This window comes from Candidatus Tisiphia endosymbiont of Nemotelus uliginosus (assembly GCF_964264835.1).
Lineage (GTDB): Bacteria > Pseudomonadota > Alphaproteobacteria > Rickettsiales > Rickettsiaceae > Tisiphia.
This window is the reverse complement of sequence record NZ_OZ183485.1, coordinates 980,414-1,211,099: the sequence shown is the minus strand read 5'-3', so window position 1 is coordinate 1,211,099 and position 230,686 is coordinate 980,414. Positions and strand designations below refer to the sequence as shown.

Here is a 230,686-nt window from a genome sequence, read left to right as displayed (position 1 = left end):
TCGACTACTAACATTTCCTTCACACAACCGGCTCTGTGAACTTTTCTATTTAAAGTTACATTTCTGATTATTTTTTAGCGACAATTAATAGGATTTTTGCAGGAATATTGGTCATATTTCAAAAAAATCCTGTTAATTTACAGCAAAAAAGAAGCGAAATTAAATTAAGTAAAAAAGTTCACAGAGCCTAGTATATTCCTATAACTTGAAGAGTTAGGCAGTAGCAAAGCCCAAGGAATACAAGCAGTACCTATAAGTACATGTCTACCCTCTTCAACCTTTAAGGCTAATTGTTAGCTTTATGGCACGAGACTACGCCAATTCTTGCGGTCCCTAGAGTTATATTATTGCGCCGGTAATTTTGCCACTTGCACTATAGCAGGACGCAGCAATCTATCTTTAATTTTATACCCTACTTGCATTACCGCTATTATAGTATCTTGTTCATGTTCGTTGGAAACAATTTGAGAAATAGCATGGTGAATATTATAGTCAAATTTTTCTCCTGGTATTGGCTCTATTGACTCCAAACCATGTTTTTTTAGTATGTTCACTAAATCGCTCCTGGTCATTTCAACACCAGTGATAATGCTGGCCACTTCATCATCCCTGATATCTTTGAGCATGTGTTCCAGAGCTCTAGAAAGGTTATCATTAACCGTCAGCAAATCTTTGGCAAAAGCAACAATGGCATAGTCTCGAGTATCGGTAATTGTTTTTTCTAAACGTTTCCTAGTATTTTCTGCTTCTGCCACTGTTCTCAATAATTTCTCTTGCAATATCTCAACTTGGCCCTTTAAGTTAGTAATTTCTGCTACATTCTCTTGCCATACCATAGACTCTAAATCTTGTTCTGTTTCCTTGGTACTGCTAGTATCATTAGGAGATTGTAATTCCTGCAGGGTCGTATCTTTTTCTAGGGTATCCATATCTTTTTCTGGTTGATTATCCATATATCGCTTTTCTCTTGCAAAAGTTTATTTTTTTTACATATAGTATAAGTTTTTATATTTTCAAGTCAATTTTAATGAAGAAATAGTTTATGAGACCTTCAAAACGCAAAAACAATCAATTACGTAATATCTCCATTAAACCATCAATCCTTCTTAATGCCACAGGTTCTTGTATTATCAAATGTGGTAATACCCATGTTATTTGTAGCGCTACTTATGAACCTACTGTACCGCCATTCTTACGAGGCCAAAATCAAGGCTGGATAAATGCGGAATATGGCATGTTACCAAGCTCTACTAATCAACGAGTCAAACGCGAGGCAACCCAAGGTAAACAATCAGGGAGAACTCAAGAAATACAGAGATTAATAGGTAGATCTCTGAGATCTACCATTGATCTTGGGGCTTTAGGAGAAAGACAATTTATTATTGATTGTGATGTCATCAACGCAGATGGAGGTACTAGAACCGCTGCAATTACTGGTAGTTATGTAGCGCTTCATTTGGCCATTAGCTCATTAATTTCTAGAAAAATCTTAAAAACCAATCCTTTACTGCAGCAAGTCGCTGCCATTTCATGCGGGATATATAAGGGGCAGCCGATAGTGGATCTGGATTACATTGAAGATAGTAATGCAGAAGTAGACGCCAATTTTGTGTTCACTAGTAATGGGCATATAATAGAGATTCAAAGCACTGCTGAAAGAAAACCATTTACTGCCGAGCAATTTAATTCTATGTTACAATTAGCCCAGAACGCTACCTCGGAGCTCTTCCATCTGCAAAATAAAATATTATTAGGTCTAAACTAATGCAAAGGTTAACAACTTATTAATTTGCTTGATTTTCTTAATTATCTCTTTATATTTCTGATGTTATTGCCCTTATAGGTATAACTTATACCAACAATATAATTAACTATTATAACGCGAGCTCGCGTTTATAACACAAGGAGGAAATATGAAACGCACACTGAGCTGGCCAGCATCAACAGCAGAGTCTCAAGATAAGACACTAAAATCACTTATCGCACAGTTACGTCAGTTCACTGCGGTCGTAATATGGCAGGATACATTGCAGGCGGAATTGCCGAAGACGTTTAAAGAATGGCAGACGAAATTGCCGAAGGAATTTAATGCATTGCAGGCATTTAAGGCATTGCAGACAGGAGAAATACTAAGAAATTTATCCTTATACTCAGAGCAAGATCTTATCGCATCCCATAAAATCGTAGCTAGTTGTGCAAGTGTAATGGCAGACGCATTAGAAAGCAAACCAACAATATCAGTAATGTACCGAATTTATGCAATAGAAGAATATATTAAGGCATGTCATTTAGAACAAAAGCATACTCTAACAGATAAGGTTGCCTTAAACAATTATCATTTCTTAAACAGCACCGCTGATCAATTATCTAACCAATTATTATTATGGAACAGCTCAGAACCGCCTAGCAGAGAAGAAATGAACACAGCGCAAGTACTTGCGGCTATATCCCTTGTGCCGCCAACACAAACACAAGCCTGCCACGCTTTAGAAAAAGCTCAGGAGTTTATAGATACGTATTTGCAGAAAGTATATAGCTTTGCACACAAGATAGCAGAAAACCAGAGTAATGGTTATTGGAATAATATGGATGAGACATATAGTATGACACCCAGCCCAACGGCCTCATACAGTACCCTACCATGTGATACTGAAGTAGAGAAAATATTCACCGGACAGGAGTTAACCGGACAGGAGTCACCATTTTTTAATGAGTCAGATGATCCCTGCTAACATAATTATCCTACAGTAAAGTAAGCGTAAACAAAAACTCAATCAATCTATAGCAAGGTTCTCTTTAACCTTGCTTAGCTTTAAATCTCTTATTTTTCTTATTTATTACCAGGATCTTGCCTTTTCTTTTAACCACTTGACAATCCTTATCTCTTTTCTTTAGAGATTTCAAGGAACTTACAACTTTCATATACCCAACCTTTATCCCTACTGACTTAAAAGCTTATAATATACTAAATTAGCTTTTATTAGTAGATAACATTAAAAACGTTGACAATAATATTTTTTCTTATGTCAGTCAACTTAAAACTTAAATATTCACTGAATAGTAAGCTTGCCCTAAGGCAATTATTAGAGTATCTTGCGTTTTATCAACTGTTTGTTACTTAATAATAGATTATGTTAAACAATTATAAATTATTTATTATTTTTTTATTTGGTTTAATTAGTGGCTTTACACTCTTGATTACTGGTAATACTTTAAATTACTGGTTATCTAAGGAAGAGATTGATTTACAAACAATAGGAATATTTGCTTTTATTTTACTCCCTTACTCCATAAATTTTTTATGGGCTCCCATCTTCGATACTATCTATTTAAGGGGCTTACACAAAATACTAGGGCATAGATTATCCTGGCTTTGCGTAATTCAATTGTTTTTGGCTGTATTTATTTTTCTTTTAAGTCTCATAAACCCTAAATATAACCTCCTAATATTTGCCTTAATAGGATTAGTAATAGCTTTTTTAAGCTCAGCACAAGACACCTTGCTTGGAGCTCTTAAAACAGAAATCATTGCAAAAGAAGCACAGGGAGCAGCTGCAGGAATCTATATTTTTGGTTACCGCAGCGGCATGTTAATCTCCGGCCCGACGGCCATTTATTTATCAGCGCATCTTGGTTGGGATAGTATATATAAAATTTTTGCTACTTTCGTGCTATTTTATTCAGCTATTTTAACTATTAGCTTGTTAAACCTAAACAATCCTCCTGCACCCGTAATAATTAGCAGTAAAAACCAAGAATGGGGGAATAGCACCGCTTTTATCCAAAATATATTAAAGCCGGTTGGGCCATTATCTTTGGTCTTAACTATAATAATTTTTCTTATTTTATATAGACTACCAGATAACTTTATCAATATGATGATCAATCCATTTTTAATCCATATTGGCTATAATGAATTGGAAATAGCAAGTACTGGCAAATTCTTGGGAATAGTATCCGCAATAATGGGCGGATTAATAGCCAGCTTTATTATGAGAAAAAAGAATATAATAGACAGTCTATTATTATTTGGCATATTACATATGTTAGCACATACCTTTTTTATTCTGCAAGAAATATATGGTAAGAACTTATTATTACTATTTATCACTATAGGTTTTGAAAGCATCACTGGTGGTATGGCCATGGCAGCATACATAGCTTTTATAGCTTCAATATGTCAAGGTAAATTTCGTGCTACTCAATATTCTTTTTTTACTGCCATGATGGGCTTTTCTAGATCGATTTTTCCTGCCCTTTCCGGCTATATTGTAGTGCAACTCGGTTGGCACAATTTTTTCCTATTTATTATCATTATTACCCTCCCTTCATTATTACTACTCAAAAAAATTGCCTACTTATTAAAAGTCAAGAAGTAGTGCCCTTACTGATCAATAAAAAAATTTTACCTTTTAATTGCTTTTTCACTATACATATTAAACATATTTATGTTAAATTAACATTAACAGCTGTTATAGTCAATTTAATAACTATTACAGTAAGCTTATCAACTTAAACATGAGTAATTTATGACACAACCAAAACTTTCATCTAATACCAGACCTCCTGTTCTCAGATCTGTTTCTAGCAGTGTACCAGAACCATTAGAACACACAACCAATATAGATGTTGCAGGTAACCCTAGTTATACAACAAAGATCATAGATACGGCATCCTCTAAAACTGCTAAAATATTCTACGCTGTTACGGTACTCGCCGCAGCTGGGACAGGATGTATAGTAGGGCTGCTATTCCATTATAACGTATTGCCTGGATCTAATGATTTCTCTTATTCTAATGATACACTTGCTTCCCTCAATGGTACAGATTTTAATACCACCGATCTTACGCCACTACTAGGAGCTAATATTTAGCAATAGACCTCTTGCATAACCTAATCTAATTGGTAATTTTGTTGTCAAAACTCATCTCCGTTCCTCACGTACAATTTAAGTACGCTGCGGTACTCGACTTCGTTTTTCCTAAAAATTCCTCAATTATCTTTAGGTTATGCAAGAGGTCTAATCTAGAATTCTTGCATAATAGACTTCGAATTTCAAGAATTGGATTTGATTTTATCTGGGTGTCGCATGCTCACGTATAGCCTTCGTTCTTTAGCTGGTGACACTTGAATTTAAAAGTGAGGTTGCGAAAATAGTATAGAGAATATGTGAGCACAACAAAAATCCTGCAAAATCAAGTGTCACCAGCTAAAGAACGAAGGCTATACTTAAATATGTACGCTCCGCGCGCTCACCCATCAAAATTAAATCCAACTCTTGAAATCCATTGAGTATATATACTGCTCGCAGATGAAAAGTTGGTAGACGAAGGTCAACTTCAAGAAGAGCAAGGAGTGTTCAAGTCTCAGAGCGCAGCGTACTTATGTACGTGAGCATCTGAGAACTTGAACAACGACGATGCCAATTCTTGAAGTTCACCGAGTATATCATACCATTTCCTAAAACTAAATTAGCACTAGGAGTATGAGTATCGGCTACCTGCACAGGATCATGAAGTACGACGAACGTAGATGATTAGTTTTGGGAAATGGTATAAACTACTTCCAGATTGCCTCATCCTATATTTTGATAATTTCCTTGATTTTTACTCGAATAATCATTTTCATATAATATATTTTGCTATATTTATATTATTTAAACGCTTTATCATTATATTTAATGCCAATCTTTTGCCATCTGTTCACTAAGCTTGCATACCAGCTACAAATACTACAGAAATTATTACAACCAATCTCCTATTGCTTTAAGTACAGCAGACAAACTACTATTATAATTCTCTTATTCTTTTACTCCCATTTAACAAACGCTGATCAACCAACATTGCCCCCCCAATTCCTTCAGAAACAATTTAACTTTATATCAACAGATTATGTAGAATATATTAAAAATGAACAAATGATTTACGCTAAAGGCAATGTACAATTAATAATAGGGGATTATTTTTTATCAAGTGATAGGCTATTTTACGATATCGCTCAAGATAAATTATGGGCTGAAGGAAATGTGATGATTAAAGATAAACAGAATAAAACTATTTTAGGGGAAACTGTTATACTAAAAGAGCAATTTAAAACAGGAGTCATTTCCGACTTTATTCTATATTTTGGGGATAATACAATTTTAGTATCTAAATTAGCTGAAAGAGTGGATGAAAACATTTTACAGCTATCAGACAGCACTTTCACTCCTTGCAAAATATTATGCAATAGAAAACCTATTTGGCAAGTTTCTGCACGAAACACAGAAGTAGACCTAGATAACAATAAAATGGTTTATAAACATCTATTTTTTGAAGTATGGGGCGTACCTATCTTTTATACCCCATATTTTTCTCACCCTACTCCTAAAGCGAAAGCCAAATCAGGAATATTAGTACCGAAAATTCGCAATAATGCTTTAAGTGTACCTTTATACTATAGAGCAATGCCTAATTTAGACTTTACTCTAACCCCCCGCATTTTCCAAAAATATAATATTTTCGAATTGGAAGGACGCTATAAGCCAAATGCAAGCGATTATATGACATTAGAATCTAGCTACGGTAAAGTACCCTATAAACTAATAAAAGAAGGGAAAATAATAAAAAACCGTAAGATACATTCAGGTTATATGTTAAGTAATGGTACTTTTAACAAAGGACATTATAGTTATGGATTTAAGATAGAACGTGTCTCTGATAAAGCTTATTTAAAAAATTATTATAAAAATTATACTTCTTACCTTACTTCTAAGATATATTTACACAATATAAATCATTACAATTATTTTGTAATGGAAGCAATAAACTTCGAAGGATTAAATGTAGGGGATTCAGGCGATACAGACCCTTTAATTTTTCCTAAAGTCAGAACTAAAAATGTTATAAACCTGAATGAACAGGAAACCAGTAAACTAATTCTTGAAAATGATAGCTTAATTTATAAAGAAAAAAGTGGCAAAGAGTTAGGGCGCACTGCTATAAAGTTCTCTATAGATAATCACTTTATCACCGCGAAGGGTCATTTACTGCGTTTTATAATGCAAAATAGAACTGATATATATATTATTAATCATCTATATCCAAATGATACTAGAGCAGGCAAAGTATTATCTAGAAATATCCCGGAAATCCACGCTATTTGGCGCTATCCACTTGCCAGTTTAATATCTAATAATTCTACTATCATGATAGAACCTATTATGTCAGTTACTATTGGACGCAAGCATAATTCTAATAAAAAATTTTCTTTCATAGACAATACTAAATATGAGTTATCAGAAAATAATATTTTTTGCCCAAATCATTATAGTGGCATAGATAATCATGAATTTGGTCATAGACTAAGTTATGGTATAAATTCAGCAATAAGTTCTGGGTTAAATCATTATACTCTCTTCCTTGGGCAAGCTTATAGTACTAACTTTGCGTCTAACCCAGCTGAACATATAGAAAATGTAGGAAAAATTTCTAGCAATTTTGCTGATACTATAGATTTATTTTATCGATTTAGAAAAAGTAACACTCTAAAGCCAATTAGAGATGAAGTAGGAACAAGTATTGTCCTTAATAAATTCCAATTTACTAGTAGCTTTGCGCAAATTAGCAATTTAAAAAAATATTATCTTATTAATACTGTAGAATATAATAAATTACGGCAATTATATTATAGTGTCTCTTACCAATTAACTGATAATTGGTTGCTATCGTATAATATGAGGTTAGATTGCCCTAAAACTAAGCGTCGCATACTTTCTAAGAGTATCAAGGTGACATACTTAAATGATTGTGTTAGAATAGCAGCGCAGCTTTCTGACGATTATATGGTAGATAGTAAACGGGGAATAAAAAAATCTTTTTCCTTACCAACTATTGCTATTGGTTTAAAAATATTAAATATGTGAGTTTTAAGTATGAAAAAAATATTTTGGTTAGTTATTATTATTCTGAACATAACGGTGGCAAAAGCGGAATTACCTAACATAGTTGCTTTGGTTAATAATGAACCAATTACTTTAAATGAATTTCAAGCACGAAAACATATGATTATGGCGCTTAATAATATTACAGCCTCTAGTACCAAGGACAATAAACAAATAGATACCATTGCCATGAATGGGCTGATAGATGAGGCACTATTATGTCAGTCTACCAAAAATCAAATTTCTGAAAGTGAATTAAATGCCGCTATTGAGAGTATAGAACAACGTAATAAGATGTCAGCAGGACAATTAATAGAGTTTTTAAAAAGTAAAGCGGTTGATATTAATAGTTTTAAATCTCAAATTAGAGCCGAAATTATCAAATCGCATATTTTAGCTGGCTTTTCAAAATCCGTTACTATCAGTCCTAAGGAAGTCAATACTATTATCCTGGCAACTGAAGCAAGGGATGCGGAAATATCAGCACAAATGTTTACCTCAAAGAATAAAGAAGCTAAAACCTTACAAAAGATGTATAATTTACAAAAACGTCTTAAAAATTGTGATATAGTCAAGCCCTCTCTATATGCTGATTTTGCTACCTTAGAAACTATTAATCAAAGGCTCAACACTTTAGATACTACTATGCAAACTCTCCTACGCGACCTAAATATAGAAGAAAAAAGTAGTGTGTTTGAAACAAAGGATGGTTTCACAGTAATATTAATGTGTAATAAAAAGGTACTCAATATCACGCCTGATGAAAATAACTATATATTAAACTTTTTAACTAATAAAAAAATTTCTCAAAAAGCCCAAAAATTCCTAGATAATATGCATAAAAAAGCTTATATCAAAATCATGTTACCCTTATGATATTGCCCTCTATTGCCCAGCATGCTAGTAAGCATAGAATACTGCCTCTGAGGAAATATGGACAAAATTTTATTTTTGATAATAGCTTATGTGATAAAATAGTAAGAGTAAGCGATTTACAAGAAAATGCAGTAGTATTAGAGGTAGGTCCAGGCAGCGCAGGCTTAACTAGAGCAATTCTTACCAAAAATCCTACATCTTTAACAGTAATTGAATGTGATGAACGTTGTATAGCTTTACTTAAGGAGATAAAGAATCTGTATCCTAATTTACACATTATACATGGGGATGCATGCAAATTTGATTTACTCTCCTTAGCCACAAACAAAATCAATATTATTTCGAATTTACCTTATCAAATTGGTACAGAATTGCTCATCAAATGGTTAAAACAATTAACTGTAATAAATAGTATGACTTTAATGCTCCAAAGAGAAGTAGTAGAAAGAATATGTAGTAAGAGAGGAACAAAATCTTATGGTAGATTATCAATAATATGTCAGTTACTTTGCACGGTAGAAAAATGTTTTGATGTAGGACCTAGGTCTTTTTATCCAGCTCCAAAAGTTTATTCCAGTATAGTAAAACTTACTCCATTAGCATATATCATACCCAATAAATTAATAGAAGCAGTTGAATTAATTACTAAACTAGCCTTTGGAGAAAGGCGAAAAATGATCAAAACCTCTTTAAAAAAATTAACTCCTAGGCTAGAAGATTTTTTAGCAGAACTAAAAATTAACCATTCTTTGAGAGCAGAAAATTTATTACCGCAAGATTATTTATCCTTAGCAGAATTATATTTAAACGATTGACTTTCACTCTAAAATCCATATACTCATGGGGAAGTAGATATTTTAAGGCATGGTCAATAATTCTGCCTAAAAGCAAGAATGAGTAATATCAATACTAAAATTAAGAGAAAAGCGTGACAAAAATTATTAGTTCTAAATATAAAGCAAGCAGAAGACTTGGAGTAAGCCTGTGGGGTGATAATAAAGATTCCTATAATACCAGAAATTACCGTCCAGGACAACATGGGCAGAATACCATGATTAAGACCTCTGATTATGGTTTGCACTTAAAGGCCAAACAAAAGCTAAGGTGTTATTATGGTCGCGTTAACGAAAAACAATTTAGGAATATTTTTGCTCTTGCACTAAAAATGAAAGGCAATACTGGCGAAAATTTTATCGGATTGCTAGAAAGAAGACTGGATGCGGTCATTTACCGTATGAATATTGCTCCCACTATCTTTGCAGCCCGCCAGTTTGTAAACCATGGTTATATTAAAATAAATGGCAAAAAAGTTGATATACCAAGCATCAAACTCAAAGAAGGCGATGTCATTGAATTACGTGATACTGCAAAACACATTCCGGTAATCTTAGAATCAATTAGCAAACAAGCCAGAACCATCCCCAGCTACTTAACGCTAGATCCTGCTACATTATCTGGTAAGTTTCTTAGAGTGCCTTTAATTTCTGATGTACCTTATCCTTTTGAGCCAGAGGTACACTTAATAGTAGAGCTATATTCTAGATAACAAAAATAAATGCAAGTTTATTGCCCTGATGCAGTTCGTGTCGACGATTTTATTCCATTATTAGACTTCTTTTAGAGCTCGCTTCTGGTAGGGAATTTGAAGTCAACCCTTCGCTTCAAACCGCAGTGTATAGCTTAGATCAGTAGGATACAAACAAGGTAACATACCAAAGGCATAATAGATATGCACACTTGGAGATACATATAGTGTCAGCACCTTAACGATTTATGCCATACGTGAGGGTTTGAGCCTGATTCATTGTCCAAATTACCATCGCCAGTAGAGTTTTCGAAAGAAGTCTATTTTATGCTTACTAGCTTTCGCTCCTGCGTGATAGTCAAGCTCAGTAAAGTTTAAGGCCGTTAATAATAAGAATATAGCCAAAATAGAAAGAGCGATAATATAAGAAGCATTGGCACCCATCTTGAAGTTCCTAGGTTTTATAAAAATTTTCTTCACACAACCTAGACTATATTTAATAGACCTCTTGCATAACCTAATCTAATTGGTAATTTTGTTGTCAAAACTCATCTCCGTTCCTCACGTACAATTTAAGTACGTTGCGGTACTCGACTTCGTTTTTCCTAAAAATTCTTCAATTATCTTTAGGTTATGCAAGAGGTCTAATATATTATTACATCTCTAGACAATAGATTAAGGTACGATTATAATTTATGTCAGTAATCGTGTACCTTATTCGCATCCTTATATTGCTGGAGTTTACACAACAATCAGGTGTAAAACCACTTTAAACCTGATTGTTTCTATATATTTCTCTGAAATTCGATGTAACTTGTTACATCGAATTCAGGTTAAGTTATACAACTCAATATTATATCGCTCCCCAGAAAACTATTACAATTAAAACACAATGATTAAACTTATTTACCCTAGATTTTGGCAAACAAGAAATATTATTGCATATTTATTATTACCTTTCACCTTAATATATCTTGTTGCTACTTATATCAGAAAATTAATTACCACACCAATTAGATTTCCTTGTAAAGTGATTTGTGTGGGCAATATCAGTGTTGGAGGTACAGGAAAAACTCAAATCGTTAGTTTTATTGCAGAGCTATTGAAAGCTAGGGAGATTGACTTTATCATCGTCACTAAAGGATATGGTAGTAATCTTAAAAAAGCTTTATTAGTGACTCCTTCTCACACAGCACTAGAGGTAGGAGATGAAGCAGTAATGCTATTAAAATATGGTAAAGTAATTGCTGCCAAGAAGGTTCAATATCTTCACTCTTTTGTCCCCAAACTTAAACCGGTGGTAATGATAATAGATGATTCATTCCAAAACCCTAATTTTTATAAAGATTTTGTGATCATGACAATTGATGCTCACAGGTTCTTTGGTAATGGATTTCTACTGCCCGCTGGCCCATTAAGGCAAAACCCAAAACAAGCTATAGTAAAATCCGATATAATTATCTCAGTTAGCGCTACAAATGTGCATCCAGACTATTGCACCTCAAATATTAAAGATAAATTATTTTATGCACAAATAATACCTTCGATAGACATAGATAAAACCAAAAATTTTTTTGCATTTAGTGGAATAGGCAATCCAGATAGATTTTTCTCTACTTTAGAAAATTATGGGTTGAGATTACTAGGTTATAAGATTTTTCCTGACCATTATCAATATTCACAAGAAGATTTAGAGTATTTAGCAAAACAAGCAGAACAATATAATGCCTACTTAATTACCACCAAAAAAGATTATGTAAAAATTGATAGTACAAAACTACCAATCATTTGTTGTGATGTGCATTTATCGATAAATAATGATAGACAATTAAGAGAGCTAATATATGAAAAAATTCTTTAAAAATATCAGATATTTATTTGAATATTTTGTTGTGGTAGTAATAATCAAAATAATAGGAATGTTAGGCCTGAGTAAATCAGTAAGTATTTGTAGCTATTTGGCTAAAAAAATTGGCCCTTTGTTACCCGTAAACAAGATTGCACAAGAAAATATTCAAAATGCTTTTGGCCCCGCCGTTAATTCTCACGCACTAGTGAATCAGGTGTGGGATAATTTTGGTACTTTTATAGGAGAGTTTCCTTATGTGAGCAAAATGACTGAAGAAGAACTATTAGCAAGAGTAGAAATTATAGGCTTAAATAATATCGAGCAATTTCAGCAATTGCATCAACCATTCTTATTATTTACCGGACATTTTGCTAATTGGGATTTTGCTCTTAAAATTGCCAATAAATTTTATCATAAATTTGTTATTATTTATCGTAAAGCAAATAATCCATATGTAGATCGAATAATTAATAATACTCGGATTGATAGTAATATAAAATTAATTCCCAAGGGCCCAAAAGGGGTAAGAGAATTGATCTCGTCAATTAAGCTGGGTTACTCTATAGGCATGCTGGTAGATCAAAAAATGAACGATGGCATAGAAGTACCGTTGTTAGAACAGCCTGCTATGACCGCCCACGCAATTGCTAAAATTGCCTTACAATTTGATTATCCAATTATCCCTTTACAAATCATTCGAACTCAAGGCAGCTATTTTCAAGTTATTATCCATCCAGCAATACAATTTCAAAAAACTAATAACAGCCAAAAGGATTGCTATAACATAATGTGTATTATAAATGATATTTTAGGTAATTGGATTAAAGAATACCCTGGCCAGTGGTTCTGGTTTCACAATAGGTGGAAAAAAAATCACATAAAATCTACCCCCAAAAAACCTTAATGTTGCTATAAGAATAAGGGCTAATTAATTATAATTTCATTATTAAGTCAAATTGGTTATTATGAGATGGAATGATTTCGGTAGTAGTATTATAAATAATTGGATCATTAAATCTCTCATGTCCAAACCTATTAGTTTTGAATATAGGAATTTTCATATTCTTGGCAAACTCATTAAGCACGTTCATGATCTCTTGATTATCCTGATCACAACAGCCAAATATTACAGCATTTACTTCTTTAAATATTCCTGCTTGTTCTAAGTGGTATAAGCTGCGATCTAATTGATAGGGTTTTATTCCTACATCTTCTAAAAATAGTATTTTACTACGAGCGTTTATTTGCCAAGCGGTAGCTAACGAATTTTCTACAAGAGTTAAATTGCCACCTGTTAATTTCCCGGTAATCAGTTTACTATGCTGAGCTTCGGAATTGAGAGGCAATAGATCATTGATTGTTATTGTCGTGTCTTTGCCAGCAATGATTTTTGCTATTTTAACAAAATTCTGCCGATCTTTATCTAAATTTAATATCTCCACTATTCCATTACCATGTATAGTCTTCCATCCCCATTCTTGCGTTAAGAAAATATGTAAGGCTGTTATATCACTAAAACCTATAAAAAATTTCTCTTTTGCAGGCTTTGGGAGTTTCTGTAAATTATGAATCAATTTTGCAGATCCATAACCTCCGCGTAATGCCCATATTACCTTCGTTGAATCATCTAGTAATGCCTTCTCTAAACATTTATATCTCACTTCATCGCTATTAGAATGGAAGAGACTGTTTTTCTCATTAAAACAATTATCGGGAATATTTAATTTTAATGAATTAATATGTTGTAAGTTTAATAATATTTCTTTACTAACTCCAGAAGCTGGCGCGACAATATTAATTTTTATATCTTTCAACAACGCAATAAATTCAGCATTACTTTTTGTAAAATCTGAATTAATATTAGTCGCTAATAATGTGTCCGTTGCCATATTATCTTTTTTAAAGCCTGGATTAGAAACAGCAGTTAATAGTAGCATAACTGCTAATAAAAAAAATATCCTCATTGTTAGAATTGCTCCTAATTAAATATAGTTTTAGATTGACTTATGAAGCACATATGGTAAATAACATGGTAAGTTTTTACAAGTGCAATGATTCAGAGGAATATTTTATTATTGTTAAAAAATTAATTGACTTAATACAAACGCCCAAAAGTTATGCACAAAAATTATTTCCTAAAATAACTCTACTATTATTTTAATATAATATCTACTAAAATACCAAATTTAACAGATATTTAAAGCAATAACACCAATATAATTTTAAGTCAACACAATATGAAATCTTCTGAAATAACTATAATATTACTGTGTTATTCACGGATTATTCACAAACTTATCCACAAGCAGTGGATATGCTTTTTAATGGAAAAATCTTTATAAAAGATACTATAATTTAATAATTTTGCTATAAATATAAGAGCCTAGCTATTATTAATAAATATGCTACAATACTTAAACAACTAATATATTATGCCCTCATATGTTTCAAATTTTAACTCAAAATCTCACCAAAATATTTGATAGATTAAAAAGAAGCGGAACTTTAACAGAAGTGCAAATAAATGACACTATGCGGGATATTCGAATTGCTTTGTTAGAAGCAGATGTGGCTTTACCTGTAGTGCAAGATTTTATTGCAACAGTCAAAGCAAAAGCTTTAGGGCAGGAGATTATTAAATCAGTCTCTCCTGGTCAGATGGTGATCAAAATTATTCATCGAGAATTAATTAATTTTTTATCTTCATCTAAAGAAGAATCCAGTGTACAACTGAACGCTGAACCACCAGTATCTATTTTAATGGTTGGATTACAAGGTAGTGGTAAAACTACCGCCAGTGCCAAATTAGCGCTGTGGTTAAAAAATCAGAATAAAAAAGTATTACTAGTCTCCCTTGATACTTATAGGCCAGCAGCACAAGAACAACTGGCTATTCTGAGCCAGTCAATAGCAGTGGATTGTTTATCTATTATTCCCCATCAAACTCCTTTGGATATTACTAAACGAGCTATACATACCGCAAAATTAACAGCATATGATATTGTGATTTATGATACGGCGGGCCGACTACAAATTGATAACCAAATGATGGATGAAGCGTTAAATATAAAAAATTTAACCAATCCTACTGAAATAATTTTAGTAGTTGATGCCATGACTGGCCAGGATTCAATAATAATTGCTAATAGCTTTAATCAAAAATTAAGTATTACCGGCATAATTTTATCCCGTATTGATGGTGATGCTAAGGGGGGAGCAGCTTTAAGCCTTAAACATGTGACCCAAAAGCCTATTAAATTCCTAAGTACTGGCGAAAAATTAACCCATTTAGAAGAATTTGATCCCGAACGTATTGCTTCTAGGATATTAGACATGGGAGATATCCTCTCCTTAGTTGAAAAAGCTGCTAGCGTCATTGACCAAGAAGAAGCGGAAAAAACTGCTGCTAAACTTAGAAAAGGTAAATTCGACCTAGAAGACTACTTACTACAAATAAAAAGTATCAAAAAACTAGGAGGGTTTAGTGATATACTGAATATGTTACCAGGAGTTAATAAAATTATCGATAAAGTTGATCAATCAAAATTAAGTGGTAAAACAATCGAACACCAAGAAGCAATAATATTATCTATGACTAAAAAAGAACGCAAAAATCCCGATTTATTAAATGCTTCTCGGCGCAAGCGTATTGCATCAGGCGCAGGCACCTCCGTACCTAAAGTAAATCAATTATTGAAACAATACAAGCAAATAAGCGGGTTTATGAAAAAGGCAAGTAATATGGATATGAAAAGCCTGATGCGTCTTGGTTTAGACAAACTATTTAAACCATAATCTTATAGAGCTGCGGACTATTTTACTCTCATACCAAGTTGCTTTCTTCACATTAGGTCGTCGTATTTCGGGATTCGTCGTGCTCCCCTAGATCTACTAGGTTCCGCGCGCCTCACCACTCATACTCCTACTACTGTCTTGAAAGCAACTTGGTATCAGTCAATATTCTCCTGTAATATTTAATAAATTGATAGACAAGCTCTGCTTAATTAGCTATAAGAAAACTATTTATAATGAATGAAAAATTTCCCTATAGATTGAAGGGTATCAGAAGAATATTGCTGCGTTAAACCCATGGCTAGATAGCTCAGTTGGTAGAGCAAAGGACTGAAAATCCTTGTGTCGCCGGTTCGATTCCGGCTCTAGCCACCACCCTACCATAAAATTCAAATATCCTTCATTAGACCTCTTGCATAATCTAATCTAATTGGTAATTTTGTTGTCAAAACTCATCTCCGTTCCTCACGTACAATTTAAGTACGCTGCGGTACTCAACTTCGTTTTTCCTAAAAATTCCTCAATTATCTTTAGGTTATGCAAGAGGTCTATTAGGCTCTGTGAACTTTTCTACTTAATAAGGTTAATAAAAGCTCTTAGGATCTATATCAATTTTTAAGTGGCAATACGAAGGTATTTGAACTGAAGATAGCCATACTGCTAGTAGTTTTTGTAGATTAAATTGTTTTGCTGCTATTATTAAGATCCGATAACGATATTTTCCTGCCAATTTAGACATTAATGCTCTAGATGGCCCTAATATTCTAGCGGTACTGATTGGAGCCATTGTTACCAATTTTCGAGCAATTTCAAGCACTTTATATTCATCTTTACCTGATAAGATAATCGAAGCCATCTTCGTAAAAGGAGGCATATTTTGCATTTCACGTGTTTGAAGTTCATATTGCAAAAATTGATTATCTCCTTTGGTTAGATAATTAAATATTATATTATCTGGATAATATGTTTGTAATAATACTAGGCCTTTTTTCCCTTCACGCCCTGCTCTTCCTCCAACTTGGTGCAATAGCTGATAATTACGTTCAGTTGAAGATAAATCGCCATTATTAATATTGCCTAAATCAGCATCAATAATGCCTACTAAAGTCAGATTGGGGAAATGATACCCCTTAGTAATCATCTGAGTGCCAATTAGTATATCTATGTTCGAGTGCTCCATTTTATGTAATAATTCACGAATCCTTTCTGGTTTTTGAGAATAATCTTTACTAAACGTAACAATCTCTTGTTGTGGGAATAAGTCCCTCACTTCCTCTTCAATTCTTTCAACTCCGGGACCACACATTGTTAATGAATCCTCTCCCTCACATTCAGGGCAAGAACGAAGAATTCTACCTTGATATCCACAATGATGACATTCTAATTTTTTAGCAAGCTTATGCACTACTAGCCAGGCAGAACAACAATTACAAGTAAAACGATAACCACAAAGTTTACATAACAACAAAGGAGAATATCCTCTACGATTGAGGAATAATAATATTTGTTCTTTATTCACTAAATTTTTACGCATTGCAGTTATTAACCCCGGCGATAAATAGGAATTTTTCGGTAATTTTTCTCTCCTCATATCTATTATTTGAACTTCTGGTAAGTTGGAGTCCAAATAACGGCTTAATAATTCAATTAGTTGATATTTACCCTGACTAGCATTGTACATTGTTTCAATAGATGGCGTGGCTGAACATAATACTACCTTTAAACTAGAGGCAATGGTGGGACCTTTACTTAAAGTACTACGTAATACTGCAGAATCTCTGGCGTTATATAATATACCATCTTCTTGTTTATAGGAACTATCATGTTCTTCATCAATTATAATTAACCCAAGATTATTATAAGGAAGGAATAAACTGCTCCTAGCGCCAATTATCACCCTAATATCATTACTAAGTATACCGCGCAATATCGCCTTTTTCTGAGCTTTAGTAACGGTAGAATTCCATATTATCGGCGAAAAATTAAAACGTTCTATAAAGCGGCTTATAATCTGCTGACTTAAGGCAATTTCTGGTAGCATAATCAATATTTGTTTGCCTTGCTTTAAATAATCAGTGATTAAGTGAAAATAAATTTCTGTTTTACCAGAGCCAGTAACTCCTTTAATAATTGTGGGTTTATTAGTAGTAGTAACTAATGACAAAACATTTTGCTGATTTGGTAGAAGAGGGGGCAATGAAAAATCTAATTTGATATCTTGGTGTTTTACTTTGATAGGACCTTGTGAAATGTCAACAGGTAAAACTAGCTTAGCAATAGACCCTAGTTCTGCCATATAATAATTAGCAGCCCAGTGAATTAATTGTAATATTTCCTGATTCAATCTAAACTCTAACGGGATCTTTTGATTAATAGATTTTATTTTATTAGGCGCGGCTGACAAATTAACATCTAATTCCCAGACAATGCCCATTAGTTCTTTATTTCTAAAAGGCACCACTACTAGATCTCCTACTGTTAACTTTAATTCCGCAGGCACATAATAATCTAAAGGGAAGAGTTTAGCTAAGGGTAATAATATTCTAGCAACTTGCATTAACTTTTTCTGAATTTAATCTCAAATTCTATATAACAATTACTAGGAATCAAGTTAATTTCCTACTATTACCGCTAATTGTAAATTAATTAGATTATAATATCTATAATTCATGATAGATATTATAATCACTATTATTACAAAAATCTTTAATTTTATTAATTAATCTTGTTGCGTTAACCGATCTTTAATATTACTATTACTTAATATATTGATATTGAGTAAGTAATATGTCAGAAGAAGAGAAGCGAAACCACGAAGCTTTTGGTACGAAGGAAGAAGAGGCGGAAGCACAAATATCTGATATTAGCCAACCGCGCAAGAATCTTAGTGCTAGTATTTCTACCGGCCCGTCTATTAGTAGTATTCCTACTACCTCATCTATTAGTTCCGATAATAGTAGCACTGTAGAGACAAAATCATGGTTTAGCAGGGGTATAGATAATATCAAAAATTCTTATATAGGACAAAAAACTGCCCCGCTCTTTTCTAAAATAGCGGCAGCGAGAAAATGGGCAGCTAATACCAAAGTTGGTAAAGCAGTACGTAGTAAGGCTTTTTTAATACCAGCTTCTGTAGCATTTACCATAATAGGGCTATCTGGGGTAACAGGCCCAGCCTCTCCTCTTTTAGTAGGCTTAGGAGCTACTGGACTAGGATTAATGGCCGCCTCCTCAATAATGCAAGTACGGAAGACCAGGAAACATCGACATCTCGCAAAAGAAGCTGGATTATTAATAGAAAATCGCCGAGCTCTAATGCAACAACAAGAACTATTAGAGAAACACCCTGAGTTAAAAGAAATATTAAAAGACAGTTTGTACGTTTCTAATCATGAGCAGAAACAAAGTCAACCCATAAGTTCTAAAACAATTTTAGCTTCTCATGCAGCTCAAAACATAGTGGAATTTATCCCTGAACTGCTGGAAGCTATATCATCAACGGTGCATGCGATGCATAATCCTATAGTTGGGCTGCCATTAGCCATATCTGCAGGTAAAACGATATATTCTGCTATTGAAGGCGTACATGATACCACAAAATCAACAGAAATGATCAAATCATTACATGAATATATTAACGAGGAAAAAAGTAAACAAGATGTTGGTCATTATAAGAATGTAAAAGAACTGAGAGATATGACGACCAGAAACGCGATCCAAGCTCAAGCTATCCAATCATTAGTAGAAGAACATGAAGATTATCCGAAGCTTACTCCACAACAGAAACAGCAACAATTTAAAATAAATTGTACAGCTTTTGCTGAACTATTAAACACGAAAGAGTACCAGAAAGCAGATGACAAGACCAAAGAGGATCTGCTAACAAAAGAGATAAAATTGCAGTCTCATTATAGTAATATCTATGGTTCGAGTATGACAAGTACGCCAAAGGAACTACCCATACAACCACAGCCCTCAAATTTTGCACGGAACTTCGGGCAGGATGTAAAGGCAACATTCGCAGACCCTTTTACGGACCCGGTTATAAAGAAAAAGTTACTACAGAACATCGACCAAATGCGCAGGGCTCCACACCCCAATATACACCTTGATTCATCTTCTATTAATCGGTCTCAATCTACACCAAACGAGGTTCCACAGGCCCCTCGTAAAAGGTCAGAGCAGCATGCTAACACTCTATAGAGTAATTACCTGAATGTGGTGTACAGCGATAGTGAAGTCAGTTAAATTTAATTAACAAGGCGCGCCCGGTACAATGCCTTGACTATATAACAAAAATAAATATTTCTCTAACAATTCAGGGTTATTTATAGACTTATTGCGTATATTATTCTAATATAGTAATTATTATATTAGAGTAATGCAAATGCGTATCTCACCTCAAGAAATTAGAGAAAATCCAAATGACTTGAACGATTCAATGCAGGACCCCAACAACGAGCTATTAAATTCTACCAAACTTGATGAAGATCAAATGCCACTTATAGGGCAGCAAATCAATAACGAGCAAGCAGAAAACTCCTATGAAGAAGGCGCTAAACCAAAATCCATAATAGGCCAGTTTGTTACCAAGATATTTACTAGTTGTACCAATAAATTTAAGCAATTTCAATCTACAAAATTAGGGAAATTGTTAACTAGTACTATCTTAGGTCAGTTTATTACTATCCTATTTACTTCATTAACGTTAGCAAGCGTTTTTGGACCAGTAGGGCCTCTTCTTATATCTATTAGTGTTGCCACATTCGTAGGAGTAGCGGTAGGAGTAATTGCGGAAACTATTAAAACTAGATCTTTCCGTAAATTAGTAAAAGAAAATAATTTATTAGTACAAAATAGTGCTAATCTTAAAATGCAAGAAACTATATTAGAGAAACTGCCATCTAATTTGAAGGAAATATTAAAGAAAGATTTATATCTGCCAAGCCCTACTTCTTATAACCCTCATCATATAAACTATAGTTATGAAATGCTAAAAAATATGTGGGATACTGGGGTAATTCACATTGCGAGCGCACTGAACATAGGCGCTAAAGTAGCGGCTGCAGCTAGCGGTAATATTACTGCCCTTATGAGCGCAATACTCAGTGGTACAGTAGCAGTGGGCAATATAGCTTATTCCGGTTACACGGCACATCAATTAACTAACTTAACCACCAAATTAAAAAAAAATATAAAACTGGAATTAGCTATCCAATCTATTGAGAAATATAAGAACTTACAACAATTAGAAAATAAATGTAAAATACAATCTATCCAAACTGCCGCTTTATTAGCCTTAACCCATAACCCGGATAATGTCCAGCTACCTGCTGAGCAAATACAAAATAAGTTTCTTATATATAAAATCGCTGCAGCTAAATTAATCGAAGAGAAAGATTATATTACATTAAGCGAGCAGGACAAAATTATAAAACTTCATGAAGAAGCTGGCAAAATTAAAGAAGGAGAACTCTTAAACTTCACCAACAATAACCTTGAGAAAAAGCCAAATACTCATATAGTAACAGCTTGGATAAAAAGTGTCGGTAAAGATTTATGGAGAACTCTTAATCCTTTGTATGAACCCCCAGCATTAATACAACCAGCTCCTTTAAGTAATACGACAGAAGTTAATAAACAAGATAGTCAAAGCCAAGGACTTATTAAGGAAATACAAGCTCATGACCTAGAGTTGATAAATCACCATCCAACTCAAAAACAATATGTAGTAGAATCTGAGCACCTTCCCTCTGCTCCTTTAAAAGAATCTATAGCTTTAAATCATGAAGCAGCTCATAAACTACCACTACAACAAAAGAGCAAGATGAGTTATACCCAAAAAGTTAGTGACTCTGATCAATTGCCCAGCCGCCGCGGTATGCGTAAAACTCGCGGTTAGTCAATCATGAAAAAGAGAATTTATTTAAATAATCTTGGCACTATGTAACTATGCAACATCAAGCCTTTATCTGTTAGCTTAATATAATGGTCCTCTCCTGACTCTATATTCCAATTCACTAAACCTAATTTTTTATAGTCAGTCAGCTTTTCAATATCCAAAATTTCATCTAATTGTTTACCTATTTTTCTTTGTAGCAACTCTATATTAATACCCTGTTCAAGTCGTAGTCCCATCATTAAGGTTTCTTCAGTTATTTCCTTATGGGATAAAGGGATAAGAGATTGGATACCACAACCTCTTTCTTGCACTGCTTGCAACCATTTTGCTGGCTGATGCCACATCATCATGCTGTGGATAGTAGGCTCAGGAGCATTATTATAGATATTAATTCTACTATGTGCCCCTGGCCCAATCCCTAAATAATTATTATATTGCCAATAAGTCAAATTATGTTTGCATTCCTGACCAAACAGAGCGTAATTAGATATTTCATACCTATTATATCCTTGCGTTTTTAAATACCAATTAGTCCATTCATACATATCAGCTGCAATATCGGTATCAATAATTGCTAGCTTCCCTTCGTTAAATAATTTATAGAATAACGTCCCTTTTTCGATAACTAATTGGTATAATGAAATATGTCCAGAGGCCAGCTGCATAGCATTCGTGAGCTCATTTTGCCAATCAGCTAACGTTTGATTAGTTCGAGCATAAATTAAATCAAAAGATATTTTAGGGAAAAGATTACGCGCTATTTCAATAGTTTGCATTCCTTGCTTAACGTCATGTTGGCGCCCTAATACCTTTAAATCCTCATCTACTAGCGACTGCACCCCCACCGATACCCGATTAACTCCTGCTAAACGAAAATCTTTAAATTTCTTAGATTCGAAAGAGGTAGGATTAGTCTCTAAAGTAATTTCTGTGTGCTCATCTATTATAGCTAATGCTGCTATTCTATTTATTACTCCCTCAACTACATACGGTTTCATCAAAGATGGAGTGCCTCCCCCAAAAAAGATAGATCTTACATATTTATTGTGAATAATAGCTTGAAAATATTCCAGCTCACCGATATAACTTTTTAGCCATATATCATGCCCAATTTGATCAGCAACATGAGAATTAAAATCGCAATAAGGACATTTTGAAAGGCAAAAGGGCCAGTGTATATATATCGATAAATAATCTTTCATTACAAAGATTTAAGGTAAAGTAGCTAATATGCCTAGATTTTTATTAGGCATATTTTGGCATATGTTGTAGCATAAAATTTTTAATTTTCTCGAAAGCAGCATTTTCAATTTGCCTGATTCTTTCTTTAGAAATATTATATTCAATGCTCAGTATATCAAGCGTAGTAGGGGAATCCTTTAATTTACGTTCTGTTAAAATATGGAGCTCTCGCGTATTTAATAGTTTCATAGCTTGAGCTAATAAATTCTGTTTTTTGATAGCATCCTGTTTACTGATTAATTTTAATTCTTGGTTTAAGCGAGGCTCAGGTAAAAATTCAATTAACTCCCCTGCACTATTCTCACTATTATTTACCAGATTATTTAAAGATAAATCAGGGCCAGATAACCTAGAATTCATTTCACTTACTTCATTTCTACTAACGCCAAGTTCATTGGCAATTTGAGTAAAATCTTGTTCTGTTACAGCTCTTGAACATATCTTAGTAATCTTTTGTTTAATTTTACCAAGACTAAAAAATAATTTTTTCTGTGCAGCAGTAGTGCCAATCTTAACTAACGACCAAGATTTTAATACATATTCCTGAATTGCCGCTTTAATCCACCACATAGCGTAAGTCGACAAACGAAAACCTAAATCAGGATTATATTTTTTGACCGCTTGCATAAGACCTAGATTCCCTTCAGATACTAGCTCACTAAGCGGCAACCCATAATTCCTATAACTAATTGCTATTTTGGCGACTAGCTTTAAGTGACTAGTTACTAGCCTATGAGCAGCTTCAAGGTCCTGATTATCAAGATAAGACTTTGCAAGTAAAAACTCTTCTTCAGGCGAAAGAGAAGGAATCTTGTTAATCTTTTGCAGGTATTGATAAAATCCTGTTTCCGCAGAAATGACTGGCAAACTAGTGTTATTAGACATATAATAACCTATAAAATTTAAGAAACTGATAAAAAAGACTAATTATTAACTTATGGTCCTATACATTAGGGAAGAATATACTCGATGAAAATCAAGAATTGCGTTGTCGTTCTTCAGGGTTCAAGGTAGCAACGTACTAATATGTACTGCTTTTGCTCCTTGACCCTTTGGCTCCTGCTACTATCTTGATTTTGATTCTATCGTCTATCAACTCTTCAGGTGCGAGCAGTATACACACCCCATTTAAGCATGAATAAGGATCACTGATTATTAAATTAAGGGTATTATAACATAAGTTGGAAATATTTTAAATAGGCTTCTTATTACTTACGAGAAAAATAGTGACACAAACATCTAATAAACATTTTGCTTTGGCGTTAGTCAGTTTAACACTTAGTATGGTCATGTTAAGCTTTGCCGCTGTCCCTATTTATAATCTATTTTGCAAAATGACTGGATATGGAGGCACTGTCACTCGACAAGACACTACTACTTATTATCATAAAAGGCCGAAAGGCAAGAGAATTATCAGTATAGAATTTGACTCCAATGTTGATAAAGATTTACCTTGGAAATTTACTCCGAAACAACGTAGAACCACTTCTATTCCCGGACATAACACCTTAGTTTTTTATGAAACAGAAAATTTAAGTAGTAAGGATATAGTCGGCACTTCCATTTATAATGTGACCCCTAATAAAGCTGGCAAATATTTTATAAAAATTCATTGTTTCTGCTTTGAGGAACAATTGCTGAAAGCAGGACAAAAGATGTTAATGCCAGTCACATTCCTGATAGACCCCGAATTAGAAAAAGATCCAGAAATGCAGGATGTTCATGTGATAACATTATCTTATAGTTTTTTCAAGGTCAGGGAAGTTGAAAACATGCTAAAAAATTCAAATAAAGATTTAAAAAAATAACAAGTTAGTATATATATGACAATAACAATTCATTCACTAGAAGATTTTAAACAAATGCGCATCGCCGGCAAGCTTGCTGCTGAAACTTTAGACTTTATTACAGAACATGTAACACCAGGAGTAGATACCAACTTCTTAAATAACCTTTGCCATGATTTTATTATATCTAATAATGCCGTCCCTGCTCCCTTAAATTATAAGGGCTATCCAAAATCAATTTGCACCTCTGTTAATCATGTAGTATGCCATGGTATTCCAAGTGAGAAAATCCTGAAAAATGGTGATATAATTAATATTGATGTAACGGTAATTGTAAATGGGTGGCATGGAGATACTAGCAGGATGTATTATGTTGGAGATGTCAGTATTAAAGCAAAACGCCTAATACAAGTTACTTATAATGCCATGATGATTGGCATCGAACTAGTCAAGCCTGGAGTACATCTAGGTACGATAGGAAATGCTATACAACATTATGTAGAAAAGCATAATTATTCCGTGGTACGAGATTATACCGGCCACGGCATAGGACGGATATTCCATACAGAGCCTTCAGTACTACATTATGGTCAGGTAGGAACAGGACCTATATTGGAAACAGGAATGTTTTTTACTATTGAACCTATGGTCAATAGCGGACATTATGCGACCACTTTAAGTAAATTAGACGGTTGGACCGTCACTACCAAGGATAAATCATTATCATCTCAGTTTGAACACACTATAGGAGTAACTGCGAATGGTTTTGAAATTTTTACTCTATCCCCAAAACGGTTAATGTATCCGCCTTACACACTATAAATATGCAAGATAATATACCTCATTATATGGGACATAGACAACGTTTAAAACAGCGCCTCAATTGTTCGCCAGACAATCTTCTTGATTATGAATTACTAGAACTAATATTATTTTTAGTTATACCGCGCAGAGATGTTAAGCCCTTAGCCAAAGAATTAATGGAGAAATTTGGCGACTTTTCTGGTTTGTTAAATTCTAATAAAGAAAAATTACTCAGTGTAAAAGGCACTAATGAAAATTTATACATCAATTTTATTATCCTTCGCGAGTTAATTAATAGAATGCTAAAGCAAAAAGTAATAAAACAAAATATTATTAGTTCTTGGAGTGTGTTAATAGACTACCTAAAAACTGTTATGGGTAGCCTGCAACTGGAACAATTTAGGGTTTTATTTTTAAATAAAAAAAATATTTTACTTGCTGATGAAATTTTAAGCCACGGAACTATAGATCAAGCCGCCATCTATCCTAGGGAAATCATTAAAAGAGCTTTATTTAATGAAGCAAGCGCCATTATATTAGTGCATAACCACCCAAGTGGTAATAGTAAACCCTCAAATACTGATATTCTTCTTACAAATACTATAGTCAAAACCTGTGCTCATATGAATATCCTAGTACATGACCATGTCATCATTGCCGGTAATGAATATTTTAGCTTTAAATCGAATATGTTATTGTAAAAGGTGCTTCTGCAGTGTAATGAATTAGCACTACTGTAAAACTTTAATAGAGCTTTTAAAAAATTGTGCATTTATACCATATGTTCTCGTGATATGTTAATATTTCTTCTCTCATTTACGAGTAAATTTGTTAACAATCTTAATATTAAGTGTAATACTTAAATTAATTAAAGATACAGATTGAAGATAGACCATGTCACTTCTTATAGGAGATAAATATGAGCATTATTCTAGAAACAGAAGGAGAAATGCAACCTAGCCAGGTTTTTAAGATTGATCTTGAGGCCCCCTCCCTACCTAAGGACTTGATACCTACTCCCTCTATCTCTTTTAACCTAGATAAATTCAAATTGCTAGGAAACGAATTTGTAACTAAAGGGATAGCATTTACCCACAAATTTCTTCAGAACAATAATTCTGCTTCAATAGAAGAGATAAAAAGAAAATGTTGCCCTTATCTCTTAAATGACCTGGCAAATCCTGCAGAATGGCAAGCTAGTCTTCCTATAGGAGGAAAAGAGGTGCCAGTTTTTAAGCAGGAGTTTTTGGATGAAGTGAAGACACTAAATAATGGCTACTCTCCTGAACTGTTAGAATTTTTGCAACATTGCTCCCAGACTATTTTAACTCCTCAAAAAATTGCTGCGAAAATGTTGCTTCAGCTTGCTAACAACCTCTTAACACGAGAAGAATTACAAAGTGATTTACAAAATGAGTTGCAGGAGTATAAAAAACGACAGCAAGACGATGCTAAGAGAGACTGGCCGAGAGCGATGATTATATTAAAAAATCAAGATAGAGCACGGATCATTGATATTGAGACAGAAACATTATCATCATTAACTAATGAACAGAAAGATTGTATACAAACCATCAGCCATCAAGGTATGTTGGAGGCAGGTTGGCTTGATAGCGCAGCTAAGACAGTGAAGTTAGATGAAACCGTGACGTTCAATGAGACTCTAGATAAGATTTTTAATATTAATAATGTCCAAAGAGATTACAATATAGATTTGCAGGAGACAAAAGGTAGGGTTTCTTTAGTAATTGACATAGCCAAGCCAGGTATAGTGAAATTGCAGAATCTAACTAATATGGCATTGCGCGCTACTCCTAAGGAAGATTTCACACTACCAATTCCCACTCCAATTCACTGGATTACAGGAGTTGTAGAAGCAGATATTTCTGCTTTACAAGGCGAGGAATTTACCCCTGGCTGCTCATTATCTTCTCCCAAAATTACTTTTTACCTCTCAACATTTGTCCCTGACCTTCGCTTAGAGTGGCCTGAAGATAAGCGCACTATTGAAGACCCAATGTATGATGGACCACGGAAAATGATGAGAGACACTTGTATACAATCTTGTCTTGATGAAATCGCCACAAACGGACAGCAGCTTTCTAAGGCAATGAAAAAATTAAGTGAGTTAAAAGATAGAGAAAGTGCAGCTAAATTGATATGTTCATATATAATAAATTCGAAATTTAGTGGGAGCCAGCAGGACGCTGATTCTTTCTTGGAAAACCTTATTGAGACAATGAACCAGGAGCAGCTCTTTACTGATTCAATAAATAAAAGTGGGTTCTTTACTGATGCAATAAATAGAGGGAAAGCAGAAGTAACGGCAGAAAAGCTTGTAGCGACTAGGGATGCTACGCAGGAACAAGCAAAAAAACCTTTACCTTCGACGCAAAGAGTTGCTGTCAACTGCTATATGCTGATTATACAGAATCATGAGGAACAGAAAAAAGTTGCATATACCACAAAATTTGCAGAGACACAATTTTCAAAATATTTAAATAGCTGTAACACACTAAATGTAGACAATATGGAGGCTATATTAAACGAGGGAACTGCGATATTAGCCCTAGCATGTGACAAAAAGGAGGATCAAAGGGCAATTAGGCAAAATCTAGCTTCCTTATTTATAAAATGTATAGCGTCGGAAATCACAGGAGAAAAGTTAGCAAAAAAATTGCAAGATTATATTGGACAGGATGCTATTAAAACGTTAACAGACCAAAACTTCGTAACAAACAAACTGACAGAAAAGAATAAGGCACACAAAGGGCAAGGGGACAATAATATCTCTACCCCGTCAGCTCTAAGCAGTGGACTAAAGGGAATAGCACATAATGTTACGAAGAAAATACTAGGGCGTTGATGTTAATTTCTCCGTCTCCTTTTAGCTTTGTAAAGAAGATATCATAATATATTATGTTATTGTGAATAAATCTTTACTTTATTCCTCTTTAATTATTTAATATATATTAACATATGTTAAATATAATGCCGCTTATCTCAAGATACTATAGGAGTAACCATGGCTAAAAATGTAGAACTACTAACAACTGCTCCCCAGGAGTTAGAAAGGATGCTAATTGTTGGCCCTAGGCACCAAATACCTTTAATAATTAAGGAATTATATAACAATACTGACAACTGGCTGATTATTGGAGACGGTATAAAAGATATAGAACTACATGAGATCAAAACAACACTAAAGAAACAAAATAAGGTAATAGGCCCTGCTACTAACATTGACCTACAGACCCATGGTGGACGCTATAAGAAAAAGGGTACTGTACGTCATATTATCGAGTTAAATAAACATAAAACTGTTTCTGCAGAATTTATATATGAGCTATGTACACTCAATGGAAAATACACAGACGGCCCTAAATGTATTAATTTTTACTCTTGTAATGGTAGTACTGCTACTAATAAGACAGCAATAGAGTATTTGTCAAACAAGTTAAAGAAAAAATTAATTATTATTACTCATGTAGACGCTAAATCTGTTTCCAATAGCATGATCACAGACCGTATGTATATAGATTCTATTAAAGAATCGCTAGAAAAAAAGCCCACACCACATCAGCAATTTATCTATGAATTACCCAGGAATTGGCTAGGAGGAGCAAATTTTGTTGAATTTGAAGAAGATGGTACTGTACATAAATTCAAAACTACTCGTATTGTAAGACCAGAAATAGTAGATATCATTATAAAAACTTTGGCATCTATGCCAAAAGACGAGACTGCCGCGCTTAAACTTGTAAGATTTTTTTTGCGTGAAGATGCTCGAAGATTTATGTATCAGTTCGAAAATGTAGTAGATCAACCTGTATATGCTTCTATGCGTAAGGCGATACAAGACATTGAGCAGGTGGATGAGCAAAGTATCAAGAATTTTATAACAGCTACATTATTACATTCTATTAATAACCATGCAGATTTATCTAATGAGAATACACTGGAAGCTCAAAACAGAAGAAATAACATTAATGAATTAATTATTAAACTACTCCCACCTCTCAAACAAGGAGGAACAGATTTAGATAATAACCTAGCAACAGGCATGACTCTTTTACAACAGGCTATGAGCTACAGGAATCTAGAAGTAATAGAAGCTGTATTAAAATGTGGAATAAATCCTGACGAAAAAGATTTCTGGGGTAGCACGCCTTTATATACTGCTTGTGATCGTGATAATGTAGAGATTGCAACACTATTATTAGAGCACAAAGCAAATCCTAATGAAAAAAGTTCAGTAGGTTACATGCCTTTACATAAGGCATGTGAAAAAGGTAATGTAAAAATTGCAACACTATTATTAGAGCATAAAGCAAATCCTGACGAACAAACTTCAGGAGGTTACACACCTTTATATAAGGCATGTGAAAAAGGTAATGTAAAAATTGCTAGGGTATTACTAGAACACAAAGCAAATCCTGATGCAAAAAGCCCACTAGGTCACACGCCTTTACATGAGGCATGTGAAAAAGGTAATGTAAAAATTGCAACACTATTATTAGAGCATAAAGCAAATCCTGACGAACAAACTTCAGGAGGTTACACACCTTTATATAAGGCATGTGAAAAAGGTAATGTAGAGATGGTTAGACTATTATTACAGCACGAAGCCCAGCCGGATAACAAGATGAAATATGATCTGACACCTTTAAATAATACGTGGAGTCAAGGAAATGTAAAAATTATCAAATTACTGCTGATGGCCGTATACAAACAAAAACAAAGAGCCGAAGCTGATGGGCAACAATTGGATAATATTATGTCAGAGATAAACCAAGGTAGCCTTAAGATCCCTGGTAAATTGTTTAAGAGATATGATATTCAAAAGTTAGAAGAGCTAATAGAAAAAGTACCAAATACTACTTTAACCCTAGATAAAGAACAAGATATAATTCACTACCAACTTGTAGATAAAGAAGAAATTAAAGAGTTGCATGACGTAATAGCAAAACGTCGGGCAATTCTTGACACTAAAGCACCTAATGTTAATGAGTTACCCGACCAGCCATCACTTTCTGCTGCAGCTAAACTTGCAGTGGAAAATATCCAAGGTAAAATATCTCATGTGCCAAACGAGAAAGTAGGAACTGAAGCTCAGATATTGTCTCGCAGTGCTTCGCACCATCAACTTCCTCAGCAAGATAAATCGGCTGTGCCAATCACAAAAACTACCAGGCCTAGAAGTTTGTAGTAGGTAAACAGGCTACCTCTAAACACACACTCATCTTATATCTGATAGTGCACAAATTCCTCCTTTCATACTCCCATAAATGGCTGCAGGGAGATAAAATCTTCAGGTGCAAGATGAAAAATTTTAGGTAAATATATCTTAGCAACAAAATTATTGTCCTGCTTCACTTTAAGGAATAAAATTAATTGTATACTCTGCTGCTCCCCAGAATTGGCTCCGCAAAACTGCAGGGAATTTGCGTGCTCATGTAGTATATCTCTACTGCGCGTGCTCCCCCCTGGTTTTACGTTCCAATTTGGAGAATCATTTGAGTATATGTCATTATTATATTCACCGCTATTTAGACTCGCCGCTGGCACTTTGGACTGATGCGGAGCACGGCTTTTAAGTAAGTTAACTATCTTCTCTAATTCACGAGGATTTTGCGGATAAAGTTTTATCTCGGAATGAGAGGCATTTATTATCTCATCTATGGTGGTGAAACTCCTAGCAATCAATCTCACCCCTCCTGCATCCTTGAATAAGTCACAATGAGCAATCACCAAACTCTGGACATTCAGTAAATGTACAAAAGACTTGAGCACTTCTTCACTATAAATGGTTAATTCAAAAATACCAAACTGATCAGATAATTGTAAGGTTATGAACCGGCCACGCCCTGACATACGTGAATCTTTTTTTTGTATTATGCCGGCAATTTTTATTGGCTTCGAACCGTGCTCTATATCTTTCCCTAAAGTTAAAGAAGTTAAAACATTAAGTCGTGATAGTAAATCATGATATTTGCTTAACGGATGCATAGTCAGAAATAAGCCTAATACTTCAAATTCATGTAGGGATACATCTGTATTATCTATAGCGCTAACCTCCACTAATATTTGACCGCTGGCAGTATTAACTTTAATTAAACTAAATTGATTAGAAATTTGTTCTGTGTGATAAGAAGCAGCATAAGCAAGCAGCTTAGGTATGCTTAACAGTAATTGATTACGGTTATTATTTAATTGATCAAAACATCCAGCTTTAATAAGATTTTCTAATAATTTCCGATTAATAGATTTTAATGGTAAGCGCTCCATAAAATCTATTATACTTTTAAATTTACCATTTTTTTCTCTTTCTACCTCTAATATTTTACTAAAATTAAGAGTAACACTTTTAATGCCCGCAAGAGCGTACACTATAGATTTCTGCTCACTATCAACAATATTAAAATAACCAGTAGAGAGGTTAATGTTAGGAGGAATAACAGGAATATTATTATTCCTAGCTTCTTGAATAAATAAATTGATTTTATCGTGATTATTCAATTCTAAATTCAAGTAAGCCACTAAAAATTCAGCAAGGAAATTGGCTTTAAGATAAGCTGTTTGATAAGATATTACCCCGTAAGCTGAAGCATGAGCCTTATTAAAACCATAGCCAGCAAATTTAGCTACTGTGGCGAAAATAGTCTGAGCCTGCTGGCGCGAAATATTATTTTGCATAGCACCTTTAACAAAAATCTCTTCTTGCTGCTCCATTTCAGATTTGATTTTTTTCCCCATCGCTCTACGTAGTAGGTCGGCCCCCCCTAGTGTATAATTAGCAATTATTTTAGCGATTTCTAGTACCTGTTCTTGATATATCACTACTCCGTAAGTTTCTTCTAAAATTGGGGTAAGCATTTCATGTAAGTAATCTGGTTGCTGTAACCCATGCTTACAGGCGATATAAGTAGGGATATTATCCATAGGACCAGGACGGTACAATGCTCCTAGCGCTATTATATCTTGAATAGAATCAGGCTTTAGACGTCTTAAAGCGGATTCCATACCCGGACTTTCAAATTGGAACACCCCTACAGTATTGCCTTCACAAAGCAACTCATAAGTTTTTTGATCATCAAATAGACTATTCGTAAAATCAACCTCTATATGCTGCTTTTGTAATAGTTCTAGACATTTAGTAATTACAGTAAGAGTTTGTAGCCCTAGAAAATCGAATTTAATTAAGCCAGCAATTGCTGCATATTTCATCGAATATTGTACTATCAACATGTCAGAGTTCTGATCCTTATATACAGGTACTATCTCTACTAAATCTCTACCTGCTATAACAATTCCTGCAGCATGGGTCGAGGCATGCCTATGAAGCCCTTCTAATACTAAAGATGTTTCCAATACCTGCTTTATTAATTCTTCCTGCCCTTCTAAATTATATAAACCTTTACCACGGGCAGCTAAACCTAACTCCTTTACTTCGTGTATAGCCTGCTTTAAGGTCACAGGAGTAACAGCATTAAAGGGAATAAGTTCCGTTAAGTTCTCTGCATATTTGTAAGGCAGCCCTAAGACTCTTGATACGTCCTTGATTACCGCCTTTGCTTGCATCTTACCAAAGGTAATAATTTGTCCGACTTTATTATCTCCATATTTAGAGCGCACATAATTAATTACTTCTTCTCGTCGTTCCTGACAAAAATCAATATCAAAATCTGGCATTGAGATACGTTCAGGGTTTAGAAAACGCTCAAATAATAGACCAAATTTCAAAGGGTCAAGATCAGTAATTAACAGGCTCCAAGCAACTACAGACCCTGCCCCTGAACCTCTCCCAGGTCCTACCATGATCCCTTGCTTCTTGCACCATTTGATAAAATCAGATACTATCAGGAAATAGCCAGAAAAATCCATACCGCAAATTATATCTAGCTCATAATTTAAACGTTCTAAATATTGAGCGGTAATAGATTCCTGCCGATCACTTGGGGTATTTTCCCATTTAAATTTAATATTTAACCTTGATAGTAAGCCTGCTTGCGCCTCTTGTTTGATTAGCTCTATCTCATTAATATCTTGATGAGTAAAATTTGGTAACATTGCTGGATTAGGATGCGCCATAAAATGACATCTTTGAGCTAAATTAACCGTATTTTCTATTGCTTGCGGCAGATCCTTAAAAAGCTCGCACATCTCCTTGGACGATTTAAAGTAACAACCTGTACTAGCTCTTTTACGATTATCTACCTCTTTATTGACTCCTGCTGCTATACATAATAAAACATCATGAGCATCATGCATATTAATGCTACTAAATAATACTTTATTAGTTGCAACCAAGGGAATAGCTAGGTCACTTGCTATCTTTATATAATTTTCTTCTATAGCTTGTTCGAGTACTAAATTATGCCTCATAATTTCAAAGTAGAACCGATCTCCAAAAATACTTTGTAGCTTAGTAGCCCAATAAATTGCCACTTCCTCTTTCTTAGCAATTAGATTTTTACCCACCACCCCTTCAGTATAACCAGATAAGATTATTAATCCTTCCTGATATTGAACCAAGTCATTAAAAGTTATATGATTACAAATTTTACGATCATTTTTAGTAAAACTATCGCTAACAAGTTGCAAAAGATTTTTATAACCAATTGCATCTTTAGCGATTAATAGGATTTCACAAAACTCACCTTCCACATAGGCAAGATTCACAATAGCGCCATTTATAGGCTGTACTCCAGCTTTTGAACTATTTAAGGCAAATTCTAATGAGCCAAATAAATTACCTCTATCAGCCAAACAAATTGCCGGCATTTTGTGCTTACATGCTAGTTCCACTATGCTCTCAATAGTCAGAGCACTTTCAAGAAACGAGTATGAACTTTGAGTTCTTAAATGAACAAAATCAACTGGCATATAGTAATATCTTATATTTCCTTAAATTCCTTACCATGACCAATGCAATGATAACTAAATCCTATGGATTTTAGATGATCTCCATCGAGAATATTGCGTAGGTCAATAATTATAGGGTTTTTAGCTTGAGTTTTTACAGTTTCCCAAGCTAGAGTTTTAAATTCTGGCCATTCAGTAGTAATTAATATTACATCACTATTTTGACATGTCTTAAGAGCTGTTGTTGCAAAAAATATATTTTTATAGTTTAAAGCTTCTAGATATTTTTTAGTATGCAGCATACCCATAGGATCAAATGTCTGAATTCTAGCTTCTCGATCCAGCAAGATTTTAATAATTTTAATCGCTGCACTACTTCTAATGTCATCAGTACCAGCCTTAAAAGTCAAACCTAAAACTGCGATAGTCTTATTACTAAAATTTATTTCAGCAGGCAAATTGTATTTTATTCCTTGCAATTGCCCTTTATGCCCACATAAGGTTGCAGAAGTTTGAAGCTGCGCGATATCAATATGCTTAGCAATAGAGGAATTATTTATAATAGCGTAAATTTTTTTAACCATATCATAGGGTCTTTGGTTGTTACTATTTATAACTGACTCAATGATTTGACACTCTGTATGAAAATTTTGAGCTACCTGCGCAAGAGCTAGAAGATCTTTAGGAAAACATGAACCGCCAAAACCGGGACCAGCATTTAAAAATTCTTTCCCTATCCTGTTATCCATTCCCATAGCTAACGTCAACTCTTTTATATTGGCACCCGTTTGCTCACATAAATTTGCCATTTCATTAGTAAAAGCAATTTTTGTTGCTAAAAAAGAGTTTGAGGCATATTTTGTCAACTCTGCAGTGACTAAATCGGTACTTACTATTTTTGCATTTTTAGTAGTTAAAGGAAGATAAACTTCTCGGAGTAAATCTTCTGCAGCTTTGCTATTTGTACCAATGACAATTCTATCTGGGTTTAAAAAATCATCTACCGCACTACCTTCCCTTAAAAATTCTGGGTTGGATGCAATAGGGAAATGTAGATTTTTTTTGTGTAGATAGGTAATGATTTGATTACAAGTGGTAGGAGGTACTGTGGATTTAATAATAATCAGGCAATCCTGGTTAATCCAATGACTAAAACTATCTATAGCCCTAAAAATATATTGTAGATCTGCTTCTCCAGAAGGAAGAGGAGGAGTACCTACAGTAATAAATACCGCCTCCGAAGAGTGTAAATCTGAATTATAAGTATCTGTAAATTTTAACCGCCCGGATTCTATTAATGGTGCTAAATACTGTTCAAGCTTTGGTTCGTAAATTGGTAATATATTGTTTTTTAGTTGAGCAATCTTCTGCGTATCAGTATCTAAACAAGTGACATTATGCCCAAGATAGCTCATCATGATCCCTGATACTAACCCCACATAACCAGTACCGATAAAAGTAATATTCATAAAGCAACTTACCCCTTGGTTTACAGCTTAATATTATACTAAGCTCAACTATTTTCGATTTATTCAGGAAGTCTAATGAAAAAATCAAAATTGTGACTATAACTTGTGCAACAATTTTGATATGTTAGACTGTTTTAATAGCTACGGTGCTAAAAAAGTGAAAAAATTAATAAGAACACTTTCTAATTAACTGTATCTGGGAAATCATCATATTGATTCTTATCTGAAGCATGACTTATTAAAATAATATATAATTTTTTAGAATTAAATAGTAAAATGGTTGGAATCAGAAATTTTTTTATTAATTTAAGCATAGTCCTTTGTACCACCATTATAGTTTTATATTTGTTAATATTAATGGTAAGTAGAGGTTATTTAGATACGCCAATAAAGAAGGGTATAGAAATTTATTTAAACCATGCAAATGCTAAAATAAAAATTGGTAATTTGCAAATCAGAAATAATGTTTTATCAATTGACAAAATATTGATGGATTTAGCCCATAATACTAGGGGAGAAATCACTAATTTTAAAATTAATTTGGTTATCAGTAACTTAACTAGTATTCCACTAATAACTAATGTGGCTAGCATGGATAGCTTAGTAATACTTTCTGAAAATAACCAACCTATAATCAACACTGTTATCACCGTTAAACATATAATAGAGCTATTTAAAAATAACACTGAAACAGTAATAAACCTTTCACCTATTAAAAATATTACTTTACTTGATTCATATGGTAAATATCTGCCAGATGGAACAGGTGTGTGCTTATATAAAAATAAGCGGGAGCCAGTCTCTGAGAAATCAGCAGAATGCAAATTTACTTTTAGCGATCAAGCTAATTTACTCTTAAAGGGGACAATTTATAATAATTTAGTTGAAGTGCAAGCTAATATTAAGAATATTCCGATCATGATTTATAAAATTGCCGAAAAATTTTTGCCGGATAATGAGATAGTGTTATTCTTACGAGAATATATTAAGGACGGTTATATTAGAACAGGAGAGCTTAATTTAAACTTTGATAATAATTCTGTACCATCGGACATTTCAGAAAAAACCGTCAAGGGCAAATTACGTATTATAGATTTGGAATATAAGTATGATCCAGACTTTCCCGCTCTTAAAAAAGTAGATACTGAGATTACGATATCTGGCCCAAAAGTTAACTTTGTGGTAAACCAAGCATATAGTAGCGATAGCTTTCTGTCGGGCTTAATAACTTTTGAATGGACAGGAATAGAAGATTCGCATTTTAATGTTAAGGCAAGCGCGCAAGGGGCAGCATTAGATTTAATTGATTTTATCCCAGCCGAAGATTATCAAACCACCAAAAACCAAGGAATTGATCTCAAACAAATTACTGGGCAAGCCAATTCCAAAATCGACATAATCATACCAATTAATCCAAATACTAAAAATACTTATAATATTTCTACTGTGATTCCTAATGCTAACCTAAGTGCATTTGATAACAATATCGTATTAAAAAATGCCCAAATTACCGGATCATTTGATGGAGATAAAGTAATAGTAGCGGGGGTAGGGAAAATTAACGATAATAATAGTAATTTTATATATCAACACAATATTACTAATAATAAAAAAGATAATTACCAAAATTTATTAAAAATAAAAACTACTATTCTGGGCAACCATCAACAATTTGGAATAATAAAATTACTGGCTGGTAGAACTATTCTAGATTGTGAGTATAAGACCCAAAACAACGGAGAATCTATCATTTCTGCTAGTGCAAATCTCAAAAATTTAGAATTTTATATTGATAAAATTTCTATCCATAAAAAACTCGGACAAGACGCAAAATTAACTTTGTTAGGAAATCTAGAAAACAATTTAAAGAACGGACTCAATATTAATCTTGCAGGAGAAAATAACTTAAAAATTGCTGGTAAAATTCAACTATCTTATGATCAACATGAGATCACTTTACCAACCATTAGTTATGGAGAAACTAATTTAACTGCCAGATTACTATTAGATAAAGATAACTTAAACGCTGAAATACAGGGTAAACAATTAGATTTATCTAATTCAAACATGATGCAATTTTTAGAAAAATCTGCAGATACCAAAAATATACATTTGAAAGTGCAAATAGATAAGATTCGGCTACAAAATAATATATGGCTTAATGATTTTAACCTGCAAATTGATTGTGATAAAACGAAATGCTTTTCTGGCTCTTTATTCTCTAAAATAGGCACTAAATCTTTGGAAATGTTACTTACCGATAAACAAGATAAAGAGCAATGGTTTATTAGTTGCAATAATGCAGGGGCTCTATTCAAAGGCATCGGTATGTATAATAATATGAAAACTGGCACCATAAATTTAAATCTTGAAACCAAAAGACAGGAAGTAAAAAAAGGTGAAATAATACCAATTTTAAACGGGACATTTGATATAAAGCAGTTTATTATTACAGATATGTCTTTTCTTACACGAATAGTATCGTTTGTGTCTTTTCCAGGCTTTATGAGTTTTATATTAAATAATAAAGATATTATGTTTACTCATATGCAGGGTAAGTTTAGTTATATAGGTAATACTGTTAAAATTACTAATAGTGCAGCTGAAGGTCCATTTTTTGATTTTACAATGCACGGTATAATTGAAACTGACAGGCGTCAAATAAAAATTAAAGGCAACGTTATACCATCATTCTTTTTTGTGAGTAACCTTATTACCAAAATTCCAGTCGTTGGTAAAATATTTTCAAAGGTAGCTCCTTACTCCATTGAACTGGAATATTAAGAATTAATGTTGATCCAATATGAAAAAATACGCTCTCTTTCCTTCTGATATTGATCCTTATCTTGATTTGGAGCAAGAAATTTTACGGATTAAAGCAGAAAAAAATATGGTAATTCTTGCTCATTACTATCAAGATGCTGAAATTCAAGATATTGCTGATTTTATTGGCGATTCATTAGAATTATCTCAGAAAGCCTCTATGACTTCAGCTAATATAATAGTTTTTTGTGGGGTTAAGTTTATGGCAGAAGCCGCTTATATCCTTAACCCCACTAAGAAAGTGTTGCTGCCAGATTTGCAAGCAGGCTGTTCTCTAGAAGAATCCTGCTCTGCTAAAGATTTTCGTAAATTTAGAGCAGACAATCCCGAATACCTTGCTATAACTTATATTAATTGTTCTGCTGAAGTAAAAGCTTTATCTGATATAATCGTTACCTCCTCTAGTGCCGAAAAAATAATTAATTCCATCCCAAAAGATCAGCCGATTCTTTTTGCTCCTGATAAACATTTAGGAAATTACCTAATAAAAAAAACAAATCGATCTATGAAATTATGGAATGGTTCATGTATTGTCCATGAGAATTTTTTTGAAAGAGAGTTAATCAAGCTTCGTACAAATAACCCTTCCGCTCAAATTATTGCTCACCCTGAATGCCCTAGTAATTTATTAAGATATGCAGATTATATAGGATCCACCTCTGCTTTACTGAAATATGTCACCACCAATAACGGGGCTGAATTTATTGTTCTTACTGAGCCAGGCATTATTCATCAAATGCACAGGCAGAGTTCTGGTAGCAAATTTTATGAAGTACCTTCCATTAATCAAGCTGGTTGTACTAGCTGTAGTAATTGTCCTTATATGAAACTGAATACTCTGGAGAAATTATATCTTTGTATGGTGAATGAATATCCTGAAATTAAATTAGATAATGAGGTGGTCATTAAAGCCAGGCTATCTTTAAATAGAATGCTAGAGTTAAGTAAATAAGCTAATTTGACATACTCATTTGCTTGCAAGAATTGATTAAAACTATTACTATATGACTGAAGTTAACTTAAGGCCAATTATGACCAAAACAAGGCAGGAAATTTATAATAATAGACCTGTTTCTCCTCATTTAACTATATATAAAAAACAGATCAGTTCAGTTTTATCTATATTCCACCGCATCACAGGAATAGGGTTGTTTGCAAGCTTAGCTATATTAGTATGGTGTTTTATTATCCTAGCCTTTAATAAATTTAGTGTTGAATATGTACAATATTTCAAAGGCAGCTTACTAAATATAGCTTTAATAGGTATAAGTTTTGCCTGGTCTTATCACTTATTTAATGGTATACGTCACTTAATTTGGGATAGTGGATATTGTTTTTCTATTAGAGCTATTAACCTAACTGGTTGGGCTGTAATAATCTGCTCGTTGTTGACGACATTAATTTTTGGACTAATAATAATTTTATAGTTTGGGAAAATAATGATTGAGAATTTAAGAACAGACCTAGCAAAAGCTAAAGGGGCAGGTGCAGCAAAAAGTGGTGCTATTCATTGGTGGTATCAAAGAATCACGGCTATCATTTTACTACCCTGCTCTATCTGGCTAATATTTTTGATAAAGCAAATCATTAATAAGGATTTGCCAACCATTATTATCATTTTACAAAAACCTTATAATATAATGTTATTAGGGGTGTTGGTATTGACAGCTCTTTATCATTCAATGCTTGGGATGCAGGTTATAATTGAAGACTATATTCATTGTATCAAGCTTCGTATTGGATTAATTGTATCTCTTCAAATATTTTGTATTATAACAGCCGTATCATTTATAGTAGCACTATTTTATACTATGATTATAGCTGAACCATTACTATAAACAGCAATTTAGAATATTATTCCTGCTAATTCTAAATTGTATCGCCATAAGGAACATATTAAATGCCTAAATCTTATAATATTATTCACCATAAATTCGATGTAGTAATAGTAGGAGCAGGAGGAGCCGGGCTGAGAGCTGCGTTTGGCATGGCAAAAGCGGGGTTACGCACAGCGTGTATTAGTAAGGTGTTCCCAACAAGAAGTCATACAGTAGCAGCGCAAGGAGGCATTAGCGCCGCTCTTGGTAATATGGGAGAAGATGATTGGCGCTGGCATATGTATGACACTGTTAAGGGGTCTGATTGGTTAGGAGACCAAGATGCAATTGAGTATATGTGCAAACATGCAGTAGCATCAGTGCTTGAACTTGAGCATTATGGAGTACCTTTCTCCCGAACTGAAGCAGGAAAAATTTATCAGCGCCCATTTGGGGGCATGACCACTAACTATGGAACAGGTAAAGCGGCTCAAAGAACTTGTGCTGCAGCAGACCGTACAGGCCATGCAATATTACATACTTTATATCAGCAAGCTTTAAAAAACAAAGCGCAGTTCTTTGTAGAATATTTTGCTATTGATTTATTAATGGATAATGGAGAATGTAGAGGAGTACTCGCCTGGAATTTAGATGATGGCAGCCTGCATTGTTTTCATGCTCATATAGTAGTATTAGCCACTGGCGGGTATGGTAAAGCTTATTTCTCTGCCACTAGCGCGCATACCTGTACGGGAGATGGAGGCGGAATGGCAGCTAGGAGCGCTATTGCTCTACAAGATATGGAATTTATTCAATTTCACCCCACAGGCATATATGGTTCTGGTTGCTTAATAACCGAAGGGGCAAGAGGAGAGGGCGGGTATTTAGTCAATTCTAACGGCGAGCGATTTATGGAAAGATATGCTCCAGCTGCTAAAGACCTTGCTTCCAGAGATATAGTGTCCAGAGCTATTACCATGGAAATTAGAGAAGGTAGAGGAGTAGGTGAACACAAAGATCATGTGTTTTTACATTTAAATCACTTAGCACCTGACATTTTGCATGAACGTTTACCGGGTATTTCAGAAACAGCCAAGATTTTTGCTGGTATTGATGTGACGACGCAACCAATCCCCATATTACCAACAGTACATTATAATATGGGAGGGATACCGACAAATTACCATGGGCAAGTGCTTAATAAAGATCAGATTATTCCTGGCTTAATGTCAATAGGAGAAGCTGCGTGTGTGTCAGTACATGGAGCTAATCGTTTAGGCTCTAATTCTTTACTGGACTTAATAGTATTTGGCAGAGCCGCAGCGTTAAAAGCTGCTGAAATTATTAAACCTGAAATGCCACATAAAACTTTACCTACCTCTATATTAGATAAAATAATTAGCAGATTTGATAATATACGTGATAGCAAGGGTGATATCCCAGTAGCTGCTTTACGACTAAAAATGCAAAGAATTATGCAAAGCCATGCCTCCGTCTTTAGAACCCAAGAAGTATTAGAGGAAGGAGTAGCATTAATTAAACAAACAAGAAACGAGTATAACCATATACAAGTAAATGATAAATCTTTAATATGGAATAGTGATTTAGTGGAAGCGTTAGAATTATCTAATTTGTTAGATCAGGCCTTAATCACTATATATTCTGCAGCTAATAGGCAAGAAAGTAGAGGGGCTCATTCTAGAGAAGATTATCCTGAACGTAACGATCAAGAATGGATGAAACATACTTTAGCTTTAATTGATGAGCAAGGGGAGGTGATAGTGGATTACAAACCTGTCACTCTTACCACTCTATCTAACGAAGTAGCCGCAATCCCGCCTGCTAAAAGAGTCTATTAAAGTTAAAGGCTTTATTGTCCAAAGAGAAAAGCTGGATAAAAAAAGTAACCTTAGACTTTTTTCGAAACTCACTTCTGGTAGGGAATTTGAAGTCAACTCTTCGCTTCAAACCGCAGCGTACTTAAGTGTCTGTGAGGATTTGAGCCTAGATTCGACGTACAAATTACCATCTCGAGTAGAGTTTCGAAAAAAGTCTATTCCAAGCTAGGTCAATTTAAACTAGCTTGGAAGTATAAAAGTAAGGGACACAAATGGAAACTGCAACACCATGGAACAAGCAAATACCGCAAAGGGAAAGTGCAATACCAGTGATTAGACAAATCTGCAATCAATGGCTGTCTGGTAATTTAGTAGCGCAAGATATACAATATACTATTTATACTTTTGATCTTTTGAGGTGGAGCTGGAGTACTGAAGAACTCTTGCCCTATGGGTGGAGAGCTCTTAGTCCAGGCCTACAGGATTTAATTTTCTCTATAATAGAAGGAATATTTGCTGATGAAGAAGATCGAGAAGGGTTAGGATTTAAGCAATCTGGAGACAAAGCAATATTAGAATTGTTAGCCAGTGCAGAATATCAGGGAGAACTACGAGCGTTTGCTGAAAAGATCTTAATTCATTTAACAAAGTATCTGCAAGAATATAAAAAAGAAGCTATGCAGCGTGGTTATTGTCGAGGATTACTTGAAGAATTAGGCGAATAGAGCCTACAGATAGTCTCATAATCCCACTATAGTCAATTGTACTGTACATTTTTTGGCTCAACCATTTTCACTGAAGGTGTATATTAGTGTGTTATCAATAAGATTATGTCAGGCTTTAAATGAGAAAATATCCCATGATTTTGCAGGATTAATGGGGGTAATAGACAATAGTGTACGTTTAATACAATCTAAAGATTACCAAGAAAAAGCTATCACCTTAGTGCAAGGCAGTATAGGTAAACTTATAGGACGCTTACAATTTTATCGTCATTTATATTCTATCCCTTGTGATAATAGTAATATAGAGATTGGCGAAATTAATAAATTAAGTATAAATTTTTTAAAACTAAAAAATAACAATATAAAACTTATATTTCAAGGCTTTACCACTACTACCATTAAAGACAGTATAAGTAAAATGATTATGTGCTTAATTTTTATAGCAACAGATAGCTTAAAAAAAGAGGGTATTATCAAGGTTAATTTAGAAGTAAAAAATAATAATTCCCTTGAGATCAAAGTTATGGTAATAGATAAACAACTGAAGTTTTATGAGGATAAAATTGATATTCTACTTGGCAAAGGCGATGCTAAAAATATTAATGTAGAAAATATTCATGAATATTATACTTATTATTTGACTACCGAGTTTGGATATAAGCTGGAAATTCACACGGCAATGGGCTCGATAGAATACGTTCTCAAAGGTAAAGATAATTAAATTAATAAAGTGTATGACAAATTATAGAATAGAAACTGATTCCTTAGGAGAAGTAAAAATAGAGGAACAATTTTATTGGGGAGCACAAACGCAAAGATCTCTTGAGAATTTTAAAATAGGCCATCAAAAAATGCCTATTCAATTGATCAAGGCTCTAGCGATTTTAAAGAAATGTGCTGCATCTGTGAATAGAGAATTAGGAAATTTAAAGCCAGAAGTAGCAGCAGCAATAGATAATGCTGCTACCAGAATATTAGAAGGAGAGTTCGATCATCAGTTTCCCTTAGTAGTATGGCAAACAGGATCTGGCACGCAAACTAATATGAATATGAATGAGGTGATAGCTTCTATCGCTAATGAGCAACTAACAGGCAAAAAAGGGGGTAAAACTCCTGTTCACCCTAACGACCATGTCAATATGGCACAATCTTCTAATGACTCCTTTCCTACTGCTATGCATATAGCAACTGTACTTGCTACTAAGAAACAATTAATACCTGCCTTAATATTGTTACAAGTAGAGCTGGAAAAAAAAGTGAAAGATTGGGATAAAATAATCAAAATAGGTCGTACTCATTTACAAGATGCAACACCTATAACTTTAGCGCAAGAATTTTCAAGCTATGTTACGCAAATTACCTATTCAATAGAAAGAGTTGAAGAATCTCTGAAAAAAATATATTATTTAGCACAAGGCGGAACGGCCGTAGGCACTGGCATTAATTGTCCCAAAGAGTTTGCAGTCAAATTTGCTGATACAGTAGCTTTATACACAGATTATCCGTTTAAGACTGCTATTAATAAATTTGAAGCCCTTGCTGCCCATGATGCCTTAGTCGAATTTTCAGGAACTTTAAACACCATCGCGGTAAGCCTAATGAAAATTGCCAACGACATTAGGCTATTAGGGTCAGGACCAAGATGCGGCTTTGGTGAGCTACATTTACCCGAGAATGAGCCCGGTTCTTCTATAATGCCAGGTAAAGTTAACCCCACCCAAGTGGAAGCATTAACCATGGTTTGCGCTCAAATTATGGGCAATAATGTTGTAGTTACTATCGCCGGATCAAATGGCCATCTTGAATTAAATGTCTTCAAACCGGTAATCATACATAATATTTTACAATCCATAGATTTAATGTCTAGTGCCATTAACAGTTTCGTAGTGCATTGTATTATTGGACTTGAACCAAACCTCAACAATATCAATAAATTAATCAAGCAATCATTAATGTTAGTAACAGCATTAAATCCCTACATTGGATATGATAATGCCGCAAAAATTGCCAAAAAGGCTTACCAAGATGGTATTACCTTAAAAGAAGCTGCGATAGAATTACAGCTTCTTACACATGATGAATTTGATAAAATAGTAATAGTAGAAAAGATGGTGTAAAAACAAGCATTTTTATAGAGAATTAAAGGTAAAACTAACCTGAAAGGCAGGTTAATCTAAATAATTAAAAATTTAAAGAGTGAAGTATTATTATGGCCTTACATTTTAAAGCTCCAGAAAATATAGTTCTTAAACCTATTATAACAGTATTCGGTGTTGGAGGAGCAGGAGGGAATGCTGTTAATAATATGTTAAATGCCAAATTACAGGGAGCAAAATTTGTGGTAGCGAACACTGATGCTCAGTCATTAGAACATTCCTTATGTGACAATAAAATTCAGCTAGGTATCACTATCACCAAAGGATTAGGAGCAGGCGCCTCTCCAGAAATTGGGGCATTAGCTGCTGAAGAATCCGCCGATGAGATTAGAGGACATTTAGAAGGCAGCAATATGGTGTTTATTACTGCCGGAATGGGAGGAGGTACTGGGACTGGTGCGTCGCCAGTAGTGGCAAAAATTGCTAAAGAACTAGGTATTCTTACAGTAGGAGTGGTCACTAAACCGTTTCATTTTGAAGGCAGGCATAGACTTAGAACAGCTACGCAAGGACTTTTAGACTTACAACGAGTTGTGGATACTCTCATAGTAATACCAAATCAAAATTTATTCCGTATAGCTAATGAACATACTACATTTGCTGACGCTTTTAAAATGGCTGATGACGTGTTACATGCAGGGGTTAGAGGCGTGACGGATTTAATGATTATGCCAGGTCTTATTAATTTAGATTTTGCTGATATTAGAACAGTAATGAGTGAAATGGGCAAAGCAATGATGGGTACAGGAGAAGCTTCTGGTGAAGAGAGAGCTGTTAAAGCAGCGGAAGCAGCAATCTCTAACCCATTACTTGACCATAACTCAATGCGAGGCGCTAAAGGAGTGTTAATTAATATTACTGGCGGAGTAGATATGACTCTATTTGAGGTGGATAGCGCTGCTAATAGAATTAGAGAAGAAGTAGGTGATGTAGATGCAAATATTATTTTTGGTTCAACATTTAACCCAGAATTAAATGGCATTATTAGAGTGTCTGTAGTCGCTACCGGGATTGATGCGGATCAAACACTCAATGCTAATAAATCATATATTAATGAAATTGTGCCAGAAATCTCTACTATTGCCCCACAAGAGGCTACGAATAATTATGAGGCGAGAGACACCGAAATTGTAGAAGAAATTCCAAATTTTGCCCAATATATTAGTGATAAAGGGGAAACCAACGATTCTGATACCCCGCCTTTAAATTTACGCGTCCAAGTAATGCCAGACAATAACACCTTACCTCCAGCTCCCCCCAATATTAATAAGAACTCTTTGCTCAGTAGAATGTGGAATTCACTAAAAACTAATCCCAGCCAAAACTCTGAGCCGGCTAGACCTTCAGTAACATCTCCGTCTCCAGCCATAGAAGGAGAGAGCGATATTCATGATATTCCTACTTTCTTACGAAAACCCAAATAATACCATTACCCAAAACTAAATTAGCACTAGGAGTACGAGTGCCCGCTACCTGAGCGGAGATCATGAAGTACGACGTGATAATTAGTTTTCGGAAATGGTATAACTTTTCGGTACACTTTAGGTTGTGTGAAGGAAATTTTTATAGAAGTGATTTATAGGTGACCGTTCAGGAGTTTTTTTACATGGTCAACAAGAGGGGACCGTTTTTTAGAACGTGCCAAATCTTACCACCCGACTTAAATTGCTAGAAGTAAAAAAGCGTGATAATATGATCTCCAAATATAATAATCATTGGAGAATAAGATGCGAATATTTACTGGAGGAGTAGCTCATATAGCAAAGGTAATTGAAGAGGATTTAGGTAGTCGAGTTACTGGTTTGCATAAGTCGCATATAAGTGGGATTGCTGATTTGGCAGCATCTGCATTAAGCTGTAGCAGCGTCAATAGTGGAGAGTGGATTGCGGTATTGCCCCGTAAGACAGGAGATGTTAAATCGAAAGAAAGGTATATTAGTAGATTGTTATCTAACTGTTTGATAGAACCTAAGCCGGTTATGCATGGTTTTGTTCCGGAAATAATTACGATGGCCGCTAGCAAAGAAAAGACTGCTATATTGATATTGGACCAAAGTAAAATATCCACTAATTTTGAATGTTTGATGATTTCGTTGAGAGTTGGTGAAAGAGCCATGCCAATTGCATGGAAGGTTGAAAAAACTCAAGGAGCCATTGGCTTTGAGGTGCAAGAATCATTAATCAAGGATGTAGCTAAAATGATACCTGAAGGTGTTAAGATCTTGCTTGCAGCCAATCGGTTTTATGGTACACACTCGTTAATTAATTTATGTCAATCTCTTGGATGGAGCTATCGAGTAAGACTTAAATCTAATCTTATACTGATGCAAGAAGGAGGGGAAATCACTACAGGTGATGCAGTCAATATGAAGCTGACATCTTTAGAAAATCAAACTTTTCACAATACCAATGTTACCATAGTACCCCACAGATTTTACAGGAGGGTTAAAATAATAAATTGAATAAGTGACTGAGAGTCACTAATCTCCGCTGAGAAACAAGCAACAGGAGGTATTAATGGACTCTCAATCACTATACCAAATATTATACATATTTTTAGATTGGCACCCAGCACGAATTAAAACATTTGCAGAATTAATTTGTGCAGTAGTAAAAGCTAAAACTGTGAGAATCAAAGAATTAGCACTGTATGTCGCTTCTAAAGGCAATTTGCATGCCAAGATTGTTAAAGTTGAGCGTTTGCTTTTAGAACAAAATATGTGCTTTATAAGTTTAGGGAAAATTATTGTTAAATTGCTCTGTCTAACAGGTAAAATTAGCCTTGCCATAGATAGAACCAGCTGGCAATTTGGTATTAAAAATTTGAATTTTTTTGTTGCAACTATCGTTTATGGTAATATTTCAATTCCTATAGCATGGTTGTTACTTGATAAAAAAGGCAACTCTTCTACTAATGAAAGAAAGAAATTGATTGAGCAAATTTTAACAATTATACCTAAGGAAATGATAGAGCTTATCCTTGCCGATCGGGAATTTGTTGGTGAGGAATGGTTGCAATATATGGGTGGAATCCAAAAATTACCTTTTGCTATCAGGCTAAGAAAAAGTGAGAAGGTCAAGCATTTCAACGGTGGCAAGATGAAGTTGAATAAATGTTTTGCCGATATGCAAATGGGTGACACTAAAACTATAGAAAGCAAAATTTACAATGGTATGGCAATTAAAATAACTTGTTTGCAATTAGAAAGAGAGCAACTATTTATTGCTAGTAATGTGCTTATTGGTGAATGTGCTTTGCTAGCATATAAGCAGAGGTGGAGCATTGAGCGACCTTTTCTGTCTCTCAAGTCATCTGGATTTAATATTGAAGATACCCACATTACAGATCAAAAAAAGCTGGAAAAACTATTTGCAATAGTATCTTTATCCTTAGCTATTTGCGTGCTTGCTGGTGACATTAAGAACAAAATTTATCCTATAAAGATCAAAAAACATGGTCGTAAATTATACTCATTATTTACTTACGGATTTGATTGGATAAAAGATTATTTTTATAACTCGTTAAGTGATACCCCTGCTATGTTGTTTTCATTACTACGAAAACACATTATGCATGCCTTTCAACTTCAACAATAAGTGTGGGGTACTATGAGAACGACTATACTCTTGTTTTATTAATTTTATACCTAGTTGTAGTACAGAATAAGCTCTACACCCTAACGTTTTCTTCATCTTAACTGGTTGTTCTTGCTCCTCAATCTCTCCAGTTTTTATCGCTATCGCATATGCCATAAATCATAGTACCCCACACTTATTGTTGAAGTTGAAAGGCATGCATAATGTGTTTTCGTAGTAATGAAAACAACATAGCAGGGGTATCACTTAACGAGTTATAAAAATAATCTTTTATCCAATCAAATCCGTAAGTAAATAATGAGTATAATTTACGACCATGTTTTTTGATCTTTATAGGATAAATTTTGTTCTTAATGTCACCAGCAAGCACGCAAATAGCTAAGGATAAAGATACTATTGCAAATAGTTTTTCCAGCTTTTTTTGATCTGTAATGTGGGTATCTTCAATATTAAATCCAGATGACTTGAGAGACAGAAAAGGTCGCTCAATGCTCCACCTCTGCTTATATGCTAGCAAAGCACATTCACCAATAAGCACATTACTAGCAATAAATAGTTGCTCTCTTTCTAATTGCAAACAAGTTATTTTAATTGCCATACCATTGTAAATTTTGCTTTCTATAGTTTTAGTGTCACCCATTTGCATATCGGCAAAACATTTATTCAACTTCATCTTGCCACCGTTGAAATGCTTGACCTTCTCACTTTTTCTTAGCCTGATAGCAAAAGGTAATTTTTGGATTCCACCCATATATTGCAACCATTCCTCACCAACAAATTCCCGATCGGCAAGGATAAGCTCTATCATTTCCTTAGGTATAATTGTTAAAATTTGCTCAATCAATTTCTTTCTTTCATTAGTAGAAGAGTTGCCTTTTTTATCAAGTAACAACCATGCTATAGGAATTGAAATATTACCATAAACGATAGTTGCAACAAAAAAATTCAAATTTTTAATACCAAATTGCCAGCTGGTTCTATCTATGGCAAGGCTAATTTTACCTGTTAGACAGAGCAATTTAACAATAATTTTCCCTAAACTTATAAAGCACATATTTTGTTCTAAAAGCAAACGCTCAACTTTAACAATCTTGGCATGCAAATTGCCTTTAGAAGCGACATACAGTGCTAATTCTTTGATTCTCACAGTTTTAGCTTTTACTACTGCACAAATTAATTCTGCAAATGTTTTAATTCGTGCTGGGTGCCAATCTAAAAATATGTATAATATTTGGTATAGTGATTGAGAGTCCATTAATACCTCCTGTTGCTTGTTTCTCAGCGGAGATTAGTGACTCTCAGTCACTTATTCAATTTATTATTTTAACCCTCCTGTAAAATCTGTGGGGTACTATGCAAATGAGTATATTGTGCAATGATTATTTTGCCACTACACCTTCATGGCAGTTTAAAAGTGGCACCCTAAAGTTAAAAATCAAATAAGCATAACCCAAACGTTGCAAAGAGGCTTTCTTAAGCCTTACGTGCGCAATCCATAACAGAGTTTGTTTATAAACTATTTTTCTGGATTGCTTCGCTACGCTTGCAATGACGTTGGTAAAGTTACCAGTTATACTTATCCAAGAATTATTAGGATTTTTTTAACTACAAGATGCAACTTTTAAACTATCCTGTTACACCTTCTTTATATATATTGTTCATAAAATTCTACTATTCGATCTTTTACTGCTTGGGGATTAGTAAGTAAGTTAATTTTGCCTCTAAATTCCGCTGAGTTTGCTAGTCCATTACTATACCAACCTATATGTTTTCGCGCCAATTGCACTCCGGTATCGGTTCCATAATACCCTAACATATCATTGTAATGTTCAAGTATTATTGATAATTGTTCTTTCATTGAAGGAGGCGATAACTCCTCCCCTGTTTTCAGATAATGGGCCAGCTGTGAGATAAACCAAGGTTTGCCATATGCCCCTCTACCAACCATTACCCCATTGGCGCCAGATTGCTTTAGGCACTCTTTGGCAGTAATAAAAGAAATAATATCGCCATTAGCAATCACAGGGATTTTGACTGTATCTTTCACTTGTTTAATAAAATTCCAGTCAGCTTTTCCTGAATAAAACTGGCACCTTGTTCTCCCATGAATTGTGATCATTTGTATTCCAACATCGTACGCTATTTTGGCAAGAAGCGGCGCATTCCTATTATTCTCGTCCCATCCAGTCCTCATTTTTAAAGTTACTGGAATTTTGACCGCTTTGACTGTAGTTTCCAAGATTTTTGCTGCTAGTTTTGCATCTCGCATTAACGCCGCCCCAGAATACCCCCCCACTACTTTTTTGGCAGGGCAACCAAAGTTTATGTCAATAATCTTAGCACCCATATCTTCATTCATTTTAGCAGATTCGGCTATCACATCAGGCTCGCAGCCAGCAAGTTGTACACAAGAACCAGTGTCTTCCTCTTTGAGGATAGCACATTTTTGTAGCGATTGTCTTGTTTCAATAATCATTGCTCTACTAGCGACCATTTCTGATACTACCAGGCCGCTGCTAAATTTCCTTACTAATTTCCTAAACGGTAAATCCGTAACCCCAGACATAGGAGCCAAAATCACCGGATGGGGTAGAGTGATATTGCCTATTTTAATGCTCATAGAGTAATCTAATTGTTGGACATAGTATTATATATATTATTTTCTTTAGTAATGATATCATATTCCCTTTGAGCAATTGAATCGACAAAATGAATATTACCTGATATACCAATATAGGGAATATTATTGTTCATAGCGGCTAGAAAACTTCGTTGTGTAAATTCAGTTCCTATATATTGTGCTGTTATTTTACCTAGATCATATGCCATAGTATGCATAAAAGTTAAATGTCTAATACCAATATTTTTGGCTTTTTCTGCGACAACACTGTTTAAAACATTCAAGGAACCTGTAAATGCTATATCTATAGGCTCTGGATAATCAATATCAATCCTATTATCGCCAATTATTACCGCTTTTTTCCATAAATTATGTTTACTTATACTAGCAAATAGCAAAGATATATTTTTTGAGTCATCAGATATATAAATCACAGGTTTGGTTTGCACATCTTCTCGCTCATTTAAATTATCTACAGTAGCTGCTACAGTAACCACCGCCTTTTCTATTGATTCTTGTACATTAGAATAAAACTCACTACGCATCAAAGTAGCATTTTTTTGAATTAATATATTTTGAATTACCTGATTTACCGTATGGGAATATTGGCCTGCCGGTAGAAGAGCAATAAAATGTTTATAATTAATATCCACAAAATAGTTAATTATTTTTGTCAGTTGTTTTAATGGCGCATGCCCAAATACAAACAGTTTAGAATCAGCCAATACGGGATTATTGGACATAGTAATGACAATAATATTATGGGCTTTGGCTTTGTTAGCAATCAAAGTAGTAAGGTTTGAATATAATGGGCCCAAGATAATTTTACTGTTGCGTGCTATTATTTTTTCCATTGCAGCAAGCACTTGCTTTTCATCAGAACCATCATAAGAAGTAACATGGGCATAAGTTTGTAAACCATCTTCTATGCCCATTTTAATTAAGGTGTTATACTGCTTACCAATGGCAGAATTTTCTCCAGTTAACGGCATTAAAATCGCAATTTCCAGAGGTTGTTTAACGGCTATTTGTTTCTTAGGCGTTACTTCTTGATTAGGAGTCTGACAACTCAACAGAGAAAAAAAACATATATTTAATAACAGGATATTTAAAAAATTTTGCTTGATAATACTCATAGTACTAAGCCTCCATCTTATTTGTACTTAATAATCTTGTTCTAGAAAATCACGTTATGTATACTCAAACCTTAAAATATTTAAGCAGATAACTAAAAAATTTTTATATTATGATTCTTAAACCAGGACTATATATCGTATCCACCCCTATAGGTAACCTAGATGATATCACATTGCGAGCTCTGACAGTATTGAGGAGTTCAACAATTATTCTCTGTGAAGATACTAGAATATCAAGAAAATTACTAGTAAAACATAATATCCAAGCGAAATTACATATGTATAACGACCTGAGTTCTGCAGTCGATCGAGAAAATATTAAAGCCTGGATTGATAATGGAGAAATAATTAGTTTAATATCTGATGCAGGCACTCCCTTAATCTCCGATCCTGGCTTTAAGTTAGTAAAAGACTTAAAAATACTTAATTATCATATAGATGCGATACCAGGAGTTTCGTCGTTAATTACTGCGATAACAATTTCCGGTTTACCATCTGCGCGTTTTTTATTTGCAGGCTTTTTACCTAAAACCACTGACAGTAAAAAGAAAATTTTTACTGAATTTTCCAATATTAATGCAACTTTAATTTTTTTTGAAACTGCTGCTAGGCTACAACATACGCTGCAGACTGCTCTGACAGTTTTGGGTAATAGAGAAATATGCGTGGCCCGTGAGCTCACTAAATTATATCAAGAAGTGAAAACTGGCTACCTAGAAGACCTGATAATTTTTATGGCACTAATATTGTTAAAGGAGAAATCGTCTTGCTGATTTCTGGTGCTGCCATGAAAATTGATAAAGAGAGTGTAGAAAATGATTTAAAAAAGATGGTGCATTTATATTTATCTAAAGGTTGGAGCGCTAAAAGCGTCACAGATATAGCGACTGAAAATTTTGGTAGAACATATAGCAAACAAACAATATATTCTATAGTTAATAAAGTTAAAGATAGTCTATAATTAATTAGACAATGTCAAAATCAAAATATCGGTGTGGATAGGGTTCATCTTTCAAGGTATAATGCCACCACTCAACATGATATTCTTTAAATTTATGTTCCTGCATTTTAGAGCGCAGATAATTACGATTCTTTAAGCCCTCTTCATCAATTAAGGTACAATCATGAGCAGAAGCAGAATCCATCAGATCTACAGAACTATACATATTAACCGTGTTATCATCGAAGTAAGGTATAGCGCGGCCATCTGTTAAAGGACGCATGGTCATAGTAGGCTTTGTATCCAATATTTTGTCAATCTCAATGATCGTTAAATCCACAGTACTGCCGCTACTGTGAGCTGATTGAGCGGCAACATAGCCTAATTTAAAAATTTCCTCTTTATTAATATAAGGATAGTAAAATTGTTTCATTTTGTGATCATTAACATCCTTGCTCCACTTTACGAAATGTTCCACAGCTTTTTTAGGTCTATAAGCATCATAAATTACTAGTGAATAATTATCCTTTTTGAGATCTTGTTGAAGATTTTTAAGCGCTAACGCAGCTTGTATAGTTAAAATCGCTCTAGCGGCTTTATAACCACTAATTTGCTCTCCTATAAAATTATGAGTACTATAGTACATCATATTTTGTCTAATAGAAGGATCTATTTGATCTAGATACACAAAATTTTCTGGTAAATTATTAGTAATATTCAGCATAATTATCCTTTAAATTAATAGTATTTTATAGTATTTCTCAGTAATTCACAAATATTATAAAATAGTAATAATAAGCATAGTGAAAGAATAGAAGAAAGTAAGGTTATATGAAAAAATTCATAGTACCCCACAGATTTTACAGGAGGGTTAAAATAATAAATTGAATAAGTGACTGAGAGTCACTAATCTCCGCTGAGAAACAAGCAACAGGAGGTATTAATGGACTCTCAATCACTATACCAAATATTATACATATTTTTAGATTGGCACCCAGCACGAATTAAAACATTTGCAGAATTAATTTGTGCAGTAGTAAAAGCTAAAACTGTGAGAATCAAAGAATTAGCACTGTATGTCGCTTCTAAAGGCAATTTGCATGCCAAGATTGTTAAAGTTGAGCGTTTGCTTTTAGAACAAAATATGTGCTTTATAAGTTTAGGGAAAATTATTGTTAAATTGCTCTGTCTAACAGGTAAAATTAGCCTTGCCATAGATAGAACCAGCTGGCAATTTGGTATTAAAAATTTGAATTTTTTTGTTGCAACTATCGTTTATGGTAATATTTCAATTCCTATAGCATGGTTGTTACTTGATAAAAAAGGCAACTCTTCTACTAATGAAAGAAAGAAATTGATTGAGCAAATTTTAACAATTATACCTAAGGAAATGATAGAGCTTATCCTTGCCGATCGGGAATTTGTTGGTGAGGAATGGTTGCAATATATGGGTGGAATCCAAAAATTACCTTTTGCTATCAGGCTAAGAAAAAGTGAGAAGGTCAAGCATTTCAACGGTGGCAAGATGAAGTTGAATAAATGTTTTGCCGATATGCAAATGGGTGACACTAAAACTATAGAAAGCAAAATTTACAATGGTATGGCAATTAAAATAACTTGTTTGCAATTAGAAAGAGAGCAACTATTTATTGCTAGTAATGTGCTTATTGGTGAATGTGCTTTGCTAGCATATAAGCAGAGGTGGAGCATTGAGCGACCTTTTCTGTCTCTCAAGTCATCTGGATTTAATATTGAAGATACCCACATTACAGATCAAAAAAAGCTGGAAAAACTATTTGCAATAGTATCTTTATCCTTAGCTATTTGCGTGCTTGCTGGTGACATTAAGAACAAAATTTATCCTATAAAGATCAAAAAACATGGTCGTAAATTATACTCATTATTTACTTACGGATTTGATTGGATAAAAGATTATTTTTATAACTCGTTAAGTGATACCCCTGCTATGTTGTTTTCATTACTACGAAAACACATTATGCATGCCTTTCAACTTCAACAATAAGTGTGGGGTACTATGGTAATAGGTATCAATGCTAAAAAAGCTAGAGGTAAAATGATAAATTATATCGCTAAAAATCTTATAGATACTCCAGAAAAACTGCAAAAATTTACAGAACTAAATTATCAATTTCACAAAAATCAATCCTCTGAGCAGGATTGGGTGTTTATTAAAGTTAATTAATTTTATATTGTTGTAAATGTGAACCTAACAACTCTGATTCAATATTTTTAATTGTTATTAGTTTTATATTAGAACTATGACCTAACATAATTTGTATGTTTTGTTTATATATTTTCCATTTTTGAGATAAAAAATCGATTATTTCTTGATTAGCTTTACCATTTTCTGGAGATGATTTAATATTCAGCTTCAAATAGTTTTTATTATTGATAATAATAAAATTTTGTATTTCGTTATTCTTAGCATTAGTTTTAACTTTAATAGCAAGAATGGCTGTTTTGTTATATGAATTATAGCTAAATAATTGCAGCATATAACACCAAAATATATCTATATTGTAAGTAAATAATTTAAGGTCAACTATATATTATAGTACCGATAATAATTATTGAACATCCGAGTGAACCAATAATTTCTGCATATATTAATGCTTTGGCCTTTTTAACAAAACCATAAACAAGCCAATTTATTAATAAAAACAAGCAAATCAAATAAGCAGGTAATGAAATATCCTCTGCCGACTGAGTAGAAAATATTTTATAGGCTTGTATGTAGTGCATTGATTGCCCCATAATACCTACGGTCATAATATAACGTTCATATAGATTATATTTAGTAGAGATTATATTCTTTGACTCTGACATATAGTTTTATTCTTGTTATTTATTTGGGAAAAAGTGGTAATCTCAGATATACTATATATAGGGACTTAATTAATTGTTTTAAACCTTTAATATTAACTCTAGAAAATTACAACTGCTTTGCATTCTGTATATCAGGAGATCCATACCATTAATCCATAGCTCTGGTTATTTTAGGCTAATTCTTAATATGAATATTTTTGCTACTAACATTTGCCCGATAATATCCGCACCCAATTTAGAGGTAGAAGTTAAGATTTGATCTGACATATAATAAAAAGAAGCAATTTTAAAAAAAGTAGATCCTTCTATTTTACAATTTAACGTAATTTATTATCTCAACAAACAGTCCTTTCTCACGACAACAATTTCCTACCCCAAAATAGCAAAAATGTTGTATAATCTACTAATCTCATATATTAAAGTATAATATTCCCAATTTTTATCTAATAAATGAGAAAATGCTAAAACTTTTTGGATATGCCAGAGTGTAAATTTGTAAAGTAACTGATGTATTAAATTTATAGCAGAGGAAATTTTTTGAGTTTATCTAATAAACCGAATATCGGCATCCTCTAATTTTAACTCAGACCAGATTTTGTCTGCAGTATAAATAGGTAGTTTTAGTTTCATACCGAGGCTAATACATGCTCTATCGCCTAGTGATAAGCCGAGATGCTTAGTATCTTTTTTTAAAGCTGCGCAAGTAATAGAATGTTCAAAGTCAAACGGTATTACGGATTCGATAAACGGCTCTATTGCTTGTTGTCCTTGTTCTACGCTCATCTCGGAGTCTAATATCACTGCAGCAGATTCCGAAACATTTACGCTAGACATTACTATATCACCCAATAACTCTTCTACTATCAAAGCACCCGGTTCATTTTTAATTAATGCAAGAAGAGCAGACGAATCTAATATTACTCTACTCATTTTTAGCCTCAACTCTACGGTCCGCTATTAATTTATCTACTAAACTTATATCTGCACTATGGTACTTATTAATCATTTCTCGTACTTTTTTTAAGCTAGCTTTTATAGGAGTCAAAGTAAGTTCATTATTATTGAGATTAAAAACCATTTCATCTCCTTCTTTTAAATGAAGGGATTTGCGATAAATTGCCGGTATAGAGATTTTACCACCTTTAACTATTTTAGCTTTGGCTAACATAAAAAATACCTATGTAATATTTATATAATGACTACAACTAGTATATCATCTACCGTTATAGACAGCAATATTTTTTAGTAGCTGTTTAAAAATAAGCTACTGATATTATAATATTACCCAATCCATCGTTAATTGCAATTTTAAGTATAGTAGAAGCACGCTGTCAAATTTAAGATCCGTCTAATTATACAATTTTTCTAAACTAAAACAATGCCTTACATAACAGGATGTTCCAACTCAAAAACTGTACAATATATATGTCCAACAAATAAATGTTAAATATAATGCTTATATTTAACCATAGTACCCCACAGATTTTACAGGAGGGTTAAAATAATAAATTGAATAAGTGACTGAGAGTCACTAATCTCCGCTGAGAAACAAGCAACAGGAGGTATTAATGGACTCTCAATCACTATACCAAATATTATACATATTTTTAGATTGGCACCCAGCACGAATTAAAACATTTGCAGAATTAATTTGTGCAGTAGTAAAAGCTAAAACTGTGAGAATCAAAGAATTAGCACTGTATGTCGCTTCTAAAGGCAATTTGCATGCCAAGATTGTTAAAGTTGAGCGTTTGCTTTTAGAACAAAATATGTGCTTTATAAGTTTAGGGAAAATTATTGTTAAATTGCTCTGTCTAACAGGTAAAATTAGCCTTGCCATAGATAGAACCAGCTGGCAATTTGGTATTAAAAATTTGAATTTTTTTGTTGCAACTATCGTTTATGGTAATATTTCAATTCCTATAGCATGGTTGTTACTTGATAAAAAAGGCAACTCTTCTACTAATGAAAGAAAGAAATTGATTGAGCAAATTTTAACAATTATACCTAAGGAAATGATAGAGCTTATCCTTGCCGATCGGGAATTTGTTGGTGAGGAATGGTTGCAATATATGGGTGGAATCCAAAAATTACCTTTTGCTATCAGGCTAAGAAAAAGTGAGAAGGTCAAGCATTTCAACGGTGGCAAGATGAAGTTGAATAAATGTTTTGCCGATATGCAAATGGGTGACACTAAAACTATAGAAAGCAAAATTTACAATGGTATGGCAATTAAAATAACTTGTTTGCAATTAGAAAGAGAGCAACTATTTATTGCTAGTAATGTGCTTATTGGTGAATGTGCTTTGCTAGCATATAAGCAGAGGTGGAGCATTGAGCGACCTTTTCTGTCTCTCAAGTCATCTGGATTTAATATTGAAGATACCCACATTACAGATCAAAAAAAGCTGGAAAAACTATTTGCAATAGTATCTTTATCCTTAGCTATTTGCGTGCTTGCTGGTGACATTAAGAACAAAATTTATCCTATAAAGATCAAAAAACATGGTCGTAAATTATACTCATTATTTACTTACGGATTTGATTGGATAAAAGATTATTTTTATAACTCGTTAAGTGATACCCCTGCTATGTTGTTTTCATTACTACGAAAACACATTATGCATGCCTTTCAACTTCAACAATAAGTGTGGGGTACTATGATATTTAACATTTATTTTAAAAACTTCAATAATTATCTTCATTAAAAACTTACGTTAAAATATTAAATATGAAAATTGGTTATGCTAGAGTTTCAACTAAACATCAACGCGATGCCTTAGATCAACAAATAGCTTTATTAAAAAATGCTGGATGTAAAGAAATCTATTCGGAGATTATTAGCGGTACAAGTGTTAAAAGACCTGTGTTAACAAAATTATTAGATAAAATTCAAACTGGTAACACATTAATTATCGTTTCAGTTGATAGATTAGGTAGAAGTTTAAAAGATTTGATAGATATTATTAGCAGTTTAAAAGAGCACTTTATAAGTTTTCAAAGCCTAAAGGAACAAATGGATACTGGAACTGATACAGGGATGTTAATGTTTAATATGGTGGGGTCTATAGCAGAGTTTGAAAGAAGTTTAATAAACAGAAGAATTTATGAAGGAGTAAAAAGCGCGAAGGAACAAGGAAAATACAAAGGTCGCAGTTATTCGGCAGATAAAACTATAAAGCAGGAATACGTCAATATGATAAAAGATGGTAAATATGCCGTATCCTATGTAGCAAAAATGGCTAAAGTTTCGAGACAAACATTATATAATTGGAAAATGGATCTTAACGCTTCAACTTAAAGTAAAAAAATCTTGCCCCTGTTTTTGGATAGCCTCAAGTAATTTCTATACCGGCCTAATACAAACTACCCTCTAAACTGTTGACACCTCAAAAAACCATGGTATTAGTATTACTAACATTTGTAAAACTTTGAAAATATCACTTTATTTATTAATGCCTATTGCTATAAACTATAAGAAACTTATTTAAAGAATATTATGACGAAAGTAGCAGTAGTGATTTCTGGATGCGGACATCTTGATGGTGCTGAAATTTTTGAAACAGTTTTTACCTTGCTAGAATTAGATAAACACCAGACGGAAGTAAAAATTTTTGCTCCTAATATCAAACAGTTGCAAGTAATTAATCATTTAACGCAAGAAAAAATGCCTGAGCAGCGTAATGTACTGGTAGAATCTGCGCGTATTGCGCGTGGTCAAATACGAGCCTTACCAGAATTAAAGGTTCAAAACTTCGATGCTCTAATCTTACCTGGTGGTTTTGGTGCAGCATTAAATTTATCAGATTTAGCAGCAAATAATGAGAATGCGAAAGTTATAGCAGACTTCAAAGAAATAATTGTCCAGTTTTACAAAGCAGCAAAACCAATTGGAGCAATTTGCATCTCTCCCGCACTTTTAGCTTTAGCTTTAAAAGAACATGCGAAAATTACTATTACTCTTGGTAACAAAAATGAATTAATTCAAAAATTAGCAGCTACAGAACAAACATGCCTTGCTGATAATATCGCGGTAGATGAGAAGAACAAACTAGTTACTACCCCTGCTTTTATGTTAAATGCACCACTAACGCAAATCCATACAGGGATTAGCGCATTGGTTGCTAAAGTAATTAACATGTGCGTATAAAATAAAAATATAATAAACTTAATATATCAACCATCTCTATGCTTATAGTCTTGCAACAACCAACAAAAAGTATAATAATGGTCAATACCAACAAAACTTAATTATAAAAGCATACTGATATTTATTACACAATACTAAATATAGTGATATTAAAATAAGCTAATTAATTATTATGATTCGATTTTAATAGTCATTGAAGATTAAATAAATAGTAAGATTATAAGGAAACAAATGTCTGAAAGAAATAATGAAATATTTAATGACAAATCATTAGAGGATTTGAAAATTAGAGTTGCAAAACTTACAGAAAGATCAGAAAAAGATCTACAAAATGAGATGAACAACTTTAATCAAATTCATGAACAATTTAATACAAGATTAGGTAATTTATCGGGTCAAGATTCATATTTTAATGATGAAGTAGATAAATTACTAGTACAAATACAATCTGAAGTTAATCTCGAAGCAAAAAGATCAAGCACTACATAATAGACTGGAGAAACTAAAAGCTGATAGTCTCATCAGACAAAAGACATCAATAACAGACTTATCAGATATCAATTCTAATACTTCTAAGGCTAACAACAAAACAGCTGTAGGATTTTCCTTTGATGATAGTCAATCAATCATTACAGCTAACCTTGACGCACAAGCAAGTATAGCTGATGCATTTGCTGATCAATATGACGATGTACAAGACAAGAAATCACTAACTCATTTAGCTAATAAACTTAAAGAAATGAGTAATATAATTGCTGATATAACTCCTATACCTAAAGAATATGAAGCCCAACTATCAACTATTATTACTAATGGCTTACAAAAAATTTACGAAGGAATAAAGGAAGTAGTATCACCTGCAATAGATGCAATCAAAGAAATAGGTAGTACTTTTATTAATTCTATTAAGTCAATATTTAAAGAATCTCCTGAAAAACAAATAGGCCTACAGGCGTGATAGTAGAAAACACAAAATAAGAAAGGATACTTTTAGCTATAAAAAGAGAGGTGACATTTTAAAAGGTGACTAAGTTTAAATATTGGCTGTAAAACCAATGGATATAAGGGGTTGTAGGGAATTGGCAATTTTAATTAAGATACAAAATGTGTAAAAAGCAGCTACCGTTAATAGTGCATTGCGATCAGGGATACAGGCGCTAGATTTCGCTTTTTGCACCTTCCGTTATGCTGGGCCGTTTTATAGGGCGAAATTTAATTTTTTGTTTTCTTAAATATTCTTGAACCGCATAGGCAAAAAATTCCTGCCCCCTGTCCGTTTGAATGCGTTGTATAGGAAACGGCATACGATCAATAACTCGATCCAAAAAATCTAAAGTATTCTCTGCAGTATGTCTTTTATGTAAAGCTAAAATCTTATATCTAGTACAATTCATCTATGGCAGTGTATTGATATAGATTATTAGCAATTTTGCAAACATCCATTTACACTCTTTCTCCTGGTACTTTACAGCTATAGAGTTTTACCTGCTTGCGGTAATGGCGTTTTAATTTAAGAGAAGCAACATTATATTTTTTAAGTATTTTATGAATAGTGGCTGTAGAAAATGAAATATTGTGTAAACGTTTTAACTCACTTTGAATACGGCGCCCACCAAGATTTCTATTTTTTCTTAAATTAATTATAAGATTTTCATCAATTTCATTTCTTTTCTGTAGAGGAAAATTCTTTGGTATACTACTAAGGTCGTATAACCCATCTTCACCTAGCAGTTCATAACGCTTATACCACTTACGTAAGGTAAAACGTGAAATACCATAATGCTCTCATACCTTCCCTGCATGAGACAACTGCTGATAAAACTTAGTCCAATTCAGACGAAGTCGAATTTTAGAATCCATTGTTAGTACTTGCTTAAATACATAAATCATTACTTTTGTAATAATCTCTATGAGTCAAGAATTTAGCAGCTAGATAATACTTTACCTTACATTGTTGTTGTAATAAGGTGTATAAATCACACACCATCCAGATTATATAATGAAGTAGTACAAGCATTTTAGGTAGATGCAGTTAAGTAGGAGACTATAAGCAAAAACATGTTTTTTAAATCATTATTTTTACCCTTCCGCACCACCCCATGTTTCCTCTCCTATTAATATTACAGCTTCTGCAACTTTTTCAAGTTGATTATAGCTATGGTCATTGTGCTCTTTTGTCTCTAGGTGTAATTCCTTGTGTTCTTTTATCTTTGGGGATAATTCTTCTGTTAATTCCTGTAAATTTGCAGTTAAGTCTCCTATTCTGTTAAGCTGACCAGCAGTTACTAATCCACCTTTTAGTGTTTCGGGTAATGAGCAAACTATTTCTTTTATATCGAATAGTTTTTTAAGTTTTATAGTTATCGGAACCTTCCCATTATATAAAATATTCCCATTTTCCATGAGTGGTATCTCGTCTACAGCCTTAATTAGTGCATCTTTATCATTTTGCATGTTTGATATAAACTTTTCTACAACCTCAATTATGCTATCCACTAGAGTAAAAGCATATTTTTTATATACTGGCACCCAATATTTAGCAACTTCCTTCAGTTTTATAAACTCTTGATCCGTTATTTCATAATATTCCTTATTGCTTTCCTCTACGCGTGAACTTAAAAACAATTTAGTATGAACAGTATTTAATTTTTCATCTCCTAAAAGTTTAGTAACATAATACAATATCTCTAATACTGTATTATAAGTGTGTTCATAACACTGTTGAATTGGATTTATAAGGAAGGAGTGTAAAGCAGTTAATTCATTTTTAACCTCAGTGAATGACACTTTATTAGGCAATAGCTCATTTGATATGCCATATAAGAATTCTCTCACCTGATCAATGATATATGGAATATAGCTATCTGGAATGTCTCCATTTTTTAAAGACAAGAGTTTTTGAACAACTATAGGTTTTACACAGTCATCTATATTTTTTATGAATTTACTCTTTAGTCTGCTCGTTAAAAGTGAGTTGTCTGATAATGCTTTTGATGCTGTCCATTTTTGTATTTTTTCCAATTGCCAATCTTTAAGCTCTTCTCCCTGCAATTCCCACATTTTTAACTGCCATTGTACTAATTGCGGAGATTGTTCTAATTGCCAATCTGTAAATTGCTTTCCTTGTTCTTCCCATTGCTTATATTGATGTGTCGAGAATTCTTGTAATTTTTCTGTTAATTTTTGTACTGCTAATTGTCGTTCAGGTAAATATTTTAACATATGATTACTGATATTTTTTCTAAAATTTTGAAAAAATAATTTTTCAATTTGGGGTGTACTATAAGTATACTGAATAATCTCTTCTATTGTCCTTCTAGAGTTATGTATAGGTTCACCAAATATGAACTTAGGATAGTGAACTAACATAGTTGAGTTTGCAGGCACAGTAAGAATGGCTTTCATTACCTGCGTGTACTGCGGCTTTATCGGTATATCAGTAGCTCCAAAAGCCACAAGTATTAAGGCTATCTCTAGTTGATTTTTTTTGAGCAGCGTAGGTTAAAGGGGTACAATTTGGAGCAGTTGGATCTGCACCTTGTGCTAATAAAAATTTAACTATATCCACTTTTGTATTTTCAATTGCTAACATGAGAGGTTGGTTTACATCAGCTTTTACATTAGCCCCATGCGCTACTAAATATTTCACTAATTCTAGATTGCCGTTAGAAATTGCTACTTTTAAAAATTCTGAGTTAGCGCCAATAATAGCATTCACATTATTACTATATTCTACTAGACATTTTACCATTGGAAGGTTACCTTCCTTAACCTCTGTAAGTAAAGCAGAAATATATTCCTTTTCTTGTAATGCTCCCTTTAATAAACATTTAACTATATCAAAATTATTCTGTTTTGCTCCTTGTTTTAAATGGACATGTGTTACGTTAGCTCCTCGTTTTAATAGATACTCAACTATTGATTGGTGTTTTCTGTGTATAGCCTCTCCTAAAGGACGAAAAAAGTTATTTTGTGTATTCTCTATATTAGCCCCTACTTTTACTAGATAACAGACCAAATCAAGATTGCCCTTACGAATGCTATCTGTAAAGGAAATATGCCTCCTAAACCATGCGTATTCACCTCAGCGCCATACTTTACTAAAAGTTTGATTAAACCAACATCCTCATTATATATTGCTGCTAGTAGTGGGGTCTCACCCGTGTAACCAGTAGGTTTCATTCTATTATTTACATCAGCACCACCGTAATCTAGTAGATAATGAGCTTGTTCATAATCGCCGTTCTGTACTGCAGAAAGTAATCCACACTTGTCTGGAGAAGTCCCTAATTCTTCTTGAGCTCCCCGCTCTATAAGATATTCTTTTAGGGCTACTTCTTTTTTTCTTTTTGCTAGCGTTACTGCAGCCCAACCTAACTTATTCGTTTGGTTCAATATATAAAAAACTATGGTATTTGCATTACTCACTTGAGGACAGGGAGGAGATGCTACATCTAATAATTGCTTCACCCCTTGTAAGTGATTATTTGCTACTGCATGATGTAAAGGAGTATCCCCGTGTATATCCTTAACTACTAACTCTGCTCCCATCTCTATTAATGTAGGTATTATACCATAGTACCCCACACTTATTGTTGAAGTTGAAAGGCATGCATAATGTGTTTTCGTAGTAATGAAAACAACATAGCAGGGGTATCACTTAACGAGTTATAAAAATAATCTTTTATCCAATCAAATCCGTAAGTAAATAATGAGTATAATTTACGACCATGTTTTTTGATCTTTATAGGATAAATTTTGTTCTTAATGTCACCAGCAAGCACGCAAATAGCTAAGGATAAAGATACTATTGCAAATAGTTTTTCCAGCTTTTTTTGATCTGTAATGTGGGTATCTTCAATATTAAATCCAGATGACTTGAGAGACAGAAAAGGTCGCTCAATGCTCCACCTCTGCTTATATGCTAGCAAAGCACATTCACCAATAAGCACATTACTAGCAATAAATAGTTGCTCTCTTTCTAATTGCAAACAAGTTATTTTAATTGCCATACCATTGTAAATTTTGCTTTCTATAGTTTTAGTGTCACCCATTTGCATATCGGCAAAACATTTATTCAACTTCATCTTGCCACCGTTGAAATGCTTGACCTTCTCACTTTTTCTTAGCCTGATAGCAAAAGGTAATTTTTGGATTCCACCCATATATTGCAACCATTCCTCACCAACAAATTCCCGATCGGCAAGGATAAGCTCTATCATTTCCTTAGGTATAATTGTTAAAATTTGCTCAATCAATTTCTTTCTTTCATTAGTAGAAGAGTTGCCTTTTTTATCAAGTAACAACCATGCTATAGGAATTGAAATATTACCATAAACGATAGTTGCAACAAAAAAATTCAAATTTTTAATACCAAATTGCCAGCTGGTTCTATCTATGGCAAGGCTAATTTTACCTGTTAGACAGAGCAATTTAACAATAATTTTCCCTAAACTTATAAAGCACATATTTTGTTCTAAAAGCAAACGCTCAACTTTAACAATCTTGGCATGCAAATTGCCTTTAGAAGCGACATACAGTGCTAATTCTTTGATTCTCACAGTTTTAGCTTTTACTACTGCACAAATTAATTCTGCAAATGTTTTAATTCGTGCTGGGTGCCAATCTAAAAATATGTATAATATTTGGTATAGTGATTGAGAGTCCATTAATACCTCCTGTTGCTTGTTTCTCAGCGGAGATTAGTGACTCTCAGTCACTTATTCAATTTATTATTTTAACCCTCCTGTAAAATCTGTGGGGTACTATGAATAATTATACCCCTCCCAGTAATTTTTTTCTTTCTTTATTATTCGATATTGTTTTTCCACATCTGATATACTGGCTTTGTTTAGGGTAAAGCCTAAAGGCGCAGGATTGGCACAAACATTACAAGCAAAAAACAATAATAACCAAAATAGCCATTTGTTCATAAAAATTCCTTAATGAATACATTATATACTAACTTAATAGTACATAATTATTATCATAATTTCAACTAATTATTGCAATAATAGTAAATATATTACATGATATTTTAAGGTAAATATCAGTAGCTATAAAATGTTTTTATACCAAGTCGCTTTCTTCACATTAGGTCGTCGTATTTCGGGATTCGTCGTGCTCTCCTAGTATCTCTAGGCTTCACGCCTCTTCCAGTGTCCCTAATTTAGCTTAATTAACTATAGACTTCTTTCGAAACTCTACTAGCGATGGTAATTTGGGTAATGAATCCTAAGCTTAAAGCCTCACATACGCTGCGGTTTTGCACTCCGGGCGAGCCTTCTTCAATTACCCTACCAGAAGCGAGCTATAAAAGAAGTCTAATGAATTAAAGTTACTTAGGGCATATTCCATATTTTAAATTAGTTGTGTGCAAACAATAACTTACATTTTCCCAGTCGCTAAGGCGTGTAGGACTGACAGAAATATCAATTCTCCTCCAATCAGGAGTGAAAGTAACATTAAAAGCTTTTTCCTCCTCTCCGAATCGCAATTCTTCTAATAATGAATTTATTTTTCCATTATTTTTATCTAGAGAAAACATATTTAGCGACATCCGAGGATTAGCTCCGCCTTCACCTGAGCCATAATAACTGTAAAAAATATTAGGACCTTTTTTCAGTATTATTTTTTTATTATCAAAATCTTTAAACTCTAACAAATCAGAGGAAATACTAATAAAATCACTATAAACGATTTTATTATGCTTAAGGATGGCAAGTTTAGGTCCACATAAGATAATATCAAAGCCTATTTTCTTATCCCATAAATCGACAGCATAAAGAACTGGTGATTTACTATCAATATCTGGTATAGTTTGGTATCCCCTAGTAGGATTGTCCACAAGGAGAATATTTTTCAAATATTTATCATCAGATGGTAAATAGTAAGTTTTAGCATTTTCAGAAAAGGTAGGATAGCGTCCCCCATTTTCTGGGCTTCTAGAAATAGCTTCAGGAATAATTGCTAAATTATATTTGCATTGCGTGAGTAAATATTCTCTAGGAACTGAAAGTGAAAATAAATTTAACAATTCTGGCCCTTGAGGAGGAATTATTGCAGAAATAGTAGAGTAAGAAGTCAGTTTGTTGTTGCCATTTGTAGCATGGAATATATCGACCCGTATTTTAACATCTCGAATTTGCAGTGATTGCATTGGTGGAAATAAGTTCCAGGGAATTAAAAATTGAAATTTGTATCCGCTATTTGCAATATTCTCTGCCAAAAACTTGATCTTTGGTAATTCCGCAGGTTCCAATATAGCAAGTGCAGTTTTGGTCTTCTTGTCTAATAATTGAAATTCCGGAAAAGCATAAATTTCTCTTGCCATGTTTGGGGCCAGCTGCCATTGTCTTAAGAAAAGTTTTTGAAAACTGTGGCGATATAATAGCTGTTCCTGATACCACTTCTTACACTCCTCTCGATACCTTATAACCGTTTCTTGGTCATACCCCCCTTGTGGGCCTGCAAAGGGGAATATTGTTAGACAGTCTTCTGCCTTATTTACTTCCTTATATCCAAATTGATGACCCCAACCAACAGGCGGTAACTGCATATCATTCACATCAGTTAACCATATTTCAATATGGTCTTTTAATGACATTTCCTCTATAGAAGTTGGCCAATTAGGAATAATATTATTCACTATTCCTGACACTATAATCCCATGTTCATTATCATTTAACTTGATATTGCCAATTACCTCATTATTTTGATCCTTGTTAAATAAAGGAAATATGGTTGGAGATTTGTGTATAACAGCTAAACTATGGTAAGAAGGTAGCATAACATGGGTGAAGAATAAAATTAGTATATATTTGTGTGATACTAGGCATTGGATTTGAGCGCGAAAACGACTAAATGCAGAGTCCATTATAGTAACTATGTCAGCACTTACATTCTTAATAGTTTTAAAAAATAAGTGGCAGAAGTAAAGTAATATATGTACATTAAGTAAAAGCACTTTATGAAAAGTAGATATTTTTGTCTTTATTATCATATGTTTAAGTAAGAATTATTCGACAGTGCTAAACACCACTCATTTGAAAGCAATTTGGTATTGTAAATTTATAATGCGCTAAAATAATAAGCAAGACAAACATATTTTCTAGTAAGTTAACTATAATATATGCCAGGCCCCACTATATTTTACCATATTTTAGTTAATTAACTTCCTAGCAAAATCCTAATCATAAAAAAATATTGAGTTAGGCTGTTTAAATTTTCATTTATAAGTACTATATAAAATGAACATATAGTCAAATCTTAGGTTCTGTGAACATTTCTATCTAATGGTCGATTCCGTCGTGATTTTCGTTCTCGAATCCTCACGTACATTTAAACACGCTGTAGCTTCTGCAAGCGAACATACCTATAAATCTACTCATTAGATAGAAATGTTCACAGAACCTAAAATAAAAAATATTTTTACACTAGATTAGATATGCAAAAAAATAGGATTAAATATGACGCAAGAAAAAAAGAAATTTGATGCTGAAGTAGGCAAGATTTTAAACTTAATGATTCATTCTCTTTATAGTAATAAAGAGATTTTCATGCGAGAATTAATATCTAATGCTTCTGATGCCTGTGATAAGTTACGCTATTTATCTCTTAGTGAGCCAAAACTCATTGAAGATGATCCTATCTTTAAAATTACTGTTAAGGTAGATAAAGATAAAAGACAGATTATCATTACCGATAATGGTATAGGCATGAATAAAGAAGAATTAATTGATAATTTAGGGACTATTGCTAGATCTGGTACTGACAATTTTCTACAAAATCTTTCCGGTGATACGAAAAAGGATAGTATGCTAATAGGACAATTTGGAGTAGGATTTTATTCTGCTTTTATGGTTGCTGATATTATCACTGTTACTTCCAGAAAAGTTGGGGAAGATAAGGCCTATGTTTGGCAATCAGACGGTCTTGGAGAATATACGGTAGGAGACTGCGAAAATCATGATTTTGCTAGAGGGACTGAAGTAGTAGTGCAGGTTAAACACGAAGAAGAAAGCTATGTTGATCATTTTAGGTTAAAACATATAGTCAAAAGTTATTCCGATCATATAGCAATACCGATATATTTTATTGATGAAAACTCTAATGAAGTACAACTTAATTCTGCTTCCGCCTTGTGGACACGGTCTAAATCAGAGATAACAGAAGAGCAATATAAGGAGTTTTATAAGACATTATCTTATGCGGTTGATGATCCATGGCTGACTATCCATAATAAAAATGAAGGTACCGTGGAATTCACTAATTTATTATTTATTCCGTCAACAAAAACTTTTGATTTATTTCATCCAGATCGTAAGAGAAGAGTAAAATTATACATAAAACGGGTGTTTATCTCAGATGAAAATATAGATTTAATACCTTCATATTTAAGGTTCTTAAGAGGAGTGGTTGATTCGGAAGATTTACCTCTCAATATAAGTCGCGAATCCTTGCAACATAATAAAACTTTAGAAAAAATTAAATCCGCTATTACTAACAAAGTGTTAGGGGAGCTTAAAAAGAAGAAAAATGAATCAATTGAAGAATATAGTAAATTTTGGAGCAATTTTGGGTCGGCTTTAAAAGAAGGATTATGTGAAGCAACTGCGGATCATGATAAATTGCTTGAAACTTGCATTTTTAGAAGTAGTGTGCAGGACAAAATGATTAGTCTTGATGATTATATTAGTAACTTTAAAGAAGAGCAAAATACTATATATTATCTAAGCGGTGATGACCCAGCAAAATTGCTTTCTAGCCCTCAAATAGAAGGATTTTTAAGTAAGAATATTGATGTACTTCTTTTTACTGATACGGTAGATGATTTTTGGGTAAATGTTAATAGTAATTATAAAGGTTATGCTATTAAATCAGTAACCAGCAGTGATATAGACTTGGAAAAAGAAAATCAGCCGACAGAAGGAATGACAGAAGAAAAAGACAACGGAGAATATGCTCAGTTAATAGAATATTTTAAGGGTATATTAGGAGAGTTAGTAAAAGAAGTCAGAATTTCTAAAAAGCTCACGTTAAGTCCTGCTTGTCTTGCCGTTGGAGATGGAGCTATGGGAATACGTATGGAAAGATTTTTAATTGAACAAAAACAATTAATGTCGGCTTCAGCAAAAATACTTGAATTAAATCCTAAACATAAAATAATTGAAAAAATTAATAGTGATATAACTACAGGTAATAAAGATCACATGGATGAAATACTGGTTAAATTAATTTATGATCAAGCCTGCATTTTAGAGGGAGAGCCAGTACACGATACTGGTGGTTTTGCTAACAGGCTTAACGATATCATTCAAAAAACTATATAGCTTTTTGAATGATAAAAGATATATTCAATTTAATAGAAAAAAACCTGTATGCCATGTAAAGGTGTGGCATCAGCCTTATTAACTCAAGGAGCAGCTAACAAGTTACTTCTTGAGTTAAATAATGGTTGGGTTATTAATAATTGATCCGCTATAACCGGCATTATAAGCGAATTTATTTATAATGCAGGTACCTTATTGTAATTGGCTTAACAAGGTTTTGTTTTTTTAAATTCTTGTGAGGCTGTGCTATAGAGTGTATATAGCCAAAGTGATTTAGGATCTTATATCTTAGAGATATGGTGTAAGTAGTAACGACAAATTTATCTTGCTTAAAAATTTACTATATTTAGATTGCAAAAATAATCGGTTGATTAATTTCTTAGAACCTATAAAGTAATTTTAGATAATCAACTTACTTTTACTTGAACGAGAATATAACTGTTGACTGAATTGCAATTTGACGAAAAACAATTAGATATCATTGAAAAGCTTAAGAGATTTGTAACACAAATAGAAAATAAGCCATTTTTTCGGCTCTTTACTAATCATGCTGCTGAGCCGAAAGGAGTATATTTATATGGTAATGTAGGCAATGGTAAGACGGTGTTAATGCAACATTTTTATCAGAAACTATCTATTAGCAAATTAATTACTCATTATCAACAATTCATGCAATCCGTGCATGAAGATATTCATCAACTTCAAAATAAATCAGTACCTCAACATAATATTATTAAGCAAATTGCTGCTACCTATGCAAAAAAATTTTCGGTGATTTGTATAGATGAGTTTGAAATCAAAGATATCACTGATGCTATGATAATAGGTCCTTTAATTTTGGAACTCATAAAACATAACATATTTATCTTTATTACCAGTAATACCAAGCCTGATTCTTTATATCAAGATGGGTTACAACGAGAATCATTTTTACCTATAATTAAAAAAATCGACCAGGAATTTGAAGTCATACACTTAGACAGTCAACATGATTATAGGTTAAATAAAGTTATCAATTTATCTCATACACGGATAATTTACCCAATTAATCGTAATAATAAACTTTTGATCCAACAACTGATCACAGGCTTAACTCAAAATATCACATTAGCTCCAACAAACTTAGAGGTTTTAGGCCGTACCATCACTTTTAAAACTGCTAACCACCAAATATTAGTTACGGAAGTAGAAGAACTATTTTTAAGACAATTAAGTTATGCAGATTATGTAAATATTTGTCAAAAATTTTCTATTATAGTGGTGGAAAATTTTCCTATAATAGAATCTAATGATACAGATTTAGCAGTCAGATTTATCAATTTTATAGATAATGCTTATTTTTATAAAGTTATGCTATTTATGCTATTAGAAACCGAACCGCTACAAATATATCAGAATGGTTACCGCAGCCATGAATTTCAAAGAACAATTTCCAGATTATATGAAATGAATAGTGAGTCTTATGCTTATGACTAAAGCTGGTAAATTTATTACATTTGAAGGAGGAGAAGGATGCGGTAAATCTACGCAAAGTAATATGCTATACCAATATTTATTATCCAAAAATATTCCGGTAGATTTAACCCGCGAAGTAGGAGGCACTCTTTCAGCTGAAAAAATGCGGGAAATTTTAATATATCAAGAATTATTACCAATGTCTGAGTTACTGCAAATTATGGCAGCACGTTATGAACATATTCATAAAAGAATTATCCCCAAACTAAACGCGGGCATATGGGTAATTTGTGATAGATTTATAGATTCTACTGCTTGTTATCAGGGCTCATATATATCAGATAAACTGTCCCTACCAACAAATAAAGATCCTGGGTTAATCTCAATAGAGCAAGTGTACGCATTACATCACTCTCTTATTACCCCTATCTTACCTGACTGTACATTTTGGATTGACTTACCGCCAGAAACTGCATTATCAAGAGCACAAGTGCGAGGAGATACTAATAAATTTGAGACTAAAGATATAAGTTTTCATCAGGCAGTGTATAATAGATTTCAATATATATCTTTGAGGTTTTTAGACAGAATAGTGCAAATACCAGCTTTGAACCTTAGTGCAGCAGAAATCCATGATATGATAATTAAATTGTGTCGTCAAAAGTTTAGTAAACTTATTGAGTAATGAATTTACTTTATGATATAGTTAATGCATCATATCTAATATTTCTTAAGAAAATTGAAATATAACTAGTATAATACGGTAAGCTAGATGGAACAAAATAAAATAGAAAAAGTATGTGTTATTGGTTCCGGCGTAATGGGGTCAGCAATTGCGGCGTTAATAGCTAGTTCATCATGCCAAGTCGTATTACTTGATATAGCTAGCAAGGACCCTAATGAGAAAAATGCAGTTGTTACAAAAGCAATAGACAATCTACCAAAACAACGCCCTGTTCCTTTATCTCATCCTAGTAAATTAGAGTTTATTAAAATTGGAAATTTAGAAGATGATTTACAGTTAATCACTGAATGTGATTTAGTGATCGAAGTGATTATTGAAAAAATTGAAATTAAGTATCAGCTATATGATAAAATTATCCCATATCTAAAAAGTGGTGCTATTTTAGCTTCTAATACCTCAACCCTACCTTTAAAACAATTAAAAGCTAATATGCCAGATTCTATAAAATCTCGGTTCGTTATTACTCATTTCTTTAATCCGCCTCGCTATATGGAATTACTTGAACTTGTTACCGATCAAACAGTCAGCCCAATAGTTATAGATAAGATAAGCAGTTTTTTAACGGTTAATTTAGGTAAAACTATCGTTAGAAGTAATGATACGCCAGGCTTTATTGCTAATAGGATAGGATGTTATTTACTTGAATTAGTAGTGCGCAAAGCTATAAAAGCCAATTTAAATCCGGTAATTATAGATAAAATTTTTACCAATTTACTCAAATTACCCAATACTGGAATTTTTGGTTTGTATGATCTCATAGGTCATGATGTAATGAAATTAATTTCTACATCATTAGTAAATTCTTTACCCATGAATGATCATTATCACAAAATTTATATTCCAACTCCAATTTTGGATAAGATGATTGAGAAAAATTTAATAGGCCGAAAGGGAGAAGGAGGGTTTTACCGGTTATCAGTTATAAATCAGGTAAAAACTAAAGAAGTGATAAATTTTCAAGATCTATCCTATACCCCAATAGAAGAGCTTAAGGTGGAGTATAATTCCATTGATGAATTATTAGACAGTAGTTCTATTGATGGTCAGTTTTTCAAGAATATCCTAGTAGAATTTTACCTTTATTTAATAAGTCTAATTCCAGAGGTAACTGATAATATTTATGATATCGATAAAGCAATGAGGCTTGGTTATAGCTGGAAAATGGGCCCGTTTGAGCTACTCTATAATATAAAAGATGGTTTTGAATGGCTCAAAAAAGAAGTTGCGAATCGCAACCTCCCCTTACCAGAATATATTGCAAATAATCATTATGAAACCATTGACACTAGCAAATTTCAAGTTACAAGAATTAACTTACAAGAAAGCCAAATCTTATTAAAGAATGATTCAGCTCAAGTTTTTTTATATCAAGATAAATTAGTTTTTAGCATTAATACAAAAATGAATTGTCTGAACGAGAACGTTTTTAACCTAATGCTAGAAGCGGTAGATCTGGCCCAGCAAAAAGCAACGAATCTATATATTGTCCCTATAATTGATAATTTTTCTGCTGGCGCTGACTTAAAGCTGATTGCTCATTATATCAAAACTAATAATTTTACTAAATTAGAAGAATTTCTTAAGCTTGGGCAACAAGCCATGATGAGATTAAAATATTCTAATATAAACATTATTAGTTGCGCAGTTGGATTTGCGCTGGGGGGAGGGTGTGAGATTTTACTCCACTCTGATTTTATTGTGGCTAACCAAGAGTTAAATGCTGGTCTTGTTGAAGTGAGCCGAGGATTAGTCCCAGGCTTTGGTGGTATTAAGGAAATGTTTTACCGTGCTGATGGCAATAAAGCTAGATTAATCAAAAATATTACTAATATTCTAACTGCTAATAAAGCCAGTTCTGCAGATTATTTTATATTAGATTATGGCATTTTGGCGGCCCAAATCAATATGAATAAACAGCTGATATTTCTGGAGGCTTTGAAGGTAACCTTACCAAAAAAAGTAGTGGCAGTAAGGAAGAACATTACTTTGCCGCAAATTATCTTATCTAAAGAATTAGATATATCGGGATATGATGAACTACAAATTTGGTTGCTAGCTAAGTTTCAAGGTATTATTGATATGCAAGAGATTGAAGAACAGAAATTATTAGATCTGGAACGCCAGATCTTTTTAGAACTTGCCCAAAACCCTAAAAGGGATTTAAATTTTTAGGATAATTGGCTAGCTATATTACTTCATAGTACCCCACAGATTTTACAGGAGGGTTAAAATAATAAATTGAATAAGTGACTGAGAGTCACTAATCTCCGCTGAGAAACAAGCAACAGGAGGTATTAATGGACTCTCAATCACTATACCAAATATTATACATATTTTTAGATTGGCACCCAGCACGAATTAAAACATTTGCAGAATTAATTTGTGCAGTAGTAAAAGCTAAAACTGTGAGAATCAAAGAATTAGCACTGTATGTCGCTTCTAAAGGCAATTTGCATGCCAAGATTGTTAAAGTTGAGCGTTTGCTTTTAGAACAAAATATGTGCTTTATAAGTTTAGGGAAAATTATTGTTAAATTGCTCTGTCTAACAGGTAAAATTAGCCTTGCCATAGATAGAACCAGCTGGCAATTTGGTATTAAAAATTTGAATTTTTTTGTTGCAACTATCGTTTATGGTAATATTTCAATTCCTATAGCATGGTTGTTACTTGATAAAAAAGGCAACTCTTCTACTAATGAAAGAAAGAAATTGATTGAGCAAATTTTAACAATTATACCTAAGGAAATGATAGAGCTTATCCTTGCCGATCGGGAATTTGTTGGTGAGGAATGGTTGCAATATATGGGTGGAATCCAAAAATTACCTTTTGCTATCAGGCTAAGAAAAAGTGAGAAGGTCAAGCATTTCAACGGTGGCAAGATGAAGTTGAATAAATGTTTTGCCGATATGCAAATGGGTGACACTAAAACTATAGAAAGCAAAATTTACAATGGTATGGCAATTAAAATAACTTGTTTGCAATTAGAAAGAGAGCAACTATTTATTGCTAGTAATGTGCTTATTGGTGAATGTGCTTTGCTAGCATATAAGCAGAGGTGGAGCATTGAGCGACCTTTTCTGTCTCTCAAGTCATCTGGATTTAATATTGAAGATACCCACATTACAGATCAAAAAAAGCTGGAAAAACTATTTGCAATAGTATCTTTATCCTTAGCTATTTGCGTGCTTGCTGGTGACATTAAGAACAAAATTTATCCTATAAAGATCAAAAAACATGGTCGTAAATTATACTCATTATTTACTTACGGATTTGATTGGATAAAAGATTATTTTTATAACTCGTTAAGTGATACCCCTGCTATGTTGTTTTCATTACTACGAAAACACATTATGCATGCCTTTCAACTTCAACAATAAGTGTGGGGTACTATGGAAAAAATTACCCTAAATTTGATTATTTATAGTAATAAATTTATTGTCAATATAAAATATTACCCTATTATTCACTGTTTAACGTTCTGTACAAGCAAAGTAATTTGATAAGGACAAATTTTTATGCTCAGTAAATTTCAACTCCCAAACGGCGAAAATAAAGTGCTTTTGCATTCATGTTGTACTCCGTGTTCCGGAGATCTAATGGAACAAATGCTAATCTCAGGTGTTAATTTTAGTATATTTTTTTATAACCCTAATATTCACCCTAAAAAAGAATATGAAATTCGAAAAAATGAAAATATTCGTTTTGCTGAAAAAATGGGGATAGAATTTGTCGATGCAGATTATGACGTCCAAAATTGGTTTACTAGAGCGAAAGGGATGGAATATGAACCAGAGAGAGGTAAGCGATGCACTATGTGTTTTGATATGCGTTTTGAACGTACTGCGCTTTACGCTTATGAAAATGGCTTTAAGGTGATTACAAGTTCTCTGGGCATTTCTAGGTGGAAAGATATGGAGCAAATTAATGAATCAGGAATTAGGGCCGCTTCTCATTATGAAGGAATAATTTATTGGACTTATAACTGGCGTAAAGATGGTGGAAGTAGCAGAATGTATGAGATAGCGAAACGTGAAAACTTTTATAAGCAAGAATATTGCGGCTGTATATACTCACTAAGAGATAGTAATAATTGGCGGAAATCAAATAATCGTCCTGAAATTAAAATTGGTGAAGAATATTATCAGAAACAATAGACTTCCTGCCTAAATTGATCTATATGGGCCCCAAATATCAATAAAGTAAAAAAATCTGTGACCAAATTTTCGTTTGACTTAAAGTTTCAACATAAAAAGGCTAGAATGGGTACTATCACTACCGAGCATGGTCAGATTCAAACCCCTGCCTTTATGCCAGTTGGTACTAAAGGTACGATCAAAGCTATGTTGCCTGAGGCAGTTGAAGCTACAGGCGCTGATATAATCCTTGGTAATACTTATCACTTAATGCTGCAGCCAGGTGCAGAAAGAGTTTTTAAGCTTGGCGGGCTTCATCAGCTCATGAATTGGCACAAACCTATCCTGACTGATTCAGGTGGGTTTCAAGTTATGTCTCTCGCTAAATTGCGTAAAATTACTGAAGAAGGGGTAATTTTTAATTCACATATAGATGGTAGCAAGTTTATGCTATCTCCTGAATCATCAACGGAAATACAACGGCTTCTAGGTAGTACAATCACTATGGCCTTTGATGAATGTATCCCCTATCCTACTAGCTACGAGCGCGCTCAATTATCCATGGAACTTACAAGCCGGTGGGCGGCACGATCAAGAAAGGCTTTTAGTAAGGAAGAAGGCTATGGCCAGTTTGGAATTGTTCAAGGAAGTATATATAATGATTTACGGCTTAAATCAACTTTAGATTTGATAGAATTGGATTTTGAAGGGTATGCTATCGGAGGCTTGGCGGTAGGAGAAGGCCAGGAAATAATGTTTAAAGTACTGGATTATACGGTAGATTTATTACCTAGCAATAAGCCTAGATATCTTATGGGGGTCGGTAAACCTGCTGATATTATTGGCGCTGTTAGGCGAGGTATTGATATGTTTGATTGCGTCATCCCCACCAGATCTGGTCGGAATGGACAAGCTTTTACTAAACATGGGGTGGTCAATATACGCAATAATCAATATAAGGATGATAATATGCCTCTAGAAGAAGGTTGCATATGCCCTGCCTGTAAGAACTATACTAGAGCTTATTTGCATCATTTAGTAAAAGTAAAAGAAATTTTAGGTGCAATGCTTATGACTTGGCATAATTTAATGTATTTCCAAGGTCTCATGTTAAGAATTAGACAATATATTATGCAAAAAAAAGACTTTGATTTTATGCATTAGGTTGTGTGAAGGAAATTTTAATATAACCACAGAGGAGAAAGAATCTTTTCTAAAAATTCTTTATGCTTGCGCAACTCTTCTTTAGTTGGTTTCACCACTACGATATTTTTATATTTTATTCCAGAAGTTGTAATTTCTACTGCCGCTATTTGTGCTTTATTACTAATATCAAAGCTGACCTGCCTACCTCCTGTAAGCTCTACATACACTTCCGCCAACAATGCGGCATCTTTTAAGGCTCCATGCAACTTACGCGCCGAATTATCAATCTTATATCTCTTACATAGCGCATCAAGACTAGCTTTCATGCCGGGGAACATTTTGCGCGCTAAAGCAAGAGTATCAATAGTGTTAGAAAGTTCTAGAAATTCTATAGAAGGGTTGTTTAATAGAGATAATTCATAATTAATAAACTTAATATCAAAAGCAGCGTTATGGATAATTAACTTACTATCTTTAATAAAAATTAAAAACTCCTCGGCTATTTGTTTAAATAGAAGCTTATCTTTTAAAAACTCACCTGATATACCGTGTATCCTATAAGCTTCATTAGGCATGTCCCGCTCTGGGTTAATATAAAAATGAAAGTGCTTACCAGTAAGTACTTTATTCACCATCTCAATAGCACCAATCTCCACAATACGGTGCCCATCTTTTGGTTCAAGCCCTGTTGTTTCTGTATCTAAAATTATTTCTCTTAATTGACGCACTGTAATTTCTGAATAAGTTGAAATATTTGCTTATCTAAATCTACTTGATTAACATCCGTATTAATAATAAAATCTGCTTTTTTCATCTTAATCTTTTGAGATAATTGAATTTTTGCTATTTTATTATAATTTTTTAAGATAAACCCTGGTCTGGTCTTGGCTCTTGCTAATCTAGTTTTTTCGCGGCAAAAAGTAGTCACATAAAAATCAAAATATTGATTAAACCCTGCTTCAAACAGTAGGGGCACTTCTGCAAAAGTAATTTCTGCCTTACTATTTTGTTGTTTAAATAACGATAATCTTTCTACTACAAAGGGATGAACAAAATCTTGTAGCTTTTTTCTCGCTAAATCATCACTGTAAATAATATTGGCTATATCCTTGGTATTAAAAGTTTTTAAATTAGGAAGTAAAGCTAGAACCATATTTTGTATTTTTGGCTGGCTATATAACTCTTTAATATATTCATCCGATGAAAAAGTTATAAACCCTAACTTAGCTAAACAGGTTAATAGAAAAGTTTTCCCTGAAGCATAACTACCAGTAATTCCTACACATATCATGCTAATAAATATTTATTTCTACTTAGGTTCTGTATACTCAATGATTTCAAGAGTTAGATTTTATTTTAAGCGGTAGGCGCGCGGAACGTACAAATAGTGCATGAGCATAGTTAAAACCCCGATAAAATGAAAAAACAACTCTTGAAAGGCGAAGAGTATAAACACTTCTATGTAATGAATGTTCATAGAACCTAATCTTTTACATATTATGAATAAAAAGTCCATATTTATTAGCCAATTCTACCATTAACTCTGGCTCAATAATAACTACCTTATTTTTCTCTACGGCTATTCCTTTATACTGATGGTTAATTAAGTTATGAATGGTCTGAAGGCCAATAGTAGGCATATCAACTCTGGTATCTTGTCCCTTTTTCATTCCTTTAATTAATATAGCGCCGGTAGAATTTTTACGTAAATCTGCACATCTTGTGATTAAATGATCTGTTCCTTCTGCTGCTTCAATACCGATAATATATCCATCTTCTACCACTACTGCCTGACCTACATCAAGAGTGCTGATACTGTCTAATAATTTTTTCCCTAACGTGATATCCAACAAATCTTGCGCAGATGGAAGCTGCTGGGTAATCATTTCATTACTTTCATTTAACATCTCATAATACGACACTATATTAAAACCTTTTTCTTGCAGAAAAGCTATTATTATACTTAATAGTTTATTATCTCCTAGAAATGTTTGCTTTAAGATACGCGCAAGTAATAGGGAGCCTATTAAATCTACTTTAATTGAGCGCAGGTTTACACGCTTGACCTTGCCGGCCAGAACTATATCCTTAACATTATGTTGATTTAAATATTCGATTATTGCTCCAACCATCCCAATTTTAAAAAACTGATATGAACAATTCTTATATAATGTTCCATCTACTTCAGCTGATAAAATAGCAATATAGCACTGTTTGCCTTGCTGCCTAAAATTATTTGCCAATAATACCGGTAAGTCCCCATCGCCCGCTATAATTCCAATGCTACTGCTCTTAATAGTTTGACTTACCATCAGGGTCTGCTTTTGGTTGACAAAATGCTTTAGTAGTGTCTTGCTTTAAAAAATTGATGATTTGCTCTACAATAATATTACTTTTATATTTTTCTGAGACTAGGGCAATTCTATCCACAAAAACGCCGTCCCCAGTGAATATTTCATCAACTGCTTTGACCGCCTCAAGAGTTTGATTAGGGTCAAACCCCCGTCTTTTCATACCTACTAAATTTATTCCTTCTAGTGTTGCTCTTTCACTCGAAGCTAGACCAAAGGGAATTAAATCTCTTACTACTGCCGATAACCCTCCGGTCATAGAATGTTCTCCTATACGTACAAATTGCAGTACTGCAGACAGCCCTCCGATGATAGCAAAATCCCCTACTTTCACGTGACCTCCTAAACTAACATAATTAGCAAATACGACATTATTGCCGACGAGACAATCATGACCTATATGTACTCCCACCATAAATAAACAATTATTACCTACCCTGGTCACCATACCGCCGCCTTTACTACCAGCTTGAATAGTCACATATTCTCTAATAATATTATTCTCACCAATTATAGTCTCGGATTCTTCTCCTGCATACTTAAATATTTGCGGCGGTTGACCTATCGAGGCAAATGGGTAGATAATGGTGTTAGCGCCAATTTGAGTCTTCCCTTCTATAACTATATGAGATTTTAGCCCAACATTATCTCCTAAAATAACTTTAGGCCCTACAATACAAAAAGCTCCTATTTTTACATTTTTACCAATTCTTGCCTTTGGATCTACAATAGCGGTTGGATGGATGTAGGGGGCTCGCATAATCAATTCCTATCTTTAACCATTGCAGTAAATTTACCTTCTGCTACTATTTGTTCATTAACTTTGACATAACTGGAAAATTTCCATACAAACCCTCTACTTTGCTCTATTTTAGCATAAATATACATAGTATCTCCAGGCTCAACAATTTTTCGGAATTTTGTGTCCTCAATAGACATAAAGAATACATCTTTGTTTTTAGTAGAATCCATTGATTTAGCTATTAAAATGGCAGAAAGCTGAGCCATCGCTTCCACAATTAGCACACCAGGCATTACAGGCTTATTAGGGAAATGCCCGGTAAATTGCGGTTCGTTAAATGTGATGTTTTTTATACCAACAATTGATTCGTTAAGATTTAATTCCTCTACTCTATCTATTAATAAAAATGGATAGCGATGAGGTAACATCTCCATAATCTCTACAATATTAATTTTCATTTTTCACTCTTTTGCGTGCCAGCTGTGTATCTATCAAGGCAAGTTTATTTCGAATATTAATAGGATCTAAATCTATTCCTCCACACCAACAAATTGTTTTCGTTATTGGATCAATTGTAACTTTTTTAAATTCCTCATAATCCTCCCATAAACTAAACACTCCTATACCCACTAAATAACTCACATCTATAACACCTCGTTTACCATCAGCAAATTTTATATCTAATTTATAACCCTTTAAAGGATTACATTCTATTATTTTAAATTCATCAAACATAGCTGCTTTTATTTTAAAGGTTCAATTTTTTTCAAGGGTTTACAGTATATTGCATTATCCCAATTAATCATGAGTTCTTCTGAATGTTGTATTGCCTATTCTACAACTAATCCATAAGCTCTTGGAGGAAGACAGCCTTTAATAATACAGCAAGTTTTTATCTCAATTAATGCCTCATACTCCCCATATATAGCATGAAAATGTGCAGAAAAATGATCTTCATAATACATATAAATCAAAATTCCAAAAAATTCGCATATTCTCGGCATATTTTACTCTATAATAAATATTAATTTTCATTCTTCACTCTTTTGCGTGCTAGCTGTTTTAATATTACTGCTTGTCTAAGCCATTCTTTTATTGGCAATGCAGGCGAACCCCCTACTACGCTGCCAGGTTCAACGTCTTGCATTACCCCAGCTTGTGCTGCTACTTGCGCTTTATCTCCTATTATTATGTGCCCAGCTAGTCCCACCTGGCCACCAAGAGCACAGTAGGATCCTATTTTTGTACTTCCGGAGACTCCTACTTGCGCAACAATAATAGAACCTTTGCCTACTACAACATTATGACCTATTTGCACTAAATTATCTATTCTACATAAATCTTCTATTATAGTATCATTTTGAGTACCTCTATCAATCGTAGTATTACTGCCTATTTCTACATTATTGCCTATTTTTACTATACCTGTATGAAAAATTTTATAATGTATCCCTTTTTCGGTAGAAAAACCAAACCCATCCTGCCCAATCCCTGCCCCGGGTAATATTACAACATCATCTCCAATTATACTATAACTTATTGACACATTAGAATATATCAGGGCTCTATCACCTATTATTACCCCATAACCTATACAAGTTCCAGACTCGATCACCGCATTATCACCTATTATCACATTATCTTCAATCACCACGTTATGCCCTATATAACAATTAGCTCCTATAGTGGCAGTCTGCGCTATATAGGCAGAAGGCATGATTTTACCTGCATAATGTTTGAGCGACTTATAAAATAAATTAACTAATGTCGTATAAACAAAATGTGGGTTTTTGGCTTTTAATAAAATTATACTATTATTCGAGGAAGGTACTGCTATATTAGCTGGTACAATACAGCAAACTGCCTTAGTTTGGTAAAGCTGCGGTAGATATTTATTATTAATTAAAAAACTTATATCCTGAGCTCCTGCCTCTTCTAAAGATTTAATGTCATAAATTAATATATCTTCATAGTTAGCAGGTAATGATACTAAATCTTTTTCTACTAATTTGATAATGTCAGATAATTTATAAGGAGAAGTTTTCCTATAAAATTGTGGGTTACTCATGGTTCTTTATTCCTATAAAATTGTAGACAAAATTTACTTTTTTAATGCGCGATAAACTCACCAACTTGTGCATCCCAAAGCTTCTTATAACTTCCATTTCGCGCCAGCAATTCTAAGTGAGTGCCTTCTTCAATAATCTTACCGTGCTCAAATACTAAAATTCGGTCCATATATAAAAGGGTAGATAAACGATGAGCAATAACTATGGTAGTAGAATTGCTAGTTTCTAAAACTGTTTTAATCGAGGCTTGAATTAGTAGTTCTGTAGACGAATCCAAAGCTGAGGTGGCTTCATCTAAAATAAGAATAGGAGCATTTTTAAGAATAGCCCTGGCAATAGCAATTCTTTGCCTTTGACCGCCACTTAACTTTACTCCTCGTTCTCCTACTACTGAATTATACCCCTGTGGCATACATTCTATATCCTCATGTATTCTAGCTTTTTTACAGGCTTCTTGAATCTGTTCTAAAGTAGCATCATATTTAGCAAGCTGTAGATTTTCGAGAATACTACGGTGGAACATGGTAATATCTTGGGGTATTACTGCAATATTGTTTCTTAAAGATTCTTGGGTTACTTCGGAGATATCATATCCATCAATTAAAATACGCCCCTTTTGTAAATTAAAATATCTTAACAAACATTTGACCCAGCTCGTTTTACCTGCCCCAGATTTTCCTACTATCCCTACCCTCTCTCCTGCTTTGATACGTAGGGAAAGATTTTCAAATATGTTAACCCCTGGCATATAACTTAGGGTTACTTCTTCATAGGTAATATTGCCTTTAACCCGCGGAAGCAATGTAGCCTTGACACTATCTACTATATCGGCTGCAGCATTAATAAAATTGTAGGAAACCTGAATAGCAGCAAGTTTAGGATTTATAGAAAATAAAATATTATCTAATAGATATCCTACTTCTGCATGTATCATGAGAGTAATGGTAGAAACAAATGCAAAATCCCCTACAGTAATTCGCCCATTTTGATATAAATATACTAATAAAAATATTTGGGTGGCTACCATCACTACCGCTAGAATAGTATCTATCAGGTCTACGTAATAAGCATCATAATATTTTGTTTTTTTATCCCAGTTCTTCCATTTATTAATTGCAGGCACTAGCTTTAGTTGCAGTTCGCTCCATACATTGCCAATAATCTTAATACCAAATATATTACTAATGGAGTCATTGATAATCCCTACTGCTTCTTGTTTAGCTTTAACACATCTGCCTTGAAGTTGCATTTGTTTTTTTAACAAAATTGATAATACTGGTACATATATCATAATAAATACAATTAAGACGCTTGCTACTATATTGTTGACTGTGCATAAAAAGATTATCCCAAATATAATGACTGCAAAATGTACTAAAGTCTGGATTAACTTGTGGATTAACCCTAAGATACTATCCTGAAAATCGGTAATTTTATTAGCAATCTCTCCAGACAAGTGTGAATCAAACCAATGGAGTGAATGATTCATAGTTTTAATATACATGCTCTCAATTAACTCCGCAAGTATAAGAGGTTGATATTTCATATCAAATAGCCTAGTAACAAAATATACCATGTGATGCATTATTTGATAAAATATAAATAATAAAATAGTTAATGTTACATCATGCTTGGGATTTTGAGCAATAATATTAATAATCTCTCGGGTTTGATAATTAACGACAATTTTAAATAAAGCCCCAAAAATCGCTGCCACTGCGATCCCGCCTAAATATAACCGGTATCTATAGGCTAGAGAATATAAGTATAATTGTAACTCATTATTTTTTCCCATCTTATTTCTATCACCATCTTATTTCTACCAATATAATATTAGACTACCTTTATGCGGTCAAAGATAAATTTAAATTTTACTTACCCCAACCTAGTTCCAACTTTTTTCTTGTATTATATTATCTAAGGATACTGGCTCTATATTAACCGAAAATTCTTCATTAGTGTGCAGATTTAGAAAAAAATATTTCCCATAAATTAATCCAGAATCTGAAAATAAACGGATAATATTCGTTCCCTCAAATGATTGTTCTGCTTTTATAATATAAGGATTATTAATTAAGGCTTTATCTTCCAATTCTGCCTTGCCATATCTATCAAAAATTTCCCAACGACCACTAACTAGTTTAATATTATGAGGAGTATAATTATCTACTTTAATATGATATAACCACACAAATACACTATCTTTAATATTAGAATTTAGGAGGTCAAAAGTAGATTGAGGGGTAATTTTTACCTCTGCTGGGATTTGCGTTAATAAAAGATTTGATTTGCTATTTTTTGTATAAATACTATTCATTTCCCTTTCTCAGTTAGATGTTGGTGACAAATTTTTTAGACCACTTAATATTAATATATTAGACTTCTTTTAGAGCTCGCTTCTGGTAGGGAATTTGAAGAAGGCTCCTTGCTTCAAACCGCAGCATGCTTAAGTGTACCGTGAGGATTTGAGCCTAGATTCATTGGCCAAATTACCATCGCCAGTAGAGTTTCGAAATAAGTCTATTGTTTCTAGCAAGAATCGGTAAATTGCTTACAATAAGTTGGGAAGGCCTCCTATCCTCCTGTATTTTGGTAGTACTCTCTAGGTTCTTGTGCAGGAAAGTGTTATTAACAAACGCTATTATTGTCTAATTTACTTTAGCATATAAATAATAATCTCGATGAACCGACTGAACAATTTCATACTTTTTAAGTAAGCCTTCTCTAATAAAGTGGCATCTTTCCAGAAGGTTTATTGAGCGAATATTATCATTGACTACTGTTGCTTGAATACGGACTATCCCTGCATATTCTATAAATTTCAAAATGTTTTTAATAGATTTTAGCATAATCCCTCTCCCCCAATATGTCGGGTCAAGGTCATAGCTTATTTCTGCTTTAAGATGTATTGTAGAAACGCTATTAAAGCCTACAGTACCTATCAGCTTATTATTGCTTTTTAGCGCAATAGCCCAATAAAAACCTCTGCGATTACGAAATAAGCTACCCCAATATTTTACTTCCTCAATAGCTTGTTCAAGGTTTTTAGGGATGTTATTATCAGTTAAAAAAGGAGACATTTCAGACTTCATCATATAACATAGATATTCTCCTGAATCATCAGTAGTTAACTCCCTAAGTACAATGTCACCTAGGTCTAACAAAGGAAATTGATAATATAAAGAATGATTAAACATATATTTAAGTAGTTAGTAAATTTTCATCAATTATTCATATAGCTGAGAGGATCTTTCACCTTATTTTCTTCAAAAGCTTTAATTCTTATTAAACATGCATGGCATGTACCACAAGATAAACCTGCTTCTGAAGGATCATAACAAGAAATGGTATTAGAATAATCCACTTTCAAATCTAAACCAGTCTTAATAATTTGGGTTTTTGACATATTGATCAGCGGAGCATGAATTATAATATTTTGACCTTGCATTCCTGCTTTGGTTGCCAGGTTAGCAAGTTTTTGAAAAATATCTATATATTCCGGGCGACAATCTGGATAATTTGCATAATCAGTTGCATGTACTCCTATAAAAATATCATAAGCTCCTATTATTTCAGCGAAACCCAGAGCATAACTTAAAAATATTGTATTACGCGCTGGCACATAAGTTATAGGTATGTCCATACTTAACTCACTAGCATTTTGGTATTTTGGTACTTCTATATCCCGATCAACAAGAGCTGACCCCCCAAAACTACCTAAATCAATATTTATAATCTTATGCTGCCTAACATTATAATTTTTAATTAACTGCTGAGCTTTTTGTAACTCAATATTATGGCGTTGAGTATAATTAAAACTTATAGCATGAATCTCAAAATGTTGCTTGTGTACTATTGCTAATACTGTCGCTGAATCTGCCCCACCACTAACTAAAACTACCGCTTTTTTCATGCTAATTCCTATTTAAGCTGCTTTCGATAACAATCATTAGTTTCATATTATAGTCAATTAAGGTGAATTAGGGACGCTGGAAGAAGCGCGAAGCTGAAGAAGATACGATGGTAAAGCAACGAGCAACGACGTCCATAGTTTATATTAATTGACTATAAATAATTTTTTAAATATTGCCCTGTATAACTCTGAGCACAAGCAGCGATATCTGCAGGAGCACCTGCTGCTACTATTTGTCCACCTTTATCTCCCCCTTCTGGGCCAACGTCTATAATATAATCGGCAGTTTTAATCACATCTAAGTTATGTTCAATAACTAACACAGTATTACCCATATCCACTAATTTATGTAACACTTTAAGTAACTTGTTAATATCGTCTATATGTAAACCTGTGGTAGGTTCATCAAGTATATATAAAGTTTTACCAGTTGAACGTTTTGATAATTCTTTGGCTAATTTTACTCTTTGTGCCTCTCCTCCAGATAAAGTAGTAGCGGATTGACCAATTTTGATATAACCTAACCCTACCTCGTTTAAAGTAACAAGTTTTTCATAGATTAGAGGCACTGTAGAAAAAAAGACCATTGCATCTTCCACAGTCATCATCAAAACATCAGCAATAGATTTGTCTTTATATTTAATTTCAAGTGTTTCTCTATTATATCTATCCCCATTACAAACATCACATTTTACATATATATCAGGTAAAAAATGCATTTCTATTTTAATTAAACCGTCTCCTTGACATAATTCACAACGCCCGCCTTTGACATTAAATGAAAACCTACCTACTTTGTATCCTCGGGCTTTTGCAACTGGTAGCTCGGCAAACCAATCTCTAATATGAGTAAAAGAACCGGTATAAGTTGCAGGATTAGACCGCGGAGTCCGCCCTATGGGGGACTGATTTACATCAATTACTTTATCAATATATTCTAATCCTGTAATTGATTGATATTCTCCTGAATAAATTTTAGCAGATGGTTCTAAAAATTTTAAAGCTGCTTTATATAAAGTTTGAATTATTAAACTAGATTTACCGCTCCCAGATACCCCAGTAATAGCCGTAAAACTACCTAAAGGTACTGTAATATTAACATTTTTTAAGTTATTAGAAGTCGCGCCAATTAAATTGATTACTTTTCCAGGATGCAGAGGAGTACGAATAGTTTTGGGAACAGCAATAAATTGTTTGCCACTTAAATATCTTCCTGTGATACTACCTTCAGTTTGTTTGATCTCCTCAATTGTCCCTTGCGCTATTATCTTTCCCCCATGGATACCTGCCCCAGGGCCAACATCTATAATATGATCTGCTTCATACATAGTTTCTTCATCATGCTCCACAACTAACACGGTATTACCCAGGTCTCGAAGCTTTTTTAAAGTTTCTATTAATCTGGCATTATCACGCTGATGTAAGCCAATTGATGGTTCATCAAGTACATACAAAACCCCACTAAGTCCTGAGCCAATCTGTGAGGCTAATCGAATACGCTGACTTTCCCCACCTGATAAAGTTCCAGATTCTCTGGCTAAATTAAGATAATCAAGCCCTACATTCATAAGAAACTGTAATCTTTCTTTAATTTCTTTTAATATTCGTTCCGCGATAGTCATTTGTTTCTTGTTTAACTGCGCATTCAAACTACTAAACCATTTTTGCAGTTGTAAAATACTCATGCTTGATACTTCCCCTATATGCATATCGGCAATTTTAATACATAAGGATTCTTCTTTTAACCTATAACCTTTACAAGCTATACATTTATGCTCTGACTTATATTTTAATAATTCCTCTTTTACTAAAGCAGACTCTGCCTTACTTTCCTTTTCTTCCAGGCTAGGTATTATTCCAGCAAAAGGTTGCTGGATTATTTGAGATTTAGAACCATCATGATATTGAAAGGTTATAATATCTTCACCTGAGCCATAAAGTAATGTATCCTGTACTGATTGGGGTAACTTTGCAAATGGGGTATCTAGTGAAAACTTATAATGTTCAGATAAAGCTTTTAAAGTTTCTAAAAATAGTTTTGAGGATATTTTCCCCCAAGGAGCTATAGCACCTTCTTTAATATTAATTTTTTCATCTGGAATAATTAATTCTTTATCAAAAAACAATTCTTTTCCTATCCCTTCACATTTAGGGCAGGCACCAAATGGGCTATTAAAGGAAAAAATTCTTGGTTCAATTTCAGTAATTTGAAAACCCGAAACAGGGCAAGAATATTTTTCAGAAAAAATTACTCTTTGTCCTTTAGTAAATTTCGTATTCTCATTATCTGGAATATCAACTATTTGAACATAAATTATCCCATCTGCTAGCTTAAGAGATATTTCTAAACTATCAGCAATCCTATTGCCTAAGCCTTCTGTGATAGTCACCCTATCAACTATTACTTCAATATTATGTTTTTTATTTTTATCAAATTTTGGAAGACTATCTACCTCATACATTTCATTATTAACTATAATCCGGCTAAAACCTTGCTTTTTTAGCTCAAGAATTTCACGTCTAAATTCTCCTTTTTGCCCTCTGATAATGGGTGCTAAGATATATAATTTAGTATTTTTAGGCATCTCTTTAATGGCATCTACCATTTCAGATACAGTCTGATTTTTGATTGGTAAACCTGTGGCTGGAGAATACGGTACTCCTACGCGGGCAAATAATAACCTCAAATAATCATAAATTTCAGTTATAGTCCCCACTGTAGAACGAGGGTTTTTAGAGGTCGTCTTCTGGTCAATAGCTATGGCAGGAGACAGACCAGAAACTGATTCAACATCAGGTTTACTCTGAAGATGTAAAAATTGCCTAGCGTAAGAAGATAAGCTTTCAACATACCGGCGTTGCCCTTCTGCATAAATAGTATCAAAAGCGAGTGAAGATTTACCAGAGCCACTAAGTCCAGTAATTACTACGAACTTATTCCTCGGTATATCAATATTAACATTTTTTAAATTATGTTCTTTAGCACCACGAACTTTAATATATTCTTGCATAATTATTTTCTATAAATTATTGGCAGGTTTTTAAAAAACCTGTAGCATTATAGGTTGTTTTAAATTATTATTGCAATAATTATATTCATAAAAATGAGCAATAAACTGTGGCAAGTAGTTTAAATAAAGCAACACTAATAGGTAATTTAGGACGTGACCCAGAAATTAGACACACCAATGATGGTAAAGAAATAGCAAGTTTTAGTGTCGCTACCTCCGAAACATGGAAAGACCGAGCTACTGGAGAAAAAAAGGAAAAAACAGAGTGGCATAGAGTAGTAGTATTTAATGAGGGATTAGTATCCGTTATAAAAAATTATGCTAAAAAAGGTACGAAAGTTTATTTAGAGGGTAGTATTCATACCAGAAAATGGTTAGATAATTCAGGGCAAGAAAAATACACCACTGAAATAGTATTACAAAATTTTAATTCGCAGTTTATTTTATTAGACTCTAAGGGAAGCGGCAGTAGCATGTCAGAGGGGACACCTCAAAAAAATGCAGTTAACAATTTCGACCATAGTGATTTAGATGATGAGATACCTTTTTAAGCTAGGTTCTGTGAAGATATTCTATGCAACGAGTAGATTTATATGTATTTGTAGAATTATATGTAATTGTTACTCGCAGAACCGCAGCTTACTTAAATTTACGTGAGGAGCAGAAGATCATGCAGTACGACGGACGTAGATAATTAGTTTTCGAAAATAGTATAAGACGATATTAGGAGCTAGCAATGGCAAAAGGTTTAAATATATTACTATTATCCCTGCTCTCTTTACTTTTCGCTTCTTGTGCCAAAACAATAGAATCTAAAATTAAAGAGGCGGAAAAAATAGCATCGTTCAATAGTTTTGAAAAAAAATTAGTTCCAGCCGAAGGTTTTGTTCTTACAACTTATCAACGCATTACCGACAAATATAGACCCTATGTATTTTATATTGAAGGAGATGGTAGCATTACTTCAGGGCATTATAGCGTTGCTAGCAACCCTACTCCTTCCCAGCCAATGTTATTAAAACTGGCCGCCCTTGACCCTAGACCTAACATAGTATACCTTGCAAGGCCTTGCAAGGCCTTGCCAGTACACTCCAATGGAATTAAATCCTAACTGTACCCAAGATTATTGGACAGATAAAAGATTATCTGAGGAAGTGATCACCTCGATCAACACCGCAGTAATTGCTATAAGTAATAATCAGCCAGTTAGTTTAGTGGGATTCTCCGGGGGAGGAGGCGTTGCCGTACTGCTGGCAGTGCGCAATAAGAATATTCAAGATATAATCACCATAGCTGGCAATCTGGATATTGACAGATTTAGTAATTACCATAACGTATATGCCTTAAAGAAATCTTTAAATCCTATAAAATATGCGCGAGCAATAAACCATATCCCGCAACTACATATTTCAGGAGATAAGGATTCAATAGTGCCAAGTAGCATTGCTGCGGCTTATGTCACTTCCAGCGCTTCAACATGTGTGCACTCAAAAGTTTTTCTTGGTATAGCTCACAATAGAGGGTGGGAGGAAATATGGCAAACTGTATTAAAAACTAACCTTTCCTGTAAACTGAACTAGAGGTTGTGTTGACAAAATTTTTTAGGTCCTTTTTTGAGCAGGTTTTTACTGAAAATATAGGTGAATTTTGCAAGTCAATAGTCCACCTATTTTAAAAAATTTGCCTATATTTTCAGTAAAAACCTGCTCAAAAAAGGACCTAAAAAATTTTGTCAACACAACCTCTACAGATGCCTATTATACCATTCCCCATAACTAAATTAGCACTAGGAGTATACTCAATGGATTTCAAGAGTTGGATTTTATTTTAAGGGGTGAGCGCGCGGAACATACACTTAGGTACGTGAAACCCCGATAAAATGAAAAAACAAACTCTTGAAATCCATTGAGTATACGAGTGTCGGCTACCTCCGCGTACAGACGTATCACACTACTGGACAAAAATAGAAGATGGTTGAAAAAGTACAAAAATTGTTATCTGCTAAAGCTCGTTTTTAGCAATTATTATCTCAAAAATAACATTTTGTACTTAAAATAATATGTTTTTTTAACCATTTTCTATTTTTGTCCAGTAGTGTGACAGACGTATACGTGAAGAGCAGAAGATCATGAAGTACGACAAACGTAAATAATTAGTTTTCGGAAATGGTATTAAAGGAAAACATCCCCTACGAAGTGATTATCTCCTAACAGAGGTTGTGGATTAGGAATATTATGATCAGCAGTAGCTATTGGTTGATGGGAACCGCGGGAGAAATAACAGCCCAATGCATAATCTATTCCTTTCATCACACAAATTAAGGCAGCTAGGCTTAATATTCCACCAGACAACCATAAGAATATTGGGCTGTGATTACTAGGAGAAAGGTCAAGAGCAGCGGATGGCGCCAAAGCATCGCCAGGATGGACAGACCTATTATCACTATAACGTGTCACTTGCCCTTCAATGATGAAACCTAACATAATGACCTCACTTTGTAGGTTAGTTAATCAAGAAAACCGTCTTAACGTGGGTTTGATAATTAATTTATTACATAGAAATGTTCACAGAATCTGAGGTTGTGAACACTGGATAAGAATAACTAATCCAATCTCTTTAGCTATATCCCCTTATACCATTTCCGAAAACTAAATTATAGCACCAGGAGTACGAGTGTCGGCTACCTGCGCGCGTAAATACTAGTACGTGAGGAGCAGAAGATCATGCAGTACGACGAACGTAGATAATTAGTTTTCGGAAATGGTATTACTTGAATCGAATATTAACTATTGCTTAGGGTAAAATTGAAGTAGAATCTTCAATTTTACCCATTAAACCCGACTAAAAAATTGAAAAATATTTCATCAATCCTTCGATTAGCAAGGTACTTAAATCACCATTAAGTAATTATTATTTAACAACAGTTACAGCTCTACGGTTTTGAGCCCAAGCCGCTTCATTATCACCAATCACAGCAGGTTTTTCTTTACCATAAGAAATAGTATCTAATCTACTTTTATCTACACCCTGACTTTGCAAATATTGTGATACTGCTTCTGCTCTTCTTTCACCTAATGCTAAGTTATACTCTCTAGTGCCTCTTGAATCACAATGACCTTCAATAGTAGCTTTTATGTTACTATGCCTTTTTAACCAACATGCTTGTCTATGTAATTGTCCCTTAGCAGTGGAGGAAAGCTCTGACTTATTATAATCAAAATGCACTCTATCACCCACAGTTTTTTCAAAATCAGATAATTTAGTATATTCGGTACTAGGACCTACAGCAGCAATAGTAGTGCTCTGTTTTTTGCTAGTACAGCCAGAAAGTAAGAATAGCGCTAGAAAAGCTATTGCGGATTTTTTTAGTAGCATAACAAACTCCTTCTAAGGTTAATTAATTGATTTATACTTGTTGCTTTAGAGAATTGTTTTTTGGAAAAATATCAAGGGACCTGTGCTAATGCCCCTTAGATACTGCTTCAGCTTATTCTCTATTAGACTTCTTTACGCAACGTTACTGCTATTCGTCATTTGCTTGATTGTCTAGGCTCAAAATCTAACATATTAACATCTTTTTAAATACGCTATGGTTTTAAAGCGAAGAGCCTTGCTTGTAAATTCCTGAGCAGAAGCATGTTTTGAAAGAGATCTAGTATTTTAGAAGAAACCTATTTTCAAGTCCAATTCTTCAAAACACATACTAGTATTAGTACTAGTTTAACAAAAATTGCTAAACACTTCACCCATGCATTATACATCATCATCTTAATACTTAAAAGCTTAAAATAATACTACGAATAAACTCCTAAATACTATATGTGGTAAAAATATCGTATTTGCCGATATGGGGTTAACTTTTGATGCACACTAGGTGCTGTGAACATTTCTTTGTAATGAGTAGATTTATAGGCATTTTCACTTGCAAAACCGCAGCGCACTAACGCGAGGATTCGAGAACGAAAATAACAACAAAAATCAGCCAGTAGATAAAAATGTTCACAAAACCTACTACTTTAGTAACTCCACTAGTAACTCTTGAATTGTTGCTGATAATTGGCTTATTTTACTGGTATCTACCCCACCAGCTTGGGCTAAGTTGGCTTGCCCTCCCCCTCCAGAACCACCAAGAAATATAGAAATTGATTTCGCTAAGTTACCGGCGTGTATTTTATAGGTTATTTCTTTACTAACGGCTACAGTCACAGCTAATTTATTCGTGTTATTTATATACACAATGACTAGATCCTTAAATTTATTAGACATTTTCTCTGCCGCTAAGCGTAATATTTTATTATCAAGATTCTTAACTAATTTATAAATAAATTTTATTCCTGAAATGTCTATAGCGTCTTGCGCAAATCGTGTCTCATCTAGCACAAGCAGAGACACTTGTGATGCAATCACTTGGTCCATGAGCTCTTTTCTACCTTGCATGAGCTCCTTAACTTTCTCAACTACTTCTTGTCTATTTGTTTTTAAATATGACGTTATATTATCAATAATAGCATCATTATTTCGCATCAATTTTAATACAAATTCCCCACAAATGGCTTCTATCCGCCGCACACCTGCTGCAATTGCATATTCATGGATAATTTTAAACATGCCAATATCACCGGTTCTAGCAACATGAGTACCACCACATAGCTCTAGCGAATAAGCTTTGTCACTCATCAGTTCATTACCTATTGATACTACTCTTACTTCAGAATCATATTTCTCTCCAAATAAAGCCATCGCTCCTGCTTTAATCGCTGACTCAGTGGACATTAAAGTAGTAATAACTTTAGAATTAGCTCTAATAATTTGATTTACTTTATCCTCAATTAGGATAATTTGTTCGTTAGTTAAGCCATTCATATGACTAATATCAAAACGTAGACGATCATGAGCTACCAGTGAACCTTTCTGAGTTACGTGCTTGCCTAGTATTTGGTGTAACACCGCATGCAATATATGAGTTGCAGAATGATGAATCCGTAGATTTTGACGATATTGAGTATCAATCGCAAAATCAGCACTATCTCCCACTTTAATTCCAGTGCCTTTTTCTAAGATACAGATATGCGCTATTATACTACCAATATATTTTAAAGTATCAATTACCCTAATCGTACTATTAGCAGTTTGTATCAACCCAATATCTCCCATTTGCCCGCCAGACTCTCCATAAAAGGGGGTTTGGTTACTAATTAGGATGAATTTCTCGTTTATTTTTTCTATACTATTTACTACAATATTATCTTGAATTAAAGCCAAGACTTTACCTTCTAGCTGATCTAGAGAATAACCTAAAAATTCTGTACTACCAAAAACCGCCTGGATATCAAACCAAATTTTATCTGTTTTGGTCTCATTAGAGCCTTTCCATGACTTTCGTGCTCTTTCTTTTTGTTCTTGCATCTTACTATTAAAGCTCTCAAGTTCAATCGAGACCCGCTGGCCCTTTAATATTTCTTCAGTTAAGTCAATAGGAAAACCGTATGTATCATATAATTTAAATGCCACTTCTCCAAATAAAGTAGCATTAGGCTTTAGATAAGCAAGTTCCTCATCAAGTAACTTTAAGCCACGCTCTAAGGTTAATTTAAAGCGTAATTCTTCTTGTTCTAAAACATTACTAATGAAATCTTCGGCTCTTTTGAGCTCAGGGTAAGTATTGCCCATAAGATCTACTAACTTCGGCAGTAATCTATGCATTAAAGGCTCACGACTTCCAAGTATATGAGCATGCCTGATACTTCTACGCATGATGCGTCTTAGTACATATCCTCGCCCTTCATTTGAAGGGATAATACCATCACTAATTAAAAAAGCGCAGGCACGTAAATGATCAGCAATAATTCGGTACGAAAACTGAGCATTGCCTACCGCCTTTACTTTGATTATGTTTTCGGCGTAAGCAATTATTTCTTTAAATAAATCTGTATCATAATTATCATGCACATTTTGTAACACGGCACTAATACGTTCTAACCCCATTCCCGTATCAATAGATTTTTTAGGTAAGTCTATGCGAGTATTAGCATCTAATTGCTCAAATTGCATAAATACCATATTCCATATTTCAATAAAGCGATCCCCATCTTGATCTTTTGTGCCAGGTAATCCACCTTGAATCTTATCACCATGGTCATAAAATACTTCTGAGCATGGGCCACAAGGCCCCGTATCTCCCATAGACCAAAAATTATCATTGGTTTTAATTCTAATAATCCGGCTATCACTTAAGTTAGCAATCTTTTTCCAATAAGCAGCTGCTTCCTCATCAGTATGATAAACAGTGACATATAACTTTTCTTTCGCTATAGCAAATTCTTGCGTCAATAGAGTCCAGGCATGATATATTGCTTCTTCTTTAAAATAATCTCCAAAAGAAAAATTGCCTAGCATTTCAAAAAATGTATGATGTCTTGCTGTATAGCCCACATTTTCTAGGTCATTATGTTTACCCCCCGCCCTAAGCGATTTTTGACTAGTAGTAGCTTTGGTATAATTTCTCACTTCCTGTCCGGTAAAAACATTCTTAAATTGCACCATGCCAGAATTAACAAACATTAAGCTAGGATCATTATGAGGTATTAAAGAACTAGAAGGAACATGGAGATGGTTATTTGCAACAAAATAACTTATAAATTTACTTCTAACCTCTTCAGTGGTAAGTTTAATCATTTAACAACTGCCTTTAAGAAAAATATTTTATTTTCAAGTCTTTTATAACCAAAAGATTTGATGCATTATAGTTCTGTTCTCTAAAAATTTCTAAATAATATATAATTTACCATAGTACCCCACACTTATTGTTGAAGTTGAAAGGCATGCATAATGTGTTTTCGTAGTAATGAAAACAACATAGCAGGGGTATCACTTAACGAGTTATAAAAATAATCTTTTATCCAATCAAATCCGTAAGTAAATAATGAGTATAATTTACGACCATGTTTTTTGATCTTTATAGGATAAATTTTGTTCTTAATGTCACCAGCAAGCACGCAAATAGCTAAGGATAAAGATACTATTGCAAATAGTTTTTCCAGCTTTTTTTGATCTGTAATGTGGGTATCTTCAATATTAAATCCAGATGACTTGAGAGACAGAAAAGGTCGCTCAATGCTCCACCTCTGCTTATATGCTAGCAAAGCACATTCACCAATAAGCACATTACTAGCAATAAATAGTTGCTCTCTTTCTAATTGCAAACAAGTTATTTTAATTGCCATACCATTGTAAATTTTGCTTTCTATAGTTTTAGTGTCACCCATTTGCATATCGGCAAAACATTTATTCAACTTCATCTTGCCACCGTTGAAATGCTTGACCTTCTCACTTTTTCTTAGCCTGATAGCAAAAGGTAATTTTTGGATTCCACCCATATATTGCAACCATTCCTCACCAACAAATTCCCGATCGGCAAGGATAAGCTCTATCATTTCCTTAGGTATAATTGTTAAAATTTGCTCAATCAATTTCTTTCTTTCATTAGTAGAAGAGTTGCCTTTTTTATCAAGTAACAACCATGCTATAGGAATTGAAATATTACCATAAACGATAGTTGCAACAAAAAAATTCAAATTTTTAATACCAAATTGCCAGCTGGTTCTATCTATGGCAAGGCTAATTTTACCTGTTAGACAGAGCAATTTAACAATAATTTTCCCTAAACTTATAAAGCACATATTTTGTTCTAAAAGCAAACGCTCAACTTTAACAATCTTGGCATGCAAATTGCCTTTAGAAGCGACATACAGTGCTAATTCTTTGATTCTCACAGTTTTAGCTTTTACTACTGCACAAATTAATTCTGCAAATGTTTTAATTCGTGCTGGGTGCCAATCTAAAAATATGTATAATATTTGGTATAGTGATTGAGAGTCCATTAATACCTCCTGTTGCTTGTTTCTCAGCGGAGATTAGTGACTCTCAGTCACTTATTCAATTTATTATTTTAACCCTCCTGTAAAATCTGTGGGGTACTATGATAATTTACAGTTAATCTCTATGCGGAAAATATTCAATTTTTTATACATTAAGAACTTTGTAAAAAATATACTAAAGTTTTTACTAAGTTATTTTTTATGCAGGAAAAATATTATTATATTAATAGGTGACAAGGGAGTACTACTTTTTGCCTTTATCCATAATAAAATTGTTGATAGTTTATTTATCCCGGTAAAAAATCAAGAAAATGTAGAGTTATACCAGAAATTTTTTCAGAAATTTAAAAAATTTTATGTATGTTTCTTATTAAATCATTCTGAATGTCTACTGCGCCATGATTTAGTACCAGTGCTACCATCTATAGTAAAAACTAATCCTGTTGAAAAATTTATAGAAGATTATTTGTCAAAGGACAATATAGTAGGCTATAATGTTTATAATATCACTACTAAGCCTAACGAAGTATGGAATACTTTAATTGTCTCTTCCCATTATACTCCATTTTTAAGTAAATTACTTGATCATGTGTTATTAAATACTAATCTTAAATTTAGAGGGATGTATTTTTTAATTTTAGAACTTAACACAATTATTGACAAGATCCTCAACCAAGTTGGTAACACAGCGTATTCTGAACATTTACAAATTTTTGTATGTCTTCTGCAAAGTAGTGGCATCACACTGATTGTAAAACATAAAGACAATATTATTTCTGTACAAACCTTTGATTGTCCTTCTGATAAATCTGACTCGTACTTACAAGGAATAATTGAACAAGAAGTTGAAGATTGCCTGATAGAATCTAAGAATTACATTAGCGCCTTAAGGCTTAAAGTTTGCATAATTATTATAGCTAATGAGAGTTTACAGGCCTTGCTTGCACATTCTGAATTTGGAGAACACCTCGTCATAAGAATAGCCAGTAATACTTTACTAGGTAAGCAACGTATTGATAGCGATAAGTTTTTGGATCCTATTCTGGTGAAGTTATTTAACAAGCAAAAAAACTATCCAGCATATAATAAAGATTTAAAGATCATATCAAAGCTGAATATTTTTAGTGCATTTGTTTTTAAGCCATTAATAATTATCATAATGGGGTTGGTCATTACCTTAGTAATTATCAAATTTAAAACTTTGGAAAATTATCAAAGATTAGCTACTTTAAATTTACATTATTCAAGCGTAGAACAAGAATATTATAATATAAAGCAAAAATATCCATATATACAAGATGCTACTAACTTAGCTGATCTCTATATTGTTGAAGCATTGTTGCAGATCCCTATACCCATACCTTTTGATTTATTAGAAAATTTTGTCAGAAACCTACCACCTAATTTAATATTAGAAGGCATGAAATGGAACCGTTTAGATTTAAATAATACCTTATTGTCACCTAATCAATATAGTGAGACGGTAATATTTTTAAAATTTATTACCGTTAACAGCTCTATACCCGACTCTATAAAGCTTCTAAAGCAACAGATTACCGATTATAATCAAATATTTGGCAACATGGAAATTAGCCTAACAATATTTACTGACCAAATAGTTAGCTTATCTAATAGGGTAGTTATCCCTCTATCCTTAATTATTACTAAACAGCTAGGATAAAATATGCTTAAAAATTTTATTATTAACTTAAAAAATGTTATCTTCTTTAAGCTTGTTATGTACTTTCTAGCAATTACTATGCTGGTATTCTTACTACAAATTTTTAATAAAGACTATAGCAGTTCAGTTAACAAAAGGTATGGCATTGAGGAGTCATTAGCTCAAGAAACATTAAGATTGTACTCCATAAAAAATTCTGAAGAGACAATATTAAATACCTACTTAAAATATCAGAGACTATTATCTATTTCCTATAAGCAAAGTTGTTTAAATAGAGCAAAGCTAATAAAAAAGATTGCTAGTTTTTCAACAAAATATAACTTAAATGAACCGATAACTACCTCTATTAAACAGGAATTTTTAAGTAATCTTAAGTCAAATATAGGCAATGAAAAAGAAACAATAAAAATAAGAAATTATGATGCAAAAATCAAATTTGCTACTCAAGATTTTACAACATTTGGCGCTATTATGAAAGAAATTTATGCCTGTATGCCAGAAAATACTATTATCCTATCGGTAGAAGTCAAAAAAGAAGATGTGTTGGAGCCAAATGTTATTTATAAGTTATCTCCTACGAGAGCACCAGACATGATATTCGCAAAACTGACCATGCGTATCAGGGAAATAATAACTAATAAACGGGTAACCCAATAAAAAGTTTACACTACACATAGGTTGTATGAAGGAAATTTTTATAGGAGTGATTTATAGAGCATTTTAATTAGGCTCTGTGAACTGTTCTACTTAATTTAACGCTTCTTTTTTGCTGTAAATTAACAGGATTTTTTTGAAATATGGCCAATATTCCTGCAAAAATCCTATTAATTTTTGCTAAAAAATAATCAGAAATGTAACTTTAAATAGAAAAGCTCACAGAGCCTAGAAAATAGTGGGAATTTTGTACCTATTTCAAAAAATTTCCGCTATTTTGCAGATAAAAACATGCATAAATCAATCTATAAACATTTCCTTTACACAACCTAAGTCTATTATTCAAAATAAGCTTGTGATTAGTCAAAGATTAGGCTAGTCTTTCTTCTTAAAATAATAAATTAATTTTAAATAAAATGACAAGAGCATTAAAAGTAGCCCTATTTTTTGCTGTACTTTTACAATTACTATCGTGCACTCCAGGAGCCCCTTACGAAATAAAAAGCCCGTGTGTATCAATGGAGCCCGTAGAAGGATCTCCTGCTTTTGGCAACCCTTGTGTTCGTAGACCTGTGAATATAAATATTGATATAGCATAAATTGGGAAGATGACTTATACCAAGTTGCTTTCAAGACAGTAGTAGGAGTATGAGTGGTGAGGCGCGCGGAACCTAGTAGATCTAGGTGAGCACGACGAATCCCGAAATACGACGACCTAATGTGAAGAAAGCAACTTGGTATCAGCTGTTGTCGTGAATTCCTGTAATGATAAATTAATATGATTCTATAGGTGCTTCTCCATATAATGGTACGTCAGTATTAGGGGCAGCCATTAAATTATCATATAATGGCTTATCTTCCGGGTGTTGCTGTAAATAGCGAGTGACAACTTCCTGAATAAGGGCTTCATCTTTTAGAGCCTTTTTACATCTTGATAAAACGTCCTGGGTAGTTAAACAAGGTAGATTTTCTCCTATATTTGCTTCCTTAATACCTTTGTTTTTGTCTTGTGTAAGGTCCTGCTCACTAAGGTAAAAATTTTCAGCCTCCTTAAATCGATCGCCATTAACATATTGATTTACAGTATCTATGTAAGTGCCTCTAGTAGCTAAGTGATTAAATTCATGTTGACAAATTATTGCTGCAAAACCTGCATATTTTTTAACTTGGAGCTGTAGATCAGGCACTGAGTAAAATGCAATAAGAACTTTTTCGTAAGTCTCCACCCTTGCTCTCTTTGCTCCTATAGCACTTAAACACCCATGAGGAAAGACTTTTTTTTCTAGAGTATAGCCAACTATTACAGGATTTACGAATGCTTCAGGAGGTGCATGCAACGCTTGATCTTCAGATTCATGTTTTATCACAAAGATAGCATAAGGATTTACAGCTTCTCCTTCTCTCTTGAGTTGATTATGAGCCAGTCCTACGCCACAACCTTCCATAGCTTTAAACATCTTATCAGTGATATCCTTAGCTTTTGTCTTATTTGTATCAGTAATACGAAATTTTATGACTGGTTGATTAAAATAATAAGTGTTTTGTTCTGAGCCATTAGTAGCTCTTTGTTCAAAACATGCAGCAGGATTTTTAATACCTGGAAAAACCTCTGTCTTTGATTCTATACCCATAGCTTTGCCTATTTTTTTTATAGAAGATTCATTATAATAGATCATGTTAAATTTGCAATAAACCTCCGAGACGTTATCTTAATTATGTATAAAATTTATCAATATATTATCGACTATATCTTACCGTGCAGATGCCCTTCTTGTACTGAAATAACCGATAGTAATGAAGATTTTTGCTCTAACTGTTGGAAAAAGCTCAATTTTATTACTAAACCCTACTGCGCCATTTGTGGACGCAAGTTCAATATATCAATTTTAGCCGGAATGAAGTGTGGCAAATGTTTGCAATCTTACCATTATTATGACTTGTCACGCAGCTTGGTGAAATTTGATGAATATAGCAAAAAAATTATTCATACATTTAAATATAAGGATAAGACTAGCCTGGCGAAAACCTTTACAAAATTGCTTTATAATCAATATAGCCATGAACTACATAATATCGATTTAATTATTCCAGTCCCAATGAATAGATTTAAAAGATTATTTAGGATGTATAATCCAGCTTTGCTTTTAGCTTTAGAAATGAATAAGATAATAAACACTACAATGATACCTGATATATTAATTAAAACCAAATGGACTAAAGCACAAACTTACTTATCTAAAAACGAACGAGAAAAAAATTTGGCTGGCAGTATTATTATTAATAAAAAATATCAAATTCAAGGTAAAAGGATATTATTACTAGATGACGTATTTACTACTGGAACAACTATTAATAAATGCGCTAAAATATTAAAAGCTGCTGGCGCTAAGCATGTGTCTGTTATGACGATTGCTATGACATAAAAATTTCCTTCACACAACTTAGTGTGGGGTATTTAGTTAATCAATTATTTTGCGCCAGTAATTAAACTTTTAGTTGACAAATAGGCTATATAGTAATAATTAAGATTGTAATGAGATCATATGAAAAACTTATGAGGGGAGCATCGCATGACTAAAGAAAAATTTACGGATAATCAAACTCAAAAGCCAATCCCCAGCAATAACAATATTGCAGAAGAATCTTTATCTACACAATTAAAAATTCTTAATTTTTTTAAGAATGAAATAATTGAGAAAGTGCAAAAAATAAAATTTCCTTGGATAAGGAAAGAGGAAGATTTCAAAACAGCTGAAGAAAAAATTAAAATGATCCAAAAAGGGGTATTAGAAACAGGGGAAAACCTAGTTAAATTACTTGATGCAATTTTTAAATCACCTCCTACAGCTTTAAATGATAGTACTAATATGGCAGAGCAAAGCGAGACGAGTTCAATGTTTCCTACTGCTGAAGAATTTGCTGAAGCGATTTTGACTCCATTCATAGAGAGAGGAGATTTTGAAGAAACGTCTCTGGAGGCGGAACGTTATAGGAAGAATCTTGTCAAAAACTTGGAAAAAGAAAATTTTCAAAATTATAGCTTTTGGCATCCTCAATACATTATGGCTACTACATTCGTTGTTAGTTATGCCCATCATCTCCGACTACAAGATAAAGAACATCCAGATGAAATGATTGCCTTATTAACAGATGAAGAGTTTAAAATTTATTTAAAAAAAGATTTTGAAAAATTTTGCTTGATTGAAGGAGTAGATGAAAAAAATTGTCCTACTGCTATAAGAATAGCACAAGAGAAAATCATTAGCACAATCAATAATTTATCCCTAGATGAATCTTGCACTTCCTCATTACTAGCTGAGCTGGAAGATACTAGTAGCGATTCATGCTCTTTAAACTTCGGTTAACAACCTATATCTCTAGCGCTATGTCGATTGATTAGGCTATGAATTAATATTGCTTCTTTGAGATATAAAATAATATTTAGTTAAGCTGGCCACAGTAAAGCAATATTTTGCCATAGCATTTATTAATATTTCTTATCATTTTAATAATTTTTATTAAAAAATTAACTATTTAATTGATCTGCTTCTTGTTATCAGTTAAATAGTATTAAGCAATATAATTTTAAATTGTATTGTTTTAGATTTATTATTACAAATTAATGAAATTGTAGGAACTTTTTATGAGTAAAGAAGAAACAGATAATGAAATGACAAAGGAAATATTTCAAGGATTTATTAGATTATATCAAGCAAAAGGAAAACCTGCATTAGCAAAAATATTAACAGAGCATGGTTATTCACAAGAGATAACATTGCAGGTTATCAAGAACGCTGGGGAATCATTAGAAAATGAGCCAACTACTCATCAGTCAGATTCTCTAGCACTTCCACATCAACCTAATGAAGATTTACACAATAAGCAACTTGAGGTAGAGCCAATAGGCGCACTTACGCATAATGAAAATTCGTAATTTTTAAGTTTATATAAACTATTATCATAGCCTAAAAGTTTTAGGCCTAACTTTTGATTCAGTCGCCAATTAAATCATAATCGGCAACTGAAATTAAGGGAGTGTTTCAATCTTCTTCACTCTTATACTGACTGGCTCGGAGTTTAACTCAATATTTGCCGTATAATCAGCAGCAATATGAGTGGCAAATTCACTTAACGTTTGTTCCACAATAAAATTACTATGGCGCTTTATTATTGCCATAAGCTCAGCGTTTCCGATGATCTCCAGATAAATTCGGTCACTCATTTCAAAGCTAGCATCTTTCCTTGTTTGTTGAATAAAGCGCACTAAATCTCTTGCAATACCTTCGTCAAATAGTTCTTGTGATATCTCTAAATCTAATGTTATCAACCCTTGATTACCAGCTAAAGCTCTACTCGCTTTGCTGTTCTTAGACTCTAAAATTAAGGTAAATTCGCTACTAGTTAATTTCTCGCCAGCTATTAATAAATATTCACCTTCTACTTGCCATTGATGATTTTTAGAAGCTATAATAATATCTTTGACTTTAGCAGGTAACCGTTTCCCAAGATTTGGAAAATTAATTGATAATTTATAGTCAGCATGATTTGCTAAATCATCTTGATAAATTATTTGTTTAACATTAATTTCTTCTTTGATTAATTCCTCAAATTTTACTAATGAAACACTATCCTTATTAATAATTGTCAAGCTATTAAGCGGTTGACGAGTGCGGATATTCTCCGTATTTCTGATAAATAAAGCATTGGTGCAAATATCCAGTACTTGATCCATATGCTTCACTAAATCATAATCTATCTCTAACATTGTTAAATCAGGAAAATCTGTTAGATGAACACTTCCACCCAATGGCTCTGATCCTGTAATCCCTAAATAAATCTCCTCTGAAATTAAGGGAAGTAAAGAAGACATAGACTTTGCCATAATGTCTAAACAACTATACAAAGTATCATAAGCATTGTTCTTATCTTGATCCTTTGCACTTTTCCAGAAGCGATTTCTACTTCGTCTAATATACCAATTATTTAATATTTCAAAAAAGCCTGAGACACTATTATACGCTATCTGCGTATCAAAATTATCTAGCCCTTGTTTAATCGTTTGCGTGGCTATTTTGAGCTTGGATAATATGTAACGATCAAGGATATTGGAAGAAGTAAGGTTCAACTCGCCCTTAACCCCATCAGCATTAGCATACATGGTAAAGAAATGGTAAGCATTCCAAATTGGCTTTATAAATAACCGCAAACTATCATAAACCATCTGCCCGTCTTTATCGATCAACAATTCCTGTCCTTTCACTACGCTCGAAGATAACATAGTCACTCTTAAAGCATCAGCTCCATATTTACCAAATAGCTCTAATGGATCCGCATAATTATTTAGGCGCTTTGATAATTTTTGCCCAGTACTATCTAATATTACTCCATGACAAATACAGTTTAAAAAAGGAGGTTGATCAAATAGTGTAGTGGATAATACCATTAAAGTATAAAACCATCCTCTAGTTTGGGCAGAATATTCCACTATAAAATCAGCAGGGAAATGATTATCAAACCAATCTTTATTTTCAAAGGGATAATGCACCTGCGAATACGGCATAGATCCGCTTTCAAACCAGCAATCAAAGACGTCCGGGATCCTGCGCATCATCGATTGGCCAGTGGGATCTGAAGGATTTTTGCGAGTTAGTTGATCAATAAAAGGCCTATGTAGATCAACGATCTTAACTCCAAAATCCTCTTCTAATTCTTGTATTGAACCATATACATCAATTCTAGGGTAGGCGGGATTATCCGATTTCCACACCGGCAGAGGTGTTCCCCAAAATCTATTGCGGCTAATTGACCAATCTCTAGCATTTTCTAGCCATTTGCCAAATAAATTATCTTTAATATGCGAAGGAATCCAATTAATTTGCTGATTCAGTTCTACCATCCTATTGTTAAATTCTGTAACTTTTACATACCAAGAAGGCACAGCTTTATAGATAAGAGGAGTATCCGTCCTCCAGCAATGTGGATAATTATGCACATATTGTTCCGTTTTGAGCCAATTTCCTTGCTGTTTAAGCTTAATAATAATTTGGTCATTTGCCTCAAATACTTGTACTCCGACAAAATCATACACTTCTTGAGTAAATTTTCCGGCATTATCTACTGGACATACTAACTCTATTCCAGCAGACATACATAAAATCTGATCTTCCTCTCCGAAGCCAGGAGCCATATGAACAATCCCCGTTCCCTCCCCTTCCACTACAAATTCTCCCACAAGTATTTTGAAAGCTCCCGGATGATTAGCAAAATAATCAAATAGTGGCTGGTAAGTCAAATTTAACTTGCTTAACTCTTCCCCTGTTATTGTGACATAATTTTCTTCTCCACTAACCCCTAATTCCTTACAATATTTAACTAAAGCAAATTTAGCTAAGATATAACAAATATTGTCCTTTGGTACTAAAACATATTCTATATCCTTCCCAAGCGCTAACCCTAAATTGGCAGGAAGAGTCCATGGTGTAGTAGTCCAAGCCAGCATCCTATATTCATCATAGCCAGGAAAATTTGGTAATTTCTCGTTAAGCACAAAACTTACAGTAATTGCTTTATCTATTCTTTCTCTATAAGAGTTATCGAGACGAGTTTCAAAATTAGATAAGGGAGTTTCACAAGCCCATGAGTACGGCATTACTCTCATTGATTCATACAATAAATCTTTTTTATATAATTCCTTAAAAGCCCAGAAAACAGATTCCATAAAATCTTTATCCATAGTTTTATAGGAATTAATAAAATCTACCCACCTTGCTTGCTTAGTGACATATTCGTGCCACCTATCAGCGTATTTCATCACTGAGGATTGACAATGTTGGTTAAATTTCTCAATACCGAAATTAATAATTGCCGTTCTTCCAGAAATTCCTAATTCCTTTTCCGCCTGCATCTCAGCTGGTAGACCGTGGCAATCCCATCCAAAACGCCTTTCTACTCTTTTGCCTATACTAGTTTGGTAACGAGCATATACATCTTTAATAAAGCCAGTGAGAAGGTGTCCATAATGAGGTAAGCCATTAGCAAAAGGGGGACCGTCATAGAAAACAAATTCATTATTTTGACCGTCTTTTATTTTAGGCCTTACCTCTATTGATTTTTGAAAAATATTATTTTTTTGCCAATAACTGAGAATTTTTTGCTCAATATTAGGAAAATGCACATTAGATTTAACATCTGGATAATATTTATTGGTCATATCGTAAATTTTAATTATTAAGAAAATAGGCGAATAATTGGTATGTCAACCATTTTTGGCAATGTCAAGACATTTTTCAACTTAGAAGTGATATTAACTATATCCGACAAAGATTCAGTAATATATTGATCTGTCTCTAAATTATTTTCTGAATCATCTTGAATATAATAAACGATTGAACTCACATATACTCCTAATAATAAACCCCTCTTAGTATAATAATTATGATCTATTGATTGATCTCCGGCATACCGCCAAATTAAATTACAGGTACGCATTGCTATTTTTATAGCAGCTGTAATATTGGTTGGTCGGGCAAAATAAATACTATTCTTTAAATGTATAAGTTTAGGTTCATAATATTTAATTCTAATTTTTAAAGCTAGATCGATTCGGTCTCTTATTTTACTGGGTATCTCATGCTCAGATAATAATTCCAGCATTTTCTGATCATATTGATTCTCTAAAAAATCAATAATTTCTATTATGCCATTTGGAAAGATTATCTGCCAATAACCTGGCATAAAACCACACCGTGCTTCTGCCTCGCCTAATAATTTTTCCCCCCATTCATCAAAAAGTAGTAACTCTGCTAAGGTTTGAGTCAATAGTACTTTTAAGTTATGATGTTTTAGGGCAATATCGCTCATAATTCCACTTTTCATCTTGACATAGAAGCTTATTATATAGATAATATTAGCACCATTGCAACAATCTATTTATACTAATGAGGGGGTAATTAAAAGTGATATTAGTTAACGTCCATGCTGGAAATGGCGAACAAGCAATTAAAAATTTAAAAAGAAAAATGCAAAGAGAGCTTGTATTCCGTTCGATGAAGATGTCTCGTTTCTATGAACCCCCTTCTGTAAAGCGTGTGAGAAAAGACCAAGAAACAGAAAGAAGAAAAAGAAAAGTTGCCCGTAAACAACTAATGGAAGGTTAACACATTACTAAGTGGTTATCCTGCCAGGACAGTAATTATAAATTCAGAAATATTAGCTTTAAAATCATAAAAATGTACAATTTTAAGTTTAAATATTATGATGAGTTGTTCAATTTTTAGATGATATACAGCTAGATTATCATCCAAAAATTGCAATTAGCAGTATACTTATTATAATTTACATTTTGAATTTATAATTACTGCTACCCGAATACTTAAGTTGCCATAAAAAATAATTAGTCAATAACGATAAAGTTAATATTTTCATAACAACTTAGGTGCTTACATATTGCCTAAATATGATAGAAATTTGTCAATACTGTATAGATGTTAACCTTCAGTATCATTTTTACCGGTATCCTTACTATCTCCTGCGGGCGGTGTACAGGTATAAAGTCCCCCATGATTATTAGAGCAGAATGAATCATTATATGTATCACCAGTGCTTACACTGCTACTCTCTTGACTATTTCTTTACTCATAAAATCCTCATTATTTTAAATTAATATAGTAGACTGCCTGCACTAGTCGAGCTAGTTGGTGATTTTGTCGTCAAAAGGCGGTCTTCCGCTCCTCACATATATTAGACTTCTTTCCAAACTCGCTTCTGTAGGGAATTTGATTACCCATTTGATCTCAAGAATTTGATTTTCTTTGCCAACAGTAAATGCGCGAAAGTAACATACTAGATACTGCTCACACCTGAAGAGTTGATAGACGATAGAATCAAAATCAAGATAGTAGCAAGATAATAGCAGGAGCCAAAGGGTCAAGGAGCGCAAGCAGCACATATTAGTACGTTGCGACCTTGAATCCTGAAGACGACAACACAATTCTTGATTTTCATCGAGTATATGTAATCATAGCTAAATCCTGGATAAAATAACAACACAACTCTCAAAAGCACTTGAGTATAGTAGCACTATTTATGACTCACACAAGCTTATATGCGTTTAGGTTACCTTGCGGGCAAGTAACTCAATTCATAGTAGAATTAGTATATAGAGAGAGAATTTTATCTTTCAATGCTAATTTCTGTTTTTTTAAATTCCTGACTTGATTGTCATCATGAAAGTGCAAAAATGCACGGTTTATAAGCACCTGTAGATTATTATGTCTTTTTTGTAGACTTCGTATATGGTTGATTAGGCTCATCTTACAACTCCATATTCATTGAAAAAATTGAGTATTTAGTTAGATTATGTTTCAGAAATCTTAAAGAATTGGATAAATAAATTTCAAGATTTGACTAAATAGTTAAGCGCCTCCTTGGCACTTTGCGCTTAGTATATTGATTTTACATTTTCAGCGTTATTGTATAACCTTAAAATATAAAAAATATATAAGGGCTAGGATTTAACACCAATAAACTTTATCTTAATATAAGAAATTATAATTTAAAAGGAAAAAATATAGCTATGCATGATGACGGCAAAAAAAAAATAATTGTAGCAATATCAGGAGCCTCCGGAGCTATATATGGTATCAGATTATTAGAACATTTAAACATTGAAATTCATTTAGCAATTTCCAAGACCGCCCATCTGACTATTTCGCATGAAACAAATTACTCCATAGAACAAGTAATCAGCTTGGCAGATTATTATTATAATATTTCTGACATAGGAGCAAGAATTTGCAGTGGTTCGTTTTTGATATCGGGCATGATAATCGCTCCCTGCAGCATGACAACACTTGCTTCTATCGCTGGAGGTCTTGAAAATAATCTAATCACGCGAGCAGCCGGAGTGGCCCTCAAAGAACGCAAGAAACTGGCGTTAATGACTAGAGAAAGCCCCTTGCATTTAGGCCATTTAGACAATATGTTAAAAGTAACAAATTATGGAGGAATCATTGTACCACCAGTCCCGTCTTTTTACCAATTACCTCAAACTTTAGATGACATCATTAACCATTCTGTTGGGCGTATTCTTGATCTTTTTGAGCTTCCTGTTGAGCAAATAAAACGTTGGAGTGGACTACCAACAAAATCTTAAAATAATTGATAAATTTAATAATATACAAAATATATGGAACAGAGTTTTAACAAACTATTGAAAGGTTATCAAGAGTTTAGAAAGAAATATGCTAATGATGATGCATCCATTATGTATAATCTCTACCGCGATGGCCAGCAACCTAAAATTATGGTAGTGGCTTGTTGTGATTCCCGAGTAGATCCCGCGTTGATATTACAATGCGCCCCCGGAGATTTATTTGTAGTCCGGAATGTGGCCAATATTGTGCCCCCTTATGAAAAAGATGATACTCATCATGGTACTAGTGCGGCTTTAGAATTTGGTATTTGCTTTCTTAAAGTCAAACATCTAATTATACTGGGACATAGCCAATGTGGAGGCATTAAAATGCTATTAAATAGCGAACAACTACACCAAGATGATTTTATAACGAATTGGGTGTCTTTAATCAAAATGCCTAATTTTACTCAATATGCTGCTGATGATTATGCTAAATTATCGCTGAATCAATCATACCAAAATTGTATGTCCTTTCCTTGGATACAAAAAAAAGTGCTTAATCAAGAATTAATAATTCATCGTTGGTTCTTTGATATTCCCACCGGTCAAATTTATACTTATTCGGATACACTACAAGCCTATGAATTACTGGAGCAGAATATTTAATACCAAAAACACCTTTAGGTTGGCTTATGGGTAGTACGTTTTGATATAGTCAATTCAGGAAAATTTGGTGCTAGGCGCGATGGAGCGAAGCCTATAGATAATAGGCGAGCGACGAGTAACGACGTCACCAACTTCTCATCAATTGACTATACTGCGCGAAACTCAAATAATTAATAGCAAATCTTGCAAATGTTTAAATCAGGATTAAAATGAGTATACTCAATGGATTTCAAGAGTTGGATTTTATTTTAAGGGGTGAGCGCGCGGAGCGTACAAATAGTACGTGAGCACGCGAAACCCCGATAAAATGAAAAAACAACTCTTGAAAGGCGAAGAGTATATATTTATTGCAAGGTCCGCAACCTATATTGAATTGGTGCATTCGATTGGATTTGAACCAACGACCTCTGCCTTCGGAGGGCAACGCTCTATCCAGCTGAGCTACGAATGCTTATTAACCTGCTGCTATATCAAGGAAGTATTCAGCAATTTTAAGAGTAATCAAAGCGGCTATATTGAGGGAGGCCGTGGGGCGCTTTCAAGAATTGGCGTCCCATAGGGCTACAAAGGTTCTAAGTTGTGGGCAGGAAATGTTTATAGAAGTAATTTATAGAGCATTTATAATCGAAAAATAGTGGCAATTTTGCAAGTCAATACTATACCTATTTCAAAAAATTTCTGCTATTTTGCAGATACAATACGCATAAATCAAGCTATAAAAATTTCCTGCACACAAGTTAAAACCTGATACCCACAAGCATGAGAACACACAGCTTTAACCTCCCAGTGATCTACTAGATCCCACGCAAGGAAAGCTCAAAATGGGGCGAATGACGGGACTTGAACCCGCGGCCCTCAGATCCACAATCTGATGCTCTAACCAGCTGAGCTACATCCGCCATAAGATAATATATAAGCCAAGATCAAAATATTTCTTCTTACCTAGGTTCTGTGAATATTTCTATCTAATGGTCGATTTTTGTTGTTATTTTTATTCTCGAATCCTCACATACATCCTAGTGTGCTGCAGCGAGCGCAAATGCACTATAAATTACTTATATAACCTTCACAGAACCTAAGAGCCATAGTGCTAGAAGCAAGCCAGAAGCTTAATGCCCCCGTATGTTACTAATTAAATCAATGCTTATTCCTCTAATCGCAGCTAAAGTAAATTATTATCGCCTTTAAGTCAAGCATATTTATACACTCCCATTACGCGAACTAATCATGTCATACTCACTGGCTTTCAAGCATTGTTTTTTCATTCTATCTAGGATTTAGCTACACTCATGTTAGTATGTTACTACCACGCACTCACCCCTTCAAAATAAAAATCCAATGCTTGAGATCAAATAAGTATAATCACAGCCCTGCAACTTAATTAAAATAGTTTAAGAACCCAAAGAGTCTATACAATATCCTAAAGAACGAACAGTTTTAATAAATACTTGAGAATCTTTATGCCTAATGGAATTTCTGATTCTATTTATATGAACATCAACTGTGCGTACATCTATATTCTTACTAGTCGGCCAGACTTTCTCTATAATAGCTTGCCGTGAAAACGTTACCTTTGGGGCCTGAAGTAAGAGATGTAGAATTTTAAATTCCGTAGGGCCTAGATGAATTTCTTCGCCATTTTTTGTTACTCTATAATTAGTCAGATCAATACTAATATCTTGATATTGTATAATTTTATTTTTCAGTATCCAATTAGAGCGTCTTAGTAAATTTCTTATTAAAGTAATTAACTGCTCTGAAGTAAATGGCTTCACTAGTAAATCTACAAATTCACTATTTTCTAGGGTAGGATTTGTTTTTGGTTCTTTGGAATTTAATAGAAAAATGATGGGAATTTTGTCTAGCCCACTAATAGCTCTTAAAGTAACCGCAGCTTTTATAGTAATCTCATTTTGTTCTACGGCATCAATAATGATTATATCTGGAGCAGAGGAATGCGAAGAGGCTATAGCCTTTTCTAGCGTACTCACTTTAACAATATTAAACCATGATCTTTCTACAATATTAAATAATGAAATATTGCTGCTTTTTGTGAGTTCTAAAATAAGAATTCTCAGAGGTAATTTGTCAAACACTAAAGTAACTTATTTAATAGGTTTATTAAGATATTAATATAATATTAACACAATACTTAATATATTAAAATATAATAATGTCAAATTAATTAAAGCAACAATTATAAATTTAAAATAATTTAAAAACTTGCTTCATATGGGAGCCACTTTAACCATAAACTCCTATGACCTTAGGCATTTCGCAATAAATAATAGTAATGAATTAAAACCACACATTGTGATTGTATATTACTTTAATAATCAAAAAGTGCTACTATCAGATTGAAGATATTGATTATATTACTGTCTAACGTTAACCTAAATTACACATATCTCCTTATTTATAGATAGGATCACAAAATAGTATATTGTAATTTTGTAAATAAAGAGCGATTAAGGCTATATTTAGATATCAGAAACATTACTTCTCTATTAATTATGAGCTAAATAGAAGATAATACTTGAATAAAATGTTATTAATTGTTATAAATGGCTTTATTTTTTATGGTGGAGATTCTATTATATGGCTTTTTATGAATCAGTTTTTATCATTCGTCAAGATGTTTCGTTAGCGGATGTAGATAAAATTACTGATGATTTTAGTAAAATCATTAAAGAAAAGGTAGGAGAAATTATTAAAACTGAATATTGGGGGTTAAGGAGTTTAGCCTACAAAATTGGTAATAATAAGAAAGGACATTATGTTTTCTTAGGTATTAAAGCTGACTTTGCCGTAATCAAAGAAATGGCAAGAAAAATGAAGCTCTGTGAAAATATTATTCGATTTATTCATATTAAAGTTGATGCGATTAGTAATGAACCTTCCACGATTTTAAAAAGTAAAAACACAGAAAATGAAGGAATAGTTGATGTAACCGTTAGCTCATAGAGATTAAAGGGCAAATTAACTGAATAAAAGCAGAGGAACTAATGTCAACAAACGAAACTACTGATTCTAAGTCAATGACTAGAATGGCTGATAGAACAAATAAACGAGTATTTTTTAGAAAACGTAAAGGCTGCCCTCTTTCTGTACCAGAAGCCCCAGAGATTGATTATAAAAATCCTGATTTATTATTAAAATTTGTTTCAGAGGGCGGTAGAATGTTACCTAGCAGGATTACTAACGTATGTGCTAAGAAGCAAAGAAAATTAAAAAATGCTATAAAAATTGCAAGAATTTTAGCGTTGTTGCCTTTTATGTTTCAAGTCTAAATAGAGGAAAAGGATGGAAGTTATTTTAGTTAAGCCAGTAAGGCATTTGGGCAAGATTGCTGAAATTTGTGAGGTCAAAAATGGGTTTGCCCGCAATTACCTTTTTCCCAATAAGTTAGCAATTAGGGCAACGGTACATAATAAACAAATAATAGCAGATCAAAAATATGAACTTGAAATAAAAGATGATAAATCTAGAACTGAAGCCTCAATTATTAGTAATAATATAAACGGCAAAGAGATAATGTTTATTAGACAATCCGCAGAAGATGGTAGGTTATTTGGTTCGGTAAATAGTAAAGAGATTGCTGAAGCGCTATCGAAGATTTCAGATCATCCAATTGCGTATTCCAATATTGTTCTTGATAAACCGATAAAGACAACTGGGGTTTTTGTAGTGGAAGTGAGATTGCACGCTGAACTTAGTAGTAATATTACGGTAATTGTAGCACGCACTGAATCAGAAGCTCAAGATTACTCAAGAGATAATAGACAATTTGATGAGGATGCTACTAAACATTCAGTGTAATAATACCATTTCTGAAAACTAGGCTCTGTGCATTTTTCTATTTAAAGTTATATTTCTGATTATTTTTTAGCGAAAATTAATAGGATTTTTGCAGGAATATTGGCCATATTTCAAAAAAATCCTGTTAATTTACAGCAAAAAAGAAGCAAAATTAAGTAGAAAAGTTTACAGAGCCTAATCATACCATTTCCCAAAACTAAATTAGCACTAGGAGTACGAGTGTCGAGGACCGGAGCGTACATACTAGTACATGAGGAGCAGAAGGTCATGAAGTACGACGACGTCATGATACCATTTCCGAAAACTAATCATCACGTCGTCGTACTTCATGACCTTCTGCTCCTCACGTATACATCTGTCACACTACTGGACAAAAATAGAAGATGGTTGAAAAAGTACAAAAATTGTTATCTGCTAAAGCTCGTTTTTAGCAATTATTATCTCAAAAATAACATTTTGTACTTAAAATAATATGTTTTTTTAACCATTTTCTATTTTTGTCCAGTAGTGTGATACATCTGTACGCGCAGGTAGCGGGCACTCGTACTCCTAATGCTAATTTAGTTTTGGGCAATGGTATAATAGGCTGGATTACCATTCAATTCGATTGTATATTTTTAATCAAGAATTTATCAGTGTTTTAGAAGTTATGCCTTTACTCTCTTAATAAATCTATTTGGTTTTTATAGTTTGTTGTCTGAAAGATAAAAGTGCCTGCTACTAAAACATTTGCTCCTGCCTTAATACAATCTTGAGCAGTAATATTATTAATACCGCCATCTACTGAAAGCAGTATAGATTTATTGGCTTGTTTGATTTTTTCTGAAATAATTTCTACTTTTTTTAATTGATCAGTGATAAAATGTTGACCAGCAAAACCAGGATTTACGGTCATCACTAAAATCATATCTAACTTATTAATGATATAATCTAAGGATTCTGGTAGGCTAGATGGCAGTAAAGATATTCCTACTTTAACGCCTAAGCTTTGAATATAGTTTAAGGTTCTATCAAGATGCTTCGTGGTTTCTGGGTGGATAGTGATGATATCAGCACCTGCGTCTACGTAGTCTTTAATTGTATATTCTGGAGCATTAATCATAAGATGAACATCAAAGAGCAACTTGCTATAGGGCCTTAAAGATTTAATTATAGGCGGACCTAGGGTTAAATTCGGAACAAAATGACCATCCATAACGTCTATATGTATCATATCGACACCTGCTTTTTCTAACGCTACAATTTCCTCCCCTAACCTAGCGAAATTTGCAGATAATAATGAAGCAGAAATCTTGATCAAACTACTCATGTATCTAGCTTTTTATATTCATCCACATTATCGGAATTCACGATCACTTGATCCTTACTGTTTTGCACTTTTTTTCTTCTCATCAAGTTTTCTTTTAAAGCTGCAGACAGTCTTACCAATTTCTTGGCGTTAACCTTTTGTGACTTATGGTAATGATTGTCAGAAATAAGATCCTCCTAAAATTATCCAATAATTTTCTACTATCTTTTCAACAGTTTCTTATTATACTACGAATTATGGGGTTAATGAAATATAATAACAATATATGACGCAACATATTATACATTCTGCTAAATTACTTGAGGAAAAGCGTAGTAATGCACGTCAAGGGGGAGGAGGAGAAAGGATATCTGTTCAACATAAGAAAGGTAAATTAACGGCAAGAGAAAGACTAGAAGCGCTATTAGATACAGAAAGTTTTGAAGAAATAGGAATGTTTGTTGAGCATAGGTGTAATAATTTTGGTATGGAGAGCAAAAAATTTCCTGGGGATGGGGTGATAACAGGACAAGGGACAATAAATGGTAGATTGGTTTTCGTTTATAGTCAAGATTTTACAGTGCTAGGAGGCTCGCTAGGGGAATATCATGCTAAGAAAATCTGTAATGTCCTTGATGCTGCTTTGGCAGTAGGGGCCCCAGTGATTGGGATAAACGACTCAGGGGGCGCACGAATTCAGGAAGGGGTTGATGCATTAGGCGGGTACGGAGAGATATTTCAACGGAATGTTATTGCTTCAGGAATTATTCCCCAAATTAGTTTAATTATGGGCCCTTGCGCAGGAGGAGCAGTATATTCTCCTGCTTTAACAGATTTTATATTCATGGTGAAGAATAGCTCTTATATGTTTGTTACAGGCCCAGACGTAGTTAAAACAGTAACAGGAGAAGAGGTAAGTCAAGAAAAGCTAGGAGGCGCTCGTATGCATACGGCTAAAAGTGGAGTTGCTGATTTGGCTTTTAAAAATGATATAGAAGCTCTTTTAGAAACTAGAAGATTTTTTAATTTCTTACCCTTATCCAATTGCAGCCCTTTACCAAAGCGTAAAACTGAAGATCCAGCAGACCGGGTGGATATGTCTTTAAATACTTTAGTGCCCTCTATTCCCAATAAACCTTATGATATGAAGGAGTTGATCGAGCGTATTATTGATGAAGGAGAATTTTTTGAATTACAGCCTGAATTTGCTCGCAATATCATTATTGGCTTTGGCTACATGGAAGGTCGATCTGTTGGATTTATTGCAAATCAACCGTTACATTTAGCAGGATGTTTAGATATAAATGCTTCAAGAAAAGCTGCAAGGTTTATACGTTTTTGTGATGCCTTTAATATTCCAATAGTTACGTTAGTTGATGTACCAGGATTTTTACCTGGCACTGACCAAGAGCATGATGGTATTATTACCCATGGAGCAAAATTATTATACGCTTACGCGGAAGCAACTGTTCCTAAGATCACTATTATTACCAGAAAAGCTTATGGTGGAGCATATATTGTGATGAATTCCAAACATTTGCGAGGGGATATTAATTACGCGTGGTATAATTCTGAAATTGCCGTACTTGGAGCAGAGGGAGCAGCAGAAATAATATTTAAAGAAGAATGCAAAGATCCAGAACTGAAAAAACAAAAAATCCAGGAATATAAAAATACAGTTACTTCCCCATTTGTTGCAGCATCACGAGGTTATTTGGATGATATTATAGAACCTCAGAATACCAGGTGGCGTATATGTAAAGCATTAAATATTCTTCAAAATAAAAAAGTAAAATTACCATGGAAAAAGCATGATAATTTACCACTTTAATGTTACTTCTTCCTTCCCAAATTTGCACTTTTAGCAAGCTTTATTTTTTTATAATATATTTTTAAGCACGAGATTTTATGACTAAGCCGTTATTTGATAAAATTTTAATTGCTAATCGTGGCGAAATAGCTTTAAGAATAATGAGGACCTTAAAAAAAATGGGTATTAAGTCAGTGGCAGTATATTCTGAAGCTGACACTCATTCAATGCATGTACAATATGCTGACGAAGCATATTATATCGGCAATTCTCCGGCAACCGAAAGTTACTTATCAATTAAAAATATTATCAATGCTATCAGAGCAAGTGGGGCCAACGGGGTGCACCCAGGATACGGTTTTTTATCAGAAAATGCAAATTTTGCTAATATTTTAAAAAGAGAAGGAGTCACTTTAATAGGGCCTAATGCTTCTGCTATTAAGAAAATGGGAGATAAAATAGAGGCAAAAAAAATTGCTATTGAAGCAGGGGTCAGCACGGTACCAGGCTATATTAGTACTATTAGCAACATAAGTCAAGCAGTAGAAATCGCAGAAAAGATCGGTTTTCCTGTAATAGTCAAAGCTGCAGCTGGCGGCGGCGGGCGAGGGATGAGAGTAGTAAAAAATTCTGAAGAAATGGCTAATGCGTTTGAATCTGCTAAACTGGAAGCAGTAAATAATTTTAGTGATGGCAGGTTATTCATTGAGAAATTAATTAGATCGCCGCGGCATATTGAGATCCAGTTACTAGCTGATCAGTATGGTAATAGTGTGTGCCTTGGAGAACGTGAATGTTCAATTCAACGTTATCATCAGAAGGTAATTGAGGAAGCGCCGAGTTCCTTTATTACTGAAGAAATAAGACAAAAAATGTATCAGGAAACAGTGGCTTTATCAAATAAAGTTGGTTATTACTCCGCAGGTACAGTTGAATTTATAGTTGACTTAGACAAGAATTTTTATTTTCTTGAAATGAATACTAGGTTACAAGTTGAACATCCTGTGACTGAAATGGTCACAGGCATTGATATAGTAGAAGAAATGATAAAAATTGCTGCCGGGGAGAAATTATCCTTTGCACAAGGAGACATTCAGTTAAAAGGTCATGCGTTTGAAGCGAGAATTTGTGCAGAAAATCCCATGCGGGGATTTTTACCCTCTAGTGGCAGAATTACTGAATATTCGGAACCACCAAAAAATGCTAATATTCGTGTAGATACAGGCTTAGGGCTTGGCGGGGAAGTAAGCATGTTTTATGATCCAATGATTGCAAAATTGTGCACTTATGGAGAGTCGCGAGAACAAGCAATAGAAGTTATGCGTTCTTCTTTGAGTTCATATATAATACGCGGCATTTCGCATAATATTAGCTTTTTAGAAGCGTTAATCTCTAATCCTCGTTTTATAGTAGGAGATATCAATACAGCCTTTATAGAAGAGGAATATCCTCATGGTTTTTCTGGCGCCACTTTAACTTCAGATATTACCAAAATATTTTTAGCTACGGCAATTTTCATTTATATTACTGAACAGAAACGTGCTTCATTAATTGCTGGACAAATGATTGATCAAGGCAATAAAATTGGTACTAGGTGGGTTGTTTCTATTGATGACCACCTATTCCCGGTACTGATTAAGTCAGTAGAGGATGGATATAATATAAGGCAAGAGCATGACCGAATATATATCCACAGCAATTGGAGCTTAGGTAGTAGGCTTTTTTCTTGTGTGGTCAATGGTAGAAAAGCTAATGTAAAAATTGAAAATATTACTACCGGCTATATATTATCGCATTCAGGCATTAATGTTACAGCCTATGTGCGTTCTACCAGAATGTCTGAACTAGAAGCCTTGATGATTACGAAATCTACCTCTGAAGAACAATTGGAATTACAAGCGCCCCTGGCTGGCCAAATTATCGCTATTAAAGTACAGGAGGGAAGCGAGATAACTATAGGGCAAGAGATTATGGTTTTAACTGCTATGAAAATGGAAAATATAATTATTGCTGAGCGTAGCGGAAAAATCGCTAAAATACTAGTTCATGAGGGAGAGCAGGTGACGAGTGGCCAGGTATTACTCGAATTTGCTTAAGTTAAAGATGAGACTTCCTGCATAAATCACTTCTATAAAAGTTTCCTTCACACAACCAAAAAGGACTTTTTCGTCTTAAGCAGGCAATCTATTGGAATTTGAATTATAAAATGTTTAATTATTATCGAGAATTTAAAAAATATTTTAATAGCAACAAAATATTATTTATCTTTACAATAATAGTAATAATATTGGTGTGGGGAACCTATTACTCCATTTCTATTGATGATCATTATCTTGGCCCTGACCCCAGTAAAGTAATAGGACTGTTACTGATAGACTTAGTAGTCATTTTACCCCTTGGCGTTCTATTAGCTCGTAAATTTTTACAAAAGCTGATCAATAGACAACACCATCAGGGAAGGGTTTCAAAACTACAAAATCGTATTATTGTTGCTTTTAGTCTCGTCACTGCTATTCCTACAATTATTGTCTCTGTTTTTTCTGCCTATTTTTTTAATTTTGGCATTCAAGCTTGGTTTGACCACAAGATATCGGCTGTCCTAGACCAGTCTATTATTGTAGCAGAGTCTTATATAGATGAACACAGACTACAACTAAGAGAAACGGCCTTATCTGTTGCGGATGATTTAAGTGAGATGTACTATTACTATGATTTAATACACAATCAAGCATTATTTACCAAGATATTAGACGGCGAAGTTGAGGCGCGTTCTCTGGAAGAAGCAATAGTGTTCCATAAACCGACTAATACTATTATCGCTAACACCTATTTAAGCTTTTCCCTGTCATTTTTGAACATTCCAGATTATCTAGTACAAAGAGCTAATACAGGAGAAATTATTGAGATTAAGTCTGATCCCGCTATGCTCCGGATGCTAATAAAACTAAAAGATCATAACGATATTTATTTATTAGTTGGTAGGTTAATTGATGATAAGATTATAGACCATATAGATAAAACTAATGGTGCAGCTGAGGAATATTATCGCCTTAAGAAGCATATAGCCAGCATGCAGATTAAGTTTTCAGTAGTATTTATTTTGATAGCCTTATTGCTTTTATTAGTCGCAATAAGCTGGGGGTTGATTTTTGCCCAAAAAATAATCAATCCTATTAAAAAATTAGTGATAGCTACAGAAAAAATAAAAGCAGGTGACTTAACGATCCAAGTGCCAGAAAATCATGTTAATAAGGATGAGATTAGTGTGTTATCTTCAGCTTTCAACAGGATGGTAAAACAAATTGATCGGCAGCAAAGGGATTTAATGATAGCTCAGCGTGCACTTGCTTGGTCTGATGTAGCCAGAAAAGTAGCGCACGAGATTAAAAACCCTTTAACCCCGATTCATTTGGCTTCTGAGAGATTGCTACGAAAGTTTAGTAACCAAGTGGACAATAAAACAGAATTTAACAAATATATTCAGATGATTATTAATCATACGAATGATATTAAGAAAATTGTTTCAGAATTTGTGAATTTTGCTCGATTACCTGCGCCAGTATTTACCAGTTGCGATTTGGTGCCACTGGTTAAGAATATAGTAGACTCACGTAAATTAATTAATGATAAAATATTATATCACTTCACCACTAGTGAAGTGTCTATAGATTTTCTTTGTGATACTACCCAAATTAATCAGATTATGGTTAATTTATTAAAAAATGCTGAAGAATCCATTCAAATGGTTAGATCACAGCTGGGAATTATTACTACTTCTATTAGCACATCACAAAGTCAAATAATTATTACAGTCACAGATAATGGGGTAGGCTTTCCTCCTAATTTAATTAGTAAAGCGGCAGAAGCGTATATTACAACTAGATCTAAAGGCAGCGGCCTTGGTTTAGCGATTATCAAAAAAATAGCCCAAGATCATGCGGGAACACTGGATTTAGCGAATCGCCCTGAAGGGGGCGCGATGGTTATAGTAACTTTCAATATTGAAGAACTACAATTAAAATCTTTAGAGAGCGCTCCTTATTAACAGAAACATTTGTGACCTTTATCTCTTTGAGTTAGTTAGGCTAAGTCTGGTATAGACAATTCAGGAGAATTTGGTACTAGGAGCGATGGAGCGAAGCCTATAGATAATAGGCGAGCGACGAGTAACGACGTCACCAACTTCTCATCAATTGACTATAATAAAGCTTAACACATATCAAGCCAATTATTGCCTATTTTAGTCTCGATAATAATTGGAATAGTTAATCTAGGCACCTTCTCCATAGCATTTTTTATAACTTTAGTGGCTATTTCTATTTCGTTAATAGGCGCCTCAAATAATAATTCATCATGAATTTGGAGAATCAATTTAGTTTCTAATTGTAGTTGCTGCAGGGTATGGTGTAGCTCAATCATAGCTATTTTAATTATATCAGCATTGGTGCCTTGAATTGGGGCATTAATTGCTGCTCTTTCGGCAATGTGCTGCATGGTATAATTTTTGTCATGTATTAAAGGGACAAAACATTTTCTGCCAAACAAATTTATCACATATCCGTGTTCTCGTGCATAGTTTTTGGTATATTCCATATATTGTTGAATTTCTGGGTATTCTTGGAAATAGTGTTTGATATATTCAGCAGCTTGGGTGGCAGTAATATTTAACTGTTTGGCTAGTCCAAAAGCACTAATACCATAAATAATTCCAAAATTTATTGCCTTAGCTTTACGTCGATGCTCCGATGTTAAATCCTGCTCTGCTATTTTAAATATATTACAAGCTGTTTTGCTATGGATATCTTTGCCTTCTATAAAAGCTTGTTTTAAAGTCGTGACATTTGCTATATCACTTAAAATTCGAAGCTCAATCTGCGAATAATCAGCAGAGATTAATTTATGTCCATCTTCGGCAACAAAAGCTCTTCTAATATTATTCCCTTCGGTAGAGCGAATAGGGATATTCTGTAAATTAGGCTCTTGTGAGCTAAGTCTACCAGTAGTAGTAGAGGTTTGTAAAAATGTTGTGTGTATTCTGCCGGTAGCAGCGTTGACTTGCAGAGGCAGACTATCAGTATAAGTATTTTTTAATTTGGTTAGTTGTCGCCATTTTAATAATAAACTAGCTACCTTGAAACCGTGATCACTAAGCTTTTCTAAAATTTCTCCACTAGTAGAGTAAGATTTTGTTTTAGGTGATAATTTACCAAAAGGGAGTTGCATCTTATCAAATAAAACTTCCCCTAATTGTTTGGGGGAGGCAATATTAAATTGAGTAGCTGTATTAGCGAAAATTTCTTGTTCTAGATTTGCAATTTCAATACCAAATTCATTTGATAATTTTTGAAGCTTGCTAGCCTCTAACTTAATGCCTACTTTTTCCATTTTATCGAGTATGTAACATAAAGGTAAATCAATTTCTTTATATAGAGCTAATGAATGGTTATTTTTAAGCTCTAGCAATAATTTCTGGTAATTTCTACTAAAGTTAATGATAATTTCTATTATGGCCTTTTCGGAGCCAATTTTCTGCCATTCTATTAATACATCTTTTTGTGGTTTGCCTGCCGACATTGCATATTGCATTAATTCTAAATCTTCCACTGCCACAATTTGATCGGCAATATTATCAAAGAATTTTAATAATGTTTTGAACCTATAAGTAATTTTTTTAATGGATTTATCTGTTAGTAACTTAACAATACCGTCCATAAACCATTGGTTGGAATTATTCCTATCAAAATTACAGGACAATAATTCAGACATTTCACTGCTTTGTACTGACGTAAATTTAAGCTGATAGCATTTATTATCAATCGATAATAATAGGTAAGGACGTTGTATTTGATGAGTTGATAAATAAATACCTACAATGCCAATTCTGTTAGCTTCAACTAGCAAATGCTCTAGTTCCTCTAGTACATGCAGTTCGTAAACCTCCAATTTTATTTCTTCATTAGCAAGAGGTAAAACTTCTTTCGCGATTTGTAATTGAAATAGATTCTCGATTCTTTGATATAATGATTTAAAACCATATTCTATTAAAAAAGTAGAGATTTTCTCACTGCTAGGAGGCACCCAAGTAAATTTATTAAGATCAAATTCTATATTCATATTGTGTTCTAAACCTACTAATTGCCATGACAGTAACACAAGGTCTTGAGAATTAGTTAAAATTTCCCTTTGCCGATTATTAGCTATTTGATTCAAAGAGTTTAACACTTCTTGTACCGAACCAAATTGTTTGATAAGGGCGGCAGCAGTTTTAGGGCCAATGCCAGGAGCGCCTGGAATATTATCGGATTTATCACCAATTAATGCCATTACTTCTCTTAGCTTGTTAGGCTCCACTCCAAATTTTGCTACTACTTCTTTCTCAGAGATGTATTTTGCTTTCATAGGATCATACATTTTAGTATGAGAATTAATTAGTTGCATTAAATCTTTATCCGCAGAAATAATAAGAGTATTTTTAGAGGCAATAGTAGCTTTATAAGTTAAAGTTGCAATAATGTCATCGGCTTCATAACCTTCTTGCTCAATTATAGCAAAATTTAAACTTGCCGCTGCCCGGCGTACCAATGGCAATTGTTCAATTAAATCTTGAGCAGGGATCAGTCTATTTGTTTTATATGGCTCGTAAATTTTGTGACGAAAATTCTTGCCCCCACAATCAAACACTACTATCGCATGTGTAGGTTTAAAATCATTTAATATTTTTAACAACATCGAAGTAAAGCCATATACTGCTCCAATTGGCGCCCCTGCTGGTGAACTTAAAGGTGGTTGTACATGATATGCTCTAAATACAAAACCGTAACCATCAATGATTAGTAGAGGATTTTCTTGAGTCATGTAATTAATAATTTTTTAAAGTTATTGGAGTGAATAAAATTTGTGCTCTTTCCTCAAAAGCGTTAACTATTTTTTTGGTTGCTTCACTGAAGAACATCTCAGCTAATCTATTAATTAATGAATTCTTCATTTGAAAATCAATAAAGAATTCTACTTGTGTCCCCCTATCTATTTGAGAAAATTTCCATGAGTTCTTTAAATACTGAAATGGGCCTGAAATTGCTTCTACCTCAATCGAATAAACTGGCTGATTGGTATAGGTCACCCGCGACTGATAGCTGTCTGAAAAACCTTTTAACTGTATTACTAATTCTGCGATAATTTGATTATCTGTTTTTGAAATAATTCTAGCGGCCTTACACCAGGGCAAAAATTTAGGATATGACTGAATATCAAGTACTAAACAAAATAGTTCTTGCGGTTTATAAGGTAATATTTTAACTTGATAAAAATTTGGCATTAAATAGGTATGATTAATGGCGTTTAAAAATCCGTAACTTTACCTTTATGTTGCCAATCCCCATGGGTAGTTGGCTCTTGTCCTTTAAATCCCCCTATTTCCTTTGGGTTTTCTTTTTGCTCTTTTGCTGTATTATTATTGTTAACATCATCAGTCATAAATTACCTAAAATTATGAAATTTTCTTATCTGCCTAGAATGTACGCTAATATTCCAATAATTGAAAGTTGTGTATTAACCCTTCCAGAAGATAATATACATTATCTTAACACAGTATTAAGGCTCAAAATAGGGGATAGTGTTAGAATTTTCAATCATAAAGATGGGGAATTTATAGCACAGATTATTAATATAACCAAAAGTAATTTATCAGTACAAATTAATAATATTTTAAGAACACCTACTCAGGATCCTGAAGTAATTTTAGGACTTTCTATAATTAAAAATGATAAGATGCGCGACGCTATCAACATGGCAGTCCAGCTGGGAGTAACCCAGATTGTACCGTTAATAGTACAGCACGTTCAATCGCATCATATTAATAGGCAAAAATTGTTAAAATGTATTATAGAATATACCCAGCAATCTGAACGATTAGTACCCCCAACACTACAAGAAATAACGTCCTTAACTCTATTGCTGGAAAAAAATTCAACTAATTTCGTACTATATGCTAACGAAAATGAAGATGAAAATAATACTATATTAAGGTTTGCTAAAACTTTCCCTACCAACATTTTAGTTATAGTAGGCCCAGAAGGAGGATTTACTTCTGAGGAGTTAAAACTTTTTAAATCAACAGCTAATTGTCACGGAATCAGCCTTGGTTCAACAGTTTTGAGAAGTGAAACAGCTGTAGCTGCTTGTTTGGCACAAATTAAATTATTACAATCTAGCCGCCATGTTTAAATTAGAACAAAAATATTTAGCTCCAGTAGCTGGGGTAGATGAAGCAGGTAGAGGTCCTTTGGTAGGCCCGGTAGTAGCAGCCGCTGTGATTATTGATCCGACAAAAATTATAGATGGGATACAAGACTCTAAAAAACTACCCAAAGCAAAACGTGAATTCCTATATGACAAAATTACTCAGGATTATTTGTGGTCCGTTGGAATAGTACAGCACGACGAAATAGATATAATGAATATCTTAGAAGCAACTAAAAAAGCCTGCATGATTGCAGTAACAAACTTAGCAATTATCCCATCTACTATCCTGGTAGATGGTAATATGAAATTTAAAGATCCAAGATTTATCAGTATAATCAATGGAGATAATCTATCGCTTTCTATTAGCGCTGCCTCTATTGTGGCTAAAGTCACTAGAGACCGCTTAATGTTTGAGTATTCTCAAGAGTTTCCGCAATATATGTGGCATAAGAATGCGGGATATGGTACTAAAGAACATTTAGACGCTATAAAATTATACGGGATCTCGCCTTACCATAGACATAGTTTTAAAGTGAAAATTTTATAAATTGACAGCTATAATTTTTGTATAGAGAGGAGATTAGACCAAAGCTCTTATTTGGCCTAATCTAATGAGTATTGTAATCTACCACAGGGTGGTCTCCTGCTAATCCTATATCTACCTCTTCATATCCTCCTTCTGACCACCCTGAGCTAGAAAAGGAAATAGGAGAATAAACGGGAACAATTTCTTCTGGCTGTATCATTTTATGCTCATCTATTATTACCCCTGGCGTACTACATGCCTGGGTTAAAGTAGCGATTTCTTCTACCTGTAAACCTGAATAATTAAGCTTAGTAATTAAGGGGGGTGATAGTAATGCAGTCACTAATTCTATTAGTTCTTTTCTGTTATTAGGAGATGCACTCAAATTCAAGATTAAGGTAACTTGATAATTTGGTAGTGCTACCACCTGCTCATAAATAGTCTCTTTTGTTGAACTAGGTAAGATATTAGTTAGGTACTCTACTAAACCCATTCTATCATTTTGCGTGGCATTCGTATGTAATGTTACTATCTCTTGCCTGTTTATTTGTATCTCTTTATAACTCGTAGGGGTAAGGCCGCCATAGGCACTAGATAAGATGGACTTTACTTCCTCTAAAAATTTTTCTTTACTGTGGGGGCTATTTTTTTTGAGTTTATAAACCATAACTTTATTCCCTCCTTTTATTCAATTAACCTGAATTTTAAGTAACACATCGCATTCAGGTTAAATAAATAATTACAATGTAGCACCAGAATGCATGTCTAGATTATCTCCTCTTAACTCTACATTTGGTGCCTCAAATATTGCTTCCTTTGAAGATGAGATAGAGAAGAGGTAATGAAAATAAGCAGGAGTAAGTAGTATATCCTTAGAGATACTATCATCAGAAACAATTGTCTCCTGATCAATCCCAACAACCTGCTTTAAAGCAATAATTTCTTCATGCTTGACACCACTACAAATCGTACGAGCAATTTTTATACCTTTTAGGATATCAGTAGCTAATTCCAACAGGTTTTCTCTTCCGTTTTGTAACTAATGCATATCCAATCCAGGATTAATATATTTTTATGCTTTGCTCTGTCTACTACTATACCTTTGTAACTATCTCTACCACACCCCCATATCCACTTCATATAAGGACCAGAAAATTCTGATAGTACTGACTTTAAAAAATCTTCTTCTTCCTAAGCAATTCTACGGATATTTTGGTTCTCATCGTCCAATCTTTCTTGTCTTGTTTTATAAGGCATAATTTCCATCTTTTTATTGTTTTCAATATAAATCATTATAATATAGGCTCAAATCCTCACCTACACTTAAGTACGCTGCAGTGTGTGCTCCGCGTTGACTTCAAATTCCCTGCCAAAAGCGAGCTCTAAAAGAAGTCAAATAAATTTTTGGAGCCTTTAGTACAATTCCACGAAATATTAAATTAACTTTGGTTAGATTCTGATATTTTAGACTTTTTTAACTCCACCAATTCATTCTGTAATTTTATGACCATCGCTTGCAGCACCTCAAATTCTTCTCTAGTCACATAGTTACCCTTCACTATTGTCTCTTCTACTAACTTGCTCCCTCGGTCCATCACATTATTAGCGGCTTTTTGTACGATTGCCCCGGTCCCTAACATTACTTTTAAAAAATTATTTGCTTTCATATTAAATTATTATATTGTTGTTAAGTTTTTATATTAATAGTTAGAGCATGGAGCCCATTGGCTAGTTCATCTGCCAAAAGTTCATTAATTATTCTATGCTGAGTTAATAAAGTTTTACCTGTAAAAATATCAGCAGAAATTTTAATAATGAAATGGCTCTCTATTGTTCCGCCTGTATGTGCTGAATGTTTAGAGCTCTCATCAATTATCTGACAATAATGTGGTTTTAGCACATCTAGTTTGCTTTTTATTCTATTGCTTCTAGTCATAGTGTTATGTGTCTAAAACTTTTACTAGTATCATTATATTAGAATTTTACTACTTAGTAAAACAGTATTTCAAGCCCTATGTCTGAATCAGAAGACTCCATAAATGCAGCTGCTATCAGTAAGTTACAGTTAAAAATTGATGAGATGCAAATAGGATATTGTGTGGCATTTAAGTTGTTAAATTATGATGAATTAAATTCTATAGTTAATTCTAATATTAAAATAATTAAGGTTTTAGATAAAATTATTAAAGAAGTATGCGGGGAATTAATTACTTTAGATGAATCAGGACAGTATTTTCAAGCTATAAGCACTAGGAATATAGATTCATATCTAGCAGTATTACCATTATTACACAATGACACCCCTACCAAACCTAAGGTGAAGATACCAATATATCAACAAATAGAAGTAGATAGAATTTTTGTAGTTTTACCGATCAAAGATCAGAAGTTAGTACGTGAAATTGCTCTCAAAATTTATTTATTGTCACAGCTTTATGTTACAAATTCTCACGCAGCACTGTATATGAATTGCGGTATTGCTAGTATAGAATTTCCTAAAATTACTAGTAATGCTCAAGAAATATATGTACTATTAAATTGGTTACTTACTTATCAAGGAGATCAATTATATTATCGGGAATATGATAATAAGCAATATAATATAGAATATGTCCATAAGGCTAATAAGCAACTTAATCTTTTGAGGAAGGCGTTATTAAATAAAAACATGGTTTTTGCTTATCAGCCAGTGATTGATAGGAAAACCATGAATGTTAGTTATTACGAATGTTTACTACGAATCCCTGATGCTCAAAATAACTTAATTTCTGTAGGCAGCCTAACTCAAGAAGCGGAAAAGAAAGGTTTAATTTTTATAATTGACCAAATAGTCTTAGAAATGGCTGTGAAAGAGTTAGCGGCCAATAAGGATTTAAAACTTGCAGTAAATATCTCTAATATTGGTATATTAGATCCCCCCTTACTAGTTATAGCAGAAAAACTCTTGCAAGCTTATGATGTAGCAGACAGGTTGATTATTGAAATTACTGAAACTACTTTTAACAATAATTATGAACAAATTACCTCTTTTATGCTCAAACTCAGAAAATTTGGGTGTAAATTTGCTTTAGATGATTTTGGAAGTGGTTTTACTTCTTTTGCGCAATTACAAAACTTACCAATAGATATTATTAAAATTGATGGTAGCTATGTACGTAAAATTACCAGTGATGCACAGTCCCAAGATTTTATTGCCAGGTTAGTGAAAATTTCTGAAGCAGTAGGAGCTATCACAGTAGCAGAATTTGTGGAAAATGGTGAAATAGCTCAATCTCTTATAGATTTAAAAGTTGATAGTATGCAAGGGGATTTTTTTGCTCCAGCTTTAACTAATAAAACTAAAGATTAGCATTTATTAGTTTCACTCTTAGTGATATATATATTGACAGTAAGAACACTATCAATTTGATTAATAAAGAACATGATCCTATTAGAACTAAAAAAAATAAATGGTACGCTTGATACTATCCATTTTGTGGGTATTGGCGGCATTGGGATGAGTGGAATCGCTAAAATACTACATAATCTTGGGTACAAAGTGCAGGGTTCTGATATAGCAGAAAACTACAACACTAGAAGACTCGAGAATAGTGGTATTAAGATTTATATTGGCCATCACGCTCAAAATATTCCCAATGTTTCATATGTAGTTGTATCTACTGCTATTAACAAAGATAATCCTGAAATTCAAGAAGCGTTGCGTAGGAAAATACCGGTAATTAGGAGAGCTGAAATGTTGGCTGAATTAATGCGGTTAAAATGTTCGGTAGCAATTTCAGGATCACATGGCAAAACCACTACTACCTCCCTTGTGGCTTGCTTATTTGAAGCTGCTGGCCTTTGTCCTACAGTTATTAACGGAGGTATTATTAACAACCGCTTTACTAACGCCTATACTGGGTCGGGTAATTATTTAATAGCAGAAGCTGATGAGTCAGATGCTACCTTTATCCATATACCATCAACAATTGCGGTTATTACTAATATTGATCCTGAGCATTTAGATTTCTATAAAAATTTTAATAATTTAATTGCAGCTTTTAAAAGTTTTGTCACTAACTTACCATTTTATGGCTTTGCGGTTGCTTGTATTGACCACAAAATCGTGCGAAATTTAGTAAATGACATACTAGATCGAAAAATTATTACTTATGGCATAGATTCTCAAGACGCCAATGTACAAGCATTGAATTTAGAGTTTGGTATAACCTCATCTACATTTGATGTCAAAATTAATCTGCCTAATGTAAATGGGACAACGACTATAGAACAAATCACACTACCCACCCCAGGAAGGCATAATGTCCTCAACGCTTTAGCTGCTATATCAGTAGCCGTAGAACTTGATTTTGGTATTAAAATTATTAAAAATGGATTTAGTAATTTTGAAGGAGTAAAACGAAGATTTACCAAAGTTGCCGAATATAATGGTGCTACAGTAATTGATGATTATGCTCATCATCCCGAAGAAGTAAAAGCTACACTTGCAACCGCTCGAAATATTGCTAATAAACAAAATGGTAAAGTTATAGCCATTTTTCAGCCTCATAGATATTCTAGGGTGCAATGCTTATTTAAGGATTTTGTTACTTGTTTCCAAGATGCAGATCAACTATATATAACTGATATATATGCTGCAGGTGAAAAATTAATAGAAGGCATAACTGGTAAAAGTTTGGTAGAGCAAATTAAGAGTAGTGGTTCCCACTCCCAGGTTTCATTCCTTGCTGCTCCTGAAGATATACATAAAGTGATTATAGATAAAGCTATGCCTGGAGATATTATCATTATGATGGGAGCTGGAAGTATATCTAGCTGGGCCAATAATTTACCCGAGCAATTGGCCAAGCTTAAGTAGCGCCAACAAATGATAACACATGACACCATATATGGCAAAAACCCACCAATTGCTTTTCTGCAATTCGTCAAGTGTTTACAGTATATACTCAATGATTTCAAGAGTTGGATTTTATTTGACAGCGCGGTAGACGCGCGAAGCGGAAGGCAAGTACGTGAGCATAGCGAAATCCCCGAGACCATGACAAAACAACTCTTGAAAGGCGAAGAGTATAAATAAAAAATTTAAGTTAGATGATATTATGAATTTACCGGCAGTGAAAGGAGAATATAGAAATAACTATCCTTTAAAACATCTCACCTGGTTTAAAGTAGGAGGCGAAGCTGAGGTCTTTTTTAAGCCGGCTAATCCTGCAGACTTAGCAAATTTTTTACTAACCAAACCACAAAATGTCGCGGTAACTATCTTAGGGGCTGGTTCCAATATTATTATTAGAGACAAGGGGGTAGATGGGGTAGTAATAAAGTTAGGACAAAATTTTACTGATATAGAATTAATGCCTGATAATAAGGTAGCAGTAGGAAGTGCTTGTCTAAATTTTAATCTAGCTAAATTTTGTCAAGAACATTCAATTAGCGGCTGCGAATTTTTAATTGGGATACCTGGCACTGTTGGCGGTGGTGTGGTGATGAATGCTGGCTCTTATAATTCAGAATTTAAGGATATTATATTAAGTGTTGAAGCGCTCACTTCGAAAGGGGAGTTCCTGATTATTACTAATGATGAAATAGGTTTTAAGTATCGAGGCACTAATTTACCTAATGATTTGATTATAATTAAAGCTATTATTCAAGTACAAATAGGTAATAAGGAGGAAATCATCCACAAGATGAATGTAATAACTAATAATAGGCAAGCTAGTCAGCCTATTAAAGAACGTACGGGGGGAAGCACTTTTGCTAATCCTGCAAATTGTAAAGCATGGGAGTTAATTGATCAGGCGGGAATGAGAGGCTATCAAATGGGAGGAGCTTCGGTATCGCAATTACATTGTAATTTTCTGATAAATCATGGGAATGCGTCTGCTCATGATTTAGAAAGTTTAGGGGAGCTAGTTAGAGATAAAGTAATGCAAAATAGTGGAATTAGCTTGCAATGGGAGATTAAACGGATAGGAAAATATGCATAAATATGCTACTCGTTTTATTGCCAATTCTAAAGTAACCTTGTTAAATAATGACGGCAAAAAACATATAGCCTTAGTAGGGGGCGGCATGTCCGCTGAACGCGAAGTATCTCTAGTATCGTCCAAGGAAGTAGGCCAAACTTTAATTAAATCTGGGTATAAGGTGACGTTTATAGATATGGGCATCGATATTGCCCAAGTGCTTTTAGACTTGCAGCCTGATATTGTGTATAATTGCCTGCATGGTACTTATGGCGAGGATGGTTGTCTTCCTGGTTTGCTTAATATTTTACGTATTCCTTATACTCATAGTGGAGTTTTTGCCTCATCGTTAGCATTTAGTAAAATCCACTCAAAAATGTGGTTTACTGCTAACAATATTAATACCGCTAACAGTATTACCGTCAATAAATCTAATAATCTTAAGAATGATCCTATGCTGCGTCCTTATGTTATAAAGCCTTTAACTCAAGGATCCAGTATAGGAATTGAGGTAGTATTGCCAAAGGATGATTTTAACTTTGCTAGTTACGATTTTCCTTATGGTGATCAGATTTTAGTTGAAGAATATATCAAGGGTAGAGAGCTGCAGGTAGCCGTTTTAAACGGCAAGGGTTTAGGGGTACTAGAAATACAATTGCTAAAACGCAGATTTTATGATTATGATACTAAATATACGCCAGGCTATGCTGAGCATTTGTGCCCCGCTCCACTGCCTCCTAATCTTTATGATGCATTATTAAAAGAGTCAGAGAAACTATATAATACTATGAATTGTAAAGGAGTAGCACGAGTAGAGTTTATTTTAGAACCTCAGCACGATAAGTTTTTTGTGTTAGAACTTAATACCCACCCCGGCATGACTCCATTATCAATTGTTCCTGAAATAGCGGCTTTACAAGGAATAAATTTTACTTCATTAGTGGAAGAAATACTCAAGACAACAAGTTTTGAAATATGAAGCAAAAGAAAAATTATTCTAAGAAAAACAAAATTAATATTCCTTTGCGCCGTAAGTTTGCTCTCATATATATTAGATTAATATGGGCTCTTAAAATAACTTTGCTAATTTTTTTCTCTCTCTTTTTCTTGACGTCTTCTTTCAGCAGTGTAAAACAGGAAATCATTCAAAATATTTATGAATATACTTCAGATATAGGCTTTAGACTTGAAAATGTTTTAATTGAAGGACAATATAATATTAATGAAGAAGATATATTAGCCACCTTAAATGCGGATAAAGGTACCCCTATTTTTTCTTTAGATCTCACTTCAATTAAGAATAGTTTGAAACGTAATTCGTGGGTAAAAAATGTTGCAATTATTGAACGGAGATTGCCTAATACGCTTTATATCAGACTGATTGAAAAAGCACCTATTGCTATTTGGCAGTTTAATGGGCAAGTATTCCTTATTGATGAAGAAGGAAGTAAAATTACTAATATTATAGATAACTTTGCTAATCTGCTACATGTTGTAGGGTCAGATGCTAGCATCAATGCTAGCAAATTAATTGAAGATTTGGAACCATACCCAGACTTGTCAGCAAAAATTATTTCGGCTGTACGGTACGGGGACAGGCGTTGGAATCTGAATTTAGAACAGAACATTGTGGTAAAAATGCCAGATACTGGTTTTAAACAAGCTTTAGAATATCTTGTAAACTTAAATGTACACCAGATATTATTTAACCAAAATTATAAGGTAATAGATTTAAGAGATTCAAGTAAGGTGTATGTAGAAAAATATTAGGTTGTTGAACATTTTTACTGGGAAAAATATTATAGATTTATGAGTAAATTATGAAATCTAAACTAACTAATTTTATTGCCCTTGACTTAGGTAGTAGCAAAATAGCAACTATTGCTGCGTATATTGATAAAAGAGAAGCAGTAAAAGTGGTAAGTCAGAATTTATATCATTCAAAAGGCATTAGGTCAGGAGTGATATTAGATATAAAAGGCGCAGAAAATAGCATTATTGGTGCTATCTATGAATTGGAAAAAGATTGTGGAAAGAACATTAAAGAAATTACGGTTTCCTTAACAGGATATGGTACTAAATCATATTACATAAGTAGTAAAATAAAAATCTCACCTAACCAACCAATTTTAGAACAAGATGTCAAAAAATTGATTAAACAAGCACTATCTGAGTTAAAACTCAAAGATCAAGAAGTAATAGATTATTTTCCATTAGGGTTTGAACTTGATGACACTACGATTGACGAACCAATTGGCATGTATGGTAAAGAATTAGGATGCGAATTACACATTATTACTGCCAGCGCTAATATGCTTATAAATCTTACTAATTGTTTTGCGAAATGCCATGTTGAAATCAATAACATAGTGCTGGCAATTTATGCTTCAGGTTTAGCTTGTCTCACCAAGGATGAGAAAGAACTAGGTTCTGTTATAATTGATATGGGTGCTAGGACTACTTCTTTAGGAATATTTATTGCTGGTAAATTAATATATACTGGTTACATAAATGTTGGTAGTTTTCATATTACCTCTGATATAGCGAAAGTGTTTTCTCTCACCTTGAGCGCTGCAGAAAAGCTGAAAGTATTATATGGTAATGCCGTACCATCAGCTTTTGATAAAGATAATATTATTCGGTTAGAAGATAATAATATCGATTTAACAGATAATGAAGGAATCACTATAACTTCAAAGCATCTTGCAGAAGTAATCAACCCACGAGTAGAAGAAATATTGGGGATGGTTCAAACCGAATATAACAAAATTATTGCCAATAACATGCTAGCCTACCGTATCGTGATCACTGGTGGAGGGGCAATGCTACGAGGCGTAAAAGAACTAGCAAGCAAAATTTTTGAACGACAAGTAAGAATTGGTAAGCCAGAAATATTAGAAGGTTTTGCCGAAGATTATAATCCTTATATATATTCCACCGCCATAGGCATGGTAAAAAATCAATTTTTCAAAACACTAAAAAGCTCTCTTAAGATTGGTGAAGATAATGAGAATTTAAGTTGGTATAAAAAGCTGTTAATTTGGCTAAAAGACAATGTGTAACAAGGGGTGTTTTATTTGCCCAAAATATAAGTTTTAAGGTAATGCGAGTTAACCGCTGGGTCCGTAAACTATAAATCAAAACAAGAGCAGCATAATACCATTTCCCAAAACTAAATTAGCACTAGAAGTACGAGTGCCCGCTACCTGCGCGTACAGACGTATCACACTACTGGACAAAAATAGAAAATGGTTGAAAAAACATATTATTTTAAGTACAAAATGTTATTTTTGAGATAATAATTGCTAAAAACGAGCTTTAGCAGATAACAATTTTTGTACTTTTTCAACCATTTTCTATTTTTGTCTAGTAGTGTGACAGACGTATACATGAGGAGCGGAAGATCATGAAGTACAACGAACGTAGATAATTAGTTTTCGGAAATGGTATATTAGACTTCTTTCCAAACTCTACTCGAGATAGTAATTTGGACAATGAATCTAGGCTCAAATCCTCACATACATTTAAGTACGCTGCGGTTCGGAGCGAAAAGCCTTCTTCAAATTCCCTACCAGAAGCGAGTTTGGAAAGAAGTCTAATATCGATTCTACCCACTGTAAATATTGTGAGTACCTTCCCCTCGCTAACAAACAATTATAACTACCTTGAATTTTATAAAGCTGCATGCTATAATTTTTACCTTTAACCAAGATCTTTATAAATATTAATATATTAAACCTTATGGCTGAAGTTTTTTTTAATGGTCCTGCTGGGCGAATTGAAGGACGTTATACTAAATCTAAAGACCCTAAAGCCCCTGTTGCCTTAGTTTTACATCCTCATCCTCTTTATGGGGGCACCATGAATAATAAGGTGGTTTATAATATTTATAAAGCATTAGCAGATGCAGGCTTTACAGTTCTACGAATTAATTTCCGCGGCATAGGGAGATCGCAAGGGGAATTTGATCATGGCATTGGCGAAATGACAGATGCAGCAACTGCCCTAGATTGGCTACAGCTTAATAATCCTAGTAGTAGTATGAATTTAATCTCTGGTTTTTCTTTTGGGTCATGGATAGCTATGCAACTGATTATGAGACGGCCAGAAATTCACAATTTTATTGCTATATCACCGCCAGTAAATAAATATGATTTTACCTTCTTATCTCAATGCCCTATTTCTGGATTTATAATACAAGGTGATAGAGATAGTATTGTTTCAGAAGAAGCAGTACTTGATTTAGCACATAAATTATCTAAGCAAAAACATATTACAGTAGATTATAAAATAATTCAGGGTGCTGACCACTTTTTCCGTAATAAAATTGATGAATTTATATTAGCAATTCATGACTATATCAAATTAAGATTATTAAATAAACAAGGGATAACCTTAAGTAAGGAATACCTTAATGAAGAAAAACCGTTAAGCAACAACCGCCACAAAGTTTTTTTAGAGTAAGAATTAGGCGGTGTTGACAAAATTTTGTAGCCCTTCACGAATGTGGCGTAAGCAGTGAGTTGTTGCATCTTTTGGAAGGAATTTAATTTTTGTTGTTTGCAGGTTCAATACAAAGAAATTATTCTCTCTAAAAACCTAGTATCATTTCAGGGGCGCGGCCTAAACCAGAACCCCTAATAGTTTTTGAAATAGGTTTTGGCTTTGTTGTTGCCAGGTCATATAAAGTGATATTAGTCTTTCTAAAAACCTCCGCCACGTTCAGCGCTCATAAAATAGGCATTTTCTTGGTAAACAACATAATGCCTGATTTGCCTTTTGGCATGGTTATTGGTTAGCGGAATTTCTTTATCAATTGTTTTTAGGCAATGCCATATACAGATCACAAAAAAGGGCCTCTTCTATCTCAAGGCTATATTAACTATTTTTAAGGCAGAATGCCACAGGAGAATTATTAAAAAAAATTTACATTATAAGCTTGGCAGTGACTTACTCTCCCATACCTCAGGGTATAGTACCATCAGCGCTACGAAGTTTCACGGTCGAGTTCGGAATGGGATCGTGTGTTTCACTCGTGCTATAACCACCAAGCTTATAATGTAAATTTTTATATAATTGGAACATTGCCTAATATAAGCAAAAATCAGTTAGGACTTTTAACTGTTACATAAAAGTAATATTTATATTATTTTTATAATATAGTTAAAACTCCTATTTGAATTTTCCTTAAAACCTTAGTAAAGGTTTGAATATTGCTTTCCTAATTCTTAAAGTTTTTGCATTATATTAGACTTCTTTCCAAACTCTACGCGAGATGGTAATTTGGACAATGAATCTAGGCTCAAATCCTCACATACATTTAAGTACGCTGCGGGTTTGAAGCGAAAAGCCTTCTTCAAATTCCCTACCAGAAGCGAGCTCTCAAAGAAGTCTATTATAACAAACTTGAACATTGATAAAACCAAAAACAATCTACATTTTACAAAATTAATGCTGCACACAAATACAACCTCAGCAAAGTAAAACAATCGAGCTATTAGTATCAGTTAGCTACACACGTTACCGTGCTTCCACACCTGACCTATCAACGTGGTGGTCTTCCACGGCTCTAATAGGGAAGTCTAGTTTTGAGGTGGGTTTCCCGCTTAGATGCATTCAGCGGTTATCCCTTCCGTACTTAGCTACCCAGCCATGCCGCTGGCGCGACAACTGGTCCACCAGAGGTACGTCCACCTCGGTCCTCTCGTACTAAAGGCAGATCCTCTCAAACTTCCTACACCCACGGCAGATAGGGACCGAACTGTCTCACGACGTTCTAAACCCAGCTCACGTACCACTTTAATCGGCGAACAGCCGAACCCTTGGGACCTTCTCCAGCCCCAGGATGTGATGAGCCGACATCGAGGTGCCAAACGATTTCGTCGCTATGGACGCTTGGAAATCATCAGCCTGTTATCCCCGGAGTACCTTTTATTCGTTGAGCGATGGCCCTTCCACGCGGGACCACCGGATCACTATGACCGACTTTCGTCTCTGCTCGTCTTGTCAGACTCGCAGTCAGGCTAGCTTATGCCATTGCACTCTAACAGTTGATTTCCGACCAACCTGAGCTAACCATCGCGCGCCTCCGTTACTCTTTGGGAGGCGACCGCCCCAGTCAAACTACCCACCATGCATTGTTTCGGATCCTGATTCAAGGACCTCGGTTAGAGATCAAGAATCAAAAGGGTGGTATCTCAAGGGTGACTCCACAACGGCTAGCGCCATTGCTTCATAGTCTCCCACCTATCCTGCACATCTAATTCCTAATACCAGTGCAAAGCTATAGTAAAGGTTCACGGGGTCTTTCCGTCTAACCGCGGGAACTCCGCATCTTCACGGAGAATTCAATTTCGCTGAGTCGATACTGGAGACAGTGGGGAAATCGTTACGCCATTCGTGCGGGTCGGAACTTACCCGACAAGGAATTTCGCTACCTTAGGACCGTCATAGTTACGGCCGCCGTTCACTGGGACTTCAATTCAGAGCTTGCACCCCTCCTTTTAATCTTCCAGCACTGGGCAGGCGTCAGACCCTATACTTCGTCTATTGACTTTGCAGAGCCCTGTGTTTTTAATAAACAGTCGCTACCCCCTAGTTTGTGTCACCTATAGATGGTTGCCCACATATAGGTCATCCTTCTTCCAAAGTTACAGATGCAATTTGCCTAGTTCCTTCAGCATCGTTCTCTCAAGCGCCTTGGTATACTCTACCTGTCCACCTGTGTCGGTTTGGGGTACGGTCTTTAACGAGGGTGTTATTTCCTGGAAGCTATTCACTGCATACACAATCCAATCAGTGTATACAATTTACTATCTTCGTCACATCCCTCAGGTTCAGGAATATTAACCTGATTCCCATCGACTACGCCTTTCAGCCTCATCTTAGGGGCCGACTAAACCTGCGCAGATTAACTTTACGCAGGAACCCTTGGACTTTCGGCGAGAATGTTTCTCACATTCTTTATCGCTACTTATGTCAGCATTCTCACTTCCGATACCTCCAGCAAACTTCACAGTTTACCTTCACAGGCTTACGGAACGCTCCGCTACCATCTGTACTCTATCAGTACAAATCCACATCTTCGGTACATGACTTGAGCCCCGTTACATTGTTGGCGCAGGAAAACTTATTTAGACTAGTGAGCTATTACGCTTTCTTTAAATGATGGCTGCTTCTAAGCCAACATCCTAGTTGTTATGGTTTTCCCACATCCTTTAACACTTAGTCATGATTTAGGGACCTTAGATGGTGGTCTGGGCTTTTTCCCTCTCGACTATGGACCTTAGCACCCATAGTCTGTCTGCTATGCTGTACTCGTCGACATTCGGAGTTTGGTTGAGTTTGGTAAGTCGGTAGGACCCCCTAGCTCATCCAGTGCTCTACCTTCGACGGTAATCGCTATAACGCTCTACCTAAATAGATTTCGCGGAGAACCAGCTATATCCGAGTTTGATTGGCCTTTCACCCCTAACCACAACTCATCCCCTACTTTTTCAACAGTAGTGGGTTCGGTCCTTCAGCGAATATTACTCCGCCTTCAACCTGGCCATGGCTAGATCACTCGGTTTCGGGTCTAATTCATCTAACTAAAAGTCGCCCTATTCAGACTCGCTTTCGCTACGCCTACACCTCACGGCTTAAGCTTGCTAGATAAACTAAGTCGCTGACCCATTATACAAAAGGTACGCCGTCACAGAACATAAATAAAATGTCTGCTCCGACTGCTTGTAAGCATTCGGTTTCAGGTACTATTTCACTCCCCTCATTGGGGTACTTTTCACCTTTCCCTCACGGTACTTGTTCACTATCGGTCACTAGAGAGTACTTAGGCTTAGAGGGTGGTCCCCCTATATTCAGACAGGATTTCACGTGTCCCGCCTTACTCAAGGACTTCAAAACTTTTTACCTATAAGGGGCTATCACCCTCTATGGCCAACCTTTCCATGTTGTTCTAGTTTTTATTTTGAAGCCACTGGCCTGGTCCGCGTTCGCTCGTCACTACTAACGGAGTCTCGGTTGATGTCCTTTCCTCCAGCTACTGAGATATTTCAGTTCGCTGGGTTTGCTTCACATAGCTATGTATTCACTATATGATATCTGCTAAGCAGATGGGTTTCCCCATTCGGAAATCTTCGGATCAAAGCTTATTCGCAGCTCCCCAAAGCTTATCGCAGCGTATTACGTCCTTCATCGCCTTCTAGTGCCAAGGCATCCACCAAATGCTCTTATTTTATTTACTTTGATTCTTTTAAAGCTTGAGATTGTATGATGTGTGCAGAACTAATTTTGCACTATACAGTATCTACTCGCGATCATAAATTTTTATTTTTATTAATCGTAGTAGGTATTTGTTTTCAGTTTTATCAACTTTTCAAACAGCTACAGGGTTTATTATCCTGTAAAAGTTTTATATCCATTATTCACAGCAATGTCAAACATTATTTTACATAGTTAAATAATTATTTAGACTTTTTACCGCTTTCGGTTATTTTAACTAAAAATTACTATAGTCCATTCATTATGATACTACCCTCTTCTCGGTACACTAGCATGACTACTCTTTGTTTGATGTTCCTTTTTTAAAGCGTCTACTTTACTTAAATCCTTGCGCGACTCTATGGTTTGCCTTGCAACCATTTTCTCATTTCCCTCAGGAACAGTTTGTACAGGAGTAGTTGGGGTTTTATCTAACTTGATTGGGAAAGTAGGGTGATTTTTATTATATTCTTCAACAACTGGCCTTAGGGTAGATAAAGTTACCTCATCTATAATCGTAGCTGAAAAATCTACATGGGTAGTAAAAACAGTGCCTTCAAATGAACAATTTGTTAAAACCGCCCCTACAAAACTTACAGGTTTTATAAAAGTTGCTTCTTTAAAAGAACAATTTTCTAAAATAGAATTTTTAAAAGAAGGGTTTTGAAATTTACTTTTATTAAAAATAAAATTTATTATTTTATAATTTTCTAATTTTTTATGTATAAAGATATTATCTAAATTAATTATAGCACTATCTGACTTTTCGCCATTTTGTTTAAATGCTAGCGCTAAATCATATTTGTCGCCAACTTTCATTCGCTCTTCTTTATGTTCTGGAGAAATATCTTCTATAATTTTATTGACTTTTTTACTCTTTATCTTATCACTCATGATATTTGACGTAATATACTTGTCAGTTAGGTAATGGCAATAATTAGCTATTCCAACTACCAGTAGACTAAGCACTTCTTTTTTCATTAACAATTTAACTGACAACGGCACTAGGTGGAGCACTACCATTTCGCGATATTTTTGCTGATTATATAATTTTAATATTTCAGCCATGTCTTTAGTATAGTCACGTAATATATCACTTAAAATCGTAATAATTTTCTCGCCCTTAGGATGTAATATCTGGCCCCACTCATTATCTAATAATAACCTTTCAATAATATTACCAAGATGTTCAGCATGGCGCAGTAAGAGCGTAGGTATCTCCTGCTCTACAATTTTCTGAATATTAGGATTTTGATTCTTAAATTTTACCAAACATTCTAATAAGTTAGAGACTTCTTTTAACTGTTCAGGCTCAGAAGAATTCATCATATCTTGTATGTATCCAACTATTACTTCTAGCTCTTCTTGATTTTGAACACATGCTTCAGCAAGCTTTATTATTAGAGGTAAGAAATCATTAATAAATGGAATGGCAGTGGGCGCCACATCAACAATCAAATTAGCAGAATCTTGGGATATTAGATGCTCTTGTACTGCAACGGTTTTTATAAAATCTAATATATCTCCTTGATTAACCACTAAATATTTTGGCAGTTCTGATTTTAAAACAGGAGCAAGAGAATTAATTATTTTCTGGCTATTATCCAGAATAGATGACATCAAAGGTTGCTGTAACTTTTTTATATCTTCCTTACCACCACTAGACTGACCTTGCTCTATTTCTAAATTCATTAGATTTCTTTCCAAACTCGCTTCTGGTAGGGAATTTGAAGGAGACTCGGAGCGCAAAATCGCAGCGTACTTCAATGTACGTGAGGATTTGAGCCTAGACTCGACGTACAAATTACCATCTCGAGTAGAGTTTGGAAAGAAGTCTACTATAGATTCTTGGTACTCCATATAGGCTTTATAAATATTTAGTAACCCTTGAGTATTGCTTAAAATAGCTGTATTATTATTCACTATTAAAGACAGGGTATTTTCTAATAGCTGCCCGGGAATAGCACGGTGTTCCCCTAGATAATTTGCAGCAATTTTTGTAAGTGCTGTTTGGCTAGTAGGATTTTCTAACAACTTAATTAAATCATTTTCAACTATTTTTTTGACTTTAGGATCAAACAATATTTCTGCACTATTGATAAAAATATTTGGCATTGAATTATCATCAGGAGTTCTTAATTTTGTAAAAATTGCCCTTACTTTTTGATTTAACTCTTGTACCTTCAAAGTAGTACTTAATAAGTTTAAAGAGGTCGTTGCTAGTTGCTTAACAAAATCTTCCTCGATTCCTGAGAAGATATTAGGGCAGTTAGTAATGTTAGGAATGACTGAATTAATTACCAAATCTCTTATAATAATTGGTTTATCCATATTTTTATCGCGAGGAAGAAAATCCTCCATTATATCTGCATCTTCAATCAGATTTAATATGATTGTTGTGACTTCTTCATCTAAAATTTTTCTTTTATCAGCCGGTAAATTATCAGCTGATAATTGACTGGTTTTTCTCAAGAGCTGAGCCCCATAATATCCTAAATTTAGTAATTTTTTCCCATTTTGGATGACTGGAACTACTAAGGATATAGCATTAGGCAAATATTTGAGCCATGGCGTCCATCCCTCTCCTGCTTCTTCTGTTCTGCTGTTTGTTATTTGCTTTCTTTGCTCCCTCAATAACTCTAAAACTTTTGCTAACTGATCATATTCTGCGTTGCCAGTTTCATCTCCATCAATATAGCGTAATTTTTCTAAGCCAGTTAATTTTTCATATGCTTCATCTCGAGCTTGGGTAGCTTGCACTATTAGCTCTTCTAAACTTAACTCTCCTTCTGGGGTGTTTGCAGCCCCAGAAGTTTGGAGAGGATCGTTTATTGTCCCTGTTGCGTCTAACATCAATTTCGCCCGGAGCATATTTTTGTTTAATTGATCATCTTGCTTAGCCATATATTACCTTTTTGGTATAAATCCACTTAGTCACCACTAATTCTTGAGTATATTTTACTATAATTTGCAGGGTAAAGATAATGTTTCTTAACAAGGCAGTAACATTACTTATAAACTAAAGAACGAAGGCTATACTTATTAGAGGTTGAGTAATAATTTCTCTGGATTTTCAATTAATTCCTTGATTTTAACTAAAAAAGTTACAGCGTCCTTACCATCAATAATACGATGATCGTATGATAAAGCGACATACATCATAGGGTGTATCTCTACTTTGCCATTCACTGCTATTGGCCTTTCTTCTGTTTTATGCAATCCTAAAATCCCAGACTGGGGAGGATTGATAATAGGGGTAGATAATAGCGAGCCATACACTCCGCCGTTTGAAATAGTAAAAGTTCCGCCCGTTAAATCCTGCATGGATAATTTGCCTTCTTTAGCCTTTTTACTTAAGCTCACTATTGCTTTCTCCACTCCTGCAAAGCTTAATTTATCTGCTTCTCTTACTATTGGTACTACTAAACCTTGCTCACTACCAACTGCTACCCCAATATCATAATAATTTTTATATATTATCTCATCTCCCTCTATCTCAGCATTCACAGAAGGTACAAACTTTAAAGCGTCAATAGTAGCTTTGACAAAGAATGACATAAACCCTAGTTTAACACCTTGTTTCTTCTCAAATTCTTCGCGGTATTGGGTCCTAAGGCTAATCACCTTGGTCATATCGATCTCATTAAAAGTTGTGAGAATCGCTGCGGTATTTTGCGAATCTTTTAAACGCTCTGCTATAGTCTTACGTAGTCTGGACATTCTAACGCGTTCTACCTGCTTTTGATCCATGCTAACCTCACTTTTCATTGGAGTAACTGCAAGGGTAGGCTCAGTTGTTGAACTCATGAATTTTAAGACATCCCCTTTTGTAACCCGTCCTTCTCTTCCGCTACCTTCTATGTTAGTAACATTTAATGCGTTTTCAGCTACTAACCTTTTTACTGAAGGAGCAACAGGATGAGCTCTCTTGCTGATACTTGCAAGGGGCGGAATATTTACCCCTTGCGGCAGGTTAGACGCAACTACAATGGAAGCGTCCCCTGCTACTATCTGCCCTACGCTCTCTCCAACAGCAACCGTTTCTCCTTCATTTTTTAAGATTTTACTCATTACACCAGAGGCAAGAGCATTCACTTCCAGAGTTACTTTTTCTGTCTCAAGTTCTAAAATCAAGTCATCCACTTTGACAAGATCTCCTGCTTTTTTATGCCATTTAGCAATAGTCGCTTCCGATACAGATTCTCCTAAAGATGGCACTATAATTTCAATGGTCATATTACTATATTCTCCTATTTACTTCTTTAAAACTTATTAAATAATAAGCATTCATTAATATCTTTGTTCTTTGAGCATAACTTTATTTCATGGCCTCTTTTACCAATTGCTGTTGCTGTTTATTATGGACAGAGAGCGCACTGGTAGCAGGAGAAGCTGATTCTTCTCTTCCTACATATTGAAACCGATTATTAAATGATAGCTCTTGTAAACAATCATTTAAATGCTCTCTAACAAAATTCCACGCCCCCATATTTTTTGGCTCTTCTTGGCACCAAATAAATTCTTTAGCCCCGCTATATTTAGCTAATATTTTAATTAACTCATTTTTTGCCAAAGGATATAATTGCTCAAGCCTAACAATTGCCCTATCAAGAAGGTTTTTTTCTGATCTCATTGCTACTAAGTCATAATATACCTTACCAGTACATAATATTACTCGTTTAACTATTGCGGCATTTATTTCACTATTCACTTCATCTAACACTGGATGAAAACTAGTATGCTCACCTAGCTCCGAAAGAAGAGATACCACCATTTTATGCCTTAATAATGATTTTGGTGACATCACTATTAATGGCTTACGGCTAATACTATATATTTGTCTGCGTAATAAGTGAAAAAATGAAGCTGGCGTCGTTGGGTAAGTTACTTGTATATTATTATTCGCCGCCAGCTGTAGGAAACGCTCTAGTCTTGCAGAACTATGTTCTGAGCCCTGTCCCTCATATCCATGTGGTAATAATACCACTATCCCACTCATCCTAAGCCATTTATCTTCACAACTCGAAATAAATTGATCAAATATAATTTGGGCCCCATTTGCAAAATCTCCAAATTGAGCTTCCCAAATCACTAAATTTTTTGGATTAACTAATGAATAACCAAATTCAAAACCAAGTACCGCATATTCAGCCAAATTACTATCAGCAATCTCAAAAGTTCCTTGGTTTTTAGAGAGATTATTTAGTGGAATATAAGTATTATAATCTAGCTGACCACGTAATACTGCATGACGATGCGAAAAAGTGCCCCGCCCAGAGTCTTGCCCAGTAAAACGTATATTTACTCCTGAATTTACTAAACTAGCAAACGCTAATTGTTCGGCAGTTGCCCAATCAATAGGGCGCCCTTCCCTTAAGATATTTTCTCTTGCCTCAAATAATTTAGTAAGTTTTAAATTTAACGTAAAATCTTTGGGTATTTGACAAAGCTTAATCCCTAGCTCTTGCAAAATTTTTTCATTAACGCCAGTCACTACTGAGCTGTTATCTTCCCGCTTATAACCATACCATAATTTTTCTAAATATTGGGGTTTAGGTTGATAATTTTTAGCTTGCTCATACTCCTCATCTAATTTTATTTTAAATTGTTCTTTTAATGTTGAGCAATAATTTTCTGCAATTACTCCTTGCATTAATAAAGCATTTGCATAAATAGTAGCTAGAGATTGTTTATTCTTTATTATATTATACATAGGCCCTTGAGTATACATAGGTTCATCCCCTTCATTATGGCCGTATTTACGATAACAAATTATTTCCACAACTATATCTTTAGCAAATTTCCGTCTATAATTTACAGCAATATTAATAGAATTTAATACTGCTTCAATATTATCGCCATTTACATGCAAAATAGGAATATTAATTATCTTAGCAAATTCCGTAGAATATCTACTTTTTCTAGTATCAATACTATTGGCGGTAAAACCAACCTGATTATTAATAACCACATGAACAATACCTCCGACATTGTAAGCCTTTAACTCTGACATAGATAAGCTTTCAGCCACTACTCCTTGTCCGCAAAACGCACTATCCCCATGCACCAAAATCCCCAGCACAATCTTGCGGTCAATATCGTTTATTGTATCTTGTTTTGCTCGCACTGTACCTGCCACTACAGAATTCACTGCCTCTAAATGCGAAGGATTAAATGCCATAGAAAGATGGGCTACTTTCCCTTCTCTTTCTTTATCCGCTGAATATCCTACGTGATATTTTACATCTCCTGCAATCTTCAAATCCTCTGGGAAGGAACTACCAGTTATGAAACCAGCCATTATGGCTTTATAAGGCTTGGCCATTACTTTAGCTAAAGTACTAAGCCTACCTCGGTGGGACATCCCTATTACCACCTCTTTCACCCCCTGACGCATAGCAATATCTACCGCTTGATCTATCGCTACTACTGCAGCTTCAGATCCTTCTATTGAAAAACGTTTTGCACCTGGAAATTTTACATGTAAATATTGTTCAAATCCTTCAACTTCAACTAAATCTTGTAATATCTTGTTCTTCTCTTGTAATAAAGTAAGATTATTTTGTCTATTTTCTATCTGATCACATAACCAAGCTTTTTCTTCTTTATTTATTATATGATCAAATTCTATGGCTATATCTTTAGCATAGGCTTGCTCGAGTAACGCAATCAATTCAACAAGAGTACAAGATTTTACTGCCAAAAATTTGTTATCAAAATCTATAATGCTATTTAACTGATCATTAGTAAAACCGAAATTTTCTATATTAAGCCCTAAATCATTTTTAGTTTTAGGGAATTCAAGCTCTAAGGGATCTAGCTGTACTAAATAATGAGCATATTTGCGATAAGCAGCAATCATCGCTTTTGCACGTAAGATATTTGCTACTTTAGAAGATTCCTTAGTACTTAACGATCCCTCTTCTCTAGCCTGAGTAATAATTTTTGCGGTACTTTTACTAGCTTGCTTTTGCTTATTATCGTTAATATTTTGAAAATAATTGTGCCAACTTTCATCTACCGCATTTTTATCTAATAAATAGAGCTGGTACAGTTCTTCTACAAAAACCGCATTGCTACCAAATAAAAAACTGGCCTGTCTTAAATCGTTATTCATATTATTTTATTCCTTATTCTAAAATCGCTCTACGAAATTCGTTTAATCCTCTTCCCTATAGATAAATTACTAAATTTTAGGTGATCAATTGATGATTGTTCCAAAGCGTGAACCAATAACATGTTATTGGTGACATCAAGGGTTACAGTTCCAGGAGTGAGAGTTATGGAATTAGCATATAATATAATATTTGGATCATCACCTTGCCCATGCTCGATCCACACAAATACTGGTTGTAAATCAAGGTTGCGTCTCCATATAATTTTTATTACCCTGAAGCTAGACATTAATATTTCTTTTACTAACCAGATAAAATATAATACACTATGGTAGCTCCAATAAATCCGCTTAGGTATTAACTGAAATTTCCTGGCAAATAAGTAAGAGATAATGGGAAGCATTAGGTATAGATACTGCTCAGCGCTAGCAGGAAACCCCATAAGGCCAAGTAACAGTAAGAACAAAGCAGCAGCAGTAAAAATCTTAGTGTACATTCATCTTATCGTCCTTAATATTAGTGTGGCCAGTAAAAGGTAATAACAACATCACTATGAAAAATAATAAGCCTATAGACTTAAATATATTATTTATTGCCATCACAAACGCTTGTTCATGTATATTACTAGCTAATAAAAAAAATGCTGCTTTTTCATGATCAATCACTCTGCTACTCAACAATTGCTGTAAAAAATCTAATTTCATTAAAGCAGACATAGAAGTAGAGGAAATATTTTCATTGATATATTGAGTAAAAATTTTTGTCTTATCAGTAAGCATAGTATTAATAATTGCAAGCCCAACTGCTCCCCCCAAATTACGTGTAAGATTATATAATCCACTGGCATTTCCTACTTTCTCTTTACTCATAGATCCAAGAGCAATATTATTAGTTGGTAAAAAACAAAACATTAATGCTAATCCTCTTACAAATTGCGGCAATATAAACTCATAAAATTTTGCTTCTACTGTTAAGAAACTATTTAAATAACAACCATAACCAAACATAGCAAGGCCACAAGCTAGCATAATTCTTAAATCCATACCAGACCCTAGCATTTTTCCTGCTAAAGGAGCAGAACAAAATTGCGCTATTCCTGTAACCATCATAGTAAAACCAATTTGGACTGTATTAAAACCAGAGACCACAAATAAAAATAATGGTAATAAATATACTGCGCCATAAAGGCCAATACCAATAACAAAAGAATAGGCACAGCCAAAAGTAAAGTTTTTATTAGAAAAAGTTGTTAAATCTAAAATTGGGTTGGCAAAAGTCAGTTCTCTAATAATTAATAAAATAAAACCCACTACCACCAAAATTATTAAAAATAATATATAACTATCTTGCATCCACCCTTTCTTACCACCTTCTTCTAATACATATTGCAAACACGCAAGAGTAATACTAAGTATACTGATGCCTGTCAAATCAAAATTCTTAATTAAATGGTAATTTGGCTTGTCGAAATCCGCATATAAATATATGACAATACATACAAAAATACCAGGAATAACATTTAATAAAAACATAAAATGCCAAGATAAATACTCAGTGATATACCCCCCAAGGGTAGGGCCTAAGGTTGGAGCTATAGTGACTACTAGCCCAACTATTACAGTAATTGCTGGACGTTTTGAAGCAGGAAAAATTATATATATTATACTAAAAACAGTCGGTATCATTGCTCCACCAAAAAAACCTTGAAAGAACCTAAAAATAATCATTGATTCAATATTAGTAGCAAGTGAACACAAAACACTCATGATGGTGAAGCCTAAAGTAGCAACAAAATAGGAAATGCGGGTAGAAAGTAACCTGGCGGTAAAACCAGTCATGGGAATTATAATTACTTCGGCTATTAAATAGGATGTTTGAACCCAAGATAATTCATCGCTAGAGGCAGAAAGACCTGCTGCAATAGCAGATAAAGAACTAGCTACAATCTGGATATCCAATATCGCCATGAACATCCCTACTATCATTGCAAAAAATGCAAGCAACTGTTTATTGGATAATGTACTGTAGCCAGAATCTTGGGCCATATATCAATCTATACAAGAATTTTAAAAATTGCCTTACTCTATGATATAACATGACTATAGTCCATATGTAAAGCAATAGATAGCTCCAGAAATTGCGGCTATGGGTGGGGTGTGTCAATTAGTGCTAACTGATACTACAACTGACATCCCTGGCACTAATTTATTACGATGAATGTTGTCAGGCAACTCAAAATCTATCAAAACAGGAATTCGCTGAACAATTTTAGTGAAATTACCCGTAGCATTATCAGTAGGTATCAAACTAAATTTTGAGCCAGTCGCTGGCGATATATTACGTATCTTCCCATATACTACTTGTTTAGGTATTGAATCAAATCGTAATTTAACCTTTTGGTCAGGTAAGAATTTGGCAATTTGCGTCTCTTTAAAATTAGCTCTTATATATCTTTCATCTTGCACAATAAAAAATAATATTCTACCAGGATTAATAAAATTCCCTACTTGTAAACTGCTATTGGCTAAGATGCCATTAACAGGCGCTATAAGTTTAGTATTACGCAAACTACGAGCTACGACATTTTTATCCTGCAATAACCCTTTCAATTTTTCTTCTTCAGCTGCTTTTTCAAGAGACAAAAGTTGTAAATTCTGTTCAGCCATTTGCAAGTTTAATTGCGCTTGATTATAATAAGTCTTTGCTTTAGTAAAATTAACTTTTGAAGTATCTAGTATTTTATTGCTAGCAAAGTTTTCTTTATTAAGTTCTACAGTCCTTTTGTAATCCGTGGAATTAGCTTCAAAATTAGTATTAGCGAACGCTAAAGCTTCCCGGCTTTGCTTGAGACTAATCTCTCCTATTACAATTTTTTGCTTTATCACTTCTATATCCTTGATAGAGGTGTTAATAGAGGCTTCAATTGAAGCAAGGCGTGATTTATAATCACTATCATCAATCTCAGCTATAAGATCTCCTTTCTTTACTACCATATTATCTAATACATGTACTTTCACTACTACTCCGCCTACTTCAGAGCTAATATTCGAGATCGCAGCATCAATATACGCATTATCTGTTGCTTCAGTATTAATCCAAGTATAAATTCTATAAGCCAGATATACAGCCAATATACTACCTAATGCTACAGCATATTTAAAATAAAGATGAGATTTATATTTGTTATATAACTTACGCATAAACTAGCTATAATTTAATAAAATTTTTTATTAACGAAATAACAAACAGGTATAGACAATACATATAACAAAGCCATTAAGGGAAATAAATACCATGGATATATTATAAGACTTATTATAATTACTGCAAATACAATCATTGCAAGGGAGAGATATTCATGTTTTATATTAATATTCTTTGTAGAAAAAGTTGGTAATCTACTAGCAAGTAAAAAAGCTACTACCACAATATATAAATCTATAATTACGGTATGCGCACGTATACTAATTCCTAATCTACTACTTATTTCAAAATCTAAAATCATTGGAATTAACGCAAGTAAGGCTCCACAAGGAGCAGGAACTCCTGTAAAAAAACGCTCCATTTTTTTATTATGAGCTACATGAAAAATAGCGGTATTAAATCGTGCAAGCCTAAGTACCATGCATACGATAAATAATAATATACACCCCCAAGAGAGAACTTTATATTCATATTGCTGGAATGACCATAAATATACCAGAAAAGCCGGGATTACCCCAAAATTAGCAAAATCACATAATGAATCCAGCTCTGCTCCAAAGGGACTAGTAGCATTTAGCATGCGTGCTATTCTACCATCCAGCCCATCAATTACTGCGGCCACTAAGACACAATATACCGATTTTTCCCATCTACCATCTAAGCCGAATCTAATCGCACTAACTCCAACTACTAGACCTAATAAAGTAATAAAATTAGGTAATAACTTGATAAAAGGAATGGGCTTAGTTATTTTAACCTTACGTATTTTTAACAACTTGTACCTCATAGTACCCCACAGATTTTACAGGAGGGTTAAAATAATAAATTGAATAAGTGACTGAGAGTCACTAATCTCCGCTGAGAAACAAGCAACAGGAGGTATTAATGGACTCTCAATCACTATACCAAATATTATACATATTTTTAGATTGGCACCCAGCACGAATTAAAACATTTGCAGAATTAATTTGTGCAGTAGTAAAAGCTAAAACTGTGAGAATCAAAGAATTAGCACTGTATGTCGCTTCTAAAGGCAATTTGCATGCCAAGATTGTTAAAGTTGAGCGTTTGCTTTTAGAACAAAATATGTGCTTTATAAGTTTAGGGAAAATTATTGTTAAATTGCTCTGTCTAACAGGTAAAATTAGCCTTGCCATAGATAGAACCAGCTGGCAATTTGGTATTAAAAATTTGAATTTTTTTGTTGCAACTATCGTTTATGGTAATATTTCAATTCCTATAGCATGGTTGTTACTTGATAAAAAAGGCAACTCTTCTACTAATGAAAGAAAGAAATTGATTGAGCAAATTTTAACAATTATACCTAAGGAAATGATAGAGCTTATCCTTGCCGATCGGGAATTTGTTGGTGAGGAATGGTTGCAATATATGGGTGGAATCCAAAAATTACCTTTTGCTATCAGGCTAAGAAAAAGTGAGAAGGTCAAGCATTTCAACGGTGGCAAGATGAAGTTGAATAAATGTTTTGCCGATATGCAAATGGGTGACACTAAAACTATAGAAAGCAAAATTTACAATGGTATGGCAATTAAAATAACTTGTTTGCAATTAGAAAGAGAGCAACTATTTATTGCTAGTAATGTGCTTATTGGTGAATGTGCTTTGCTAGCATATAAGCAGAGGTGGAGCATTGAGCGACCTTTTCTGTCTCTCAAGTCATCTGGATTTAATATTGAAGATACCCACATTACAGATCAAAAAAAGCTGGAAAAACTATTTGCAATAGTATCTTTATCCTTAGCTATTTGCGTGCTTGCTGGTGACATTAAGAACAAAATTTATCCTATAAAGATCAAAAAACATGGTCGTAAATTATACTCATTATTTACTTACGGATTTGATTGGATAAAAGATTATTTTTATAACTCGTTAAGTGATACCCCTGCTATGTTGTTTTCATTACTACGAAAACACATTATGCATGCTTTTCAACTTCAACAATAAGTGTGGGGTACTATGCTTGTACCTATATTATTAACACAATTCTAACTTTTGGGTTTTAATATCAGATTTATTAGGGAAATATATTACAACGATAACTAGGTGCTGTGAACATGTCTATGTAATGAGCAGAATGGAAGGGAGTTAGTGTCATCATCTTCTTTCAAATTTAAGTTCAGATGTTTTTTTGATCTTAAAATCAGCAATAATAGTTTCACCTCCAACTGCCGTTTGGCCTTCAGATACACAAAGTGGAGTTTTAAGGGGCAAATAAACATCTACTCTACTACCAAAACGTATAATGCCGTATCTCTCACCAGCTTTAACTTCTGCTTCCTCTTCCAAATCACATAATATTCTTCTAGCGATTAAGCCCGCTATTTGAACAAAAATAATTTTTTGACCAGCTTTAGTTTCCATTAAAACTGATTGGCGTTCATTATGTATACTGGCTTTATCTAGGGAAGCATTCAAAAATTTTCCTGGATTATAATATAAAGATAGAACCTTACCATTTGCAGGTATCCGGTTAACATGCACATTAAAAATATTCAAAAAAATACTTACTCTGATCATTTCTTGGTCACCAAATCCAAGCTCTGAGGGAGGAAGGGCTTCACTGATTTTTTGGATTACTCCATCAGCAGGACTCACTACTATATCATCATCAACAGGAGTAAAACGATCTGGATTTCTAAAAAAATATATACACCACATTGTTATAATAAGCCCTATATAACCAAGAGTATTACTAAAAGTAGCTAATAGAAAGGTCACCACGGCAAAACTTATAATAAATATATAACCTTCCCGATGAATTATTCTTGAAAAATCGCTGTATTGCTTCATTTGTTTCCTCTAAAAAATTCTCTATATCCCCAAACGGATGGGTCAAATAACCATGCATCCTGTTGTTATTTACAAAATATTAATCCTCTGCAGTCTCTTCACTAGCATCTTGTTCTGCTTTCTGCTTCGCTTCCTCATTAACACTTTCTTGGGCAGACCCTAGAGCATACACACATAATTCTTCTACTAAAACATTATTCTTATTTGCGAGTTCTTGTAATTTGGTTACTGCATCCATTACTTCTGCAGGTATGGTGCCACCTCGCTGTTTTGATAACCAATCCGCTTGAAAATGCAAAGGATGATGGCCAGGCTCAGGCTGGCCTATATATATAGTAAAAGGCGCCATTTGACCGCCAAAATCACAATTAACACTGAATTTTTTCATACTCAAATCCCAGATTATAATTTCCCCTAATGAATCCAAGTTGCCATAAAATTATAATGAATATGCTATAATAAAAAAATAAAATTACAAATAAAGTTTTTATATTATTCTAATATTATTTTATTCTTAAATTCATTGACAAGTTCATAATTAGTAGCAATAAATGCTTTATCATGCCCTATCATTGCCCCGCCTGATTCTGAAACTAACAGTTCGAAACCAACCCTTAAAGTATAATTTAAGGAAGAAAAATACACCGCATCAACTTTACCAGCTATTAACATTAAAATACTATAACAATGCGAACCAAACATCATAGTATCCTTAAAAAATGTTAGCTCTGTGTTAATATTATCAACAGCAATTAAGGCATTACGGCTAGTAGAACGACTTGAAACCCTAAGTCTACTCACATTACTATTTTCTGATTTGACTCCTCGCCCTTTTTCAACGTAATAGAGCTGATCAAGGGCTGGGAAATTTATGACAGAACAAGTTGCAGTAAAGACATTGTTAATTTTCCTTAAAGATGTTATAGATAAAGCAAAAAATGGTAGGCTTCTTTCTAAATTATCTAAACTATCAATGGGATTTATCATTAATATCATTTCTTCGGAATCGACAGTATTTAAGGTAAATTGATCATTAGGGAAAAATATATGTTTGCTGTATTTGCGTAGTTCATTACTTAATAAATCTTGGATCTTAATATATGATTTTTGACAAAAACCATAATTTCCTTTACTAGATCTTTGCAACATTTCCAGCTCTAAAAAATCTCTACGTAAAAACTTAACAACTTTACACGAAATAGCGATAAGTGAATGGGTTAAGGTGTCCATAAGATGCTATTTCGCTCTTTCAACAAAGCTAATATCTTCAGTTTTTATCACTATTTTTTCTTCGGCGGTTAAGTAAGGAGGTACCATTACTTTGATACCATTAGTTAAAATAGCTGGCTTATAGGAGGCAGTCACAGTAGCGCCTTTAATCACTGGGTCAGTTTGCATAATTTCAACAATAACTGTTGGAGGCAATTCAGCTTCTAACGGCTCTTCTTCATAAAATTGTACCCTTAACATCATATTATTCTCAAGGAAGGGCAACCGGGGCCCTAGGATTTCTTTATTAACTAAAATTTGTTCAAATGTCTCATTATCCATTAATACTAGATTGTTACCTTCGAAATATAGAAACTGCAAATCTTTATGTTCAAGTTGTGCTTTTTCTACATATTCAGAGGAGCTAAAACGTTCATTAAGCTTATTCTTAGTTTTGAGATTTTTCATCTCAACCTGAACATAAGCTCCACCTTTACCGGGCTTGGTATGGTCAGGAGTCTTACTTACAACCCATAAATCTCCATTATAAACTATCACATTACCGGCTCTAATTGAATTTGCTGTAATTTTCATATTACTCATCACTTATCTCAAATATATTACTTGTACACAGCTTATAAAATGCTTTTACATATTAAATATACAAATCTGTTAGCAAAAATATACAATAACTATTATAAACACAAGTGATTAAGCGATTTTTTGATCAATAACTCATTGGCAAACTATATTAATTATAGTAAACTTCCTGCATAAATCGCTCTAGTTGGTGATTTTGTCGTCAAAACTTACCTCCGCTCCGTAACAATCGTTTATGTTACGGCTGCTCAGCCCGGCTTCGTTTTTTTCTTCAAAATCCCGAGGATTTTTTGAACTATATGCAGGAAGTTTAGGCTCTGTGAACTTTTCTATTTAAAGTTACATTTCTGATTATTTTTTAGCGAAAATTAATAGGATTTTTGCAGGAATATTGGCCATATTTCAAAAAACTCCTGTTAAATTTACAGCAAAAAAGAAGCGAAATTAAATTAAGTAGAAAAGTTCACAGAGCCTAGTAAATTTAAGAAATATATAACTTGTAAGTTAAGCATGACCGCAAATGTACTTGTAGTGGATGATATAGCATCAAATATTAAATTATTAGAAGCAAAACTTTTAGGGGAATATTATATTGTCTTTACCGCTAGTAACGGCCAGGACGCTCTTACTATACTTGAGAATAATAAAATCGATATAGTACTGCTTGATGTTATGATGCCAGATATGAATGGTTTTGAAACTTGCAAACGAATTAAAACTAATCCTTCTACCACTCATATACCGGTAGTTATGGTCACTGCTCTATCCGACACTGAAGATCGAGTAAAGGGCCTGGAAGCGGGGGCAGACGAATTCCTAACAAAACCTATAGATGATACAGCCCTTTTTGCAAGAGTACGCTCTCTTGCACGGATGAAGGTCTTAATAGACGAATTAAAACGTAGAAACACTACCAATGCTGAGCTCGGGGCTTCAGTAATAGAAATGAAAGACCGTTTTTCGAGTAGTAAGATATTATTAATTAATAATGATGTAGTACAAACAAAAAATATTAGTAATATTGTGTCCACTCTGACTAACCACATAAAAGTAATCGCTAATATTAATGATCTGCAAGATGATCCTCATTATATCCCAGATTTAGTAATTATTAGCTGCGAGCTAGAAGAAGATCCTTTAAGAATCAGCGTAATGCTAAGATCTAGGGCTCAGTTTCGTGATACAACACTTATATTACAGACCGATGAAGAAGATACCTCAATAGTGCTCAAAGCGCTAGAGCTGGGTATTAACGATTATTTTACCTACCCCGTAGACAAAAATGAGTTATTAGCTCGTATCAAAACTCAGCTAAGAAGAAAACATTACCAAGATAATTTAAGAAATGATTTAGAGTTCAGTATTAACTTATCTATTAAAGACGGATTAACTGGTATGTTTAATAGGCATTATTTCGACACTCATATCAAACAAATGGTAACAAAAGCTAATAGTAGTAACAGACCATTATGTTTATTAATGTGTGACATTGATGATTTTAAACAGGTGAACGATAACTATGGACACCAAGCAGGTGATGTAGTATTAAAAACTATTGCCAACATTTTGAAAAGTATTTTTAGAGTTACAGATTTAATTGCACGATATGGAGGCGAGGAAATTACTGTCCTGTTAGATGATATGACTATTCAGCAAGCTGGTGATATAGCAGAAAGAGCGAGGCAAAAGATAGAATGTACAGATTTTAAAATTAAACCCCCCAAAAAAACTATCAAGACTACCATCTCTATTGGTGTAGCAGAATATAAAAATGGTGAAACTATTAGTAGTTTTATAGGAAGAGCAGATAAGGCATTATATAAAGCAAAAAAAATGAAAAAAAATCAGGTCATAATGTTGGGGTCTGTGGACAAAAATTTTTAGTAGATTTATTGAGCAAATTTTTACCGAAAATATAGGTGTATTTTACAAGCAGCATCCTGCAAAGTAATTTTAGAAAAGGTTTCCTTATAATATGTTGCTAAGTGAAATATGTATTACCCGCCCAGTATTTGCCACTGTCTTAAGTTTAATAATAATGATTTTAGGAGCGATATCGTTTACTAAATTAGATATTAGAGGAACCCCAGATATTGCATTGCCGGTTATAACAATAACTGCCCAATACCCTGGCGCTGATTCTCGTTATATGGAACAAGAAGTAACCACACGTCTTGAAACAGCTCTCAAAACTGTAAAAAACATTGATTCTATTACCTCGAAGAGCACTACCGGTAGTAGCGTTATTACTTTAACTTTTTTATTATCCACTGATATTGAATTAGCACTTAATGATGTTAGATCTAAAATTTCTAATATCAGTTATTTACTACCCCCAGACATGAAGTTGCCAAATATTGCCAAAATGAATTCTGATAATTTTGCTGCCTTATTTCTGAGCATTAATAGCGATATATATGATGATTTAACATTAACTAAAATTGTGGAAGATTTTGTAAAAACCCCTTTAGAAAAGCTCGAAACAATAGGGCAAGTAAATGTATACGGGGGTAAATATTATTCTATGCGTATAGAGCCGGACCCTGTTAAATTATACCAATATAAAATATCGGTATTAGAGATAGAAAACGCCCTAAAGAAGCAGAATAAATATTATCCTGCAGGTACTATAAAAACTAATGCTCGGGACTTTGTAGTCAGGTTAGATGGTTCCTTAAACACCCCTAAAGAATTTGCGAAAATTATATTAAAAGTACAAGACTCTACACTAATAAAACTACAAGATATTGCTAAAATATATTTAGGCGCGCCTGACCCCCAAGTAATTTTCCGATATAATGGTAAAAGTGTTATTGCGCTTGGTTTGACCAAACAATCAAAGGCAAACATCCTGAAGTTGTCCAAGGAGGTTAAGAGTGCATTAGTGACTATTAGAGAAAATTTGCCTGCTGGCATCGCGATTGACATAGCCTATGATGGATCAATACCAGTAAATGCCTCAATTAACTCAATATTTCATGTTATTGTAGAATCTGTAATATTAGTGATATTAGTAATTTATTTATTCTTAGCTTCAGCCTCTGTTACTATCATACCATTAGTAACGGTACCCATATCTTTAATTGGTACCTTTAGCGCTATGTATTATTTAGGGTTTTCTATTAATATTTTTACTCTGTTAGCCATGATATTAGCAATTGGTTTGGTAGTAGATGACGCAATAGTAATGCTAGAAAATATTTTTAGATATAACAAGATGGGACATTCTGGTATGGAAGCTGCTCTTCTTGGCTCTAAAGAAATAGGATTTGCTATTATTGCGATGACTATCACCCTTACTTCTGTATTCTTACCGATAGCATTTATAGAGGGGTTCATAGGCAAGCTATTTATTGAATTTGCTTGGACGTTAGCCTTTTGTGTTTTATTGTCAGGTTTTATAGCTTTAACTTTAACGCCGATGATGGCTAGTAGGATGTGTAACGAACAGAGTTCTAAAACTACTTTAAATTTTTTAGTAAAATTTGAGCAATTTATTAAGTTAATTCAAGAAAAATATTTATATTATTTAGCACGTACCCTGAATAATAAAAAATATTTTATATTTATTATTCTGCTATCGTTGGTTATATTATGTATTAGTTTTATGTTTGTTCCCAAAATATTTGTGCCTCAAGAAGATGATGGGTATTTACAACTCGCTTTTATCGGACCCGAAGGATCTAGCCTGAATCAAACAGAGAAAACTGTCATCGAAACCGAAAAAATACTTAATTCATATAAAGATATATCAGGATTTTTTACTATCAGCGGCGCAGAAGGGAATGATAGTGCTTTTGGGTTTATATCCTTGAAGGATTGGGGTAACAGGTTAATGTCTCAGGAAACTATCAAGCAAGAGCTGAATAAACAGTTTGCTCGCATAGCTGGCATGTCAATTTTTGCTATGGAACCACGTTCTCTTGTTAGTGGCAATGCTAAAAGTCCTATTGAATTCACTTTGCAAACCTCTTTAGACTATGATGCATTAGGTGCAATAACCCAAAAATTCGTTAACGCGATGCAAAAAAAATCTATTTTTATTAACGTTAATAGTGATTTAAAATCTTTTTCTCCTACTATTGAAATAATTGTTGATCGAGATAAAGCTTATCTTTATGGAGTAAGTTTAGAAAATATCGGACTCACTTTACAATATTTAATAGCAGGAAGGCAAATAGGTGATTTTAGAATGGGCAACAATTTATATGATGTGACATTACAATATAGTTTAAAAAACCGCAGCAGTAAAAACGATTTTAGCAAAATTTTAATACCAACAAATGAGATAACGAATAATTTACTCCCCTTAAGCGCCGTGGCCCAAATGATTGAAACAGTATCTATTAAGTCCTACAATCATTACAATAATTCTAGATCTGTCACAATTTCAGCAGATTTAGCACCAGGAGTAAAAATTCAGGAGGCAATAACAGCAATTAATAAAATAGCAGAACAATTGCTAGATAAAAGTGCTACTATCCTGGAATATATTGGAGAGATCAAGCAAATGAAAGAATCAAATAGTAATATAATGACTACCTTCCTATTTGCTTTGTTATTTATTTACTTGGTACTGTCAGCACAATTTGAGAGTTTTACAGACCCTCTTTTAATTCTTACAGCGGTTCCTTTCTCTGTTACTGGGGGAATATTCACATTATATATATCTGGCAATACTCTTAATATGTATAGTAGTAATATAGGATTAATTACTTTAATTGGTTTAGTTACTAAAAATTCCATTATGTTAGTAGAATTTGCTAATCAGCTAAGAAAAAAAGGTATGACTATTAGGGAGGCAACAATGCAAGCAGCTAGCCTACGACTACGACCTATTTTAATGACAAGTTTCGCTACTATTTTTGGTGCAATATCTTTAGTTATTTCTTCGGGGGCAGGCTCAGCAGCACAAAATTCTATTGGACTCATGATAATTGGAGGAATGGGTGTGGGTACTATTTTTACTCTCTTTGTTATTCCAGTTTTATATCAAACTTTTAAAAAAGAATATATTAATTTATGATTATATTAGGAATTGATCCATCTTTAACTGCTCTAGGCTGGGGGATAATTAATTCTAGTAATACTTTGAAATATTTAGCCAGTGGCATCATAAACACTCGTGCAACTGAAGCAATACATAAACGATTAGCCTTCATCACTTCAACTTTAGATAAGGTGATACTAAAATACCAGCCTACTATTATTGGGATGGAAGAAACATTTATCAATAAAAATAGCGTCTCATCTTTAAAATTAGGATATGCTAGAGGAGCCGTAATGGCACTTATTGGCAGCTATAATATAGGATTCCAAGAATTTGCTCCTAACATTATTAAGAAATCTGTTACTGGTTATGGACATGCTGAAAAAAATCAAATATTACAAATGATTAAACTATTATTAGCGGGCTCGTCTGCCGTTAATAATTTTGACGAAGCTGATGCTCTTGCAGTAGCTTATTGTTGTTGGGTAAATTCTCCAAAGCACAAGAGTATATAATCATGATCGATAAAGCTTTATTAGATTTAGTAAGCGAAGTTAAAGATATAATGATATCTAACCATCTCACTATAGCAGTAGCTGAATCATGTACTGGTGGGTTACTAGCCTCTTGCTTAACTTCATTAGAAGGATCTTCTAATTATTTTTCTTGTGGTTTTGTGACTTATTCTAATCAAACAAAAATAAGCTTACTGAGTATCCCTAGTCAAACTATTAAGCAATTTGGTGCGGTATCTAAAGAAGTAGCAGAAGCAATGGCATTAGGCGCAATACATAAAGCAGAAAGCTCTATTGCTGTTTCTATAACTGGCATTGCTGGCCCAGCTGGCGGCACTCTTGATAAACCAGTAGGAACAGTATGGATTGCTATTACTTACCTAGCAAACATTGATGCATTTACTCCTACTTGTTCACAACCAATATTCGCATTACCAACAAGCGATGAGATACATGAAGAATTAACTGCAATTAAACACCGCTTTGTTACTAAAAGCTATTTATCTATGTTTGATCCTATGAACTATGACATTGACTCTTACAGTAAGCGTCAAATGATACGTTATCTTAGCTGTCAAAAAGCTCTAAAGCTTATTCTACAAAATATAAATTAACGAATAATTGCCTATATTGTATGATGAATAATCAAACTCCTACCCTTCACAACCTTCCTACTAGGTATCCTAACAAACGAGTGAATGCGATAAATCATCTCCTGCCTGTCATTATTCTGGTTTCTCCTCAAATGGGAGAAAATATCGGCGCCACTGCCAGAGCGATGAAAAATTTTAATATTTCGGAACTAAGGATTATTGCACCACGCGATGGATGGCCCAATGAACAAGCACGTAGCATGGCGGTCTCAGCAGTCAATATTATTGATAATGCTAAAATTTATGATAATTTAGAAAATGGGATCAAAGATATTGATTATTTATATGCCACCAGCGCTACTGGCCGTAATATGAATAAAAATTATATTTCCTCAAAAATTTTACCACAAGATTATCCTAATCACCTAAAAGTAGGCATTATGTTTGGAAGAGAAAGTTGTGGTTTGCAAAATAAAGAAATTATTTATGCTAACAAAATTATTAATATAAATACTGGCGATTTTGGCTCATTGAATATTGCTCAAGCAGTAGTAATTATATGTTATGAATTATTTCATAGTAATGAAGCGCATCAGAAAAATCACATTAAGAACGAACAAAAACTAGCAACAAGAGGAGAGTTAGAGCATTTTTTTGATCATTTATTTAGTGAGTTGAATAATAAAAACTTCTTTAAGGTTCCTGAAAAAAAACTACATATGACTCAAAATATTATGAATATTTTTACTCGTATCGATAAACTATCTCATACTGAACTGCAAACATTACGGGGCATTATTAGTACCCTTAGCTTGTAAGCAAATCTGTATATCGTGATATAATCAATGGCCATTAATAGGACACAAAATTAGTCAAAATTTGTCTTGAAACTTCTGTCCAGTATAGTCTTAAACATACCTGCCGGTTAATAGTGAAGATATAGAAATACAATCTATAGATAAAATACTGTAATAATTATACCCTTATATTGCTAAAGTTGCACAAAATAATACCGAATCTATAGATTACAATTTGAGAGCCAAATAGAATAACAGTAAATTAATATAAATTAACTTCATTTTTATATTAAAACCTGTTTAATATGACGCAAAGACTAATTTACATTAAAATAATATTTATCCCGATTACTATTGGATTGCTATTAGCAGCTAGTACTAATGTATTTGCTGCTCCAAAATTGCGAATTGTTACTAGTAGTGAATATGGTCCCTTCGAGTACTGGCATGAGGGTTATGGATTAGATGGTGTCATATGGGGTTATTCTTCCCCAACCCCCTTACCATTTGAAGCAGGTTCCACCTTACAGTTTAATACTAGTAACATGATACTACCGGTTAAATTCTATAATTTTATTAGAGCTATTGACCTTAATAACCAAAATAATATACAATTAGTTATAAAGAACTCAAGTACTAATACGTTGGGTTCTATAATAGACAGCAGTGGTCAGCAGAAAACAGATATTATTTTGCAGGACGATAGTTCAGTTGTGTTATCAGGAGATCGCGGTGATGATTTAGGTATTAAAACTGGTGATAATAACTATACCGGAGTAAATAATATTCAATTTGTCGGAACTAAAAATTCATTAACTATCAATTCAACTAGTAAAACGGAAACCATATTTAATGGTAAATTTATAAAGCAAGATGGTACAAAGGCGAATTTAGATGTCCAGACTAATTTTACTGTTACTGACCCCAGCATTAATTTATTAGATGCAATACGTATACGCCCTGTTCCTGATGATACTGCTCCTATAATATTTACCATAGATGTTGGAGCTACTAGTAATCTTGATCTTCTGCAAAATAGTAGCTCAATTGAGTTAGATCACCAAAATTCAGTCCTTAAGTTACAACACGATAAAGGCGGGCAGCACACAGTAACTTTTCACCAAAATTTAGTTGGACAAGGGGCATTAGAACTAAACTCAACTGGTCAAGACAGTATTTTAACTGTTAAAGGAAAAGATAACAGTGTAGCACTTGGAAAGGAAAATAGCAAATTAGATGAATTAAAGGTAACAACAGGCAATATAGTTGACCTTAAAGTTTTCGCTACTAATATCAAGCTGAATAGCGAAGCTAAGAGTGCAGATAACAGTTCTATTAGTTTTAAGCAAAATATTAATGGTAATATTACGTTTAACAATGCCCTAACATTAAATATGCTTGCTGATACAAAAGGGGATATCGATTTTGCCTCTAATGATGGTATCCTAAATCTAGGAGCTAATCAGACTATAGATGGTAATGTTGATAATAGTAAAAAAGCTGGGGGAATCTTAAATTATACTGGTAATGGAATAGTAACAGGCCCCATAGGAGGTACATATCCGTTATCTCAGCTTAAGTTTAGTGGACCTGGTAACATTAATCTTCCTGTTGCTCATGTGCTCACCTATGATATTGGGCATGCAGATGTTTACATTACTGCTACTGACTCAATAACTGGCAAGGTTACGTACAGTGCGGCTGGTACCTTAACTGCTAACAATGGGATTGAGGGCGATATCGATTTCGCCTCTAATGATGGTACCTTGAATCTGGCAAATGGTAAAACGATCAAAGGAAATGTGGATAGTAGTACAGGAGTTGGTGGCATTCTAAATTATCATGGTAGTGGCACAGTAACAGGTACTATAGGAGACAAGCATAAATTATCTCAGCTTAAGTTTAGCGGTGCTGGGGCAATGAATCTTCCTGTTGCTAATGTCAAGGCTTATAACATTGCGCATGATGATGCTCGCATTACTGCTTCTGGGTTAATCACTGGCCAGGTTATATACAGTGCACCTGGTACTTTAATGGCTAATAAGGGGATTGTAGGTGATATCGATTTTAAAGGACAAGCAGGAAAACTGAGCCTAGCAAATAATCAGAAAATAGAGGGAAATGTTGTTAGTAGCGATAGCTCTAATGGTACTATAGCTTTTTTAGGAGCTGGTACAATCACTGGCACAATAGGGGGGGCAATAGGTAGCACCAATAAGCTAGCTCAGTTGCAGTTTCAAGGACCAGGAACAGTAAACCTACCTGCCTCAAATGTAGAAACTTATAACATTGCACATGCTGATTCTCACGTTATTGCTAATGGCTTAATCATTGGCAATGTTGCTTATAACGAGCCTGGGGCCTTAACTGCCAATAACGGGATTGTAGGTGATGTCGATTTTAAAGGACAAGCAGGAAAACTGAGCTTAGCAAATAATCAGAAAATAGAGGGAAATGTTATTAGTAGCGATAGCTCTAATGGTACTATAGCTTTTTTAGGCACGGCTACAGTCACTGGCACAATAGGGGGGGCAATAGGTAGCACCAATAAGCTAGCTCAGTTGCAGTTTCAAGGACCAGGAACAGTAAATCTACCTGCCTCGAATGTAGAAACTTATAACATTGCACATGCTGATTCTCACGTTATTGCTAATGGCTTAATCATTGGCAATGTTGCTTATAACGAGCCTGGGGCCTTAACTGCTAATAACGGGATTGTAGGTGATGTCGATTTTAAAGGGCAAGCAGGAAAACTGAATCTGGCAAATAATCAAAAAATAGAGGGAAATGTTATTAGCAGCGATGGCTCTAATGGTACTATAGCTTTTTTAGGCGCTGGTACAGTAACTGGCATCATAGGGGGTGCAACTAAGCTAGCTCAGCTGCAGTTTCAAGGTCCAGGAATAATAAACCTACCTGCCTCTAATGTAGAAACTTATAACATTGCCCATTCTGAGGCTCACGTTACTGCTCCTGCCTTAGTAACTGGGAAGGTTATTTATAGTGCAGCTGGTACTTTAACGGCTAATAACGGGATTGTAGGTGATGTCGATTTTAAAGGACAAGCGGGGAAACTGAGCCTAGCAAATAATCAAAAAATAGAGGGAAATGTTGTTAGCAGCGATGGCTCTAATGGTACTATAGCTTTTTTAGGCACCGGTACAGTCACTGGCATCATAGGGGGTGCAACTAAGCTAGCTCAGCTGCAGTTGCAAGGACCAGGAACAGTAAACTTACCTGCCTCGAATGTAGACACTTATAACATTGCGCATGCTGACTCTCACGTTATCGCTCCTGAGTTAATCACTGGAGATATTACTTATAGTGCTGCTGGTACTTTAACGGCTAATAACGGGATTGTAGGTAATATCGATTTTAAAGGGCAAGCAGGAAAACTGAGCCTAGCAAATAATCAAAAAATAGAGGGAAATGTTGTTAGCAGCGATGGCTCTAATGGTACTATAGCTTTTTTAGGCACCGGTACAGTCACTGGCATCATAGGGGGTGCAACTAAGCTAGCTCAGCTGCAGTTGCAAGGACCAGGAACAGTAAACTTACCTGCCTCGAATGTAGACACTTATAACATTGCGCATGCTGACTCTCACGTTATCGCTCCTGAGTTAATCACTGGAGATATTACTTATAGTGCTGCTGGTACTTTAACGGCTAATAACGGGATTGTAGGTAATATCGATTTTAAAGGGCAAGCAGGAAAACTGAGCCTAGCAAATAATCAAAAAATAGAGGGAAATGTTGTTAGCAGCGATGGCTCTAATGGTACTATAGCTTTTTTAGGCACCGGTACAGTCACTGGCATCATAGGGGGTGCAACTAAGCTAGCTCAGCTGCAGTTGCAAGGACCAGGAACAGTAAACTTACCTGCCTCGAATGTAGACACTTATAACATTGCGCATGCTGACTCTCACGTTATCGCTCCTGAGTTAATCACTGGCGATATTACTTATAGTGCTGCTGGTACTTTAACGGTTAATAATGGGATTGTAGGTGATATCGATTTTGGCTCCCAAGCTGGTACCATAAATCTGGCAGATGGTCAGACGATAGATGGCAATGTTGATAGTAGCACAGGGGTTGGTGGCATTCTAAATTATCATGGTAATGGAATAGTAACAGGGAATATTGGTAGTAGTGATGCAATAGATAAGATGAATATTAAAGATGGCTTAGTACAGTTTCAAGGTATTGTTAAAAGTAATAATATCATTATATCCACAGATGCTATAGCAGAGTTTAATAAGGATATTACTGTGTCGGATATTACAGGTGATATTGCTAACGCCGGCACTATTAGGCTTCGCAATACTATCCCTGCCACCATTACTGGGGCAGTAGGAAATATTAATGCAATAAATACCCTCGAAATAGCTGGTCAAGATTTAATAATCACTGACAAAGTAAATAGTAACAATATTTCTTTTACTAATCTGCAATTGCCAGTACTTTAACTCTCAAAGAATTGTCCACTATCAATAACGCTGCTACAGTTGGTAATGCAAATAATATAATTTTTGAAGGTAATACTAATATTGTCGGTAATATTGGCAGTGCCGATAATCGCTTTAATAATATTAAATTTACCGGTAATAATGGTACTGCAAAATTGACTGGTCCTATATATGCGAACAATATTGACTTTAATAGTAATAATATTGTTATCTTAGATAATTTAGTAACTCTTAATGGCACCACGCATATTAATGGAAATATTGATTTAGGGCATAATAAATTAATATTTCAAGATAATCAAAATGGTAATTCTACATGGGGTGCTAATACTGTCCTGTCCACTACCTTCTATGCAGATAATACACTTGGCACTATTGAAATTCAAACACCTGTTGAGGCCGAAGGGGTAGTTAACATTACTGTGAATGATCATGCTGTATTATCCAGGGAAGCCCAAAAACATTTATTCATCACTACCGGGGGTTTATTAACAAATGCCAACTTTAATGTTATCAAAACAAATGCATATATAGATTGGTTAGTGGAGGTGGGAAATAATCAAAATATCTATTTGTATAGTTTGAATAATGCCCAACATGTTATTGTTGGCGATATATATAATAGTGGTTGAGATCAGATTGATATAGATAATAGTAAATTAATAGCAAGCACACCTGCCGTTATTAATATAGGTAATATTTCGGACTCAAACTTACGAGGCGAAGCAATGCGAAGGTTACAAAATAGTGTAGAACCACTAGTGACGTTAAGGTTAGAGCAAGATATTTTTAAAATTAATCAAGCATTAATTTTCAGGATATCTCAAATTAAACTTAATGAAATGGAAGGTATTATAGCGCTAAGTGCCGGAGATGATACAAATAAAATACCAGCGGGTTCCTGGGCTACCTCTTTTTACGAACAAGCAGAGCAAAAGAAACAAGATGGAGTGGCAGGTTATAAAGCAAAAACTTTTGGTGGAATACTCGGTATCGATATTGAAGTTAATGATAACCTAACAGCTGGAGTCGCTTGGTCTAAGATTGAAACTAATATGAAATATAAAGATTATAAAGCGGGAGATAAAACTCAAACTAATACAACAATATTCTCTCTTTATGGATCGCAACAACTTAATAGTACCTTATTTGTACAAGCTATTGCTTCTTATGCTTCTACGCAAGTGAAAAATCAAGAACATAGATTAGGCTATAGTAAAATTAATTCTGCTGGAGCTCAAATTGCCCAATCTAATTACAATTCTACCACCCTTGCTGGAAAAATATTATTTGGCTACGATGCAAATCTAACCGATAAAATATTATTAACGCCAATAATTGGCATTGATTATATACAATCACGTGAGGAAGCTCATCAAGAATCTGGCACAGCTGATCAAAATAAGCTGGTGGCTAGCAAAAATTCTCGTAGGACTGACGCTATTATTGGGGCAAGGATATTAACTACTACTAACATTAATACCACGAATATATTATTTGATGCTCATACATTTGTATCACACAAGATAGGAAGTAAATTAGGTTTAATGAATGCTAGGTTCGATATTAGCAATGCTCCAGTTATATCAAGAGCCGCTAAAAATGTAAAAACCCTATATAATGTTGGGGTAGGTTTTTCTACAGTTGCAAGCTTTATCGAGTATGGGGCTTATTATGATTCTTATTTTTTTGCTAAAAAATATATTGCCCATCAAGGCAGCCTAAAATTAAGAGTTAATTTTTAAAAAATGTTTCATAAACTATTAGACTTGTTTCGGGGCACCCTTCTAGGAAGGAACTTGCAAGAAGTAAGGGGCCCAAAACCCCAGCGTACTTAGGTGTGTATGCGAAGATTTGAGCACGGAATCATTACCCAAATGAGTATACTAACAGTATACTCAACAAAAAACTGTACTTGCCATTGCTAAATCAATTTAGCTATAATTGCTCTTAATGATTTTTCGAGTTTTTAGTTTGTCGTGAAGGTATTTTTACAATAGAATCCAGCCCTTGATAGAAAAAATAAATGCTAGTACCACAAAGTCTAGCTATTCGATCTAACATATCTATAGTGATCGTTTTACACGCTGTTTCATATTCTTCTAACTCTGCACTAGCTATACTAAGCATAGCTGCAAGTTGTTGTCGTGACAAGCCGTTTTTAAATCTTAAAGATCTAATTCTAAAACCAATAAACCGATCAATTGCTTGCAAGCACTCTGCCGCATTATCCTTATTATGAACCATTGGATACTTAATTATTATGATAATTTAGTTTATATATTTTCACATCAATTTAAACAAAATAAACTATCAAGGGATGACCTAATAGTATTAGCTTTGCCTAACATATTAACAAAAATTTAAGTAATGGGTATTAATTTATATTTAATATATTAATAAATTCTTAATAGGCAAAAATTATCATACATTAATTTTCCAATAATTGTAAGGCTTTTGAAGCGAGGGTAGTGAATCACGGTCTATAAGAGAGATATTAAAGAATCAAGGACTACTCTGACAAAAGAACTTTTCTACCTGCTTTATCCTCAAGAATTAGTGTTAATAACCGGTATAAAGAAAAATACGAAGAATTACTTATTATTTAGTAATAACAAGTTTAATCCAGAAGAAATTTACCCACTGATTTAGACAGACCCGTACCATAAATATGCTAGGTATTTAGTACAATTTATGTTAATTTTAGCAGGCTCAGCAATTTATTGATTTCAGTAATAGGTAGCTTGGTAATTCTAGAGATTTCTTCAACAGAATGACCATTATCCCTCATCATTTTTATCAGTTCAGCTTTACCTTCAACTTTACCCTCAGCTTTACCCTCAGCTTTACCTTTAGCTTCTCCTCTAGCTTCCGCTTGAGCTTCAACCTTCTTTAGAGTGTTAGCTTCAATTCTAAGCCATTTTAAGTGATCTTCGTATGCATCTCTTTCTTCTTTCGTGAAGTTCATCACGTCTAATACTGTCAATGCTTTCTTTAAACTGGCATTATCTAATTCTTTAGGCAAACTGTCTTTATTCAATAAATCATGACGCGTTAAAAATGCACTCCACACATCTAAAGAATTTACTACTTTCTTTAATATATCAGCTAATCCTTCTTTAGGATTATTGGTGAATTTATTAAGCTCAATAGTATGTAGTTCTAAATCCTTAAAATATAACAACCCACTATCCTTCTCTGCAATATGAAAAACATTATGATATTTCGCAATATCTGGAATAGAGGTAAAATTAAGTATATGTATACCAATCGCTTTGTTTAAACTAGAATACTCCGCAGAAGCTTGCAATTGTTCAGTATATAACTTAGCCCAATAGTAAAGTGCTCTCTTGTCATAATCAGCTTCATCAGTGATTTGGATCTCTATATTAAATCTTTTACCACCTTCTCCAAGAGCTTTAATATCTAAAATAGATAGCTTATCATTTCTAAAGTTCTTAGGGTTATAAGGATTAAGAAGAGTCACATCTATTACTTGATCTTCACTAGAGACAATAGAATTAATTAAGGAAATAAGTAAATCCTTATTTTCTTCCACACCAAAAATTTTCTTAAACGCGACATCTATTCTAGGGGTAATTTTCTCCATTATCTCTACTACTAGCTGCAGTTGTTTTTTTAAGGCTATTATAGCATATTATAGAAACTATTAACACCCGTGAGATTATATTAATTACTATTTAATCCAATAAGTCATATAATTTTCATAAGGCTCATAATTTAATAAGTACTTAAAGCCTATAGCCACCCTTAATATATACCAAATATATAAACATGCATAGCAAATAGGTTTCAATAACAATAGTAGGATCGGAAAAGTAAGTAATACGAGCAAATTTATAAAAAAACATATAATATCGCCCGCAAGCCCTATACAAAAAGTACGCAATAGAAAAATATAATGGCTAGATAAATTACTATCTTTAACATCCTTATGCATATAAGCAAAAATCACTCCTACAACCGGTAATAGTGGAGCTATTATTCCACATAAAAATAATATATAAATTATAATAAGGTTTGATCTGCCAGCTTTAGTATATTCTTTAATTTCATTGTTCATTTTCGTCCTTTAAATTTTTAACTACTAAGTGCATTATACTACCATGTTGGATGTAGCTAATCTCATTATCTGTAAAAGCTTGCAGAACTACTGGAATAGTGTCAATTATACCATCTTGCCTTTGGATAATACAATTTAACTGGTTATAGGGTCTAACCCTGTTACTCAAACCGTTAATAGTAATATATTCTGTACCGTTAAGTTTTAAATCTTGCACACTGCAATCAATAAGTACAAGGGGCAATACCCCCATACCAATTAAATTTGATCTATGTATTCTTTCAAAACTTTCGGCGATTACTGCCTTTACTCCGAGTAAATTTGTGCCCTTCGCTGCCCAATCTCGTGACGAACCACATCCATATTCTCTACCTGCAAAAATTACTAAAGGAACTCCTTGCGATTTATAATCCATAGCCGCATCATAAATACTCATCTGCTGATTATTGAGCTGATTTATAGTAATTCCTCCCTCGTGCCCTTCACATATTAAATTTCTAATTCTATTATTAGAAAAAGTCCCCCTTAGCATTACTTCATGATTACCCCATCGCGAGCCATAAGAGTTAAAATCGTTAGGATCAATACCTCGCTTTATTAAATATTTAGCAGCCGGACTTAGTTTGTTAATACTTCCTGCTGGAGAAATATGATCAGTGGTTACTGAATCACCAAAAATTGCTAATATTCTAGCTAGTACTATATCTTGTAGCTTACTAGTATAGGATGATTCGGTAAAATAAGGAGGGTTGTTAATATAAGTGCTATTTTTATCCCATGCATAGTATCTGTTTTGGTAACTTTAATATTCTGCCATTCTTGATCTCCTATAAATACCTGGCTATATCTATCTTGAAACATTTGAGAAGTGAGGGATTCGTCGATAGTCTTTTTTATTTCCTCCGGCTTGGGCCAAATATCCTTAAGATATATACCCTGACCGTATTGGTCTTGACCTAGTATATCTTGCTCAAGGTTAATATTAATAGTTCCTGCTAAAGCATATGCAACAACCAAAGGAGGAGAAGCGAGATAGCTAGCAATTGTAAAAGGGTGTATTCGTCCTTCAAAATTTCTATTACCTGATAGAATTGAAACTGCCACCAATTTATTTATAGTAATAGTATCTTCTATTTCGGCCTTAAGTGGCCCTGAGTTCCCTATACAAGTAGTACAACCATATCCTACCAAATTAAAACCTAAAATGTCCAAATATTTTTGTAAGCCACTTTTTTTTAAATATTCTGTTACTACTTGGGACCCAGGTGCTAGTGAAGTTTTAACCCAAGGCTTCTTTATTAACCCAAGTTCTACTACTTTTTTAGCCAATAAGCCGGCGGTAATCATTACGTTAGGGTTAGAAGTGTTAGTGCAGCTAGTAATAGCAGCGATCACAATATCTCCATTACCTATAGTAAAATCAGTATTAGCTACAGGATATCTTAGATTTAAGTCATTATTTTCCATAGTTAAAGAAGTTAGTTGCTTTCTAAAACTATTAGCAGTATTTGCTAAATTAGTCCTATCTTGTGGACGTCTTGGGCCAGCAAGGGAAGTTTCTAAAGTAGATAAATCCAACTCTAATATATCAGTATATTCAGGAATAATTTCGGGTTCACGCCATAGATGTTGTATTTTACTATATTCCTCTACTAATTTTACTTTATTAGGATCCCTAGCAGTCAAATTAAGATATTTTATAGTTTCATTGTCTACTGGAAAAAAACCACATGTAGCTCCAAATTCTGGTGACATATTTGAGATAGTAGCTCTATCCGCTATTGTCATAGAATCTAATCCATCACCGTAAAATTCTACGAATTTACCCACCACATTTTTCTCTCTTAACATTTGGGTGATTGTCAATACTAAATCAGTAGCAGTAATTATGCCTTGCAAAGTACCAGTTAACTTAACCCCAATTACTTCTGGTAAAATCATTGATAAAGGTTGGCCGAGCATTGCTGCCTCTGCCTCAATTCCTCCAACCCCCCAGCCAAGAACCGCTAAACCATTAATCATAGTAGTATGGCTATCTGTTCCAACCACGGTATCAGGAAAGGCAATAATTATCCCATTTTCCTGCTTAGTCCACACCACATTTGCTAAATATTCCAGATTCACTTGATGACAAATTCCAGTTCCGGGAGGAACGACTCTAAAATTATTAAACGCTATCTGTCCCCATTTTAGAAATGTATAACGTTCTATATTCCTTTGTACTTCCATTTTAACATTTTTAGCAAAAGAATCTGCTGTTCCGTGATAATCCACCTGAACTGAATGATCTATTACTAAGTCAACTGGGATTAAGGGATTAATTTTTAAGGGATCGCCTGATTGTTGTTTCATAGCATCACGCATAGCGGCCAGATCGACAATAGCAGGTACACCAGTAAAATCTTGCATTAACACTCTAGCTGGCATAAAAGGTATTTCAGAATTAGATTTCTTATTCTCTAACCATTGTTTGAATAATAGTAAACTTTCTTTACTACCATTTAGACGCAGCACATTCTCAAATAGTATCCTTAAACTATATGGTAAGCGCTTCAATTCAAGTTGAATATCATTTGCTGCTTTATTTATATCGAAAATTCTATAAGATCTACCATTTACTATTATATCTTTAGCATAATTACTATTATTCACCATTCACTCCATAATTTAACTTTAATGCGGTATATTGAAGATTGTATTTTATTCTTAAACCTTATTGCAGTTGTTACAATATTCACAACTGCATTAACTTAACTTGAAAAAATATATATTTAAAGTAAATTGTATTAAAACTTTATTAGTGTTCTGTCAATGCTGTCATTTGAGCAACTAACCTTTGAAATAGGGAAAAGAAATTTTTTCTCTAGCATTAACATGACGTTATTGCCTACCTCCATAGTTTATTTACAAGGACCCAATAGTTGTGGTAAAACTTCCTTATTGAGAATGATATCTGGTATGCAGAATCCAACCAAGGGAAGAGTGTTATATAGAGCATTAGAATGTGAAGAAGTTAAAAAGCCATATTGTAATTATATTGGTCATAATATCGGCCTAAAATCCCAAATAACTATATTAGAACATTTACAATTTTGGAGCAAGATTTATGGTGCTATTGAGCTGCTCGAACCTACAATATATTATTTTAAATTACATAATGTTCTACGTGAAAAATGCTATACACTTTCTGCAGGCAATCAAAAAAAAGTTGCTTTAGCTAAATTAATGCTTTGTCAAACTGATCTTTGGCTATTAGATGAAATAGAAGCAAATCTTGATCAAGAAAATAAGGCTTTATTATATAATTTAATTATTTCCAAAGCTAATAATGGAGGAATCATTATATTGACTTCTCATATGCATCCCATGATTACCACGGGGCAAATAATTAATTTGCAAGAGTATAGTGCTGATTATTAATTTGTAATAGACTTCTTTTAGAGCTCGCTTCTGGTAGGGAATTTGAAGGAGACTCTTTGCTTCAAACCGCAGCATGCGTAATTGTATGTGAGTGTGTGTGAGTGTGAGGATTTGAGCCTAGATTCATTGTCCAAATTACCATCGCCAGTAGAGTTTCGAAAGAAGTCTAATAAAATATCACAAGAAAGATAATAAGAATGGGACTAAATATTGATAGGTAAAATAACTAAGGGTTAAGCCAAGGACAGTGCCAATTATTATCACTCGGTATTTAGAGGGTACAATAATAGTAATAATAATAAGTCCTATTACCCCTACTCTTTCCCATTCCTCTATGCTATAAGTTGGTAGATCAAAAGCGAATACATCAAACATATAAGCCATATAAGCTATGAATGTTAATAAGAATATTATAACATATATATGTCTAAATTTCCCTAAGTCCCATAACATTTTACACCTCTATGGGTCCTGAAGTTAGGCCATTCACAAACTGTTGTAAATAGGGATTATCGCTATGTTGTATTTCATCTTTAGTACCAAACCATAAAATCTTTCCCTTATAAAGCATGGTAACTTCTTTACCGATCATATAAGCGCTATTCATGTCGTGAGTTATAGTAATGGTAGTTACCTTTAACTCTTCTTGTATCTTAATTATTAGCTCATTAATAACATTTGCCATTATTGGATCAAGACCAGTGGTGGGTTCATCTAAGAAAAGAATTGAAGGATTACTACAAATAGCTCTAGCTAAAGATACTCTTTTTTGCATTCCTCCAGAAAGCTCTGAAGGGTAAAGTGGTAATATCCTAGCTGATAACCCTACAGCACTGAGCTTAGAAGCCGCTAATTCTTCTTTACCTTTTACTGACAGTTTAAATAATTTTTCAGCAAAAAATGTAATATTATCTTGAACAGTTAAAGAATCAAAAAGTGCTCCACCTTGAAATAAAAACCCTATGGTTTGCATAATTTTAAATCTATCTTTGACTGATAGGTTTATAGTTTCCATTTCATCAATCATGATACTACCACTATCAGGCCGTATTAAACCTACTATGGTTTTTATCAAAACTGATTTTCCACTACCAGAGCCCCCTAAAATCACCGTTGAACTATTTTCTTTAATATCTAAATCTATTCCTGCAAGTACCTCATGATTTCCAAAAGCTTTATATAATGAACGTATTTTTATTTTTGGTTTTCCATCACACATAATTAATTCTTATAAAATTATATTCAAATCTCTTAACTAATAAATGATTAAAAAAACAAAGCAGTTAACAAATAGTTGCTGCACAAAATAAGCACCGAAGAACTTACCACCGCAGAAGTAGTAGCAGTTCCTACGCCTTTGGCCCCTTTATCTGCATAATAACCACTGTAACAGCTAATTATTGCAATAATAAAACCAAATACTGCGGCTTTTACTAATCCTGATACCACGTCTATTGTTTCTAAAAACTTAAAGCTATTTACTAAATATCCAGAACTATTAAAGTCTAATTTATAAACACTGACTAAATAACCACCTAGCACCCCTAGTACATCCCCTATTAATACTAAACATGGTAAAGTAATGACCGCAGCTACTACTCTTGGAAACACTAGATACTGCAACGGATCTGTTGACAAAGTATAAAGCGCGTCTATTTGTTCGGTTACTCTCATAGTAGCAATTTCCGCTGCGATTGAAGCTCCTACTCTGCCAGCAACCATAAGTCCAGCAAGCACTGGCCCAAGTTCACGCGTGATAGATAAGACTACGACAGTGGCGATCGAACTTTCAGCTGAAAAACGCGAAAATCCTGTATAGCTTTGTAAAGCAAGTACAGCTCCAGAAAAAAAAGTAGTCATTGCTACTACCGGTAAAGAGAAAAAACCGATAATGAGTAACTGTTTTAGAATTAATCCATAATATATAGGTCGCTTAAACACAGTAGTGATTACTAAAAAGGTGAATATAGAAAAATTTCCTATATTCCTAATAAACGCCAGGGTCCGTTTGCCCAATAAGTTAACTATATCAAGAATCATTTTTATATACTTTTTTATATCGATTACCCATCATGGTTAATACTTCATAACCAATGGTATTGATTATATTGGCAATTTTATCCGGTGTACAATTATTCCCTATAATTTCAACTTGTTGTCCTAGAAAAACCTTCTCTGGTGGTAGATCAGTGACATCAATAGTAATTAAATCCATTGAAACTCTGCCAACAATAGGGGCCTTATAGGAATCAATAAATACTTCTCCATAATTGCTAAAAGCACGCGAGTAGCCGTCAGCATATCCAAGAGGCAAGGTAGCAATGATACTATTACGGCCTGTTTGAAACGTCATATTATACCCTATATAATCTTCAGCTGATAATTCTTGCAGCTGGATTATGGGGGCTGTTAATCGAACGGGATTATGTAGGGGATTGTTAATTAGGCTTTCTGACGGATTGATACCATATAATGCAGCGCCAGTTCGTATTAAGTCAAAATGATATTCTTCACCTAAAAATACGCAACTAGAGTTGGATAAGCTGGCCTTAATTTTTGGAAAAAAACTTAAATAGTATTTGAATTTTTCTAATTGTTTGTGGTTATAAGGATTATCTGCAACTTCAGAAGCAGATAAATGACTAATAATATATTGCAATTCAAGTCCTTCTAGTAATGCCGGATTGTTTATTATATCCTTGGTCTCTTTATCTGTCATACCCAACCTATTCATACCAGTATTAATATGTATCGCACAAGGTAATAATCCACTATTTGGGTATATTGCCATATGATGCTTAGCAAATTTTTGCCAAATTTCTAGTTGCTTGATATTGTTCAGAATAGGGATAAAGTTATAATACTTAAATTCCTCTACCTCGTCATAAAATACGCCATTAAGTACAAAAATATTAGATTTTTTACCTAAAACTTTACGCAGTGAAATAGCTTCTTCAATATTAGTCACAAAAAAGCTTTTACAGTTTTCTTGCTGTAGAGCCGGGGCAACAATATTAGCTCCGAGCCCGTAGCTATTAGCCTTGACGACTGCGGCTACTTCTGCCGTTTTACACAACTGTGCCATAATACGGTAATTAGCTCGAATTTTTGCTAAGTCTATTTCAAGAGTACAATGAGCGGAATGCATAAATATTCCCATTACTTTACTTAATGGATTTCAAGAAAATTCAGGTTCTTGGTTTGTGAGCAGTATATACAGAAATAATCCATTCTGAAAAGAAAATTTTATTTTTTTAATGCAGCAACTAAAAGAGGGAGTATAGAGACAATTTGAAACTTAGGGCTTAAATCTGAGACTGCTATTGTATCAGTGATATATAGGTTTGTGATATGAGAGTTATCAATCTCTTCTTGAGAGGAGCTAGAAAGCACGGGATGAGTAATAAAAGCATTAACCGACAAGGCTCCGCGGTCCATTAATAATTTAGTGCCTTTACAAATAGTCTGACCACTATCCACAATATCATCAATTAATATACAATGTTTTGTTGCAACATTCCCTATTATGTCTGAGATTTGGTATTCATTATTTACAGTTCTATTTTTATTGATAATCGCTATATCTACATTACATAGATTACTCATGGCTCGTGCTCGCGTAATGCCTCCAATATCGGGACTTACTATAATAATATTGTTATAAATATTGATTAGAGGGAAGAATAGACTGCTGGGATTAAGGTTTTGTACTTCAATTTTAAAAAAACCTTCTAATTGTTGAGAATGTAAGTCTATAGTAATGATACGCTGCACCCCCGCTGCTTCTAATAAATTGGCTACTAACCGAGCTGAAACTGGCGCAAAAACATACGACCTGCGATCTTGGCGACTATATCCAAAATATGGTATAATCGCGGTGATGCGTTTAGCTCCTGCTCTTTTTACTGTATCAACCAATAATAATAGTTCCATTAAGTTATTATTAACTGGCCTAGAAGTAGATTGGACAATAGTTACTTCGCACCCTTTCAAATCTTCTAAAACTTGCACTCTTAGTTCTGAATCATCAAAAGTAGTAGTATAAGATTCTACATATTGACAATTTAATTCCTTAGCTAAGCATTTTGCTAGGTTTTTTTGAGTAAGCCCTGCTAGAATTTTCATGTTGAGTATTGAGTAGACTAAGACTTTTTAGTTAACTCTTCAATTAAAGCGTCAAAACCTCTACAACTTAAAATATTCATAAATTCTGATTGTTGAGAATTGATTAGACTCACACCCTCAGTGATAATATCCGATACTTTAAAATTATTGGGATTAGTAGAATCATTAACCTTACGCACTAGATATTTTACCTTAATAGTGCCTATTAACATTGACACCATAAACTCATCATTATTAAGAGAAGTTACTTCCAAAATTTTTGGCTCTTGCCCATGATAGTTTTTTACCAAACTGGCATATGCTTTACTAACATAATGACTATAGGCTTCTGTAAACTTACTAATTTGCTCAGGAGGTAGGGTTTTTCTATATCCCCCAAGAGTAAATTTAGCCATCCAAGGAAGATCCAAATTAGCTAAAATTAGCTTTCTAGTTTTAGCAACTTTTGTATCCTGACTTATAGTAGTATCATTTAGTATATTTAAACCATCTTTGACTAATTGATCAACGTATTTATCAACAATATCAGCAGCATAGAGGGAGACAGGTATGTAACATACCAATATTAGACATAGAGCAATTTTTTTCATAATTTCTACCTTTCATTTAGGGCAAATAAATTGTTTAGGGTAAAAAAGCACAGACTCACGATTTTGATGAGTGGCTGATTTTATCGCAATATAAGGATCAGTAGAGTTTTGGCTTACGTAATCAGTAAATGGTAATAGTGCTAATCTAGTATCAATAGTTTGAGTACCAAATAATACCATTCTAAAATCTCTATGTACTATATGCATTATAGGATTAAAATAAGTGTTTGTAAATACAGAATCAGTAACATCGCGGGTATTAGTACCTCCTAGAAATGGCAATACTACGTATGGACCAGGTCCCACACCATAGCTAGCAAGTGTACTACCAAAAGATTGTGGTGTTACTGTTAAACCCATTTTACTGGCTACATCAAACAAACCACCTATCCCGAAAGTGGTATTAATAAGAAATCTCCAGAAACTTTTCATAGTTTGGCCATAATTACCTTGTAAACCGTAATTAATCGTGGTTATTGGAGTAGTAATATTATCTATAAAGCTACTTACTCTTGCTTTAGTATAGTTATTGGTTAAGCGTTTATAACCTATAGTGATGGGACGTAAGAATAGATAATCTAAAGTAGAGTTAAAAGCAAAAACTCTTCGGTTTAGTGGTTCATAAGGATCATATACTTGATTACAACCTTTGCCATAATTATAACTATATCTAAAATCGTCATCAGCCTCATTAGCAGTAGAGCTATTAGCAGTGGCAGTAAGATTAAAAATACTAATTAGTATCAATAAGGTAAAGTATTTCATACAGCCTAATTAATTATTTTTCTTACACACTACCATATAGTACTTAGAATTTTTTTCTAGCTCTAATTCTTCATTACTTAATATAATGAATTTCACTTGGTTCAGTGCAGAATTGATCTCTTCTATCGTTGAAATAAATTCTTTCCTAGCTATAGAAAAGCTAGAGGTCTGATCAATAGGTAAACAGAATGCAAAATATCCTAATTCTCTAGTAATAGAAGAAATTAAAGTAAAATATTTCGTTAAATCTTTGGTAAAAGCAAGAGAGTTGCAGCTTAATATAACATCATATTTATCGGGATGTTGCTCCAGAAAATTTGGTATTGAAGTTTCTATTAACTGATCGTAAATATTCAAGTTAGAATAATATAATGAAATAAGCTGACTCATAGCTTTAGCACTTTCAACTCCTGTAATAGTAAAATGATCAGGAAAGCGTTTTTTTACTTCATAACCTATTACTCCAACATTACTACCTAACTCTAAAACACTATAGGTATCAGGTAAACTTGGTATAGTATTGATAATTTTACTAACAAAAATATAAGGTAGGTGTAATTTATTATTGCTATAAAATTTATTAATATAATGCTGGGCAATAAGATTTCTATATTGCCTCCAGATTTGTTGAGGTATTTCTGATAAGTTCTGATAATTTTGTAAAAAAAGTCCTAATTTGACTTGATCAGCTTTACAGGATTTTTGTAAATGAGATACAGCTTTGGTATGATTGTTTTTTAAGAAATAAGTCCAACCTAGCCAGTAATTAGCTTCAGGATCCTGGGGAGCCAAAAATTTCTCAACCAATTTAAATCTTAATATTGCATCATTAAGGTTGTTTTTATACAAATGTTCTAAACCAAGATTCAAATTAGTTTCTTTTATATGGGCTACTTTATATTTGACATCTACGAAATAATTAATAATTATTAGTACTTTTCTTTGATACCAGCTAGGGAAATTTGTAATACCTTGATAACATAATTTTAGTTTTTCTTTTAATGTGCTAAAAATGCTAACAATCGCTCTACTGCCAAACATATAACTTATGAAACTCCAATTGCAAATTATTAAAAAAAGTGCTATTACTGCCTTAAATTCGAGAGACTAACACCATTTCCGGGAACTAAATTAGCACTAGGAGTACGAGTGCCCGCTACCTGCGCGTACAGACGTATACGTGAGGAGCAGAAGATCATGAAGTACGACGAACGTAGATAATTAGTTTTCGGAAATGGTATAATATATTAATTATAGCTCAATTTTGCTAATATTATACATGAATTATCAATCAAATAATTATTAACTTGTGTTATAGGAGATAAATTTAATACTATAAATTAAATATAATAATTTTTCATTGATGAGTAATATATCTTCTATAATACCACAACTAATTTATTCGGAATTTTATAAATCATGTCACTTATTTCTAAACGCTTAGACTTGGTAAAACCTTCGCCCACCTTATCTATAGTGAATAAAACTATTGAATTGCAAAAATTAGGTAGGGACATAATATCCTTAGGAGCAGGTGAACCAGATTTTGATACTCCAGATAACATTAAAGAAGCTGCGATTAAGGCGGTAAGAGATGGCATCACAAAATATACTGATGTATCTGGAATATTAGAACTGAAACAAGCAGTACAAGCTAAATTTAAAAATGCAAATAAACTGGAGTATGGTTTAGATGAAATAATAATATCAAATGGTGCAAAACAAGTAATATACAATTTGTTTATGGCGTCTCTAGATAAGGACGATGAAGTCATTATTCCGAGTCCTTACTGGGTTTCCTATCCTGATATGGTGCTTCTAGCTGGTGGTACGCCAGTATTTATTAATTGTGATATAGCTAATAATTTTAAACTTAATCTAGAAGGATTAGAAAGAATAATTAATTCTAAAACTAAGTGGTTGATTATCAATTCCCCAAGCAATCCTACAGGCGCCGCCTATACTCGCACGGAACTAGAAGAGATTGCAGTATTATTAAGAAACCATCCACATATCAATATTATGTCTGATGATATATATGAACACATTGTTTTTGATAATTTTCAATATTATACTTTTGCTCAAATCGCTCCGGATTTACAAGATAGAACATTTACTGTAAATGGGGTATCAAAATCATATTCTATGACAGGTTGGCGGATTGGATATGGGGCAGGATTTAAGCCCTTAGTTAAGGCTATGACTATAATTCAATCCCAAAGCACCTCCAACCCCTCTTCTATAAGTCAAATGGCATCTATAGAAGCTTTAACTGGAAGGCAAGATTTTATTAAAGTTAACACCAACAATTTTGAAAAAAAACGCGATTTAGCCCTATCTATTTTGAATAATATAACGACTCTTAGCTGTTATAAGCCCGAGGGAGCTTTTTATTTATTTCCTCAATGTAAAGGTGTATTCGGGCTAAAAACTCCTAAGGGCAAAATTATCAAAGACAGTAATGATTTTGCTCAATATCTCTTAGAAGAAAGTGGGGTGGCCGTGGTACCTGGTATTGCGTTTGGTGTAGAAGGATATTTTAGAATTTCGTATGCCACTTCAATGGATAATTTACAAGAAGGCTGCTTACGTATAGAGAGGGCTTGTAAGCAATTACAGTGATAAAAAAATTTTTTAAAAAGAATCAATTTATACTTAATATCACTACTATTTTACTATATTCTTACTTGAAAATTGTATATTCTACCTCTCGTTGGCAATTTATTTACCCGCAAAATTATACTAAGGAAAAATTTTTAACTGAAAAAAGAGCCATTTTTGCTTTGTGGCATAATCGACTTGCTTTTGGTCCAGGGATGTTTTTGGGCCATAAAGATATTTATGCGCTTATTTCTCCCCATTCAGATGGTAAAATAATTAGTAAAATAGTAGGGAAATTTGGCTTTGATATAATAAGAGGTTCCACTAACAAGGAAGCAGTGATCGCCTTAAAAACAATTATCACTAAATTACGTAATAATAGTAATATAGTTATTACGCCAGACGGACCACGGGGACCTATTTATCAGATAAACAGCAATATTAATAAAGTTGCTCAAAAATACAATATAAAAGTAATACCAGTATCTTGTAATGCTTCTAAATATTTTCTATTAAATAGTTGGGATAAACTAATTATGCCTCTACCCTTTGGCAAGATTACCGTGACCATAGGTGTACCTTTGGTATTAACAGGGGATGAATATCAGGATAATATAAATTTACGACAAGTATTAATGGAGTATGTATAATTTATGATTTATTTCTACCATATATTAAGTTTTCTCTTTCTACCTGTATATTTTGTATTACTTATATTTAGAACTTTTAAAGGAAAAGAAGATATAAAACATCTTTGTGAACGCTTTGCTATTAGTAAAATATCACCTAAAAAAAACGATCTTTTAATTTGGTTCCACGCAGCTAGTATTGGTGAATCTAATATAGCCCTTACTTTAATTGATGCTATTAACAGTCTTTGGCTTAAAACTGAAAGCGCAAAAACCACTTTAAAATTTCTTATTACTACTGGCACTACATCATCTACTGCTTTATTGCAGAAAAAATTACCACCAAATGTTATTCATCAGTTCATTCCAATAGATAATATTATTTTTGTTAAAAAGTTTTTTAGTCATTGGCAACCTAAACTGGGGATTTTCATTGAATCAGAATTATGGCCGGCTCTAATAGACCAAGGAGCTAAATATTGCAAATTATTATTAGTGAATGCCCGTCTTTCGGATAAATCATTTCAATCCTGGAAGAAGTTAAGTTACGTTTTTAGAGCAGTTGTCTATAATTTTAGTCAAATTATAGTACAGAGTGACAAAGATTTTAATAAATTTACTCAGCTTGGCATAACAAATAATATAATTAATCTAGGTAATATTAAATTTGCTAACAAGCCGCTAGCAGTGAATAAACTTGAGTTGAACACTTTAAAAACGCACTTCAATAATAAAAAAATTATTGTCTTTGCAAGTACACACATCGAAGATGAGCAGGTGTTTTTTAATATCATAAAACCAATTAAGCGCCAATATCCGGATTGCTATTTTATTTTGATTCCTCGTCATCCTGAACGTAAGGATGATATAGCTTTAAAGTGTCAGAAACTGGGGATAGCTTATAGCCTAAAATCAAAGCAGAATGTGCCATTAATCACTGATGATCTTTATATTGTTGATACTTTCGGGGAACTCGGGCTATTTTTTAGCTTAGCTTATCTCACTTTCATCGGAGGTTCATTTAACCAGGGAGGGCACAATATACTTGAACCAGCATATTTTTCTAATTATATTATATTTGGCCCAGATATGAGTAACTTTGCTGATATGGCAAGTAATATGATTAATAACAACGCTGCTATCCAAATTCAAGATGAGAAAGAATTATTAGTTAAAATAATGGACCTATTCTCTACAGAAGGTTTTAAGGAAGTCAAAACTTATCAAACTAATGCTTTAAAATTTATGCATAAAAACCAGCAGATCTTACATAATTATTTAGCTGTTATAGAACAATATTTACCAGGGAAAATATTAAAATGACTAATTCAGCACATGTAGTGTTAGTGGATGAATGCAATAATATCCTAGGCACACAAGATAAGTTGATAGCACATAATGCTACCACTAAATTACACCGAGGATTTTCAGTATTTTTGTTTAATAGTAATAAAGAATTGTTAATCCAAAGAAGAAGTAATACAAAAAAAACCTGGGGTGGCTTTTGGTCAAATAGTTTTTGCGGGCATCCGCAAATTCATGAAACTGATGAACAAGCGATTTATAGACATGCAAAATTTGAATTAGGGATAGGAACTTTACAAAAACTATATTTTATTAGTGAGTACAGGTATAAATTTAGCCTCGATAATATTCTAGAAAATGAAATATGTCCTATATATTTGGCGATAACAGATGAGGTAGTTACTCTAAATATCCAAGAAGTATCAGAAATAAAATTTTTAGACTGGACTACCTTTAATTTATACCTACAAAAACATGCAAATAAGTTTACCCCTTGGTGTAAAGAAGAAATTAATCTATTGAGAGTTAATAAAATATTTAAACATTTTATAGATTAATTGCTACAATTATAGTATAAAGCTGAACTTAATAATGTTTTTTGTAAATACTTAAATATTCTTAACGGGGTCATAGCTCAGTTGGTAGAGCGTTTGAATGGCATTCAAAAGGTCGGGGGTTCGATTCCCCCTGGCTCCACCATATACCTATCAGCTTTTGGGGTTCTACTTCCTCTCCTCAAAAATCTATATGCTGCCTATATGCTGCTCATGGTTGCCAAAATAGCTGTTATAAATGCTTTCAAACCCTTTCCGGATCTGATGTTCAGCAGGCAGGTTTATGCAGCAATTAGTCAGCTCTTTATCTACCTCCACACCTGTTACTATTAACAATAGTGATAATAATGCTATTATTTACTACAATTTTGTTGGTAATTTTGTTCCCCCAGAATGGCGTGACCTTAAAAATAATGCTGGTAAAACTTTAAGCAAAACCGCTAAGCAATTATTGTCACTAATAGTTTTCCGCCTCCAGGTTTATCATAATAGCGGTAGCAATCTGCAAGACGAGGAATTACAAGAAAATTATCATTTCTTTGAGCAATCATTGGGTGTTTGTCAAAGGCGTATTAGGCAATGTATGCTGGAATTGCAAGAAAGTGGTTTTATTCATTTGCATAATGCAACTGTAGTGAAACAGCACATAAAATGTCGTAACACTCCTTGCATCAAATTGGCAAAAAATTTTCAGCCTTACCTGAAAAAATTTTCAGGTGAAGCTGAAAGAAATTTCGTGTCAACCCGAAAAAAATTTCAGGTAGACAATATTATAGATATTAATAATAAATCTAATATATCTAGATCTAGCGAATCTGAGTTTCTAAAAAATGTTGTTGATAGAAATGAGCCAGTACAGTCACAAGAGCAAACACCACTACAGGAGCAAGCAGAACAGCAAGTAGCAGTGTTTCAGAAGCTGCAAGTGCAGAATCTTCAATCTGAAGGGGCGCAAGCAGAAAGGGATATAAACCAAAATGAGGAGCTAACTAAAAATGGCAACGCAGCTGCTACCCTTCCCTCTGTGATACGAAAAATTGCTGATTCTAATGGCAATAATTCAGCAATCTCTCCATATCTTAATGCTTCAGTGCCTGATAATAATAAAGGCTGGTTCAAAAGAAAAAGATTAGCAGCGTTCCACCCACTAACCGCAAAAGATGCTGATTTACTGCAAATTAGATCAAATCGAGAGTTTAATCTCAGCTTCATTAACAAACTGTTACTGAAATTAGCAGATCAATATCCTAACCATCATTTTTGTAACAAAAAGGTGGTACTGAACTATATGACTAAAGCCTTGGTGCATGAATTCCGCGAAAGTATCAAGGTTAATAACAACAATTTTCAGTTCAAATCTAACGATCCTGAAAAATTAAAAGAGCAATATTTGGAGAAAGTAGAACGAAGCCTCGATACTAGCAAGCAGGCACAACTAAAGCGGAAAATAGCAGGAATATTTGAGCCTAATACTGCTTATAAGTTATTGACTAGTTGTAAATTTGGTTCAGTAGTAGAAAATCAGTATCAACTGAAGTTATTAAAGGATATCATGTTGCTTGAGCATATTAAAGCTAAGATATTAGGGCAAGTGCAGCTAGTGTATGGCAATAAAATTAAACAATTGCAGATTATCCCATTTGTACAAACTACAGCACCAAAACAACAGATTCAAGGTGAAGATAAGAAGCATCATAATTTGTCAGGGCTCAACAAGCTAGATCCAGATTCAGTATGGTATAAGGTCAGGCGATCTTTGATTGAAGAACATGGTAAATATGCGGATAGTAGTACATTTAGTAAATTAGCAGTGGTAGAAGAAGATAAGGTTACCAGCCAAGTAATTCTTAAACCCACTACGCCCTTTATTGACTATCTAGTAAGACAGCGTTATATGGGAGATTTAAGATTGGCTTTTCAAGCCCAAAATTTTACTTTTAAGCTAGAGCAAGCAGATAAGGAGAGCAAATTAAGGGGACTGTAATAGGTAGGATAAATATGTTTATTACCTAACCTAATATTTAGTAATTTGTAATAATCACTTCATAAGAGGTTTTTCTTTGCTCTGGGATGGAATATTTTATATCTACGGTACGGATATTAAAACCTTTATAAAGATCTCTGATAAAAGGGGTGTCACTATTAGAGATCATAGTTTTGACCCCTTTATTATCTAATTCTTTAACAAAATCTCGCAATCTTATTTGTTCATTTTCATCAAAGGATAAGGTGGTATAAAATGTCTCACCTGATTGGTGGTATGGTGGATCCAAATATACAAAATCGTTCTTTTTAGGTTCAATGAAGGAAAAATCTATGGCGTAAATGCAGGTATTAGCTAAAAAACTGCTACATTGACGTAGTCTGTTATCCAGATCAGAAGTAGCATGGATTTTGCTAGAAAAGGACACCGCAAGTTTACCATCTTTCTTTACACGATAAATACCTTTAAAAGCGTACCTGTTAAGATATATAAATCTGGCAGTAATCTTACTAGGATTGTTAACATTATTATCCCTAACTTGGTAATAATATTCTTTAGAATGATTTTCTTGATGGGATTCCAGTAATTTACTTACCTCACCCTGATCTTTTTTAACACTATTGTAGCTAGTAACTAAATCAAGATTAATATCGGATAAAAAGCATTTTTTGAACATATGTTTTACTTGGAAAAATAGTGCACCCCCACCAAGAAATGGTTCGTAATAATTATTTAACCCTGCTGGGATATATTCAATTAAGTTATCAGTAATTTTTCTTTTCCCACCAACCCATTGCAAAAATGGTTGGGGGTTATTAGAAGTAGGTAGCATAAACCTTACCAGTATAAATATCAATAATAAATTATACTATAAGTGCAGCTGAAATACCAGTGGTAGTGCGGGCTACAGAGGTTTTTTCTGCTTTGTAGTGCAAGATTATCACTGTATTTTTTTGTGTTCTTAGAAATATAATTTCTATCTGTCTCTAATTTACAGCTCTTTAGAGTTGTTGGTAAAATCTGAACAGCTTGTTTAAGAAATCCTCTGTACTCCTCAAAATAATGCTGATATCTCTGCTGATTAGATACTACACTAATGTAGTATCAAGCACAGAGGATAAGTTAAAAGCTAGAAATCTTACTACTTTACCTCTGTGCTACCCATTTGTTTAACCCAAACAGTACAGGAATAGTATGACAAATAATGTTAAAAATCAACAACAAGATCAAAATCAAATTGCAGAAAAAGGCTGGATCGTTAAACTTGCTCCAATATTTGCCACACTGGTCCCAGCATCTAGCCAAGAAGTTGATATAATTAGCTGCCACGAGAATTATGTAGATATTACTAAATTTAAAAGCCTAGAATTAGAATTACAAAAAACCAAGAAACAATTGCAAGCAGCTGAACTAACTAAAATGGACTTAATCAAAAATATTGGCCATAGTATCCATGTTCCTTGTAATGGAATTTTTGCGCAAGTAGCTGCGCTCTATGAAATGGAGCAAAATCCTGAAGTAAAAAATCATTTAGCTACTATTATGGATAGTGCTAAAGCGCTGCTCGATTATTCTAATGATCTATATGAGCTTCTGCAAAGTAATGACGGATTAACTTCCATAGTTTTGCAAGCGTTTAGCCCTAAGAAATTAGTGGAAGCAATTATTGCTAAAGCTGGGGCCGCAGCATCACATAAGGGAATAAGATTAGTATCTAATGTGCATTATGAGATGCCTGATATTGTGGTAGGTAATAGCTACCGAATTCAAGCAATATTAGATCAACTAGTTGGCAATAGTATTAAATTTACCAAAGAAGGAGTTATCGTAATTACTGCTAATCTATTTTCTGCTAGAAGCTTTAAAGATAACTATGATTTTGATGTTGTGGAACAAGATGATAGAGATCGGATATTACAATTTATTGTTCATGATACTGGGATTGGCATCCCTCTAGAGAAACAACAAGATATGTGTGAAGATTTTGGTAACCATAGTTCTGCTACTCAGTGCAAAGGGCTAAGATTGGGGTTAATGTTTGTGAGGCAACTTATCCATGAAATGCATGGTGCAATTGAACTTAGCAGTGAAGAGGGTAAAACCACTACTGTTGAGTGTAAAATCCCGGTAACACTGCTAAACAGTACTGATTTTGAGTAGTGAGGCTACAACATGGCTGTAAGTTTTCTAAGCTTACAGCCATAGATCATTTGTTTAAATTTACTTAGTGATCCAACTTATTTATGTTATAATTTTTTGATTATAAAGACTATGGCAATTCGCAAGGATAATCAATTAATATGATCAGTAAACTTTCGGATACTAATTCAATACATCAAGCTATTACTCCCGTCCCAATGGCTAATAAGCCACCTAAAATGCTGGTAGGTACGGATGAGTTCTATGACTTAGTAGTTAATAGCGATGTATTCGTTGATAAAAGCCTAATGATTAAGGAAATACTACAAGATAGTGGTAAAGTAATTCTCATTACCAGGCCAAGGCGCTGGGGTAAGAGCTTGAATATGGATATGCTCAAAAAGTTCTTTGAAATAGAAGTGGATGAAAATGGTGATCGTTTACCGCTCGAGCAAAGGGTTAATGATAAATTGTTTGTGGGCGGTGAAATAGATTTAGGATTAGCAACCGGTAGGAAGAAGTTACTTAAACAACTTCAAATAGCGCAGTATCCAGATGTTATCTCTGAATATCAAGGACAATTTCCTGTTATTTCCATAAATTTTAAGGATGTGAAGGGTAGCAACTACCAGGAGATAGAGTCTAAGATACAAATGCAAATAATAAAATTATATGGAAAACATAGGTATTTAGAACAATATTGCCAAAAAAGCACGAAATTATTATCCAATACTCAAAAACAACAACTAACCCACTACTTTAATGGTAATATTAGCAAATTAGATATAGAGAATAGTCTAGGTTTCTTAAGTGAATTACTTTTTATGCACTTTGGCCAGAAAGTTTACATACTAATTGATGAATATGATACTCCGATCAATAGTTCCTACCTCGAATTTGGCGATAAAGCAAAAGAGTTTAACGATGTTCTACAAATATTCCGAGGGATGTTTGGTAGCGGCCTAAAAACCAATACTTCTTTAGAAAAAGGCATAATTACTGGCATATTACAGGTTGCTAAAGCTAATTTATTCTCAGATTTGAATAATGTTAGTGAATATACTTTATTGGATAAAAAATTTGCTAAGTTTTATGGATTTACCCAAGTAGAAGTTGATGAATTACTACGAAAAGTACCAACTAGCACTACTCACGACAAAATTAAAGATTGGTATAATGGTTATACATTTGGTGGAGAAATTATCTATAACCCATGGTCTATTATGCAATGTCTGACGCGTGAGGGTGAGTTAGATCATTACTGGTTAGATAGCGGGGGAACTTCGCTTGTTGATAAGGCATTATTGTCAGATGAAATACAAGAAGATTTGCAAAATTTATCTGCTAGTAAAAGCATTATTTCTCCTATTACCAAGCAAATAAGTTTTGCTGATATTAACACGCGGGCTGGATTATTTAGCCTATTATTATTTAGTGGTTATTTAAATCCGACTGCCCTTGAGCCAACAAAAAACATTTATGAATTATCTGTGCCTAATAAAGAAGTAGGATATATATATGAAACAAGGCTATTGCAATGGGTAAGCAATAAATTAAAGATCGATAGTTCGCTATATTATCCTTTTGTTACTTTACTACCAAGCGGCCGACTAGAAGAATTTAAAGAGAGATTGCAGGAATTACTAAGTGGTGCGACTAGTTTTCACCAAACAGGCGGGAAAAAAGCAGAGCTATTTTACAGTGGTTTTATGCTTGGTTTAGTCCATACCTTATCTGCAAGTTATATAATAGACAGCGAAAGGGAAACCGGTAGCGGTCGAGCTGATATCATCTTAATACCTCAAACTGGGAAACATGACAGTGCCATTATTATTGAGTATAAAATAGCTAAAACTTCAGAAGAGTTAGAATCTATTGCAGAAATAGGATTACAGCAAATTATAAATAAGCAATATGATGCTAAACTAAAGGAACAAGCTCATGTTAAAAAAATTATCAAGATTGCTTTGGCTTTTTGTCGTAAGGAGGTTGTCATGCATTATCAAGTGGATTGACTCTTTTTACAGCCTTGTGTTTTTTAGCTAATAATTTACGGGGATCGAGAGTAGTTTTAGCTAATTGTATAAATTCCTTGAACATAGGATGTTGCGTATTCTGCTCATTCATAGCAAATAGTAGGAATCCTGCAAGTAGCTGATCATCAATGGTCATGGCATTACAACTATTAACAATTTCTAATAAATCCTCTCTACGGGTTATTAATACTTTCTGTTTTTTCTCCTCAATTTTCTTCAGTTTTTCTAGTGCTGTTACCGGGTCTCTTGGCATAATATGTTCCCCTATATTTTAATAGAATAATCAATAATATCGCGGTACAATTTAGTATATATAATAGCACAATCTATGTCAAGAAAAAGACCTAAATAATAGAGAAAATAAAAAAACAATATACAAAATATTACATATTTTGTCAAAGAAAGTTGCTTTTGTTCTTCGAACAAACTATAAGGTTAGTTCCGTGTTAATAGGATAAAAATGCTGGTTCAAAGAAAAAGTTTTGTAAAGCTTGCATCACTATACTATCTATGGTTTTCTTATATAGGATTTACTTGAGCTTTAGATAAATCTTATAATAAATAACGCTACTAAGTAGCGAAAAATATACAATATAATTACCATAAATTATATAATAGATAGTACAAATAAAGTACATTTTTGTACTTTATTATTTGACTATAATTGCGCTATATTATACAATAGACTGTATGGAGGAATAAACTTTGTACGATGTTTTTATTTCAACTGACAAGGATAATCATATGACTAATTATACATTATAAAAATTTGTTGAAGCTCGAAGAATTACAAAAGAAATATTCACAATATGAAGACAAAAATAGCCAATCTAATCTGCAAAAGGCAAAAGTTACTTATGCCAAAGCCTTAATGAACCTATCACTTGCTGAATATCAAGATAAATTCTGTAGGAAGTATACTCACGAAAATCATCAAGCGATGATTTTCCAACAGCAGGAAGTATGTGAAAGGTTGGAAAGTAGTATCCTGGACTAGTGTTAAGGTAGCTGCGATGAGCCGCCACATTTAAACAGGGAATTCTTTAATCTTTTTTTCATACTCTGGTTGGCAGTCTACGAGTGATAATTTTGAATATATTTCAAGTGATTGACGACTATCATGCCCCGAATAAGGTTGGATTAATGCATCATCCACGCCTTTTTTCTTCATCCATGTAAAAAGAAAATGCCGTAATTTATGTGGTGATATTGAATTCTCAATGCCAGCTTCTTTTGTGTAATTCATTAATATTTTCCTAATACCTCGATCAGAATACGGTTTCTTCCAACTAGATTCAAATAGGTAAACTGTCTTATTTTTCTTTGCACTTTCAATGTGTACAGCTAATACTTCTGTAAATGCATTAGGAAACGGAACTATTCTATCTTTACTACCCTTTCCGTGGTTAATTCTAATTTGACAACTATCTAAATCTATATCTGATATTTTTATTTTTACCAATTCCGATACTCGTACCCCAGTATAAAGTAACGTCTTAATAATTATTACATGCTTCATATTTCTTGATTTCCATACAGCCTTATAATACTTACTAATTTCCTCTTCTGTTGGTACATAAGGTAATTTCTTTGTGGTGCTATTGTCTACTGTTATATCGAGTTCTTTACGAATATGTCTAAATAATTCTCTCAAGTAATTATAATCTGGTTGTTCCTTTTTTAAATCCTTCAAAAAGTATTTGGCTTTTTCTCTTACAGGAGTACGGTTTATTATTGTCATCGGTAATACCCCGACCCAGCTTGCGAATATATTAATATACGTTGGTTAAAATCAATTGGGAACAAACCGTATGGATTAATATGCGTTGAAAGTAACGGTGTTAATGCCCTGTAATCTTCAGGAGTCAGTTTGTTTCGCCAGTGAGGCTCAGATAATACTTGCTGAATAAGAAGAGTATTAATATAGACAATACAAGCTTGTAATAAATGTAGACATAATATTGATAATTCTTGATCACCAATATTGTTTGTTGTGAGCTCTCCTAGTTTCCCATAGAAAATAAAATCCATTATATAATTTAAGCGTTCTACTACATTCAACCCTTCATTGATTTCAATTCTAAGATATTCTGAATCTAGGTATTTACATAGGAAAATACTTTTATTTGCTTTACCAATTTCTAACAAAGTTCTATATACAGGATGTTCGTAATTATTATTACTAAAACGTTTTACTAATACATCAGGTTCTACAATACCCAATTTTAATGCTACAAGATGTTTAACGACTTCATTGTAATTCTCCTCAATTAATTTCCAATTGATACCACCTTTAATTATTTCAGAAATATATTGGTATTTCCATTTATCTCCAGATGCAACCCCATAAAGTTTTTGTTTATTTATTGCTTTTAATCTAGGTAGTAAATCAAAATCAAGTAAGTAGCTAATAGCAAAACCTATCACACTTTGACCATGAGTATCAACAAATACTCTGTTCATGTTCATCTCTGTATCATGATCAATTATACCTTTAATCATTGATCCTACTTCTGAAGATGAACAACTTTTTAATTGTGAATAAATACATAATGATTTCTTATCAACATGCCAATAAATCATTACTCCTCGACCTTGATAACGGTGATGCCACTCATTAATAAGATTTTGATCCCAACTACTTATCTTTGTTGAATCGCATGCTACTGATGTTGTTGCTTCTCCCCAAATATCTGGATTACGTATTTTGAGAATATTGTTAATAATTAGACGAATAGAGTTTCTAACATTTGTAGCATTAATATACCTCTTCTTAATATAACGTAAATCGCTGTAATTAACATCACCATTGGCAATACTTATTCTCTTCAATCCTGTATTGCTACCTATACCATATAAACACAATAAAAGTCTTTTTCTAAGGCCTGACGGTTCAATACTACTACTTTTAGCAATAGTTTCCATTTGCTGTGTAAAATTGGTAAGTAGATCAGTTTCTTTTAAAATATCAATAAGGTTTATACTTGACCACCTACCTGTAATTTCCTTTTGTAGTGCAATGATGTTATTTGGATCTTTTTGTGCTTCTGATGGGGTAATAGTAATATTCTTCCCAACAGTACTTGTCTTGATTTTAACAAGATTATTATTAGGTATTTTGCTATTTAGATTTTCTAAACCCCTTTCTAAGGCATTTTGTAACTTTGTAATAAACTCCTTATCATCTAAAGGTAGACCAAGTTCTTGATAATATTGTTGCTTTTTTTGTTCAAAATCTTTTGGTATATCTTCTTCAGGATTTCTATATCGATAACTTCTTTTAATCCATATTGCTTTGAAGTTTAAAAAACGCTTCAATTCTTCTAAAACGGCAAGCTCATAGTTATATTTATTAACTTTAATCACATCTTTATCTACTTGAACAACCATTGGATGCCAATTTGTAGGTATTATACCTTCAATAGGCGGCTCCGTTTCATAATACTCTGAGTCTGATTCATTCCAGTACTTATTAATAAATTCAACAGCTTTTAAAATCGGTTGATAACTAGAGTTATCTTCTTTTAACTGAAAAGTTTGTAGTATTGGTAGTAGTGTGGTTCTACTTCCATACGCATACTTTGAATGAATCTTATTTTGTACCTGTTGTTGATACCATTTACCGCGTTGCTGTAAATCAGTAATTATTGCTTCTAGTTTTTCTTTAGAAACTTCAGGGTAAATCTTATCTTCAATTGTACTTTTAGGATTGTTAATTGATAAAGATGCTAATTTCTCTAGAATATCAAATTTTCCATCAACACGCTTAACCTCCTTTACAATATAGTTATCTACGTATTTTTCAGAACTAGAACGCATACGTTTTATAAGCTTAATTAATGTATCAGCTAAACTATCTAATATTAGCTGCAATCTTATATAACAGAATATTGCCATAGTCGCATATTTTGCCACAGGGCTAAACTCTAAAATATTACTAGGCGATAAAGCCATGATACGATCATAATATTTCAGCAGTAATTTTCTATCTACTAAATCTACAATCGATTTGGGCAAAGTAATTTGTTTTAATAAAGCGATCTTATCCAAAGCAAAATTAACATTTTTTAGCCTAACCCCAGGTATATCATTTTTTAACTCTGATAATTCTATAATACCATTCTTTGACTGTTCGCTTTGTTCAAGGATTTGCTCAATCAAATAACAGTTATCTTGACTTAAACTTTTAAATATCTTTTCAAGAAATTTTTGTTCAAATTGATGCTTTGCTGAAGCAACATAACGATCCAACTGTTTTTTCTTGAATAGTACAATTTTATTTTGGTCAAAAAATAACCTAGTCTGCTCCATTAATAATTCATTAGATGGATAATGAGGTAGAATATTATTTGTTAGATATTCTGTAAATATTAAAACATCATTATTATTTGCTTGGCGATATCCCAAATATTTTCTAATATCCTGATGATATCTTTCGGCTGTTCTACCGCTCCAATTAAATTTTGAAAGAATAGACTCTTCAATATCCAACTCTGAAGCAATGGCTGATATTAATTTTAATGATATTGGTTTTTCTTCTGCTGCAGGGAATTTAATGTGAGACCGAAAATAAATTAACATTACTCCAAAAGCTAGTTGATTGATTTTACCAGTTTTTGTGTTGCATAGATTAAAATCTTCTAATGATAGTAAATTTGACATATATTATTTTGTATATTCCTAGAATACCTAATATCGGTACTATTTACGAACAATACTACCTATAATTAAATATTATGAGCTATATCTTTTAATATAAATATCAAAAAGTGTCAACAATATTCTTTTAGGAACTTAAAAAGTTAGAACTTTGCATTAAATGTGGCGGCTCATCGCAGCTACCTTAACACTGGTCCAATTTATCAATTAGTCCCAGATAATAAAAAAGTATGGTCTTACAAATGTGGAGAGCTAAAAACTGATAGTATCTTAAATCCTAGCACAACAGATAAGTTGAAAAATGATGAAATGAATCATGTCTCTATAAGTATTATGTCAATAAATAATGGGCGAGAACCTTTTACCTCAGTACAAGTGGAGAAAAATATATATTTATGTACAGATCTAATATATAAATATCATATTAACCCACGTCATGTCATTGCTTTATCAGATTGGACGCTAGGAGATTCTATTGCGCCTGGGCCATATTTTCCATGGCAAAAATTTGCGGCACATGGAATAGGTTTATGGTCTAATATAGTCAGAAAAGATAACCCAGATATGATAATGTCTCATTTACCTTCAAATAACCATATAACTTACCACCGAGAAAAGATTCCAGCACTATTATATAAATTTAATAAATTAGGAATGCGCACAAGCCCCAATAGTATGGAGGAGCCAAATTATTCTCAGCTGCAAATCAATATGCTGAAATTTAACTTACATTTTCTTGGGCCTCAAATTATAGCCAATCCTGAATTAAAGAAACTATATGATGAAGTGTTATATAGGGACCCCGGTGAACTTTATGCTAAAGCAAGATTAGCTAGCTGGGATGAAAACAGTAATAATATACTGAATGATCTGCTTGGAGTAGCACCAATTGAAAACGTGGCAATTCAGTGGGATGCCGCTAATTACATGGCGTTCTGCTGATCAGCTTCCTTTGTATGCTCCAGGAGCTTCAAGAAGAACGAAGGCTATAGGCAAATAGCACAGTCGAGAAATAGCACAATCGAGGAGCCACAAGCAGCACATTATTAGGGTGCGGTGAGCATTGCAGATCTTGGAAAACGCTATAGAGCCAGTTCTTGAAGTTCCTATAGTTTATATTCTGCAAGGAAACTATTAACCTATTGCTCCAATTCCAAATTGCTCTAAAATATCTCCAAGACATGTATCTCATACATGCCACTCCCCTGAAAAGATGCCCAAAATTTCTAGTAACCCAATTTTCACAGAAATGTTTACCATTCCCTAAATTTCTGAAAGCATTAAATTCATTAAAAATAAAAATTTTTCTATCACTCTCTTGAACTGTTATAAATTAAGCCTATATAGAATATACATTTAATAAGTTATAAACTAATATGGAGGTGAAGATGTCGTTTAGACCGTTATATGATAAAATTGCAATCGAGGCAATCCAACAAGAAGAAAAAACGCAAGGGGGAATTATTATTCCTGATACCGCTAAGGAAAAGCCAATGCAAGGTATAGTAATAGCTGTTGGTAAAGGAATCAGGGGCACAGATGGTAGTATCCAACCACTTGAAATTAAAGTTGGAGATAAAGTTCTCTATGGAAAATGGGCCGGCACTGAAATGAAAATTAATGGGCGTGAATTGATCATCATGAAAGAAAGTGATGTGATGGGAATAATTAGTTAATAATTTTATTTTTAAGGAGAATAATTAATATGGCAGAGAATACAGCAAAAATAATAACATACGGCACAGGTGCACGTGAACAAATGTTAAAAGGTATAGAGATTGTAGTAAAAACTGTAGGGGTGACTTTAGGCCCTAAAGGCAAGAATGTTTTGATTGAGCAATCGTGGGGATCGCCAAAGGTTACCAAAGATGGGGTCACTGTTGCGAAAGCTATGACTCTAAAAAACAAGGAACAAAATCTTGGAGCTCAATTAGTAAAATCGGTAGCTAGTAAAACCGCAGATGTTGCTGGCGATGGGACCACTACAGCCACTATTTTAGCTCATGCAATTGCTAAAGAAGGTTATAAAGTGGTAGCAGCCGGCGGCAATCCTATGGATGTAAAACGTGGGATAGACACCGCTGTGAATGTGGTAGTAGAAGCCATTAAAGACGTCAGCAAAAAAATTAGTAATCAAGAAGAAATTGAACAAGTTGCAACCGTATCAGCAAATCATGATAAAGAGGTTGGTACCAATATTGCGATTGCTATGGCAAAAGTTGGCAAAGAAGGCGTGATCACTGTAGAAGAAGCTAAGAACTTCAGCTTTGAAGTAGATGTAGTTGAAGGAATGATGTTTGACAGAGGATATTTATCTCCATATTTTGTTACTAATAATGAAAAAATGATCAGTGAACTAGAGAATCCGTATATTTTACTCATTGAAAAGAAGTTATCAAATTTACAGCAAATATTACCTATACTTGAAGCTGTAGTACAATCAGGTCGTCCATTACTCATTATAGCCGAAGATGTTGAAGGAGAAGCGCTCGCTACGCTTGTGCTAAACAAGTTACGTGGTGGATTGAAAGTGGCAGCCGTAAAAGCACCAGGGTTTGGAGATAGAAGAAAGCTCATGCTGGAAGATATTGCTATTTTAACAGCTGGACATCTGATCACTGACGATTTAGGTATGAAGCTTGAAAATGTCAATATTACTATGCTTGGTACTGCTAAAAGGGTAAATATTTCTAAAGAAAATACTGTTATAATTGATGGGGCGGGTAATAAAGCAGATATTGAATCACGTTGTCTACAAATTCGCCGACAAATTGAGGAAACTAGCTCAGATTATGATAAAGAGAAACTGCAAGAACGCTTAGCTAAACTGGCTGGGGGAGTTGCGATATTAAAAGTCGGCGGTGCCACTGAAGTGGAAGTTAAAGAAAGGAAGGATCGGGTAGAAGATGCTTTACACGCTACTAGAGCTGCCGTAGAAGAAGGTGTTGTTGCAGGTGGTGGTGTTACCTTATTTTACGCTGCTAGGGCTTTAGAGAATGTAAAAGGTGCCAACGAAGATCAACAAGCCGGTATTAATATTGTCAAAAAGGCTTTACAAGCTCCAGTAAGGCAAATTGCCGAAAATGCTGGTATGGATGGAGCGGTGGTTGTGGGTAAACTCCTGGATAGCCAAGATAAGAATTTTGGCTTCAATGCCCAAGATATGATTTATGTGGATATGATCAAGTCTGGAATTATAGATCCCACAAAAGTTGTACGGACAGCACTGCAAAATGCTGCATCAGTTGCTTCCCTAATAATTACAGCTGAAGCTATGATTGTGGATGATGCATCTGATAAGGAAGACGCTCCTATGCCACGTGGAGGTATGGGAGGCATGGGAGGAGGTATGGGAGGTATGGATTTCTAAATAATTTATTACTGCCATTATAGAAAGAACACTAGGTTGTGTGAAGGAAATGTTTATCGCTTGATTTATGGGTATTTTATCGGCAAAATAGCGGAAGTTTTTTTGAAATAGGTATTACTATTCTTATAAAATTCCCACTATTGTTCGATCAAAATGCTCTATAAATCGCTTCTATAAAAATTTCCTTCACGCAACCTGGTGTTTTTTTATTTAATTATCTCAATGTGATTATGAGCTCAACAAAAACTGAAGGCTAATTGTTATACCAAGTTGCTTTCAAGACAGTAGTAGGAATATACTGCTCGCACCTGAAGAATTGATAGACGATAGGATCAAAATCAAGATAGTAGCAAGATAGTAGCAGGGGTCAAAGGGTCAAGGAGCAAAAGCAGTACATATTAGTACGTTGCTACCTTGAACCCTGAAGACGACAGACGCAATTCTTGATTTTCATCGAGTATATGAGTGGTGAGGCGCGCGGAACCTAGTAGATCTAGGTGAGCACGACGAATCCCGAAATACGACGACCTAATGTGAAGAAAGCAATTTGGTATTAGAAGGTCAGACAAAATCGTCAACTAGATCGATTTATGTAGGAAGTCTATTTTATAGTTATGCACCTTGACCTTCAAGCTAATGCTAAACAAGTTTCTGCATAGAAATTAAAGTAGTTTCTAATAGTAGGCTTGCAGCTACTGCATCATCTTGATTATTACGTTCCCGTCTTGTAAAGCCTAGAGATTTTAATAAGCTATTTGCCGCCTTAGAAGAAAGTCTTTCATCTTGCAGATAAGTTGGGAGTGTAGTGGCAAGGCTTAGTATAGTAGCAAATTTTAAGAGAATTGTTGTTTGATTGCTAACTGTGCCATCCATATTAATTGGCAGGCCTATAACAATTCCACAAGCTGCATAGCTAGTCGCTAGATTTAAAATTGTTTTAATTTTTTCTTTTTCATCAGTTTGGTATATAGTATTAAAAGGCATAGCTATAGTTTGGCCTGGGTCTGAGATAGCAAGACCAGTTTTCCGCATTCCATAGTCAATTGCTATAATTGGTTTGTTAATTTGTAACAGTTCTTTAAATTCCAGAAGAGTTTTGGTAATCATGCGAGCTCGGCTAATATTTATATAATTGATTTATAGGTGATGTATATTCAGTGGTTCTCAAGAATTGTTTTTTGTTCGACTTCTTTCAAAAACTCTACTCGAGATGCTAATTAGTGACTCAAAATGGTTTCAAAAAAGTCTAATATTGTTTAACCATGAGATGTTCAAAGTTAAAAATCACTGTCATAATAACTATTTTTATAACATAACCGTATGATCAAAGTGCTGCGTAAGTATCTAGATATTGAATTAATTACTCTATCTTTGATGATGGCTTTTATCTACTGTGTGCTCTTTAATATGGTCGTGTTCTCTTATAAATTTGGTTACTATAAAGTAACTTTTTTAAAGGCTGTACTAGAATTAGGCAAGGATTTTGTTTATATCTATATCTTTACTTTCATTATTTTCTTAGGATTAACTATTCAGCGCCTTATTTTTATAACAGGAACGATATTATTATTTATCACAGGGGCGCTCGCAAGTTATTATTTATGTTACTTTAAAATTTCTCCTACTAAAGAAATGATAGGGAGTTTATTATCTACTCATATAAATGAATTATATGAAATTACCAGTAGTAAATTACTAATTTGGCTAGGTGTTGGTATATTTATAGGTATATATTCTATAAAATATTTTTCATTTGCTAATAATAAATTATTTATTCAAAAATTGTTGTCGTTTGTGTGTATTGTAATCACTATTACTAACATTATTGCGCCGCAATTTAAATTATTAACGCAGTATTTTCCTATTCAATATTTACATAATAGTTACTTATATTTTTCTATGAATAAAATAATAGCAGCAGGTTACGAAAATATAAATCAAAACTTTGCTTTTATTGATAAAGCAGATGACAATCTTATTGTGGTTTTGGTAATAGGGGAATCTGCAAGATTTGATCATTTAGGTATAAATGGTTATCCCAAAGATACTACCCCCTATTTAACTACCATTACCAATCTTTTTTCATTTAAGGCCCAGGCTTCATCTAACCATACCTATATTGCTGTTCCTTCTATTATGTCTAGATATTCTAGTAAAGATCTAGATAAGAGTTTAAAGGAAACAAGTTTTTTATCAGTTTTTGCTGATTTAGGCTTTAATACTTATTGGATTGGCACTCAAACTTTACTGCAATATTTAAAAAGTAAAAAACAGTCGACTATTTATGATGAAGTTAAGTTTGTGATGCTGCCAGGAGGATCTACTTTGTTGAAAATGAATGATTACGATGAAAAAATGTTACCTTATATAGAGAAATTTTTAGATTCTAGTACCGGTAAACAGGTGATAGTGGTGCATATGTCAGGAAGCCATTGGAATTATTCTGCGAGATATCCTAAAGAATTTCAAAAATTTACTCCCGGGTGTAATCAAATTGTTAAATCCGACCCTAGTACTTGTAATATTGAGGGGTTAGTAAATGATTATGATAATTCTATTCTATATACAGACTTTTTTTTATTTAGTCTAGTCAAGTTATTAAAAAATAGGAATGCTTTTTTAATATATGTTTCTGATCATGCCGAGTCATTAGGGGAAAATGGTTATTACGGTCATGGGGGTCCGTTGATTCCAGAACAAACGACAATACTTTTGATAGTGTGGGTATCAGATAAATTTAATATGCAGCATCCTGAACTAGTAAAATCGGTAAAAACTTATTTAGGGTCTGAGTTAAGTCATGATTATATATTCCATTCAATACTGGATTGTGCTGGAATACAATCTACAGCTATTAATAAAAATTTGAGTTTATGTGGGAAGCAACGGAATGGTTAAGGTATATTTTATTGCTGGAGAAATTTCAGGGGATTTTATAGGAAGTCATTTAATAGTAAGTCTTAAGAAGCTTTATAGAACAGGTGGAGAAAATATTGATTTTTTAGGGGTAGGGGGTGCATTAATGGAAGAAGCTGGGATGGCGAAAAGCCTTTTTCCTATTCAACAAATAAGTTTGATAGGATTTGCAGAAATATTACCTCACCTTTTTAAGATTACTAAATTAATGAAACAAGTGGTAGAGGATATTAATCACCAGAAGCCCGATTTATTAATTACTATCGATTCGCCAGGCTTTACTTATAGAGTAGTGCAGAAAATTCGAAAGTTAAGGCCTCATTTAAAAATTCTTCATATTGTTGCCCCATCCGTTTGGGCGTATAAGCCTTCTAGAGCATTGAAATATGCCAAGGTTTATGATTATTTATTTGCTTTATTGCCATTTGAGCCTCCTTATTTCCAAAAAGTAGGGTTAAATTGCCGGTATATTGGCCATCCCATTATAGAACAAAATTTTTATGTAGGAATAAGCAAGAAACAGTTAAGAGAAGAATTGCCAATATATGCTATAGATTTAGATAGCAAAATTTTGTCCGTTACTTGTGGTAGCCGTAGGGGGGAAATCCTAAGGCATATGCCTATCTTTGTAGAGGCAATCAATCTGGTAGCTAGACAGTATCCTAATTTGTTAGTAATATTTGTTTTAGCAGATGTAGCCCATCAGAGTTTGATAACACCTTTCTTAGAGTCCTCAGCGTTCAATTACCATTTTTCAACTAATCGTCTACAGGTTTTTGCGGCCTCAGATATTGCTTTAGCTAAATCTGGGACTAATACTTTAGAAATAGCTGCATGTAATACTCCTATGGTTGTTGCTTATAAGTTAAACATATTAAGTTACTGGTTAATAAAGTTTTTGATAAAAATAAAATATATTTCTATTATTAATATAGTAGCCGATAGAGCAATACTACCAGAATTAATACAATTTCACTGTACTAGCCCGAAAATAGCGGCGGCGTTAATCTCATTGTTAGATAATAGAGCTCAAATAGATAAACAATTAAAAGAAAGTAAAAAAATTCTAGTAGAGTTAGGTTTTAATTCTATGCATTCTCCCTCCGATATAGCAGCCACTATCATCAAAACTGAATACCTTTCTAAAATTTAATTTTAACTAATTACCACTAATCGTTACTTTATTCTATCGTTTTTTCATAATTTAATTGACTTGCATTTTGTTCAATGTAAATATTAATAAGTAATGAATTTATTAATAAATTGTTATCATAAATCCTCCTTATTTTATTAAAATCACTTTAAAATAGTAAGAGACCATAACTTCAACTAAAAAGCAGTCTATAGCTTAAGAGCAGAAGCTAAAAGTCCAAACTTTAAATGCGAGAATGATAGGGAGTTTGCTAAACAAGCCTAATAAATTAACTTAAAATAGGAAAAAATAATGAGTCAGAAAGGAAAAAACAGTACTTTTCAGGGTAGTTGGTTGGCTAGTGTGTCAATAGCATCAATGTTAACAATTGGAAATATATCAGTATTGGCAGATGAGATAGATGTAGCACAAGAAAATGTGAAGAAGATGTTATATCAAAGTGAAAATGGTTATATTATAAGTACTACAAAGGATGTTAATGCTTTTCTAATTAAAAATGGATCTTTAGGAGGGGAACAAGATAAAACAGGGAAAGTTATATTGAAAGCGAGTGCACCAAATAGTAAGTTGGAACATATTACTGAAGGTCATTCTTTGATAGGGAAAAGTAATAAACAAAGAGCTCAACAATTTATAGTTGAAGTTGCTACTGAAGGTAAGGTAGATCTTATAGGAGATATTTTTGCAGCCCGGCTGCAACTTAGTCAGGGTTCAATAAATGCTAATGCAAATATAGATGTAGGAGCTGGTGGAGAGACTAAATCAGGATTAAAAGGTCCCGTCCAACTTGCTCTTTCTTCTGATCAACCACTAAAACCACGTGTAGTGGATTTGGGAAAATTACAGGCGGTTGATTCTTTGGTGATCAATGCACAAGGTAATTTATCTCTTACTGCGGATATGAGAAATAGCACAAAGGGTATGGTGTTGAACCTATTTGAGGGTGAGACAACAAAAAGCGGTAATTGGAAAGGTGATATTCAATTTATGGGGACTAGTTCAGAGTTAATACTAGCGGATAATTATAAATTAGAAGGGAATATTAAGGGTGACTCCAGAGAGCTAGGCCGTACGCCAGGGCAAATAACTGCTAATAATGCTATTGTTAAGGGAGATATTGGTACCGAAGTAACTCCTCTTAATACTCTGATGGTTAACGAGGATAGCGTATTTCAAGTAGAAGGAGACGCCTATTTTACTGGCGCGACAAAATTATATGATAAGTCTAAATTGATAATAAAGGGGGATTATCAGACAAGTCATTTGCATACGCTTGGAAATGATATAGAAATATTATTTAATAATACAAAGCGGGTGAAATGTACCAGTAATTTTGACGCAGCCACAATGCACAGCTCGGAAGTTCCAATAGAGAAGTTGACAGTAGCAGGAGCTGATGTTGAGTTATCGGGTAATAAGGAATTATTAGTGAATAAGATTGTTTTTACCCAAGCCTCAACTTTAACTTTGCCTAAGGATACGGCGCTTAATGGTAAGAATATTGCGAATGAAAGCCCCAGTGGTCAGGTGCCTACTATTCGGGTATCAGGGGCTAACCATACTATTACGCGGGAGCAGGTAATTGGCAAAGCAAATAGTTTGATCAATATAGCGTTGACGGATGACAAGCTGATAACGGTTCAGTCTAATAATTTTTATGCTGCTTTAAAACCTGACGGAAATCACATAGGAACAGTGAATTTTCAGGCTGATCCAGAGTACCCTGTTCTAGGTAACAAGATGAGAGTATACGGATTAGGAGATAAAGATAAACAGTTAAAAGAAGTTAATATAGATAATGATACCACTAACTACGGCGATACCTATGTTGATATTACAAATGTTAGGAAAACCTATATTGCCGCCGGAACAATAGCAGGTATTGTGAAACTTGACCAGTCTGGTCAGCTAATCCTTAAATATGGTGTAGAGTTAGTAGGTAATATTTACAATGCCAATGATTTACGTTCTCCTAATCCAGTGGTATTTGAAGGGAAGAGTAAGATTTTAGGTAATATTGGTCAGGAGAACAACCCGATGGCTGCTGTTAATTTTACTGATCGCCAAGCTGAGCAAACATTAAGGGGTTCCATATACGCCGATACCACTAATTTTAACGATAATGACATTACTCTATTAAAGCATGATGACAACACTGCCGCCACTATTAATATTAGTGGTACCAGTAATATTGATGGTATTATTAATTTAGGCATTAATAAATTAGTGTTAAATGAAACAAATTGGGGACCTAATACTATTATTAATACTACTCTTAGTGACCATAAGCAGCTTGGTTCTATTGAAGTAAAGACCAGATTAAATATTATTGATCCCAATCAAGACTTGCCTCTGTTAGTTAAAGATGACCTGCCTTTACCAGATTCAGATAAGCCAGAAGAGTATATATTGATTAATAAAAATATAGAAAATAATATAGATTTAATACTAACGGGGCAAAGTTATACAAAGTGGTCATATACAAAGGAAGATAATAAGGTGATATTGTTACGTGAAAATAATGCAAAACAAGTTGTGAAGCGAGATACACACACAGCAGGTGGAGATGCAACAGACCTACAAAATACCCAGAATTTAGTTAGTGCTTCAGGAGGAGATGCATTAACTTTAGTGACTGATATTGGTAAGATTGCAGATGCAAAAACTCGTGGAGAAGAGGTGGTAAAAAATACTTCTGGCAGTGTTGAGGCGTTAGTAAGGTTGCATCAAACGAATGTGACAACAAGCCACTCTGTAATGCTTGGAAGGTTACATGAGGTCACTCGTCCTGACATGGCATCAATAGTAGTGGGCGCTGGCGATGAGGGGTTGCCAAAAGCAAACATTGGCGCATGGGTTATACCAATTTATAGTCATGCTAATAAGACACAAAAACACATTAGTAGTCCTGCATATGCAGTAAAGACATTAGGAGGGATAGGAGGGGTAGATGTTGCTCCAAATGATAATCTTACCTTAGGTGCGGCTATTTCTGTTATTAAGTCAAACCTTAAATATAAAAACCTAAAAGTTGGTGATAAAATCAATACTAATACTATTATGTTATCTGTTTATGGAGCACGAAAACTTACTGATAAGCTGTTTTTGGAAGGAGTGGCGTCTTGTGGCTCAACTCAAATTGCTAAAGGTGAACGAAGAAAATTCTCTTTTGGAGAGCAAATTGCTAAGGCTAATTATGAATCCATAGCTTATGGAGGCGAGGTATTAATGGGATATAACGCGGTATTCAATAATTCAGTATTGCTAACTCCAGTAGCTGGAGTGAGTTATATCAAATCTCGGGATGATAGTTATACAGAAACCGGTACAACATTTTCCAACAAAACGATTGCTGCTTGCAGCAGTAGTAGAGCGGATGGGATTATTGGGATGCGAGTATTAAGCTCAATGAATATGAAGAGCAATATGATAATAGTACCGGAAGCGCATGCTATGCTTTCTCATTATGTAGGAGGGAAAGCTGGTAAATTTATCGCTACCTTAAAAGGGGCTCCTGAAGCTTTTAGTCGTGTTAATGATACCGTCAAAACAATTTATAATCTTGGAGTAAGTATTACTTCTAAATCTAATAATATAGAATATGGTGTGGGTTATGACGCTCATTTAGCTAATAAATATGCGGCGCATCAGGGCAGCTTGAAAGTACGTTTAAATTTTTAATTTTTTGTTCTAAATAGAGGATATATTGCTCGCACCTGAAGAGTTGATATCCTCTCTGGTTTTAAATTATCCTTTTTTTGACATAACTCCCAGGCGCTTCTTCAATTGCGCTGACATTATTGTAATCTATTGAGGGTGATTGAGTGCCACTATTATTTTGGAGCCATGTCAACCAATAAACCCACCATGATCCTTGATGCTCTATAGCATTAACAGACCATAATTCACTAGTAGTAGTTAAATCATCATGCGTTTTATAATTATATTTAGAATTAAGAGGAGGATTTATCACTCCAGCCACGTGACCAGAGCTGGTTAAGCAAAAAGTTTTATGCCCATTTAATAATTTTATCCCGTCATACACTGACTGCCAGGGCGCTATATGATCCTCCTGCGCAGCAAGAAAAAATGAATTACAGTCAATTTTGCTAAGATCAATAGGAGTGCCAAGTAGCCTTAATCCATTTGGTTCTTTTAATAAATTATTCAGATACATATTACGTAAATAATAGCTGTGCATAGCAGCTGGTAGATTTGTGGGGTCAGAGTTCCAATAAAGCAAATCAAAAGGCATTGGAGTTTTTCCAAGCAAATAATTATTCACAAAGAAAGACCATACTAAATCATTAGCTCTTAATAAGCTAAAGCTATTTGATAAATAACGACCATCTAAATAACCTTTGGAGTACATTTCTTGTTCAATTATCGCAACGGCTGGTTCATTGATAAAAATTCCTAATTCACCTGGGTTTTGAAAATCTAAAATAGTAGTAATCAGACTAATACTATTAAGATAATTTAAATTATTAGCTTTAAGATAAGCAACTGCCGCTGCAAGTAAAGTGCCCCCAATACAATATCCAACCCCATTAATATTTTTATAGCCAAGCTGCAGTAAATATTCACATGATTCTAGAATTCCTAATTTTAAATAATCTTCAAAACTGATATCAGCCAGTAACTGATCAGGATTAACCCATGAGATCATGAATACTTGAAAATTATTCTCGGTAAGAAAGGCAACCATTGAATTATGTCTTGATAGGTCAAGTATGTAATATTTATTAATAAAAGGAGAAATCATAAGTAACGGAATAGAATATGTTTTGTCCTTAGGTTCATAACATATTAATTGCATTAATTTATTTTGTAATATAACTTTGCCTTTACTAGTGGCTATATTTTGTCCTAGAAGAAAAGCCTCCTTATCGGTAGTATTAATATTTAATATTTCGTCAGAATTTTTTATATCTGTCAGAAGATTTTCCAAGCCTTGTACCAAGTTTTGTCCGCCGGTTTTTAAAATTTCGTTTAAAACTAATGGGTTACCAAAGGCAAAATTTGTAGGGGAAAAGGCATTAATAAATTGATAGGTCATAAATTCAAGATGTTGTTTAAGCTCAGGCGGCAAATCATATTGAGCAATATTTTGCTCTAACCATTCTGAAGACATCAAATAGAATTGTTTGATAAAGTCAAAATATGCACTATTCTCCCAAGCTAAATCTTTAAATCTTCTATCTTTATTATGGGGTGAAAATAAGGGGGCAGTTGCTTTCCCTATGAATTTATCGAGAGAATTAGTAATAAGGGACCGAAATTTTTCTATATATCCTATATTTAATTGCCAAAATTTTTCTGGATTTTTTAGTATTTGTTCGCTTATACTCGTCATGATTATACGATTCTTATCCATATCTATAAGTGAAGGAGGGATAATATTGCCTTTACCTTGCATAAGATATAATATAATTTCTTGCATAGTACCCCACAGATTTTACAGGAGGGTTAAAATAATAAATTGAATAAGTGACTGAGAGTCACTAATCTCCGCTGAGAAACAAGCAACAGGAGGTATTAATGGACTCTCAATCACTATACCAAATATTATACATATTTTTAGATTGGCACCCAGCACGAATTAAAACATTTGCAGAATTAATTTGTGCAGTAGTAAAAGCTAAAACTGTGAGAATCAAAGAATTAGCACTGTATGTCGCTTCTAAAGGCAATTTGCATGCCAAGATTGTTAAAGTTGAGCGTTTGCTTTTAGAACAAAATATGTGCTTTATAAGTTTAGGGAAAATTATTGTTAAATTGCTCTGTCTAACAGGTAAAATTAGCCTTGCCATAGATAGAACCAGCTGGCAATTTGGTATTAAAAATTTGAATTTTTTTGTTGCAACTATCGTTTATGGTAATATTTCAATTCCTATAGCATGGTTGTTACTTGATAAAAAAGGCAACTCTTCTACTAATGAAAGAAAGAAATTGATTGAGCAAATTTTAACAATTATACCTAAGGAAATGATAGAGCTTATCCTTGCCGATCGGGAATTTGTTGGTGAGGAATGGTTGCAATATATGGGTGGAATCCAAAAATTACCTTTTGCTATCAGGCTAAGAAAAAGTGAGAAGGTCAAGCATTTCAACGGTGGCAAGATGAAGTTGAATAAATGTTTTGCCGATATGCAAATGGGTGACACTAAAACTATAGAAAGCAAAATTTACAATGGTATGGCAATTAAAATAACTTGTTTGCAATTAGAAAGAGAGCAACTATTTATTGCTAGTAATGTGCTTATTGGTGAATGTGCTTTGCTAGCATATAAGCAGAGGTGGAGCATTGAGCGACCTTTTCTGTCTCTCAAGTCATCTGGATTTAATATTGAAGATACCCACATTACAGATCAAAAAAAGCTGGAAAAACTATTTGCAATAGTATCTTTATCCTTAGCTATTTGCGTGCTTGCTGGTGACATTAAGAACAAAATTTATCCTATAAAGATCAAAAAACATGGTCGTAAATTATACTCATTATTTACTTACGGATTTGATTGGATAAAAGATTATTTTTATAACTCGTTAAGTGATACCCCTGCTATGTTGTTTTCATTACTACGAAAACACATTATGCATGCCTTTCAACTTCAACAATAAGTGTGGGGTACTATGTGACTTACCATATTACAAAATTTTATATAAGGCAACTTTAACCACTCTATATCGGTATTAAGAAGGTTTTGTGTGATATTTTAACAATCAGGGGGCTTTAAAAGTAAAGTAGGACTTACTTGGCAGAGTTGACTAAACTTAACCATTCATCTTCATAAATAATTTTCACCCCTAATTCTTTGGCCTTTTTTAGTTTACTACCCGCCTGCGCACCCACTATGAGCAAATCTGTATTAGCAGAAACACTGCTAGTTACCTTAGCCCCTAATTTTTCTGCCTGTAGTTTTGCTTCAGCCCTAGATATAGTTAATAAAGTGCCAGTAAATATTATAATTTTTCCGGTTAAAGCAGTAGCATGAAGTTGCGTGTTATATTCTTGTATTGTTAAGATTTTACTCAGCTTGTCAATAATTTCTCTATTCTCCTTAATATCAAAAAAATTAATAATATCTATTAAAGTTTTCTCGCCTATTCCTTCTAAGTCATTTAATTTTCTATAATTTTGTTGATATACTATATTTTGGCCAGGGGTTGCTATTGGCACCTTATCTATAGCAGATATTCCTCGACTTAAGGATTCCATAGTAACAATAAAATTAGTATAGGTTTGAAATTCTAGGGCTAATAATTTAGCATTCTGTTGGCCAATATGTCTGATTCCTAGGGAATAAATAAATCTATCTAAGGAAACAGTTCGGGATTTTTCAATATTGCTAAATAAGTTTTCCACCGATTTTTTGCCCCAACCTAACATATTTTCTAGTTTGACTAAGTTTCTTTCATTGTTTTGGGGTAGATAAAAAATATCCACTGGGTTGGTGATTAAAGATTTGTCTAGTAAGAACTTTATTTGTTTTTTCCCTAAACCTACTATATCTAAAGCATTTTTGGAAGCAAAATGGCAAATCCTTTCATAGCTTTGAGCCGGGCAATTTAAACCATTATCACACCGGATTATTATGGTGTCTTCATAATGTAAATGGGATCCACAAGAAGGACAAGTAGAGGGTATAGTAACTTGTTGTGCGTTGTTTTGACGCTTAGTGAAATCTACGGAAATAATTTGTGGAATAACATCGCCGGCTCTTTGTAAGAACACATAATCATTGAGTCGAATATCTTTCTTGATGATTTCCTGATAGTTATGTAAAGTAGCTCTTGATACTGTCACACCGCCAATAGAAGCTGGGTTTAGCGTGGCTACCGGGGTTAATACTCCTGTTCTGCCTACTTGTACATTAATATTGATTAGTTTAGTTTGGCCAACGATGGCTGGAAATTTATGGGCGATAGCAAATCTAGGGCTTCGGGCAATAAAGCCCATACGTTGCTGCAACGCAAAATCATTGAGCTTATATACTACCCCATCAATTTCATAAGGTAATTGCTCACGCAAATTGGTTAAATATTCATAGAATGAGAGGATGTCCTCTAGGCAATAAGCTAACTTGTGGAGGTCATTTACCATAAAGCCTAGAGCTTTCAGCTTCTGTAGTAATATATCTTGGGAATACGCAATTTCTGCATTGGTAGCTCCTATGGCATAAACTAAATATTTTAATGGCCTGCTGGCAGTAATAGCAGGATTTAATTGCCTCAGTGAGCCAGCAGCTGCATTGCGGGGATTAGCAAATTTATCCTTTTGTAATAATTCTTGAGTTTGATTTAATAATATAAAATCTTCTTTATTGATATAAACTTCTCCTCGGATTTCTAATAATTTAGGAGCTGACGTAAGTAAATGAGGAAAATATTTAATAGTTTTAATATTTTCCGTAATATTCTCTCCGATAAAACCATCCCCTCTCGTAGAGGCAATTTTGAGCTTTCCTTCTTCATAAATAGCTGAGAAAGATAAACCATCAATTTTAGGTTCACAAAAAATAGGAGGGCAATTTTCTAAGCGCAAGAAGTTCTGAATTTTTTTGGTAAATTCGATTATATCTTCCTTATTAAAGGCATTGCTTAAAGATAACATTGGCACTAAATGCTTGACTTTAGAAAATTTGTCAGAGTTACTACTACCTACCTTTTTGGAGGGACTATTGGGCAGAATTAGATGGGGGTATTTCTGTTCAATCTGTAAATTGAGATTAAATAATTGATCATATTGTGCATCAGAAATTATTGGTGCATCATATTGATAATAGGCTTTGTTATGCTTTTCTATTTCAGTTGCTAACATCTTTAGCCATTCTTTGGCTTCTAGCTCTGAAATATGCTCAATACTAGTGGGGATATCTTTCATATGTAATTAAGTTTTGGTATTATACTGCTGCGCTTTCAAGAATTGTTTTTTTATTTTATCAAGGATTCGCGTGCTTACGTACTTAAGTGTATGTTTTGCGCGCCCGCCCCTGGCAAATAAAATCCAATTCTTGAGATCCCAACAATATATACATTTTAATATGATCTATTTAAGAGAAAGTCTATTAATAGCTTTAAGTGATCTTTATAAATATTTTGGAGGGAAATTTGATTCAGTAGCTTATTGACGGCATAGTGCATATGTTCTAAATACTCCATAATTTGGGATCTAATATCATATTGTAGCATTAAATCTTTTACCACTCTAAATTCCATTTTAGTTCTAGTATTAGCTTTTAGCATTTGAGAGATTTTTGCTTGCCAATCACTATCTAGCTGTTTATACAAAAAAATTAATGGTAAAGTAACTTTTCCCTCTAAAAAATCATCTCCTATATTTTTACCAAGTATTTCGCTATTTCCTAAATAATCAAATAGGTCATCAATAACCTGAAAAATATTTCCTAAAATTTTACCAAAATCATGTAAAATATTGCAAATATTATCAGGTTGATTAGCAATGCGCGCTCCTGCTTCACAAGAGGCTCCAAATAATTCAGCAGTTTTTGCCAGAATAATTTCTTGATATTCTATTTCATCAATAACTCTTCGTTCATTTAACTTAACTAGTTGTGCTACCTCGCCTTGCGATATAATGGCTGAGGCTTTTGCTAAGGAGCTCATTGCTTTAATAGAACTGGTGTCTACCATCAATTGAAATGCCTGGCTAAATAAAAAATCTCCTACTAAAATGCTAGCTTTGCTACCCCAAATAACGTGTGCTGTAGGTTTAGATCGTCTCATATTACTTTCATCTACTACATCATCATGCAATAAAGTAGCGGCGTGGATAAATTCTACTGCAGCCGCAAGTTTTATGTTATTGTCTCCATTATACCCGAACATTTTACTAGTTAAGATAGTTAATAGCGGTCTAATTCTTTTGCCGCCAGATTCCAGTAGGTGCTTTCCTACTAGGGTGACTAGTTCTTCTTTGACGGATAAACGATTTATAATCACCTCATTTAATTGAGCCAATTCAATTGTTAAGTTTTGATGTATTGTGGTGATAATATCCAATGTATACTCACTTGTTGTTAAATGCCGCATATTCAAGGTTGATTTGATTTATTATGCAGGCTATATGTATGCTCTTCGCCTTTCAAGAGTTGGATTTTATTTTACAGGGTGAAAGTGCGCGGAGCGTACAACAAGTACGTGAGCATAGTTCAAACCCCGATAAAATGCAAAAACAACTCTTGAAAGGCGAAGAGCATATATAAAATGATTTACTCTTATCCGTCTTCTATTGAATCGTTTCCTGCGTGCTTGTATTATCTGTTTCTCGCATTGGTTGGAATATTAATTGTTTCAAGAAGTCTGGGTGCTCATTAAAATCAGGCACTAATTCTTGCATTCTTTGTGCTAAAGAATCATTAGGGCCTAAATGATCAGCCGCTTTATTATATAATGTTAAATAATATAAGGGCACCACCTTATTAATCTCTACTGTGCCTATTTTTCCTTTTTTAATATTATAGGACTGTAAGGAATATTCAAAACTTAAATCATCTGAAGTAGAATCTGGATAATCTGAAAGTAGTTTCAGCAAAGTCTTGATAGTTTCTGTATATACTGTTCTACTTTCCTCTGAAAACGTTTTAAACTTGCCTAAATTAAGAATGTAATGGGCGATAAGCTCCGTTGGTTTGATATAATTATTTAACATGATATGGCCATGAAGATCAAATTCTTGCAACTTACTTATCTTACTATTCATAGTTGCACGAAAGCCAGTATGATTAGAAAATAAACTTAAATTATTTATTTGTGCTCGTGTTATATCATTGCCTCTAGAAAGGGTATTCATGTCTAAGTTAAAAAGATATTGACGATTTTCTAATTCAGCCAAATTAAATTTTTCGTGATTATTATTAATATGAACTAGCTCTTCTAGCCACAACTTATTATTAGTGGAGGTTTGTAGATATGGAATCCAATGTTGCATATGATACATGATTGCGTCAGAAAAACCTGGTTTTAAATCTATTTTAGTGCTAATTTGTAGTTGAGTGTCATAGTTATTATCCTCCGCTTTATTGCGATATAATAGAGTAGTATCTAGTGCAAGAATTGGGCTTGAAGTTTTAGCAGAAATAATATTGATTTCATAGTCTTTAGGTACGTCATTCAGTAATGACTTATTAGTTTTTATATAGAACTTCCCCTCTATATTACAGGCAAAAGGGGCGGTAAATAGATATAATAATATCCCTGACGGTAGTTTTCTGTTAATAATGTTGCTTTCAATTATTTTGGTGGCGTAATAAATATTAAGTTTTTGCGGTACATTATTTTTAAAATCAGCTAAGTTAGTATAATATTTCTTTTTCTCAAAGGTTAAAGAGAGAGAAGTATAATCTTCATCATATATCTTTGTCTGATCATATAGATCAAATATTTGAGTTTTGTTAGAACTTAATTTGATCTCTTTGATAAAATTAATAATTTCAAATAGGTTTCTTTGGTGTAATAACACCTTAAATAACTTAATACTAGAAGGAATTTTTATTATTAAAGAATAATTGTTAGTATTAAATATTGTGCCAGATTCTGTTTTTATCGGCTCATAACCACTAATTGTTTTTTTATATTGGCTAATTGCTTTGCCTGAATATTCAATAAAAGCAGATTGTTTCAGTAAATCATAACCTAGCTTAATTGGTGAGTGCAATTCAATGATAATATCTGAACCCTCTTCGCACCACTTATGTATCTGAACACCTAACTTAAAAGGAAAGCCGTACCATGAAACTTGCGAAAACTGCATATAATAATCTACCTTGCTGTTGGTTATTAATTGAGTGCTAAGCTTTCTGTTGGCATATTGTTTGTTCATAGTGTAAGATATAGAAATAGTAATTATAAACCAGACTATGGTATATAATAAAAACAAGCCAGCAATAAAAGCGGAGATATATATTAATTTTTTTTTCATTGGATCTCATAATTTCGATATTGCGTTAACCGAAAGTTCACTATATGGTATTTGGTTAATGGCATAATTTGATATATTCTTTGTTTAAGTGCACTATATTCCATAACCACAGGAACACTATAATAATAAAAATTATTAATAAATAAGAAACTATTGAATCAAATGTGGCTGTTGGCATTATAATAAAAATAAATGATTGTATAAAGGCTCCTAAAGATTTGCCAAATTTGGTGCCAATGACTTCAACGGCCGCTTTACCTTTGGTGCGCAGTTCTAGGGGCAATGGGATATATGCCATTTCTTTAGTAGAATCAAACAATGAATATTTAGTTGATTTACTTAACACGTTTTGTATGCCTCCAATAATAACAGCAGCATAAATGGGATTAAAGTCTTTTATCCCAAAATCTATATCTTCAGAAAAAATAACAAATATAAAAAAGGATAGGCCAGTAATAGAAAACATTAAAGGGGTGAGTAACGCTGAAATTAACCAGGTAAATTTTCTAATTACATTGCTGCCAACTATCATAAAAGTAACACAAGTTATTCCCATCCAGATATTAAATCTTCCCATAAAATTTATATAATCTAAAGTATTAGGGTTGAGCTCTCTTACTTTAGCCTTCCAGGGTCCTTCGACTATATTAATTAACAATCCATAACAAATTATTAATAAAGCTATATGTCCCATATATTTTGATTTCATCACCATTCTAACACTTTCTATCAGTGATAAAGAAGTCTTAGCTTGTATTTTTGCAGTATTAAAATCATATTTTAGTATTGCATCATTTAAAATAATATAATTAATTAACCTAAATAAACACATTGAAACCACACCAGCCAGTACGATTATAGCAATAATAGGCTTTAACATCATCTCTGATTGATGTTGCATATTAGGGATCAATAATAATTTAGGATTAACGCTAGCTAGATCAGAGCAAATTACTAATAAGTTGCCAGCTAAAACTAGCCCAATATTGCCTACCATTCCTAAAATTGGATAAAAGCGTTTGGCTTTATTAGTATCAAAAATATTATTAGCAAATTGCCAGAACATTAAGTTAATAATCACGGCACTCCATAGTTCTGAACAAATATACATAATAGCATAGCTCCATTTACCAATGATTTTGATAAACCACCTAAAATTAGGATATAAATATATTAAATGTTCTACTTGTTCATTTGTTGGATGATAATATTCTTGATTAGGGTAAATTATATAGGCAAATATTAAGAAAAAAAGTAGGAAACTAGAAATGATTATATAAAAAATATATTCAAAGCTTATTTGGTTACTAAGCCTTACATATATGATAGTAAATATAATAGAAGAGGGTAGAACCAACCAAAGCTTTAAAAAACTGATCACTTCTGCGCCTATAGAAGGGATCACTAGACCATCTTTAACCGACCGAAGCGCGCCAAAATTAAAGAGAATACATAGCATCATCAGTGCCATAGGCAAAAAAAGCTTTAATTCTTCTTTCTCTATTGGCCAAATAATTTCTTGCAGCTTAGAAGAAATACTTTTCAATGGGAACATTATTTTATATCAAAAATTGTCTAAAAGCTCAATAACCATATTAAACAACCAGCATTATAATGAGGTGGTATTCTTTTTTTTATAAGAATCCATCTTAATAAATATCTCGTCCCAGGTTCCGGTAGTTGCTGCCTTGGTATATTCAGTCACTCTATTTTCAAAGAAATTAGTATGTTCTACACCGTTTAAAATTGTATCTAGCCAAGGGAGGGGATTATGGTCTACTAGGTAAATTTCTTTTAACCCGAGCTGCATTAGTCTACGATCTGCTATATAACGTATATATTGCCTTACCTCTCTAGCCGTCAATCCTTGAATATCTCCTACTTCAAAAGCTAATTCAATGAAAGCATCTTCAAAATGTACTATAGTAGCACAAGCTTCATAAAGGTGACTTCGTAATGCTTCAGTCCAGATTTCAGGATTTTCTCTAATAAAAGTCTTGAATAACATTATAATAGAGTCGGTATGTAATGTCTCATCGCGTACTGACCAAGTAATTATTTGTCCCATTCCTTTCATTTTATTGAAGCGGGGAAAATTAAGTAAAATAGCAAAAGAAGCAAATAATTGTAAGCCTTCAGTAAATGCGCCAAATACCGCTAGAGTGATAGCTATATCTTGTTTAGTTTCTACACCAAAACGTTGCATATAGTCATATTTATCTTTCATTTCTTTATATTTAAGAAAGGCTTGATACTCAATTTCCGGCATTCCTACAGTATCAAGTAAATGAGAATAAGCAGCAATATGAATTGTCTCCATATTTGAGAAAGCAGATAACATCATTAACACTTCGGTTGGCTTAAATACTCTAGAATAATGTTTCATATAGCAGTTATTTACTTCAATATCAGCTTGCGTGAAAAATCGAAATATTTGGGTTAGTAAGTGCTTTTCCCCAGGGGTAAGATTATATTTCCAATCTTTGATGTCATCAGCTAATGGCACTTCTTCAGGTAGCCAATGAATTTTTTGTTGAGTATGCCATGCTTCATATGCCCATACATAAGAAAAGGGCTTGTAAATCGGGCTGGCGTCAAGTAACGACATAATATTTCCTTTTTAATTTTTTATTAGACTTCCTACATAACCTCAATTCGATATAAGAATTAATGTGTAAAACCGCTTTAAACCTGATTGTTTCTATATATTGTTCTAAAATTAGATGTAACAAGTTACATAGAACTTCAGGTTACATAAACCGAGCTAGTTGGTGATTTTATTATCAAAACTTGCCTGCTGTTTCCTAACAATCGTCTATGTTACGGCTACTTGGCTCAGCTTTGTTTTCCCAAAAAATCTCGATACCTTTTTTGACTTATGCTGGAAGTTTATTGACAAGCTAAACATTCATCATAGTTGTTAGAATTTGACCCTTCGTTATTTTGCTTATTAGCCATTTCAATATCAGCAAAATCTACTTTTATTATATTGTGTGATACCTTATCTGCTCTTTGAATCGAGGTTGATCTGCAATAATAGAGGCTTTTTATTCCTTTTTTCCAGGCTGTAAAATGGATGTTATGTAAATACATTTTACTTACATTGCCAGCTAAGAAAATATTTAAGGATTGAGCTTGCGAAATGTAAGGGGTTCTATCGGCCGCCAGGTCAATAAGCCAATTTTGATCAATTTCATAAGCGGTTTTAAATACTTCTTTTTCATGGGCAGATAAAAATGTTAGATGTTGAACAGAGCCTTCATGAGTGGCAATAGATGACCAAACTTGTTCGTTATTGAAGCCTTTATTGCTTAAGACTTTTTCTAAGTATTTATTGCGTACGTTAAAAGAGCCGGTAAGAGTTTTTTGTACAAAACTATTAGCAGCATATGGTTCAATGCCAGGGGAGCTATTACCAGCAATAACAGATATTGAAGCAGTAGGGGCAATCGCTGTCTTATTACTAAATCGTTCTTGACTACCCACCTCAGCTGCGTCAGGGCAGGGGCCCCGTTCATTGGCTAGAATTTCTGAAGCTCTATTAGCTTCTTGCTGAATATGCGCAAATATTTGTTTATTCCAAACTTTTGCCATTACTGATTCTATTGGAACATCCTTTGATTGTAGAAATGAATGGAAACCCATAACGCCAAGACCTATACTTCTTTCACGCATTGCGGAGTATTTAGCCCGTACCATGGAATCTGGTGCTTTAGTAATGAAATCTTCCAGCACATTGTCTAAAAAACGCATTATGGCTGGAATAAATTGTTGATCATTTTTCCATTCTTCAAAATATTCTAAATTGACAGAGGATAAGCAACAAACGGCAGTTCTGCAAGCACCTAAATGATCTTTGCCAGTAGGTAGCGTAATTTCGCTACATAGATTAGAGGTTTTTACTTGCAAACCAAGTTGTTGATGATGCAAGGGAATGTGTTTATTGATAGTGTCAATAAATATAATATAAGGTTCCCCAGTTTCTATTCGGGTTGTTAATAATTTAATCCATAGATCTCGTGCTTTAACAGTACTAATTACTTCGCCCGTAGCCGGACTAATTAGTGGAAAATCTTTGCCATCTTCAACAGCTTGCATAAATGTATCAGTTAATGCTATGCCATGGTGGATATTTAATGCCTTACGATTAGTATCACCGCCAGTAGGTCGTCTTAAATCTATAAATTCTTCGATTTCAGGATGGTTAATTGGCAAGTATATTGCAGCACTTCCACGTCTGATGGAACCTTGCGAAATAGCAAGCGTCATCGAATCTACTACTTTAATAAAGGGCACAATCCCAGAAGAATTGCCCTTACCATGTATTTTTTCGTTAATAGCCCGCACATTGCCCCAGTAACTCCCTATACCTCCTCCCCGTGAGGCTAGCCAAACATTTTCAGTCCACAAATTTACAATTCCTTCTAAACTATCATCTGTTTCATTTAAAAAACAAGAAATAGGCAGTCCCCTGTTGGTTCCCCCATTACTCAGAATTGGAGTTGCAGGCATAAACCATACTTTGCTGATATAGTTATATAATAACTGAGCATGTGCTTCATCATCGGCGTAGTAGCTGGCAACTCTAGCAAATAAATCTTGGAAATCCTCTCCTTCTAGTAAATACCTGTCTTTTAACACAGCTTTGCCAAAATTGGTAAGTAATGCATCACGTTTTTTATCAACTTTTATATGAAATTTATGGTTTGTATAAGTGGACATCGGAATATTAACTCAGTTTACAAATTATTTAGATTCTTTAATTATGCCAATTTAGGATAACATTCTAGAGCTAAACTGCCTGACATATTAGGATAGTAGAGGGACGTCTTGTATATTGTGATCCTAAACTAGTGGTCATAGTAAATACGAGAATTGTATTTTATTCAATGAAAATATTATTAATTATTACACATTTTTATCTTTACAAAATTAAATTAAGCGTTTCTTTCATTATATTGCTTTGATCTTAAGAGTTGAATTTTAAATTGAATAGGCATGCAAGTTAGGCTCTGTGGAGAAAAATTAATTCTTGAGAGATGAGTAGTATACGTGAAGTTTAAGGTAAAATGCAACAATAATTCTTAAAGAAAGTATTATTAAAAGATTTATGCGTCCCTAGACTTGCTACTGCTCAAAATAGTCCCTTGCATAATTAGCATATTGTTGGCAAAAATTCTTCTAATTCGGTAATGTTGGAAATATTAGTGAGCTTAAATTTATGGTTAGTTTTTTTTAACATGCTTGTTAGCACCTGACTTGAACCAATTTCAACGATTTCTTCTATTTGGTGTTTTGCTAATTCATCGATCGTTTGGCGCCATCTGACTCTACCACAAATTTGTTGCACTAGATTTTGCTTTATTTCGATAGGATTAGTAACAATTTGAGCAGTAAAATTTTGGATGATAGGTACAGTCGGAATATTAATGGGTATTTCCTTTAAAGTGTCAGCCATTATATCCTCAGCTCTTTTCATTAAATCACAATGAAAAGGGCTGCTAACATTTAATTTAATTGCCTTATACCCTAAGTCTTTTAAGTTAATGATAGCTTGTGCTATTGGTTTAGATTCTCCGCTAATTACTATTTGCCCCTCAATATTATCATTGGCTATTTGACATACTCCAATATGGTGTACCTTAGCGACTATTTCTTCAAGTATCGGTAAATCAACACCTATACAAGCTGCCATTGATCCTTCTTCAGTATAAGCGTCATACATAGATTGACTACGTGTTGCTAGTAATTTAATGGTGGTTGGTAAGTTTATACTTTCTACCCCGCAAAGGGCCGTATATTCCCCTAAAGAATGTCCAGCAACGTATGAGCAAAGCTGGTTAAGCTGTTTATTGGTTTGTTGTTTGATAACATTTAATATTGCTATAGATACTGCCATAAGCGCAGGTTGCGCATTAGTAGTTAATGTTAAGTCACTACTTGGTCCATTGAAAATAATATGATTTAACTTTCTTTGAAGGATATCTTCTAAAATTTCAAATACCTCTCTTGCGACTCGGAAATTATCATAGAATTCTTTTCCCATGCCAACAATTTGAGATCCTTGACCTGGAAAGATAAATGCTCTATTCATACAGTAATATGTTAATATAATTTTAAACGTAAACCATAGATTATGAGAATTTCCAAGATCCTGTCAATAATTTTAATTAGTTTGAAGTTATTCTTTTTAGAAGAAGCGTTAGCAATTGATGCAATCAAAGAGGTGTTTACGTGCCTTGAAAAGAAAGAGTGGCAAGAATGTGAAAGTTTAGCAACAACTTGTGGGGATGTGGTCTTAACTAAAATCATTTTATCCCAAAAATTTTTAGATTTGAACTATAAAAATAATAGTTTTGCAGAAATAATAAAATTTATACAATCCAATCCTCATTGGCCGCAAGTTAACCAACTCAAAGTGATTGCAGAACAATATTTAGATTATGATACGAAACCGTTATTAATTGTTGAGTGGTTTAATCAACATAAACCAGCTACTGGCTCTGGGTACAAATTTTATGCGCTAGCAAGTAGTGCATTAACCCAGGATTCCAAGAAAATAGCCAAAATTATTAAAGAAGGGTGGGCTTATGGTACGTTTTCTTCTATAGAAGAAAGTGAATATTTAAAGAGTTTTAAACATATTTTATTAGAAACAGATTATGTAAATAAAATTGAGACAGATTTGTGGCTTGGAAATATTGAGAATGCTAAAAAATATATGCGGTATGTTAAGGAAGGTTATAAGAAAAATTTTCTTGCTCAGATTGCTATTATCAATAAATCTGCGGCAAGTGAAGACCTTTTTCATAAAGTGCCAAAAGCGTATTATACTGATGGCTTATTGTTTCGCTATTTAGATGCCAAGAAAAAAGAGCCACCTACCAGTAAGGATATAGAATTATTCCGTAAGGTAAGGCCAAATAAAATACGTTCAGTAGAATGGTGTCGTTTGCAAAATTATTATGCTAGAGAATTTATCGATCACAAGGATTTTGTTAGTAGTTATCAAATAATTAGTTTACCTATCGCTGCCCATGCAGAAGGAAAAAGAGAGGCAGAGTGGTTTAGTGGGTGGTTAGCTCTTAGCTTTTTGAAGAAGCCAGATCTTGCTTTAGGTCATTTTCACGCATTTATGAAAATTGCCAAAAAACCTTTAAGTTTATCAAGAGGCCAATATTGGTTAGCTAGAAGCTACGAAGCAAAAGGAGATCAAAATAAAGCGACTCAGTTTTATAATCAGGCAGCTAAATACTCTTATAGCTTTTATGGCCAGTTAGCTAATATCGAGCTTAAAAAAAATCATATCATTTTACCTAAAAATCCTGGAAGAAGTAAAAGTAATGATAATGAAGTAGTAAGAGCAATAAAATATCTCGTGACATATAATCAGCCTGATTTAGGGTTAATATATGCTAAAGACGCGATTGAAAAATCATTAAAGCCTCTTGAAATTGCCCTTATTACTGAGATAATGGGCCCTAATTGTAGCATTTATCATAAAGTTGAACTGGCAAAGGTCGCATGTCAATGTCATACTTTTATAAAAAATCACGCTTTTCCTACTCCCTACATGTCAGTAGTACAAAAAGCTCCAATAGAAACTGCGTTAGTATATAGTATCATAAGGCAGGAATCCGTATTTAATCAATATGCGGTCAGTACCGCCAAAGCTAGAGGGCTAATGCAGCTTATAGAACAGACAGCGTGTGATACTGCTAAAGCTATCCGCCATAAATGTGATATTCGTAAACTCACGCTAGACCCGGATTATAATATTAAGTTAGGGAGTAATTATCTGAAAGAAATGTTACAGCAATTTAATAATTCATATCTTCTAGCGATTATATCTTATAATGCTGGACCTCGGAATGTTAATAAATGGATTGATTTATTTGGGGATCCAAGAAATTTAAAAAGTTTACGGCAAATAATTGACTGGATCGAGTTAATACCTTATTCTGAAACTAGAAACTATGCACAGCGTGTTTTAGAAAATTTACAGGTCTATAGAGCGATTTTAAGTAACAATACCAATTTAAAGTTGAAACAAGATCTTATATCTCGCAATAGTCAAAATTAGAAACCTATGCCTTACCCTAACGAAATAAAATCTAATAAAAAGCAAAAGAGTTATGCATTATTAACTATTCTAGTCAGTTTAGTGGTATTACTATATTTTGTTACTATCATGAAACTGTCAGGTTAAAATAATTTATTAAGTTTTAGTAATTTTTATGTATTGTATTATTTTATAACATTTTGTATAATAAGTAACTATAAGTAGAATTAATTCAGTAAAAATCAACTATTTAAATTAGTGAAGGTTCTAAAATGCCCACAAAAAATATTTACCTACTATGTACTATCTTTGTTTTGTTATTATTGGGTCTTATTTTTTTGATTTATAATAAGTCAACTAAAACTAATACGAGTACTGAGATGGTAGAAGTAGTCACTGTTATAAAGAATCATAGATTTGACCCAGATATTATTCATGTGCCGAAGGGAACAAAAATTCGTTTAGTGGTGCATAATCAAGATAATACAGTAGAAGAATTTGAAAGTCACGACTTGCACCGTGAAAAAATTATTATGCCTAATGATTCTATTAATATCATTCTTGCTCCTTTAGCGCCCGGTAAATATGAGTTTTTTGGAGATTTTAATCAAGATACAGCACAAGGAGCACTAATAGTGCAATAAATTGTTAATCAGCGGAATAGTTTAAAAACTATTATTCTGATTAAAAATATGCTACATAATTGTCTTAGAAGTTTCTGGATCAGAATAGTGAGATATATTTTGCTGGTGTAATAAAATTTGTCCTTAACATAGATGCGTTATCCTGAGGAGTTAATTACTTCTCGGGCTATGAAAATTAGTTTATTAAGAGTTAAAGATGTTTAAAATAGCATTAGTAGTATTTAGAGAGTGTTTAGAAATAGCGTTATTACTTGGTATAATACTTGCTGTTACTAAACAAATAGAAAGATCAAGAATTTATATAATAGCAGGCAGCATGCTGGGAGTAGTGTTAGCTGCTTTATTTGCTTTTTTTACTAGTACTATTTCCGTCTCATTTAGTGGGATGGGTGATGAGTTATTTAATGCAGCAATTATTTTACTAACGGTAGTATTAATTAGTTGGACTATAGTATGGATGCAAGGATATGGTATTAGAATAAAACAGCATTTTAACGATTTATCCGAGAAGATTCATAGCGGCAAGAGTAGTTGCATAATGTTAGTGCTGATTGTGGCGGCAACTCTTCTTAGAGAAGGTATGGAAATTATTATATTAGTTTATAGTATTTCATCGGTTGAAGTAATAGATGCCAATAGCTACTTGTTGGGTCTGATTATTGGAATGGTCAGTGGATTTGCGCTAGGTATTGTTATATATTTGGGTTTAATAAAATTAACAAATCAACAATACATATTTCGTATCTCTTCGATTTTATTAATGCTAATTGCTAGTGGTTTTGCAGCAGAAGCAGCCGGGATATTGTCATCTTCAGGGGTTGTTATGGTCCTTTCGGATCAACTGTGGGATAGTTCGTGGCTTGTGTCAGATAGAAGTATATATGGTAAGTTATTAAATATGGTTACCGGTTACACTGCTAGACCTAACGGTTTACAAGTTGTTTTTTATATTACTACTATAGTCTTAATTAACGTGTTAATACAAATAAAAACCTGGTATATAGAGAATAAAAATTCTTATAAGGAAGGTATTAAAGGGGAAATAAAATAATTTATGCTTAAATTGTTATCAGAATTTGCACCATTAGTTGCTTTTTTTACGGGATATTTTTATAGAGGAAACATAGAGAGCGCTACGCTTTATATGCTTATTACTTCTATTGTATGTATTAGTATCTATTATTTAGTAGAATATAAAATACCGATCTCTACTTTAATATCATCAGGGGTATTGTTAGTGTCAGCTAGTATAGCGTTAATTAGTGGGAATTCTATGTATATAAAAATTAAGCCCACTATTTTATATGTCATTTTTGGCATTGCATTTTTTACTACTGCGCGCAAAAATAACACTTTTATGAAATATATGCTTAAACATTTTATACAGCTGGAAGATAGGTGTTGGAACATTTTAAGCTATAGAACTGCAGGTTTTTTCTTATTTATGGCAGTATTAAATGAGTTAGTCTGGCGTAATTGTGCAGAAGCTACTTGGGTTAAGTTTAAGGTATTTGGCGCAATACCAGTCACAATAATCTTTATATTATTACAAATGCCGTTCATATTAAAAAATAAATTACCCGAATCTTCGGATCAAGAACAAGACAATTGAACAATAGACTGCCGGCATAAATCGATCTAGGTTGTGTGAAGGAAATTGTTATAGTAGACTTCTTTTAGAGCTCGCTTCTGGTAGGGAATTTGAAGAAGGCTCGGAGCGTAGGGCCGCAGTGTACATGAGGATTTGAGCCTAGATTCGACGTACAAATTACCATCTCGAGTAGAGTTTGGAAAGAAGTCTAGTGTGATTTACGCGTATTTTAGCTCAAAATAGCAGAAATTTTTTGAAAATGGTGCACTATTGACTTGCAAAATTCCCACTATTTTTCGATTAAAATGCTCTATAAATTACCTCTATAAAAATTTCCTTCATACCACCTCACAACCTTATACCATTTCCGAAAACTAATTAGCACTAGGAGTACGAGTACCCGCTACCTGCTACCTGCTACCTGCTACCTGCGCGTACAGACGTATCACACTACTGGACAAAAATAGAAGATGGTTGAAAAAGTACAAAAATTGTTATCTGCTAAAGCTCGTTTTTAGCAATTATTATCTCAAAAATAACATTTTGTACTTAAAATAATATGTTTTTTTAACCATTTTCTATTTTTGTCCAGTAGTGTGACAGACGTATACGTGAGGAGCAGGAGAGCATGAAGTACGACGAGCGTAGATCATTAGTTTTCGGAAATGGTATTATTTAAGAATCTTTCTTTAGTTGATTAATAATAGTTTTCATTTTTTCTTCATTGAGATCTTCAAAAAAGTCATCATTAATTTGGACGACTGGTGCATTAACGCAAGCTCCAAGACATTCAACTTCTGTCATGCTAAATTTGTTGTCTGCAGTTAACTCTCCAAAGTTAATCCCTAGTTCCTTTTGACAGATAGTAGTGATTGCATCACTCCCTCTTAACCAGCAAGGGGTAGTTCCACAGATTTGTATATGATATTGACCTACTGGCTGTAAATTAAACATAGTATAAAATGTCGCTACTTCATAAGCTCTAATAAATGGTAAGCCAAGTAAATTCGCTACATATTCTATAGAAACTCTAGGTAGCCACCCATTCATTTGTCGTTGAGCCAGGTCGAGTAAAGGTAGGATAGCGCTTTTTTGCTTCGTGTCGGGGTATTTCTTAATGATATTTTGAGCTTTTTTTAAGTTCTCCTCATTAAAACTAAAATTTATTGGTTGATTATTCATCGATCAATTTCTCCAAAAACAATATCAAGGCTTGCAAGAATGGTTACTATATCTGCCATTAAATGGCCTTGAGCCATAAAGTCTAACCCTTGTAAATGTGCAAATCCTGGTGCTTTAATCCGGCACCTATATGGCCTGTTAGTACCATCCGAATATAAATATACTCCAAACTCCCCCTTGGGAGCCTCTACACATCTATACACTTCGCCGGCAGGAACATTATAACCTTCAGTATAAAGTTTAAAATGATTAATCATTGCTTCCATTGATTCCTTCATTTTTGCTCTAGTTGGAGGAGAAATTTTCGGATCAGGAGTTTTAATAGGACCAAGGGGCATTTTATCAAGGCATTGTTCAATGAGCTTAAGTGATTGATACATTTCCTCTACTCTAATTAAATAGCGATCATAACAATCCCCAGTTTTGCCAACTGGCACCTTAAAATCTAACTCTGCATATATATCATAAGGATTGGATTTCCGCAGGTCCCATGCAATCCCTGAAGCTCTGAGAAGGGGACCAGAAAACCCCCAGTCCATAGCTTCCTGTTGGCTTACTACTCCTATATCTACCAGTCGTTGTTTCCAAATTCTGTTATTAGTTAATAAGCTTTCAACATCCTGTAACTTTTTAGCAAATTGCTTGATAAAATGATTAATATCTTCTAATATACCTTCGGGTAAATCTTGGGCAACTCCTCCGGCTCTAAAATAATTTGCATGCATTCTAGAACCAGACACCCGTTCATAGAATTCCATAATTTTTTCCCGTTCTTCAAATAACCATAATAAAGGAGTGGTAGCTCCAACATCAAGGGCAAGAGTAGTAATGTTAAGAATATGATTAAGAATGCGCGTAAGCTCAGAAAACATGACCCGAATAAATTGAGCACGTCTTGGCACTTCACATTTAAGCAAGGTTTCAACAGCTAAAGCAAATGCGTGTTCTTGGCACATTGGTGATACATAGTCTAAACGATCAAAATAAGGAATAGCCTGAAGATATGTTTTGTGTTCAATTAACTTTTCAGTACCCCTATGAAGTAGTCCAATATGAGGATCTGCTTTGTTAATTATCTCGCCGTCCATTTCTAAAATTAATCGTAGTACTCCGTGAGCTGCTGGATGTTGAGGGCCAAAATTTAAAGTAAGATTAGATTTTTGGTTGGCACTATGGTTGTTATCTGGGCTTAACTTACCTTGGGGCATCTCCTTAAACCCATTAGGGATTACAGAAGAAATATTTTTATTGGTATGAATCATATAGTTTGTACTGATTATTAAGTTCTGGGACCATTATACTGCCTGCCTATAGTGCAAAAAAGCCCTGTAGGATTTTGAAGAACAAAACGAAGCTGAGCCGAGCAGCCGTAACATAGGCGATTGTTACTTGCCGGAAGGCGGCGTTTTTACAAAAAAATCACCCACTAGATAGTACTAGTGCAGGAAGTCTATTTATTTGCCTTTTCATCTCCAGGTAATACATAATTAGGTCCTTGCCAATTAGAAGTAAAATCAAATTCTCGATATTCTTGTTCCAATTTGACTGGTTCATATACTACTTTTTGCAGTAGTTCATCGTATTTCACTTGAACATAGCCAGTTAAGGGGAAATCTTTTCGCAGCGGATGGCCGACGAAATCATAATCAGTTAAGATGCGACGATGATCATGGCTACCGCTAAAACTGATTCCAAACATATCATATATTTCACGTTCATACCAGCAAGCAGCACTAAATATTTTAGTAATGGACGGTACTATCGTGTCTTCGCATAGTTCAATTCTTACTAATAAGCGTTTATTTAATTTAAGGCTTAATAAGTTATAGGTGACTTCAAATCGTTTAGAACGGTTTAAGAAATCAGCAGCAAATAAATCTGTTAAAATAGTAAAGCGCAAATCTTTTGTTTGTTGTAAAGAAGATAAAAATAATTTTAAGTCCTCTAGACTAGACTTATAGATTGGTAGGTTAGTTAAAGCTAGAGGAACCACATTCAACTGTTGCTTTTGTATTAATTCCTCAATTAACTGTTGCATAATTTGCCTGGTTTAGGTTATTTAAGTGTTAACCACAGCTTGTCTAAATCTGGTGGTTCTTTTGATTTTGTTTTGTAATTGTATTAAACCATAAATTAATGCCTCCGCGGTAGGGGGACAGCCAGGTACATATACATCAACAGGAACAATTTGATCGCAACCCCGCACCACGGAATATGAATAATGATAATATCCTCCACCATTGGCGCAGCTACCCATTGATAGTACCCATTTAGGTTCTGTCATTTGATCATAGACTTTGCGTAGAGCTGGAGCCATCTTATTGGTTAATGTTCCAGCTACGATCATTAAATCAGATTGTCTTGGACTGGGTCTAAATAACATACCAAAACGGTCCATGTCATATCTGCTAGACGCAGCTTGCATCATTTCGACAGCGCAGCAAGCAAGACCAAAGCTCATAGGCCATAGAGAATGTGCTCGTGCCCATCCTAGTAGATCATCAAGTTTGGTAAGCAAAAATCCTCTGTTAGATATTTCGTCGTCAAATATTTGATCTGGTTGTGGTAACGCTATTGTATTATTAAATTGTGGTGCTAGAGACATTTTAACTGTTGTCATTTACTTCAAACCTTTATTGTTCTTATTCATTACAGCAATAGTATTATTATGGCGCAATTAAAGGCAATTAGATGTTAGTTTTGCTATTTATTCCCATTCTAGTGCTCCTTTTTTCCATTCATATATGAAACCAACAGTGAGTACAAATAAGAAAAACATCATTGAACAAAAGCCAACTAGACCTATTTTCCCTAAAGTAATAGCCCAAGGTATTAAAAAAGTTACTTCTAAATCAAAAATAATAAATAAAATGGCTACGAGATAAAAACGTACATCAAATTTATTTCTAGCATCTCCCACTCCCTCAAAACCACATTCATAGCTTTCTAGTTTAGCTCGATTATACTGTTTGGGGCTTAAAAGTTGGGGTAATGTCATTATTAATAATGACAAAACAAATGCTATACCAAAAAATATAGCAATGGGCAAATATTCTTGTAAAACACACGAAACTGTTGGCATTACTTTATGTTGAAATGTTATTTATTGGTTGCAGAAATTAGACTTTCTGCACTA

Annotated in this window: 190 protein-coding genes, 4 tRNA genes, 2 rRNA genes and 7 pseudogenes (1 of these 203 only partly in view); 102 read left to right on the top strand and 101 right to left on the bottom strand. The window is 33.8% G+C overall.

Going from position 1 to position 230,686, the window contains the following annotated elements; genetic code table 11:
* A protein-coding gene (locus ACFELV_RS05325; RefSeq protein WP_375327069.1) for a hypothetical protein crosses the window boundary here: on the top strand, positions 1 to 11 show its final stretch. The gene continues 3,292 nt to the left of window position 1, outside the view; 11 of the gene's 3,303 nt are visible here — the last part of the coding sequence; the start codon falls outside the window, past its left edge; its stop codon occupies positions 9 to 11.
* 333 nt (positions 12 to 344) lie between these two features.
* Here the strand turns inward: ACFELV_RS05325 and grpE are convergent, their stop codons facing one another.
* Positions 345 to 929, bottom strand: coding sequence for a nucleotide exchange factor GrpE (gene grpE / locus ACFELV_RS05320; RefSeq protein WP_375327527.1), 585 nt, complete (start codon positions 927 to 929; stop codon positions 345 to 347).
* 113 nt (positions 930 to 1,042) lie between these two features.
* On the opposite strand from grpE, the gene rph reads away from it, so the two are divergent.
* Positions 1,043 to 1,765 (top strand): ribonuclease PH, encoded by a 723-nt coding sequence (rph, locus tag ACFELV_RS05315; RefSeq protein ID WP_375327068.1) that lies wholly within the window; start codon positions 1,043 to 1,045, stop codon positions 1,763 to 1,765.
* A gap of 148 nt (positions 1,766 to 1,913) precedes the next feature.
* Positions 1,914 to 2,732, top strand: coding sequence for a hypothetical protein (locus ACFELV_RS05310; RefSeq protein WP_375327067.1), 819 nt, complete (start codon positions 1,914 to 1,916; stop codon positions 2,730 to 2,732).
* A gap of 64 nt (positions 2,733 to 2,796) precedes the next feature.
* Here the strand turns inward: ACFELV_RS05310 and ykgO are convergent, their stop codons facing one another.
* Complete coding sequence (ykgO, locus tag ACFELV_RS05305) at positions 2,797 to 2,922, bottom strand: type B 50S ribosomal protein L36 (protein ID WP_375327066.1); 126 nt, start codon at positions 2,920 to 2,922, stop codon at positions 2,797 to 2,799.
* 209 nt (positions 2,923 to 3,131) lie between these two features.
* On the opposite strand from ykgO, the gene ACFELV_RS05300 reads away from it, so the two are divergent.
* The 8 genes from ACFELV_RS05300 (at position 3,132) to ACFELV_RS05265 (ending at position 13,076) form a co-directional block, all read left to right on the top strand.
* A complete protein-coding gene (locus ACFELV_RS05300) occupies positions 3,132 to 4,379 on the top strand; it encodes an AmpG family muropeptide MFS transporter (RefSeq protein WP_375327065.1) in 1,248 nt (415 codons plus the stop codon).
* A 150-nt stretch (positions 4,380 to 4,529) separates the two neighbouring features.
* Positions 4,530 to 4,874 (top strand): hypothetical protein, encoded by a 345-nt coding sequence (locus tag ACFELV_RS05295; protein WP_375327064.1) that lies wholly within the window; start codon positions 4,530 to 4,532, stop codon positions 4,872 to 4,874.
* 969 nt (positions 4,875 to 5,843) lie between these two features.
* The gene (locus ACFELV_RS05290; protein WP_375327063.1) at positions 5,844 to 7,904 is read left to right on the top strand and encodes an LPS-assembly protein LptD; all 2,061 of its coding nucleotides are present in this window, start codon (positions 5,844 to 5,846) and stop codon (positions 7,902 to 7,904) included.
* 9 nt (positions 7,905 to 7,913) lie between these two features.
* The gene (locus ACFELV_RS05285) at positions 7,914 to 8,798 is read left to right on the top strand and encodes a SurA N-terminal domain-containing protein (RefSeq protein ID WP_375327062.1); all 885 of its coding nucleotides are present in this window, start codon (positions 7,914 to 7,916) and stop codon (positions 8,796 to 8,798) included.
* Positions 8,798 to 9,613 (top strand): 16S rRNA (adenine(1518)-N(6)/adenine(1519)-N(6))-dimethyltransferase RsmA, encoded by an 816-nt coding sequence (rsmA, locus tag ACFELV_RS05280; protein ID WP_375327526.1) that lies wholly within the window; start codon positions 8,798 to 8,800, stop codon positions 9,611 to 9,613. The genes ACFELV_RS05285 and rsmA overlap by 1 nt, the downstream gene beginning before the upstream one ends.
* Positions 9,614 to 9,726: 113 nt before the next feature.
* Complete coding sequence (rpsD, locus tag ACFELV_RS05275) at positions 9,727 to 10,344, top strand: 30S ribosomal protein S4 (protein ID WP_375327061.1); 618 nt, start codon at positions 9,727 to 9,729, stop codon at positions 10,342 to 10,344.
* Between the two features lie 871 nt (positions 10,345 to 11,215).
* Positions 11,216 to 12,184: a tetraacyldisaccharide 4'-kinase gene (lpxK, locus tag ACFELV_RS05270; RefSeq protein WP_375327060.1), complete on the top strand. Its 969-nt coding sequence runs from the start codon at positions 11,216 to 11,218 to the stop codon at positions 12,182 to 12,184.
* Entirely contained in the window at positions 12,168 to 13,076 is a 909-nt protein-coding gene (locus ACFELV_RS05265) for a lipid A biosynthesis lauroyl acyltransferase (protein WP_375327059.1), read from the top strand. The genes lpxK and ACFELV_RS05265 overlap by 17 nt, the downstream gene beginning before the upstream one ends.
* 28 nt (positions 13,077 to 13,104) lie before the next feature.
* Here ACFELV_RS05265 and ACFELV_RS05260 read toward each other — a convergent pair whose 3' ends face one another.
* Positions 13,105 to 14,136 (bottom strand): LD-carboxypeptidase, encoded by a 1,032-nt coding sequence (locus ACFELV_RS05260; RefSeq protein WP_375327058.1) that lies wholly within the window; start codon positions 14,134 to 14,136, stop codon positions 13,105 to 13,107.
* Between the two features lie 478 nt (positions 14,137 to 14,614).
* Between ACFELV_RS05260 and ffh the strand changes: the two genes are divergently transcribed.
* Together ffh and ACFELV_RS05250 are read left to right on the top strand one after the other, a co-directional pair.
* Positions 14,615 to 15,967 carry a signal recognition particle protein gene (gene ffh, locus ACFELV_RS05255; protein ID WP_375327057.1) on the top strand — a complete coding sequence of 451 codons (1,353 nt, stop codon included), beginning with the start codon at positions 14,615 to 14,617 and terminating at the stop codon, positions 15,965 to 15,967.
* A 296-nt stretch (positions 15,968 to 16,263) separates the two neighbouring features.
* A tRNA-Phe gene (locus ACFELV_RS05250) sits at positions 16,264 to 16,339 on the top strand.
* A 208-nt stretch (positions 16,340 to 16,547) separates the two neighbouring features.
* On the opposite strand, the gene ACFELV_RS05245 is transcribed toward ACFELV_RS05250, so the two are convergent.
* Positions 16,548 to 18,521 (bottom strand): primosomal protein N', encoded by a 1,974-nt coding sequence (locus ACFELV_RS05245; RefSeq protein ID WP_375327056.1) that lies wholly within the window; start codon positions 18,519 to 18,521, stop codon positions 16,548 to 16,550.
* A gap of 230 nt (positions 18,522 to 18,751) precedes the next feature.
* Between ACFELV_RS05245 and ACFELV_RS05240 the strand changes: the two genes are divergently transcribed.
* Both ACFELV_RS05240 and ACFELV_RS05235 read left to right on the top strand, forming a co-directional pair.
* Positions 18,752 to 20,167: a hypothetical protein gene (locus ACFELV_RS05240; protein WP_375327055.1), complete on the top strand. Its 1,416-nt coding sequence runs from the start codon at positions 18,752 to 18,754 to the stop codon at positions 20,165 to 20,167.
* A gap of 184 nt (positions 20,168 to 20,351) precedes the next feature.
* Entirely contained in the window at positions 20,352 to 21,866 is a 1,515-nt protein-coding gene (locus ACFELV_RS05235; RefSeq protein ID WP_375327054.1) for a hypothetical protein, read from the top strand.
* A 20-nt stretch (positions 21,867 to 21,886) separates the two neighbouring features.
* Here ACFELV_RS05235 and hemW read toward each other — a convergent pair whose 3' ends face one another.
* Both hemW and rpoH read right to left on the bottom strand, forming a co-directional pair.
* A complete protein-coding gene (gene hemW / locus ACFELV_RS05230) occupies positions 21,887 to 23,068 on the bottom strand; it encodes a radical SAM family heme chaperone HemW (RefSeq protein WP_375327053.1) in 1,182 nt (393 codons plus the stop codon).
* Positions 23,069 to 23,111: 43 nt separating this feature from the next.
* Positions 23,112 to 23,993 carry an RNA polymerase sigma factor RpoH gene (rpoH, locus tag ACFELV_RS05225; RefSeq protein ID WP_375327052.1) on the bottom strand — a complete coding sequence of 294 codons (882 nt, stop codon included), beginning with the start codon at positions 23,991 to 23,993 and terminating at the stop codon, positions 23,112 to 23,114.
* A gap of 341 nt (positions 23,994 to 24,334) precedes the next feature.
* Here rpoH and ACFELV_RS05220 point away from each other — a divergent pair, with 341 nt between their 5' ends.
* The 5 genes from ACFELV_RS05220 (at position 24,335) to ACFELV_RS05200 (ending at position 30,908) form a co-directional block, all read left to right on the top strand.
* Positions 24,335 to 24,916 carry a cytochrome c oxidase assembly protein gene (locus ACFELV_RS05220; protein WP_375327051.1) on the top strand — a complete coding sequence of 194 codons (582 nt, stop codon included), beginning with the start codon at positions 24,335 to 24,337 and terminating at the stop codon, positions 24,914 to 24,916.
* A 15-nt stretch (positions 24,917 to 24,931) separates the two neighbouring features.
* Positions 24,932 to 25,717, top strand: a complete 786-nt coding sequence (gene map / locus ACFELV_RS05215) for a type I methionyl aminopeptidase (protein ID WP_375327050.1) — start codon at positions 24,932 to 24,934, stop codon at positions 25,715 to 25,717.
* A gap of 2 nt (positions 25,718 to 25,719) precedes the next feature.
* The gene (radC, locus tag ACFELV_RS05210; protein WP_375327049.1) at positions 25,720 to 26,400 is read left to right on the top strand and encodes a RadC family protein; all 681 of its coding nucleotides are present in this window, start codon (positions 25,720 to 25,722) and stop codon (positions 26,398 to 26,400) included.
* Between the two features lie 218 nt (positions 26,401 to 26,618).
* Positions 26,619 to 28,565 (top strand): hypothetical protein, encoded by a 1,947-nt coding sequence (locus ACFELV_RS05205; RefSeq protein ID WP_375327048.1) that lies wholly within the window; start codon positions 26,619 to 26,621, stop codon positions 28,563 to 28,565.
* A 159-nt stretch (positions 28,566 to 28,724) separates the two neighbouring features.
* Positions 28,725 to 30,908 (top strand): ankyrin repeat domain-containing protein, encoded by a 2,184-nt coding sequence (locus tag ACFELV_RS05200; protein WP_375327047.1) that lies wholly within the window; start codon positions 28,725 to 28,727, stop codon positions 30,906 to 30,908.
* Positions 30,909 to 31,276: 368 nt separating this feature from the next.
* On the opposite strand, the pseudogene dnaE reads toward ACFELV_RS05200, so the two are convergent.
* Both dnaE and ACFELV_RS05190 read right to left on the bottom strand, forming a co-directional pair.
* Positions 31,277 to 34,585: pseudogene (dnaE, locus tag ACFELV_RS05195) on the bottom strand (DNA polymerase III subunit alpha); the annotation flags it as partial.
* Positions 34,586 to 34,596: 11 nt separating this feature from the next.
* Positions 34,597 to 36,033 carry a UDP-glucose dehydrogenase family protein gene (locus ACFELV_RS05190; protein WP_375327046.1) on the bottom strand — a complete coding sequence of 479 codons (1,437 nt, stop codon included), beginning with the start codon at positions 36,031 to 36,033 and terminating at the stop codon, positions 34,597 to 34,599.
* Positions 36,034 to 36,390: 357 nt separating this feature from the next.
* On the opposite strand from ACFELV_RS05190, the gene ACFELV_RS05185 reads away from it, so the two are divergent.
* The 11 genes from ACFELV_RS05185 (at position 36,391) to ACFELV_RS05130 (ending at position 48,989) form a co-directional block, all read left to right on the top strand.
* A complete protein-coding gene (locus tag ACFELV_RS05185) occupies positions 36,391 to 38,817 on the top strand; it encodes a DUF3971 domain-containing protein (protein WP_375327045.1) in 2,427 nt (808 codons plus the stop codon).
* A gap of 19 nt (positions 38,818 to 38,836) precedes the next feature.
* Complete coding sequence (nadA, locus tag ACFELV_RS05180; protein WP_375327044.1) at positions 38,837 to 39,808, top strand: quinolinate synthase NadA; 972 nt, start codon at positions 38,837 to 38,839, stop codon at positions 39,806 to 39,808.
* A 79-nt stretch (positions 39,809 to 39,887) separates the two neighbouring features.
* The gene (gene sdhC, locus ACFELV_RS05175; protein WP_375327525.1) at positions 39,888 to 40,283 is read left to right on the top strand and encodes a succinate dehydrogenase, cytochrome b556 subunit; all 396 of its coding nucleotides are present in this window, start codon (positions 39,888 to 39,890) and stop codon (positions 40,281 to 40,283) included.
* A gap of 12 nt (positions 40,284 to 40,295) precedes the next feature.
* Positions 40,296 to 40,694: a succinate dehydrogenase, hydrophobic membrane anchor protein gene (gene sdhD / locus ACFELV_RS05170; protein ID WP_375327043.1), complete on the top strand. Its 399-nt coding sequence runs from the start codon at positions 40,296 to 40,298 to the stop codon at positions 40,692 to 40,694.
* Between the two features lie 62 nt (positions 40,695 to 40,756).
* A complete protein-coding gene (sdhA, locus tag ACFELV_RS05165; protein ID WP_375327042.1) occupies positions 40,757 to 42,532 on the top strand; it encodes a succinate dehydrogenase flavoprotein subunit in 1,776 nt (591 codons plus the stop codon).
* A gap of 251 nt (positions 42,533 to 42,783) precedes the next feature.
* Positions 42,784 to 43,236, top strand: coding sequence for a hypothetical protein (locus ACFELV_RS05155; RefSeq protein ID WP_375327041.1), 453 nt, complete (start codon positions 42,784 to 42,786; stop codon positions 43,234 to 43,236).
* A 52-nt stretch (positions 43,237 to 43,288) separates the two neighbouring features.
* A complete protein-coding gene (locus ACFELV_RS05150; protein WP_375327040.1) occupies positions 43,289 to 43,957 on the top strand; it encodes a histidine phosphotransferase family protein in 669 nt (222 codons plus the stop codon).
* Between the two features lie 13 nt (positions 43,958 to 43,970).
* Positions 43,971 to 45,353, top strand: coding sequence for a class II fumarate hydratase (fumC, locus tag ACFELV_RS05145; protein ID WP_375327039.1), 1,383 nt, complete (start codon positions 43,971 to 43,973; stop codon positions 45,351 to 45,353).
* A 92-nt stretch (positions 45,354 to 45,445) separates the two neighbouring features.
* Entirely contained in the window at positions 45,446 to 46,816 is a 1,371-nt protein-coding gene (gene ftsZ, locus ACFELV_RS05140; RefSeq protein ID WP_375327038.1) for a cell division protein FtsZ, read from the top strand.
* A 303-nt stretch (positions 46,817 to 47,119) separates the two neighbouring features.
* Positions 47,120 to 47,854 (top strand): hypothetical protein, encoded by a 735-nt coding sequence (locus ACFELV_RS05135; RefSeq protein WP_375327037.1) that lies wholly within the window; start codon positions 47,120 to 47,122, stop codon positions 47,852 to 47,854.
* A 55-nt stretch (positions 47,855 to 47,909) separates the two neighbouring features.
* Positions 47,910 to 48,989, top strand: a complete 1,080-nt coding sequence (locus ACFELV_RS05130) for an IS4 family transposase (RefSeq protein WP_375326208.1) — start codon at positions 47,910 to 47,912, stop codon at positions 48,987 to 48,989.
* Here the strand turns inward: ACFELV_RS05130 and ACFELV_RS05125 are convergent.
* The 4 genes from ACFELV_RS05125 to ACFELV_RS05110 all read right to left on the bottom strand — a co-directional run bounded on the left by ACFELV_RS05125 (position 48,948) and on the right by ACFELV_RS05110 (position 52,745).
* Positions 48,948 to 49,145 carry a hypothetical protein gene (locus ACFELV_RS05125; RefSeq protein ID WP_375327036.1) on the bottom strand — a complete coding sequence of 66 codons (198 nt, stop codon included), beginning with the start codon at positions 49,143 to 49,145 and terminating at the stop codon, positions 48,948 to 48,950. The genes ACFELV_RS05130 and ACFELV_RS05125 overlap by 42 nt on opposite strands.
* Positions 49,146 to 49,164: 19 nt before the next feature.
* Positions 49,165 to 50,244, bottom strand: coding sequence for an IS4 family transposase (locus ACFELV_RS05120; protein ID WP_375326208.1), 1,080 nt, complete (start codon positions 50,242 to 50,244; stop codon positions 49,165 to 49,167).
* A gap of 390 nt (positions 50,245 to 50,634) precedes the next feature.
* A complete protein-coding gene (gene dusB / locus ACFELV_RS05115) occupies positions 50,635 to 51,609 on the bottom strand; it encodes a tRNA dihydrouridine synthase DusB (RefSeq protein WP_375327035.1) in 975 nt (324 codons plus the stop codon).
* An 8-nt stretch (positions 51,610 to 51,617) separates the two neighbouring features.
* Positions 51,618 to 52,745: a penicillin-binding protein activator gene (locus ACFELV_RS05110; protein ID WP_375327034.1), complete on the bottom strand. Its 1,128-nt coding sequence runs from the start codon at positions 52,743 to 52,745 to the stop codon at positions 51,618 to 51,620.
* A 110-nt stretch (positions 52,746 to 52,855) separates the two neighbouring features.
* Here ACFELV_RS05110 and rsmI point away from each other — a divergent pair.
* Positions 52,856 to 53,706, top strand: a pseudogene (rsmI, locus tag ACFELV_RS05105) (16S rRNA (cytidine(1402)-2'-O)-methyltransferase).
* A gap of 4 nt (positions 53,707 to 53,710) precedes the next feature.
* On the opposite strand, the gene ACFELV_RS05100 reads toward rsmI, so the two are convergent.
* Complete coding sequence (locus tag ACFELV_RS05100) at positions 53,711 to 54,409, bottom strand: M15 family metallopeptidase (RefSeq protein ID WP_375327033.1); 699 nt, start codon at positions 54,407 to 54,409, stop codon at positions 53,711 to 53,713.
* Positions 54,410 to 54,628: 219 nt separating this feature from the next.
* On the opposite strand from ACFELV_RS05100, the gene ACFELV_RS05095 reads away from it, so the two are divergent.
* Together ACFELV_RS05095 and yaaA are read left to right on the top strand one after the other, a co-directional pair.
* Entirely contained in the window at positions 54,629 to 55,708 is a 1,080-nt protein-coding gene (locus ACFELV_RS05095) for an IS4 family transposase (protein ID WP_375326208.1), read from the top strand.
* An 18-nt stretch (positions 55,709 to 55,726) separates the two neighbouring features.
* Positions 55,727 to 55,888, top strand: a pseudogene (yaaA, locus tag ACFELV_RS05090) (peroxide stress protein YaaA); the annotation flags it as partial.
* Here yaaA and ACFELV_RS05085 read toward each other — a convergent pair.
* From ACFELV_RS05085 to ACFELV_RS05070, 4 genes are all read right to left on the bottom strand, one after another.
* Positions 55,881 to 56,201 (bottom strand): DUF167 family protein, encoded by a 321-nt coding sequence (locus ACFELV_RS05085; protein ID WP_375327032.1) that lies wholly within the window; start codon positions 56,199 to 56,201, stop codon positions 55,881 to 55,883. The pseudogene yaaA and the gene ACFELV_RS05085 overlap by 8 nt on opposite strands.
* Positions 56,202 to 56,244: 43 nt before the next feature.
* Complete coding sequence (locus ACFELV_RS05080) at positions 56,245 to 56,532, bottom strand: SemiSWEET family transporter (RefSeq protein ID WP_375327031.1); 288 nt, start codon at positions 56,530 to 56,532, stop codon at positions 56,245 to 56,247.
* Positions 56,533 to 57,075: 543 nt separating this feature from the next.
* Complete coding sequence (locus ACFELV_RS05075; RefSeq protein ID WP_375327030.1) at positions 57,076 to 57,462, bottom strand: type II toxin-antitoxin system VapC family toxin; 387 nt, start codon at positions 57,460 to 57,462, stop codon at positions 57,076 to 57,078.
* Positions 57,455 to 57,700 (bottom strand): AbrB/MazE/SpoVT family DNA-binding domain-containing protein, encoded by a 246-nt coding sequence (locus tag ACFELV_RS05070; RefSeq protein WP_375327029.1) that lies wholly within the window; start codon positions 57,698 to 57,700, stop codon positions 57,455 to 57,457. Before ACFELV_RS05070 ends, ACFELV_RS05075 begins: the two co-directional genes overlap by 8 nt.
* Positions 57,701 to 58,100: 400 nt before the next feature.
* On the opposite strand from ACFELV_RS05070, the gene ACFELV_RS05065 reads away from it, so the two are divergent.
* From ACFELV_RS05065 to ACFELV_RS05045, 5 genes are all read left to right on the top strand, one after another.
* Positions 58,101 to 59,180 carry an IS4 family transposase gene (locus ACFELV_RS05065; RefSeq protein WP_375326208.1) on the top strand — a complete coding sequence of 360 codons (1,080 nt, stop codon included), beginning with the start codon at positions 58,101 to 58,103 and terminating at the stop codon, positions 59,178 to 59,180.
* 83 nt (positions 59,181 to 59,263) lie between these two features.
* The gene (locus ACFELV_RS05060) at positions 59,264 to 59,833 is read left to right on the top strand and encodes a recombinase family protein (RefSeq protein ID WP_375327028.1); all 570 of its coding nucleotides are present in this window, start codon (positions 59,264 to 59,266) and stop codon (positions 59,831 to 59,833) included.
* Between the two features lie 198 nt (positions 59,834 to 60,031).
* Entirely contained in the window at positions 60,032 to 60,682 is a 651-nt protein-coding gene (gene elbB, locus ACFELV_RS05055) for an isoprenoid biosynthesis glyoxalase ElbB (protein ID WP_375327027.1), read from the top strand.
* 231 nt (positions 60,683 to 60,913) lie between these two features.
* On the top strand, positions 60,914 to 61,171 hold the full coding sequence (locus ACFELV_RS05050; protein ID WP_375327026.1) for a hypothetical protein: 258 nt from the start codon (positions 60,914 to 60,916) through the stop codon (positions 61,169 to 61,171).
* 250 nt (positions 61,172 to 61,421) lie between these two features.
* Positions 61,422 to 61,640, top strand: coding sequence for a hypothetical protein (locus ACFELV_RS05045; protein ID WP_375327025.1), 219 nt, complete (start codon positions 61,422 to 61,424; stop codon positions 61,638 to 61,640).
* Between the two features lie 199 nt (positions 61,641 to 61,839).
* On the opposite strand, the gene ACFELV_RS05040 is transcribed toward ACFELV_RS05045, so the two are convergent.
* The 8 genes from ACFELV_RS05040 to ACFELV_RS05005 all read right to left on the bottom strand — a co-directional run bounded on the left by ACFELV_RS05040 (position 61,840) and on the right by ACFELV_RS05005 (position 68,558).
* A complete protein-coding gene (locus ACFELV_RS05040) occupies positions 61,840 to 62,076 on the bottom strand; it encodes a DDE-type integrase/transposase/recombinase (RefSeq protein ID WP_375327024.1) in 237 nt (78 codons plus the stop codon).
* Between the two features lie 49 nt (positions 62,077 to 62,125).
* Positions 62,126 to 62,455 (bottom strand): helix-turn-helix domain-containing protein, encoded by a 330-nt coding sequence (locus tag ACFELV_RS05035; RefSeq protein WP_375327523.1) that lies wholly within the window; start codon positions 62,453 to 62,455, stop codon positions 62,126 to 62,128.
* A 306-nt stretch (positions 62,456 to 62,761) separates the two neighbouring features.
* Positions 62,762 to 63,904, bottom strand: a complete 1,143-nt coding sequence (locus ACFELV_RS05030) for a hypothetical protein (RefSeq protein ID WP_375327023.1) — start codon at positions 63,902 to 63,904, stop codon at positions 62,762 to 62,764.
* Positions 63,905 to 64,118: 214 nt separating this feature from the next.
* Entirely contained in the window at positions 64,119 to 64,700 is a 582-nt protein-coding gene (locus ACFELV_RS05025; RefSeq protein WP_375327022.1) for an ankyrin repeat domain-containing protein, read from the bottom strand.
* Positions 64,685 to 65,269 (bottom strand): ankyrin repeat domain-containing protein, encoded by a 585-nt coding sequence (locus tag ACFELV_RS05020; RefSeq protein WP_375327021.1) that lies wholly within the window; start codon positions 65,267 to 65,269, stop codon positions 64,685 to 64,687. The genes ACFELV_RS05025 and ACFELV_RS05020 overlap by 16 nt, the downstream gene beginning before the upstream one ends.
* Before the next feature lie 2 nt (positions 65,270 to 65,271).
* On the bottom strand, positions 65,272 to 66,351 hold the full coding sequence (locus ACFELV_RS05015; protein WP_375326208.1) for an IS4 family transposase: 1,080 nt from the start codon (positions 66,349 to 66,351) through the stop codon (positions 65,272 to 65,274).
* Between the two features lie 96 nt (positions 66,352 to 66,447).
* On the bottom strand, positions 66,448 to 66,615 hold the full coding sequence (locus tag ACFELV_RS05010) for a hypothetical protein (protein WP_375327020.1): 168 nt from the start codon (positions 66,613 to 66,615) through the stop codon (positions 66,448 to 66,450).
* 404 nt (positions 66,616 to 67,019) lie between these two features.
* Positions 67,020 to 68,558, bottom strand: a complete 1,539-nt coding sequence (locus ACFELV_RS05005; protein WP_375327019.1) for a hypothetical protein — start codon at positions 68,556 to 68,558, stop codon at positions 67,020 to 67,022.
* Positions 68,559 to 69,150: 592 nt separating this feature from the next.
* On the opposite strand from ACFELV_RS05005, the gene htpG reads away from it, so the two are divergent.
* From htpG to tgt, 7 genes are all read left to right on the top strand, one after another.
* A complete protein-coding gene (gene htpG, locus ACFELV_RS05000) occupies positions 69,151 to 71,013 on the top strand; it encodes a molecular chaperone HtpG (RefSeq protein WP_375327018.1) in 1,863 nt (620 codons plus the stop codon).
* 441 nt (positions 71,014 to 71,454) lie between these two features.
* Positions 71,455 to 72,489, top strand: a complete 1,035-nt coding sequence (gene zapE, locus ACFELV_RS04995; RefSeq protein WP_375327017.1) for a cell division protein ZapE — start codon at positions 71,455 to 71,457, stop codon at positions 72,487 to 72,489.
* Positions 72,476 to 73,153, top strand: coding sequence for a dTMP kinase (tmk, locus tag ACFELV_RS04990; protein ID WP_375327016.1), 678 nt, complete (start codon positions 72,476 to 72,478; stop codon positions 73,151 to 73,153). Before zapE ends, tmk begins: the two co-directional genes overlap by 14 nt.
* An 87-nt stretch (positions 73,154 to 73,240) precedes the next feature.
* Positions 73,241 to 75,385 (top strand): 3-hydroxyacyl-CoA dehydrogenase/enoyl-CoA hydratase family protein, encoded by a 2,145-nt coding sequence (locus ACFELV_RS04985; RefSeq protein ID WP_375327015.1) that lies wholly within the window; start codon positions 73,241 to 73,243, stop codon positions 75,383 to 75,385.
* 125 nt (positions 75,386 to 75,510) lie between these two features.
* Positions 75,511 to 76,590: an IS4 family transposase gene (locus tag ACFELV_RS04980; RefSeq protein ID WP_375326208.1), complete on the top strand. Its 1,080-nt coding sequence runs from the start codon at positions 75,511 to 75,513 to the stop codon at positions 76,588 to 76,590.
* Positions 76,591 to 76,728: 138 nt separating this feature from the next.
* Entirely contained in the window at positions 76,729 to 77,367 is a 639-nt protein-coding gene (locus ACFELV_RS04975) for an epoxyqueuosine reductase QueH (protein WP_375327014.1), read from the top strand.
* Between the two features lie 57 nt (positions 77,368 to 77,424).
* Complete coding sequence (tgt, locus tag ACFELV_RS04970; RefSeq protein ID WP_375327013.1) at positions 77,425 to 78,510, top strand: tRNA guanosine(34) transglycosylase Tgt; 1,086 nt, start codon at positions 77,425 to 77,427, stop codon at positions 78,508 to 78,510.
* Between the two features lie 17 nt (positions 78,511 to 78,527).
* Here tgt and dnaQ read toward each other — a convergent pair whose 3' ends face one another.
* From dnaQ to uvrA, 13 genes are all read right to left on the bottom strand, one after another.
* The gene (dnaQ, locus tag ACFELV_RS04965; RefSeq protein ID WP_375327012.1) at positions 78,528 to 79,220 is read right to left on the bottom strand and encodes a DNA polymerase III subunit epsilon; all 693 of its coding nucleotides are present in this window, start codon (positions 79,218 to 79,220) and stop codon (positions 78,528 to 78,530) included.
* Entirely contained in the window at positions 79,208 to 79,783 is a 576-nt protein-coding gene (gene coaE / locus ACFELV_RS04960; protein WP_375327011.1) for a dephospho-CoA kinase, read from the bottom strand. The genes dnaQ and coaE overlap by 13 nt, the downstream gene beginning before the upstream one ends.
* 199 nt (positions 79,784 to 79,982) lie before the next feature.
* Positions 79,983 to 80,804, bottom strand: a complete 822-nt coding sequence (locus tag ACFELV_RS04955; protein WP_375327010.1) for an LpxI family protein — start codon at positions 80,802 to 80,804, stop codon at positions 79,983 to 79,985.
* Positions 80,785 to 81,603, bottom strand: a complete 819-nt coding sequence (gene lpxA, locus ACFELV_RS04950) for an acyl-ACP--UDP-N-acetylglucosamine O-acyltransferase (protein ID WP_375327009.1) — start codon at positions 81,601 to 81,603, stop codon at positions 80,785 to 80,787. Before lpxA ends, ACFELV_RS04955 begins: the two co-directional genes overlap by 20 nt.
* Positions 81,604 to 81,605: 2 nt before the next feature.
* Positions 81,606 to 82,043, bottom strand: a complete 438-nt coding sequence (fabZ, locus tag ACFELV_RS04945) for a 3-hydroxyacyl-ACP dehydratase FabZ (RefSeq protein WP_375327008.1) — start codon at positions 82,041 to 82,043, stop codon at positions 81,606 to 81,608.
* Positions 82,033 to 82,320, bottom strand: coding sequence for a DUF2442 domain-containing protein (locus ACFELV_RS04940; RefSeq protein WP_375327007.1), 288 nt, complete (start codon positions 82,318 to 82,320; stop codon positions 82,033 to 82,035). Before ACFELV_RS04940 ends, fabZ begins: the two co-directional genes overlap by 11 nt.
* Before the next feature lie 95 nt (positions 82,321 to 82,415).
* Complete coding sequence (locus ACFELV_RS04935) at positions 82,416 to 82,589, bottom strand: DUF4160 domain-containing protein (protein WP_375327006.1); 174 nt, start codon at positions 82,587 to 82,589, stop codon at positions 82,416 to 82,418.
* A 20-nt stretch (positions 82,590 to 82,609) separates the two neighbouring features.
* Positions 82,610 to 83,653: a UDP-3-O-(3-hydroxymyristoyl)glucosamine N-acyltransferase gene (gene lpxD, locus ACFELV_RS04930; RefSeq protein WP_375327005.1), complete on the bottom strand. Its 1,044-nt coding sequence runs from the start codon at positions 83,651 to 83,653 to the stop codon at positions 82,610 to 82,612.
* Positions 83,654 to 83,694: 41 nt separating this feature from the next.
* On the bottom strand, positions 83,695 to 85,449 hold the full coding sequence (locus ACFELV_RS04925; protein ID WP_375327004.1) for an ABC transporter ATP-binding protein: 1,755 nt from the start codon (positions 85,447 to 85,449) through the stop codon (positions 83,695 to 83,697).
* A 90-nt stretch (positions 85,450 to 85,539) separates the two neighbouring features.
* A complete protein-coding gene (locus tag ACFELV_RS04920) occupies positions 85,540 to 85,971 on the bottom strand; it encodes an ApaG domain (protein ID WP_375327003.1) in 432 nt (143 codons plus the stop codon).
* Between the two features lie 331 nt (positions 85,972 to 86,302).
* Entirely contained in the window at positions 86,303 to 86,851 is a 549-nt protein-coding gene (locus ACFELV_RS04915) for a GNAT family N-acetyltransferase (RefSeq protein ID WP_375327002.1), read from the bottom strand.
* A 26-nt stretch (positions 86,852 to 86,877) separates the two neighbouring features.
* On the bottom strand, positions 86,878 to 87,567 hold the full coding sequence (gene queC, locus ACFELV_RS04910; RefSeq protein ID WP_375327001.1) for a 7-cyano-7-deazaguanine synthase QueC: 690 nt from the start codon (positions 87,565 to 87,567) through the stop codon (positions 86,878 to 86,880).
* A gap of 152 nt (positions 87,568 to 87,719) precedes the next feature.
* Entirely contained in the window at positions 87,720 to 90,581 is a 2,862-nt protein-coding gene (uvrA, locus tag ACFELV_RS04905) for an excinuclease ABC subunit UvrA (RefSeq protein ID WP_375327522.1), read from the bottom strand.
* A 104-nt stretch (positions 90,582 to 90,685) separates the two neighbouring features.
* Here uvrA and ssb point away from each other — a divergent pair, with 104 nt between their 5' ends.
* A complete protein-coding gene (gene ssb / locus ACFELV_RS04900) occupies positions 90,686 to 91,129 on the top strand; it encodes a single-stranded DNA-binding protein (RefSeq protein ID WP_375327000.1) in 444 nt (147 codons plus the stop codon).
* A gap of 185 nt (positions 91,130 to 91,314) precedes the next feature.
* A pseudogene (locus ACFELV_RS04895) lies at positions 91,315 to 92,158 on the top strand (alpha/beta hydrolase).
* Positions 92,159 to 92,749: 591 nt separating this feature from the next.
* On the opposite strand, the gene ACFELV_RS04890 reads toward ACFELV_RS04895, so the two are convergent.
* The 4 genes from ACFELV_RS04890 to ACFELV_RS04875 all read right to left on the bottom strand — a co-directional run bounded on the left by ACFELV_RS04890 (position 92,750) and on the right by ACFELV_RS04875 (position 98,458).
* Positions 92,750 to 93,061: a hypothetical protein gene (locus ACFELV_RS04890; protein WP_375326999.1), complete on the bottom strand. Its 312-nt coding sequence runs from the start codon at positions 93,059 to 93,061 to the stop codon at positions 92,750 to 92,752.
* 427 nt (positions 93,062 to 93,488) lie between these two features.
* On the bottom strand, positions 93,489 to 93,953 hold the full coding sequence (pal, locus tag ACFELV_RS04885) for a peptidoglycan-associated lipoprotein Pal (RefSeq protein WP_375326998.1): 465 nt from the start codon (positions 93,951 to 93,953) through the stop codon (positions 93,489 to 93,491).
* Positions 93,954 to 94,589: 636 nt separating this feature from the next.
* A complete protein-coding gene (gene alaS / locus ACFELV_RS04880; protein WP_375326997.1) occupies positions 94,590 to 97,253 on the bottom strand; it encodes an alanine--tRNA ligase in 2,664 nt (887 codons plus the stop codon).
* A gap of 125 nt (positions 97,254 to 97,378) precedes the next feature.
* Positions 97,379 to 98,458 (bottom strand): IS4 family transposase, encoded by a 1,080-nt coding sequence (locus tag ACFELV_RS04875; protein ID WP_375326208.1) that lies wholly within the window; start codon positions 98,456 to 98,458, stop codon positions 97,379 to 97,381.
* An 88-nt stretch (positions 98,459 to 98,546) separates the two neighbouring features.
* Between ACFELV_RS04875 and ACFELV_RS04870 the strand changes: the two genes are divergently transcribed.
* From ACFELV_RS04870 to ACFELV_RS04860, 3 genes are all read left to right on the top strand, one after another.
* Entirely contained in the window at positions 98,547 to 100,136 is a 1,590-nt protein-coding gene (locus ACFELV_RS04870) for a hypothetical protein (RefSeq protein WP_375326996.1), read from the top strand.
* A 3-nt stretch (positions 100,137 to 100,139) separates the two neighbouring features.
* On the top strand, positions 100,140 to 100,793 hold the full coding sequence (locus ACFELV_RS04865; protein WP_375326995.1) for a hypothetical protein: 654 nt from the start codon (positions 100,140 to 100,142) through the stop codon (positions 100,791 to 100,793).
* Positions 100,794 to 101,206: 413 nt separating this feature from the next.
* The gene (locus tag ACFELV_RS04860; RefSeq protein WP_375326994.1) at positions 101,207 to 101,389 is read left to right on the top strand and encodes a DUF2706 domain-containing protein; all 183 of its coding nucleotides are present in this window, start codon (positions 101,207 to 101,209) and stop codon (positions 101,387 to 101,389) included.
* A gap of 174 nt (positions 101,390 to 101,563) precedes the next feature.
* Here ACFELV_RS04860 and ACFELV_RS04855 read toward each other — a convergent pair whose 3' ends face one another.
* Complete coding sequence (locus tag ACFELV_RS04855) at positions 101,564 to 102,466, bottom strand: peptide deformylase (protein ID WP_375326993.1); 903 nt, start codon at positions 102,464 to 102,466, stop codon at positions 101,564 to 101,566.
* A gap of 39 nt (positions 102,467 to 102,505) precedes the next feature.
* On the opposite strand from ACFELV_RS04855, the gene ACFELV_RS04850 reads away from it, so the two are divergent.
* The 3 genes from ACFELV_RS04850 to ACFELV_RS04840 all read left to right on the top strand — a co-directional run bounded on the left by ACFELV_RS04850 (position 102,506) and on the right by ACFELV_RS04840 (position 104,724).
* A complete protein-coding gene (locus ACFELV_RS04850) occupies positions 102,506 to 103,213 on the top strand; it encodes a ComF family protein (protein WP_375326992.1) in 708 nt (235 codons plus the stop codon).
* Between the two features lie 147 nt (positions 103,214 to 103,360).
* Entirely contained in the window at positions 103,361 to 104,155 is a 795-nt protein-coding gene (locus tag ACFELV_RS04845) for a hypothetical protein (protein WP_375326991.1), read from the top strand.
* A 278-nt stretch (positions 104,156 to 104,433) separates the two neighbouring features.
* Positions 104,434 to 104,724, top strand: a complete 291-nt coding sequence (locus tag ACFELV_RS04840) for a hypothetical protein (RefSeq protein ID WP_375326990.1) — start codon at positions 104,434 to 104,436, stop codon at positions 104,722 to 104,724.
* Between the two features lie 93 nt (positions 104,725 to 104,817).
* Here ACFELV_RS04840 and ileS read toward each other — a convergent pair whose 3' ends face one another.
* On the bottom strand, positions 104,818 to 108,000 hold the full coding sequence (gene ileS, locus ACFELV_RS04835; protein WP_375326989.1) for an isoleucine--tRNA ligase: 3,183 nt from the start codon (positions 107,998 to 108,000) through the stop codon (positions 104,818 to 104,820).
* Positions 108,001 to 108,017: 17 nt separating this feature from the next.
* Positions 108,018 to 108,665: a COQ9 family protein gene (locus tag ACFELV_RS04830; protein WP_375326988.1), complete on the bottom strand. Its 648-nt coding sequence runs from the start codon at positions 108,663 to 108,665 to the stop codon at positions 108,018 to 108,020.
* Positions 108,666 to 108,745: 80 nt separating this feature from the next.
* On the opposite strand from ACFELV_RS04830, the gene rpsU reads away from it, so the two are divergent.
* Positions 108,746 to 108,946, top strand: coding sequence for a 30S ribosomal protein S21 (gene rpsU, locus ACFELV_RS04825; protein ID WP_341748434.1), 201 nt, complete (start codon positions 108,746 to 108,748; stop codon positions 108,944 to 108,946).
* 978 nt (positions 108,947 to 109,924) lie between these two features.
* Here the strand turns inward: rpsU and ACFELV_RS04820 are convergent.
* Positions 109,925 to 110,101: a YdcH family protein gene (locus ACFELV_RS04820; protein ID WP_375326987.1), complete on the bottom strand. Its 177-nt coding sequence runs from the start codon at positions 110,099 to 110,101 to the stop codon at positions 109,925 to 109,927.
* 263 nt (positions 110,102 to 110,364) lie between these two features.
* Here ACFELV_RS04820 and ACFELV_RS04815 point away from each other — a divergent pair, with 263 nt between their 5' ends.
* Both ACFELV_RS04815 and ACFELV_RS04810 read left to right on the top strand, forming a co-directional pair.
* On the top strand, positions 110,365 to 110,943 hold the full coding sequence (locus ACFELV_RS04815; RefSeq protein ID WP_375326986.1) for a UbiX family flavin prenyltransferase: 579 nt from the start codon (positions 110,365 to 110,367) through the stop codon (positions 110,941 to 110,943).
* 33 nt (positions 110,944 to 110,976) lie between these two features.
* On the top strand, positions 110,977 to 111,591 hold the full coding sequence (locus ACFELV_RS04810; RefSeq protein WP_375326985.1) for a carbonic anhydrase: 615 nt from the start codon (positions 110,977 to 110,979) through the stop codon (positions 111,589 to 111,591).
* 374 nt (positions 111,592 to 111,965) lie between these two features.
* On the opposite strand, the gene ACFELV_RS04800 is transcribed toward ACFELV_RS04810, so the two are convergent.
* The 3 genes from ACFELV_RS04800 to ACFELV_RS04790 form a co-directional block, all read right to left on the bottom strand.
* Positions 111,966 to 112,042 (bottom strand) — tRNA-Arg (locus ACFELV_RS04800).
* Positions 112,043 to 112,413: 371 nt separating this feature from the next.
* A tRNA-His gene (locus tag ACFELV_RS04795) sits at positions 112,414 to 112,490 on the bottom strand.
* Positions 112,491 to 112,982: 492 nt separating this feature from the next.
* The gene (locus ACFELV_RS04790; protein ID WP_375326984.1) at positions 112,983 to 113,687 is read right to left on the bottom strand and encodes a winged helix-turn-helix domain-containing protein; all 705 of its coding nucleotides are present in this window, start codon (positions 113,685 to 113,687) and stop codon (positions 112,983 to 112,985) included.
* Positions 113,688 to 114,189: 502 nt separating this feature from the next.
* Between ACFELV_RS04790 and rpsF the strand changes: the two genes are divergently transcribed.
* Genes rpsF through rplI form a run of 3 tightly spaced genes read left to right on the top strand, consistent with a single transcriptional unit; the run spans position 114,190 to position 115,410 of the window.
* Complete coding sequence (gene rpsF / locus ACFELV_RS04785) at positions 114,190 to 114,555, top strand: 30S ribosomal protein S6 (RefSeq protein WP_375326983.1); 366 nt, start codon at positions 114,190 to 114,192, stop codon at positions 114,553 to 114,555.
* A 41-nt stretch (positions 114,556 to 114,596) separates the two neighbouring features.
* The gene (gene rpsR / locus ACFELV_RS04780; RefSeq protein WP_375326982.1) at positions 114,597 to 114,881 is read left to right on the top strand and encodes a 30S ribosomal protein S18; all 285 of its coding nucleotides are present in this window, start codon (positions 114,597 to 114,599) and stop codon (positions 114,879 to 114,881) included.
* Positions 114,882 to 114,894: 13 nt separating this feature from the next.
* Positions 114,895 to 115,410 carry a 50S ribosomal protein L9 gene (gene rplI, locus ACFELV_RS04775; RefSeq protein WP_375326981.1) on the top strand — a complete coding sequence of 172 codons (516 nt, stop codon included), beginning with the start codon at positions 114,895 to 114,897 and terminating at the stop codon, positions 115,408 to 115,410.
* A 655-nt stretch (positions 115,411 to 116,065) separates the two neighbouring features.
* On the opposite strand, the gene rpe is transcribed toward rplI, so the two are convergent.
* Positions 116,066 to 116,719, bottom strand: a complete 654-nt coding sequence (gene rpe / locus ACFELV_RS04770) for a ribulose-phosphate 3-epimerase (protein WP_375326980.1) — start codon at positions 116,717 to 116,719, stop codon at positions 116,066 to 116,068.
* A 265-nt stretch (positions 116,720 to 116,984) separates the two neighbouring features.
* On the opposite strand from rpe, the gene ACFELV_RS04765 reads away from it, so the two are divergent.
* The 3 genes from ACFELV_RS04765 (at position 116,985) to ACFELV_RS04755 (ending at position 122,553) form a co-directional block, all read left to right on the top strand.
* Positions 116,985 to 118,529 carry an acyl-CoA carboxylase subunit beta gene (locus tag ACFELV_RS04765; protein ID WP_375326979.1) on the top strand — a complete coding sequence of 515 codons (1,545 nt, stop codon included), beginning with the start codon at positions 116,985 to 116,987 and terminating at the stop codon, positions 118,527 to 118,529.
* Between the two features lie 77 nt (positions 118,530 to 118,606).
* Complete coding sequence (locus tag ACFELV_RS04760) at positions 118,607 to 120,604, top strand: acetyl-CoA carboxylase biotin carboxylase subunit (protein ID WP_375326978.1); 1,998 nt, start codon at positions 118,607 to 118,609, stop codon at positions 120,602 to 120,604.
* Between the two features lie 110 nt (positions 120,605 to 120,714).
* On the top strand, positions 120,715 to 122,553 hold the full coding sequence (locus ACFELV_RS04755; protein ID WP_375326977.1) for a sensor histidine kinase NtrY-like: 1,839 nt from the start codon (positions 120,715 to 120,717) through the stop codon (positions 122,551 to 122,553).
* 164 nt (positions 122,554 to 122,717) lie between these two features.
* On the opposite strand, the gene polA is transcribed toward ACFELV_RS04755, so the two are convergent.
* From polA to ACFELV_RS04735, 3 genes and pseudogenes are all read right to left on the bottom strand, one after another.
* Positions 122,718 to 125,363, bottom strand: coding sequence for a DNA polymerase I (polA, locus tag ACFELV_RS04745; protein ID WP_375326976.1), 2,646 nt, complete (start codon positions 125,361 to 125,363; stop codon positions 122,718 to 122,720).
* Between the two features lie 4 nt (positions 125,364 to 125,367).
* Positions 125,368 to 125,823 carry a type II toxin-antitoxin system RatA family toxin gene (locus ACFELV_RS04740; protein ID WP_375326975.1) on the bottom strand — a complete coding sequence of 152 codons (456 nt, stop codon included), beginning with the start codon at positions 125,821 to 125,823 and terminating at the stop codon, positions 125,368 to 125,370.
* A gap of 23 nt (positions 125,824 to 125,846) precedes the next feature.
* Positions 125,847 to 125,969: pseudogene (locus ACFELV_RS04735) on the bottom strand (DUF1674 domain-containing protein); the annotation flags it as partial.
* 27 nt (positions 125,970 to 125,996) lie between these two features.
* Between ACFELV_RS04735 and ACFELV_RS04730 the strand changes: the two are divergent.
* The gene (locus tag ACFELV_RS04730; RefSeq protein WP_375326974.1) at positions 125,997 to 126,731 is read left to right on the top strand and encodes a 16S rRNA (uracil(1498)-N(3))-methyltransferase; all 735 of its coding nucleotides are present in this window, start codon (positions 125,997 to 125,999) and stop codon (positions 126,729 to 126,731) included.
* On the top strand, positions 126,724 to 127,296 hold the full coding sequence (locus tag ACFELV_RS04725; protein ID WP_375326973.1) for a ribonuclease HII: 573 nt from the start codon (positions 126,724 to 126,726) through the stop codon (positions 127,294 to 127,296). Before ACFELV_RS04730 ends, ACFELV_RS04725 begins: the two co-directional genes overlap by 8 nt.
* A 61-nt stretch (positions 127,297 to 127,357) precedes the next feature.
* On the opposite strand, the gene ACFELV_RS04720 is transcribed toward ACFELV_RS04725, so the two are convergent.
* The 4 genes from ACFELV_RS04720 to ACFELV_RS04705 all read right to left on the bottom strand — a co-directional run bounded on the left by ACFELV_RS04720 (position 127,358) and on the right by ACFELV_RS04705 (position 129,211).
* Entirely contained in the window at positions 127,358 to 127,942 is a 585-nt protein-coding gene (locus ACFELV_RS04720) for a hypothetical protein (RefSeq protein WP_375326972.1), read from the bottom strand.
* 72 nt (positions 127,943 to 128,014) lie between these two features.
* Positions 128,015 to 128,290, bottom strand: coding sequence for a hypothetical protein (locus ACFELV_RS04715; protein ID WP_375326971.1), 276 nt, complete (start codon positions 128,288 to 128,290; stop codon positions 128,015 to 128,017).
* Between the two features lie 424 nt (positions 128,291 to 128,714).
* Positions 128,715 to 128,942: a hypothetical protein gene (locus tag ACFELV_RS04710; protein WP_375326970.1), complete on the bottom strand. Its 228-nt coding sequence runs from the start codon at positions 128,940 to 128,942 to the stop codon at positions 128,715 to 128,717.
* 20 nt (positions 128,943 to 128,962) lie between these two features.
* A complete protein-coding gene (locus ACFELV_RS04705) occupies positions 128,963 to 129,211 on the bottom strand; it encodes a BolA family protein (RefSeq protein ID WP_375326969.1) in 249 nt (82 codons plus the stop codon).
* A gap of 78 nt (positions 129,212 to 129,289) precedes the next feature.
* Between ACFELV_RS04705 and ACFELV_RS04700 the strand changes: the two genes are divergently transcribed.
* From ACFELV_RS04700 to ACFELV_RS04665, 7 genes are all read left to right on the top strand, one after another.
* The gene (locus ACFELV_RS04700; RefSeq protein WP_375326968.1) at positions 129,290 to 130,624 is read left to right on the top strand and encodes an EAL domain-containing protein; all 1,335 of its coding nucleotides are present in this window, start codon (positions 129,290 to 129,292) and stop codon (positions 130,622 to 130,624) included.
* A gap of 72 nt (positions 130,625 to 130,696) precedes the next feature.
* The gene (gene murC / locus ACFELV_RS04695) at positions 130,697 to 132,133 is read left to right on the top strand and encodes a UDP-N-acetylmuramate--L-alanine ligase (protein ID WP_375326967.1); all 1,437 of its coding nucleotides are present in this window, start codon (positions 130,697 to 130,699) and stop codon (positions 132,131 to 132,133) included.
* A gap of 238 nt (positions 132,134 to 132,371) precedes the next feature.
* Positions 132,372 to 133,262: a UDP-N-acetylmuramate dehydrogenase gene (murB, locus tag ACFELV_RS04690; protein ID WP_375327519.1), complete on the top strand. Its 891-nt coding sequence runs from the start codon at positions 132,372 to 132,374 to the stop codon at positions 133,260 to 133,262.
* The gene (locus ACFELV_RS04685; RefSeq protein ID WP_375326966.1) at positions 133,255 to 134,220 is read left to right on the top strand and encodes a D-alanine--D-alanine ligase; all 966 of its coding nucleotides are present in this window, start codon (positions 133,255 to 133,257) and stop codon (positions 134,218 to 134,220) included. Before murB ends, ACFELV_RS04685 begins: the two co-directional genes overlap by 8 nt.
* The gene (locus tag ACFELV_RS04680) at positions 134,217 to 135,011 is read left to right on the top strand and encodes a cell division protein FtsQ/DivIB (protein WP_375326965.1); all 795 of its coding nucleotides are present in this window, start codon (positions 134,217 to 134,219) and stop codon (positions 135,009 to 135,011) included. The genes ACFELV_RS04685 and ACFELV_RS04680 overlap by 4 nt, the downstream gene beginning before the upstream one ends.
* 50 nt (positions 135,012 to 135,061) lie before the next feature.
* The gene (gene ftsA / locus ACFELV_RS04675) at positions 135,062 to 136,303 is read left to right on the top strand and encodes a cell division protein FtsA (RefSeq protein WP_375326964.1); all 1,242 of its coding nucleotides are present in this window, start codon (positions 135,062 to 135,064) and stop codon (positions 136,301 to 136,303) included.
* A gap of 679 nt (positions 136,304 to 136,982) precedes the next feature.
* On the top strand, positions 136,983 to 137,705 hold the full coding sequence (locus ACFELV_RS04665; protein ID WP_375326962.1) for an alpha/beta hydrolase: 723 nt from the start codon (positions 136,983 to 136,985) through the stop codon (positions 137,703 to 137,705).
* A gap of 159 nt (positions 137,706 to 137,864) precedes the next feature.
* Here ACFELV_RS04665 and ACFELV_RS04660 read toward each other — a convergent pair.
* The 10 genes and pseudogenes from ACFELV_RS04660 to ACFELV_RS04610 form a co-directional block, all read right to left on the bottom strand.
* Positions 137,865 to 138,052: pseudogene (locus tag ACFELV_RS04660) on the bottom strand (IS66 family transposase); the annotation flags it as partial.
* 126 nt (positions 138,053 to 138,178) lie between these two features.
* Positions 138,179 to 138,293, bottom strand: a 5S ribosomal RNA gene (gene rrf / locus ACFELV_RS04655).
* A gap of 424 nt (positions 138,294 to 138,717) precedes the next feature.
* Positions 138,718 to 141,484, bottom strand: a 23S ribosomal RNA gene (locus tag ACFELV_RS04650).
* 286 nt (positions 141,485 to 141,770) lie between these two features.
* Positions 141,771 to 144,404, bottom strand: a complete 2,634-nt coding sequence (locus ACFELV_RS07810; RefSeq protein WP_410521659.1) for a pentapeptide repeat-containing protein — start codon at positions 144,402 to 144,404, stop codon at positions 141,771 to 141,773.
* Between the two features lie 138 nt (positions 144,405 to 144,542).
* On the bottom strand, positions 144,543 to 145,736 hold the full coding sequence (gene odhB, locus ACFELV_RS04635; RefSeq protein ID WP_375326961.1) for a 2-oxoglutarate dehydrogenase complex dihydrolipoyllysine-residue succinyltransferase: 1,194 nt from the start codon (positions 145,734 to 145,736) through the stop codon (positions 144,543 to 144,545).
* A gap of 82 nt (positions 145,737 to 145,818) precedes the next feature.
* On the bottom strand, positions 145,819 to 148,617 hold the full coding sequence (locus ACFELV_RS04630) for a 2-oxoglutarate dehydrogenase E1 component (protein ID WP_375326959.1): 2,799 nt from the start codon (positions 148,615 to 148,617) through the stop codon (positions 145,819 to 145,821).
* Between the two features lie 29 nt (positions 148,618 to 148,646).
* Positions 148,647 to 149,057 (bottom strand): Na+/H+ antiporter subunit E, encoded by a 411-nt coding sequence (locus ACFELV_RS04625; RefSeq protein ID WP_375327516.1) that lies wholly within the window; start codon positions 149,055 to 149,057, stop codon positions 148,647 to 148,649.
* Between the two features lie 43 nt (positions 149,058 to 149,100).
* On the bottom strand, positions 149,101 to 150,660 hold the full coding sequence (locus ACFELV_RS04620; protein ID WP_375326958.1) for a DHA2 family efflux MFS transporter permease subunit: 1,560 nt from the start codon (positions 150,658 to 150,660) through the stop codon (positions 149,101 to 149,103).
* A gap of 114 nt (positions 150,661 to 150,774) precedes the next feature.
* The gene (locus tag ACFELV_RS04615; protein WP_375326957.1) at positions 150,775 to 151,815 is read right to left on the bottom strand and encodes an HlyD family secretion protein; all 1,041 of its coding nucleotides are present in this window, start codon (positions 151,813 to 151,815) and stop codon (positions 150,775 to 150,777) included.
* Between the two features lie 14 nt (positions 151,816 to 151,829).
* Positions 151,830 to 152,594: a CDP-alcohol phosphatidyltransferase family protein gene (locus ACFELV_RS04610; protein WP_375327515.1), complete on the bottom strand. Its 765-nt coding sequence runs from the start codon at positions 152,592 to 152,594 to the stop codon at positions 151,830 to 151,832.
* Positions 152,595 to 152,704: 110 nt separating this feature from the next.
* Between ACFELV_RS04610 and ACFELV_RS04605 the strand changes: the two genes are divergently transcribed.
* Positions 152,705 to 153,784 carry an IS4 family transposase gene (locus ACFELV_RS04605; RefSeq protein WP_375326208.1) on the top strand — a complete coding sequence of 360 codons (1,080 nt, stop codon included), beginning with the start codon at positions 152,705 to 152,707 and terminating at the stop codon, positions 153,782 to 153,784.
* A 150-nt stretch (positions 153,785 to 153,934) separates the two neighbouring features.
* Here ACFELV_RS04605 and ACFELV_RS04600 read toward each other — a convergent pair whose 3' ends face one another.
* From ACFELV_RS04600 to efp, 4 genes are all read right to left on the bottom strand, one after another.
* Positions 153,935 to 154,630 carry a phosphatidylserine decarboxylase gene (locus tag ACFELV_RS04600; RefSeq protein WP_375326956.1) on the bottom strand — a complete coding sequence of 232 codons (696 nt, stop codon included), beginning with the start codon at positions 154,628 to 154,630 and terminating at the stop codon, positions 153,935 to 153,937.
* A gap of 79 nt (positions 154,631 to 154,709) precedes the next feature.
* Positions 154,710 to 155,018, bottom strand: a complete 309-nt coding sequence (locus tag ACFELV_RS04595; RefSeq protein ID WP_375326955.1) for a DUF2610 domain-containing protein — start codon at positions 155,016 to 155,018, stop codon at positions 154,710 to 154,712.
* A gap of 104 nt (positions 155,019 to 155,122) precedes the next feature.
* On the bottom strand, positions 155,123 to 155,860 hold the full coding sequence (locus ACFELV_RS04590; RefSeq protein WP_375326954.1) for an inositol monophosphatase family protein: 738 nt from the start codon (positions 155,858 to 155,860) through the stop codon (positions 155,123 to 155,125).
* Positions 155,861 to 155,866: 6 nt separating this feature from the next.
* On the bottom strand, positions 155,867 to 156,433 hold the full coding sequence (gene efp, locus ACFELV_RS04585; protein ID WP_375326953.1) for an elongation factor P: 567 nt from the start codon (positions 156,431 to 156,433) through the stop codon (positions 155,867 to 155,869).
* Between the two features lie 516 nt (positions 156,434 to 156,949).
* Here efp and ACFELV_RS04580 point away from each other — a divergent pair.
* From ACFELV_RS04580 to ACFELV_RS04545, 8 genes are all read left to right on the top strand, one after another.
* Complete coding sequence (locus ACFELV_RS04580; RefSeq protein ID WP_375326952.1) at positions 156,950 to 158,323, top strand: PleD family two-component system response regulator; 1,374 nt, start codon at positions 156,950 to 156,952, stop codon at positions 158,321 to 158,323.
* Positions 158,324 to 158,414: 91 nt separating this feature from the next.
* Positions 158,415 to 161,465, top strand: a complete 3,051-nt coding sequence (locus tag ACFELV_RS04575; protein ID WP_375326951.1) for an efflux RND transporter permease subunit — start codon at positions 158,415 to 158,417, stop codon at positions 161,463 to 161,465.
* Positions 161,462 to 161,944, top strand: a complete 483-nt coding sequence (ruvC, locus tag ACFELV_RS04570) for a crossover junction endodeoxyribonuclease RuvC (RefSeq protein WP_375326950.1) — start codon at positions 161,462 to 161,464, stop codon at positions 161,942 to 161,944. The genes ACFELV_RS04575 and ruvC overlap by 4 nt, the downstream gene beginning before the upstream one ends.
* Positions 161,945 to 161,946: 2 nt before the next feature.
* The gene (locus ACFELV_RS04565) at positions 161,947 to 162,558 is read left to right on the top strand and encodes a CinA family protein (protein WP_375326949.1); all 612 of its coding nucleotides are present in this window, start codon (positions 161,947 to 161,949) and stop codon (positions 162,556 to 162,558) included.
* A 20-nt stretch (positions 162,559 to 162,578) separates the two neighbouring features.
* Positions 162,579 to 163,355: an RNA methyltransferase gene (locus ACFELV_RS04560; RefSeq protein WP_375326948.1), complete on the top strand. Its 777-nt coding sequence runs from the start codon at positions 162,579 to 162,581 to the stop codon at positions 163,353 to 163,355.
* Between the two features lie 284 nt (positions 163,356 to 163,639).
* Complete coding sequence (locus ACFELV_RS04555; RefSeq protein ID WP_375326947.1) at positions 163,640 to 167,800, top strand: beta strand repeat-containing protein; 4,161 nt, start codon at positions 163,640 to 163,642, stop codon at positions 167,798 to 167,800.
* Between the two features lie 11 nt (positions 167,801 to 167,811).
* A complete protein-coding gene (locus ACFELV_RS04550; protein ID WP_375326946.1) occupies positions 167,812 to 168,432 on the top strand; it encodes a hypothetical protein in 621 nt (206 codons plus the stop codon).
* Between the two features lie 96 nt (positions 168,433 to 168,528).
* On the top strand, positions 168,529 to 169,545 hold the full coding sequence (locus ACFELV_RS04545) for an autotransporter outer membrane beta-barrel domain-containing protein (protein ID WP_375326945.1): 1,017 nt from the start codon (positions 168,529 to 168,531) through the stop codon (positions 169,543 to 169,545).
* 205 nt (positions 169,546 to 169,750) lie between these two features.
* On the opposite strand, the gene ACFELV_RS04540 is transcribed toward ACFELV_RS04545, so the two are convergent.
* The 4 genes and pseudogenes from ACFELV_RS04540 to acnA form a co-directional block, all read right to left on the bottom strand.
* Positions 169,751 to 170,047 (bottom strand): helix-turn-helix domain-containing protein, encoded by a 297-nt coding sequence (locus ACFELV_RS04540; protein ID WP_375326944.1) that lies wholly within the window; start codon positions 170,045 to 170,047, stop codon positions 169,751 to 169,753.
* 445 nt (positions 170,048 to 170,492) lie between these two features.
* Positions 170,493 to 171,410 carry an Rpn family recombination-promoting nuclease/putative transposase gene (locus ACFELV_RS04535; protein WP_375326943.1) on the bottom strand — a complete coding sequence of 306 codons (918 nt, stop codon included), beginning with the start codon at positions 171,408 to 171,410 and terminating at the stop codon, positions 170,493 to 170,495.
* Positions 171,411 to 171,497: 87 nt separating this feature from the next.
* Positions 171,498 to 171,884 carry a hypothetical protein gene (locus ACFELV_RS04530; protein WP_375326942.1) on the bottom strand — a complete coding sequence of 129 codons (387 nt, stop codon included), beginning with the start codon at positions 171,882 to 171,884 and terminating at the stop codon, positions 171,498 to 171,500.
* Positions 171,874 to 174,539, bottom strand: a pseudogene (gene acnA / locus ACFELV_RS04525) (aconitate hydratase AcnA). The gene ACFELV_RS04530 and the pseudogene acnA overlap by 11 nt, the downstream one beginning before the upstream one ends.
* A 156-nt stretch (positions 174,540 to 174,695) precedes the next feature.
* Between acnA and ccmA the strand changes: the two are divergent.
* Positions 174,696 to 175,304, top strand: a complete 609-nt coding sequence (gene ccmA / locus ACFELV_RS04520) for a heme ABC exporter ATP-binding protein CcmA (RefSeq protein WP_375326941.1) — start codon at positions 174,696 to 174,698, stop codon at positions 175,302 to 175,304.
* A gap of 177 nt (positions 175,305 to 175,481) precedes the next feature.
* Here the strand turns inward: ccmA and ACFELV_RS04515 are convergent, their stop codons facing one another.
* The 8 genes from ACFELV_RS04515 to ACFELV_RS04480 form a co-directional block, all read right to left on the bottom strand.
* Complete coding sequence (locus tag ACFELV_RS04515; protein WP_375326940.1) at positions 175,482 to 175,757, bottom strand: DUF5510 family protein; 276 nt, start codon at positions 175,755 to 175,757, stop codon at positions 175,482 to 175,484.
* 1 nt (position 175,758) lies between these two features.
* Positions 175,759 to 176,523, bottom strand: a complete 765-nt coding sequence (locus ACFELV_RS04510) for an ABC transporter ATP-binding protein (protein ID WP_375326939.1) — start codon at positions 176,521 to 176,523, stop codon at positions 175,759 to 175,761.
* Between the two features lie 47 nt (positions 176,524 to 176,570).
* Positions 176,571 to 177,344 (bottom strand): MlaE family ABC transporter permease, encoded by a 774-nt coding sequence (locus tag ACFELV_RS04505; protein ID WP_375326938.1) that lies wholly within the window; start codon positions 177,342 to 177,344, stop codon positions 176,571 to 176,573.
* The gene (locus ACFELV_RS04500) at positions 177,334 to 178,452 is read right to left on the bottom strand and encodes an alanine racemase (protein ID WP_375327514.1); all 1,119 of its coding nucleotides are present in this window, start codon (positions 178,450 to 178,452) and stop codon (positions 177,334 to 177,336) included. The genes ACFELV_RS04505 and ACFELV_RS04500 overlap by 11 nt, the downstream gene beginning before the upstream one ends.
* Positions 178,453 to 178,550: 98 nt before the next feature.
* On the bottom strand, positions 178,551 to 179,429 hold the full coding sequence (locus ACFELV_RS04495; RefSeq protein ID WP_375326937.1) for a ribose-phosphate diphosphokinase: 879 nt from the start codon (positions 179,427 to 179,429) through the stop codon (positions 178,551 to 178,553).
* 17 nt (positions 179,430 to 179,446) lie between these two features.
* Entirely contained in the window at positions 179,447 to 180,019 is a 573-nt protein-coding gene (locus tag ACFELV_RS04490) for a phospholipid-binding protein MlaC (protein WP_375326936.1), read from the bottom strand.
* 12 nt (positions 180,020 to 180,031) lie between these two features.
* A complete protein-coding gene (locus ACFELV_RS04485) occupies positions 180,032 to 180,784 on the bottom strand; it encodes a VacJ family lipoprotein (protein ID WP_375326935.1) in 753 nt (250 codons plus the stop codon).
* Between the two features lie 9 nt (positions 180,785 to 180,793).
* Positions 180,794 to 181,825 (bottom strand): SAM-dependent methyltransferase, encoded by a 1,032-nt coding sequence (locus tag ACFELV_RS04480; RefSeq protein ID WP_375326934.1) that lies wholly within the window; start codon positions 181,823 to 181,825, stop codon positions 180,794 to 180,796.
* Positions 181,826 to 182,203: 378 nt separating this feature from the next.
* Between ACFELV_RS04480 and ACFELV_RS04475 the strand changes: the two genes are divergently transcribed.
* The 6 genes from ACFELV_RS04475 to ACFELV_RS04450 all read left to right on the top strand — a co-directional run bounded on the left by ACFELV_RS04475 (position 182,204) and on the right by ACFELV_RS04450 (position 187,857).
* A complete protein-coding gene (locus ACFELV_RS04475) occupies positions 182,204 to 183,406 on the top strand; it encodes a pyridoxal phosphate-dependent aminotransferase (protein WP_375326933.1) in 1,203 nt (400 codons plus the stop codon).
* Positions 183,403 to 184,035 carry a lysophospholipid acyltransferase family protein gene (locus ACFELV_RS04470; protein WP_375326932.1) on the top strand — a complete coding sequence of 211 codons (633 nt, stop codon included), beginning with the start codon at positions 183,403 to 183,405 and terminating at the stop codon, positions 184,033 to 184,035. Before ACFELV_RS04475 ends, ACFELV_RS04470 begins: the two co-directional genes overlap by 4 nt.
* A gap of 3 nt (positions 184,036 to 184,038) precedes the next feature.
* Complete coding sequence (locus ACFELV_RS04465; protein ID WP_375326931.1) at positions 184,039 to 185,337, top strand: 3-deoxy-D-manno-octulosonic acid transferase; 1,299 nt, start codon at positions 184,039 to 184,041, stop codon at positions 185,335 to 185,337.
* Positions 185,334 to 185,876, top strand: coding sequence for an isopentenyl-diphosphate Delta-isomerase (gene idi / locus ACFELV_RS04460; RefSeq protein ID WP_375326930.1), 543 nt, complete (start codon positions 185,334 to 185,336; stop codon positions 185,874 to 185,876). Before ACFELV_RS04465 ends, idi begins: the two co-directional genes overlap by 4 nt.
* Before the next feature lie 66 nt (positions 185,877 to 185,942).
* A tRNA-Ala gene (locus ACFELV_RS04455) sits at positions 185,943 to 186,018 on the top strand.
* Positions 186,019 to 186,156: 138 nt separating this feature from the next.
* A complete protein-coding gene (locus ACFELV_RS04450; RefSeq protein ID WP_375326929.1) occupies positions 186,157 to 187,857 on the top strand; it encodes a hypothetical protein in 1,701 nt (566 codons plus the stop codon).
* 37 nt (positions 187,858 to 187,894) lie between these two features.
* Here the strand turns inward: ACFELV_RS04450 and ACFELV_RS04445 are convergent, their stop codons facing one another.
* Complete coding sequence (locus ACFELV_RS04445; RefSeq protein ID WP_375326928.1) at positions 187,895 to 188,689, bottom strand: DNA adenine methylase; 795 nt, start codon at positions 188,687 to 188,689, stop codon at positions 187,895 to 187,897.
* Positions 188,690 to 189,051: 362 nt separating this feature from the next.
* Between ACFELV_RS04445 and ACFELV_RS04440 the strand changes: the two genes are divergently transcribed.
* On the top strand, positions 189,052 to 190,017 hold the full coding sequence (locus ACFELV_RS04440; RefSeq protein WP_375326927.1) for a sensor histidine kinase: 966 nt from the start codon (positions 189,052 to 189,054) through the stop codon (positions 190,015 to 190,017).
* A 140-nt stretch (positions 190,018 to 190,157) separates the two neighbouring features.
* Positions 190,158 to 192,011 (top strand): AAA family ATPase, encoded by a 1,854-nt coding sequence (locus ACFELV_RS04435; RefSeq protein ID WP_375326926.1) that lies wholly within the window; start codon positions 190,158 to 190,160, stop codon positions 192,009 to 192,011.
* Here the strand turns inward: ACFELV_RS04435 and ACFELV_RS04430 are convergent.
* Positions 191,989 to 192,285, bottom strand: coding sequence for a hypothetical protein (locus ACFELV_RS04430; protein WP_375326925.1), 297 nt, complete (start codon positions 192,283 to 192,285; stop codon positions 191,989 to 191,991). The two genes, ACFELV_RS04435 and ACFELV_RS04430, sit on opposite strands and share 23 nt — an antisense overlap.
* Before the next feature lie 516 nt (positions 192,286 to 192,801).
* Between ACFELV_RS04430 and ACFELV_RS04425 the strand changes: the two genes are divergently transcribed.
* Positions 192,802 to 193,029 (top strand): hypothetical protein, encoded by a 228-nt coding sequence (locus ACFELV_RS04425; RefSeq protein ID WP_375326924.1) that lies wholly within the window; start codon positions 192,802 to 192,804, stop codon positions 193,027 to 193,029.
* A 30-nt stretch (positions 193,030 to 193,059) separates the two neighbouring features.
* Here the strand turns inward: ACFELV_RS04425 and ACFELV_RS04420 are convergent, their stop codons facing one another.
* The gene (locus ACFELV_RS04420; protein ID WP_375326202.1) at positions 193,060 to 193,773 is read right to left on the bottom strand and encodes a tyrosine-type recombinase/integrase; all 714 of its coding nucleotides are present in this window, start codon (positions 193,771 to 193,773) and stop codon (positions 193,060 to 193,062) included.
* Positions 193,770 to 196,694: a Tn3 family transposase gene (locus ACFELV_RS04415; RefSeq protein WP_375326201.1), complete on the bottom strand. Its 2,925-nt coding sequence runs from the start codon at positions 196,692 to 196,694 to the stop codon at positions 193,770 to 193,772. The genes ACFELV_RS04420 and ACFELV_RS04415 overlap by 4 nt, the downstream gene beginning before the upstream one ends.
* Before the next feature lie 159 nt (positions 196,695 to 196,853).
* On the opposite strand from ACFELV_RS04415, the gene ACFELV_RS04410 reads away from it, so the two are divergent.
* The 3 genes from ACFELV_RS04410 (at position 196,854) to groL (ending at position 200,061) form a co-directional block, all read left to right on the top strand.
* Positions 196,854 to 197,633 (top strand): N-acetylmuramoyl-L-alanine amidase, encoded by a 780-nt coding sequence (locus tag ACFELV_RS04410; protein ID WP_375326923.1) that lies wholly within the window; start codon positions 196,854 to 196,856, stop codon positions 197,631 to 197,633.
* A gap of 446 nt (positions 197,634 to 198,079) precedes the next feature.
* Positions 198,080 to 198,367: a co-chaperone GroES gene (locus ACFELV_RS04405; RefSeq protein ID WP_375326922.1), complete on the top strand. Its 288-nt coding sequence runs from the start codon at positions 198,080 to 198,082 to the stop codon at positions 198,365 to 198,367.
* 29 nt (positions 198,368 to 198,396) lie between these two features.
* Positions 198,397 to 200,061: a chaperonin GroEL gene (gene groL, locus ACFELV_RS04400; RefSeq protein ID WP_375326921.1), complete on the top strand. Its 1,665-nt coding sequence runs from the start codon at positions 198,397 to 198,399 to the stop codon at positions 200,059 to 200,061.
* 639 nt (positions 200,062 to 200,700) lie between these two features.
* Here the strand turns inward: groL and ruvX are convergent.
* Entirely contained in the window at positions 200,701 to 201,168 is a 468-nt protein-coding gene (gene ruvX / locus ACFELV_RS04395) for a Holliday junction resolvase RuvX (protein WP_375326920.1), read from the bottom strand.
* A gap of 213 nt (positions 201,169 to 201,381) precedes the next feature.
* On the opposite strand from ruvX, the gene ACFELV_RS04390 reads away from it, so the two are divergent.
* From ACFELV_RS04390 to ACFELV_RS04380, 3 genes are all read left to right on the top strand, one after another.
* Complete coding sequence (locus ACFELV_RS04390; protein WP_375326919.1) at positions 201,382 to 202,959, top strand: phosphoethanolamine transferase; 1,578 nt, start codon at positions 201,382 to 201,384, stop codon at positions 202,957 to 202,959.
* Positions 202,952 to 204,130: a lipid-A-disaccharide synthase gene (lpxB, locus tag ACFELV_RS04385; RefSeq protein WP_375327513.1), complete on the top strand. Its 1,179-nt coding sequence runs from the start codon at positions 202,952 to 202,954 to the stop codon at positions 204,128 to 204,130. The genes ACFELV_RS04390 and lpxB overlap by 8 nt, the downstream gene beginning before the upstream one ends.
* A gap of 291 nt (positions 204,131 to 204,421) precedes the next feature.
* The gene (locus tag ACFELV_RS04380; RefSeq protein ID WP_375326918.1) at positions 204,422 to 207,811 is read left to right on the top strand and encodes an autotransporter outer membrane beta-barrel domain-containing protein; all 3,390 of its coding nucleotides are present in this window, start codon (positions 204,422 to 204,424) and stop codon (positions 207,809 to 207,811) included.
* Positions 207,812 to 207,872: 61 nt separating this feature from the next.
* On the opposite strand, the gene ACFELV_RS04375 is transcribed toward ACFELV_RS04380, so the two are convergent.
* A complete protein-coding gene (locus ACFELV_RS04375) occupies positions 207,873 to 209,573 on the bottom strand; it encodes a PHA/PHB synthase family protein (RefSeq protein ID WP_375326917.1) in 1,701 nt (566 codons plus the stop codon).
* A 98-nt stretch (positions 209,574 to 209,671) separates the two neighbouring features.
* Between ACFELV_RS04375 and ACFELV_RS04370 the strand changes: the two genes are divergently transcribed.
* Complete coding sequence (locus tag ACFELV_RS04370; protein WP_375326208.1) at positions 209,672 to 210,751, top strand: IS4 family transposase; 1,080 nt, start codon at positions 209,672 to 209,674, stop codon at positions 210,749 to 210,751.
* Between the two features lie 130 nt (positions 210,752 to 210,881).
* Here ACFELV_RS04370 and ligA read toward each other — a convergent pair whose 3' ends face one another.
* From ligA to ACFELV_RS04335, 7 genes are all read right to left on the bottom strand, one after another.
* Complete coding sequence (gene ligA, locus ACFELV_RS04365) at positions 210,882 to 213,014, bottom strand: NAD-dependent DNA ligase LigA (protein ID WP_375326916.1); 2,133 nt, start codon at positions 213,012 to 213,014, stop codon at positions 210,882 to 210,884.
* A 155-nt stretch (positions 213,015 to 213,169) separates the two neighbouring features.
* Complete coding sequence (locus ACFELV_RS04360; protein ID WP_375326915.1) at positions 213,170 to 214,183, bottom strand: polyprenyl synthetase family protein; 1,014 nt, start codon at positions 214,181 to 214,183, stop codon at positions 213,170 to 213,172.
* Between the two features lie 196 nt (positions 214,184 to 214,379).
* Positions 214,380 to 216,071 carry a hypothetical protein gene (locus ACFELV_RS04355; protein WP_375326914.1) on the bottom strand — a complete coding sequence of 564 codons (1,692 nt, stop codon included), beginning with the start codon at positions 216,069 to 216,071 and terminating at the stop codon, positions 214,380 to 214,382.
* Between the two features lie 55 nt (positions 216,072 to 216,126).
* Positions 216,127 to 217,626, bottom strand: coding sequence for an Npt1/Npt2 family nucleotide transporter (locus ACFELV_RS04350; RefSeq protein ID WP_375326913.1), 1,500 nt, complete (start codon positions 217,624 to 217,626; stop codon positions 216,127 to 216,129).
* Between the two features lie 54 nt (positions 217,627 to 217,680).
* Positions 217,681 to 218,679, bottom strand: coding sequence for a ribonucleotide-diphosphate reductase subunit beta (locus ACFELV_RS04345; RefSeq protein WP_375326912.1), 999 nt, complete (start codon positions 218,677 to 218,679; stop codon positions 217,681 to 217,683).
* 281 nt (positions 218,680 to 218,960) lie between these two features.
* On the bottom strand, positions 218,961 to 220,793 hold the full coding sequence (locus ACFELV_RS04340) for a ribonucleoside-diphosphate reductase subunit alpha (RefSeq protein ID WP_375326911.1): 1,833 nt from the start codon (positions 220,791 to 220,793) through the stop codon (positions 218,961 to 218,963).
* 433 nt (positions 220,794 to 221,226) lie between these two features.
* Positions 221,227 to 222,165: an ACP S-malonyltransferase gene (locus tag ACFELV_RS04335; RefSeq protein WP_375326910.1), complete on the bottom strand. Its 939-nt coding sequence runs from the start codon at positions 222,163 to 222,165 to the stop codon at positions 221,227 to 221,229.
* A gap of 39 nt (positions 222,166 to 222,204) precedes the next feature.
* Between ACFELV_RS04335 and ACFELV_RS04330 the strand changes: the two genes are divergently transcribed.
* The 4 genes from ACFELV_RS04330 to ACFELV_RS04315 all read left to right on the top strand — a co-directional run bounded on the left by ACFELV_RS04330 (position 222,205) and on the right by ACFELV_RS04315 (position 226,389).
* Positions 222,205 to 224,154, top strand: a complete 1,950-nt coding sequence (locus ACFELV_RS04330) for a lytic transglycosylase domain-containing protein (RefSeq protein WP_375327512.1) — start codon at positions 222,205 to 222,207, stop codon at positions 224,152 to 224,154.
* 251 nt (positions 224,155 to 224,405) lie between these two features.
* On the top strand, positions 224,406 to 224,777 hold the full coding sequence (locus ACFELV_RS04325; RefSeq protein ID WP_375326909.1) for a cupredoxin domain-containing protein: 372 nt from the start codon (positions 224,406 to 224,408) through the stop codon (positions 224,775 to 224,777).
* 196 nt (positions 224,778 to 224,973) lie between these two features.
* Positions 224,974 to 225,828 (top strand): FTR1 family protein, encoded by an 855-nt coding sequence (locus tag ACFELV_RS04320; protein ID WP_375326908.1) that lies wholly within the window; start codon positions 224,974 to 224,976, stop codon positions 225,826 to 225,828.
* Positions 225,829 to 225,831: 3 nt separating this feature from the next.
* Positions 225,832 to 226,389, top strand: coding sequence for a septation protein A (locus ACFELV_RS04315; RefSeq protein WP_375326907.1), 558 nt, complete (start codon positions 225,832 to 225,834; stop codon positions 226,387 to 226,389).
* 654 nt (positions 226,390 to 227,043) lie between these two features.
* Here the strand turns inward: ACFELV_RS04315 and nuoE are convergent.
* The 5 genes from nuoE to ACFELV_RS04290 form a co-directional block, all read right to left on the bottom strand.
* The gene (nuoE, locus tag ACFELV_RS04310; protein ID WP_375326906.1) at positions 227,044 to 227,550 is read right to left on the bottom strand and encodes an NADH-quinone oxidoreductase subunit NuoE; all 507 of its coding nucleotides are present in this window, start codon (positions 227,548 to 227,550) and stop codon (positions 227,044 to 227,046) included.
* The gene (nuoD, locus tag ACFELV_RS04305) at positions 227,547 to 228,758 is read right to left on the bottom strand and encodes an NADH dehydrogenase (quinone) subunit D (protein WP_375327511.1); all 1,212 of its coding nucleotides are present in this window, start codon (positions 228,756 to 228,758) and stop codon (positions 227,547 to 227,549) included. The genes nuoE and nuoD overlap by 4 nt, the downstream gene beginning before the upstream one ends.
* Positions 228,759 to 229,000: 242 nt before the next feature.
* Positions 229,001 to 229,588 (bottom strand): NADH-quinone oxidoreductase subunit C, encoded by a 588-nt coding sequence (locus ACFELV_RS04300; RefSeq protein WP_375326905.1) that lies wholly within the window; start codon positions 229,586 to 229,588, stop codon positions 229,001 to 229,003.
* A gap of 21 nt (positions 229,589 to 229,609) precedes the next feature.
* Positions 229,610 to 230,170, bottom strand: a complete 561-nt coding sequence (locus ACFELV_RS04295) for a NuoB/complex I 20 kDa subunit family protein (RefSeq protein ID WP_375326904.1) — start codon at positions 230,168 to 230,170, stop codon at positions 229,610 to 229,612.
* A gap of 87 nt (positions 230,171 to 230,257) precedes the next feature.
* Entirely contained in the window at positions 230,258 to 230,632 is a 375-nt protein-coding gene (locus tag ACFELV_RS04290) for an NADH-quinone oxidoreductase subunit A (protein WP_375326903.1), read from the bottom strand.
* Positions 230,633 to 230,686: the final 54 nt, after the last annotated feature.

Bases quoted from the DNA above. Each gene is read 5' to 3' on its own strand.
- ACFELV_RS04710 (WP_375326970.1), bottom strand. From the start codon at position 128,942: ATGAAAGCAAATAATTTTTTAAAAGTAATGTTAGGGACCGGGGCAATC.
- ACFELV_RS05310 (WP_375327067.1), top strand. From the start codon at position 1,914: ATGAAACGCACACTGAGCTGGCCAGCATCAACAGCAGAGTCTCAAGAT.
- ACFELV_RS04325 (WP_375326909.1), top strand. From the start codon at position 224,406: ATGCCCACAAAAAATATTTACCTACTATGTACTATCTTTGTTTTGTTA.
- ACFELV_RS04705 (WP_375326969.1), bottom strand. From the start codon at position 129,211: ATGACTAGAAGCAATAGAATAAAAAGCAAACTAGATGTGCTAAAACCA.
- ACFELV_RS04300 (WP_375326905.1), bottom strand. From the start codon at position 229,588: ATGCAACAGTTAATTGAGGAATTAATACAAAAGCAACAGTTGAATGTG.
- ACFELV_RS04350 (WP_375326913.1), bottom strand. From the start codon at position 217,626: ATGTTCCCATTGAAAAGTATTTCTTCTAAGCTGCAAGAAATTATTTGG.
- ACFELV_RS05245 (WP_375327056.1), bottom strand. From the start codon at position 18,521: ATGCAAGTTGCTAGAATATTATTACCCTTAGCTAAACTCTTCCCTTTA.
- ACFELV_RS04760 (WP_375326978.1), top strand. From the start codon at position 118,607: ATGACTAAGCCGTTATTTGATAAAATTTTAATTGCTAATCGTGGCGAA.
- ACFELV_RS04605 (WP_375326208.1), top strand. From the start codon at position 152,705: ATGGACTCTCAATCACTATACCAAATATTATACATATTTTTAGATTGG.
- ACFELV_RS04855 (WP_375326993.1), bottom strand. From the start codon at position 102,466: ATGATCTATTATAATGAATCTTCTATAAAAAAAATAGGCAAAGCTATG.
- ACFELV_RS04355 (WP_375326914.1), bottom strand. From the start codon at position 216,071: ATGAAAAAAAAATTAATATATATCTCCGCTTTTATTGCTGGCTTGTTT.
- ACFELV_RS04830 (WP_375326988.1), bottom strand. From the start codon at position 108,665: ATGAAAAGTGGAATTATGAGCGATATTGCCCTAAAACATCATAACTTA.
- ACFELV_RS04820 (WP_375326987.1), bottom strand. From the start codon at position 110,101: ATGAGCCTAATCAACCATATACGAAGTCTACAAAAAAGACATAATAAT.
- sdhD (WP_375327043.1), top strand. From the start codon at position 40,296: ATGATTGAGAATTTAAGAACAGACCTAGCAAAAGCTAAAGGGGCAGGT.
- ACFELV_RS04840 (WP_375326990.1), top strand. From the start codon at position 104,434: ATGAGTAAAGAAGAAACAGATAATGAAATGACAAAGGAAATATTTCAA.
- ACFELV_RS05130 (WP_375326208.1), top strand. From the start codon at position 47,910: ATGGACTCTCAATCACTATACCAAATATTATACATATTTTTAGATTGG.
- ACFELV_RS05060 (WP_375327028.1), top strand. From the start codon at position 59,264: ATGAAAATTGGTTATGCTAGAGTTTCAACTAAACATCAACGCGATGCC.
- ACFELV_RS04925 (WP_375327004.1), bottom strand. From the start codon at position 85,449: ATGGGAAAAAATAATGAGTTACAATTATACTTATATTCTCTAGCCTAT.
- ACFELV_RS04495 (WP_375326937.1), bottom strand. From the start codon at position 179,429: ATGAAAATTCTAGCAGGGCTTACTCAAAAAAACCTAGCAAAATGCTTA.
- odhB (WP_375326961.1), bottom strand. From the start codon at position 145,736: ATGACCATTGAAATTATAGTGCCATCTTTAGGAGAATCTGTATCGGAA.
- ACFELV_RS04440 (WP_375326927.1), top strand. From the start codon at position 189,052: ATGACAAATAATGTTAAAAATCAACAACAAGATCAAAATCAAATTGCA.
- ACFELV_RS04390 (WP_375326919.1), top strand. From the start codon at position 201,382: ATGATCAAAGTGCTGCGTAAGTATCTAGATATTGAATTAATTACTCTA.
- alaS (WP_375326997.1), bottom strand. From the start codon at position 97,253: ATGATTAAACTTACCACTGAAGAGGTTAGAAGTAAATTTATAAGTTAT.
- ACFELV_RS05190 (WP_375327046.1), bottom strand. From the start codon at position 36,033: ATGAATATTACTTTTATCGGTACTGGTTATGTGGGGTTAGTATCAGGG.
- ACFELV_RS05240 (WP_375327055.1), top strand. From the start codon at position 18,752: ATGTCAGAAGAAGAGAAGCGAAACCACGAAGCTTTTGGTACGAAGGAA.
- ACFELV_RS04940 (WP_375327007.1), bottom strand. From the start codon at position 82,320: ATGTTTGATGAATTTAAAATAATAGAATGTAATCCTTTAAAGGGTTAT.
- ruvC (WP_375326950.1), top strand. From the start codon at position 161,462: ATGATTATATTAGGAATTGATCCATCTTTAACTGCTCTAGGCTGGGGG.
- ileS (WP_375326989.1), bottom strand. From the start codon at position 108,000: ATGACCAATAAATATTATCCAGATGTTAAATCTAATGTGCATTTTCCT.
- ACFELV_RS05070 (WP_375327029.1), bottom strand. From the start codon at position 57,700: ATGTTAGCCAAAGCTAAAATAGTTAAAGGTGGTAAAATCTCTATACCG.
- ACFELV_RS05135 (WP_375327037.1), top strand. From the start codon at position 47,120: ATGCGAATATTTACTGGAGGAGTAGCTCATATAGCAAAGGTAATTGAA.
- ACFELV_RS05040 (WP_375327024.1), bottom strand. From the start codon at position 62,076: ATGAATTGTACTAGATATAAGATTTTAGCTTTACATAAAAGACATACT.
- ACFELV_RS04865 (WP_375326995.1), top strand. From the start codon at position 100,140: ATGCTTAAAAATTTTATTATTAACTTAAAAAATGTTATCTTCTTTAAG.
- ACFELV_RS04935 (WP_375327006.1), bottom strand. From the start codon at position 82,589: ATGCCGAGAATATGCGAATTTTTTGGAATTTTGATTTATATGTATTAT.
- ACFELV_RS05015 (WP_375326208.1), bottom strand. From the start codon at position 66,351: ATGGACTCTCAATCACTATACCAAATATTATACATATTTTTAGATTGG.
- ACFELV_RS04575 (WP_375326951.1), top strand. From the start codon at position 158,415: ATGTTGCTAAGTGAAATATGTATTACCCGCCCAGTATTTGCCACTGTC.
- rplI (WP_375326981.1), top strand. From the start codon at position 114,895: ATGGAAGTTATTTTAGTTAAGCCAGTAAGGCATTTGGGCAAGATTGCT.
- ACFELV_RS04980 (WP_375326208.1), top strand. From the start codon at position 75,511: ATGGACTCTCAATCACTATACCAAATATTATACATATTTTTAGATTGG.
- ffh (WP_375327057.1), top strand. From the start codon at position 14,615: ATGTTTCAAATTTTAACTCAAAATCTCACCAAAATATTTGATAGATTA.
- queC (WP_375327001.1), bottom strand. From the start codon at position 87,567: ATGAAAAAAGCGGTAGTTTTAGTTAGTGGTGGGGCAGATTCAGCGACA.
- ACFELV_RS04535 (WP_375326943.1), bottom strand. From the start codon at position 171,410: ATGGAGAAAATTACCCCTAGAATAGATGTCGCGTTTAAGAAAATTTTT.
- ACFELV_RS07810 (WP_410521659.1), bottom strand. From the start codon at position 144,404: ATGGCTAAGCAAGATGATCAATTAAACAAAAATATGCTCCGGGCGAAA.
- ACFELV_RS05065 (WP_375326208.1), top strand. From the start codon at position 58,101: ATGGACTCTCAATCACTATACCAAATATTATACATATTTTTAGATTGG.
- ACFELV_RS04600 (WP_375326956.1), bottom strand. From the start codon at position 154,630: ATGAAGCAATACAGCGATTTTTCAAGAATAATTCATCGGGAAGGTTAT.
- ACFELV_RS04955 (WP_375327010.1), bottom strand. From the start codon at position 80,804: ATGGTAAGTCAAACTATTAAGAGCAGTAGCATTGGAATTATAGCGGGC.
- ACFELV_RS04665 (WP_375326962.1), top strand. From the start codon at position 136,983: ATGGCTGAAGTTTTTTTTAATGGTCCTGCTGGGCGAATTGAAGGACGT.
- ACFELV_RS04680 (WP_375326965.1), top strand. From the start codon at position 134,217: ATGAAGCAAAAGAAAAATTATTCTAAGAAAAACAAAATTAATATTCCT.
- ACFELV_RS05080 (WP_375327031.1), bottom strand. From the start codon at position 56,532: ATGTCAGAGTCAAAGAATATAATCTCTACTAAATATAATCTATATGAA.
- ACFELV_RS05110 (WP_375327034.1), bottom strand. From the start codon at position 52,745: ATGAGTATTATCAAGCAAAATTTTTTAAATATCCTGTTATTAAATATA.
- ACFELV_RS04845 (WP_375326991.1), top strand. From the start codon at position 103,361: ATGACTAAAGAAAAATTTACGGATAATCAAACTCAAAAGCCAATCCCC.
- ACFELV_RS05100 (WP_375327033.1), bottom strand. From the start codon at position 54,409: ATGCTGAATATTACTAATAATTTACCAGAAAATTTTGTGTATCTAGAT.
- ykgO (WP_375327066.1), bottom strand. From the start codon at position 2,922: ATGAAAGTTGTAAGTTCCTTGAAATCTCTAAAGAAAAGAGATAAGGAT.
- ACFELV_RS04510 (WP_375326939.1), bottom strand. From the start codon at position 176,523: ATGTGTGATGGAAAACCAAAAATAAAAATACGTTCATTATATAAAGCT.
- ACFELV_RS04860 (WP_375326994.1), top strand. From the start codon at position 101,207: ATGACAAGAGCATTAAAAGTAGCCCTATTTTTTGCTGTACTTTTACAA.
- lpxD (WP_375327005.1), bottom strand. From the start codon at position 83,653: ATGAGTAACCCACAATTTTATAGGAAAACTTCTCCTTATAAATTATCT.
- idi (WP_375326930.1), top strand. From the start codon at position 185,334: ATGACTAATTCAGCACATGTAGTGTTAGTGGATGAATGCAATAATATC.
- ACFELV_RS04815 (WP_375326986.1), top strand. From the start codon at position 110,365: ATGCATGATGACGGCAAAAAAAAAATAATTGTAGCAATATCAGGAGCC.
- ACFELV_RS04445 (WP_375326928.1), bottom strand. From the start codon at position 188,689: ATGCTACCTACTTCTAATAACCCCCAACCATTTTTGCAATGGGTTGGT.
- htpG (WP_375327018.1), top strand. From the start codon at position 69,151: ATGACGCAAGAAAAAAAGAAATTTGATGCTGAAGTAGGCAAGATTTTA.
- ACFELV_RS05285 (WP_375327062.1), top strand. From the start codon at position 7,914: ATGAAAAAAATATTTTGGTTAGTTATTATTATTCTGAACATAACGGTG.
- ACFELV_RS05005 (WP_375327019.1), bottom strand. From the start codon at position 68,558: ATGGACTCTGCATTTAGTCGTTTTCGCGCTCAAATCCAATGCCTAGTA.
- ACFELV_RS04420 (WP_375326202.1), bottom strand. From the start codon at position 193,773: ATGACAATAATAAACCGTACTCCTGTAAGAGAAAAAGCCAAATACTTT.
- ACFELV_RS04375 (WP_375326917.1), bottom strand. From the start codon at position 209,573: ATGCAAGAAATTATATTATATCTTATGCAAGGTAAAGGCAATATTATC.
- ACFELV_RS05185 (WP_375327045.1), top strand. From the start codon at position 36,391: ATGGTAAGTAGAGGTTATTTAGATACGCCAATAAAGAAGGGTATAGAA.
- sdhC (WP_375327525.1), top strand. From the start codon at position 39,888: ATGACCAAAACAAGGCAGGAAATTTATAATAATAGACCTGTTTCTCCT.
- ACFELV_RS04295 (WP_375326904.1), bottom strand. From the start codon at position 230,170: ATGACAACAGTTAAAATGTCTCTAGCACCACAATTTAATAATACAATA.
- ACFELV_RS05010 (WP_375327020.1), bottom strand. From the start codon at position 66,615: ATGAACAAATGGCTATTTTGGTTATTATTGTTTTTTGCTTGTAATGTT.
- elbB (WP_375327027.1), top strand. From the start codon at position 60,032: ATGACGAAAGTAGCAGTAGTGATTTCTGGATGCGGACATCTTGATGGT.
- fabZ (WP_375327008.1), bottom strand. From the start codon at position 82,043: ATGAAAATTAATATTGTAGAGATTATGGAGATGTTACCTCATCGCTAT.
- ACFELV_RS04915 (WP_375327002.1), bottom strand. From the start codon at position 86,851: ATGTTTAATCATTCTTTATATTATCAATTTCCTTTGTTAGACCTAGGT.
- ACFELV_RS05265 (WP_375327059.1), top strand. From the start codon at position 12,168: ATGAAAAAATTCTTTAAAAATATCAGATATTTATTTGAATATTTTGTT.
- lpxK (WP_375327060.1), top strand. From the start codon at position 11,216: ATGATTAAACTTATTTACCCTAGATTTTGGCAAACAAGAAATATTATT.
- ACFELV_RS04430 (WP_375326925.1), bottom strand. From the start codon at position 192,285: ATGCCAAGAGACCCGGTAACAGCACTAGAAAAACTGAAGAAAATTGAG.
- ACFELV_RS04875 (WP_375326208.1), bottom strand. From the start codon at position 98,458: ATGGACTCTCAATCACTATACCAAATATTATACATATTTTTAGATTGG.
- ACFELV_RS04555 (WP_375326947.1), top strand. From the start codon at position 163,640: ATGACGCAAAGACTAATTTACATTAAAATAATATTTATCCCGATTACT.
- lpxA (WP_375327009.1), bottom strand. From the start codon at position 81,603: ATGCGAGCCCCCTACATCCATCCAACCGCTATTGTAGATCCAAAGGCA.
- ACFELV_RS04560 (WP_375326948.1), top strand. From the start codon at position 162,579: ATGATGAATAATCAAACTCCTACCCTTCACAACCTTCCTACTAGGTAT.
- ACFELV_RS04530 (WP_375326942.1), bottom strand. From the start codon at position 171,884: ATGAACAATGAAATTAAAGAATATACTAAAGCTGGCAGATCAAACCTT.
- sdhA (WP_375327042.1), top strand. From the start codon at position 40,757: ATGCCTAAATCTTATAATATTATTCACCATAAATTCGATGTAGTAATA.
- rpsR (WP_375326982.1), top strand. From the start codon at position 114,597: ATGTCAACAAACGAAACTACTGATTCTAAGTCAATGACTAGAATGGCT.
- ACFELV_RS05075 (WP_375327030.1), bottom strand. From the start codon at position 57,462: ATGAGTAGAGTAATATTAGATTCGTCTGCTCTTCTTGCATTAATTAAA.
- ACFELV_RS04755 (WP_375326977.1), top strand. From the start codon at position 120,715: ATGTTTAATTATTATCGAGAATTTAAAAAATATTTTAATAGCAACAAA.
- ftsZ (WP_375327038.1), top strand. From the start codon at position 45,446: ATGGCCTTACATTTTAAAGCTCCAGAAAATATAGTTCTTAAACCTATT.
- ACFELV_RS04985 (WP_375327015.1), top strand. From the start codon at position 73,241: ATGGAACAAAATAAAATAGAAAAAGTATGTGTTATTGGTTCCGGCGTA.
- ACFELV_RS04685 (WP_375326966.1), top strand. From the start codon at position 133,255: ATGCATAAATATGCTACTCGTTTTATTGCCAATTCTAAAGTAACCTTG.
- dusB (WP_375327035.1), bottom strand. From the start codon at position 51,609: ATGAGCATTAAAATAGGCAATATCACTCTACCCCATCCGGTGATTTTG.
- ACFELV_RS04580 (WP_375326952.1), top strand. From the start codon at position 156,950: ATGACCGCAAATGTACTTGTAGTGGATGATATAGCATCAAATATTAAA.
- ACFELV_RS04370 (WP_375326208.1), top strand. From the start codon at position 209,672: ATGGACTCTCAATCACTATACCAAATATTATACATATTTTTAGATTGG.
- polA (WP_375326976.1), bottom strand. From the start codon at position 125,363: ATGACTCAAGAAAATCCTCTACTAATCATTGATGGTTACGGTTTTGTA.
- ftsA (WP_375326964.1), top strand. From the start codon at position 135,062: ATGAAATCTAAACTAACTAATTTTATTGCCCTTGACTTAGGTAGTAGC.
- ACFELV_RS04810 (WP_375326985.1), top strand. From the start codon at position 110,977: ATGGAACAGAGTTTTAACAAACTATTGAAAGGTTATCAAGAGTTTAGA.
- ACFELV_RS04340 (WP_375326911.1), bottom strand. From the start codon at position 220,793: ATGTCCACTTATACAAACCATAAATTTCATATAAAAGTTGATAAAAAA.
- ACFELV_RS04505 (WP_375326938.1), bottom strand. From the start codon at position 177,344: ATGATTCTTGATATAGTTAACTTATTGGGCAAACGGACCCTGGCGTTT.
- ACFELV_RS04490 (WP_375326936.1), bottom strand. From the start codon at position 180,019: ATGAAAAAAATTGCTCTATGTCTAATATTGGTATGTTACATACCTGTC.
- ACFELV_RS04975 (WP_375327014.1), top strand. From the start codon at position 76,729: ATGCTCAGTAAATTTCAACTCCCAAACGGCGAAAATAAAGTGCTTTTG.
- ACFELV_RS04630 (WP_375326959.1), bottom strand. From the start codon at position 148,617: ATGAATAACGATTTAAGACAGGCCAGTTTTTTATTTGGTAGCAATGCG.
- ACFELV_RS04765 (WP_375326979.1), top strand. From the start codon at position 116,985: ATGACGCAACATATTATACATTCTGCTAAATTACTTGAGGAAAAGCGT.
- ACFELV_RS04625 (WP_375327516.1), bottom strand. From the start codon at position 149,057: ATGGGGTTTCCTGCTAGCGCTGAGCAGTATCTATACCTAATGCTTCCC.
- ruvX (WP_375326920.1), bottom strand. From the start codon at position 201,168: ATGATTACCAAAACTCTTCTGGAATTTAAAGAACTGTTACAAATTAAC.
- nadA (WP_375327044.1), top strand. From the start codon at position 38,837: ATGAAAAAATACGCTCTCTTTCCTTCTGATATTGATCCTTATCTTGAT.
- ACFELV_RS04480 (WP_375326934.1), bottom strand. From the start codon at position 181,825: ATGTTTGGCAGTAGAGCGATTGTTAGCATTTTTAGCACATTAAAAGAA.
- nuoD (WP_375327511.1), bottom strand. From the start codon at position 228,758: ATGCCCCAAGGTAAGTTAAGCCCAGATAACAACCATAGTGCCAACCAA.
- pal (WP_375326998.1), bottom strand. From the start codon at position 93,953: ATGCTACTAAAAAAATCCGCAATAGCTTTTCTAGCGCTATTCTTACTT.
- ACFELV_RS04540 (WP_375326944.1), bottom strand. From the start codon at position 170,047: ATGGTTCATAATAAGGATAATGCGGCAGAGTGCTTGCAAGCAATTGAT.
- ACFELV_RS04595 (WP_375326955.1), bottom strand. From the start codon at position 155,018: ATGAAAAAATTCAGTGTTAATTGTGATTTTGGCGGTCAAATGGCGCCT.
- ACFELV_RS04405 (WP_375326922.1), top strand. From the start codon at position 198,080: ATGTCGTTTAGACCGTTATATGATAAAATTGCAATCGAGGCAATCCAA.
- coaE (WP_375327011.1), bottom strand. From the start codon at position 79,783: ATGATATGTGTAGGAATTACTGGTAGTTATGCTTCAGGGAAAACTTTT.
- nuoE (WP_375326906.1), bottom strand. From the start codon at position 227,550: ATGAATAATCAACCAATAAATTTTAGTTTTAATGAGGAGAACTTAAAA.
- ACFELV_RS04515 (WP_375326940.1), bottom strand. From the start codon at position 175,757: ATGTTATGGGACTTAGGGAAATTTAGACATATATATGTTATAATATTC.
- ACFELV_RS04290 (WP_375326903.1), bottom strand. From the start codon at position 230,632: ATGCCAACAGTTTCGTGTGTTTTACAAGAATATTTGCCCATTGCTATA.
- ACFELV_RS05045 (WP_375327025.1), top strand. From the start codon at position 61,422: ATGAGTAATATAATTGCTGATATAACTCCTATACCTAAAGAATATGAA.
- hemW (WP_375327053.1), bottom strand. From the start codon at position 23,068: ATGAAAGATTATTTATCGATATATATACACTGGCCCTTTTGCCTTTCA.
- ACFELV_RS04920 (WP_375327003.1), bottom strand. From the start codon at position 85,971: ATGAATAGTATTTATACAAAAAATAGCAAATCAAATCTTTTATTAACG.
- ACFELV_RS04485 (WP_375326935.1), bottom strand. From the start codon at position 180,784: ATGAAATACTTTACCTTATTGATACTAATTAGTATTTTTAATCTTACT.
- ACFELV_RS05300 (WP_375327065.1), top strand. From the start codon at position 3,132: ATGTTAAACAATTATAAATTATTTATTATTTTTTTATTTGGTTTAATT.
- ACFELV_RS04740 (WP_375326975.1), bottom strand. From the start codon at position 125,823: ATGCCAAATTTTTATCAAGTTAAAATATTACCTTATAAACCGCAAGAA.
- ACFELV_RS04850 (WP_375326992.1), top strand. From the start codon at position 102,506: ATGTATAAAATTTATCAATATATTATCGACTATATCTTACCGTGCAGA.
- ACFELV_RS05205 (WP_375327048.1), top strand. From the start codon at position 26,619: ATGAGCATTATTCTAGAAACAGAAGGAGAAATGCAACCTAGCCAGGTT.
- ACFELV_RS04335 (WP_375326910.1), bottom strand. From the start codon at position 222,165: ATGAATAGAGCATTTATCTTTCCAGGTCAAGGATCTCAAATTGTTGGC.
- rph (WP_375327068.1), top strand. From the start codon at position 1,043: ATGAGACCTTCAAAACGCAAAAACAATCAATTACGTAATATCTCCATT.
- lpxB (WP_375327513.1), top strand. From the start codon at position 202,952: ATGGTTAAGGTATATTTTATTGCTGGAGAAATTTCAGGGGATTTTATA.
- ACFELV_RS05155 (WP_375327041.1), top strand. From the start codon at position 42,784: ATGGAAACTGCAACACCATGGAACAAGCAAATACCGCAAAGGGAAAGT.
- ACFELV_RS05200 (WP_375327047.1), top strand. From the start codon at position 28,725: ATGGCTAAAAATGTAGAACTACTAACAACTGCTCCCCAGGAGTTAGAA.
- ACFELV_RS04360 (WP_375326915.1), bottom strand. From the start codon at position 214,183: ATGCGGCATTTAACAACAAGTGAGTATACATTGGATATTATCACCACA.
- efp (WP_375326953.1), bottom strand. From the start codon at position 156,433: ATGAAAATTACAGCAAATTCAATTAGAGCCGGTAATGTGATAGTTTAT.
- ACFELV_RS05050 (WP_375327026.1), top strand. From the start codon at position 60,914: ATGTCTGAAAGAAATAATGAAATATTTAATGACAAATCATTAGAGGAT.
- ACFELV_RS04380 (WP_375326918.1), top strand. From the start codon at position 204,422: ATGAGTCAGAAAGGAAAAAACAGTACTTTTCAGGGTAGTTGGTTGGCT.
- ACFELV_RS04415 (WP_375326201.1), bottom strand. From the start codon at position 196,694: ATGTCAAATTTACTATCATTAGAAGATTTTAATCTATGCAACACAAAA.
- ACFELV_RS04435 (WP_375326926.1), top strand. From the start codon at position 190,158: ATGATCAGTAAACTTTCGGATACTAATTCAATACATCAAGCTATTACT.
- ACFELV_RS05295 (WP_375327064.1), top strand. From the start codon at position 4,530: ATGACACAACCAAAACTTTCATCTAATACCAGACCTCCTGTTCTCAGA.
- ACFELV_RS04500 (WP_375327514.1), bottom strand. From the start codon at position 178,452: ATGCATTCCGCTCATTGTACTCTTGAAATAGACTTAGCAAAAATTCGA.
- ACFELV_RS05125 (WP_375327036.1), bottom strand. From the start codon at position 49,145: ATGGCATATGCGATAGCGATAAAAACTGGAGAGATTGAGGAGCAAGAA.
- ACFELV_RS05085 (WP_375327032.1), bottom strand. From the start codon at position 56,201: ATGCTGCAATTATTTAGCTATAATTCATATAACAAAACAGCCATTCTT.
- ACFELV_RS05260 (WP_375327058.1), bottom strand. From the start codon at position 14,136: ATGAGGATATTTTTTTTATTAGCAGTTATGCTACTATTAACTGCTGTT.
- radC (WP_375327049.1), top strand. From the start codon at position 25,720: ATGCAAGATAATATACCTCATTATATGGGACATAGACAACGTTTAAAA.
- ACFELV_RS04615 (WP_375326957.1), bottom strand. From the start codon at position 151,815: ATGCGTAAGTTATATAACAAATATAAATCTCATCTTTATTTTAAATAT.
- tmk (WP_375327016.1), top strand. From the start codon at position 72,476: ATGCTTATGACTAAAGCTGGTAAATTTATTACATTTGAAGGAGGAGAA.
- fumC (WP_375327039.1), top strand. From the start codon at position 43,971: ATGACAAATTATAGAATAGAAACTGATTCCTTAGGAGAAGTAAAAATA.
- ACFELV_RS04565 (WP_375326949.1), top strand. From the start codon at position 161,947: ATGATCGATAAAGCTTTATTAGATTTAGTAAGCGAAGTTAAAGATATA.
- ACFELV_RS04725 (WP_375326973.1), top strand. From the start codon at position 126,724: ATGTTTAAATTAGAACAAAAATATTTAGCTCCAGTAGCTGGGGTAGAT.
- rpsF (WP_375326983.1), top strand. From the start codon at position 114,190: ATGGCTTTTTATGAATCAGTTTTTATCATTCGTCAAGATGTTTCGTTA.
- rpoH (WP_375327052.1), bottom strand. From the start codon at position 23,993: ATGTCTAATAACACTAGTTTGCCAGTCATTTCTGCGGAAACAGGATTT.
- grpE (WP_375327527.1), bottom strand. From the start codon at position 929: ATGGATACCCTAGAAAAAGATACGACCCTGCAGGAATTACAATCTCCT.
- ACFELV_RS04315 (WP_375326907.1), top strand. From the start codon at position 225,832: ATGCTTAAATTGTTATCAGAATTTGCACCATTAGTTGCTTTTTTTACG.
- ligA (WP_375326916.1), bottom strand. From the start codon at position 213,014: ATGAAAGATATCCCCACTAGTATTGAGCATATTTCAGAGCTAGAAGCC.
- ACFELV_RS05235 (WP_375327054.1), top strand. From the start codon at position 20,352: ATGCGTATCTCACCTCAAGAAATTAGAGAAAATCCAAATGACTTGAAC.
- ACFELV_RS04345 (WP_375326912.1), bottom strand. From the start codon at position 218,679: ATGTCGTTACTTGACGCCAGCCCGATTTACAAGCCCTTTTCTTATGTA.
- ACFELV_RS05095 (WP_375326208.1), top strand. From the start codon at position 54,629: ATGGACTCTCAATCACTATACCAAATATTATACATATTTTTAGATTGG.
- ACFELV_RS04620 (WP_375326958.1), bottom strand. From the start codon at position 150,660: ATGGCCCAAGATTCTGGCTACAGTACATTATCCAATAAACAGTTGCTT.
- rpe (WP_375326980.1), bottom strand. From the start codon at position 116,719: ATGAGTAGTTTGATCAAGATTTCTGCTTCATTATTATCTGCAAATTTC.
- ACFELV_RS05030 (WP_375327023.1), bottom strand. From the start codon at position 63,904: ATGTTAAAATATTTACCTGAACGACAATTAGCAGTACAAAAATTAACA.
- murC (WP_375326967.1), top strand. From the start codon at position 130,697: ATGATCCTATTAGAACTAAAAAAAATAAATGGTACGCTTGATACTATC.
- map (WP_375327050.1), top strand. From the start codon at position 24,932: ATGACAATAACAATTCATTCACTAGAAGATTTTAAACAAATGCGCATC.
- ACFELV_RS04720 (WP_375326972.1), bottom strand. From the start codon at position 127,942: ATGGTTTATAAACTCAAAAAAAATAGCCCCCACAGTAAAGAAAAATTT.
- groL (WP_375326921.1), top strand. From the start codon at position 198,397: ATGGCAGAGAATACAGCAAAAATAATAACATACGGCACAGGTGCACGT.
- ACFELV_RS04450 (WP_375326929.1), top strand. From the start codon at position 186,157: ATGCAGCAATTAGTCAGCTCTTTATCTACCTCCACACCTGTTACTATT.
- ACFELV_RS04590 (WP_375326954.1), bottom strand. From the start codon at position 155,860: ATGGACACCTTAACCCATTCACTTATCGCTATTTCGTGTAAAGTTGTT.
- ACFELV_RS04465 (WP_375326931.1), top strand. From the start codon at position 184,039: ATGATTTATTTCTACCATATATTAAGTTTTCTCTTTCTACCTGTATAT.
- ACFELV_RS04700 (WP_375326968.1), top strand. From the start codon at position 129,290: ATGTCTGAATCAGAAGACTCCATAAATGCAGCTGCTATCAGTAAGTTA.
- ACFELV_RS04475 (WP_375326933.1), top strand. From the start codon at position 182,204: ATGTCACTTATTTCTAAACGCTTAGACTTGGTAAAACCTTCGCCCACC.
- ACFELV_RS04545 (WP_375326945.1), top strand. From the start codon at position 168,529: ATGCGAAGGTTACAAAATAGTGTAGAACCACTAGTGACGTTAAGGTTA.
- ccmA (WP_375326941.1), top strand. From the start codon at position 174,696: ATGCTGTCATTTGAGCAACTAACCTTTGAAATAGGGAAAAGAAATTTT.
- ACFELV_RS04890 (WP_375326999.1), bottom strand. From the start codon at position 93,061: ATGTTAGGTTTCATCATTGAAGGGCAAGTGACACGTTATAGTGATAAT.
- ACFELV_RS04730 (WP_375326974.1), top strand. From the start codon at position 125,997: ATGAAATTTTCTTATCTGCCTAGAATGTACGCTAATATTCCAATAATT.
- ACFELV_RS05120 (WP_375326208.1), bottom strand. From the start codon at position 50,244: ATGGACTCTCAATCACTATACCAAATATTATACATATTTTTAGATTGG.
- ACFELV_RS04320 (WP_375326908.1), top strand. From the start codon at position 224,974: ATGTTTAAAATAGCATTAGTAGTATTTAGAGAGTGTTTAGAAATAGCG.